General features: G+C 43.8%; 178 protein-coding genes, 5 tRNA genes, 3 rRNA genes and 1 riboswitch (1 of these 187 only partly in view). Of the genes, 88 read left to right on the top strand and 98 right to left on the bottom strand.

Features of this window, described 5'->3' with window-relative positions:
* Positions 1 to 369: 369 nt before the first annotated feature.
* Together HUW51_RS11005 and pta are read right to left on the bottom strand one after the other, a co-directional pair.
* Positions 370 to 1,587, bottom strand: a complete 1,218-nt coding sequence (locus tag HUW51_RS11005) for an acetate/propionate family kinase (protein WP_185274079.1) — start codon at positions 1,585 to 1,587, stop codon at positions 370 to 372.
* A gap of 340 nt (positions 1,588 to 1,927) precedes the next feature.
* Positions 1,928 to 4,018 (bottom strand): phosphate acetyltransferase, encoded by a 2,091-nt coding sequence (pta, locus tag HUW51_RS11000; protein WP_185274078.1) that lies wholly within the window; start codon positions 4,016 to 4,018, stop codon positions 1,928 to 1,930.
* Positions 4,019 to 4,461: 443 nt separating this feature from the next.
* On the opposite strand from pta, the gene HUW51_RS10995 reads away from it, so the two are divergent.
* Both HUW51_RS10995 and HUW51_RS10990 read left to right on the top strand, forming a co-directional pair.
* Positions 4,462 to 5,514: a hypothetical protein gene (locus HUW51_RS10995; protein WP_228467005.1), complete on the top strand. Its 1,053-nt coding sequence runs from the start codon at positions 4,462 to 4,464 to the stop codon at positions 5,512 to 5,514.
* Between the two features lie 194 nt (positions 5,515 to 5,708).
* On the top strand, positions 5,709 to 6,428 hold the full coding sequence (locus tag HUW51_RS10990; RefSeq protein WP_185274077.1) for a LytR/AlgR family response regulator transcription factor: 720 nt from the start codon (positions 5,709 to 5,711) through the stop codon (positions 6,426 to 6,428).
* Here HUW51_RS10990 and HUW51_RS10985 read toward each other — a convergent pair whose 3' ends face one another.
* Positions 6,429 to 7,211, bottom strand: coding sequence for a creatininase family protein (locus HUW51_RS10985; protein WP_185274076.1), 783 nt, complete (start codon positions 7,209 to 7,211; stop codon positions 6,429 to 6,431).
* 1,060 nt (positions 7,212 to 8,271) lie between these two features.
* Between HUW51_RS10985 and HUW51_RS10980 the strand changes: the two genes are divergently transcribed.
* The 20 genes from HUW51_RS10980 (at position 8,272) to HUW51_RS10885 (ending at position 41,553) form a co-directional block, all read left to right on the top strand.
* Positions 8,272 to 11,478 (top strand): SusC/RagA family TonB-linked outer membrane protein, encoded by a 3,207-nt coding sequence (locus HUW51_RS10980; RefSeq protein ID WP_228467004.1) that lies wholly within the window; start codon positions 8,272 to 8,274, stop codon positions 11,476 to 11,478.
* Positions 11,479 to 11,505: 27 nt separating this feature from the next.
* Complete coding sequence (locus HUW51_RS10975; RefSeq protein WP_185274075.1) at positions 11,506 to 13,056, top strand: RagB/SusD family nutrient uptake outer membrane protein; 1,551 nt, start codon at positions 11,506 to 11,508, stop codon at positions 13,054 to 13,056.
* 254 nt (positions 13,057 to 13,310) lie between these two features.
* Positions 13,311 to 13,883 (top strand): RNA polymerase sigma-70 factor, encoded by a 573-nt coding sequence (locus HUW51_RS10970; RefSeq protein ID WP_185274074.1) that lies wholly within the window; start codon positions 13,311 to 13,313, stop codon positions 13,881 to 13,883.
* A gap of 176 nt (positions 13,884 to 14,059) precedes the next feature.
* A complete protein-coding gene (locus HUW51_RS10965) occupies positions 14,060 to 15,034 on the top strand; it encodes a FecR family protein (RefSeq protein WP_185274073.1) in 975 nt (324 codons plus the stop codon).
* 86 nt (positions 15,035 to 15,120) lie between these two features.
* Positions 15,121 to 18,495, top strand: a complete 3,375-nt coding sequence (locus HUW51_RS10960) for a SusC/RagA family TonB-linked outer membrane protein (RefSeq protein WP_185274072.1) — start codon at positions 15,121 to 15,123, stop codon at positions 18,493 to 18,495.
* A gap of 39 nt (positions 18,496 to 18,534) precedes the next feature.
* The gene (locus HUW51_RS10955) at positions 18,535 to 20,217 is read left to right on the top strand and encodes a RagB/SusD family nutrient uptake outer membrane protein (protein ID WP_185274071.1); all 1,683 of its coding nucleotides are present in this window, start codon (positions 18,535 to 18,537) and stop codon (positions 20,215 to 20,217) included.
* Positions 20,218 to 20,522: 305 nt separating this feature from the next.
* On the top strand, positions 20,523 to 21,998 hold the full coding sequence (locus HUW51_RS10950; RefSeq protein ID WP_394353948.1) for a 3-keto-disaccharide hydrolase: 1,476 nt from the start codon (positions 20,523 to 20,525) through the stop codon (positions 21,996 to 21,998).
* 20 nt (positions 21,999 to 22,018) lie between these two features.
* Complete coding sequence (locus HUW51_RS10945) at positions 22,019 to 24,148, top strand: c-type cytochrome (RefSeq protein WP_185274070.1); 2,130 nt, start codon at positions 22,019 to 22,021, stop codon at positions 24,146 to 24,148.
* A 151-nt stretch (positions 24,149 to 24,299) separates the two neighbouring features.
* On the top strand, positions 24,300 to 24,983 hold the full coding sequence (locus tag HUW51_RS10940) for a 3-keto-disaccharide hydrolase (RefSeq protein WP_185274069.1): 684 nt from the start codon (positions 24,300 to 24,302) through the stop codon (positions 24,981 to 24,983).
* A gap of 93 nt (positions 24,984 to 25,076) precedes the next feature.
* Positions 25,077 to 25,754: a porin family protein gene (locus tag HUW51_RS10935; RefSeq protein ID WP_185274068.1), complete on the top strand. Its 678-nt coding sequence runs from the start codon at positions 25,077 to 25,079 to the stop codon at positions 25,752 to 25,754.
* 336 nt (positions 25,755 to 26,090) lie between these two features.
* The gene (locus HUW51_RS10930; RefSeq protein WP_185274067.1) at positions 26,091 to 29,579 is read left to right on the top strand and encodes a ThuA domain-containing protein; all 3,489 of its coding nucleotides are present in this window, start codon (positions 26,091 to 26,093) and stop codon (positions 29,577 to 29,579) included.
* 438 nt (positions 29,580 to 30,017) lie between these two features.
* Positions 30,018 to 31,916, top strand: coding sequence for a 3-keto-disaccharide hydrolase (locus HUW51_RS10925; protein WP_185274066.1), 1,899 nt, complete (start codon positions 30,018 to 30,020; stop codon positions 31,914 to 31,916).
* A gap of 123 nt (positions 31,917 to 32,039) precedes the next feature.
* The gene (locus tag HUW51_RS10920; RefSeq protein ID WP_185274065.1) at positions 32,040 to 34,193 is read left to right on the top strand and encodes a plastocyanin/azurin family copper-binding protein; all 2,154 of its coding nucleotides are present in this window, start codon (positions 32,040 to 32,042) and stop codon (positions 34,191 to 34,193) included.
* 409 nt (positions 34,194 to 34,602) lie between these two features.
* The gene (locus HUW51_RS10915; protein ID WP_185274064.1) at positions 34,603 to 35,451 is read left to right on the top strand and encodes an alpha/beta hydrolase; all 849 of its coding nucleotides are present in this window, start codon (positions 34,603 to 34,605) and stop codon (positions 35,449 to 35,451) included.
* 275 nt (positions 35,452 to 35,726) lie between these two features.
* Positions 35,727 to 36,746, top strand: coding sequence for a nucleoside hydrolase (locus HUW51_RS10910; protein WP_228467003.1), 1,020 nt, complete (start codon positions 35,727 to 35,729; stop codon positions 36,744 to 36,746).
* 201 nt (positions 36,747 to 36,947) lie between these two features.
* Complete coding sequence (locus HUW51_RS10905; RefSeq protein ID WP_185274063.1) at positions 36,948 to 37,361, top strand: DUF6157 family protein; 414 nt, start codon at positions 36,948 to 36,950, stop codon at positions 37,359 to 37,361.
* A gap of 208 nt (positions 37,362 to 37,569) precedes the next feature.
* The gene (gene abc-f / locus HUW51_RS10900; protein ID WP_185274062.1) at positions 37,570 to 39,159 is read left to right on the top strand and encodes a ribosomal protection-like ABC-F family protein; all 1,590 of its coding nucleotides are present in this window, start codon (positions 37,570 to 37,572) and stop codon (positions 39,157 to 39,159) included.
* A gap of 486 nt (positions 39,160 to 39,645) precedes the next feature.
* Complete coding sequence (locus tag HUW51_RS10895; protein WP_185274061.1) at positions 39,646 to 40,533, top strand: dienelactone hydrolase family protein; 888 nt, start codon at positions 39,646 to 39,648, stop codon at positions 40,531 to 40,533.
* Positions 40,534 to 40,717: 184 nt separating this feature from the next.
* On the top strand, positions 40,718 to 41,110 hold the full coding sequence (locus tag HUW51_RS10890; protein WP_185274060.1) for a SpoIIAA family protein: 393 nt from the start codon (positions 40,718 to 40,720) through the stop codon (positions 41,108 to 41,110).
* On the top strand, positions 41,107 to 41,553 hold the full coding sequence (locus tag HUW51_RS10885; protein WP_185274059.1) for a DUF6789 family protein: 447 nt from the start codon (positions 41,107 to 41,109) through the stop codon (positions 41,551 to 41,553). Before HUW51_RS10890 ends, HUW51_RS10885 begins: the two co-directional genes overlap by 4 nt.
* Positions 41,554 to 41,602: 49 nt before the next feature.
* On the opposite strand, the gene HUW51_RS10880 is transcribed toward HUW51_RS10885, so the two are convergent.
* The 5 genes from HUW51_RS10880 to HUW51_RS10860 form a co-directional block, all read right to left on the bottom strand.
* The gene (locus HUW51_RS10880) at positions 41,603 to 43,138 is read right to left on the bottom strand and encodes a PQQ-dependent sugar dehydrogenase (protein WP_185274058.1); all 1,536 of its coding nucleotides are present in this window, start codon (positions 43,136 to 43,138) and stop codon (positions 41,603 to 41,605) included.
* Positions 43,139 to 43,511: 373 nt separating this feature from the next.
* On the bottom strand, positions 43,512 to 44,816 hold the full coding sequence (locus HUW51_RS10875) for a M14-type cytosolic carboxypeptidase (RefSeq protein WP_185274057.1): 1,305 nt from the start codon (positions 44,814 to 44,816) through the stop codon (positions 43,512 to 43,514).
* Between the two features lie 143 nt (positions 44,817 to 44,959).
* Positions 44,960 to 46,405 (bottom strand): RagB/SusD family nutrient uptake outer membrane protein, encoded by a 1,446-nt coding sequence (locus HUW51_RS10870; protein WP_185274056.1) that lies wholly within the window; start codon positions 46,403 to 46,405, stop codon positions 44,960 to 44,962.
* A gap of 33 nt (positions 46,406 to 46,438) precedes the next feature.
* The gene (locus tag HUW51_RS10865) at positions 46,439 to 49,903 is read right to left on the bottom strand and encodes a SusC/RagA family TonB-linked outer membrane protein (protein WP_185274055.1); all 3,465 of its coding nucleotides are present in this window, start codon (positions 49,901 to 49,903) and stop codon (positions 46,439 to 46,441) included.
* A gap of 147 nt (positions 49,904 to 50,050) precedes the next feature.
* Entirely contained in the window at positions 50,051 to 51,088 is a 1,038-nt protein-coding gene (locus HUW51_RS10860) for a FecR family protein (RefSeq protein ID WP_228467043.1), read from the bottom strand.
* Between the two features lie 316 nt (positions 51,089 to 51,404).
* Between HUW51_RS10860 and HUW51_RS10855 the strand changes: the two genes are divergently transcribed.
* From HUW51_RS10855 to HUW51_RS10825, 7 genes are all read left to right on the top strand, one after another.
* Entirely contained in the window at positions 51,405 to 52,001 is a 597-nt protein-coding gene (locus tag HUW51_RS10855; RefSeq protein WP_185274053.1) for an RNA polymerase sigma-70 factor, read from the top strand.
* A 106-nt stretch (positions 52,002 to 52,107) separates the two neighbouring features.
* The gene (locus tag HUW51_RS10850; RefSeq protein WP_185274052.1) at positions 52,108 to 52,833 is read left to right on the top strand and encodes a hypothetical protein; all 726 of its coding nucleotides are present in this window, start codon (positions 52,108 to 52,110) and stop codon (positions 52,831 to 52,833) included.
* Between the two features lie 126 nt (positions 52,834 to 52,959).
* A complete protein-coding gene (locus HUW51_RS10845) occupies positions 52,960 to 53,535 on the top strand; it encodes a zeta toxin family protein (protein WP_185274051.1) in 576 nt (191 codons plus the stop codon).
* Positions 53,528 to 53,698 (top strand): hypothetical protein, encoded by a 171-nt coding sequence (locus HUW51_RS10840; RefSeq protein WP_185274050.1) that lies wholly within the window; start codon positions 53,528 to 53,530, stop codon positions 53,696 to 53,698. Before HUW51_RS10845 ends, HUW51_RS10840 begins: the two co-directional genes overlap by 8 nt.
* A gap of 105 nt (positions 53,699 to 53,803) precedes the next feature.
* The gene (locus HUW51_RS10835) at positions 53,804 to 54,553 is read left to right on the top strand and encodes a hypothetical protein (protein ID WP_185274049.1); all 750 of its coding nucleotides are present in this window, start codon (positions 53,804 to 53,806) and stop codon (positions 54,551 to 54,553) included.
* A gap of 88 nt (positions 54,554 to 54,641) precedes the next feature.
* The gene (locus tag HUW51_RS10830) at positions 54,642 to 55,022 is read left to right on the top strand and encodes a hypothetical protein (RefSeq protein ID WP_185274048.1); all 381 of its coding nucleotides are present in this window, start codon (positions 54,642 to 54,644) and stop codon (positions 55,020 to 55,022) included.
* Between the two features lie 87 nt (positions 55,023 to 55,109).
* Positions 55,110 to 55,454 (top strand): nuclear transport factor 2 family protein, encoded by a 345-nt coding sequence (locus tag HUW51_RS10825; RefSeq protein ID WP_228467002.1) that lies wholly within the window; start codon positions 55,110 to 55,112, stop codon positions 55,452 to 55,454.
* 176 nt (positions 55,455 to 55,630) lie between these two features.
* On the opposite strand, the gene HUW51_RS10820 is transcribed toward HUW51_RS10825, so the two are convergent.
* Complete coding sequence (locus HUW51_RS10820) at positions 55,631 to 56,518, bottom strand: macrolide 2'-phosphotransferase (RefSeq protein WP_185274047.1); 888 nt, start codon at positions 56,516 to 56,518, stop codon at positions 55,631 to 55,633.
* Between the two features lie 487 nt (positions 56,519 to 57,005).
* Here HUW51_RS10820 and HUW51_RS10815 point away from each other — a divergent pair, with 487 nt between their 5' ends.
* From HUW51_RS10815 to HUW51_RS10800, 4 genes are all read left to right on the top strand, one after another.
* On the top strand, positions 57,006 to 57,326 hold the full coding sequence (locus tag HUW51_RS10815; protein ID WP_185274046.1) for a hypothetical protein: 321 nt from the start codon (positions 57,006 to 57,008) through the stop codon (positions 57,324 to 57,326).
* A gap of 132 nt (positions 57,327 to 57,458) precedes the next feature.
* On the top strand, positions 57,459 to 58,355 hold the full coding sequence (locus HUW51_RS10810; protein ID WP_185274045.1) for a poly(ethylene terephthalate) hydrolase family protein: 897 nt from the start codon (positions 57,459 to 57,461) through the stop codon (positions 58,353 to 58,355).
* A 278-nt stretch (positions 58,356 to 58,633) separates the two neighbouring features.
* Complete coding sequence (locus HUW51_RS10805) at positions 58,634 to 58,960, top strand: ArsR/SmtB family transcription factor (RefSeq protein ID WP_185274044.1); 327 nt, start codon at positions 58,634 to 58,636, stop codon at positions 58,958 to 58,960.
* A complete protein-coding gene (locus HUW51_RS10800) occupies positions 58,957 to 59,919 on the top strand; it encodes an SRPBCC domain-containing protein (protein ID WP_185274043.1) in 963 nt (320 codons plus the stop codon). The genes HUW51_RS10805 and HUW51_RS10800 overlap by 4 nt, the downstream gene beginning before the upstream one ends.
* 273 nt (positions 59,920 to 60,192) lie before the next feature.
* Here HUW51_RS10800 and HUW51_RS10795 read toward each other — a convergent pair whose 3' ends face one another.
* A complete protein-coding gene (locus tag HUW51_RS10795; RefSeq protein ID WP_185274042.1) occupies positions 60,193 to 60,549 on the bottom strand; it encodes a nuclear transport factor 2 family protein in 357 nt (118 codons plus the stop codon).
* A 443-nt stretch (positions 60,550 to 60,992) separates the two neighbouring features.
* On the opposite strand from HUW51_RS10795, the gene map reads away from it, so the two are divergent.
* The 4 genes from map (at position 60,993) to HUW51_RS10775 (ending at position 64,445) form a co-directional block, all read left to right on the top strand.
* Positions 60,993 to 61,757, top strand: a complete 765-nt coding sequence (gene map, locus HUW51_RS10790) for a type I methionyl aminopeptidase (RefSeq protein WP_185274041.1) — start codon at positions 60,993 to 60,995, stop codon at positions 61,755 to 61,757.
* A 157-nt stretch (positions 61,758 to 61,914) separates the two neighbouring features.
* Entirely contained in the window at positions 61,915 to 62,772 is an 858-nt protein-coding gene (locus HUW51_RS10785) for an oxidoreductase (protein WP_185274040.1), read from the top strand.
* Between the two features lie 338 nt (positions 62,773 to 63,110).
* Positions 63,111 to 63,284, top strand: a complete 174-nt coding sequence (locus HUW51_RS10780; protein ID WP_185274039.1) for a chryseobasin-related MNIO class RiPP peptide — start codon at positions 63,111 to 63,113, stop codon at positions 63,282 to 63,284.
* 33 nt (positions 63,285 to 63,317) lie between these two features.
* On the top strand, positions 63,318 to 64,445 hold the full coding sequence (locus HUW51_RS10775) for a multinuclear nonheme iron-dependent oxidase (protein ID WP_185274038.1): 1,128 nt from the start codon (positions 63,318 to 63,320) through the stop codon (positions 64,443 to 64,445).
* A gap of 391 nt (positions 64,446 to 64,836) precedes the next feature.
* On the opposite strand, the gene HUW51_RS10770 is transcribed toward HUW51_RS10775, so the two are convergent.
* Positions 64,837 to 65,439 (bottom strand): DNA-3-methyladenine glycosylase, encoded by a 603-nt coding sequence (locus tag HUW51_RS10770; RefSeq protein WP_185274037.1) that lies wholly within the window; start codon positions 65,437 to 65,439, stop codon positions 64,837 to 64,839.
* 134 nt (positions 65,440 to 65,573) lie between these two features.
* On the opposite strand from HUW51_RS10770, the gene HUW51_RS10765 reads away from it, so the two are divergent.
* From HUW51_RS10765 to HUW51_RS10755, 3 genes are all read left to right on the top strand, one after another.
* Positions 65,574 to 66,107, top strand: a complete 534-nt coding sequence (locus HUW51_RS10765) for a DUF4136 domain-containing protein (protein ID WP_185274036.1) — start codon at positions 65,574 to 65,576, stop codon at positions 66,105 to 66,107.
* A gap of 635 nt (positions 66,108 to 66,742) precedes the next feature.
* A riboswitch (cobalamin riboswitch) is annotated at positions 66,743 to 66,945 on the top strand.
* A 66-nt stretch (positions 66,946 to 67,011) separates the two neighbouring features.
* Positions 67,012 to 68,967, top strand: a complete 1,956-nt coding sequence (locus HUW51_RS10760; protein ID WP_185274035.1) for a TonB-dependent receptor plug domain-containing protein — start codon at positions 67,012 to 67,014, stop codon at positions 68,965 to 68,967.
* A gap of 78 nt (positions 68,968 to 69,045) precedes the next feature.
* On the top strand, positions 69,046 to 70,134 hold the full coding sequence (locus HUW51_RS10755; protein WP_185274034.1) for a YncE family protein: 1,089 nt from the start codon (positions 69,046 to 69,048) through the stop codon (positions 70,132 to 70,134).
* Between the two features lie 177 nt (positions 70,135 to 70,311).
* On the opposite strand, the gene HUW51_RS10750 is transcribed toward HUW51_RS10755, so the two are convergent.
* On the bottom strand, positions 70,312 to 70,590 hold the full coding sequence (locus HUW51_RS10750) for a hypothetical protein (protein WP_185274033.1): 279 nt from the start codon (positions 70,588 to 70,590) through the stop codon (positions 70,312 to 70,314).
* 209 nt (positions 70,591 to 70,799) lie between these two features.
* Here HUW51_RS10750 and HUW51_RS10745 point away from each other — a divergent pair, with 209 nt between their 5' ends.
* From HUW51_RS10745 to HUW51_RS10730, 4 genes are all read left to right on the top strand, one after another.
* On the top strand, positions 70,800 to 71,075 hold the full coding sequence (locus HUW51_RS10745; protein ID WP_185274032.1) for a hypothetical protein: 276 nt from the start codon (positions 70,800 to 70,802) through the stop codon (positions 71,073 to 71,075).
* 107 nt (positions 71,076 to 71,182) lie between these two features.
* On the top strand, positions 71,183 to 71,749 hold the full coding sequence (locus tag HUW51_RS10740; RefSeq protein ID WP_228467001.1) for an AraC family transcriptional regulator: 567 nt from the start codon (positions 71,183 to 71,185) through the stop codon (positions 71,747 to 71,749).
* A gap of 846 nt (positions 71,750 to 72,595) precedes the next feature.
* On the top strand, positions 72,596 to 74,014 hold the full coding sequence (locus HUW51_RS10735; protein ID WP_185274031.1) for a hypothetical protein: 1,419 nt from the start codon (positions 72,596 to 72,598) through the stop codon (positions 74,012 to 74,014).
* Positions 74,015 to 74,193: 179 nt separating this feature from the next.
* Positions 74,194 to 75,129: a cation diffusion facilitator family transporter gene (locus HUW51_RS10730; RefSeq protein WP_185274030.1), complete on the top strand. Its 936-nt coding sequence runs from the start codon at positions 74,194 to 74,196 to the stop codon at positions 75,127 to 75,129.
* Positions 75,130 to 75,482: 353 nt separating this feature from the next.
* Here HUW51_RS10730 and HUW51_RS10725 read toward each other — a convergent pair whose 3' ends face one another.
* Positions 75,483 to 76,205: a class I SAM-dependent methyltransferase gene (locus HUW51_RS10725; RefSeq protein WP_185274029.1), complete on the bottom strand. Its 723-nt coding sequence runs from the start codon at positions 76,203 to 76,205 to the stop codon at positions 75,483 to 75,485.
* A 128-nt stretch (positions 76,206 to 76,333) separates the two neighbouring features.
* Here HUW51_RS10725 and HUW51_RS10720 point away from each other — a divergent pair, with 128 nt between their 5' ends.
* Entirely contained in the window at positions 76,334 to 77,236 is a 903-nt protein-coding gene (locus tag HUW51_RS10720) for a LysR family transcriptional regulator (protein WP_185274028.1), read from the top strand.
* Positions 77,237 to 77,333: 97 nt separating this feature from the next.
* Positions 77,334 to 79,571, top strand: coding sequence for a B12-binding domain-containing radical SAM protein (locus tag HUW51_RS10715; protein ID WP_185274027.1), 2,238 nt, complete (start codon positions 77,334 to 77,336; stop codon positions 79,569 to 79,571).
* A 745-nt stretch (positions 79,572 to 80,316) separates the two neighbouring features.
* On the opposite strand, the gene HUW51_RS10710 is transcribed toward HUW51_RS10715, so the two are convergent.
* The 20 genes from HUW51_RS10710 to HUW51_RS10620 form a co-directional block, all read right to left on the bottom strand.
* Positions 80,317 to 80,724 (bottom strand): GNAT family N-acetyltransferase, encoded by a 408-nt coding sequence (locus HUW51_RS10710; protein WP_185274026.1) that lies wholly within the window; start codon positions 80,722 to 80,724, stop codon positions 80,317 to 80,319.
* Positions 80,709 to 80,837 (bottom strand): hypothetical protein, encoded by a 129-nt coding sequence (locus HUW51_RS24745; protein ID WP_262891328.1) that lies wholly within the window; start codon positions 80,835 to 80,837, stop codon positions 80,709 to 80,711. Before HUW51_RS24745 ends, HUW51_RS10710 begins: the two co-directional genes overlap by 16 nt.
* Before the next feature lie 22 nt (positions 80,838 to 80,859).
* The gene (locus tag HUW51_RS10705; RefSeq protein WP_185274025.1) at positions 80,860 to 81,234 is read right to left on the bottom strand and encodes a magnesium citrate secondary transporter; all 375 of its coding nucleotides are present in this window, start codon (positions 81,232 to 81,234) and stop codon (positions 80,860 to 80,862) included.
* Positions 81,234 to 81,539 carry a hypothetical protein gene (locus tag HUW51_RS10700; protein WP_185274024.1) on the bottom strand — a complete coding sequence of 102 codons (306 nt, stop codon included), beginning with the start codon at positions 81,537 to 81,539 and terminating at the stop codon, positions 81,234 to 81,236. The genes HUW51_RS10705 and HUW51_RS10700 overlap by 1 nt, the downstream gene beginning before the upstream one ends.
* Positions 81,540 to 81,665: 126 nt before the next feature.
* Positions 81,666 to 82,226, bottom strand: a complete 561-nt coding sequence (locus HUW51_RS10695) for an NADPH-dependent FMN reductase (RefSeq protein WP_228466999.1) — start codon at positions 82,224 to 82,226, stop codon at positions 81,666 to 81,668.
* A 32-nt stretch (positions 82,227 to 82,258) separates the two neighbouring features.
* On the bottom strand, positions 82,259 to 82,681 hold the full coding sequence (locus tag HUW51_RS10690; RefSeq protein WP_185274022.1) for a GNAT family N-acetyltransferase: 423 nt from the start codon (positions 82,679 to 82,681) through the stop codon (positions 82,259 to 82,261).
* 89 nt (positions 82,682 to 82,770) lie between these two features.
* Positions 82,771 to 84,795 (bottom strand): excinuclease ABC subunit UvrB, encoded by a 2,025-nt coding sequence (uvrB, locus tag HUW51_RS10685; protein ID WP_185274021.1) that lies wholly within the window; start codon positions 84,793 to 84,795, stop codon positions 82,771 to 82,773.
* 289 nt (positions 84,796 to 85,084) lie between these two features.
* Positions 85,085 to 86,164: a transporter family protein gene (locus tag HUW51_RS10680; RefSeq protein WP_185274020.1), complete on the bottom strand. Its 1,080-nt coding sequence runs from the start codon at positions 86,162 to 86,164 to the stop codon at positions 85,085 to 85,087.
* Between the two features lie 329 nt (positions 86,165 to 86,493).
* Complete coding sequence (locus HUW51_RS10675; RefSeq protein WP_185274019.1) at positions 86,494 to 86,853, bottom strand: hypothetical protein; 360 nt, start codon at positions 86,851 to 86,853, stop codon at positions 86,494 to 86,496.
* Entirely contained in the window at positions 86,850 to 87,353 is a 504-nt protein-coding gene (locus HUW51_RS10670; RefSeq protein ID WP_185274018.1) for a hypothetical protein, read from the bottom strand. The genes HUW51_RS10675 and HUW51_RS10670 overlap by 4 nt, the downstream gene beginning before the upstream one ends.
* A gap of 220 nt (positions 87,354 to 87,573) precedes the next feature.
* Positions 87,574 to 89,220 carry a hypothetical protein gene (locus tag HUW51_RS10665; protein WP_185274017.1) on the bottom strand — a complete coding sequence of 549 codons (1,647 nt, stop codon included), beginning with the start codon at positions 89,218 to 89,220 and terminating at the stop codon, positions 87,574 to 87,576.
* Entirely contained in the window at positions 89,201 to 89,776 is a 576-nt protein-coding gene (locus HUW51_RS10660; RefSeq protein WP_185274016.1) for an RNA polymerase sigma factor, read from the bottom strand. Before HUW51_RS10660 ends, HUW51_RS10665 begins: the two co-directional genes overlap by 20 nt.
* A 415-nt stretch (positions 89,777 to 90,191) precedes the next feature.
* The gene (locus HUW51_RS10655) at positions 90,192 to 90,926 is read right to left on the bottom strand and encodes a shikimate dehydrogenase family protein (protein ID WP_185274015.1); all 735 of its coding nucleotides are present in this window, start codon (positions 90,924 to 90,926) and stop codon (positions 90,192 to 90,194) included.
* 65 nt (positions 90,927 to 90,991) lie between these two features.
* Positions 90,992 to 91,669 (bottom strand): DedA family protein, encoded by a 678-nt coding sequence (locus HUW51_RS10650; protein WP_185274014.1) that lies wholly within the window; start codon positions 91,667 to 91,669, stop codon positions 90,992 to 90,994.
* A gap of 93 nt (positions 91,670 to 91,762) precedes the next feature.
* Entirely contained in the window at positions 91,763 to 92,539 is a 777-nt protein-coding gene (locus tag HUW51_RS10645) for a phosphosulfolactate synthase (RefSeq protein WP_185274013.1), read from the bottom strand.
* 168 nt (positions 92,540 to 92,707) lie between these two features.
* Entirely contained in the window at positions 92,708 to 94,105 is a 1,398-nt protein-coding gene (locus tag HUW51_RS10640) for a tetratricopeptide repeat protein (RefSeq protein ID WP_185274012.1), read from the bottom strand.
* Positions 94,106 to 94,186: 81 nt separating this feature from the next.
* Entirely contained in the window at positions 94,187 to 95,167 is a 981-nt protein-coding gene (locus HUW51_RS10635; RefSeq protein WP_185274011.1) for an NAD-dependent epimerase/dehydratase family protein, read from the bottom strand.
* Between the two features lie 23 nt (positions 95,168 to 95,190).
* The gene (locus tag HUW51_RS10630) at positions 95,191 to 95,946 is read right to left on the bottom strand and encodes a tyrosine-protein phosphatase (RefSeq protein WP_228466998.1); all 756 of its coding nucleotides are present in this window, start codon (positions 95,944 to 95,946) and stop codon (positions 95,191 to 95,193) included.
* A gap of 3 nt (positions 95,947 to 95,949) precedes the next feature.
* Complete coding sequence (locus tag HUW51_RS10625) at positions 95,950 to 98,385, bottom strand: polysaccharide biosynthesis tyrosine autokinase (RefSeq protein WP_185274010.1); 2,436 nt, start codon at positions 98,383 to 98,385, stop codon at positions 95,950 to 95,952.
* Between the two features lie 35 nt (positions 98,386 to 98,420).
* Positions 98,421 to 99,200: a polysaccharide biosynthesis/export family protein gene (locus HUW51_RS10620; protein WP_228466997.1), complete on the bottom strand. Its 780-nt coding sequence runs from the start codon at positions 99,198 to 99,200 to the stop codon at positions 98,421 to 98,423.
* 365 nt (positions 99,201 to 99,565) lie between these two features.
* Between HUW51_RS10620 and HUW51_RS10615 the strand changes: the two genes are divergently transcribed.
* The 4 genes from HUW51_RS10615 (at position 99,566) to hpf (ending at position 102,461) form a co-directional block, all read left to right on the top strand.
* Entirely contained in the window at positions 99,566 to 100,705 is a 1,140-nt protein-coding gene (locus HUW51_RS10615) for an acyl-CoA dehydrogenase family protein (protein WP_185274008.1), read from the top strand.
* Between the two features lie 287 nt (positions 100,706 to 100,992).
* The gene (gene rpsU / locus HUW51_RS10610) at positions 100,993 to 101,187 is read left to right on the top strand and encodes a 30S ribosomal protein S21 (protein WP_185274007.1); all 195 of its coding nucleotides are present in this window, start codon (positions 100,993 to 100,995) and stop codon (positions 101,185 to 101,187) included.
* Between the two features lie 70 nt (positions 101,188 to 101,257).
* The gene (locus HUW51_RS10605) at positions 101,258 to 102,136 is read left to right on the top strand and encodes a tyrosine-type recombinase/integrase (RefSeq protein WP_185274006.1); all 879 of its coding nucleotides are present in this window, start codon (positions 101,258 to 101,260) and stop codon (positions 102,134 to 102,136) included.
* A 25-nt stretch (positions 102,137 to 102,161) separates the two neighbouring features.
* Complete coding sequence (hpf, locus tag HUW51_RS10600) at positions 102,162 to 102,461, top strand: ribosome hibernation-promoting factor, HPF/YfiA family (protein ID WP_185274005.1); 300 nt, start codon at positions 102,162 to 102,164, stop codon at positions 102,459 to 102,461.
* A gap of 195 nt (positions 102,462 to 102,656) precedes the next feature.
* On the opposite strand, the gene metK is transcribed toward hpf, so the two are convergent.
* On the bottom strand, positions 102,657 to 103,925 hold the full coding sequence (gene metK / locus HUW51_RS10595) for a methionine adenosyltransferase (RefSeq protein WP_185274004.1): 1,269 nt from the start codon (positions 103,923 to 103,925) through the stop codon (positions 102,657 to 102,659).
* Positions 103,926 to 104,034: 109 nt separating this feature from the next.
* Positions 104,035 to 104,718 carry a hypothetical protein gene (locus tag HUW51_RS10590; RefSeq protein WP_185274003.1) on the bottom strand — a complete coding sequence of 228 codons (684 nt, stop codon included), beginning with the start codon at positions 104,716 to 104,718 and terminating at the stop codon, positions 104,035 to 104,037.
* 180 nt (positions 104,719 to 104,898) lie between these two features.
* Between HUW51_RS10590 and HUW51_RS10585 the strand changes: the two genes are divergently transcribed.
* Positions 104,899 to 105,711: a phosphatase PAP2 family protein gene (locus tag HUW51_RS10585; RefSeq protein WP_185274002.1), complete on the top strand. Its 813-nt coding sequence runs from the start codon at positions 104,899 to 104,901 to the stop codon at positions 105,709 to 105,711.
* A gap of 15 nt (positions 105,712 to 105,726) precedes the next feature.
* Here HUW51_RS10585 and HUW51_RS10580 read toward each other — a convergent pair whose 3' ends face one another.
* The 5 genes from HUW51_RS10580 to HUW51_RS10560 all read right to left on the bottom strand — a co-directional run bounded on the left by HUW51_RS10580 (position 105,727) and on the right by HUW51_RS10560 (position 113,581).
* Entirely contained in the window at positions 105,727 to 106,182 is a 456-nt protein-coding gene (locus tag HUW51_RS10580) for a GNAT family N-acetyltransferase (protein ID WP_185274001.1), read from the bottom strand.
* Positions 106,183 to 106,290: 108 nt separating this feature from the next.
* Positions 106,291 to 108,594, bottom strand: coding sequence for a prolyl oligopeptidase family serine peptidase (locus tag HUW51_RS10575; protein ID WP_317175624.1), 2,304 nt, complete (start codon positions 108,592 to 108,594; stop codon positions 106,291 to 106,293).
* Positions 108,595 to 108,731: 137 nt separating this feature from the next.
* On the bottom strand, positions 108,732 to 109,064 hold the full coding sequence (locus HUW51_RS10570; protein ID WP_185273999.1) for a hypothetical protein: 333 nt from the start codon (positions 109,062 to 109,064) through the stop codon (positions 108,732 to 108,734).
* A gap of 746 nt (positions 109,065 to 109,810) precedes the next feature.
* On the bottom strand, positions 109,811 to 112,246 hold the full coding sequence (locus HUW51_RS10565; protein ID WP_185273998.1) for a penicillin acylase family protein: 2,436 nt from the start codon (positions 112,244 to 112,246) through the stop codon (positions 109,811 to 109,813).
* Positions 112,247 to 112,423: 177 nt separating this feature from the next.
* On the bottom strand, positions 112,424 to 113,581 hold the full coding sequence (locus tag HUW51_RS10560) for a DUF2652 domain-containing protein (RefSeq protein ID WP_185273997.1): 1,158 nt from the start codon (positions 113,579 to 113,581) through the stop codon (positions 112,424 to 112,426).
* A gap of 264 nt (positions 113,582 to 113,845) precedes the next feature.
* On the opposite strand from HUW51_RS10560, the gene HUW51_RS10555 reads away from it, so the two are divergent.
* Positions 113,846 to 113,917, top strand: a tRNA-Arg gene (locus tag HUW51_RS10555).
* Positions 113,918 to 113,945: 28 nt separating this feature from the next.
* Here HUW51_RS10555 and HUW51_RS10550 read toward each other — a convergent pair.
* On the bottom strand, positions 113,946 to 114,191 hold the full coding sequence (locus HUW51_RS10550) for a flavin-dependent monooxygenase (protein ID WP_185273996.1): 246 nt from the start codon (positions 114,189 to 114,191) through the stop codon (positions 113,946 to 113,948).
* Positions 114,192 to 114,543: 352 nt separating this feature from the next.
* On the opposite strand from HUW51_RS10550, the gene HUW51_RS10545 reads away from it, so the two are divergent.
* Complete coding sequence (locus tag HUW51_RS10545; RefSeq protein WP_185273995.1) at positions 114,544 to 115,125, top strand: DUF3267 domain-containing protein; 582 nt, start codon at positions 114,544 to 114,546, stop codon at positions 115,123 to 115,125.
* A gap of 246 nt (positions 115,126 to 115,371) precedes the next feature.
* On the opposite strand, the gene HUW51_RS10540 is transcribed toward HUW51_RS10545, so the two are convergent.
* From HUW51_RS10540 to HUW51_RS10505, 8 genes are all read right to left on the bottom strand, one after another.
* Positions 115,372 to 115,548: a hypothetical protein gene (locus HUW51_RS10540; protein ID WP_185273994.1), complete on the bottom strand. Its 177-nt coding sequence runs from the start codon at positions 115,546 to 115,548 to the stop codon at positions 115,372 to 115,374.
* A 137-nt stretch (positions 115,549 to 115,685) separates the two neighbouring features.
* A complete protein-coding gene (locus HUW51_RS10535) occupies positions 115,686 to 115,862 on the bottom strand; it encodes a hypothetical protein (protein WP_185273993.1) in 177 nt (58 codons plus the stop codon).
* Positions 115,863 to 116,377: 515 nt separating this feature from the next.
* Positions 116,378 to 117,061, bottom strand: a complete 684-nt coding sequence (locus HUW51_RS10530; RefSeq protein WP_185273992.1) for a GNAT family N-acetyltransferase — start codon at positions 117,059 to 117,061, stop codon at positions 116,378 to 116,380.
* Positions 117,062 to 117,513: 452 nt separating this feature from the next.
* Positions 117,514 to 118,488, bottom strand: coding sequence for a PorP/SprF family type IX secretion system membrane protein (locus HUW51_RS10525; protein WP_185273991.1), 975 nt, complete (start codon positions 118,486 to 118,488; stop codon positions 117,514 to 117,516).
* Positions 118,489 to 118,516: 28 nt separating this feature from the next.
* On the bottom strand, positions 118,517 to 122,713 hold the full coding sequence (locus HUW51_RS10520) for an Ig-like domain-containing protein (protein ID WP_185273990.1): 4,197 nt from the start codon (positions 122,711 to 122,713) through the stop codon (positions 118,517 to 118,519).
* A gap of 759 nt (positions 122,714 to 123,472) precedes the next feature.
* The gene (locus HUW51_RS10515) at positions 123,473 to 125,062 is read right to left on the bottom strand and encodes a serine hydrolase (RefSeq protein WP_185273989.1); all 1,590 of its coding nucleotides are present in this window, start codon (positions 125,060 to 125,062) and stop codon (positions 123,473 to 123,475) included.
* Between the two features lie 25 nt (positions 125,063 to 125,087).
* A complete protein-coding gene (locus tag HUW51_RS10510; RefSeq protein WP_185273988.1) occupies positions 125,088 to 126,638 on the bottom strand; it encodes a carboxylesterase/lipase family protein in 1,551 nt (516 codons plus the stop codon).
* 333 nt (positions 126,639 to 126,971) lie between these two features.
* The gene (locus tag HUW51_RS10505; protein WP_185273987.1) at positions 126,972 to 127,697 is read right to left on the bottom strand and encodes an NUDIX hydrolase; all 726 of its coding nucleotides are present in this window, start codon (positions 127,695 to 127,697) and stop codon (positions 126,972 to 126,974) included.
* A 202-nt stretch (positions 127,698 to 127,899) separates the two neighbouring features.
* Between HUW51_RS10505 and HUW51_RS10500 the strand changes: the two genes are divergently transcribed.
* The 8 genes from HUW51_RS10500 to HUW51_RS10465 all read left to right on the top strand — a co-directional run bounded on the left by HUW51_RS10500 (position 127,900) and on the right by HUW51_RS10465 (position 136,431).
* Complete coding sequence (locus HUW51_RS10500; protein ID WP_185273986.1) at positions 127,900 to 129,543, top strand: carboxylesterase/lipase family protein; 1,644 nt, start codon at positions 127,900 to 127,902, stop codon at positions 129,541 to 129,543.
* Between the two features lie 148 nt (positions 129,544 to 129,691).
* Complete coding sequence (locus HUW51_RS10495) at positions 129,692 to 130,570, top strand: alpha/beta hydrolase (RefSeq protein ID WP_185273985.1); 879 nt, start codon at positions 129,692 to 129,694, stop codon at positions 130,568 to 130,570.
* A gap of 437 nt (positions 130,571 to 131,007) precedes the next feature.
* Entirely contained in the window at positions 131,008 to 131,874 is an 867-nt protein-coding gene (locus HUW51_RS10490; RefSeq protein ID WP_185273984.1) for an alpha/beta hydrolase family esterase, read from the top strand.
* A gap of 392 nt (positions 131,875 to 132,266) precedes the next feature.
* On the top strand, positions 132,267 to 132,653 hold the full coding sequence (locus HUW51_RS10485; protein WP_228466996.1) for a hypothetical protein: 387 nt from the start codon (positions 132,267 to 132,269) through the stop codon (positions 132,651 to 132,653).
* Positions 132,654 to 132,680: 27 nt separating this feature from the next.
* The gene (locus HUW51_RS10480) at positions 132,681 to 133,481 is read left to right on the top strand and encodes an alpha/beta fold hydrolase (protein WP_185273982.1); all 801 of its coding nucleotides are present in this window, start codon (positions 132,681 to 132,683) and stop codon (positions 133,479 to 133,481) included.
* Positions 133,482 to 133,491: 10 nt separating this feature from the next.
* A complete protein-coding gene (locus HUW51_RS10475) occupies positions 133,492 to 134,133 on the top strand; it encodes a PAS domain-containing protein (RefSeq protein WP_185273981.1) in 642 nt (213 codons plus the stop codon).
* A 243-nt stretch (positions 134,134 to 134,376) separates the two neighbouring features.
* On the top strand, positions 134,377 to 134,784 hold the full coding sequence (locus HUW51_RS10470; RefSeq protein ID WP_185273980.1) for a hypothetical protein: 408 nt from the start codon (positions 134,377 to 134,379) through the stop codon (positions 134,782 to 134,784).
* A gap of 306 nt (positions 134,785 to 135,090) precedes the next feature.
* On the top strand, positions 135,091 to 136,431 hold the full coding sequence (locus HUW51_RS10465; RefSeq protein WP_185273979.1) for an alkaline phosphatase family protein: 1,341 nt from the start codon (positions 135,091 to 135,093) through the stop codon (positions 136,429 to 136,431).
* Between the two features lie 289 nt (positions 136,432 to 136,720).
* On the opposite strand, the gene HUW51_RS10460 is transcribed toward HUW51_RS10465, so the two are convergent.
* Both HUW51_RS10460 and HUW51_RS10455 read right to left on the bottom strand, forming a co-directional pair.
* Positions 136,721 to 138,679, bottom strand: a complete 1,959-nt coding sequence (locus tag HUW51_RS10460) for a tetratricopeptide repeat protein (protein WP_185273978.1) — start codon at positions 138,677 to 138,679, stop codon at positions 136,721 to 136,723.
* Between the two features lie 245 nt (positions 138,680 to 138,924).
* Positions 138,925 to 139,008, bottom strand: a tRNA-Leu gene (locus tag HUW51_RS10455).
* Between the two features lie 251 nt (positions 139,009 to 139,259).
* Here HUW51_RS10455 and HUW51_RS10450 point away from each other — a divergent pair.
* Positions 139,260 to 140,252: a radical SAM protein gene (locus HUW51_RS10450; RefSeq protein WP_185273977.1), complete on the top strand. Its 993-nt coding sequence runs from the start codon at positions 139,260 to 139,262 to the stop codon at positions 140,250 to 140,252.
* A 696-nt stretch (positions 140,253 to 140,948) separates the two neighbouring features.
* On the opposite strand, the gene HUW51_RS10445 is transcribed toward HUW51_RS10450, so the two are convergent.
* Positions 140,949 to 141,290, bottom strand: coding sequence for a hypothetical protein (locus tag HUW51_RS10445; protein WP_185273976.1), 342 nt, complete (start codon positions 141,288 to 141,290; stop codon positions 140,949 to 140,951).
* Positions 141,291 to 141,424: 134 nt separating this feature from the next.
* Here HUW51_RS10445 and HUW51_RS10440 point away from each other — a divergent pair, with 134 nt between their 5' ends.
* A complete protein-coding gene (locus HUW51_RS10440; RefSeq protein ID WP_185273975.1) occupies positions 141,425 to 141,889 on the top strand; it encodes a hypothetical protein in 465 nt (154 codons plus the stop codon).
* A 443-nt stretch (positions 141,890 to 142,332) separates the two neighbouring features.
* Here the strand turns inward: HUW51_RS10440 and HUW51_RS10435 are convergent, their stop codons facing one another.
* Both HUW51_RS10435 and HUW51_RS10430 read right to left on the bottom strand, forming a co-directional pair.
* Positions 142,333 to 144,060 (bottom strand): RagB/SusD family nutrient uptake outer membrane protein, encoded by a 1,728-nt coding sequence (locus HUW51_RS10435; RefSeq protein WP_185273974.1) that lies wholly within the window; start codon positions 144,058 to 144,060, stop codon positions 142,333 to 142,335.
* 43 nt (positions 144,061 to 144,103) lie between these two features.
* Complete coding sequence (locus tag HUW51_RS10430) at positions 144,104 to 147,439, bottom strand: SusC/RagA family TonB-linked outer membrane protein (protein ID WP_228466995.1); 3,336 nt, start codon at positions 147,437 to 147,439, stop codon at positions 144,104 to 144,106.
* Positions 147,440 to 147,793: 354 nt separating this feature from the next.
* Between HUW51_RS10430 and HUW51_RS10425 the strand changes: the two genes are divergently transcribed.
* Entirely contained in the window at positions 147,794 to 148,315 is a 522-nt protein-coding gene (locus tag HUW51_RS10425; protein WP_185273973.1) for a gamma carbonic anhydrase family protein, read from the top strand.
* 84 nt (positions 148,316 to 148,399) lie between these two features.
* On the opposite strand, the gene HUW51_RS10420 is transcribed toward HUW51_RS10425, so the two are convergent.
* Positions 148,400 to 152,878, bottom strand: a complete 4,479-nt coding sequence (locus HUW51_RS10420) for a T9SS type A sorting domain-containing protein (protein ID WP_185273972.1) — start codon at positions 152,876 to 152,878, stop codon at positions 148,400 to 148,402.
* Positions 152,879 to 153,287: 409 nt separating this feature from the next.
* Between HUW51_RS10420 and HUW51_RS10415 the strand changes: the two genes are divergently transcribed.
* From HUW51_RS10415 to HUW51_RS10390, 6 genes are all read left to right on the top strand, one after another.
* Positions 153,288 to 153,713: a DUF2721 domain-containing protein gene (locus HUW51_RS10415; protein ID WP_185273971.1), complete on the top strand. Its 426-nt coding sequence runs from the start codon at positions 153,288 to 153,290 to the stop codon at positions 153,711 to 153,713.
* 158 nt (positions 153,714 to 153,871) lie between these two features.
* Positions 153,872 to 154,009, top strand: coding sequence for an ABC transporter ATP-binding protein (locus tag HUW51_RS10410; protein WP_185273970.1), 138 nt, complete (start codon positions 153,872 to 153,874; stop codon positions 154,007 to 154,009).
* Positions 154,003 to 154,506, top strand: coding sequence for an ABC transporter ATP-binding protein (locus HUW51_RS10405; protein WP_185274491.1), 504 nt, complete (start codon positions 154,003 to 154,005; stop codon positions 154,504 to 154,506). Before HUW51_RS10410 ends, HUW51_RS10405 begins: the two co-directional genes overlap by 7 nt.
* Before the next feature lie 19 nt (positions 154,507 to 154,525).
* Positions 154,526 to 155,632, top strand: a complete 1,107-nt coding sequence (locus HUW51_RS10400; RefSeq protein ID WP_185273969.1) for a hypothetical protein — start codon at positions 154,526 to 154,528, stop codon at positions 155,630 to 155,632.
* Between the two features lie 64 nt (positions 155,633 to 155,696).
* The gene (locus tag HUW51_RS10395) at positions 155,697 to 157,052 is read left to right on the top strand and encodes a M23 family metallopeptidase (RefSeq protein ID WP_185273968.1); all 1,356 of its coding nucleotides are present in this window, start codon (positions 155,697 to 155,699) and stop codon (positions 157,050 to 157,052) included.
* A 108-nt stretch (positions 157,053 to 157,160) separates the two neighbouring features.
* The gene (locus HUW51_RS10390) at positions 157,161 to 158,372 is read left to right on the top strand and encodes an S-adenosylmethionine:tRNA ribosyltransferase-isomerase (protein WP_185273967.1); all 1,212 of its coding nucleotides are present in this window, start codon (positions 157,161 to 157,163) and stop codon (positions 158,370 to 158,372) included.
* Between the two features lie 18 nt (positions 158,373 to 158,390).
* Here the strand turns inward: HUW51_RS10390 and HUW51_RS10385 are convergent, their stop codons facing one another.
* The gene (locus tag HUW51_RS10385) at positions 158,391 to 159,023 is read right to left on the bottom strand and encodes a hypothetical protein (protein ID WP_185273966.1); all 633 of its coding nucleotides are present in this window, start codon (positions 159,021 to 159,023) and stop codon (positions 158,391 to 158,393) included.
* A 699-nt stretch (positions 159,024 to 159,722) separates the two neighbouring features.
* On the opposite strand from HUW51_RS10385, the gene HUW51_RS10380 reads away from it, so the two are divergent.
* From HUW51_RS10380 to HUW51_RS10370, 3 genes are read left to right on the top strand one after another with little or no spacing between them, the layout of a single operon-like run.
* Positions 159,723 to 160,553 carry a prephenate dehydratase gene (locus HUW51_RS10380; RefSeq protein ID WP_185273965.1) on the top strand — a complete coding sequence of 277 codons (831 nt, stop codon included), beginning with the start codon at positions 159,723 to 159,725 and terminating at the stop codon, positions 160,551 to 160,553.
* A gap of 1 nt (position 160,554) precedes the next feature.
* The gene (locus HUW51_RS10375; protein WP_228466994.1) at positions 160,555 to 161,730 is read left to right on the top strand and encodes a pyridoxal phosphate-dependent aminotransferase; all 1,176 of its coding nucleotides are present in this window, start codon (positions 160,555 to 160,557) and stop codon (positions 161,728 to 161,730) included.
* Positions 161,727 to 162,848 carry a chorismate mutase gene (locus HUW51_RS10370; protein WP_185273964.1) on the top strand — a complete coding sequence of 374 codons (1,122 nt, stop codon included), beginning with the start codon at positions 161,727 to 161,729 and terminating at the stop codon, positions 162,846 to 162,848. The genes HUW51_RS10375 and HUW51_RS10370 overlap by 4 nt, the downstream gene beginning before the upstream one ends.
* Before the next feature lie 579 nt (positions 162,849 to 163,427).
* Here HUW51_RS10370 and HUW51_RS10365 read toward each other — a convergent pair.
* On the bottom strand, positions 163,428 to 164,819 hold the full coding sequence (locus tag HUW51_RS10365) for a M28 family peptidase (RefSeq protein ID WP_185274489.1): 1,392 nt from the start codon (positions 164,817 to 164,819) through the stop codon (positions 163,428 to 163,430).
* 285 nt (positions 164,820 to 165,104) lie between these two features.
* Between HUW51_RS10365 and HUW51_RS10360 the strand changes: the two genes are divergently transcribed.
* On the top strand, positions 165,105 to 165,449 hold the full coding sequence (locus HUW51_RS10360) for a BlaI/MecI/CopY family transcriptional regulator (protein ID WP_394353955.1): 345 nt from the start codon (positions 165,105 to 165,107) through the stop codon (positions 165,447 to 165,449).
* Positions 165,442 to 167,163, top strand: a complete 1,722-nt coding sequence (locus HUW51_RS10355; RefSeq protein WP_185273962.1) for a M56 family metallopeptidase — start codon at positions 165,442 to 165,444, stop codon at positions 167,161 to 167,163. The genes HUW51_RS10360 and HUW51_RS10355 overlap by 8 nt, the downstream gene beginning before the upstream one ends.
* Before the next feature lie 116 nt (positions 167,164 to 167,279).
* Here the strand turns inward: HUW51_RS10355 and surE are convergent, their stop codons facing one another.
* Positions 167,280 to 168,107: a 5'/3'-nucleotidase SurE gene (gene surE / locus HUW51_RS10350; RefSeq protein ID WP_185273961.1), complete on the bottom strand. Its 828-nt coding sequence runs from the start codon at positions 168,105 to 168,107 to the stop codon at positions 167,280 to 167,282.
* 180 nt (positions 168,108 to 168,287) lie between these two features.
* Between surE and HUW51_RS10345 the strand changes: the two genes are divergently transcribed.
* The gene (locus tag HUW51_RS10345; protein WP_185273960.1) at positions 168,288 to 168,980 is read left to right on the top strand and encodes a hypothetical protein; all 693 of its coding nucleotides are present in this window, start codon (positions 168,288 to 168,290) and stop codon (positions 168,978 to 168,980) included.
* Positions 168,981 to 169,069: 89 nt separating this feature from the next.
* Here the strand turns inward: HUW51_RS10345 and HUW51_RS10340 are convergent, their stop codons facing one another.
* Positions 169,070 to 171,007, bottom strand: coding sequence for a hypothetical protein (locus HUW51_RS10340; RefSeq protein WP_185273959.1), 1,938 nt, complete (start codon positions 171,005 to 171,007; stop codon positions 169,070 to 169,072).
* A gap of 302 nt (positions 171,008 to 171,309) precedes the next feature.
* Complete coding sequence (locus HUW51_RS10335) at positions 171,310 to 173,532, bottom strand: protein-disulfide reductase DsbD family protein (protein WP_185273958.1); 2,223 nt, start codon at positions 173,530 to 173,532, stop codon at positions 171,310 to 171,312.
* A gap of 349 nt (positions 173,533 to 173,881) precedes the next feature.
* Here HUW51_RS10335 and HUW51_RS10330 point away from each other — a divergent pair, with 349 nt between their 5' ends.
* Positions 173,882 to 174,550 carry a DUF2238 domain-containing protein gene (locus HUW51_RS10330; protein WP_185273957.1) on the top strand — a complete coding sequence of 223 codons (669 nt, stop codon included), beginning with the start codon at positions 173,882 to 173,884 and terminating at the stop codon, positions 174,548 to 174,550.
* A 391-nt stretch (positions 174,551 to 174,941) separates the two neighbouring features.
* Here HUW51_RS10330 and HUW51_RS10325 read toward each other — a convergent pair whose 3' ends face one another.
* Both HUW51_RS10325 and accD read right to left on the bottom strand, forming a co-directional pair.
* Positions 174,942 to 175,544 carry an OmpA family protein gene (locus HUW51_RS10325; RefSeq protein ID WP_228466993.1) on the bottom strand — a complete coding sequence of 201 codons (603 nt, stop codon included), beginning with the start codon at positions 175,542 to 175,544 and terminating at the stop codon, positions 174,942 to 174,944.
* A gap of 347 nt (positions 175,545 to 175,891) precedes the next feature.
* A complete protein-coding gene (gene accD, locus HUW51_RS10320; protein ID WP_185273955.1) occupies positions 175,892 to 176,806 on the bottom strand; it encodes an acetyl-CoA carboxylase, carboxyltransferase subunit beta in 915 nt (304 codons plus the stop codon).
* A gap of 402 nt (positions 176,807 to 177,208) precedes the next feature.
* Between accD and HUW51_RS10315 the strand changes: the two genes are divergently transcribed.
* On the top strand, positions 177,209 to 178,204 hold the full coding sequence (locus HUW51_RS10315) for an OmpA family protein (protein WP_185273954.1): 996 nt from the start codon (positions 177,209 to 177,211) through the stop codon (positions 178,202 to 178,204).
* Between the two features lie 90 nt (positions 178,205 to 178,294).
* Here the strand turns inward: HUW51_RS10315 and HUW51_RS10310 are convergent, their stop codons facing one another.
* Positions 178,295 to 179,434 carry a cystathionine gamma-synthase gene (locus HUW51_RS10310; RefSeq protein ID WP_185273953.1) on the bottom strand — a complete coding sequence of 380 codons (1,140 nt, stop codon included), beginning with the start codon at positions 179,432 to 179,434 and terminating at the stop codon, positions 178,295 to 178,297.
* A 268-nt stretch (positions 179,435 to 179,702) separates the two neighbouring features.
* Here HUW51_RS10310 and HUW51_RS10305 point away from each other — a divergent pair, with 268 nt between their 5' ends.
* From HUW51_RS10305 to HUW51_RS10290, 4 genes are all read left to right on the top strand, one after another.
* Positions 179,703 to 180,368 carry a TVP38/TMEM64 family protein gene (locus HUW51_RS10305; RefSeq protein ID WP_228466992.1) on the top strand — a complete coding sequence of 222 codons (666 nt, stop codon included), beginning with the start codon at positions 179,703 to 179,705 and terminating at the stop codon, positions 180,366 to 180,368.
* 65 nt (positions 180,369 to 180,433) lie between these two features.
* Positions 180,434 to 180,507: transfer RNA gene (locus tag HUW51_RS10300), tRNA-Arg, on the top strand.
* 392 nt (positions 180,508 to 180,899) lie between these two features.
* Positions 180,900 to 181,877, top strand: a complete 978-nt coding sequence (locus HUW51_RS10295) for an AAA family ATPase (protein ID WP_185273951.1) — start codon at positions 180,900 to 180,902, stop codon at positions 181,875 to 181,877.
* Positions 181,878 to 184,415 (top strand): S8 family peptidase, encoded by a 2,538-nt coding sequence (locus HUW51_RS10290; RefSeq protein WP_185273950.1) that lies wholly within the window; start codon positions 181,878 to 181,880, stop codon positions 184,413 to 184,415.
* 150 nt (positions 184,416 to 184,565) lie between these two features.
* On the opposite strand, the gene HUW51_RS10285 is transcribed toward HUW51_RS10290, so the two are convergent.
* The 15 genes from HUW51_RS10285 to HUW51_RS10215 all read right to left on the bottom strand — a co-directional run bounded on the left by HUW51_RS10285 (position 184,566) and on the right by HUW51_RS10215 (position 201,117).
* Positions 184,566 to 185,507, bottom strand: a complete 942-nt coding sequence (locus tag HUW51_RS10285; protein ID WP_185273949.1) for a hypothetical protein — start codon at positions 185,505 to 185,507, stop codon at positions 184,566 to 184,568.
* 78 nt (positions 185,508 to 185,585) lie between these two features.
* Positions 185,586 to 186,194, bottom strand: a complete 609-nt coding sequence (locus HUW51_RS10280) for a recombinase family protein (RefSeq protein ID WP_185273948.1) — start codon at positions 186,192 to 186,194, stop codon at positions 185,586 to 185,588.
* 449 nt (positions 186,195 to 186,643) lie between these two features.
* The gene (locus HUW51_RS10275) at positions 186,644 to 191,083 is read right to left on the bottom strand and encodes a T9SS type A sorting domain-containing protein (RefSeq protein ID WP_185273947.1); all 4,440 of its coding nucleotides are present in this window, start codon (positions 191,081 to 191,083) and stop codon (positions 186,644 to 186,646) included.
* Between the two features lie 497 nt (positions 191,084 to 191,580).
* Entirely contained in the window at positions 191,581 to 192,225 is a 645-nt protein-coding gene (locus HUW51_RS10270; protein ID WP_185273946.1) for an NAD(P)-dependent oxidoreductase, read from the bottom strand.
* 474 nt (positions 192,226 to 192,699) lie between these two features.
* Positions 192,700 to 192,906 carry a hypothetical protein gene (locus HUW51_RS10265; protein ID WP_185273945.1) on the bottom strand — a complete coding sequence of 69 codons (207 nt, stop codon included), beginning with the start codon at positions 192,904 to 192,906 and terminating at the stop codon, positions 192,700 to 192,702.
* Positions 192,907 to 192,936: 30 nt separating this feature from the next.
* Positions 192,937 to 195,195 carry a molybdopterin cofactor-binding domain-containing protein gene (locus HUW51_RS10260; RefSeq protein WP_185273944.1) on the bottom strand — a complete coding sequence of 753 codons (2,259 nt, stop codon included), beginning with the start codon at positions 195,193 to 195,195 and terminating at the stop codon, positions 192,937 to 192,939.
* Positions 195,196 to 195,206: 11 nt separating this feature from the next.
* Positions 195,207 to 195,674 carry a (2Fe-2S)-binding protein gene (locus HUW51_RS10255; protein ID WP_185273943.1) on the bottom strand — a complete coding sequence of 156 codons (468 nt, stop codon included), beginning with the start codon at positions 195,672 to 195,674 and terminating at the stop codon, positions 195,207 to 195,209.
* Positions 195,675 to 195,742: 68 nt separating this feature from the next.
* A complete protein-coding gene (locus HUW51_RS10250; RefSeq protein WP_185273942.1) occupies positions 195,743 to 196,237 on the bottom strand; it encodes a cupin domain-containing protein in 495 nt (164 codons plus the stop codon).
* 11 nt (positions 196,238 to 196,248) lie between these two features.
* Positions 196,249 to 196,983: a carboxymuconolactone decarboxylase family protein gene (locus tag HUW51_RS10245; RefSeq protein WP_185273941.1), complete on the bottom strand. Its 735-nt coding sequence runs from the start codon at positions 196,981 to 196,983 to the stop codon at positions 196,249 to 196,251.
* Positions 196,984 to 197,046: 63 nt separating this feature from the next.
* The gene (locus tag HUW51_RS10240; RefSeq protein WP_228466991.1) at positions 197,047 to 197,487 is read right to left on the bottom strand and encodes a putative quinol monooxygenase; all 441 of its coding nucleotides are present in this window, start codon (positions 197,485 to 197,487) and stop codon (positions 197,047 to 197,049) included.
* A gap of 39 nt (positions 197,488 to 197,526) precedes the next feature.
* Positions 197,527 to 198,144 (bottom strand): flavodoxin family protein, encoded by a 618-nt coding sequence (locus tag HUW51_RS10235; RefSeq protein ID WP_185273940.1) that lies wholly within the window; start codon positions 198,142 to 198,144, stop codon positions 197,527 to 197,529.
* Positions 198,145 to 198,153: 9 nt separating this feature from the next.
* Positions 198,154 to 198,642 carry a nuclear transport factor 2 family protein gene (locus HUW51_RS10230; RefSeq protein WP_185273939.1) on the bottom strand — a complete coding sequence of 163 codons (489 nt, stop codon included), beginning with the start codon at positions 198,640 to 198,642 and terminating at the stop codon, positions 198,154 to 198,156.
* Between the two features lie 92 nt (positions 198,643 to 198,734).
* The gene (locus HUW51_RS10225; RefSeq protein WP_185273938.1) at positions 198,735 to 199,190 is read right to left on the bottom strand and encodes a cupin domain-containing protein; all 456 of its coding nucleotides are present in this window, start codon (positions 199,188 to 199,190) and stop codon (positions 198,735 to 198,737) included.
* A 70-nt stretch (positions 199,191 to 199,260) separates the two neighbouring features.
* Entirely contained in the window at positions 199,261 to 200,244 is a 984-nt protein-coding gene (locus HUW51_RS10220; protein ID WP_185273937.1) for an aldo/keto reductase, read from the bottom strand.
* An 18-nt stretch (positions 200,245 to 200,262) separates the two neighbouring features.
* The gene (locus HUW51_RS10215; RefSeq protein ID WP_317175623.1) at positions 200,263 to 201,117 is read right to left on the bottom strand and encodes an aldo/keto reductase; all 855 of its coding nucleotides are present in this window, start codon (positions 201,115 to 201,117) and stop codon (positions 200,263 to 200,265) included.
* A gap of 170 nt (positions 201,118 to 201,287) precedes the next feature.
* Between HUW51_RS10215 and HUW51_RS10210 the strand changes: the two genes are divergently transcribed.
* Positions 201,288 to 202,187 carry a helix-turn-helix domain-containing protein gene (locus HUW51_RS10210; protein WP_185273936.1) on the top strand — a complete coding sequence of 300 codons (900 nt, stop codon included), beginning with the start codon at positions 201,288 to 201,290 and terminating at the stop codon, positions 202,185 to 202,187.
* 116 nt (positions 202,188 to 202,303) lie between these two features.
* Here HUW51_RS10210 and HUW51_RS10205 read toward each other — a convergent pair whose 3' ends face one another.
* The 8 genes from HUW51_RS10205 to HUW51_RS10175 form a co-directional block, all read right to left on the bottom strand.
* Complete coding sequence (locus HUW51_RS10205; RefSeq protein ID WP_185273935.1) at positions 202,304 to 202,804, bottom strand: molybdopterin-dependent oxidoreductase; 501 nt, start codon at positions 202,802 to 202,804, stop codon at positions 202,304 to 202,306.
* Between the two features lie 57 nt (positions 202,805 to 202,861).
* Positions 202,862 to 204,073, bottom strand: coding sequence for a TonB-dependent receptor plug domain-containing protein (locus HUW51_RS24565; RefSeq protein WP_228466990.1), 1,212 nt, complete (start codon positions 204,071 to 204,073; stop codon positions 202,862 to 202,864).
* Entirely contained in the window at positions 203,983 to 204,843 is an 861-nt protein-coding gene (locus HUW51_RS24560; protein WP_228466989.1) for a TonB-dependent receptor plug domain-containing protein, read from the bottom strand. Before HUW51_RS24560 ends, HUW51_RS24565 begins: the two co-directional genes overlap by 91 nt.
* Before the next feature lie 5 nt (positions 204,844 to 204,848).
* Complete coding sequence (locus tag HUW51_RS10195) at positions 204,849 to 205,976, bottom strand: cytochrome-c peroxidase (protein ID WP_185273934.1); 1,128 nt, start codon at positions 205,974 to 205,976, stop codon at positions 204,849 to 204,851.
* Between the two features lie 212 nt (positions 205,977 to 206,188).
* Entirely contained in the window at positions 206,189 to 206,467 is a 279-nt protein-coding gene (locus HUW51_RS10190) for a hypothetical protein (RefSeq protein ID WP_185273933.1), read from the bottom strand.
* Positions 206,464 to 206,739 carry a hypothetical protein gene (locus HUW51_RS10185; RefSeq protein WP_185273932.1) on the bottom strand — a complete coding sequence of 92 codons (276 nt, stop codon included), beginning with the start codon at positions 206,737 to 206,739 and terminating at the stop codon, positions 206,464 to 206,466. Before HUW51_RS10185 ends, HUW51_RS10190 begins: the two co-directional genes overlap by 4 nt.
* A complete protein-coding gene (locus tag HUW51_RS10180; protein ID WP_185273931.1) occupies positions 206,736 to 207,365 on the bottom strand; it encodes a hypothetical protein in 630 nt (209 codons plus the stop codon). Before HUW51_RS10180 ends, HUW51_RS10185 begins: the two co-directional genes overlap by 4 nt.
* 76 nt (positions 207,366 to 207,441) lie before the next feature.
* Positions 207,442 to 208,143, bottom strand: coding sequence for a phage antirepressor N-terminal domain-containing protein (locus HUW51_RS10175; RefSeq protein ID WP_185273929.1), 702 nt, complete (start codon positions 208,141 to 208,143; stop codon positions 207,442 to 207,444).
* Between the two features lie 284 nt (positions 208,144 to 208,427).
* Here HUW51_RS10175 and HUW51_RS10170 point away from each other — a divergent pair, with 284 nt between their 5' ends.
* On the top strand, positions 208,428 to 208,595 hold the full coding sequence (locus tag HUW51_RS10170; protein WP_185273927.1) for a hypothetical protein: 168 nt from the start codon (positions 208,428 to 208,430) through the stop codon (positions 208,593 to 208,595).
* A 544-nt stretch (positions 208,596 to 209,139) separates the two neighbouring features.
* On the opposite strand, the gene HUW51_RS10165 is transcribed toward HUW51_RS10170, so the two are convergent.
* From HUW51_RS10165 to HUW51_RS10140, 6 genes are all read right to left on the bottom strand, one after another.
* Entirely contained in the window at positions 209,140 to 209,685 is a 546-nt protein-coding gene (locus HUW51_RS10165) for a hypothetical protein (RefSeq protein ID WP_185273926.1), read from the bottom strand.
* A gap of 591 nt (positions 209,686 to 210,276) precedes the next feature.
* Positions 210,277 to 213,798 (bottom strand): DNA primase, encoded by a 3,522-nt coding sequence (gene dnaG, locus HUW51_RS10160; RefSeq protein WP_185273924.1) that lies wholly within the window; start codon positions 213,796 to 213,798, stop codon positions 210,277 to 210,279.
* An 80-nt stretch (positions 213,799 to 213,878) separates the two neighbouring features.
* Positions 213,879 to 214,181, bottom strand: coding sequence for a hypothetical protein (locus HUW51_RS10155; protein WP_185273922.1), 303 nt, complete (start codon positions 214,179 to 214,181; stop codon positions 213,879 to 213,881).
* A 7-nt stretch (positions 214,182 to 214,188) separates the two neighbouring features.
* Positions 214,189 to 214,419 carry a hypothetical protein gene (locus HUW51_RS10150; RefSeq protein ID WP_185273920.1) on the bottom strand — a complete coding sequence of 77 codons (231 nt, stop codon included), beginning with the start codon at positions 214,417 to 214,419 and terminating at the stop codon, positions 214,189 to 214,191.
* A gap of 89 nt (positions 214,420 to 214,508) precedes the next feature.
* The gene (locus HUW51_RS10145) at positions 214,509 to 214,835 is read right to left on the bottom strand and encodes a helix-turn-helix transcriptional regulator (RefSeq protein WP_185273919.1); all 327 of its coding nucleotides are present in this window, start codon (positions 214,833 to 214,835) and stop codon (positions 214,509 to 214,511) included.
* 100 nt (positions 214,836 to 214,935) lie between these two features.
* A complete protein-coding gene (locus HUW51_RS10140) occupies positions 214,936 to 215,241 on the bottom strand; it encodes a hypothetical protein (RefSeq protein ID WP_185273917.1) in 306 nt (101 codons plus the stop codon).
* Between the two features lie 137 nt (positions 215,242 to 215,378).
* Here HUW51_RS10140 and HUW51_RS10135 point away from each other — a divergent pair, with 137 nt between their 5' ends.
* Positions 215,379 to 215,798, top strand: a complete 420-nt coding sequence (locus tag HUW51_RS10135; protein ID WP_185273915.1) for a helix-turn-helix domain-containing protein — start codon at positions 215,379 to 215,381, stop codon at positions 215,796 to 215,798.
* Positions 215,799 to 215,930: 132 nt separating this feature from the next.
* Complete coding sequence (locus HUW51_RS10130; RefSeq protein WP_185273914.1) at positions 215,931 to 217,331, top strand: tyrosine-type recombinase/integrase; 1,401 nt, start codon at positions 215,931 to 215,933, stop codon at positions 217,329 to 217,331.
* 754 nt (positions 217,332 to 218,085) lie between these two features.
* On the opposite strand, the gene HUW51_RS10125 is transcribed toward HUW51_RS10130, so the two are convergent.
* The 6 genes from HUW51_RS10125 to HUW51_RS10100 form a co-directional block, all read right to left on the bottom strand.
* The gene (locus tag HUW51_RS10125) at positions 218,086 to 220,764 is read right to left on the bottom strand and encodes a cation-translocating P-type ATPase (RefSeq protein WP_185273912.1); all 2,679 of its coding nucleotides are present in this window, start codon (positions 220,762 to 220,764) and stop codon (positions 218,086 to 218,088) included.
* 419 nt (positions 220,765 to 221,183) lie between these two features.
* Positions 221,184 to 221,295, bottom strand: a 5S ribosomal RNA gene (rrf, locus tag HUW51_RS10120).
* 126 nt (positions 221,296 to 221,421) lie between these two features.
* Positions 221,422 to 224,314: ribosomal RNA gene (locus HUW51_RS10115) — 23S ribosomal RNA — on the bottom strand.
* Between the two features lie 176 nt (positions 224,315 to 224,490).
* A tRNA-Ala gene (locus tag HUW51_RS10110) sits at positions 224,491 to 224,564 on the bottom strand.
* Between the two features lie 13 nt (positions 224,565 to 224,577).
* Positions 224,578 to 224,651: transfer RNA gene (locus HUW51_RS10105), tRNA-Ile, on the bottom strand.
* Positions 224,652 to 224,864: 213 nt separating this feature from the next.
* Positions 224,865 to 226,385 (bottom strand): 16S ribosomal RNA (locus tag HUW51_RS10100).
* Together the 16S, 23S and 5S rRNA genes with 2 tRNA genes alongside form the textbook arrangement of a ribosomal RNA operon.
* 1,189 nt (positions 226,386 to 227,574) lie before the next feature.
* Between HUW51_RS10100 and HUW51_RS10095 the strand changes: the two genes are divergently transcribed.
* Complete coding sequence (locus HUW51_RS10095) at positions 227,575 to 228,333, top strand: hypothetical protein (RefSeq protein ID WP_185273911.1); 759 nt, start codon at positions 227,575 to 227,577, stop codon at positions 228,331 to 228,333.
* Between the two features lie 57 nt (positions 228,334 to 228,390).
* Positions 228,391 to 230,686: the 5' portion of a TonB-dependent receptor gene (locus HUW51_RS10090; RefSeq protein WP_185273909.1), read on the top strand. Its footprint extends 485 nt past the window's final position; 2,296 of the gene's 2,781 nt are visible here — the first part of the coding sequence; the start codon lies at positions 228,391 to 228,393; the stop codon falls past the right edge of the window.

The following is a 230,686-nucleotide window of genomic DNA, read 5'->3' as shown; positions in this document are numbered from 1 at the left end:
TCGGGCGAGCGAGTAGGAACGTGCTGTGGCACGTTTCTACAAACCTCACCATGCCTCCTGCGTCAGCACCGGAACGCTAGATTCGCAGAATCCGAAAGGCCCTCAACAGCCAAACTGGTGTCTTTTGATTTACTTTGTAAAGAATGGGCGTAACGAGGATTTTAACTAAAAGTCAATCAAAGTTTAGTCATCTCCAAAGTGTTAGGAGTACTTCGCTAAATTAAACCTCCATCACCTAGATTTGACATTTTTAAAATTTTCTGTTATCCAGGAGGAATCTATTTAGCAGGTAGCCGACAGTTTCATTTTAAATGTTAGTACACTAGTTTATCAGATAATATTCAAAACTGCATCCTCTTCCATCAAACTTTAACTGCTTGTTTCGGTGGTTTGGAGCAGGAGTTCGTGGCATTGTTGGGCGATTTCGAGCTCTTCGTTGGTGGGAATTACCAGTACTTTCACCGGGGAATCGGGTTGATTGATTTCGCGGAGCTCTTTGCTGCGGATTTTGTTTTTTTCCTCGTCCAGCTTAATGCCCAGGTAATCCAGGTTGCGGCACACGCGGGCACGTACTTCAGCGTCGTTCTCACCTACGCCGGCGGTAAATACTACGGCATCTACCCCGTTTAACACGGCGGCATAAGCTCCCAAGTATTTTTTAATGCGGTAACTATACAACTCATACGCTAAATCGGCGGCGGCATCTCCTTCCTGAATGGCTTGGGTAATATCGCGCATGTCGCTGTGGCCGGTTAAGCCCAACATGCCGCTGCGTTTGTTCAATAAAGTATTTACCTGCTCCGGATCGTACCCAAGCTGGTTAATCAAATGGAAAACAACCGAAGGATCAATGTCGCCGGAACGGGTACCCATTACCAAACCGCTCAACGGCCCGAAACCCATGCTGGTATCTAGCGATTGCTTGTTTTTTATTGCGGCCATGCTACACCCGTTTCCCAGGTGAATGGTAATTAACCGGGCTTCCGGATTTTTTAAATATTGCGTGGCTTGCTCAGCTACATATTTATGACTGGTGCCATGAAAACCATACGTCCGGATACCTAAATCGGTGTAAAAAGACTCGGGCAAAGCGTAGCGAAACGCGTATTCGGGCAAGGTTTGGTGAAAAGCCGTATCAAAAACGGCTACTTGCCAGGCCCGCCGAAAAGCTTTTTCGGCCACCTCAATACCCAGGTAGTTCGATGGATTGTGCAAAGGTGCCAGCGGAAACAGTTTTTTAATTTCGGCCTTTACTTCCGGGGTAATAATGGTAGTGGCCGCAAAGCTTTCGCCGCCGTGTACCACCCGGTGCCCCACTACATCAATTTCGTCGGGGTCCCGAATTACCCCGGATTCCGGATCGGAGAGCAACTTACCAACTTCCTGTAAACCCGACGCATGATCGGGTAAATCCAAGGTACGGCTAATTACCTTTTTATCGGAACCGGTAAATATTTGGTGCGTAATAATCGAATTTTCTAACCCAATCCTTTCCACCAGACCGCTGCAAACCGGCTTCTCGGAAGGCATGCGAAACAACTGGTATTTAATAGAACTACTACCCGCATTAACAACAAATATATTCATGCAATTTTAAGTGATAAGTTTTACGTACGACGTAATACGTGTTTTGTAATTGAATTTTAAGCGGACTCCTTCGCTTGAAATAACCACCGTCCGGCTTTTATGATTAGTTGATTATTTATACTTCCTATTAGCCAAAGTGCATCGGTTCGCCCGGCCAGAGGCCTACCCAATGGTTAGCCACGTGCGAAGACGCTCGCGCCAGGAAATCGCCAGCAGAAAATTTTTAAAATTTTAAATTCTCAACCAACTTCCCCAACCTTCTAACCTTCTAACCTTCCAACTTTTCAACCTTGCAACTTTAAAACCTTTAAACCTGCAACTTGTAACCTGCAACCTTTAACTACCCCTGACTTTGGATAGCGGTAATCACGACGGTGTTAAAAATATCATCCACGGTGCAGCCGCGGCTTAAGTCATTTACTGGTTTGTTAAGGCCTTGCAGCATGGGGCCGATGGCTAAGGCACCGGTTTCGCGTTGCACGGCTTTGTATGTATTATTACCCGTATTTAAATCCGGGAAGATTAAAACACTGGCCTGGCCCGCTACTTCTGAGTTGGGTAATTTTTGTTTGCCTACTTCCGGGTCTACGGCTGCATCGTACTGAATCGGTCCTTCCACTTTTAAATCCGGGCGTTTCTGTTTTACAATTTCGGTGGCTAACCGCACTTTTTCTACCTCAGCGCCTTCGCCGGAAGTGCCCGATGAATACGACAACATGGCAATGCGCGGCTCAATGCCAAAACGCTGACTGCTCTCGGCAGAGGAAATCGCAATTTCGGCTAACTGCTCGGCGGTGGGATTCGGGTTTACGGCGCAATCGCCAAAAACCGATACACGGTCGGGCAAACACATAAAAAAGACCGACGATACAATAGATACGCCCGGTTTGGTTTTCACGAACTGCAAAGCTGGCCGGATGGTATGCAAAGTAGTATGTACCGCCCCCGACACCATACCGTCGGCGTGGCCTTTGTACACCATCATCGTCCCGAAATACGATACGTCCGTCATCAGGTCGTAAGCCATTTCGAGTTCCACGTTTTTGTTTTTCCGGAGCTCATACAATGTATGCACGTATTCTTCGTAATACTCCGACTCCGCGGGGTTAATAATACGCACGCGGCTCATATCCAGGGGCAAGCCCATGCGTTTAATCGCCGCGGCAATATCTGTAGCGTTGCCCAGTATGGTTAAATCTACCACTTCCTGGTTTATCAGGCGGGCTGCAGCCCGTAGAATGCGGTCGTCGTTGCCTTCGGGTAGTACAATGTGTTTTTTCTGGCTTTTGGCCCATTTTACCAGTTGGTACTGAAACATGTGCGGCGTAATTCCTTCGGCGGTAAAGGTTACTATCTTCTCGTCTAAAGCCGCCACGTCCACGTATTTCTCGAAAGTATCAATGGCTAGTTCAATTTTCTTGGGGTTATCCGGTGTGATCTGCGATTTAATAGCGCCAATTTCAGTGGTAGTCTGAAAAGTACCGGTTTTTACCGCAACAATGGGCACTACGGTTTGCAAACCTTCAATTAGTTGTATTATAGGTTCTTCGGGTTCGGAGCCGGCGGTAAGCACGATACCGGCAATCCGGGGGTAATTGGCCGATAAATTAGCCTGCAACGCACAAATAATAATATCGCCGCGGTCACCGGGCGTTACGATTAGTACATTGTCTTTAATGTGTTTGAGGAAGTTAGGCACCTGCATGGCCCCGGTCACAAAATTATCGACCTGGTTGCTGAGTTGTTGCTCCCCGAACAAGAGTTTACCCCCTAAACTTTGGCAAATCTCGTGCATGGTCGGGTTTTTTAAACTTTTATCTTCCGGGATTACCGCCGATATCAAACCCGGTGGTAATTGGCTCCGCAATAATTCCCGTACATCGTCGGCTTGCACCGGGTTTACTTTGTTGGCGATTATTGCAATAACCTGTACTTCGCGGGCTTCGAAATTGCGCCAGGCGGTAAACACCGCATTAATTACCTGGGCCGTAGTTTTATTTTCGCCGGAAACCACCAGAACTACCGGAATACCCAGGTTTTTAGCTACCGTAACGTTTATATCAAACTCAAAAGCAGTTCCTTCGCCGGTAAAATCGGTACCTTCTACTAAAGTAAAATCGTAGTTTTCTTCGAACTGCTTGTATTTACTAATAATGGTATCAATAATTTCGCCTTGGTTATTCGCTTCAATCATCCGCAAAACCTCACTTCCGGTAAAAGCAAAAGTATCGGCATACTGCACCGGTAAATTAAAATAATTCACGATGGTTTCGATGTGCACGTCTTTTTTATCCGTGGAACTGCTATTAATTATAGGTTTAAAGTAGCCGATCTTTTGGGCTTTCCCCAATAACATGTTTACCAAACCCAATGCCACCATTGATTTGCCGCTGTAAGGTTCTGCTGACGCAATAAAAATTGTTTTTGTCATAGTTTTAGATGGTAGTTTAGCTGTTAAACCGGCTTTACCCGAAATATAATAAGTTAAAAGACATACTCCCGTACCAGTGTTTTAGTTTTTATAGAGAGCTACTGTACCCAATATCCGCGTGCTTAAGTAGATTAAAAACCTTTAACTTTAAGCTACTTCTGTCCGCTACTACTACATTTTTTAAAATCTTCTTTTTTAGGCGGCGCTTACCCGGAACGAACCGAATTAAAAGCACGAATGTTTTACCATTTATGGATGCCGGTTTTGTAGCGACTGGTTACAAATTCCGGTGCCAAGATTACTATCTCGCCCGATTATATAAAATGACGAATCTTCTTTTTTTAAATAAATCTTTTTACCAGATATTCAATTTTTTAAAAAAATCCGGATGTAAGAACGTGCTGCTTGGTTGTTTTTGGCTGTTCGGTTATATGGATAGCGCCATGGCTCAATCATCGGCCAAAGTTTCGCCGATTGCCCTCCGCGCCGAACCTTTAAAATTTACGGTAAAAGAGTTTTATATTGCCGATGTAATAGACGACCGCTCCGATAAAAAAGCAGTTACCTATTTAATTCCACCTCCAGCATCGCCTACGGTTCCTTTAGCCACGGCAGCTCAGCCCATTGATTTGCAGGGGGGCGGGTTAAACGCGATCCGGGAGTTTGTAAAACAAAGCTGGCACCAGAACACCAAGCTCCGGCCTATTGTTATCCGGTTAAAAGAATGTAAAGTACAGGAAACCGCTAATGGCAAAGGCCGGGTAGATGGGCGTGTTTCTGTGGCAATGGCATTTGAGTTCCTACGCGAAGGCAAACCGGTGCATTTAGTAGAATACCGCGGCGGCGCCCGCTACGGCCGGCCGGCCAGTTCGCTTACGGTTATAGAACCTACCCTGCGCCAGGCCTTAATTGCCGGGTTAAGTTATATTAACACCTGGATGAACCAGGAAGCCGGTAAAAACGAAAAGCTAGCCACGGGCATTCAGGTAAATTTTACGGATTACCTCCGGAATGCCGAAGACGACACTGTTTTTTACTCGCCCAACCGCCCGCTTAACTGGAATGATTTTACCGCTACTCCTCGCGGAAGCCGGTATGCGGCCCTGGTTTTTCCGGGCTTCGCGTACCAAGGTGGCAGCGAAGTAGTAAATGGCGTTATTCAACTGAACCTTGCGGTAAAAGTATACGTTATCCGGAGTTCGTCATGGGTAAAACCTGTCGCCCGCGATGCCTACAGCATAAACCACGAACAACGGCATTTCGATATTGTTAAACTGGTAGCGGAGCGTTTTAAACGTAAGATTCAGCCCGATAGCTTAACCCTGGAAGATTATAACAGTATAGTGCAATACAAATTTATTGAGTCGTTCCGGGAAATGAACCGCTTGCAGGAGCAATACGACAGTGAAACCGGCCACGGTACCAACCAGGCCGCCCAGGCCGCCTGGAACAGCCGCATTGAAGCAGATTTGCGTAAATATGGGATTAAGCCGTAGTTGATTCACTTAGTTTTTATAGCAAAAAACAGGAAAATTTTAAGAAAACTGTATGGTGATAAAAAGAACATCAATCTTTAAAATAACTTAAATCAAGCATTTAAGTAAAAAATACAGGTCAACTTTGGAAAAAAAGGCACTTTTCTGGTTATTCGTTTTCTTAAATAGCTAATGCCTTATAAAATTGTGAGTACATGGCTGCTTCTTTGTTAGTTAATTCCCCCATTAAATGTCTGATTATTGATGATGACAGTTTCTCGGCCCGGATTATTCAAAAATTTATAAACGACACTGACTTTTTGGAGCTGGCAGGAGTTGCTAACGGAGGCATTGAAGCTACCCGCCTTTTACGCGACACCCTCGTAGACGTTTTATTTCTGGATATAGAAATGCCCGACATGTCGGGCCTGGATTTGCTCACCACCATTCAGAATAAAGATCTGCTGGTAATTGTTACCAGTGCCAGCCGCGAATACGCCGTAGAAGCTTTTGAACAGAACGTAATTGATTACCTCGTAAAGCCCATTACGTACCCGCGCTTTTTAATTGCCGCGCAAAAAGTATGCGATAAATTAAACCAAAAACAGCAACCCAGCAGCACCGCCGACTTTACTTTCGTGAAAGTTGAGCAGAAACTTGTAAAAATTTATTTCGCCGACATCCAGTACATCGAAGCCTTGGGCGATTACGTGCACATTGTATCAAATAACAAAAAAACCATTGTGTACGCTACCTTAAAAGCTACCGTTAGCCGGTTTCCGGCTAACAAATTTATCCGGGTGCACCGCTCTTTTATCGTTAACCTGGATGCCATTACTGCTGTAGAAGGCAACAACGTAGCCATCGGCAACAAGTTTATTCCTATTGGCGCCACTTATGCCCGCAATGTGCTGCAGTTGCTCAGCAAGTACTAACTAACTTTGCAGGTGCTGCTCGTACAGGTTATTTAAATCAGCATGAGCTAGTTCTACAAAATAACCGGCTATGTTCGCTGCCGTTGCCGCCACAAATCTTTCACCTTTTTCGGCCGTAGAAAGCGCCGGATTCCCTACCCCGGTATCGCTGGTAGCTTTAGTCCAGGCCCTTGGCGTCCAGGCCCAACCCTGCTGATGGGCTTTTAATAGCAATTTGTTGCTTTTTCCATCGCCGGCTTCCGAAAGTGGTAGCACCAAATCCGGGGCAATGTGCATTACGGCACTGGTTTCGAGTTCGCCGGCGTGGTCGCCGGGTTCATCAAAAAAGTCGGTATCCTTGGCGGTTCGCCACCAGTTTACCGCAGATATAAACATATCCGGGCAAGTGCCCTGCAATTCCCGGATCATTTGCCGGAAATCATTACCGCCGTGCGCATTTAAAATAACTAACTTTTTTACGTTTTGCCCCGAAAGGGAATCTACAATGTCGCGCAAAATTAAAGCCTGCGTGCTGGGGTTCAGGTTAATGGTAAACGGAATATCTAACTGGCCGGTATTTACCCCAAAAGCAATGGCAGGCAGCACCATCACTTTTACATCCTGCTCCCAGGCTAGCCCAGCAGCTTTGGCGGCTACGTGCTCCGCCAAAATAGTATCGGTGGCGTAGGGCATGTGGTAATTATGAGCTTCGGTGGCACCCCAGGGTAAAACGGCTACGTTGTAATGGGTGTCTTTTACCGTTTTCCAATTGGTTTCGCTTAATATATAAGGTCTAGGAGACATATTTTAAAATTGCAGGTGTAGTGGCTAAAAAGGCAAATTACAAAAAATACGGTATCCGGTTTTAAAAACGAATAAATTTTAAAATCAGGCTAATTTATCGAACAGGTTAAATAAAGAAGATTATAATCCTTAACCCGCCTTTTAACTTAAATCTTACTTTCAGCATCTTGTATTTGTTACAATATAAATACTTATATATAACCTCAGCCAGGTTACACTGTATTAGTCACAACCATCCGTTTTCATCAGAATAACCAAGCTGCTTTGCAGGGCATTTTTTAATTATAAGCCGCCCAACGTGGCCTTACGCTCAACATTTCTGAAATTAAATTTTATTTAAATATTTATAGAATAAGTAATAATTTTCTAGTGAATCAGCGTTCCTTTTAGTTAGTTTTTACTGTTATCAGAGTTGCGCTAATATTTTCATATTCCGGTTTTTACGCCTGTTCCGGAAAGGTTGCTTTTTTTTAAATTAGCGGCTAAATAGCAGTGTGAACGGCAACATCTTAGAAACAGCTTTACTCTTTAAAAATTCTCAGAGCATAGGATAACACTACTGCCGCTGTTTCATTTCGGTTGAATAATGATTTTCATGTTTGCAAACGTAAATCATTATTTGGTAAAGCTTTAGTTAGGCTTTTTTCGGGTTTAGCTTTTATTACAGGAGCTGGCAGTTTATTTTTTAAAAAATTATAATTTAACAATAATGCTGCCGGAGAACTTAGCATCCGCAATCAGATAAAATTTAAATTTTTAAGAAAATCAGTAGGTTTTCTCTGAACAACTAAAAATCTTAAATTATTAAAATTTTCATAAAGCGCTATTACCAAAACAATCTTTCAATTAAAATCTACTCTATGTAAAAACAGCGACTAACTATTCTTTTGCAGAAACTTAAATCTATTCTGTAGTTCTTAAAATTTATCAAACAAGGGTGCTTCCATCCGCTATTTAGTACTTCATCACGTTCGGGTTAAGTTTATAACCTGCTATTACCAGGTGGTTGCTTTAAACCACTATTACTTTCGCATTACTTAATCAGAAAACAAACAGTAACATGAAAATTAGTTTACCCATGCCAAACAGGAACCACACCGGGGTACGCAAGCTACATCTGCCGGTGGGTACTATGTTAAATTTAGCTTGTTTCGTTTTTATTTTTCTGTGGGCTACCACGTTTACTTACGCCCAAACTGCCATTTCGGGTAAAATCTCCGACGAAAAAGGCGAAGGGATTCCGGGCGCTACTGTTTTGGTAAAGGGCACTACCACCGGCGCAACCACCGACCCGAATGGCGGGTTTACACTAAATGCACCCAATGGAAACGGCGTTTTAGTGGTGTCTTTTATCGGCTATCAATCGAAAGAAGTGCCGATTAATAACCAGTCTACTATTAACGTAACCTTAGCGCCTGATACCAAAGCTTTGGACGAAGTGGTAGTTATTGGTTACGGTACCCAACGTAAATCAGACGTAACCGGCGCGGTTGCTACCGTAAAAGCCGAGCAATTGCAGGAACGCCCATCCCCATCCTTAAACCAGGCTTTAGCCGGCCGGATGGCAGGGGTACAGGTAAACAACAACTCGGGCCGTCCGGGTGGTCGTACTACCGTGCGGGTTCGGGGCTTCAGCTCTATTAACTCTTCCAACAACCCCTTATACGTGGTAGATGGTGTAATGCTGCCACAAGGTAACCAAGCCCAGTTCAGTAACGCCATCGATTACATTAACCCCAACGATATCGTATCGGTAGAGGTATTGAAAGATGCTTCGTCTACGGCTATTTACGGTGCCCGGGGCGCCAACGGCGTTATTTTGGTAACTACCAAACGCGGCAAAGCTGGCGAAGGCCAAGTTACTTATAATGCTGATTTTAGCGTGAATACCATCGGGCCAAATCGTCCGGAAGTTTTAAACGCTCGCGAATATTTAGCTACCGAAGATTTAGCTTATGCCAACATCGCTAAATACGATCCGGCCGGTTGGGCCCAGGGTAAATATGCTAATTTAGATCCAGTAAAGAGAAGAACAGATTTCAGCAAACAGTTTCCGGGGGTTTTCGACGAAAACTTACAGCCTTTGCACGACACCGACTGGATGAAAGAAATTACCCAAAATAAAATTTCGCAAAACCACCAATTAGGCTTTAGCGGCGGTAACGAACGTACTACTTATTCCTTCTCTTTAGGTTACCGCGACGACGAAGGCTTAGTAAAAACGTCGTACATGAAGCGGTACTCCGGCCGGTTTAGCATCGACGATCAAGTTAAAAAATGGTTAAAAGTAGGTGGTACTTTAAGCTATAATAACCAAACCGAAAACTTAGTAGATATTAACGATGCGGTAGCTCGCCAAATGGTAGAAGACTTCCCTTTCTTACCGGTAAGATACGCCAATGGCACTTACGCCAATAATCGGGATTATCCACAGGCCGAAGGTACCATGAGTTCGTATCACCGTTTAATGGGTCGTAGGTATATTTTAAATTCGCAAACTACCAACGGTAACGTATATTCTAACATTACCTTCTTCCCGGGTTTAGAAATGCGGACCGTATTGGGAGCTAATATCCTGACGCAGGAAACGAACGAGTCTAGCACCCGGACCTTATCTATTGCGGACCAAGGTTTTGCCCGGGCCTACAACCGGAAAGAAAGCTTCTGGTCGCTGGAAAACTACTTAACTTATAACAAGCAGTTTGCCGAAATTCACTCTATTACTGCATTAGCTGGTATTTCCTGGCAGGAAACCAACTTTTTTGATATGGACGCGCGGATCCGTGGTTTTGCTACCGATTATTTTGGATTTAATAACTTAGATGCGGGTTCTCTTCGCCCAGAAGTATTCTCGGAAGCTAACCGGTTTGCTTTTAGCTCTTACTTTGGCCGGATTAACTATAGCTTAAGAGATAAATATTTGCTTACCGTAACTGGTCGGGCTGATGGTTCTTCTAAGTTTGGTGCCAACAATAAGTTTTCCTTCTTCCCTTCTGCGGCTTTAGCCTGGCGGGTTTCTGAAGAAGAGTTCCTGAAAAGCAACCCTGTTATTTCTAATTTAAAATTACGGACCAGCTTTGGTTTAACCGGTAACTCCGAAATTCCGCCATATCAATCCATTGATATATTAAGCTCTACTTACGCTTATATATTTGGCGATACCCGGGTGGGTGGTACAGGCCTTAGCCGCTTGGCTAACCCCGATTTACGTTGGGAAAAAACAGCACAGTACGATGCCGGGGTAGAATTAGGTTTATTACAGAACCGGATTAGCTTAGAAGCTGATTTTTATTACCGCAAAACTACGGATATGTTATTGGATGCTCCGGCACCCCGTACCAGCGGTTACGGCTCTATCCGGAAGAACGTAGGCTCTATGGAAAACAAAGGGATTGAATTAACTTTAAATACCGTTAACGTTAATACCGGCGATTTCTCCTGGAATACTACCTTTAACGTTTCCATGAACCGGAACAAAGTACTTACCCTGGCTACACCAGCCGATATTTTTGGGGTAGGTGGCCCTAACTTTACGAACCAAACCAGCATTATCCGGATTGGTGAACCAGTAGGTTCTTTCTGGGGATTAAATCGTTTAGGCGTATGGAGCGAAGCCGAAAAAGACGAAGCTGCTAAATTCCGGAGCTATCGTAACGGTTTAACCATTCTGCCTGGCGATATTAAATACCAAGATGTAAACGGCGACTACGCTATTACCGATGCCGACCGGATGATTATTGGTAACGGTACTCCTAAAGCCTGGGGGGCATTTATCAACACGTTTAAGTATAAGAACCTCGATTTAACCGTTGAATTGCAGTACAACTACGGCAACGACATTTTAGATTTAACTTTGCACCCCAGCGAAGACCGCCAAGCTATTGCCAACAGCTACAAAACAGTTTTGGATGCTTGGACACCACAAAACCAGAACACGCAAATTGCTGAAATCCGGGATACCCGCGCTGGTTATGTTACCAACGTAGACTCTCGCTGGGTAAAAGATGGTTCATTCCTGCGGGGTCGTAACATTTTATTGGGTTACACCATTCCAGCGGAGCTGGCCAGCAAAATCCGTTTAAACCGCCTGCGCATTTATGGTTCCGTGCAGAATGCTTTCTTAGTTACCGGTAAAGATATTATCGGCGATCCGGAAGCTACTCCCACTAACCAGGATAATAACAACAGTGCTTTCTCGCAAGGTATTATCTGGCATGGTTATCCAAAGCCCCGCACCTTTATGCTTGGCTTACAGGTTACATTGTAATTCGTTTATCTAAAAAAGAGATTCACTATGAAGTTGAAAATATTTAAAAAAGTAAGCACCTCCTTGTTATTAGGTGCTATTTTACTCGGACCCACCTCCTGTAAAGATTTTTTGGATGAGAATCCGCCTTCTAACTTAACGCCGAACAATTTTTATACCATCCCGGATCACGCCGAAGCCGCTTTAGTTGCTGTTTACGCCGATTTACGGTTAGGTTACGATGGAGCTGGTATTTTCTCGTCGAGCTGGCAAATGCTGGAAGCACCCACCGGTACTTCCACTACTGAAACTGCCCAAAATTCGGACTTGAATAACTTGTATTCCCTGGTTTATGATGGTAACACCCAACATATCATTAACTGGTGGAATGGCATGTACCGGATTATTGCCAATGCGAACCTGCTGCTGGCCAAAGTACCAGGAATTACGCCTATGGACGAAGGGCAGAAAAACAGAGTACTGGGTCAGGCTCGGTTCTTACGGGCTTGGGCGTACTTTAATGCGGTCCGTTTGTGGGGCGATGTACCTTTAATTACCGAACCACAAACTATTGAATCGGCCGACTTCTTCCCGACCCGGGCTCCTCAGGAACAAGTTTATAACTTAATTATTGAGGATTTAAAAGCCGCCGAAGCGGCAGGCTTGCCCTGGATGGATGCAAGTGGTAAGGCTTCTACGGCCGCGGTAAAATCGCAATTAGCCCGGGTATACTTAACCATGGCGGGTTATCCTTTAAACAAAGGAACGGAGTACTATAAATTAGCAGCCGACAAAGCTTACGAAGTAATTACCTACGCTAATGCCAATCCTGGAGAGATTAACCTCTTCCCTACGTACATGGATGTGCATAGAGAAAGTACCGAAAACAAGTTGGAGCACATCTTCATGATTCAGTACAATACGCTGGTTGCCGGCAATCCTATGGAAAACATGTTCCCGAACTTTAAACCCGTAACTTACGCTGGTCCGGGCGGTACAGGTAGCACTATTCCTACACCCGAATTCTATAAGTCTTACGAACCAGGCGACTTACGGGCTAAGAACCAGGAAGGTTATTTTTACACCAGCTATTACACCAATGGCAACGGTGCTCCTTTCGATTTAGGCGCTCCTTATATTTTTAAACATTTTAATACTACCTCCAGTGGTTTTGCCGGTGTTGCTGGTTCCCGTAATAATAACCTGAACGTACCCCTCATTCGTTACGCCGAAGTGCTTTTAATGTACGCCGAAGCGCAGAATGAATTAGGTGGCCCTACGCCGGAGGCATACGCCGCTTTTAAAAGAATCCGGGACCGGGCGCAATTAACCACTCCTGATTTAGGCACTTACTCCCAAGCCAGCTTCCGGGAAGCTGTTTGGCGGGAACGCTGGCACGAATTGGCCTACGAACAAATTACCTGGTTCGATATGGTCCGGTTACGGAAGGTGTATAACGAAACTACTAACCAGTTCGACGAATTTGTTGGTCATCAGAACCAAGGCCGTTTCCCATTACAGGAAAGACACCTGCTGTTCCCGATTCCAATACCAGAAATTCAGAACAGCCCGAACCTGGTGCAGAACCCCGGCTATTAATTTTTTAAAAAATTATAACGCCCGCCTGGCTTACTAAGGCGCCAAGAAGCTACCCCTTTACTTTTAAGTGGTAGCTTCTTTTTTTTGTAGCTTTTTATTAGTGGAGTACAAATTATAAGTACGATCATTACTAACACTATAAAATAGTTAAGCCCAAATCCCGTTTATTCAATGGTTGGATATATTAACTTAAGTAGTTAACTTGTTCCCATTTTACAAAACACAGTGATTTTTTATTTACAAATTCTGCTCTCTTGATTGCCACTACCGCAAAACATACCAGTAACCATTTACCACTTAAAGACTTAACCGATTTCGATCAAGTTTACCGTAAGTACTGGTCAACGTTATTCGATGTTGCCTACCAGCGGGTGCGCTCCACCGAAAAAGCCGAAGAAATTATTCAGGATTTATTTGTAGAGCTCTGGGAAAAAAGAGAACAAATTATTATTAAAGAGTCCATGGAGGCATACCTTTTTGGCGCTTTAAAATTCAGGGTTTTAAATGCTTTACGAAACGAGCAAGTACGCACCGCCCACTTGCAGGTAGTGCGCAACGAAGCTGTTACAACAACCAATAGCCTGGAAGAAGAAATCAACAAAAAAGATTTAGAAGCAGCCTACCAAAACCAGGTAAACAGACTGCCCGAAAAATGCCGGGCGGCCTTTGAGCTAAGCCGCCAGGAACAGCTTTCTTTCAAAGAAATTGCTACCCAGTTAAACATTTCGGTTAATACCGTAGAAAAACACGTGGGCAAAGCCTTGCGGGCACTTCGCTTTCACTTAAAAGATTTTACTTTAACGGCCTTCTTTATCTGGTTTTTTTAAAAATTTTAATTTTTTGAGTCCAAAAACAACTATATTATTTCTTACCTCTTAAATTTATTAGCCTGATTGCGGGCAAGTTGGTAATCAAATTTAAAAAATTTAAAAAATTTTCTTCGGCAGAGTGGCGGTAAACCGATACCTGGCGTGTCATGGATATGAAACGCTAAATACCGGCAATGAAACCTGCCATTCAGGACCTGATTCAAAAATACCTACAAGGAAAAGCTACCGCAGAAGAAAAAGCGTTAGTAGACGCGTATTATCGTTCTTTTGCGAAAGAACAACCTTATACGCCTTATTTAACTCCCCAAAGCAAAGAATTACTAGAAGAAAAAATTTACGCAGGTATTCTGCAAAACATTGAAGCCGATCCAGTACCGGAAACCAAGCCAAATTTTAAATTTATTACAAACCCACGAGCCTTCTACTTTTCGGTAGCGGCTTCTTTTGTTGGTATACTACTGGCGTTCTCGTACTACTTTTTTATTCCCCAGGATCAGGTAGTATTAACTACTGCGTTAGGCCAGGTAGCCACTTTTACTTTACCAGATAACTCAAAAGTAACTTTAAACGGCAATTCAGAACTCCGCTACACCCCCTGGAGCGCTCACCAAACTCGGGAAGTAACCTTGCGTGGCGAAGCTTACTTTTCGGTGCAACACACTAAAAACCACCAAAAATTTTTAGTGCACCTTCCCGGTAAAATGCAGATAGAAGTACTCGGAACGGAGTTTAACGTAACCGGCCGGCCAAATAACACCCGGGTAGTATTAAACTCCGGCAAAGTGCGCTTACGGCTATCCAATACGCAAAAAAACACCCCCAAAGAAGTAGAAATGGAGCCCGGCGACATGGTAGAATTAGAACCTAAATCTGCCAAGGTAGCCAAAATAAAAGTTAACCCCGAAAAATACTCCTCGTGGAGCAGCTCCATGCTCGTTCTGGATAAAACAACCCTCCGGGAGTTAGTTAGCACCCTCGAAAACACCTATGGTTTACAAGTTACCGTACCCGACACCAGTTTGCTCCGGCATACCTTTTCGGGCAAAGTGCCCAAACAAGACGCTCAAATTTTATTACTGGGCTTAAGCAAAGCTTTTAATTTACAAATAACCAAAAAGGAGAACCAAATCATTATTCAAAAACACTAACACCTGCTTTTATCAGCCATTTCGAAGAATACCTATTCATTACTTTTAATACTTATGCGTTTTAACACCTTAATTCAATAATTTTTATGAAAGTAAAAATACCATTCAAAAGCATGGTCTGCCTTAGTGCATTGATCAGCTTTCATGTAAATGGACAACAAGTAGTATCTACCCAACTCACGGCTCGCAGTACCGGCACCGAAAAAGCCGCTGGTTTGCGCGCCACAAACAGCCTGGAGGGCGCTTTAAAAATTCTGGAGAAAAAGTACGCTGTAGCTTTTTTCTACAAAGACGAATTTGTTCAGAACAGAACGGTTACCATGGACAAACTGGATAACCGCAACCAAACCGTAGAAAAAGATTTAGAGGCTATTTTGAAGCCCCTACAACTTCGGTTTGAAAAAATTGGTGCCAATACCTACGTTATTTCGCCGGTAAAAGTATCTGATATCAGTACCGAAGGTAACAGCACTACCCCATTAAACGCTAACGCCAGCAACAACTTTGTAGCGGACTTATCGCATAACTCCAGCCTGCTTGCCAGTTCAGCAAAGAGCGCTGTGGTATTGGATATTACCGGTAAAGTAACCGACGAAAAAGGCGAAGGAATACCCGGCGTTACCGTTCTTTTAAAAGGTACATCTACCGGTACAGCCACTGGCCCTGATGGTAGTTTTACCTTAAGCACTCCGGATGGTACCGGTACCCTGGTAATATCTTTTATTGGGTACCAGACCCGCGAAGTTGCCATAAACAACCAAACTATCATTAATGTATCTTTAGCACCCGATACCAAAGCCTTAGAAGAAGTAGTAGTAGTGGGTTACGGTACCGTGCAAAAGCGCGAATTAACCAGTGCCGTTACCACCGTTACCGCTAAAGAATTCCAGCAAGGTGCTTTTAACAGCCCCATGCAGATGATTGAAGGTAAAGTAGCCGGCGTTACCGTTTCTAACCCTGCCGCCGCCGACCCCAATGCTTCTCCTTCGTTGCAATTACGGGGAGCTTCTTCGCTTAGAGCAGGTAACGAACCCTTGGTAATTATAGATGGTATGCCAGGTGGCGATCTGCGCAACATAGCCCAGCAGGATATAGAATCTATCTCGGTTTTACGAGATGCTTCTGCGGCAGCTATTTACGGTTCGCGGGGTGCTAACGGGGTTATTTTGGTGCAAACCAAACGCGGCGCTGCTGGCAGAGTTTCTGTTACTTACGACAGCTTTATAGATCATGATGCCGTAGCGGCTAAGCCCGAAATCCTTTCGGCCGAAGAATTTTTAGCTCGTGGAAGAGATCAGGATTTAGGTGCCCGTAATAACTGGTACAACGAATTAATCCGGAAAGATAACTTTGGACAAAATCACTCTTTAGCGGTTTCCGGAGGTAATGAAAATTCAGTATTCCGGATTTCTGGTCAATACCGCACGAAAACCGGTTTGGATATTGCATCCGACCGGAAAGAATACGGCTTACGGGCCAGCTTTCAACAAAAAGCGCTGGATGGATTACTCGAGTTAAACGGTAATTTCTCGTACCGGGTAGCTAACGAAGAGTATACCAATTACGGTGCTTTCCAGCAAGCTGTAAAGCTTAATCCTACTATTCCGATTATGGATCCTACCAATCCTACCCGGTACAATACCCTCCTGGGATATGATACCTATAATCCGGTACAAAACTTGTTAGCCCGCGAAAACGGCGCTGATCGGGAATATTCTATTGTGGACATAACCGCCAGAGTAAATATTTTAAAAAATCTGAATACCGAATTAAAATTAGCCCGTCAGGGACGGGATGCTTTAAGCCGGGAGTATCATTCTGGATTATCTGCCGAATCAGTAACTGGTGGCTATACTGGCCGGGCCCGTTTACAGGATGAAAAATGGACAGATTATACTTTAGAATGGTTAGGTAATTATTCTACCATTATTGGCAAGCACGAAATTAAAGCCCTGGGTGGTTATTCTTACCAGGAATTTAATAACTCTGCTTTCTGGGCGCAAAACCGCCGTTTCCCAACCGATGCCTTTGGTTATAACAATATAGGTGCCGGTAACTACGGTAATGGCCAACCCATTAACATGAACGATGTAATGGATTCCTGGAGAAGCAAAGAAAAAACTATTGCCTTCCTGGGTCGGGTAAATTATGCTTTCGATGATACTTACTTCTTAACCGGTTCGTTCCGGTACGAAGGAAACACCAAATTTGGAGCGAATAATAAATGGGGATTGTTCCCGGCAGCTTCTGCCGCTTACCGTATTTCTAAATTGCCCGTGTTCGCTGATATTGAAGCCATTAATGACTTAAAACTGCGGGTATCATACGGTGAAACGGGTCGTTCTGGCTTCCCAAGATATACCTCTATTGCTCGTTACGATGGTTATGGCCGGTATCAGAATGATGAAGGCCAGTGGATACAGGTTTACGGACCAGGTAATAATTACAACCCGGATATTCGTTGGGAAAAATCAATTGCTTATAACGCCGGTGTAGACTTTACTTTGTTTAATAATAAACTGAGCGGTAGTGTAGATGCTTTTATTCGCAAGAGCAGTGATTTGATTTCTGACTACCAGGTACCAGTACCTCCTTACCTGCACGAGCAAATGACCGTTAACGTAGGTACTACCAGCTCTAAAGGGGTTGAACTTAATGTAAACTGGGCAGTTATTGAAAACGAAAATTTCTCATACAACACTACTTTAACCGGTTCTTACACCAGAGCTAAGTTAGATAGCTGGTCCAACGAAACCTATAAAGCCGACTACATTGAACTGCAGGTAAACGGATCTGATCTTCCATCGCCAGGTAACCCAGGCCGGGCTTATCGCTTAGAAGATGGTACCAACATTGGCAACTTCTACGGATACAAATATGCCGGCGTAGACGAAAACGGAAATATCTTAGTATGGAAAAATGGTATAGAAGGTAGCGAAAAATTACGTGCTTCCGGTAACCAAATTCAAATAGATGCTGGCCGCGATAAAACCTACATTGGCAACGGTGCCCCTCGCTATGAACTAGGCTGGACAAATACCTTCGCTTACAAAAACATCGATTTATCCTTGTTCTTCCGCGGTCGCTTTAAATACGATATCCTGAATTTGTACCAAATGTATTATGGTTTACAGGCCGAAGCTAGCACTAACCTGTTAAAAGATGCTTACGAGCGTAATGGCCATATTAAATCAGGTAAAGTTATTACCGATTATTTCCTGGAAAAAGGTGACTTCTTAAAATTGGATAACATCACCTTAGGCTGGTCTCCAAAACTGGGAATTAAAAAAGTAAACAGTTTCCGGGTGTATGGTACGGTCAGAAACGTGTTTACGCTAACTAAATATACTGGCTTAGACCCAGCAGCAGTTGGTGTTTCTGGTTTAACTCCTGGGTACGGTGGCCTGGATGTTTATCCTATCTCCAGAAACTTTGCCCTAGGGATACAGATTACCTTATAAGTTTAATCGAGTTTGACCAATTTTATGTATTTAATCAAAATGAATAAAATTAAAATATTTTCTTTAGCCCTGGCGCTTACAACGGTAGTTCCCGCTTGTACCAACCTGGACGAAGAACCATTTGATGTTCTGGTCGCAGAGAATTATTACCAGGATAAAAATTCAATTATTGCTGCTGTTACACGCCCGTATGAACATGCTCATTGGAATGGTTGGGATGGAGACCGTTGGTTAATTTCTGAATTAACTGCTGACCAGTTTGTTTGGGCGCAAAAAGGAAGACACGGACAGGATGGTGGTGATTGGGTGCGTTTGCACCGCCACGAATGGACTTCCGAAGACAACCATATTAATGGTGGTTGGGTTGGTCCTTACCAAGGTATTGGCCAGTGTAACCAAATTATTACCGACTTAGAGAAACTTGATTATTCCAAAATGGGCTTGTCTGAAGCAGATAAAAAAGCGCATATTGGTGAATTAAGAGTATTACGGGCCTGGTTCTATACTTTCTTAATTGATTATTTCCGGAGTGTTCCTATATCTACCAAGGTTGGGGAGCGGGTTGGCCAATCTACTCCGCAAGAGGTATTTGCATTTATGGAGCAAGAATTAAAAGAAGCTTTACCAGGTTTACCGAAAAACGGAAAAGTTGGTCGTTGGGACCAAGCTGGGGCAGCGGCTATCTTAGTACGCATGTACATGAATGCTGAGAAGTGGATTGGTACTCCTAAGTACACCGAAGCAGCGCAATATGCCCAAGAGATTATAGATGGCACCTATGGCACCTATAGCCTCGATCCGGACTACAGAGGTCCGTTCCGGTCAGGTATCGGCGGCTACCGGTCTTCAGAAAATATTTTTGAATTCCCGCACGCTAAAAACATTTACGAGTTTGGCTGGATGTATAATGCGATGATGCACTACCAGGCCCGCTATTCTTTAGATAATGACTGGGGTGGCTGGAATGGTGTTACCTTAACTCCTTCGTTGGATCTGGAAGGCAACCTTTATCCTTATAAATTAGGAAAGCCTTACCAGAAATATTCTAACGACGATAAGCGCAAGCAGCCATTTAGAACAACCGCAACCGGAGTTAATTATGATGGTTTCTTCCTGATTGGTCAGCAATACGAGTTTAATAAAACAAAAGGGTTTGGCTATGATAGTACCAAAGTAATTAATGGTACCGAAGAGTATAATAATAAACCTTTAAAGTACGTAGACCAGGTAGGCCGTTTTTCAGAAGGTGCAGCTGGCATAGCTAAAGGCTCTCACGTGGAAACAGGCGAGGAAAACTCGGGAGTTAGATTTATTAAATTCCCTTGGTTGTCTATGACGCAGAACTTGTTTCAGTTTAACTCTGCTCCCGAAATTCGTTTAGCGGAGATTTACTACGCTTTAGCCGAAACGAAATACCGGGCCGGCGATAAAGCCGGTGCCGCTGCTTTATTGGATCAGGTGCGGGAGCGTAATTTCCCAGCCGATAAATGGCAGGCTAATAGCTACAGCGCTAATTTAAGCAAGCTAACTGATGATGAATTCGTGGATGAATTAGGTCGCGAATTCTTAGGCGAACGTCACCGGAGAACAGATCTGATTCGTTGGGATCGGTTTGGTGAAGAATGGTGGGATAAGGCCCGGGATTCTAAGGATGCAACAGTGTTCCCGATTCCGGCAAGACAATTAAATTCAAACCCACTTTTAAAACCTAACGGTTACTAGTATTATTTTTAAAGAAGCCGTCTTTACGAGACGGCTTCTTTACTTAATTACATCCATTAAATCTATTTTTAAAAATTACATCATTCTTCAGTTTAAAGAAATTGCCACTCCAGAGCTATAGTAACAAAAGGGCAAACACCATCCCGGTTTCATAAAAATTTATACCAAGGTTTAATAAATAAATACCATTGTTACATCAGGATTATTTTTTGATAAATCTGGATTTACCTATCAACTTTCAGTATTAAGTAATAAATTTAAGCCTAGATTATTTTTAATAATTTTTATTTAATTCCATCCTTATTATGACAATTACTATTTCAGTGAAGAGTATGCGGAACAAAGCGGCTTTGTTTTGTGCCGGGTTCCTGGCTCCTCTTTACCTGCAGGCGCAAACGGCTGCAACCAGTCCGGCCGGCTCTATGCCGCTGACGGACCTTTCTGCTTTTAAAAACCCAGGTAAAACCTGGCAGATTGTGGGTGATGTATCCGCCAATCTGGGTAAAGACAACAACTTGTCTACCTCTAAAGGAACAAACGTACTGGTGAATCTGCCCGACAAAAAAAACCACGGCGCTGATTTATACACTACTGCGGAACACGGCGACGCGCTGTTAGAATTTGATTACATGATGGCCAAAGGCTCTAATTCCGGAGTTTATCTGCAAGGCCGTTATGAGCTGCAATTACTGGATAGCTGGAACGTAAAAACACCAAAAGCTAGTGATAACGGAGGAATTTACGAACGTTGGGACGATAGCAAACCCGAAGGCCAGAAAGGCTATGAAGGTTATCCGCCCCGCCAGAATGCCAGCCGGGCTCCCGGCTTATGGCAGCACATGAAAGTAGCGTTTCAAGCTCCAAAGTTTGACGGCAGCGGCAAAAAAATCCAAAATGCACGCATGTTGAGCGTAGAATTAAATGGTGTACTAATTCACGAAAACCTGGAGTTACTGGGCCCAACCCGTGGTGCCGTAGCGAACGATGAAAAAGCCACCGGTCCTTTACGCTTCCAGGGCGATCATGGGGCTATTGCTTTCCGGAATATCTCTATTTCCAACTTACCAGCCGCTCCGCAGGAGCAGGCAAACTCCCGGAGAAACAATCCGGTAGATCCTATTCTGGTAGAAGCCCCCACCAACACCATTTTGCGCAGCTTTATGGATATTCCGGGCCAGCCGCGTACCCGCGTGGTACATGCCGTATCGGTAGGTAGTCCGCAAAAAGTACATTATACCTACGACCTTGACAAAGGTGCTGTAATCCAGGTGTGGCGCGGCAACTTCTTAGATGCAACTCCCATGTGGCACGATCGCGGCGACGGATCTTCGCGCCCTGCCGGCATGGTGCAGCGTTTTGGTTTGCCCAAGTTTGCTTTAGCTAAATTAGGTTCAGCGCAAGCTGCCTGGATGGCTGATAGTGCCGGCACCAGCTTCCGTCCGAAAGGCTATACTCTCGACGAAAATGACCAACCTACTTTTACCTACCGCATCTACGGCGCTACTGTATTGGATGCTATCCGGGTACTGGATAATGGTCAAGGAATTCACCGGGAAATTACCGTGCAAAATCCGGCTGGTGGCGATTTATATGCCCGCTTAGCCGAAGGTAGTTCTATTGAAGAAGATAAATCCAATGGCGCTTACGTGGTAGATGGTAAAGCTTATTACCTGCGTTTAGATGATGCTAAAGGAACAAAACCAGTAGTACGCGATGCCGATGGCCGCAAAGAATTAGTAGTGCCGGTAAAAGGAAAAGTAGGCTATTCCATCCTGTTCTAGTTTTTTAATTTTTTGAATTCATGAAATATTCTAGTAAATATATCCGAAACAAATTTTTGCGCCGCACGGCCCTGCCGTTGTTGCTGGGCGCTTTTTCTTTAGCTGGTGTTTCTTCGGCCCAAGCCCAAAATGCCCCTAAAGAAGAAGATTTTTATAAAATTGTAAAAGTATCTGCTCCCGAAGGTACTATTCTGGAAGTAGGTGGTTTAACCATGTTGCCGAACGGCGATCTGGGTATTTCTACCCGCCGCGGCGATATTTTTATCGTGGAAAACCCCACCAGCGCCCGGCCTTATTTCCGCAAGTTTGCTTCTGGGTTACACGAAGTATTAGGTTTAGCTTATAAAGACGGAGCCCTTTACTGTGCCCAACGCGGTGAGCTTACCAAATTAGTAGATACCAACAAAGACGGCAAAGCCGATGTATTCGAAACCGTTTACGCCTGGCCTTTATCGGGTCACTACCACGAGTATTCTTTCGGGCCAAAAATTGCGCCGGATGGTTCGTTTTTCGTAACGGGTAACGTGGCCTTCGGCGACGAGCAATGGTGGCGGGGCGAAAGCCGGGTGCCATGGCGCGGCTGGACTTTAAAAATCAGCCCGGATGGTAAAGTAGAGCCTTGGGCTACCGGTATGCGTTCACCGGCTGGTTTAGGCATGATCGACGGTGAGTTGTTCTACTCCGATAACCAAGGCGAATACGTAGGTTCTGGTGGTATTTGGCACGTAAAAAAAGGTATTTTTGCAGGCCACCCTGCTGGTTTAAAATGGACCAACTTACCCGGATCCCCGGTAAAATATACTACCGAGCAATTTAACGCCAAATTAGATCCGCGTGATAAACGCGATGCGAACGACCGGGCTATTAAACCAGAAAACGTAGTAAATGAAAAATTTGTAACGAAAGCTGATTTAAAAAAGGACTTCCCACAACTGCAGTTACAAGCCGTAGTATTGCCGCACACTATTCTGGGTATCTCTAACTCTGAAATCGTTAAAATTCCGGAAGGAGCATTCGGCCCGTTTGCCGGTCAGTTGTTAGTTGGCGACCAGGGACAAAGTAAAATTTCGCGGGTAATGCTGGAAAAAGTAAAAGGCGAATTCCAGGGTGCAGCCATCGAGTTCCGGAACGATTTTCAATCTGGCGTAATGCGGATGGCCTGGGGCCCGGATAACTCTTTGTTCGTAGGTGAAACCAACCGCGGTTGGGGTTCTGCCGGGGAAGAAAACCAAGGCTTGCAGCGTTTAGTGTACAACAACCAGGTTCCTTTCGAAATGCTGAATGTACGCGCGATGCCCGATGGTTTTGAAATTGAATTTACCAAACCCGTTGACCGTAGCTCTGCCGAAGATTTGGCTTCTTACGCCGTAGAAAGCTTTACCTATAAATACCACCCGGTATATGGTAGCCCACCGGTAAACATCGAGAATCCAAAAGTAAAAGGCGTTAAAGTATCGGAAGATGGCATGAAAGCCCGCATTATTGTGGATGGTTTACGGGAAGCCTACGTACACAACATCTCTTTAGAAGGTATACGGGATAAAGAGAAATCTTCGCCGCTGTTACACACGAACGCGTTTTACACCCTGAACAACATTCCGGATGGCGCTAAATTACCTTTGGCCCAGGCCAGCACTAAAAATTCTGGTAAATCTGTAGCTATTAAGTCGGTTCCAACAGAAATAATGGAAGACCGGTTTAACTTTAAATTACAATCAGCAGTAGTAGAAAGCGGTTTAAAAAACAATAACAAAACCGCCGCTAAAGGTGGAGCAAAAGGCAGTGCCAAAGGTACCGGTATTGTTGCCAAAGGCAGTGTGCCTGCTCAGCAAGTACTTACCTACGACCAGATTAAGCCTATTTTACAGAAAAACAACTGCTTGGCTTGCCATAACCCTGATAAACGCCAGGTTGGTCCGGCTTATAAAGATGTAGCGAAACGCAAATATACCAACGAGCGCATCGTGAAGTTAATTCACAATCCAGAGCCACAAAACTGGCCGGAGTACGCCACCGAAATGCCGCCTATGCCGCAAGTTTCGCGGGGTGATGCCTTAAAAATTGCCGCCTGGATTAACTCTTTGGATGGTGGTAGCAACGAATCAGCTTCGAAAGCTGCCGTTAAAAACCCCGATGATCCAAATAACTAATTCAGTTTTGTATTAACCTGATTATCAGAAAGCATGAAAGAAAGCAATATTCTTTCATGCTTTCTTTTTGTAACACCATCTAAAATTTGGTTCTTGGCCTTAAGGTTTTAGATGAATATCTCTTTACATTTTATTCAAAGATTACCACCTAATGAAAAAGCTAATTTCCGTTTTATTTTTTTTAAATATTTTCTTTTTTGCGCAAGCCCAGGAAGGCACTAAAACCCACCCCAACACCAAAAAAGCCGGTTGGCGCGATTTGTTTCAACCGGATTTAACCAATGCCATTAAGCCCGATAATGTTTGGTCATTTGAAAACGGGGTGTTAACGGCTACTGAGGATAACAGCATCTGGTCGAATAAAGAATACAACGATTTTATTCTGGACCTGGAATTTAAAACCGCCAATGGTACCAACAGCGGCGTAGTAGTACACGCCAGCGATATCGAAAACTGGATACCCAACAGTGTTGAAATTCAGATTGCCGACGACTACAGCGAAGAATGGTCGAAAGCTCCAAAAACTTGGCAGTGCGGCGCCATTTTTGGCCGTTTGGCTCCTAAGAAAAGCAACGTAAAAAAGCCCGGTGAATGGAACCACTATACCGTTACCTGCAAAGGCAAAAAAATCTGGGTAATCTTGAACGGTGAACTGGTAAACGAAATCGACATGAACCAGTGGACCGATGCTAAGAAAAACCCTGATGGTTCTGATATTCCGGCCTGGTTGAACAAACCATTAGCTACTTTGCCTCTGAAAGGTTACGTGGGTTTGCAAGGCAAGCACGCCGGGGCACCGATCTACTTCCGGAACGTAAAAATTAAAGAATTATAATTCAGAAACATTTTTAAGAATTTTAAAAAAAATGCCTAAGACCACCTTAGGCATTTTTATTTTTGTGCATCTTTAAAAAATTAAAGGTTCCTCATGGTTCATGTATTTCGTCTGTTGCTGATTTGTAAGAAGTGTTGGTTCGTACTAATTCTTTTAACTGCTTTTTTAAAAAACGAGTCGGCGGCTCAAATCCAGGACACCGTAGTTATTCAAAAAAAGTTTATTCCTTCTACTTCTGTAGGGTTTAAAGCAGGCTACAATCTTTCACAAATCAGCTTCTCCCCTCCTATCAACCAAGACTTTACTAGATCAATTACCGCAGGGCTAATTTTAAATCATTTTGCGCAACCATATGCCGGCATTCAGGTGGAATTAAATTACCTGCAAGCCGGCTGGACTTTATCCGAAAATGGCGATTCGCGGCGATTTAACTACCTGGAAGTACCGGTATTTACGCACATCCAAATCGGGAAGAAAAACGGGGCATTTTTGTTAAACCTGGGCCCTTACATTTCCTTTCTTATTTCTAAACGCGATAGCCTTCTTTTGCCAGAAACTGCCAATACGAACCAAACTAAACTTATACCCAACCGCTTACAATACGGACTGGCTTTTGGACTGGGATATTTACAAAAAACGGCTGTAGGAAACTTTCAGTTCGAGGCCCGTTTTGCTTATGGCCTTGGCAATGTATTAACCCCTGCTACTTCGCCAAACCAAGCCATTACAGCCTGCATCGGGTACCTGCTAGAACGGAAAAGAAAAAAATAGACCGTTTAGCCAACACTTCTTAAACCGGCAAAACAATTTAAAACTTTTCGGAAAGCCTTTTTTACCAGATTAAGAAACAGCGTAAGAAATTAGAACAATATAATTTCGCAAAAGCCGCTCCCCACCAGGAGCGGCTTTTTACTTTTCGAGATTAGCGGTTTAAATATTTTTAAAAAATTAAAGCATTGTACTTCTTAAACTAATAAACTGTTAGTTACCTGCCTTTATGCAGCGCCAGAAAATGAAAAATTTAAAAAATTCTAAGGGTAGATTATTTTTAAAAAAATAGTACATTTAAAAACTACAAAACCGTGTATATAAAATACCCTCACCCGCATGAATCTTTCTAAACTCACTTCTAAGCTTGGGCTTGGTTGCTTGGGCGTGTTCGCCGCCAGCCTGGGATTGTACTCTTGTTTAAACGGGAAGCAACAGCAAACTACCAATCAGGCCAAAGCAACCCCACGGGTACTGGTATTCTCCCGGACGATGGGCTGGAAGCACACTTCGATCCCGTACGCTAACAAAGCCATTCATCAAATGGGGGTAGAAAATAACTGGCGGGTAGATACCACTAGAAATGCCAATTATTTCACGGACGATAGTTTAAAACAATATCAGGCGGTAATTTTTAACTGTACTACCGGCAACGTATTAAACTCGGAACAACAAGCAGCTTTTGAACGCTACATTCAGGCAGGCGGCGGTTATTTAGGTATTCACTCGGCGGCCGATACCGAATACGAGTGGCCCTGGTACGATAAATTAATGGGTGCACATTTTTCGAGCCACCCGCTGCAACCCGGCGAACGCAAAGCGACGGTGGAAGTAACAGATAAAACGCACCCCGCAACCGCTGGTTTGCCCGATAAATGGGAACGCACCGACGAGTGGTACAACTACCGTTCTTTTTACCCTGGCATTAAAGTTTTAGCATCTCTCGACGAAAACTCCTACGAAGGCGGTACGAACGGTGCCAACCACCCAATTATGTGGTACCACGAGTTCGACGGCGGCCGGGCCTTTTATACCGGCAGCGGCCACACTCCCGAAAGCTACAGCGACCCTTTATTTTTGAATCATTTATTAGGCGGCATTAAATACGCGATGGGCAGCGGCAAACCCTTGGATTACAGTAAATCGTACGCCGTAGTTGTGCCGGAAGAAAACCGTTTTGTGAAAACCATACTGGTAAATGACTTGGCGGTACCCATGGAGTTAGCCGTAGCACCGGATGGCCGGGTATTTTTCACGGAGTTTGCGGGTAAATTATCCATGTACGACCCGCAAACCAAACAACTCTCTCAAGTACATCAATTTGAAGTAGTACAAAAAGGCGGTACCGGATTAATCGGCTTAACCTTAGATCCTAATTTTGCCACGAACAAACAGCTATACGTATATTATAGCCCACCTAAAGCCGAAGAACCTTATTTATTTAACCTGTCGCGGTTTACTTTAAAACCCGATAACACCCTGGATGCTGCTTCGGAAAAAGTGTTGTTGCAGGTACCGGTACAGGAAAAAAGCGGCGCTCACCACGGAGGATCATTAGCCTGGGACAAAGAAGGTAACTTGTATTTATCAACCGGCGATGGTACCACGCCGTTCCCATCCTTAGGGTATGCACCTATCGACGAACGCCCGGAACCGGAACATTTCAGCGAAGATGCCCAGCGCTCTGCTTCCAACACCAACGATTTCAAAGGAAAGATTTTACGCATCCACCCGGAGCCGGATGGTTCGTACACTATTCCGGATGGCAACTTATTCCCGAAAGGCACGCCTAAAACCAAACCCGAAATTTACGTAATGGGCTGCCGTAACCCGTACCGCATTGCTTTAAATCCCAAAACGTCGGTATTGTACTGGGGCGAAATTGGTCCGGATGCGGGCGTAGATAGCTTACGTGGCCCCAAAGGGTACGATGAGTTTAACCAGGCTAAAAAACCGGGTAATTACGGCTGGCCGTATTTTGTAGGTAATAACATAGCGTATGCCGACTGGGATTTTGCCACAAAAAAAGCGGGCCCGCTTTACAATGCCCAAGCCCCTATTAACAACTCGCCTAATAATACCGGTTTAAATCAATTGCCACCCGCCGTACCGGCTATGATCTGGTACCCATACGATGCTTCTAAAGAGTTTCCGGAGTTAGGCATTGGTGGCCGTAGCGCTATGGCCGGCGAGTTTTATACTTACGACAAGAACTCCACTTCTAAATTTAAATTTCCGGAATATTACGATGGCACTTTGTTCGTGATGGACTGGATGCGCAACTGGGTAATGGCTCTACGGTTCGATGCCAACGAAAACTTTGTGCGCGCCGAACCTTTTATGACTTTAAACGGCGATTTCCGGCGTCCGATTGATTTGGCTTTTGGGAAAGATGGCGTGATGTATATGCTGGAATACGGTTCGGTTTACGGCGCAGATAACGAAGATGCCCGCCTCGTAAAAATTGAGTACAACACCAACAACCGGGCCCCCATTGCCAAAGCTTACGCCACCGACTCCGCTGCCATGGCCCAAGCCAGTGCGCGTTCTTACTTAACCTCCGACCCACGCATGGGCCCGCAATTAACCGAAGTAACTGGCTCAGCTCCTTTGCGCGTTAAATTTGCCAGCCGCGGCACCCGCGACCTCGACGATAACGACAAGTTAACCTACCAGTGGTTATTCGATGGTAAAACCGTGGGCTCAACCTCACCGAACCCTACTTATACCTACACACAACCCGGTATTTACGCAGCCATTTTAAAAGTTACCGATAATTCCGGCGCATCTGCCACCGATACGGTAACCATAAAAGTAGGAAATGCCTTGCCCGAGGTAAATATTGTCACTACTGGCAATAAATCTTTTTATTGGGAGAATAAGCCTTTTGCTTACAATGTGCAGGTAAAGGATAAAGAAGACAAAACCATTGATCCTAAAAAAATAAAGGTGTACTTCGATTACAATCCGCAACCTAGCGCCATAAACAAAGAACCCGAAGCAGGGCACCAGGTAGTTACTACCGTAGAATCTAATTCTTTAGGTAAAACCCTCGTAGCCAATAGCGATTGTAAAGCTTGCCACACCGTAGATAAAGTTTCGGTAGGTCCGGCGTTTATGGCCGTGGCTACCCGCTACAAAGGGCAAAGCGGCGCCGTAAATATGTTAGTCAAGAAAATTATCAATGGGGGCGGCGGTAACTGGGGCACCGAACACGTAATGAGCGCACACCCGCAAATTGCCGAAAAAGATGCGCAGGAAATGGTAAAATACATTTTCTCGCTCACCGACGCTAAAAAGCAAAAAACTACTTTACCAGCTAAAGGCACCCTTACCTTTAAAGAACACAAAGCAGACGAACCCCGCGGCAAGTATACCTTACTAGCTACTTACACCGATAAAGGCGGTAAAGCCGTAGGGCCGCTTACCGGCACCGAAGTAGTAACCCTCCGAAATGCGAAAGTACAAGCCATAGATGCCGATGCTTACACTGGTTTTGGCCGGTTTGGCAATAGTTTGAGTACCGGCAACCATAAATCTTTCGTTTTATTAAAAAATATTGATTTAACGGGCATTAAAGGATTTACTTACGATTATTCGGCTCCGGACAAAGATGGCGAAATAGAACTGCGCATTGGATCCTTCGCCGGACCAGTAATTAGCCGAACTGCCTTTAAAGCAAACGGTAACAACAAAGGCCCGAAGCAAGTAACCGGCACCCTGAATAAACCCATTACCGGCAAGCACGACCTTTACTTCATTCTGGTAAAACGCGAAAAACCCAACGACAGACTAGCATCTTTATCCGCCATTACTTTTAATCAATAAGTTGGATATTAGATACTAGACATTAGAATACCGGATAAATAGGTATAATTTCAATGTGAACTATGAAACGAACAACTTAAGCGAAGTGCAGAACCTGACGATTTTGTGTTTGAGCGGCAGCGAGTTTAAAATCGTCTTGACTTTTTTGGTTCTTTTTGTGTCAAGACAAAAAGAACAGAACCTGAGCAATGAAACAACTTCAACTAGCAATCAGAGCTAGTACAGCAGCTATGCGAACGAGAATTTTTAATTTCTTGCAAGTAAGGCAAGGCACTAACATCAATCTGAAAGGCACGGAAGTAACTTCCGCGCCATAGTGTAATTAAGCTGATGCAGCGGCTATACAAACGATAAATTTTAAAATTTTCACATCTTATTGTTCTAAAAACAATAACTATATTTGTTCTATTAACTATTTTGTTTTCTTTATTTTATCGCATGAAATTTAAAATTAAATCAAGATTCCTGCTGGCAGCCCTATTTTCTTTTTTATGGCAGCCCGAAGGAATTGCTCAAGCCAATGCGCCTTCTGCTACTTTAACGCCCATCCCCTTAACCGATCTTAGTGCTTTTAAGCCGGTAACCAATAACTGGAAGCAGGCAAAAGATGTATTTTTTGATCCCATGAAAGGCGGCAACGGCAAAATCACGGCCGGTACTGGTATCCTGGTAAATACGCTGGGCAAAAGCAATAATGGCCATTTATTTACCACCATGGAGCACGGCGACATCGAGTTGGAACTAGACTTTATGATGGCCAAAGGTTCTAATGCTGGGGTGTATTTGCAAGGTCGGTACGAAGTGCAGATGTTTGATTCCTGGGGCGAAACCGATCCAAAGTATTCGGATGCGGGGGCTATTTACCAGCGCTGGGACGAAAAACGCGGTTCCGGTCGGGAAGGCTACGAAGGGCATCCGCCGTTGGTAAATGTAAGCAAAGCGCCCGGTTTGTGGCAGCATTACAAAATAGTTTTCCGGGCACCGCGGTTTAATGCGCAAGGTCAAAAAATTGAAAATGCCCGGTTTTTAGAAGTGTACCAAAACGGGGTTTTAGTACAAAAAAATATTGAAGTAACCGGACCTACCCGGGCCGCTGCTTTTGAAGACGAAAAACCTTTAGGGCCCTTAATGATTCAAGGCGACCACGGGGCAGTAGCTATCCGCAATATCAAATACCAGGCGTATGGCACCGAAGAAGTTAAGCTGATCGATTTAAAATTAACGTCTTACGACAACATCAAAGCCTTATCGGATTTCAACACCAATGCGCCTAAATCCGAAATGGATATTGATGTGTTGGCGCATTTGGCTCCCGCTACCCGCGACCAGTTTGCCGGTAAAATTACCGGTACGATCCAGGTGCCTACTTCCGGCGACTACAATTTCAACTTAAATCTAGCCTGGATTCCAATGGACACCAACCCCAATTACATCAACGGGGCCGGCGAACTAACTATTGGAGATAAAAAAGTGTTAACCGTAACCGGGAAAACCGGCGTGGCTTCCGGCACGGTAAATCTGGCAGCCGGTACGTATCCCTTAAATTTAGCTTATTTTAAAAGTTCGTCGTATTGGTATGCCCGTCGCAACGATATTACCCTTACTGTAAGCGGACCAGGGGTGGCTTTAACCGCCTTAAAAACCCCCTTAAAAGTAATGGACCCGGTAGGCGCTATCACCGTTAAAGTAGCCGATGAGCCGATGATGCAGAGGGGTTTTCTGGAGCATTTAGGTAAAAAAAGAACCCACGTGATATCCGTAGGCGAACCCGGTGGCGCTAATTACGCCATTGATTTAAGCCGGGGCCAGTTCCTGCAGGTTTGGCGGGGCGATTTCCTGGAAACTACTCCCATGTGGTACGGCCGGGGCGAGACCCAGTTAGAAGTACCTATGGGTAGCGTAACGCAGTTCCCGGCTAAACCATCACTTACCTTTTTAGCTGACCAGAATGCCGCCTGGCCTGATTCCAACGCCGCCTACAACAACTTAGGTTACGATGTAAGCAAAGCAGGTCGGCCTATTTTTAAATATAACCTGGGTAATGCCAACGTACGCGAAACCGTAGAACCTGAAGACAATGGCCGAAAATTAACCCACACGTTTACCGTAACCCCGGGTCAGGAAACCCAAGCAATCTGGTGCCGCGTGGCTGAAGGAAGTACCATTACCAAAATGCCGAATGGCTTGTACGCGATTGGCGACAAAGAATATTTTGTGCAATTAGATAAAAAAGAAAAACCCGTTATTCGAAAAACGGCCCAAAATACCGAAGAAATGCTCTTACCTGTAAAAGCCAAAGATGCATCGGGAGTAGTGAAATATGCTATTGTGTGGTAAGGCCTAGTTCCTGGTCGATAGACGATAGTCCACTCTGGAATTTTTAAATAACTGCTCATTTTAGGCAAAACAACTCCTCGGATTATCCTCTATTGTACAGGAGTTTGAAAAGATTAAAACATCATGAATAAAATTTTTAAAATAAATCATATTGCCAAAGCTACGCTGGTAGCCGCCGGGCTTTTATTTTTACAAAATACCGGTTTTGCTCAAACCAAGATAAACCCAATTACCGGCAGTAAACAACCGGCCCCGGCACCTAAAGGCTTAACCAAAGTAGAAGCGGCACCGGCCAAAGAAGATGATTATTATACCCTTATTTCGCTGCCAGTACCGGAAGATGTTATTCTGGAGGTAGGCGGCATGGCTACATTACCGGATGGCAGTCTGGCGATTTGTACCCGTCGCGGCGAAGTCTGGATTGTATCTAACCCAACTATTTCGGGCGAGGAACGACCAACTTATAAGCGCTATGCGTACGGCTTGCACGAACCACTTGGCCTGGCTTACAAAGACGGTGATATTTATGTAACGCAACGCAGTGAGGTTACCCGGTTACGCGATGCCGATGGCGACGGCAAAGCCGACAGCTACGATAAAGTTTATTCCTGGCCATTGTCCGGTAATTATCACGAATATTCCTACGGACCTACTTTTTTACCTAACGGCAATATGCTGGTAACGCTAAACGTAGGCTGGAGCAATAGCTTAGGGCACGGAGTAAGTTTGGTGCCCTGGCGCGGCTGGACTTTAGAAATTACCCCCGATGGTAAAATGACCCCGTTTGCCGCCGGTATGCGTTCCCCGGCTGGTTACGGCTTTAATGCTGCCGGCGACTTTTTCTACACCGAAAACCAGGGCGATTGGGTAGGTTCTGGCCGGATCTCGCATGTAGAAAAAGGCGATTTTCTGGGTAATGCCGAAAGTTTAAACTGGTCGGGTTTACCAGGCTCCCCTTTAAAATTAAAGCCGCAAGATATACCCAATACTGGCGAACCTTTGTACGATGTGGCTAAACGGGTACCAGAATTAAAAGCCCCAGCCATCTGGATGCCGCACGGCATTTTTGGTATTTCTACTTCGGCTTTCTTAAACGATAATACCAACGGTAAATTTGGTCCGTTCCAGAACCAGATTTTTGTGGGCGACCAGGGTCAAAGCAAAATTATGCGCGTAGACCTGGAAAAAGTAAAAGGCGAGTACCAGGGGGTAGCCTTCGGTTTCCGGGAAGGATTTTCTTCGGGAATTTTGCGGCAGGTTTGGGGCCACGACGGGTCTATGTTTGTGGGCATGACCAGCCGGGGTTGGTCTTCGACGGGTAAAGAATTATACAGCTTGCAGCGCTTAGTCTGGACCGGCCGAACTCCTTTCGAAATGAAGACCATTCACGCCATGCCGGATGGTTTCGAGATTGAATTTACCCAACCCGTTGATAAGGCTACCGCTTCTAATGTAGCTTCTTACAAAGTAACCGGCTTTAGCTATAAATACCAGGCATCTTACGGCAGCCCGGTTATTAATAACAAAGAAAACCCAATAAGAGGCGTTGTAGTTTCGGAAGATGGTCTGAAAGCGCGCCTGGTAGTAGATGATCTGCGTTTAGGCTATATTCACGAAATTAATTCTGATGGCGTGCGCTCCAAGTCGGGCCAGCCTTTGCTGCACACGGTTGGTTATTACACCCTGAACAACTTACCGGATGGCACAAAATTAAACATTGCCAAAGCTGCATCTCCCATGCACGACCACGCCGCCATGATGGCCTCGGCTGGTAAAGCGGCCGGAAGTGCGAAAAATAACAAAAAATCAAGCACCACTACTTCAACGGCATCCAGCAATGTGGCTGGTACCAAAATGGCTGCAAAACGAGTAACCGAAATGCCCGCCGACTGGAACGGCAATGCCGATTATACCATTAATCTGGGCACCAAACCTGGGCTTAAATTTGAGCCATCGCAGTTTCAGGTGAAAGCCGGCAGCAAAATCCGGGTGGTGTTCCAGAACGACGACGATATGCTGCACAACTTTGTGGTGGTACTGCCCGGCACAGCTATAGAAGTAGGTAATCTGGCCATGAAATTAGGTTTGGAAGGTCAGCAGAAAAACTACATCCCTAATACTAACAAAGTATTGTACCACACCAACCTGCTGCAGCCGCAATCCACCGAAACCATTTACTTTACTGCCCCCGAAAAACCAGGTAACTACACCTACGAATGTTCGGTACCGGGCCATTTTTACAGCATGCAAGGCACTATGAAAGTGTTACCGAAATAAGGTTGCTTGAATTAATATCCTGACTAAAAAGCCGGTAGATTTTTTAAAATTTACCGGCTTTTTACAATATTTAGACTATGTTAAATTTTAACTTACTATGAAATAGCCCCAAAGCCAAAATTACGTTAGAACCGTTTTAATTGATCAATTGGCTACGAGCAACTGACACCAGTTTGGCTGTTGAGGGCCTTCTAAGGTTCCGGTTTTGCGTAGCAAAATTCAGCAGCGGAGCGAGGAAAGGAAGCTTAGACCGCCCGAAAGAGCCAAACGATGCCCGCCGGCCATGAGGCAAACTCAGCCTGATCTAATAAGATGGAACCTGTGCCTGGAGACGGGAACCGGCTCCAAAGAAAAACCTACTAAAATAAGGTTGAGTAACTAAAATAATTTTAAAAAATTTAATAATTCTATGCCTACCAAATACCTGCTATTAATTCTCACTTTCTTTACTTTTTATACCACCCAAGCCGCGCAAGTAGATACCTTGAAAATTACCAGCACCGCCATGAACCAAAAGCTGCACGCCGGTATTGTGGTACCGGATAGCTACAAAAAACAAAAAAAAGCTACATACCCGGTGCTTTACTTATTGCATGGCTACAGCGGTAACTTCCGCGATTGGTTAACCAAAGTGCCTGATAAAAGCGTGCTCACCAGTATGGCCGATCAATACCAAACCATAATTGTAACTCCCGATGGGGGCTTTAGTAGTTGGTACCTGGACAGCCCTTTAGATAAAAACAGCCGGTACGAAACTTTTATTACCCAAGAACTGGTGCAGGCCGTGGAAGCGAAATACCGGGCAATTACTACTCGGGAAGGCCGGTTTATTTCAGGTTTAAGCATGGGCGGTCACGGGGCTTTGTATTTATCGGCGCGACATCCGGATTTGTATTTGGCGGCGGGCAGCATGAGTGGCGCTTTAGATATTGCTTCTATCCAGGGTGGCGATTTAACCAAGAGCATCGAAGCTTTACTCGGCCCGAAAAGCCAGAACTACGGGCAGTTTATTCAGAATTCGGTAGTAAACATGGTACCACAAATAAAAGCTAACTCGGTTAAAATATTATTTGATTGCGGCGTCGACGATTTTTTAATTGAAAGTAACCGCGAGTTGCACCGGCGTTTAGTAACTGAAAAAGTGCCCCACGAATACATCGAACGGCCGGGCGCGCATACCTGGGCTTACTGGGGCAATGCCTTGCCGTACCATATGCTGTTTTTCCAGAAAGCCCGGCAGGAAGTTAGCGGCAAGTAACAAAAAGGAAGCAAGCAGCAACGTCCGCCGGCGTACGCCAAGGTATTTATCGGCTACTGTTATTTTGGGTACCGGTTAAACACCTCAACAAACTCCGGAGGAATAGTAATATTTTTAAAAATTCTGAGGCCAGAATAATAGAAGCAGATTTAACGTGATTTTTTAAAAATATTTTTTTAAACAAGAAGCTGGCCTTCTGTTTATGGGTTTGCCGGAAGAATGTGAAAGATTAATTTCCTAAAATTTGTACTTACTTTTTCTTGTGTTACAAGCCTATGCTACATAAATCTACCTGGCTTTTATTCTTTTTTTGGTTGGGCTTTACCTTTCCTGGTTTTAGTCAGGATTTAATGGGCCGCACTACGGTAACGCCCCGCATGCGGGTAATCGTGGACAACGACTTTAGCGGCGACCCGGATGGCTTGTTTCAGCTCGCGCATCTGCTGTTGTCGCCGTCGGTAGAAATAAGGGCGATTATTGGCTCGCACCTGAAAGTGGGCGATGGCTTTGATGCTTCGAAAACCCAGGCCCAGAATGCTGCCAACAAGGCCAAAGAGTTGCTACAAATTATGCAGGTTAAACGCTCTGTTCCAATAATTGCCGGCTCCAATACGGGCATGGTAAACGACAGCACACCTGTAAAAAGTGAGGCCGTAAACTTTATTATTAAAGAAGCCTTACGCACCGATACCCAGTTGCCCTTGTACGTGCTGGCCGGCGCCGGTCTTACCGAAATTGCCTCTGCCCTACTCACCACACCCCGGATTGCCGATAAGCTTACCTTAATCTGGATTGGCGGACCAGAATACCCCGAATTGGCGCTACCACCCCCGAATTATTCTAACCCCGAGTACAACCTGAATATAGATAAAGCAGCGGCCCGCGTTGTTTTCAACCAGTCTACTGTACCAATCTGGCAAGTGCCCCGCAATGCTTACCGGCAAGCCTTACTGCCTTACTCGCAACTGCTATTAAAAATTAAACCGCACGGTAAAACGGGCGCGTATTTAACGGGTTTGCTAGAAAACTTAATGACCCGGATTCAGAAGTACTTGAACATCGGCGAAACCTACATCCTGGGCGATAGTCCTTTGGTTTTGCTTACGGCCCTGCAAAGCTCCTTCGAAGCCGACCCATCGTCCAGCGCGTACGTTATTAAATTGGCTCCTAAAATTAACGAGCAAGGCGCTTACGAGTTTAACCATACGGGGCGCCCCATTCGGGTGTATACGCGATTAGATGTAAACCTGATGTTCAACGACTTTTTTGCCAAACTCGAATTATTTAAAAAATAACAGCTCGCCACAGTTGGCTAATTGTTCTTGCCCCAAAAGGTAAAATTTTAAAAATTACACGATGGTTAAGTGAAAACCCGGCTTTTTACTTATTCTCAGTATGGAGCAACGCTGTTTAAAAGAAAGCAGCGAGGCAAAACAGGTTATTTATTTTTTATTTTATCTTGATAAACAACACCTAAGGTATAATTACAATCTAAAATGAAAATTTATAGCACCAATTATCAAAACACGTTTATAAAAGTGGCCGACGATTGTCCGGCGGCAAACGGCGAAACTCCGCCCGTAAAAGGCGACACGAAGACAGTAGCTAGTATGCAATTTGATTTGGTGAGTAAAAACCCTTACCAGTTTACTTCCGACGAGGTATTTTTCCAGGTTTTTGCCGACCGCAGCGGTTTAACCCCCAGCGAGTACCCAGAAGCAAGAGCACGTTTTTTCTCTAAAGGGCAACCTTGTTTCCGGGCATCGCCGCTAGCCAAGCGCTATGGGTGGGGCATTCACAGCGACCAACACGGCAAAGTAGCTCTTTACGGTTGCGAAACCCCTGAATACGAAAAGCTCGCCAATAACCCGGCGCTTACCGTTGTAAAAGCCATGAGAACCAGTAAGTAATTTTATAATACTTAATACTAGTTGCCGTACCATTGCAGCCCTTGTTAGCTGAAGATGGCATTAATCTACCATTATGCCGATTTATTCGTATATTTGCCAACGTAAGCAGTAGGTCCTTTTTATGTGATATAAAATTTCTTTCCGGGAAAATAGATAGGCTACCCCGAGTGGTTGGCCGGATTGTTTTATTTTTTTTAAGAAAGAGATAATGCTTACTATCCAAAACCTCACTTATATTCATCCGAATAAAGATTTATTATTAGATAATTTAAATCTTTCTCTTACCAAACACGATAAAGCGGCGTTAATTGGCAATAACGGCACCGGAAAATCTACCCTTCTTAAAATAGCGGCAGGTATTTTATCACCTGCATCAGGTACAGTGCATGTGGCAGCTACACCGTATTACGTTCCCCAACTTTATGGGCAATACAATCACCTACGTATTGCCCAAGCGTTAAAGATTGAAGAAAAGTTAACAGCCTTTTACCAAATTCTGGAGGGTGATGTAACGGAAACGAACCTGGCTATGCTGAATGACGACTGGACCCTGGAGGAACGGTGTACTGAAGCTTTGGCGTACTGGGGCTTGGCAGCTTTAGATTTAAACCAGCCCATGCAAACGTTGAGTGGCGGACAAAAAACCAAAGTTTTCCTGGCAGGCATCTTCATTCATCAACCCGAGCTAATTTTACTCGACGAGCCCAGCAATCACCTGGATACTAGCGGTCGGCAATTATTGTACAAATTTATTCAATCAAGTTCCAGTACTTTATTGGTAATAAGCCACGACCAAAAACTGCTGAACTTACTTAACCCGGTTTTAGAATTAAGCAAACGCGGCATAACGGTATACGGCGGCAATTACGATTTTTACGCTGAACAAAAAACCATAGAAAGTCAGGCACTAAATCAGGATGTACGCAGCAAAGAAAAAGCCCTGCGTAAAGCCAAAGACCTGGAACGCGAAACCGCTGAACGGCAGCAAAAACTGGATGCCCGGGGCAAGAAAAAGCAGGAAAAAGCCGGTATTTCCCGAATCATGATGAACACTCTGAGAAATCAGGCAGAAAACAGTACATCGCGGTTAAAAGGCATTCACGCCGAAAAAGTGGGCACTATTTCACAGAATTTACACGAGTTGCGTAAAGACTTATCCGACACCGACAAAATAAAATTTGGCTTCGATCAATCTAGGCTGCACCGTGGAAAAATATTATTTACAGCTAAAGAATTAAATTACTGTTACCAGGAGCAACTACTTTGGCAACAGGGTTTAACTTTTCAGATTACCAGTAGCGAGCGCATTGCAATTAAAGGTTCTAACGGTTCGGGCAAAACCACTTTAATCCGGATAATTTTAGGAGAACTGGCCCCCCAAATGGGCACGGTGCAAAGAGCCGGCAATCAAGCGGTGTACATCGATCAGGACTATACTTTAATTAAAAATAACCTTACAGTGTACGAGCAGGCTCAATTGTTTAATTCTACGGGCTTACAGGAACACGAGATTAAGATTCGGCTTAACCGTTTCTTGTTTACCAAAGACGATTGGGAAAAACCCGATAGTGCTTTAAGCGGTGGAGAAAAAATGCGCCTTATGCTTTGCTGCCTCACCATTAGCAACCAAGCACCTGATATGATTGTACTGGATGAACCTACCAATAACTTAGACATCCATAATATCCAAATTTTAATTACTGCCCTTCATGATTACCAAGGAACTTTGCTGGTAGTATCGCACGACGAGTATTTTTTAGAACAAATACACATAGAGCGAACAATTAGTTTATTCTAAAAAATACTTTAGGCAGAGTTTTATATTTTAACAGCTGGCTAATTTTTTTAAATTAAATAACGTTGCTTCTACCCGGGTGTTTGATTGCTATTAAAGATTTTTAAAAAATGGAATACAGGACAGTCCGTACTATTAATTCTTTAGCGCAACGGATAAGCGACATCCTACATTCTGGTGTTTACGCCGGAAATACTGGTAATAAACAGAAAGAACACCCTTATCTGAATATTAGTTAAGCTAAGCACAACCTTAAAGTAACCATCGGGGCTAATCAAAATGAGTTATTGTTGCAACCTGTTACATTGAATATATTGCCTTAAGTAAATATATTGTTGCAACAAACAACAATGACAAGGTTATTATTTGTAACGCGTTATAATGATATCATCTCAGGATTAAGATTTTAACCGATAAATAAAAGTTTTTGATATAAGCCAGTTTATTAGAATAATTTTAAATTTAAAGGCATCACTAACCCTACGCATTATGGATGAAATTAAGAAAGAAGATATTAAACAAGAAGTATTTGACCTCTACGACGACTACGCGCACAACCGGGTAGATCGCCGCGAGTTTATGCAACAGTTATCTGCCTACGCGGTGGGCGGTATTACAGTAGCCTCTCTCATGAGTTTTCTCATGCCCGATTACCAGGGTGGCATTCAAACTAAACCCGACGATCCGCGCTTAAAATCCGAGTACGTCAATTATTCTTCTCCCAAGGGTGGTAAAACCATTAAAGCTTTATTATCCCGGCCAGCCGATGCCAAAAAGAAACTGGGTGGTATTGTGGTGGTACACGAAAACCGGGGCTTAAATCCGCACATCGAAGATGTAGCGCGCCGGGCTGCTTTGGCCGGTTTTGTGGCTATTGCGCCCGATGCTTTAACTCCCCTGGGCGGCTATCCGGGTAACGACGACCAGGGCCGGGAGCTGCAAAGTAAACGCGACCGCAACGAAATGTTAGAAGATTTTATCGCAGCGTACGATTTTTTAAAAAATCACAAAGATTGCAACGGTAAAGTAGGTGTAGTTGGCTTTTGCTTCGGCGGCTGGATCGCTAACATGATGGCCGTACGCATTCCGGATTTGGCCGCTGCTGTGCCATTCTACGGTGGTCAGCCGGCTGCTGAAGATGTACCTAAAATAAAGGCGCCGCTCCTGCTCCACTACGCCTCCCTCGATACCCGGGTAAACGAAGGCTGGCCTGCTTACGAAACTGCCTTAAAAAATAATAACAAACCATACACCGCGTACATGTACGAAAACGCTAACCACGGCTTCCATAACGACACCACGCCGCGCTACGACAAAGCTGCCGCCGAACTCGCCTGGAAACGTACCATCGACTTTTTTACCGACAAGTTGAAGTAGATCTTTTAAATTTAACCCTTGCTCTAACTAACGTATAGCCATTTTTCCAGAAGAAAGAATGGCTATTTTTTTAAAAACTTATGCAATAAAACCTCTTTTGCAAAGAATAACCGCAAACAGCATCAGGTTGCCACCGTATAAAACACAACTAATCTCTTTTTAAAGAAAATTTAAAATCAGGTTTATGGTTGAACTGCTAGCCGATTTCCCGCCGCATGTAGCTGCTTACAAAGCCTCGGGAGAGGTGCATAAAGACGAATATGAAAAAGTAGTGATGCGGAGAGTGGATGAAGTGGCGGCAAAATATGATAAGATTAACTTTTTGGTACGCTTGGAAACTGGTCTGGAAGAGTACAGCTTAGCCGCTTTTTTAAATTATCTAAAGGTTAGCTTCGAACATATTACCCGCTGGAACCGGATGGCTATTGTGTCGGATCAAAAATGGGTGCGCCTGGCCTACGATGCCTTAAGCCCGCTGGTGCCCGGAGAAATAAACTCTTATGAGTTAAAAGATTATAAAACGGCCAAACAGTGGGTATCAGCACCGCTATCCGAAAACGAAAACCAAATAAAATGAAGCTAGTTACTACCATTGTAGCCGGTATCGTGGGCACTACCGTCATGACGGCGTTTAGTTATGCTGTATCTGCCCTTAAAAAAGAAAACTTTAAAGAACCGGAACTTTTAAATTTACTCCTACAAAATCAACCCGACCGTGATAAAGCTAGGCCCAACCACTTTGCCGGCTGGTTGCTGCACTACTCCGTGGGTGGCGTTTGGGCCGGTGTTTATAGCCTTAGTTTGCAGGCGCTACACCAAAAGCCCCAAAATAAACAGGCGCTAGTATTTGGTTTAATTAGCGGGGTATCCGGGGTACTTATCTGGAAGTCGGTATTAAAATTACATACCAATCCTCCTAAAATTGCTTATCAGCAATTTTACCAACAATTATTCTTGGCGCATATGCTGTTTGCGTTTGCTACCTCTAAAACGTTAAATTATCTACCGGAAAAGGAGTGATTAACAAGGATCAATTCCTTATCATTGCATTTGGATGAGTAATATTACTTTATTTCAAACTCCGTGCCTCCGCTACTTGGGCGGCAGTAGTTCCACTTTTTATATTTCCAAACTCCGACCGGATATAGGTTACTACTTCGGCCAATTGCTGGTCGTTTAAGAAATGGAAGGCGGGCATTTGGCTTTCGGAACCTTCGGTCTTTTTACTGCCGGAGGAGCCTTTTAAGATAAATGGGATGAGGTCTTTTGGTTCCCCGCTTACCTTTCCGGAACTCCGCAGGGATGGAAAAGTACCGGCGACCCCATTGCCATCGGCTTTATGGCAGGAAGCGCAATATTGTTGGTAAACTACCTGACCGGCTGGCAATGCAGCTTCAGAAACAGAATTTGCCGGTGTTGCTGTTACAAAATTCTGCGGAGCCGTTGCCAGGTTAAGTTTATCTTTATCCGTTATTTTAAAAATCCGGATAATCCGGTCATCGGTGGGTTGGGGAAATCCGGGACCCGGATTCCAGTCGCGGTTGCTGGTCGAAACGTAAACATCGCCCGCCGGCGAAACGCAAACATCCCGCAAACGCCCGTACTGCTGGTCCAGCAAAATCTTTTCGGACACTACCGCGGTGCCTTCTTTATTTAATTGAAGTACCCGTAAATCGCTTTCTTTAAGGGTGGTGAGTAACAACGAATTCTGAAGCTCTGGTATAGAATTTTTACTATAAAAATCCATCCCGGCCGGAGCAATGGTAGGTGTCCAGGCCTTCAGAGGTTCGGTAATGGTATGGGCAGTATGATACGCTTTTTCTTCCGGCAGGTCAACAAAGCCTTGTACCTGGGGCCACCCGTAGTTGTGCCCTTTCTGAATTATATTTACTTCATCGTCGGTGGCATCGCCGTGTTCGGCGATATACAGCATTCCATTGGGATTATATACCATTCCCTGCGGCACCCGGAAACCACTGGCCCAAACCGGACTTCCTTTTACCGGGTTATCCGCCGGAATGGTACCATCTATATTCAGGCGCAGCACTTTGCCGCTTAATAAATTAGTATCCTGGGCATTAGTGGCTTCGGCTCCATCGCCGGTAGCCCACATAATTTTTCCGTCCGAAGCAATAACCACCCGCGAACCCATGTGCCCGTAATAAGCCGGAAATTCTAATAAAATTTTTGGCTGGGTTAAAGCCTCGTGGGAATAAGTATAGCGTACCAGTTTAGAAAAGATAACTTCTCCCTTCAGGTAAGTATAGTTCACAAAAACGTAAGGCCACTTTTTCATATTCGGGTGAAGCGCCATGCTTAGTAAACCCAGCCTTTTGCGGTAAACATCGGTTATTTTTACTAAAACCTTTTTCTCCCCGGTTACTGGGTTTATTTTGCTAATGGTGCCATCCTGTTCGGTGCACCAAATCTGGTTATCGGGCCCCCAGGTTATTTCCCAGGGTACATTCAGGTTGGTAATAATAGTGCTCACCCCCAGCCTGGTAGAATCTACCGTAATTACCCGCTCTACCGGCCACTTAAAATTTATATTGGTTGCCGTAGTATTTCGGGATAGACTACTTTGCTTACGGCACCCGCTACCCATAAGGCAACAATAGAGCACGCAGCTAAGCAAGAAACCCTTTTTAAGAATATGCATGATTTTTTAAAATTTTCGAATTTTAGAGAAATTGAGCTGGCAGTTGCCTAAATTAATTTGCCTGACCTACCAAATTTTCTACTAAAGAAGCTTTAAGAATATATAAGTACCTGGACAAAAAGAAGTATCTATTTTCACTCGCCGCTTTCATAGGAAAACAACCACCCCTACCCCTCCTAAACTTAGGAGAGGAGCTTTTACCCCAACTTAATATCTATAATTGTGTTTCTTTACTTATTCTGGATGAAGGAACAGGTAAAAGCATCCTGGCCTCATTTCTAATTCATAATTTCTATTTTTGATTTCGCGAAGCGGCGTCCTAATAATTTGCTTCGTTAAAATATTGGTAAAATACTTCGCCTAATTTTTCGCCTAATGCTTCCCAATCTTTACCAAAAGGTTGTTTTTTCAGGCTCGCAATCCAATCGTAATTAAACTCATACACCAGGGCTTCAATGCCAAAGCGCTCCAGCAAACCCTCACCCAGAGTACCCGGATTTTTAAAATTACTGCCGGTGCTGCCTTCGGTAAACCAGGTATGGCGGCGCAATTGCGCTTCCAATATTTTCATGTTGGCCAGGTACTTTTCCAGGTTTCCAGCGGGGCGGCTGATATGGATGTTGCCGTAATTGTCGTTGTGCAGATCGATGGCCAGATGCGGTCTTTTGCCTTGTTTTATCATAGTTTTAAACCAGTTTTCCAGGGCGTAATTCTCCGGAGAATAAAAAGCATCGGCGGGTTTGTCCCATTTCCGGTTTAAATCCATGCCCAGGCCATTAAACCGCGACCGGCCCCGGGCTACTGCATCTTTATTAGCCATAGGCATAATGTACAGGCAATATTTTTTTAAATAACGGGCCGCATTCTGGTCGCCTTTCAACAAACTGCGGATTAAACCCTGAACTACCCAATTGCCGCCGGCTTCAAAACCGTGGGCCCGGGCGCGTAAAAAAATGCGGTAAGGGGCAGTGGGGTTTCCCAACCGTATTATTTCCAGTGGTCGCCCTTCTACTGTTTTACCAATGGTACTTATTTGCACCAGCGGTTTATTTTTAATCTCGGCTAATAATTTTTCCAGGTCGCTGATGCGGTAGGGTTCCACGGAGGCAACGTACATTTCTTTGGCTTCCATGGGCAGTTTCACTTTTAAGCGGTTGTTACTAATTACTTCCGTAGGAATAGTTTTCCAGTTAATACCATCCACCGAAACATAGCAATTGGTTTTTTCCGATAAAGGCGTGGCCCACCTCCCATTCCAGACATTATCAAAATTTTGTAAGATTAACGTTTGCGTAGAGCCGGGTTTAGCCTGTACCTGAAAATGGAAGTGGCTGTTGGCCTGGTTCGTAGAAGAACGCTCATGATCGTAAACGAGGCTAATCTGTACTACGCCCGTTGAATCTACCATGTAATTTAGTGGAGAAGCATTCTCGAAATTAGTATTTATAAACTCAAAACTATTTTGTACCGAATCCGGATGAAGATTGAGGGAAGGATTAATTTTACGTTTGCCTGAACCATATAAAGTACTGGCACCCGCAAATGAAAAAAACAGAAAGTTACCCTGGCAAATAAATAAGAGCAGGATTACCCATTTTTTAAAAATTTTAGCCGGAAGCACCATAGATTTAGATTTTTGAGAAAGGCTTTGATTTAGCTGAATTAGGAAATAGAATTTTCAGGAAATGGGTAATTAGGCCTGCTGGTTTAAAAGCAGTAAATTATTGCACTTAAACCGGCAGGCATATTTTAAATTTTTAAAATTTTCTAGAAAGTATAACCCGGATTTTGCGGAATGCCTTCCGGATTTACATTTATCTGGCTCTGCGGCACCGGAAATACCAGGTGATGTTCGTCTATGGTTAAGGTGCCATTAAAATGCGCGTTCATTACGGGTATGGCCCGGTCGGTGCGCACCAAATCAAACCAGCGGTGGCCTTCAAAGGCTAATTCTACTTGTCTTTCATGCTCCAACGCCGAAGAGAAAGACTCATACGTTAAGCCGGTAGGTAGCGCTTCCAGACCGGCCCGGTTCCGGACGGCATTTACCACATCGTAGGCTTCCTGGCTTGGCCCTTGGTTTAATGCGTTTAAGGCTTCGGCGTACATTAATAAAACATCGGCGTAGCGCAGCACCACCCAGTTGTTATCGGCATCGGCGGCAGCAAAAGGCTGCAGGTCGCGGTATTTAATGGTGTACTTATCTTCCACCGCAACGCCATTTTTTACATAGCTTTCGGCCATGGAACTAGCCTTACGCAAATCATGGGGTTCGTAGGCGTTGGCTATATCGGCGGTTGGCAAATTTTTACCGGAGGCAAATCCAACTCCCGTAACGGCGGTTTCGGAATTCCAGGGGGCAAATTGGTTATAGAAATTACTTCCGGTACCGGTACCGCCTTTTTTAAATTGCACCTCAAAAATAGATTCCACATTATTTTCGTTGGCTGGCCCCCATAAATTAGCGTAGTCCGGAACCAGCTGGAAGGTACCCGAACTAATAACTTCTTTTAATTTAGCGGCGGCCGCGGCGTAATCTTTTTGCGTGAGGTATACTTTCCCCAGTAAAGCTAAAGCGGCTCCTTTGGTTGCCCGGCCAATATCGTTGCCGGTAAATTTATCGGGTAAGCTTTGGGTCGCTTCCGTTAAATCTTTAACAATTTGTTCGTAAATTAAAGCTTTGGCAACTCGCGGCTGCTGGTAGCCTTCTTCCACCGATTTTGTTTCTTTTAGTACCAAGGGCACATCCCCGAAAATCCGGACTAGGTTAAAGTACATCAGGCCACGCAGGAATTTTACTTCCCCCAGATATTGGTTCTTCAGGGCTTCGTCCATGGTAACGGCAGCAATCCGGTCCTGAACCACGTTGCATAATAAAATACCGCGGTAATTATCGTTCCAGGCTGCGGTAATAATGCTGTTAGAAGCGGCCGTTTTAAATAAATCGATTTCGGCATCCGGAAAATTACCGGCTACATCCATGTTCATGGTATTATCGCTTCGTACTTCGCCCATTTGCCAGTAAGCGGTGCGATACTGCCCTTCCAGTTGTAAGGCCGAGTAGGCCGCATTAACGGCTACCTGCATATCTTGGGCATTGCGGTAAAAGTTTTGCACGTTGGCGTTAGAAATAGGGGCTAATTCCAGAAAATCATCGCTGCAGGAACTTAACAATATGCTCATCAGGCCCAGCATATATATCTTATTTTTCATTATCATTTTTTTAAATTTTTTAAATTCCCGGTATTAAAAAGTGATGTTTAAGCCTAAAGTAAAGGTTCGGGCAACCGGGTAGCCATTATAATCTACCCCCGGCGTTAAGGGGCTGGTACCCTGGAAACTTTGCTCGGGGTTGTAGCCTAAATACTTGGTAAAGGTAAAGGCGTTTTGTACGCTGAAAGAAAGGCTGCCATTTTGGGCCCGGACATACTTAAATACTTTTTCCGGCAAACGGTACCGTAAGTTAATATTCCGGATGCGGAGGAAAGAAGCATCTTCTACCAGCAAAGAAGAAACATACGATAAATTACCGCCGGTAGGCACTACATTCGCCCGCGGGGTTTTGCCATCGCCCGGATTTTCCGGCGACTGCCAGCGGTTTAAAACATCCCGGCGGCTATAGCTGCCACTTACCAAACCAATATTTCTTCGGGAGCCGTTTAAAAGCTCAAAGCCTTCGGCGCCATCTATCAGCACGCTTAAACTAAAATCTTTATAGCCAAATGTATTGGTAAAGCCATACGTAAAATCCGGTTGGTTATCCCCGATAATGGTTACATCTGCCCCGGTAATTTGGCCGTCGCCGTTTACATCGTGGTATTTTAAGTCGCCGGGTTTAGAGCCACCCACTCCGCGCACGGCCGGGCTGTTATCCACGTCGGCCTGGTTCTGGTAAATGCCAATAACTTCGTAACCATAGAAACTGCCAATAGGGCTGCCAATTTGCGTGATATGCGTATTGGGGCTGAAAGAAGGACTTTTAGAAATAATCGGGTCGCCGGATGGCCCTAAAGCCAATACCTTGTTTTTATTAAACGAAATATTAAAATCAGTATTCCAGGTAAACGCATTCACCAGGTTTTTTGAGTTCAGGGCAAACTCCCAGCCTTTATTATTTATTTTACCGATGTTCTGTAAAGCGGTGGTATAACCCGTGGACGATGGTACCGGCACACTTAATAATAAATCGGAAGTATTTTTATTATAATAGTCTACTGTTAGGAACAGGCGGTTTTTAAGCAGGCCAATATCTACCCCTAAATCTAACTGGTCCATTTTTTCCCAGCTTAAATTTTGATTGCTGATACTGGTAGGCTGCAATCCGTTAACAATAGTACCGGTGCCCGGGCCAAATACATACCGGGTAGCCGACAAGAGGCCAATATGGTTGTAATTACCAATGGTGTTATTACCGGCTAAACCGTAACTGGCCCTGATTTTAAAATCGCTCACGGGTGTTACATGGCTCATAAAATTTTCCTGGGCAATATTCCATCCTACCGAAGCCGAAGGGAAGGTACCCCATTTATTGCCCGCTCCAAACCTCGAAGAACCATCTTGCCGCACGGTGGCGGTAAATAAATATTTAGATTTGTAGCTGTAATTAACCCGGCCCAGGAAAGACAATAAAGACCACTCCGCCATAGAAGTGCCTCCGGAAGTTACCTGCCCGGCATTCAGCGTCATTACCAAATCGTTCGGGAAGTTGGTGGCAAACATATTGGCGCTCTCGCCGCGCGCTTTCTGGTTGGTAAAACCTGCTAAAGCCGTAATGTTATGGTCATTAAAAGTACGGTCGAAGGTTAGCGTATTTTCGTTAAGCAAAATAATACCCCGGCTGGAACTAGCATTGGCAATAGGTATTACCGGAGCACTGGCACCATCTCGGCCTAAATCAGAAGGGTGATAAAAGTTGCTTCTGGAATCGGTATAATCAACACCCAGGCTGGTTTTAAAAGTTAAGCCTTTTACAATAGCGTACTCCCCGAAAAAAGTACCTAAGGTCCGGAAAGCCGCGGTTCCGCCTTTTATTTTATTTGCAATGGCCACCGGATTTTCAATAATACCGGTTACGTACGGCGACACGCCCAACTGGGTAGTATACGTACCATCGGGGTTATAAACCGGAATGGTGGGCGCCATAGACAAGGCCGCAGCCAGAATACCCCCGGTAAATACCTGGTCCTCTACGGGCAATACATCGTTGGTAGAATAAGAAGGCGCCAGGTTTACTCCTAATTTAATCTTATCCGATACCTTGGTATCCAGATTTACCCGGAAAGAATATCTCTCGAAGCCGGTTTTAAGCACCACGCCCTGCTGATTGAAATAACTGCCGGATATTAAAAACTGGGAATTTTCATTGCCACCAGATGCAGATAATTCATAATTCTGGATGGGAGCAGTCCGGAACACCTCGTCTTGCCAATCGGTACCTTTGCCCAGCGAGGCCGGGTCCGCAAACATCGGCGGAATTTTAAACCGGTCCGGCCGCACACTGTTGGGGTCGCTGGCGTTACCGCCGGCATCTACCCAGGCATTGTTCCGGGCTTCGGTGTTATACTCAGCGTATTCCCTAGCATTTAGCATGTCGATTTTATTCGCAACCTGCTGTACGCCATAGTAAGTATTTAAATTAATCCGGGTTTTGCCGGCTTTGCCTCTTTTGGTGGTAATAATAACTACCCCGTTGCTGCCCCTGGAACCATAAATAGCCGCCGAAGAAGCATCTTTTAAAATCTGGATGGATTCAATATCGTTGGGGTTAATGGTAGCCAGCGGGTTTAAATCGCGGTTGTAATCGCCTTCAATCGGGAAGCCATCTACCACGTAAAGCGGCTCGTTGCCCGCTCCGATAGAGCCCGTACCGCGAACCCGTACTGTTACCCCACCGCCCGGCGTGCCGGACCGCTGCGCCGCCTGCACCCCCGCCGCCTGACCCGCAATGGCCTGGTCGAGCCCGGCTAATGGCTGGTTCTCGATACTTTTGGTAGAAACGGTGGCTACTGCACTGGTAATATCTCCTCTTTGCTGGGTACCATAGCCCACTACTACCACTTCCTTCAAGCTCTGGGTGTCTTCTGTTAAAGTTACGTTTATTACCGCTTCTGAATTTACCGGAACTTCCCGGGTAATAAAACCAATAAACGAAAACACCAAAGTACCCGTGTTATCCGGTACATCTAAGGTATAACTGCCATCGGTGGCGGTGGTAGTGCCCACGGTAGTTCCCTTTACCAAAACGGTTACGCCGGGCAAAGTTTCGCCGGTAACCGATTTTACCACTCCCGAAACCCGGGCTGGCACCGGCTTTTTTAAACTTTGGTTATTCTGTTCGTTTTTTAAAATTTTGCTTTTTTGTTGCCGCAGGTGGATGTTGTTATTTATCTGTTTAAATTCCAGGTTGTTGCTGGCCGTTACCTGTTCCAGTATTTTTAACAGCGATTCGTTTTGCGCATTAACGGAGATGCGGCCTACCTGGTCTACCTCTTGCTCATCCAAGGTAAACCGGTAGGGAGTTTGGGTTTCGATGGCGGCTATAAATTCTTTTAAGGAAACGTTGGAGAGGTTTAAAGTAACCTTCGCTTTATTCAGGTTCTGCAAAGGAAGGTCCTCGGCCAGAACAATAGAAAAAGTAATTAGAAAAAGGAAAAGTCCGGGCAATAGGGTTTTTGCTACCCTCGGAAGTAGGTAGAGTAAGTTTAGTTTCATAAATTTGGGCTTAAGATTTTTATTATAATACCATGCCTTTTTAAGGGGTTTATGCGCCAACATAAGTACCTTAAGGGCCAGGCCGTCGGGTTTTAATTAAAACCTGACGGCTATTTTTTAAATTTATTCCTGCATAGGCCAAGCGGGTTAGTTAAAGTGTATCACTATTTTATTTTCTTTTTTCTCGAAGGTAAAATCTTTCACGAAGCTGATGCCGGTTAGCACATCTTCCAGCGCCTGGTTGTTATACTCGCCGGTGTAATTCCATTCTGCGGTTTTTTCCGGAACTTTACCCGCTAATTCAATTGGTATGCCGTACCAGTTTTCTAAGCGGCTAACTACTTCCGTCAGGCTGGCCTGATTAAAGAATAAAATACCCCGGCGCCAGCCCAAAATCACGCGGGCATCGTAGGGTTGCAGCTCAAAACGGGCAGTCTTTTTATCGTAAATCAACTGCTGGTTTGGCCTGAGTTTCGTGAGCTCGGTTTTATTTTGATTGATTTCCTGGTCAATCCGGACCACTCCGGTGGCGAGGGCTACCACTATGTAGGGGGCATTATTGCGGTAATTAATGTTAAAGGAAGTGCCTAAGGCCTGCGTGGCAATAGGTCCGGTTTTTACAATAAAAGGCCGCGATTTATCTTTGGCTACTTCAAAAAAAGCTTCGCCGGTTAAAGTAATTTCCCGGGCATCATCCGGAAAATGTTGCCGGTATACCACTTTGCTACTCCCGTTTAAGGTTATCGTGGACCCATCTTCTAAGGATATGGTTTTTCTAACGCCCGGCAAGGTTTCGGCTATTACCATTTGGGCGGCATTGCGCTCACTTATGTAATAATGCACCACCACAGTTAATAAACAGATAGGCAATAAAATAGCCGCCGCCATTTTATACCATTTCTTCCACTCTATTTTCCCTGCAAGCTTTTCTGTTTCCTTATTTATTTCAGAACCGGCTACCCGCATTTCAGGGTAGTTTTGGTGCATGGAAGCTTTTATTCTGGCTAATATTTCGGTTGGGTTGTGGTCGTTTGTTGGTTGGCTGGTTTCCTGTTCCCACATTTTAGCCAGTTCCTGCTCCTGGTGGGCATTTAGCTCCTCGTTCCGAAACCACTCCAGCACCTCTTGCTCCTCGGCCGGGGTACATTCGTTTTTAAAGAACCTTTCTAGCTTTTGGCTGTCCATCAAATTTTCCTGCTTTTATATCAATACAATCAAATCAGGTCCGGCACCACCTCTCTTTTAAAATATTTTTTCGGTTTAGATATTCTTTTTTTAATTTAACCAACCTGTTTTACAAACTTTTAAAATAATCCGGCTTTGGTTAAAGCAAAATAGGGAAGTGCGCCCGGAACAGTCTTATTTTTCTAAAATTTGCTCCGGTTTAAAATCTACTATTTCGGTTGGCTGAAGGTTTTTTTTAAAAATTGCTTTTCCTGCTACAGAATAAGGGCGGCTAAAAGTAAAAATTTTAAAATTGGTTTAGTGATGAATTAAAAAAATGCAATCGGAGCCTAAAAACTATTCGGTAGAAGATGTTTATGAACTGGTTAAAGGGAATGAAGCCGCCTTTGACAAGCTTTATTTTTGCCTGGAACCCAAAGTTTATGCTTTTGCCTTAAAACTGGTTCGCAATAAAGAGGAAGCTGAAGAAGTGGTGCAGGAGGTATTCCTGAAAGTCTGGGAAAAACGAGCCTCCATTCAACCAGAATCCGGCATTGATAGCTACCTCTTTACGATTGCCAAAAACCTGGTATATAACAAGGCCAAACGGCGGGTGTATGCGCATGCCTACCATAAATACCTAGCAGCCAAAGATTACGCCGAGAGCTCTACCGAAAACCAAATACGGTACAATGAACTGAGCCAGCAGGTGAAGGATTTAATCGAATCGCTGCCCCCGGTACGCCAACAAGTTTTTACCTTAAGCCGCCTGGAAGGCTTCAGTAACCAGGAAATTGCCCAGAAACTAAATACCAGCAACAGCAACATCGAAAACCACCTGAACAAAGCCCTCCGCCTGTTTAAAACAGCCATCGCCAAAACCTTACTGTTCCAATTGTTTCTGCTATGGGGTGGTTCGGAATGGTTTAAGTAGTTGGTTGAAGTAACTTTTTAAAAATCTTATTTCAAATATAATGCAGATAAGCGTATGTTATTTTTTATATCTGCTAGTTAGGGGTAATTAACAACATTTGAATTCAATGAGTGGATTTGATAATTTAATCAAGACAGCAGACGAATGTATTCCTTTCTATACCTCTCATCTTGATAAGCTTAGAAGCTTTTTGGAGGCACAAAAGGAGGCAAAATCCTTGATTGCTGTTACTTCTCCTGAAGCTAATCTAAATATATTTTCAGAATTGGAAAATCTTAACGGAGTGAATGCTTTGATTACAATCTCACTCCTTGATTTACTAGTTGTATGTAAACATTTGTGTATTGTTAAACAGCCTTGGGAACGAGCCTACTTTATAAAAAATGGATATTTGATTATAAATGAAACTTTAGAAACATATAGTCAGAGCCAACAGCCTGTTTTAAGAGGAATTATCAACTCTAACTACCCGAGTTTCTTGCCTGACTTCAATAATATTTTTTCAACAATAAAAAAGTTTAGAAAAGAACATGATTTGAAAACTATTAAAGGAATTAGGAATACAATAGCTGGCCATATAGACAAAGACTTTTGCTTATACTATGATACAACTTTAAAGCTTGATGGTGAGGCAGCGGGAAATACTATTTCTGCATTTCTTAATATATTAAGGCAGTTGCAAGACTTCCTTACTAAGTTAACATTGTTTGCAAATATCAAAATTAAAGAAGAAAGTATGCAGACAGAACAATCAATTAATAATTTAAAAAATAAAATAGAAGAACTCTTTTCTAAATTTGATAAGCTTAAAAAAGAAAATAAAAACCACTAACAAGGTATAAACGTCAGTCTTCGGCCTACAGCCTTGCCCGCCGCTTATACTAAACGTTGGGCGTAATGCTAAGGATTGCTGGCTGATAAATTTGACAAAGTTGTATATTTGGTAAAAGAATCATAAATGCCAAACTTATACATCATATCTGGCTGTAATGGGGCAGGAAAAACAACAGCTTCTTTTACTGTTCTTCCTGAAATGCTTGATTGCCGTGAATTTGTTAATGCAGATGAAATTGCCCGTGGGCTTTCTCCGTTTCAGCCGGAAAAAGTTGCTGTTGAAGCAGGAAGAATAATGCTGCACCGCATTGGCGAACTACTTAAAAAGCAAGAAGACTTTGCTATAGAAACTACACTTGCCACAAGAAGCTATGTGCAGACAATCAAGAAAGCCAAGGAAAAGGACTACAGCATTGCTTTGGTTTACTTTTGGTTAAACTCTCCTGAATTGGCGATTGCCAGGGTAAAAAGAAGAGTATCGGAAGGCGGACATAATATCCCAGAAGAAATTATCCGTAGAAGATATAAGAAAGGGATACAAAATCTTTTTAAGCTATTCATCCCTATATGCAACTACTGGATACTGATTGATAATTCACAGAATCCATATAAAATAGTAGCAGAAGGACAAGAAGACCAAGAACTAAACATCCAAAGTGAACAGATTTGGACTAAATTAAAGACTCTGAGCAATGAATAAAGGCAAATTAAATACCACAGACCTGAGAAGCAAAATTTTAAAAGGAATTGATTTGGCAGTTGAACGGCTTATCCGCAAGAAACAAAAAGAGGATGGAGAACTTGTTTTCTCACAAAACGGGCAAGTTGTTGTTGTTAAAGCTAAAGATTTAACAACTGAATAAAAAAGCACTTCACACAATGGTTTGTATATACAAAACCCTTGCTCCGCTGCTGGCTCTGCATATACAAACCGTTGGCTGTAACCTTAAAATAAAATTAACTTCAGAATGAAGGGTATCAATATGACAATAGGAATAGTAATAGGATTTACAGTAATTATATTCTTAGGATTTTTGATGCTCAAAGGTAGAACTACCCAAGCCTCGCCTAACATCTCCGACAAAGTTCTTGAAACTAAAAACCAAACAGTTCCAGATTTGCCTGTAGGGTTTGGCTATAAATGTATGTGGTTTGCAGTCAAGACAGATGACAAAGCTAAGATTGCTAGAATTCTGGGAATAAAGAATGTAAAGGAGTGCAATTGGAAAGTTGGAATAGAAAAGGCATATGCTGGTTCTATTTTTATCACACCAGCTATAGATGGCTGGACATTGTCTTGTGGTGTGGGACTTCCTCACGACGGAAGTGAAGAAAGTATTTATGAAGTAAAAGAGCTACTACAGATTTTAAGTAAAGAATTCGGGGAAGCGCAGTTTTTCAGCACTCACCGAATTGTGGAATATCATTGCTGGATGAAAGCAACAGATGGAAAAGTGTCTCGAGTTTATTCATATTTAGGTGAATCAGGAGAAAATATTTTAATTGAAGGCACTCCAATTGGTTTTGAAAAGTCACTAAAACTCGCCAATACCTTTTCTGACGAAGCGAAAGACAATAAATATTTTGAAAGAGAAGATATAACTTGGGCAGATGAAGAGTTGGTGATGAAGATTGCGGGGGAATGGAGTATCGACCCTTCCCAGCTGGATAAAAGGAAAGATGTTGCTCCAAGCTTAGGCTTACTTGGACAAAAGTAAAAAAGGCAACAGCCAACATGGTATAAATGCCAGCTTCGGCCGACGGTGACTGCCGTTTATACAAGTACGTTAGCACATATTTACATAAATGGAAATCCTAACATTCTTATTAATCCATGTAATAACTCCGATTATTGGACTGCTAGGTTACTTATTTCTTAAAAAGAGGATTTTAAAAGAATCCATTGAAAATCCACCATTGATTGACCTCTTTTTTATTTTTAGTATATACGGTGGCATATTGCTGATTATTTTAACCGAATTATTTTGGAAATGGTCTGGGATGGCTTCATTAGGAGCATTCTTTTTAACAATCCCAGGTTTTGTTATTATGGCAATTATAGGCTACAGAAACTACAAATTAAGACATATTTCAATGTACCACAAGATGTCATATTTGTGTGGACTAGCATATTGTATCATAATGCCATTAACTATTTTGACAGCTAGTATATTTTTAGATAAATAAAAAAACACGTATCACTTCCAGAAACTAACAGAATTAAGAACCTCTTTCTTATATATATTGCCTTTACTAACAAAAGGTAGTTTGATCATGGAAAATAATAAAGCAGTATTAGAACAGGCAAACGCCGCAATTACCAAAGGCGACTACGAAGGATTTCTGGCTTTCTGCACCGACGATACGCAATGGAACTTTGTAGGCGACCAAACCCTGCGCGGCAAGGAAGCGGTCCGGCAATATATGGCAAAAACTTACCTGGAGCCGCCCCAGTTTATGGTCGAAAATTTAATTGCTGAAGGTGATTTCGTCACGGCTCTGGGTAAAATCAGTTTACCAGATAAAGACGGACAAACAACCGAATACAACTACTGCGACGTCTGGCAATTTCGCGATGGGAAAATGGCTGGGCTACAGGCTTTTGTTATTAAATCCTAGCCTTAATAAAACCATTAACCCAATACAGGTTATCCGTTCCGGTATTTGCCCGAAATGAAATTTTTTAAAAATTTAGCTGTAGAACCGAAATCAGTCACTCCGCAGGATATTGTTTAAGCAATAATTGTCTATCTGTAAATCAATAATTTACTTTTTACACGTAACTTATCAACCTGCTACGCTACCGGATTCAGTTGCGCTTTGGCGGCTTCGATATGTTCCGGGCTTTGGGTTTTAATGGCAAAATACGCGTAGAACAACGGGGAAGCTGCGTGCCGTTCTACGACCTGGGCAAATAAACTGTCCCATACTTTTCCGCCGGCTTTTTCGTAGCAAGCAATTAATTCGCGCAGGCTTTCTTCGCCAAAAGCGGCCAGATGACCCGAAAAATCTACCGCAGGATCACCCATTTGCCCTTCCGACCAATCAATAATGCCTGTAATTTGCCCATCGGATTTAGCTAAAATATGACCGGCAAACAAATCGCCGTGAATAAAACAAGTAAAATCGGGCCACAGGCGGTCGTTATTGAGCCAGCTACGCCACCGCTCTTCGAGCTGCGCCGAGAGCGGCAGGGCGTTTTTTACTTTCTCCAGCTTATCCTGGATTTCCTGCCGGATTGTTTCGGGCGTGGTTATTTTAATACCGTGCGCTGCCGCCGCCTGCTCCGGAATTTCGTGCAACTGCACCAACGTACTGGCCAAAGTAGGAATGTATTCTTTGCTGTTGCGGTCGACGTACCAGGTAACTTCGTAGGTTTGCGGGTCATAGGTAAGAACGGGGCTATTTTCCAGCATGGGGTAAGCCACTAACCGCGGCGTAACTATTTGCCAATCCGGTACGGCTACAGAAAGCCGGTCTTTTACGAGCGCCAGGATGTTTTTTTCCTTTTCTATTTGCTCCGCGAGGTCGGTTCTGCGGGGAATACGTAATATCCATTTTTGTCCGGATAAATCACTGGCGTAAGCTACCCGAAAGTCGGCGCCCATTTCGTTTAGCTGGATGTTATCCTGCAATACCAATCCGTGTTCCGCGGCAAGTTTTACTATTTCCTGCGTGTCCATTTTACTTTCTTTTAAAGTAAATTTTTAAAAAATTTATTTTCTGCTGGCTTCAGCTTAGCCGTAAAATAAGTAATTTGAATCAAACCTAATCAAGAAAACTATTGATTAGTTTAAAATTTCAGCACTAAGCCGCTTGCTTAACCTAGATGCCAGATTATTACCTGTAGGATAAGCATTTTCAGAAAACATGAATAAAAGAATTTGGAAGATAGTAGTCTTAACCTGTGTTTCAGCGGTTTTATTAACCAACTTGCCGTTTCTGCCCGGCCCAGCCTGGCTGTACTATCCGGCGCAATTTTTTTTCTCTGCCGGTATACTGCTTGGGTTATTAGGCATCGTGCTCATTCCAACCGGTTTAATCTGGACTATTAGCGCATTTAAGCAGCCAAAAACTACTTCCGTTATAAAAGCGCTGGCAATTCTTTGTTGGGTATTGCCTGTTATTAGCCTGGCATCCACAGGGTGGTTATCTGACCTGACCAGAAAAATGAGCCGAAACATAGCCATAGCCAATGCTGCGGCGCTGGTGAAGCAGATAGAACAATATCACCAGAAAACAGGAGCTTACCCTAAAACTGTAGCGGAGCTAACCAAAAAGATTCCACCATCTGGTATTATTGGAGTGTTTACCTATTTCTATGATAAAACTCCGAATGCTTACACGGTTACCTTTACGCAGAATGTGTTGTTTAACTTTAATTTTGAAGTGGTGCAGTATGATCCAACCGATTCTCATCAAACAACGGGCGAGTCAACTAATCTAAATAGTACCGGAAAGAAGCATTGGAAGTATTATATTTATGACTAAACTGCTATCTGTGCCCCTGAAACAGCTTTGTTTTCTTTTCGGTTAATGGCATTTCGCGAATAACGAATAAGTTTGAGATTTTGCTTCAGGTATTTGCCCTAAATCATTCTGTTAATTTAACCTATAAAACGCATGCGAATTTTAAATTTTTTAGCTTCGGCATTTATCTTTCTTGCTTCTATCAATTCCTTATGGGCTCAGGATGTAAGTTCCAGAACTATCGAAGACGGGGGCACCGGCAAGTACCCGGCCCTGATGTTAACCGAGGCTTCTTTGCCCACCCACACGGTGTTCCGGCCAAAAGATATAAGTGCGTTTAGTAAAAAGAATAAGTTACCGATTATTGCCTGGGGAAATGGCGCCTGCTACAACTCGCCCTGGGAGCACGTTAACTTTTTAAACGAGGTAGCTTCGCATGGTTTTCTGGTGGTGGCCATTGGCGTTATGCCCAAAGAAAGCGGCGAACAAGTAAAAGACCGTTCCCAATCGGCGCAGTTAACGGCTGCTATTGATTGGGCTATTGCCCAGAATAAAGACCGGAATAGCCCTTATTACAACAAAATAGACGTCAGCAAAATTGCCGTGAGCGGCATGTCCTGCGGAGGCTTGCAAACCCTGGAAGTAGCCGGCGATCCCAGAATTACCACCACCGTGGTTTGCAACAGCGGCATCTTTACCAATCCGGCAGCCAGCCGGATGCCCGGAATGCCGCAACTCAGTAAAGAGCAATTAAAAAAAATACACACTCCCACACTTTACCTTTTAGGCGGTCCCTCGGATATTGCTTATAACAACGGCATGGACGATTTTAAGCAGATTAACCACGTACCGGTTTTTGTAGGTAATATGGATGTGGGGCACGGCGGCACGTACAGCCAACCCCACGGCGGCGAATTTGCCCGCGTAGCTACGGCCTGGTACAAATGGCAATTAAAAGCCGATAAAGAAGCGGGCAAAATGTTTACCGGCAATCCGGCTGGCCTGGCCCAATCTGCGGGCTGGACAGTGGAGAAAAAGAATATGCCTTAATAGTAGTAGCTTTGATTTAATTCAACCAGGTAAAGAATAACACTTCGTTTTCCCCGACGCGTCCTGATGAAGTTGACCTCACCAGGACGCGTTTATTTTTATAGCCCAACGCCGCCGTTTTAATGTACATCTACATCGCAAATGTATTGCGTTACAGGCTGCATTTTTCCCTCACAACTCTTACTTGCTTTCTCCAAAATTAATTTTTTTAAAATTTTACTTGCGCAACCACTTAGTTGCACTTATATTTGCAACCATATAGTTGCAGGTTAAGATAAATGCAAACCCGACGAGACGTTTTTCAAGCCATTTCGGACCCCACGCGGCGCGCCATTATTATGCTACTGGCCGTAGGTGCGCTTACGCCCAATGCCATTGCCGAGCATTTTAACAGCAGCCGGCAAGCTATTTCTAAACACATACAGGTGCTCACGGAATGCGAAATTTTAACGCAGCAGCAACAAGGCCGGGAAATTTACTATCATTTGAACGCCGATAAGATGCAAGACATAGAAAAGTGGTTGGAGCAGTTCAAACAACTATTGGCGAAACGGTTTGGCCAGCTAGACGATGTTTTACAACAACTTAAAGCAAATAAAAAATGAACAAAGCCCTTCTTTTTAATTTCACGGTAGACAAAGAAAACCACAAAATTAACGTAGAAAGACTCTTTGATGCGCCCCTGGATCTGGTGTGGGCCGCCTGGACCGAAGCCGACATTCTGGACCAGTGGTGGGCGCCCAAACCCTGGCGAGCCAAAACCAAATCTATGGATTTCAGGGAAGGCGGCCATTGGTTGTATTGCATGGTTGGCCCGGAGAATGAAGAGCATTGGTGTAAATCAGAGTACTTTACAATTCAACCGGAAAAATACTTTAGCGCCATCGATGGCTTCTGCGACGCCGAAGGTAACCTAAACCCCGAAATGCCCCGTAACAAATGGGAAAACACCTTTACGCCCCAGCAAGAGCAAACCCGGGTAAACATCGATTTATCTTTTGATTCGCTGGAAGATTTAGAACAAATTATTCAGATGGGCTTCCGGGAAGGTTTCACTGCCGGCCTCGAAAACCTGGACCAGTACATTGCTGCCCAGTTTTACTTACGCAAACAAAATAAAACCAGCAACCGCCCCCGGGTAGCTACTTACTTAAACTTTCCGGGCAATACCGAAGAAGCCTTTAATTTTTATAAATCCGTTTTTAAAACCGATTTTATCAACGACATCCAACGTTTCGGCGAACTTCCGCCCGACCCTAACCAACCACTACTGGCTGAAGAAGTTAAAAAAATGGTACTGCACGTAGAATTACCTATACTGGGCAACCACCTTTTAATGGGTACCGATGCCCCCAAAGAATTTGGTTTTACGGTAACCCCGGGCAACAACATGCACATTCAACTGGAACCTGATTCTAGGGCCGAAGCCGAGCGTATTTTCACGGAACTTTCGGCCGGCGGCAAAATAGAAATGCCTTTACAAGATATGTTCTGGGGTGCTTATTACGGCAGTTTCACGGATAAATACGGTATTAACTGGATGATTAATCATCAGAATGCCTAAAGAGCGCAAAAGAGAATTTTCTTTTTCATCCCGAAGAAAATTCTCTTTCTTTTACCTGATCTAAATTTCAAAAATTTAAAATTTTATCCGCAACTCCCGCCAGCTTGTAGCTGGTGGGTATTTATAAAAGGCAGTTTTTAACTTCCGTCCAGTTTAAAAATGGCCACCATCCATAGCTCCCTTTACACGGCATTAAACTGGAAGCAGATATAAAAATAAAACTTCGCTTGGCTCTTAAATTTGAAAAATTAATATTTCATCGCCAGCAAAACCTCAGGAATACATGGCAAAAGCTTTTTCTACTTTTTGCTCTGCATTTAAAAACATAATTTCGGTAGTTTTTCGACCCGTAGCGGTATTGTGGTAATAAAGCGTTATGCCATTAATGCCGGTTAATACATCTATCAACTCAAAACGCAGGTCTGGAATTAATTTTAAGCCTTGTTGCCAGTAGGCCCGCACCTGGTCTTTCCCCGCAACGGTGCCGTTGCTTTCGGGTATTATTTTTTTGGCCATGGGGGTTACAATGGTAAAATCCTCGGTGTAATGGCTAAGGATACGATCCAGGTCGTGCGTGTTCCAGGCGGTTATCCATTCTTCGGCAAAGTGTTTCGCAAATTCTTCGGTCATTTTGGTCAGATTAATTGTTTAGGCTGAATTTACATAAGAAGCTATTTCGGGTTGGGTTTACAAGCAAAGCGGGAAATTTCGCAAGCTTGCATTGCCACCAGCTTAAGCTATCTGGAAATCAGATAGATAATTAGAAAATATCCTAAAACCTAGCATCGTACCTTATTTATTTTTTAAAATTATTTAATTATTACTTCCTAGTTTTTTAATTTTTCTCGGGACTGGCGTATTGGAGGCTGGTTGGGTTACTTTGTTTGATCTAAATTTTAAAATTTAAAAAATAATTTAGCAAGACGAATTTTTCGTCTTTATTGCCATTTCATGGCGTAATCGGGAGTAAAAACACGGCTGACCTTTGTTACCATTAAAACAACCCCTGTTTAGCCGAAAGAGCAAGTATTCTTTTAGCCAGCGTGGTGATTACACATATAAATTAAGTTACGATGTCGATAACCAAAGAAGCCGAACTAACCGGCATGAAAATAATTAGTGAAGTAGTGGCTACCGCTCTCCGGGAAATGCGCGAATACACCAGGGTAGGTATGACTACCAAAGAAATAGATGAATTTGGCGGGCAAATTATAAAAAAACTCGGGGCAAATTCGGCACCGGCGCTTACTTATAATTTCCCCGGCTGGACCTGCATCAGCGTGAATAACGAAATTGCCCACGGTATTCCGTCGGCTACCCGGGTGCTCCAGGAAGGCGATTTAATTAACATTGATGTATCGGCGGAGTTAAATGGTTTTTGGGCCGATAACGGCGGTTCTTTTATTTTGGGTGAAGATATAAACCACCACCAACCCTTGGTAGATGCTTCAAAACAAATCCTGGCCAAAGCCATTAACTCGATTAAAGGCGGTATGCGCGTGGCCGAGTTGGGCCGGTTAATTGAAACCGAAGCAAAAAAATCGGGCTACAAAGTAATTAAGAATTTAACTGGCCACGGCATTGGCCGCAAGCTGCACGAAGAACCTGGCGAAATCGCGAATTACTACGACCGCTTTAATTTTACCCGGTTTAAGAAAAACTCGGTAATTGCCGTGGAAACATTCATCTCCACCCATTCTACTTACGCCGAAACCGAAAACGATGGCTGGACTTTGGTGGGCAACAAGGGCGGCTTTGTGGCGCAACACGAACATACCCTGGTAATAACCGATGGTAAACCTTTGGTTTTAACCGAGATGAACGGGATCTGGAACTAAGCCAAAAGCTTAAGCTGGTTCAGTTTTTTAAAAATTTTACTTTTCTGTTGCTTGTTTTTAGCCCTTATTTGAATTGAGCAAGCATTGGTTTGAATCGCGTAAACACTTGCCGTGCCTGGGTAGCTAATTTTGTACTGTACAAAAAAACAATTACGCTATGAACAAGCAACAGAACAAAGTATGGTTTATTACGGGAGCGTCGCAGGGAATCGGTCTTTCGCTTACCCGGCAATTATTAGAGCAAGGATACCGGGTAGCGGCCACCTCTCGGAATCTGGATCAATTGCAGCAAGCCATAAGTAGTACCCACAATAGCTTTTTACCTTTGGCCCTGAATATTACCGATGAAGCCAGCGTAACGCAAGCCATTGCCCAAACAATCGAAACTTTTGGCCAGATTGATTACGTGGTAAACAACGCCGGTTACGGCTTAATTGGTAGCCTGGAAGAACTATCCGACCAGGAAGCCCGCCAGAATTTCGACGTAAACGTGTTTGGGTCTTTAAACATTATCCGGGCCACCTTGCCGCATTTACGCCAACAAGGTTTCGGGCATATTTTTAATATTTCGTCTATAGCGGGCATGTCCGGCGATTATCCGGGTTTTGGCATTTACTGCGCTACCAAATTTGCCGTAATTGGTTTTACCGAAGCATTAGCTATGGAGGTGAAAGATTTTAACATTAAAGTTACCGCGGTGCTGCCGGGTTATATCCGCACAAATTTCTTAAAAGCTGGCTCCGTGGTAACGGCAAAAAAACAATTGCCCAAGTACCAAAGTACCCGCGAAATGCAAAGGTTACACCAGGAACAAATTAACGGCAACCAGCCCGGCGACCCCGAGAAAGCCGTAGCCGCTATTATTAATGCCGCCCAAGTAGAAAACCCGCCGCTGCATTTGCTACTGGGCAGCGACGCCCTGGAACTAGCCACGAACAAACTATACGCGCTACAAGCCGAATTCGCGCAATGGGCTCCCGTGAGCCAATCCGTAGATTTTGCCGTAGAAGCTTAATTATACCCGCCAATTTTTAAATTTTATGGCGTTTTCAAATTAAGTTAAATACAGAAAAAAGGCTCGAAGCAAATGTTTCGAGCCTTTTTTCTGTGTCATCCAGGAGATATCTATTTAGTTACGTAGCTAAACAGGCTCCACCGAAACAATGCCCATAATTTATTATCCTACTTATACTTAGCTGAAATTACCCGGCTTACTTTCAACGAAATAAATTTTGTAAGGCATGCAACCAAAGTTAACTCTTCCGGGTCAGTAAAGTATTAGCCCAGCGGGCATAAATCACTGGTGTTAAATTAGTACCACTTACTACAAGCAAAATTTTAAAATTTAAAAATATGGAACTGCCAAAAGCTCTACTCGGTGCCATTTTATTGGGCATAACCGTGCAAACCACCACCAGTTGCTCCGATAAAAACGAACTACCCGGACCTAAAACCCAAAAAGAAAAAACCAGCAAAACTCCCGAAAAAAGCGACCCAGGAAATTGCCCGGGCTGCGGCATGGGTTAATGTTTTTTACTAACCCCGAAAATTCGCTAAGCTGTGCCGGAAAAAATTTTAGCTGCGGTAGCTTGTAACTTAGATGTGGATATTCTGGCGGCTGCCTTGCCTTTATTTGCGGCTGGCAAGGTAGAGGCCATTGAATGGTCGTTTGATACTTTATTCCGCACGCCCCAAATACCCGCCTGGTTTTCGGAATTATTACAAACCTACGGCCAGGCCGGCCGGCTGATTGGCCATGGCGTGTATTTTTCGTTGTTCTCGGGGCAGTGGAGCGTGAACCAGCAAAACTGGCTGCAGCACCTCCGGGAGCTTTCGGGTCAATATACTTTCGATCACATTACCGAACATTTTGGCTTTATGACCGGACAAAATTTTCACCATGGCGCTCCCCTGCCCATTCCTTACTCCGCCAGCACCTTAGCCATTGGCCAGGACCGGCTCGCCCGGATCCAAGATGCCTGTAAATGCCCGGTTGGTCTGGAGAACCTGGCTTTTTCTTATTCTCTCGACGAAGTAAAGCAACACGGGCAGTTTTTAGCGCAGCTTATTACGCCGGTTAACGGATTTATCATCCTGGATTTACATAACCTGTATTGCCAACTGCATAACTTCCGGGCTTCTTACGACGAGATTGTCAATCTGTATCCGCTGGATAGAGTCCGGGAAATTCATATTTCGGGCGGTAGCTGGGAAAGCTCCGCCATAGAACCTAACCGCCAAATCAGAAGAGATACCCACGACGAAGCTGTACCGGAAGAAGTATTTGCGTTGTTAGCGCAAACCATTGACAAATGCCCTAACCTGAAATTTGTGGTACTGGAACAATTAGGCAACGCTCTGAAAAGCGAAGAAAGCAAGCAATTGTTTTATGCCGACTTTTTAAAAATGGAGGCTATTCTCCAGCGAAAGAACCAGAAATTAAGAACTAATCCGGCTAAAGATTTCCTTCCGTTGTCGCTCAGCATCGCAGAGCACCCCATAGAAGATAAAACTTTAGCAGCCCAGCAAGTACATTTATCCCGTATTTTAGAAAATGCAAGTTCAGCCGAAGAAGCCATCCAGAGGCTGCAAACCTCATCGCTCGCCCACTCCGATTGGCAGATTGAAACCTGGGAACCGTACATGATCGAAACGGCGCACAACATTGCCCGCAAATGGAAGATGTAAAGACTAATGCTTATATTTTAGTCATTATCAAAAAGAATAGTAATAAGCTGTATGGAATGGTTTCATTAAATTCAAAACTATTCCTGCCGCATTTTTCCTCGTAAACCGCCTCTAGTTTTGGGCATAGCTGGTTGGTGAAGACACCACCAGGGCGGTTCATTTTTCTTCGTGTAAGAAGCAATTTTAAAATTATTTCCCTTCTTTAAAGGTTACCCTTAACTATTTTTAAATTTTCAAGACCTACTCAAAAGATGGCCGTGAAAGCACTGCCCACAAGCAATGCTGTTGATTAAGCAAACACCCACTCCTTCAAAATTTTGTTTTACTAAGCCCCATGTGCCGTCGCACCTGCCGTCGTTTGTATCTTCACAAACGACTTTTTAATTCTAATTTACTTAGCCTTGCTGGTCCAGCGGCTGTTTTTTAGTCGGAAACGCCAGGGTAGTAAAGCATCTTCACCGGCATAATCCACGCCTACCCGTGGGCTCGCAATTAGCTGATCTTCCGGTATTGTTTCACCACGATCTTCCAGCCAAATTAAATCACTGGTTAAATCGGTACCGTAGTGTTTTTTAGATATTCCCAAGGCCAAAGTAACCAGGCCCGGTCCGGCGGTAAGTTTGGGTGTAACCTGGGTGTGGTTGCGGCGCAACAGCATTTCCGGAATACCTTCGGTGGGTTCAATGGCCCGGATTAACACGGCATCGGCTTTTTCGGCCACGTTGGTGATAATGTTAAACAAACAGTAAATGCCATAAATTAGATACACGTAGGCCACGCCGCCTTCCTGAAACATGATTTCGGTGCGGGCGGTCCGGCGGCCGCTGTGCGAATGACAGGCCATATCGTTTTCGCCGCAATACGCCTCGGTTTCTACTATTCTGCCACCGGTTAATACGCCATCGATTCGGGTAAAAATGTATTTTCCAATCAGCTCCCGGCTAATTTGCACCACATCCGGGCGCGTGTAAAATGCTTTTGAAAGTTTGGTCATACTTAGAACTACGCTACATCTGCTTTTTTAAATTTTCCCATTTCTGGATTCCGTATTTATTCGGCAAACTCCCTCGGGCAATTTCGTATTAAAGCCAGATACGTCCGTTTTGTTTTATTCTGATTGATAAAGCTATGAAAAATATATTTTTTGTTCTTTTAGTTTTAACTGGCTTATGGGGTTGCAGCGCGGCCCGCGTCTCGAACATAGAAGCAACCGATAATTTTACCTTAACCAATTACAAAACCTTTAACTTTTACGAAGTTACCAACAACGGCGAACCCGTAGATGCACAGTACAACAACCGCATTGCCATACTAAAAAACGCCATCCAGCAACAATTAACGGCCAAAGGATTAACGCTAGCGCCCACTAACCCGGATTTACTTATTAACCTGGGCATTGTTACCACCGAAAAAGTACAAACCCGCCAAACCGACTTCCGGACGGATGCGCCTAAATACATCGGACAACGCCGTTATTCCTGGAAAAGTCAGCAAGTAGAAGTAGGCCGCTACCGCCAAGGCACGGTTTCGGTGCACCTCGTGGACCCCAGCAAAGACGAACTGGTATGGCAAGGCACCATGGAAGGCATTATCCCGAAAAAAGATGCTGCCCTGGAAAAAGAAGTAAACGCCGGGGTTACCAAGTTGTTTAGTAAATTATAATGGGTAGTAAGATATAAGTAGCAAGTATCAGGACTTTCGCCCAAGGGCAGTGAAGACACTGCCTTGGGCGATCCTGGAGTTTATATTTCATATTACTGGTTTAAAAGTTGGAACCCGCCGCTGGTTGCATCTTCACAACCAGCTTCTCGCAGTGAAGTCACTTTCCTTGGATGGAATATAAGCTAAATACGGAAGTTCGTGCAAAGATTGGCAGTGGAGACACTGCCAATGGGCGGTTCTAATGGTTACGTCTTACGTTTAATTGTTCTACTACTTGTGCCGCTGGTTGTGTCTTCACAACCAGCTTCTAGACAAAATTTGGTTATGCGGAGAGTTCGCGAGAGCGGTCTCTCCGCATTTTTTTGTGCAGCCAATTCCTGATTGGCGTATTGGGGAGTTTTGGTGAACGCCAATCAGAGATTGGCTGTCCCAAAGTACTTAGAGCGCTGCGCTAACTCTAAGTACAACAAGAGGAGTTCGCAAGAGCGGTCTCTCCTCATAACCAGGATAAACAAGTGCACTCAAAGCTGAAAAGCAAAATTTTAAAAATTTAACCAAACCACGATCATCCGCTAACCTTACTCTTACTTAAAACAACTGCATTTCGTCCAGAATAGTTAATCTTAAACTTTTACTTATCTTTGTGCCGGATTGGTGGCCTGCCTGCAACCGCAAGCAAGCCTTAAAAGGGAATCAGGTGTAATACCTGAGCTGTTCCCGCAACTGTAATCTTCTTTAAAAAGGTTGTTTACTCCTTTTGCCACTGTTCTGTAAGCAGAATGGGAAGGCCAAACAAACCGAAGAAAGCCAGGAGACCTGCCAATTTTATTTATTGTCACATGCTTTCGGGTAAAAAGCTAAGAGCCAGACAGATGAACGAAGATTACACTTTCTTGCTGCGCCTATGTACCCCGACGGATTTTATTCGGACGGGGGAAAGATGCGCGTAGTAGTTTTTTTTAAAATTTTCTTAGCCGCCACGCTGCTTATGCCGGCGGCGCGGGCGCAGGTTACTCCGGATACCTTAACCGGCGAAGATTTGGCCGAGGTACAGATTATTGGGCAACACCATCCGCGCTATACCCTGGGTTCCCGCGAAACGCAACTCGATTCTTCGTATCTGCAAACAAACAACGCTGCTTCGCTCTCGGATGCCTTGCAGAGCCGTACGCCGGTTTACTTAAAAACCTACGGCAACGGCATGCTGTCTACTATTTCGTTTCGGGGTACCTCGGCCAGCCAAACGGCGGTGCTCTGGAACGGGTTTAACATTAACTTACCTACGCTGGGGCTAGCCGATTTTTCGATAATTCCGCTTACGGCCATACAGGGCGTGCAATTACAGCACGGTTCGGGTGGGGCTAACTTTGGCACCAGCGCCATTGGTGGAGCCGTTATTTTATCATCCAGAACTAACTGGCAGCCGGGTTGGCAACTGCAGGCCCAGCAAGATGCAGGAAGCTTTAACTCGTATTTTAGCCAATTAGCCGGCCAGTACAGCACTAAAAAAGTAAGCGTAGAAACCAGCTTTTTCCGCCGCGAGGCGCAAAACAACTTTAAATTTAAAAATATCACGCAATTTGGGGCGCCGGACCAGTGCCAGGAAAACGCCGCCTTGTACCAATTAGGTTTTACAACTAACCTGCACCTGCGCCTGAATACCCGCAATACTTTGGCTATCCGGAACTGGTACACCGATAGCGACAATCAATCGCAGCCCAACATGGTAGCCGCCAATACACACGCCCAGCGGGCAAACCGCAACTGGCGGCTTATGAGCGAATGGAACCACCACAGTAAATTAGGCTTAACGGCTATCCGGGGGGCTTATTTTGCCGATTACATGCGCTACCGCGACGATAATACCAATTCCGAAACTGCGGTAAATACGTACCAAATTCAAGGCGAGCAAAACTTTATCTTGGCCAAGAAAATAAACGTAGATGCGGGCGGCGAACTGCAATATTTTACTGGTGATGTAGATGGCTACGGGCAAAAAGTAAACGAAACCCGCGCTTCCGGTTTTCTTTTGTTTCGCTACGATCCCCTGGATTTTCTGCACTTGAATTTAAATCTACGGCAAGCATTTGTTACGGGCTTTAATCCGCCGCTGGCGCCTACTGCCGGCTTTACCCTGGATGTATTTATGCGCAACCATTATACGCTGGGATGGAAAGGCTCCGTTTCGCGGGGCTACCGGGTGCCTACACTAAACGACCGCTACTGGCCCACGGGCAACGCAACTTTAAAACCCGAAAACAGCTACAACTACGAAACCGGCCTGGCTTACAAATACCAGCAAGGAATATTCACCGCCGAAACCGAAGTAACCGCTTACCGCATGCAGGTCGAAAACTGGATTCAATGGCTGCCGGCAGCGGGCACGGGCGTATGGTCGCCCCAAAATTTAAAAAAAGTATTAGCTAGCGGAGCGGAGGCATCCGGCAAGGCTTCGTGGCTGCTCCGGACAGGTAAAGTTACTACGGGCTTTAATTACGGCTATACTTCCTCCCGGCAACAGGAATCGTACGGCAGTTCGGCGGAACCTACCGGCAAGCAACTAATTTACGTGCCTTACCACACCGCTACCGCCTACGCCGATGTAACTTATAAATCGTGGTTGTTTACAACTAATTACCAGCTCACTGGCCAACGGTACACCACCGCCGAAAACACCCGTTCGTTGCCAACTTACGGCTTGCTTACTATTTATGGTGGTAAAACCATCCAATACCATAAAACCCGGTTTCAGGTAATTGGTCGGGTAAATAACCTGACTAACAAAGTGTACCAAAACCTGGAGTATTACGCTATGCCTGGCCGGAATTACAATCTAAGCGTCCGGTTTACTTTAAATTAAAAGCTGCCTCATCTTTTTTTAAATTTTTCTCTTTTCACAAACCCCAAACCTTTACTTATTTTATTTAATCCATTTACTATGAACAAAAATTTATTAAACCGGTCTTTTATTATGGGAATTTACCTGGCGGGCAGTATTTTTTTAAGCAGCTGCCAGGACGATGATTCGGGCAGCACGGTTACTCCACCTAAAGGCGCTTACGAATCGGGCGTGTTGGTGGTAAACGAAGGCAATTTTCAGCAAGGGAACGGCGCCATCAGCTTTATCGATAAACAAAATAAAACCGTAGTAGCCGATGTTTTTCTAACGGAAAACAACCGGCCCTTGGGCGATGTGGTGCAATCGGTAACCGTAAACAACGACAAGGCTTACGTGGTAGTAAATAACAGCAACAAAATAGAAATTGCCGATGCCAATACGTTTAAATCGCTGGGGGTAATCAATAATTTGCAACTGCCCCGGTACATGGTAGTGGCCAATAACAAAGGCTATGTTACCGAGTGGGTAAGCTTTAGCGGCAACGGCCGGGTTTCCGTGATTGATTTAGCCACGAATACCTTAACCAAAACCATTGCCGTTGGGAGTCTGCCTGAAAAGCTAGCGTTGGTTAATAATAAAGTATACGTAATTAACTCCGGCGGAAACACCGTTTCGGTTATAAACCCAACTTCGGATGCCGTGGAAACCACTATTACCGTAGATGCCTCGCCGAACAGTTTGGTAGTAGATGCGAATAAGAAATTGTGGGTGTTGTGCGGTGGCGAGAAAAATTATAACCCCGATTACTCCATCGACGAAAATACCAGTAAGCCGGGCAGCTTAGTGCGTCTTAACCCCACAACCAACGCCGTAGAAGCCACTTTAACTTTTACTTCTAAAGTTTTGTCGCCGGACGATTTAGTGGCGAACGGCGCCGGCAACAAAGTGTATTACCAGTACGGGGGCAAAGTTTACCAGCAAGATATTTCGGCTACTACCTTAACGGCTACTCCTTTTATTAACCGGAACTTTTACGGCATTGGCGTAGACCCGGCAGATAATTTAATTTATGGCGCCGATGCCGGTGGCTTTGCTGCCGGTGGCAAAGTAGTGCGTTTTAACCCGAACGGGGCGGCTGTCGATTCGTTTACCGTAAGCGTTGGACCGAGTGAATTTGTTTTTAAGTAAAAAGGCTCTACAACCAAGATATTAGACGCTGGATTTTAAATCAATCTTAAACTGAATATCCTCTATTTAGATATTCAGTTTAAGATAAAATGTGTCCTTTTTCTTCAGGCGCATCCATCATAAAAATAAACCCGCCAGATTGTACTTTCTGGCGGGTTTATTTTTTAAATTTTCTTATTATTGATCTACTTTGCCGTCGTTATCGGCATCGCGGGCGCCGTTATCGGGGTCTACTTTTTGGTAGGTTTCATTTTTATCCATGTCCAGGCTATCAGGTCGACCCACCGAATCGGTTTCCTGGATATTTAAATTTTCCGGATCTTTATCTTTGGCACTGCCTTCTTCTACATTAGTATCACCTTCTTTGGTGCCGGTACTGCAGGCCGAAAAACTGAGCGCTGCTCCGAATACCAGTACTAAACCAAATTGGTGCATGGTTTGCCGTATTTTTTTCATAGTCTGTTATATTGAGTGAAGCTTAATTTAACCCGGCAACAAGTAAAACAAAGGCTTACCGGGCTCGTTCGGTTATGTACGGCAGCCGGGTTGAATGGTTAAAGGGATATTGTTTTGGTTTAATTTAAAAATCCGGACAAAGGCAAATCCTACCGGAAAATCTTATTTTTGTACGCGGTTTATTTGCCCCAACCGTAAAACCCAATCAGATGAGAAAGCAAAACGTGCCGAAAGCCGCTGTAAAAAAATCTGCCCGTAAAAGCCGGCCATTATTTGATAAGGCCGGATTACGGCGACAAATTCTAATTATTTTTCTTGTCAGTTTTTTTATCGCCACGGCTTTAATTTTGTACGTTTTTGGTTTTCCGCCTGGCTTTTTTAAACGCTTATTCAGCGCCACTTTTGTTATTTTCCTGTTGATTAGCGCTACCGTATTGGGCATTATTCCGCTGGTTAATAACGTATTTAATCGCTGGCTGCGCTAAGCGGTATAAACAATTGCCGGTATTCTAGGTTTTAAATTAGTATTAGATCCCCTTTTACCTGGTTGCCCTATATTATCGTATAATCATTAAAGCAAGATTTTACTCCTGTGGAAACAACTACCTTACATATTAAAAACATGGTTTGCCCGCGCTGCATCAGCACGGTTACCCGGGTTTTACAGGAACAAGGCTTACAGGTAAATGAGGTACAATTGGGTTATGCCGAGGTGTCGGGCCACCCGGATTTAACTAAGATTGATGCGGCCTTGCAACCCGAAGGTTTTACTCTTTTGCTCGATCGGGACCGGCAGTTAGTAGAAAAAATTAAAAATACCTTAATCGATTATTTGCAGCATTTCGAAACGGCCTACCAGCCTGTTACTACTTCGGTGTATTTAGCCGAAAAACTGGATACTGATTATTCTTACCTGAGCAAAGTATTTTCGCGCCTGGAACCTCTCACCATCGAAAAATATTTTATTCTGTTAAAAATTGAGCGGGTAAAAGAGCTGTTATCCTACGGACAATTAACTCTGAGCGAAATTGCCCACCAACTACAATACAGCAGTGTGCAGCACTTATCTAATCAATTTAAAAAGATTACGGGTCAATCGGTAAGTGAGTACAAAAACTCCCTGCAACCCACCCGTACGCCTTTGGATGCTATTGGCTAGATTTTTTAAAAATTAGAAATTCGGAGTACCAGATATTACTAGCTTTTGGTCAGTGCTATTTAGTACCAGACGAAGAAAAGCTATCATCGTCTTAACTGGTAATTAAATTCTCTCCTGGTTGATTTTTGGAGCCGGTTCCCGTCTCCATGCAGTGGTGCTATCTAGTTTGACAAGTAACCAGTTTGCCTCCTGGCCGACGGACCTCTAAACCCCTCCCCCTGCGGGACCTCCCCTAAAAACAGGGGAGGAAATGCCGCTATTCCTACTTTTACCTTTCCTCGACTGCTCCTGGGAATGCCTTGTGCCTTGGCACTGGAAGTCCACAAGGTGCTCCACAGCCAAACTGATGTCTTTGCTTTTAGCTACAGTTTAATCCGGAAGAGAGAAACATAGGTAGAAAGTTTACTTTCTAAAGTCTAGAAATTGGTAGTAGCCAATAAATTTTAGTTTTATACTCTAAATTCTATTAAGGATGGGTCAGAAAAGCCGAGGCTAAGTATAAACGACATCAGTTTGGCTGTGAAGGGCCTTCTAAGGTTGTGGTGCCGAGGCACGAGGCATTGTGAGGAACGAACAAAACAAGCTTAGACCAGCCCGGAAGAGCCAAACGGGGCCCGCCGGCCATGAGGCAAACTGGTTACTTGTCAAACTAGATAGCACCAGCGCCTGGAGGCTGGAACAGGCTCCAAAGAATAACCGTAACAAATATTGCTTTATTCTAGTTACTCACATACAACATTCTTTAAAATCCAATAGAACCCGGATTTTATACATCGTTGCCTGAATTGTGTTAAACTCTTGCGCCGGAGCAGCGTTAATTTTACAACAGAATTAATGCTTATTCCTATGTTCAAGAATACCTTAATAACTACTTTTACTCTACTGGCGTTGAATAGCTTGCCTTTGCAGGCGCAGCATGAGCAGCACCAGGCTCAACCCGCTACCGATACTACACACCAACACCATCATGGTATGATGCACAACCATCAGGCTGGCACCGATACCACCCAGGCCAACCATAACCAGCACAGCAGCATGATGCCAGGCGGCATGCACAATATGCCCGCCATGACGCACGCGTTTTCGCGCAGTTTACCCATGAACCGGAACGGCTCCGGTACTGCCTGGAACCCCGACGAAACGCCCATGTATATGTACATGAAGCACGCCGGCAACTGGAACATGATGTTTCACGGGAGTGTATATTTGCGCTACACCAACCAGGATTTGTTTAACGCGGGTAACCGGGGCGATAGCAAATTGGATGCATCCAACTGGTTTATGGCCATGATTCAAAGGCCGGTAGGTAAACGCGGCTTGTTTAACTTTAACGCCATGCTATCGCTGGACCCTATTACCGAAGGCAAACAAGGCTACCCTTTGTTATTTCAGTCCGGCGAAACGTATAAAGGCCAGCGGCTCGTAGACCGGCAACACCCCCACGATCTTTTCTCGGAATTATCGGTGGCCTACACCCACCAGGTTAGTCCGGACGTAGATGTAACCGCTTACTTTGGTTTACCCGGCGAACCAGCTTTGGGCCCAGTGGCGTTTATGCACCGGATTTCCAGCTTTAACAACCCCGATGCGGTGTTGGGCCACCACTGGCAGGATGCCACCCACATTACTTTTGGCGTAGCTACCCTGGGCGTGCGTTACAAAAACTGGAAACTGGAAGGCTCCAGCTTTACTGGCCGTGAACCCAACGAAAATCGTTACGGCATCGATAAGCCGCTGTTTGACTCGTATTCGTACCGTTTATCTTATAACCCTACCCGCAGTTTAGCCTTGCAGGTATCCAGGGGTTTTATTCATTCGCCGGAAGCCCTGGAACCCGAAACCAACGTGGATCGCACCACCGCATCAATATTACACAGCAAAATGCTGGGTGATCGTAAGCACATCACGTCGGCGCTGGTGTGGGGCTTAAACGATGCCGGCCACGACCACCGGGAACATTCTGTTCTGGCCGAAAGTAACCTGCAACTAAACAAAACCGGCATTTACGGCCGCTACGAATGGATTCAGAAAACCCCCGAAGAACTAAGTTTAGAACAGTTTGAGCACGACGAAATTTTTAATGTGCACGCCTTAACCTTAGGTGTAAGCCGCGTAGTAGCCCAGCAATGGAACACCGACTTAACCATAGGAGTACAAGGCAGCGTGTACGCACCTGGCAACCAATTAAAACCTATTTACGGCAAGGTGCCCGTATCCGGTGAAGTTTATTTGCGGATAAATCCTTCACTGATGCGCATGCATTAAAAAATTAAGCGGCAGGTAAACTAAATTTTTAAAATTATTTGGTTTACCTGCTACAAGCAGGCATTTTTTAAAATTTACCGGTAACTTAATCCAGGTTGTTCTTTAATTTCGTTATTATACTATAGCTTAGTAAGGACTTCCGGAAAAAACTAACAACGAATAACCGATAACTAGTACCTATGCATTCCCACTCACACTCCCACGATCACTCCCAAGGCGGCCATCACCATCACCACGAAGTGCCTACCAATTTAACGCGGGCGTTTGTAATAGGTATTGCCCTGAATATAGTTTTCGTGGTTCTGGAAGCGGCTACCGGCTTTTGGCTGCACTCGCTGGCTCTGCTCACCGATGCGGGTCATAATTTAAGTGATGTAGCCAGTCTGATTTTGGCTTTGTTCGCGACTCGGTTAGCCACCAAAAAAGCCACCGACGATTATACTTATGGCTTTAAAAAATCGACTACGCTGGTTTCGCTGTTTAATGCGGTATTACTATTGGTAGCTGTAGGAGCGATTGGTTGGGAAGCTTTTCAGCGATTGGGGCAACCGCAGGAAATAGGCGGTCAGTACATCGCGTACGTTTCGGGCATTGGTATTCTGGTGAATGCCGGCACGGCTTTGCTATTTTTGCGCGATAAAGACAAAGATTTAAACGTAAAAGGCGCTTACCTGCACATGGCTGCCGATGCGCTGGTGTCGTTGGGGGTAGTGCTAGCGGGCGTTACCATTTACTATACCAACTGGTTCTGGGTAGATTCCGTGATTAGCTTAGTGATTATTGTGGTCATTTTGTGGAGTACCTGGAGTTTGCTCACCGAATCTTTAAAATTATCCCTGGATGGGGTACCCAGCGGCGTTAATTTACCGGCTATCCGGCAATTATTAACCAATTTCCCGGGCGTAAAAAACGTGCACGATTTGCACATCTGGGCCATGAGCACCACCGAAAATGCGCTTACGGCTCACCTGGTAGTACAGGAAAACACCTCCGATACCTTACTGGCGCACATCCGGGAAGAACTAGCCCACCATCACCAGATTAACCACGCTACCATCCAGATTGAAAAAGTGAACCAACCCGTCTGCGAGCAAACCTGCGAACACGTTCATTAAAGTTATTTTTTAAATTTCTTAGAATTAGCCGAAGTTTCCAGACGCTTTAACGGGAATTCTGTATTCTTCAGAAACTATTGTAAATGTAAGTGTCGCCTGAATTAAAAAATAAAGATTCGAGATGGGCAATGCTTGATGCAAACACCAAACAGAAGTACTTGCTAGAAGGATACTTTTACATGGCTTTTTCTCATTTATTTTCGTCATTCAGAAGAAAACTATTTAGCTACGTAGCCAAATAGGTTCCTCCTGAATGACATTGTGGAATAAGCAAAATAGTGCTGTTTTTAATTCTATTAACTCGAAAGCACGGTAAATATGAGGTAAAGTTCGTATCTCAGTTGATTTTTTATCTACTTGATTCCCCCAAAAGCGGCGAAACAACCGTTTTTGTGTAACACTTCCGTATACCGGAAACCTACTTTTTTTAATAACTCAAGCTGATAGGTTAAAGAACGGGGCGAATCTTCTTTCTCGATGTAAGCCAAGACTTTCTCTTTATAGGCAATGCCTCCTAGTTGTTCCAGGTAATCGGCGTACTTATCCCACATTAACTTATTAATCGGCGTTGCCTCGTGCGTAATTAAATCCGAAATCCAGAAGGTGCCACCCGGTTTTAAGGTTTGGTACAATTTGGTGTAAACTGCTTCCCATTCTTCGTCTGTGCGTAAATGGTGCAGCACCGCACCGGCCAAAATGGTACAGTAAAAGTTTTCCGGTAAATCTAAATCCCGCACATCAACTTGTTTTGTTTCCACGGTGCCGGTAGTAGCAGCGCTTACTCTTTCCTGGGCTTTCTGGAGCATGGGTTGGCTCAAATCTACCAGAGTACAATGCATGTTGGGTATTTTGCTTAGGAGCTTTAAAGTATAATTGCCTGCCCCACAGCCAATGTCCAGCAAGCGCGAAGCTTTCAGCGTAGCGTACTTTACCGCCTCGGTAATTAATTCTAAACTAATCGGGGCATCTACGGTCGATTGCTGACCAGTTTCCAGATTAGAAAATCGCTCCACGTCCTGGTCAAATCGTTCCCGTATTTCCGCTACGGTGGATTTAGGTTTTACATTTTGTTCCATTGTTCATCGGGGTTATTCATGATTTATTCGGCTTCCGGCCTTATCTTTTTGGCAAATCTATAGCCACCAACGATATTTGTAAAGTATCATTTTTATCAACAAACCATACCTTACAGGTATCATACGGAATGGAGTTACGCCATTTGCTTTATTTTAAAACGGTAGCCGAAGAACTGCATTTCCGGAAAGCTGCTAATAAGCTGTTTATTTCCCAGCCTCCTTTGAGCCGGCAAATAAAAGAACTAGAAGAGGAGTTGGGGGTAATTTTGTTTACGCGCAGCAATAAACAGGTTAGCCTCACCCGGGCTGGCCAATTTTTTAAAAAAGAAATCGATGCGCTCTTCTCGCACCTCGAAGAAAGCAAAAACCTGGTGAAGCAAATGCAAGGGGCTATACATACCCCGCTCCGGATTGGCTACATCAGTTCTACTTACCAACAACATTTGGTACCCATTTTAAAAGAACTGCCCACTTTTTTCCCCTTCGCCAAAACCCGCTTGTACGAAGTACCCACCGTAAAGCAAATCCGGGCGCTGGAAGAAGGTAAGCTGGACGTGGGCATTATGCGGACACCCGTAAACTCCGAAAATTTAAAAATTATTCATTTGTTTCAGGATCCTTTTGCGGTGGTGATGCCGGCCAACGCACAAACCTTGACGGGCACAGATACATTAGGCAAATTTTTAAAAAATCAGCCGTTTATCTTCTTTAACCAGGATTACGCGCCCGACTACTACCGAAAGTTAGTAGAAATTTGCCATCGGTTGGGTTTTACGCCGGAGGTGGCCCACGAAGCTAATAACATCCATTCTATTTTACGACTAGTCGAGAGCGGTATGGGCGTTTCTATTGTGCCGGCTTCGGTTCAGGAGCAGTATCCATTTTTAAAACTCGCATATTACGATTTAAAAGAAATACCCATTTCTACCGAAGTGGTATTGGCCTACAAGCCCGCCGCCTCGAATGCAGTTACCGATTGGTTTATTCAGCAATTTACCGCCAAGTTTAACCTGCCCAATCCGGTGGAGTAATCGCATATATTTTTATTCATTAGTAAACAACCAACCGATATAATATTGCCCATGAAAGCAGTAATTTTGCGCCGGGTAAACTTCTGCGGGTTCGCGGATGTTCTTTACCTGCACTAAGCCCGAAACTTTGTTACCAGCACCTAAAATCTTACTTATTACGCCGCCGCTCACGCAATTAAACACGCCTTACCCGGCTACGGCGTACATTAAAGGTTTTTTGCAGCAATACCACTATCCGGTTACGCAAGCCGATTTTGGCATTGAACTGGTTTTAAAACTTTTTTCGCGGACCGGCCTTACGCGGGTTTTTAACGCCATTGAACAGCAAAACCTAACGCTTTCGGACAACTGCAAACGCATGCTGCGCTTAAAGCGGTTTTACCTGGCTACCATTGAGCCTACGATCCGCTTTTTGCAAAACACCGACACCACGCTGGCTCAGCAAATTTGCTACAACGGCTTTTTACCCGAAGCTTCGCGCTTTGACCAAATCGGCGATTTAGAATTTGCCTTCGGCGCCATGGGCATTAACGATAAAGCCCGTCATTTAGCCACGCTGTACCTCGAAGATCTCGGCGATTTAATTAAAGAAACCATCTGCCCGTACTTTGGCTTTAGCCGCTACGCCGAAAAACTAGCTTTATCAGCCACGTCTTTTAACCCGTTGCAAACGGCTTTAGATGAGAAACCGAACCTGGTGGATGAACTGTTGTTAGAAATATTGGCAGAACGTTTGGCGGAGGTAAAACCCGATATAGTGGGTTTTTCAGTGCCTTTTCCGGGTAATTTATACGGCGCTTTGCGCTGTGCCCAGTACATTAAACAACAATACCCGGCAGTAAAAACCATCATGGGTGGTGGTTACCCCAATACGGAACTGCGTAGTTTGAATGAACCCCGTTTTTTTAATTTTATTGATTTTGTAACCCTCGACGATGGCGAAGGTCCGTGGTTAAAACTGCTGGAGCATTTGCAGGGTAACCGGCCAAAAGAGCTACTGCAACGTACTTTCCTGCGGGAAGCGGGTGAGGTCAAATACATAAACGGTTGTCAGGATGCCAACATCCCGCACACCGAAGTAGGCACCCCGGATTACGCTGATTTGCCTTTAGATAAATACTTATCGGTAATTGAGGTGATGAACCCCATGCACCGGCTCTGGAGCGATGGGCGTTGGAATAAATTAACCGTGGCGCACGGCTGTTACTGGAAGCGTTGCTCGTTCTGCGACGTTACCCTGGATTATATTGCCCGCTACGAAACCGCTCCCGCTACCTTGTTAGTAGACCGCATTGAGTCCATTGTGGCGCAAACTGGCCAAACCGGTTTTCATTTTGTGGATGAAGCTGCACCGCCTTTGGCCCTCCGGGATTTAGCCATCGAGTTAATCCGGCGCGGGGTAAAAATAACCTGGTGGGGAAATATCCGCTTCGAAAAAACTTTTACGCCGGATATCTGTCGGTTGCTCGCCGCTTCGGGTTGCATTGCGGTTTCGGGTGGTTTAGAAGTAGCTTCGGATCGGTTGCTGGCCAAAATGGAAAAAGGGGTTACCATTGCGCAGGTAGCCCGGGTAACCGAGGGCTTTACTCAAGCCGGCATTATGGTGCACGCGTACCTCATGTACGGCTTCCCGACCCAAACCGCCCAGGAAACCATTGATTCTTTAGAAGTGGTGCGGCAGTTGTTTTTGCATAATGTGATTCAATCGGGGTTCTGGCACCGCTTTTCCATGACGGCGCACAGCCCGGTGGGTAAAAACCCCGAAAAGTACGGCGTACGCCAGATTGGTCCGCCGGCCGGTAATTTTGCCCACAACGATTTATGGCACGACGACCCGCAGGGCTGCGACCACGAGTTATTTGGCGCGGGCTTAGCTAAGGCCATTTATAACTACATGCACGGCATTGGCCTGGAGGAACCGCTTTCTTTCTGGTTCGATTTTAAAGTGCAACGTCCTACTGTCAGTCCGGTTTTAATTGAGCAAGCCATTGCGACTCCTGGTAAACCCGACAGCGAAAAACAAAACTTACGCGTGCTTTGGCTGGGCAATTCGCCGGAAATGGAAGTACTTACTCTCGTTAAAAAAGGTAAAAAAACCGAAAGAGCCGTGCTTACTTTCTACGAAAAAGCCGAAGATTTTCAAATTAAAACGACGGCCGTAATTGGGCGATGGTTAGTAGAAATGCTCGCGCAGGTAAGTTGCGATGCGGTTAATCCCGTTCGGTTAAAAGATTTGGCGCAGCGGTTTCCGCAACAGGCAGGACTTACGTTTTCGGAGTTTTTGATTTCGCCGACCTGGTTTTTGCTTCGGGAGAAAGGATTATTGTTGGTCTAAAGCGTTGTTCTTGAATTCTGACTGCTATCTTTTAGAATCATTTTCAAATCTCTATCAAACGGGTGCCTGTGTTTAGCCTAGCATTACTGGTGACTTTTGGACAAGGGCCAGTCTCCTGCCTGGCATATCTGCTTTTGTAATTGCTTTCTTTTAGTTCTTTGGAGTCTTTTCAAGTCTCCAGGCTCTTTCTCTGGCGCAAGTTTTCAAACTTGTGCCTATTTATAATGTAAAGTCTGTGACTTTACTCCGGCTTTAGCCGGAACCCGCATCGGCTGTAGCGAGCTGCTAAAAAGTAATTTTTTAAAATTTAGTATTTTACCTTTATTACTTGGAGCCGGTTCCCGTCTCCAGGCTGCGGTGCTATCTAGTTTGAACGGGCTGAGTTTGCCTCATGGCCGACTGGCCTCGTTTGGCTCTTTCGGGCCTTCTAAGCTTCCTTTGCTCGTACCGGAACCTTAGAAGGCCCGAAAGAGCCAAACTGGTGTCAATCGCGCTTAGCTGCGGCACTTTGTATAGTTGGGAAACTTTCACTATGGCGCGGAAGTTACTTCCGTAACTTTCACTTTTTAATTATGGCTTACAACAGTGATTTTTTAAATTATTGTGGTTTTACAATCAGATAATCAAAATAGAATAAGTATTAAAAGAATGCTGAACGGGATTGCAAATCTCGTTCGCCCAAACGTTCGGATTTGTAATCCGAAAAAGTTTAAAATATAACTTACAGCCAAGTCTTATTAAACCATTACAGCGATTTTACCATGAGGTAGTCCAACTGGATGTCGTCGCCTAGGGTAAAATCATCGGTGCCGGCCTGGTAGAAGCCCCATTTTTGGTAGAAAGAAATAGCGCGGGGGTTGTGCTCCCAAACGGTGAGCCAGACGGCATCGCAGCCCAGTAATTTTGCTTTTTCAACGCTGAAATGCATGAGTTGGTCGCCGAGGCCCATACCTAAGTATTGCCGCAGCAAATACAGCCGGTTAATTTTTAATGGATTGGCAAAAGGCACCTGGGTATTTAAAGCCGGGAACTCAATTTTTAAATAACCCACCGGTTCGTCAGCCATTTCGGCAATGTAAAATTCACAGGCAGGTTCGGCTAATTCAATGGCAACTGCTTCCGGGGTAAAATGTTTATTTAGGAAAGCGGCCATGTTTTCGGGGTATTATCGGCGCCAAATGCTTCTTCAAATGATTGCCAGCTAAGCCGGGCTAGTAATTCGGCATCCGGTCTGTTAGCCTGGCGGAGAGTAACTGTTTTTTTCAATGATGGAGTAGTAAATCTTGTTTTAATGCGGCAAAGATACGGATATGGGGCGGTTTATAAATTTATAAAATAAGCAACTTCCGGCTACATACGCTACTACATCCCAAGCATCGCGGGTGTATTTATCGGATAAAGCCGGTAAAACACCTTCGAACCAAATACTTAAATACACCACCGCAAAAATTACCTGCGTTTTAGAAAGCACGTACTGCGAGTTGCGGTAAATCCATTGGCGTTGTACCGCCACCGTTAAAGTTAAAATAACCGGCATAGCCAACACATCGTCGAGGTAATAATGCACGAAAGGCCACGTAAAAATTTTAAAATATTCCAGCGTATATGTGATCCAGAAAATGCCCGCCGAAATCAAGAAAATAGGATTACGTAAGATTTGCATTAGCCGGCGAGCATGGTTAAAAACCAGAGGATAAAAGAAATAATAGCAATAAACGAAATTTGAACGGCCTGCACCACCCGCTTACCCATTTTCACGAATAAGGAATCGGTGGGGTAAATTTTAATTAGCTCCATGTTAAGCTGGTTAGGCTTTTTCTCATTGGCTTCTGCCTCGGATTTAGCCTGCGCCAGAAAGGCTTTTTCATCGAGCAAATGACCGCAAAACTCGCAGGTGTCGTTCACCTGCTGGTTCCAATGCGACCACTTTCCGCAATTCTTGCATTTTTTAGTCGACCCAAATGCCATTCTTCTGAAGAGTAATATGTAAACGAATGAAAGTAAAACTAATTTTTAGCTCTGAGTTAATTTTTTAAATTTAATTATTTCTGCTGGCTTTTTTCAGGGATAAACTAAGGCAAATTCGTTTATTTATTACATCTGGTACTTGGTCGGGATTTCGTTTGCGGCATTTATAGTTCGCATGAAAGAGGCGGTTAAGGCTTCGATCTGGCGAATGGTGGCCGCATCCTGAATCTCACCTTGCGCGTTGATTTTTCCTTTTACACCTTTGATTAAAAGCTTAGATTCTTCCGGCAGTCGAGCTTCTATGGTGGTTAGAATTAAAGCGAGCGATTCCATAGCTTTTTCGCCGGAAGCAGCGGCCACAATAATAGCCACCGGCTTGTTCGAGAAATTAGTGGTAGAAACATTCCACTCCAGGGCATTTTTTAAACTGCCGGGCAAACTGAAAACGTACTCGGGCGTGCAGATTAATACGCCATCCGCCTCCTGAATCTGCCGCCGGAAATCTGCCACTCCAGCGGGCGGCGCTTCATGGTCTAAATCTGGATTAAAGTGCGGCAATTGATCGATGCTGTTAAACAACTGAACATCGGCTTCTTCCTGCAGAGAATTGGCCACAAATCGAATAATCGCTTCATTGGAAGAGTTTTTCTTGGTACTTCCCGAAATCGCCAGAATTTTCTTTCTCACGGTTTGCATCAATTAATTTCAACAATTGCCAGCTATTTAACCAAGGCATCTCCGCTTAACATCCAGGCTTGCGGATGATGCGAGAACCCAATGTGCGGATAATACTGTTCGGCCGCTGGAGCCGCCAACAAAATAACTTTGGCATGTGGCCCGCCAACTAATTGCGTTTGCCGGATTAATTCTTTGCCAATGCCTTGCTTCTGAAAATCGCGATGCACGGCTAGATCAGATAAGTAGGTAACAAAAGCAAAATCCGACAGGGCCCGCGAAATGCCTACGAGTTGCGCATCGGCCCAGGCCGTTATAACCAGGTTGGCGTGTTGCAACATGGCCTGCATCCGGGCGCGGTCCTGCATCGGGCGGCGTTTGCCGAGCGTGGAGGCTTCGTACAGAGCTATTACTTCGTTTAAATCTAAATCGTTGCCGGTGCGGTAGACTATGAGCGGGCTGGACATGTATGAAAAAGCTAAAAATTTAAAAAACGGGTAATGAGAAGCCAAATTAAACAAAAAGCCTTCTGGTTTCGAAGAAGGCTTTTTGTTTTTTAATCCCGTTTATTCTTCAGCATTTTACGCAACTCCGCGAGTTCGTCGCGGTGCTTAGCAGCTTGCAAAAAGTCGAGGTCTTTGGCCGCAGCCTCCATTTGCTTTTCGGTTTTCTTAATCAGTTTTTCGAGCTCTTCGCGCTTCATGTACTGAATAACCGGTTCTGCCGCAATAGATACTTCCGCAGGGCCCGCGTACACTTTTGGCATAGGCCGGGCATCGGCTACGGCGGTTTGCTCAAATATTTCTTCTTTTGATTTGCGTACCGTAGTTGGCGTAATGCCATGCGCTTCGTTGTAAGCCATTTGCACGGCCCGCCGGCGATTGGTTTCGTCGATGGTACGTTGCATCGAACCAGTCATGCGGTCGGCGTACATAATTACTTTGCCCTGGCTGTTCCGCGCGGCACGACCAGTAGTTTGAATTAAAGACCGTTGATCGCGCAAGAAACCTTCTTTATCCGCATCCAGCACCGCCACCAACGAAACTTCCGGTAAATCCAAACCTTCGCGCAGCAAGTTTACCCCAATTAACACGTCGATGTGGCCCAGGCGCAATTCCCGTAAAATCTCCACCCGGTCCAGGGATTTAATCTCGGAGTGAATGTATTTTACTTTAATGTTGAGTTTCTCCATGTATTTAGAAAGCTCCTCGGCCATACGCTTGGTGAGCGTGGTTACCAGTATGCGGTCGCCCATTTTAATGCGCTCGTCAATTTCGTCGAGCAAATCATCTACCTGGTTGATGCTCGGCCGCACTTCAATTTCCGGATCCAATAAACCAGTTGGCCGGATAATTTGCTCTACCACTACCCCACCGGATTTCTGCAATTCGTAATCGCCGGGCGTAGCGCTTACAAAAATGGTTTGGCGCATCATCGACTCAAACTCGTTAAAAGTAAGAGGCCGGTTATCCATCGCCGATGGTAGCCGGAATCCCCATTCTACCAGAGCGGTTTTCCGGGAACGGTCGCCGCCCCACATGGCCCGCACTTGCGGCGTAGTTACGTGACTTTCGTCGATTACCATTAAATAATCTTCCGGAAAATAATCCAGTAAACAGAAAGGCCGGGCTCCCGGGGTACGCCGGTCAAAATACCGCGAGTAGTTCTCAATGCCGGAGCAATAACCCAATTCCCGGATCATTTCTAGGTCGAACTCGGTACGTTCTTTAATGCGTTTGGCTTCTTCGTCGCGACTTTCTTTTAAAAAGTAATCGTGCTGGGCTACCAAATCAAACTGGATTTCGCGGATGGCTTGCTGCATTACATCCTGGCCGGTAACAAACAAGTTGGCCGGATATAAAGCAATCTGATCTTCTTCGGCGATTTTTTTACCCGAAGCCGGATCAATGCGCTGAATGGATTCAATTTCGTCGCCGAAAAAATAAATGCGATACGCATAATCGGCGTAAGCCGGGAAAATATCTACGGTATCGCCCTTCACCCGGAACGTGCCCCGGGTAAACTCTACCTCGGTGCGGCTGTACAAAATTTGCACAAACTGGTACAACAACTGGTTGCGGCTAAACTTACGACCGGGTTGCAGGTAAATCACGTTTTTCCCAAATTCTTCGGGGTTACCGATACCGTAAATACACGACACCGAAGCCACCACAATAATATCGCGCCGCCCTGATAACAACGAAGAAGTGCAGTGCAACCGCAGCTTTTCGATTTCTTCGTTAATGGCTAAGTCTTTTTCAATAAAAGTATTGGATGCCGCAATGTAAGCTTCGGGCTGGTAGTAATCGTAATAAGAAATAAAGTACTCTACCGCATTTTGCGGAAAGAACTGCTTAAACTCGCCGTATAACTGTGCCGCTAGCGTTTTGTTGTGGCACAACACCAAAGCCGGTCGTTGCACCTGCTGAATAACGTTGGCCACGGTAAAAGTTTTACCGGTACCAGTAGCCCCCAAAAGCACTTGCGCCGGTTCGCCGTTCTGCACCCCCTCTACTAATTGAGAAATGGCTTTCGGCTGATCGCCGGTAGGTTTAAATTCTGAAGTTAATTTAAAATCCATCAGATTTTTTAAATTTTAGTAACAGATTATAACAATTTATAACCCCGTAGAGTTGCGAAGCTTCCGGAATAAATGGGAGAAAAGTCGGGTTTGGCAACGCTAAAATAGCTGTTTTATAGAACGAATTTATACCCCATTTCTGATCTTTTACGGGTGAATCTAAACTATTTTTTAACTATTCTGCCGGTATCGGTTTATAAGCAAAATTTAAAGGCTACGCTATAAGAATTAAGCAAAAAAGCCATTCTTCCGGAATGGCTTTTTTTAAATTTTTAAAAATTTGATTTAGTTACAACCTTACCGAAAAGCCAACGTTAACAGTGTAATCCGAGAAAGCCGCATCGCCTTGCACAAAAGTTTGCCGGATCACGGAATTTTCTTTATCGGTCACGCTTTGGGTACGGTTACGCACTAAGGCCACTGGCACGGTAGCAAACAAATTCACTTTTTTAAACTGGTAGGTTAAACCCGGCTCCGCTGACCAAATATAACCCGGCCGCCGGAAATCGCCGCTGCCGCCAATCAGATCGTACACCGGTATGCCTTCTAAGCGCATGCCCGCGGATAAAATCAAACTCCGATACGAATAATTTAACCCGGCCCGCCCCATGTACTGGTCCGGCACGCTCATAATGCTTTCGTTAGCTAAAGTAAGGCTTACCATCTCGCGGTAGGTGCGCACGCCATTTTGTTCCCGCGGATTTGCCAGGTAGTAAAAATTACCGTAAACGCCCAAGCCGGGCGTAAGGGAGTAAAATGCATTTAATTCCGCCGAAATACCGGTGCCGCCATCACCTAACTGAATAGACTGATCCACGGTGCGCAGTTCCTTGGTACCATTCGGCCCTACGTTTTGCCAATAATCTTTGTAATCGTAATCGCCAGTTGGTAGTTTTAAACCTAAGCCCACCTGAATGTTACCTTTGTGGTGTTTCGCCGGATCTACTAACCAGCGGTAAGCCGCCAGGCGTACATCGCCAATGCCCGAAGAATGCATCATGCCGCGTTCGGCCCGACCGTGTTCGTACAACGACGACCGGGAATTGTACAGCAACGGCACATCTACCATTACCGACCAAAACCGGTTAAGGTGGCGGGTTAAAGAAATATCCAGCGCGAACTGGTGGTTGATTACTTCGGTGCCCAGTTCCAGGCGTTCTTTTTGTTCTTCGCGACCTTTAAAGTGGCGAAACGATTTAAAATAACGGCTGTTAGTTGCCAGCACCCAACTACCTGCTTCGGCCATGCTGTCGGGGTGAGCGGTCATGGTGCATAAGCCTCCGGTGCTCCGGATAGCCACGCAGCCCTGGGCCTTTACTTGTAAGTAAGAAAATACAACCAAACAAGTTACGAGTAAAGTTTTTTTCATAGGTAGACTTTTTAGGGTAGATTAAAAAAATATAGGTTTAAAGATAATATTTCAAATTAAATAATTGATGATTAAGTTATTGGCGCAGATTAGCGTAATACAGAACCGGAATAAGTTATTTTAAAAAATCTTAATTCCAGGAAAGTTGACATATAAATAAAAAAACCCACACCAGAAAAGGAGTAGGCTTAGTAGAGTTTAGTATAGTGTAAGATATCTATTATTTACCTGATATAAAGATTAAGCTATTGATAAACAATTGCCAAGCAGGTAAATGTAATTTTGTATTTGATAACTACCAGTTAGTTAAAATTTTAAAAATCGCATACTTAGTAGGTAATTTCAATTTCGCGGATGGCCCGAGGGTACGACGATTGGCAACTCACTTCGGTATCTAGGTAATTTTTAAAAAAGATATTTTTGCCCTCCTGCTGATCGCTGATTTTTAAATTATTTATTATAAGCACGTTATTATACTGCCCCCGGTTTACGCCATTATAATCGATTACGGTATGGGTTTTACCTTTTAATTTTTCGCCTTTTACATTAACGTAATAAGCATTGGGCCAACAACCTCCCCGGCAAATAACCTGGCCGCTAATTAGTTCGGCCGAGTCGTTTTTGGTACAGTTGGTAAGCAGACTTACTAACCCCAATACCAGTGTTGCTTTTATTAATGCCCGGTTCATTTTTCTAACTTTCCTTGTTTTTGCAGCACCTCTAATAAAGTAGCATTGTTCCGGAAATCGTTGGTGGGTTTGCCCGCGTTGGCGTAATCGTAGCGCACCCAAATAATATTATTATAAGCCAACGGATCAATAACAACTTTATCAAAACAAGCCAGACTTAAATAACCCGGCATTAAAAATCCGGAGTAAACTACCTGGTTATCCACTTTCAGGTAAAAAGGCGTTTGGCTCTTTATATTTTTTAAGCGATTAACTGCCGCGGCCGTTAAAATAAAATAATGCTCTGCCGCGTGGTAAGAAAGCACTTCATCGTTCGCAATAATTTTATCTTTTTCGCGGGCCGTGGCTACATCTAGCTCGCAACCCGGGTTGATGGTATTTTGATTTTCTAAGGTGTAAAAGGCAAGATGCGGCGAATCCGCTTTTTTACCGGTTTCGGTATCGCAGGCAAAGGCCAAGAAAGACCAAATAATTAACCAAAATACATGGGCCTGCTTCATACCAAAAATTTTAAAATTTACCTTTTTTAACTCAACAGCACCGATAATAAGAGCATCAAACTCAGCAGCAGCCACCCCAAAGCCGGCATGTAAAACTCAAACCATCCCGAAGAAAAATTCTTTTGTTTAGTTGGCAACTGCATGGCAAAACATGTTTAAGCTTCTGTTACTTACCAGTCTTGTTTTAGTGATTTATTGAAAATCAGGAAATTTTAAAAAATTACTTTTTCCCGATCACATAACTGCTGCTTACCCCAAACCCCACGTAATAAGGCTTTTGCTGCTTTAAATTAGGTACTTGATCCGGGCTTAAGGCTAAGGTGGAGAAGCTATAAGCTAAATCCAGACTGCCTTGTACTTGCCACACCTCCGATATTTTTAATCCGCGACCTACGGAACCTAAGCCGGTAAAATACCATTTTCGGAAGGGCGAAGAATGGCCAAGGGAATATTCTACGGCTGGTACTTTGGGCGAATCAGATAAGATACTGGTTTGCAGCAAAACGTTAACAGCGCCCCCGGCCTGCACAAAATTAAACCACTTGCCCCGCCCCTGTTGGTAACGCATCCGCACAGGCACGCCTAACTGCCGATACCGGTAATACATGTTAAAAGGCTCAACTTTGTCTACGGTTACCTGGGCATTAGATAAATCCGTATCGGTTAACCGGGCTAGAAAAATAGTAACTGGTATGGTTACGTCGGAATTTAAATTATTAGAATTATCATGTACAAAAGCATTTTCGGGTTTAATGTTAGCGAAATCATTTAAAGCCGCAGGGCGTTTGTAAATAATGTATGAAGTTAAAGTCTGAGCTTTATTTTCGGCGTAATTTAGTCCGGTTTCGATGCTCCATTTATCGTTGATGCGGTAATTAGCCCCTATGGCCGCTCTAAACGAAAAAGCAGATTGCGTATTTTCGTTAAATTCTTCACTGGCGGCTTCCACCGTGTTAGTTATAGAATTTCGGGCAACGTTGGAAAAACTATAGGCTTGCAGATTGCTGGCCGATGCCAAACCAGGTCCGTTATCAAACTTAATATTCTGCTCGAAGTACTGGGAGCCCGTACCGCCACCTAAAGCCCACCGCGAGCCAACAGATTTCTTTTTAGTTTCTTCTGGCATTAGCGCCGCCGTAAATACGCCAGCACTATCGGTTTTTAATGTTGGTTCGTTTTTAGCAACTAAAACGGTAGCCGAATCAGTGGGTAAAGCAGGCACGGTTGCGGTTTGCGCCGGGTTTGCCGCCAATATATTTTCCGGAACGATAGCGTTATTATCGCCAACAGTCGTTTTTTCGGCAGCGGTTTTATCTGTTATTTTATTTCTGTTGGCGAAACCAAAAAACCGGTCCGGAGATTGAAACGGCGTTTTTGCTATTTGCTCTGGGTTTGATTCGGTATTTGGTAAGTTGTTTTTTTTATTTTTACGGTTAACAGACCGGGCCAGTTGGGCTGCTGGTGGCGTTTGCCTTACCAACGATTCATAAACTGGCGATTTTTTTAAAATTTTTGCTTCTTCCGAAGTAGTATTTTGGTTAGCGCTTGCTACACTTTCGGTATTTTGGGTAGTATTATTTTGCACCACGGTATTGTTTGTGGCGGCAGGCACATTAAACTGGTGACGAGTTTGGGCATCGTACCAAAAATAACCCAAGGTTACCAACAACAAAGAAACACTGGCCGCGGCTACGCTACGGTACCAAACCAGGCGCTTTTTATAATAGCTGGCTTGCTGCACTTCCAGTTCTTGCTCAATGTGGTGCCAGGTACTAGCCCGGGGGTTTACCTCGGCTGGCTCAAAACCATCCCGGAAAACCTCCTCCAGCTTACGAGGCCGGTTCGTGTTATCTGATGATTTTTTCATTGTATTTTCGTTCTTTCAATTCAATCATTTCTTTTAAAATTGCCCGTGCCCGCGAATACTGCGATTTGGAAGTACCTTCCGAAATATCTAGTTGGGCGGCAATTTCTTTGTGCGTAAATCCTTCGATGGCGTATAAGTTAAAAACCAATTGGTAGCGGGGCGCCAACTGCTGCACCATGGCCAGTAATTCTTCGAAGCCGTAATTCGAAAAAATAAATTCTTCTTCCGGCTGATTTTCTACCTGCTCTACTTCGGCCACCGAACTTACGTGCATTTTTTGCCGGTGGTGTTTTAAAGCCGTATTCACCATAATTTTCCGGATCCAGAACTCTATCGGGCAATCACGTTTAAAATTCTGGATGTTGCCAAACACTTTCACAAAACCTTCCTGCAACACATCTTCAGCTTCAAAACTGGTGCGGGAATACCGCAGGCATACCGCCATCATCCGAGCGGCATACTTGTCGTATAGCCGCCGCTGCATGTCCCGTTTGCCGGCAATGCACCCGGCAATCAGTTCATCGTCTTCAGATAAATGGCGCGTAAAAAGTTTCAATCGAAATAGGATCCTTTAAGGCTGCAACACCAACATGACCCCGATGGTCTGCCGTTGGTTGCACGCAAATAAAAAAATTTAAAAATAATCTAATTACAGATACTAAGATACTGCTAAAGAATGGTTTAATCGGCTAAAAGAAGTGTTTTAAAAAAATTAGGCAAGACTACAAAATATTTATAAAGCTGTTTAGCATTCTAAAATCTAATAATTAAAGGCACCAACTAGAAGCTTTTAGGAGTAGTATTTTGTGGCGCTATCCTGTTTTGGTTGTGGCCCCTCCTCAAAGGCGAAGGTTGTCTCTATTTTTATTAAGGCTAAACAGCTTCTAAATTAAAATTCGGCCGTTGTACTATCCGGATTTTTTAAATTTTTAAATTTCTGCTATTTACTTTCCGGGTGAAAAGTGAATTAATTAACTGTTCCAGATTTGCCAGGCTACTTCGGCTTGCAACACGAGCATCTCGTAACCGTTTTTGATTTGTGCCTCCGCTGCTTTGCCGCGCTTCAAAAACTCTGTTTCGGCGGGGTTATACACTAAGTCGTAGAGGTAATGCTGCGCCGACAAAGCTTCGTACCGGATGGGGGGCGCCGTATCTACCCGGGGATAAGTACCTAAGGGCGTAGTATTAATAATCAGCGGATATTGTTGGAGTACCTCGGGCGTAAGTTGTTCGTAGTTTAACTGATTAATTGCCGGATTCCGCGAAACTTGTTTATAGGCTATACCCAAATGATCCAGGGCCGCAGTTACCGCTTTAGCTGCGCCGCCCGTACCCAATACCAGCGCCTGCGATTGCGCGTTAATTGGATAAAAGTTTTGCAGCGACTGCATAAAACCCTGGTAATCGGAATTATAGCCTTTTAGTTTACCATTCTCAAATTTAATTACGTTAATGGCGCCAATGCCGGCGGCTACGGTTTCTAATTCATCCAGAAAGGGAATAATGGCTTGTTTGTACGGAATGGTTACGTTAATACCGCGCAGCAAAGGTCGGCTTTGAATTAAGTTCGGAAATTGGTTTATATCGCTTAACTCAAACAGCTCGTATCGGCAATCGGTTATGCCACTATTTTTAAATTTTTCGGTAAAGTATTTCTGCGAAAAAGAATGGCTCAATGGAAAGCCAATAAGTCCGTATTCTTTCATGAAAATGCCTGTTTTGCGCTTTTCCGGGGAATGATTTTGCTTTAAATTTTAAGTAGATAAAGCGGCTAAGCTACTTTTTTTGAAAAAAATTTTTGTTTTACAACTTCGTAGAGCGGCGGCAAAATAGAAACCCCGATAATGGCAAAAACTACTAAAGTAAAATTCTTTTTCACGGCCGGAATATTTCCGAATAAATAGCCGGCTATCAAAAAGCCCGTAACCCACAGAAACCCGCCAATTATATTGTAAGCCATAAACCGGGAATACCGCATGGTACCCACGCCGGCAATAAACGGCGCAAACGTGCGGATGATTGGAATAAACCGGGCGATAATAATGGTTTTGGCACCGTGTTTTTCGTAGAAATTTTGCGTTTTTAGTAAGTGTTCGCGTTTTAATAATTTATAATCGCGCCGGAACACTTTAGGCCCCAGGTAATCGCCAATATGGAAATTAAGCATATCGCCCAGGAAAGCCGCTATAAAGAGTAAAATAACTAAATAATAAATATTAAAAGGGCCAGCTATGGTTTGGCCATTATCTAATAATTGCGGAGCCGCAAAAGCCCCGGCCGCAAACAACAACGAGTCGCCGGGCAAAAACGGCATTACTACCAAGCCAGTTTCCACAAAAATTATTAGAAATAAAATTAAGTAAGCCCAAACTCCGTAGTCCCGGATTATCTCCGACAAATGAACGTCCAGATGCAAAAAGAAATCAATAAAGTTGTGCAACAGCTCCATAGGTACAAAGTAAGGCAACCCTAATAAACAAAATACATTTTAATTTAACCGATATAAAAAAGAGTCACCGAATAGGTAACTCTTTGGCAATTTTTATTTTTTAATTTCTTCTAAATTTAAAAAATCCATAAAAGTATCGCCCCGAATGCCCAACCGGATGGTTTCCAGCGGAATAACTTCGTTGGGGGCAATATTACCCAGGTTTACGTTAGCCCCCAGCAATTTAATAAACCACACTTGTTGTTCTTTCTGCGGAGCTTCCCAGATAATTTTTTCAAAAGGAATTTTAGTCAGAATTTCTTCTACCAAACCGCTGCGTACTTCGCCCGTCGACCGGAACAAACCCACGGTACCTCCTTCGCGGGCCTCACCGATTACCTTCCAGGAGCCGGCATCTAACTCGGCCTGCATTAAACTAATCCATTTGTAAGGCGGAATGATTTTCTGGTCGTCTTTGGAACCAACCTCCGATAATACGGTTACCTGGCTGGATAAGGCGCGGATGTACTCGCATTTCTGATCATGATTCAACTCAATAGACCCATCCGATACTTCCGCAATCGTCATCCCGAAAGAATCCAGCAAGCGGCGGTACTCATCAAACTGGTTACGGATAATAAAAGCTTCGAAGAGCGTACCGCCAAAATAAACCGGCAAACCGGCTTCGCGGTAAACTTCCAGCTTGCGTTTTAAATTAGGAACTACGTACGAAGTAGCCCACCCGAGTTTCACCAAATCTACGTATTCGCCGGCTACTTCAATAAAATCCTCTACCTCCCGAATGCTAAGGCCTTTATCCATGGCCATGGTACATCCTTTTTCGCGGGGTTTAGTGTCCCTTTCGGGCAAATGACTAAGATGATAGTTCATTAATTTAGATTGTCTGAATGTTGAATGGCTGGATTAAGCATTAATTGGTTGAATTATTTGGCATGCAGCAGAATTTTTTACCAAGCTTGTGAGCCGTTTTTTAAAATTCCTTTGCAATTCGGCTATTTTCCCATTCAACAATAATAGCCATTCAACCCTTCGGCACTCTTACTTGCGGTACTGATCTATTAACCGGGCCAAGGCTCGCTGCGACTCCAGTTCCGGGAAATACTCAAAAAGTAAGTAATGCTTATCGAAGTCCAAAATTAATGCATTTTCTAAATAATTATACGCTTCTTTATATTTTCCTGCAGAAAGCAGGTAAGCGCATAACCGATAGTGCAGCTCGGCGGCATCAGGCTGCAACTCCAATGCATTATGAATCAAATCAATAGCCCCTTCAAAATTACCTTGGTCGTATAAAATAATCGACCAGTTTAACCAGATATCTTTATTAGTGGGCGCCAGTACACTGGCTTTTTCGTAGCACTCCAGGCTAGACACAATGTTGCCCACGTTAAACTCCGCAGCGGCTAAAGCAACCCAATAATCAGCGCTATCGGGGTAAATAGTAGCGGCTTTTCTAAAAAAATGCAAGGCTTCGAACCATTTATCCTGGGCATTCAGAATAATCCCGATACCAAACCAAGCCTCATCCATTTCGGGGTTTAAATCAATGGCTTTTTGGTAATACTTCCGCGACAAATCCCACTGACGTAACTTTTCGTAACACTCGCCAATGTTACACACAATCTCCGAAGATTCCGGATCCAGGGTTGAAGCCGTGGTAAAAGCTTCAATGGCTTTGCTAAATTCGCCTAACCCCACGTACGTATTTCCTAAGTGATTAAATGCTTCGGTAAAATCGGATTTAATTATAGTGGCGTACTCAAAAGCGGCTAGCGCCTTCTCGAAATCGGCTAATTTATATTGCAGCAAGCCCATGTTAAACCAGGCGGTATGGGAATACGGATCACGGTCGATAAACTCCTGCAAAAACGGCAAACAACCTTCTAAACTACCGGTAATATCCAGGCAGTACAGAATTTCCTGAATGGCCATTTCGTTCTCCGGATTTATTTGCAAGCACTTTTTATAGTACTTAGCGGCAGCTTTAAACTTGCCCCAGGTTTGGTAGGTTAATCCAATATTAAAAAATACATCGTCCCGCTCGGGATGGGCCTCCACTACTTGCTTAAAATAATCGATTGCCGCCTGGTATTCGCCTTTTTGGGTATGAATTACACCCCGGGTTACCAGCACATCGGCATTATCCGGATCCAGGAGCGCTACTTGATCAATCATATCAATGGCTTCGGCAAAATTGCCGGCCATGGCTAATAACTGCGATTTATCAATCAGCAATTCCGTAGAAAACGGATATTGGTTTAAAGCTGCTTCGCAGGCTTGCAAAGCTTTGGTATAATTAAAACTGGTGGTATAATGATCAATTATGAATTCAAAATCAGATAAATCAAAAAACACGGTTTCATTCCGCGAAACCATGGCTTCAAATTTTTTTATTATACCCAACTCTTCGTTTCTTTCTTCAGAATTTTCGTTCATTTACTAATATAGGTTTACCTGCATATCAATGCATCTTATATGACAATTTGCAGACTTAAATAGTTTTAGAATAATAAAGTATTATACGGGTAACTGGTATTTTAGCCTTAACTCCTGGCAACTCCAATTTAAGGTTTCTTCGAGGGTTTTAAAGGTAAAAGCTAATTGTTTTGATATTTTGGTGTTGGCGTACAAGTAGTTCTTTTTGGCAATACGGGCTGTATCTTTGGTTATTAGAGGCCGTTTGCCGGTAAAAAAAGAACGTAAACTTTCTAACCGCCAGATTATTTCGGTTAAAGCGCCGGGCACTTTAATACCGGGTGGTTTTCGGTTTAAATAATCAGCCACTTTTTTAAAAAAATCTTTGTATACCACCTGGCCCGCGTTTAAAATAAACCGCTCGCCGCTTATTTCCGAAAACGTTAAAGCCAACATGCTGGCCACTACATCCCGTACATCTACAAAATTAATATATCCGCCGGTATAAAAGGCGTTTTGGTTAAATACATATTTAAATAATTGCGTGCTGCTGCGGGTCCAGTCGGCCGGTCCCAAAATTACCGAAGGGTTCACAATTACAGCGGCCAAACCTTCGGCTACGCCGCGCCATACTTCTAATTCGGCAAAATATTTAGAACTGGCGTATACCGAAACTTCGGCATTGGGGTCCCACTTGGCAGTTTCGTCCAGAATACTAGCTCCTTTTTGCTGACCAATAGCGGCTACCGAGCTTACGTGGCATAATTTTACCCCTTGCCGAGCTAAACAGGTATTTACCACATTAGCCGTACCCTCTACATTTATTTGCTTTAATAAGTCGGCATCTTGCGGCGCATACGACACCAGGCCGGCACAATGAAATACGTAATCGTTATCCGCAATGGCTTGTTGCAATACGCTTACATCCAGAATATCGCCGACGATGTATTGCAGATTAATATGTTGTAACTGATTACTATTTGGTTGGGAGCGCACCAAAGCCTTTACCAGGTGGCCTTGTTCTAATAGTTGTGCTAACAGGTAAGACCCAATTAAACCACTGCTACCCGTAACAAAAACCATAGAATAAAATTAAATTAGAGAAATCATAAAGTTTGATTACGCAAAGGTAACTGCTGCAATTTTTTGAACGCAGCAGTTGCGGGTAATTTTTGCAGAAATTGAATGTGCTTTTCGCTGTGCGCATCGGTTCCTACAAAATCTATCAATTTATGTTCCACTAATTTGGTGGCTATTCGCTTAGACTCTGAACCGTAATACCCCGTTAGCGAATTTAAATTTACTTGAAACAATACTTCGTTTTCGTGCCACTCTACCAGGTGGTTCCAGCGATTAAATAAATACGAATAACGTTCCGGGTGAGCCAGTACTGGTTTATAGCCGTTACTTTTTATCTGAAAAATAATATCCTGAAAACGCATGGGCTCGTTAATGTACGACGTTTCGATAAGTACATAATTAGCTCCAAAAGACAATAAAGGTTCTTTTTCTTCTATTTTTTGCACAAACCATTCGTCTAAATAATACTCCGCAGCACATTCAAGTTCTACGGGTATTTGTTCTTGCTGTACGGCAGTTTGCAAGGCGGTTAAGGTAGCCTTAATACCGGCGGGAGTATTTTTATAAAAATCGCCCATTATGTGCGGCGTTAAGATAAGCTTCTGATAACCTAGTTGCTGCATTTGCCGGACCATAGCTAAAGCTTGCGACATAGATTCAGCGCCATCATCCAGGCCCGGTAACAGGTGGGCATGCATGTCGGTACCTAAAAAATTTAAAAAATCAGCAGATTTAGGTGCAGGAGCGTTACTCCGGAACAGCCTCTTCAGGAAAGAAGCCATATGCTAGGTAAATTTTTTCTTCAAACGGGTAATAAAACTCTCCGGCTGTTCATCTTCGTAGTACGAATTAGAATAACCGTAACCGTAGCCATAACTATAGCCGTAGCCATAACCATAAGCTACCATACTGTCCGCATCATTCAAAATTGTGCACATTTTATTAAAATTATTAATGCGCATAATCTTGTTCATGTTTTTCAAGAATGATTTTTTCGAAAACCCGGCCCGCAAAATATAAATTGGAATATCGGCTTTACGCATTACCAAAATACCATCGGTAACTAAACCTGCCGGTGGCGTATCCACAATAATTACATCGTACGAATGATACAACTCTTCAATCATATCGTCAAAGCTGGGATTTAAAATCAGCTCGGCCGGATTTGGAGGAGTTGGACCGGCCGTTATAAAGTCCAGATTTGGCATGCTCGTACGCCGGATGCATTCTGCTACATTATGCCGTTCTATCAGAATGGTGCTAATGCCTTTGGTATTTTCGGCATTAAAAGCCTGGTGAATTTTAGGTTTACGTAAATCTAAATCCAGAATAATAACCCGTTGATTCGATTGCGAAATAATAGCTCCTAAGTTAACGGCCACGAACGTTTTACCTTCACCGCTTATAGTAGACGTAATAGAAATTAAGCGTTTATTCTTTGAAGCAGATATAAACTCCAGGTTAGTACGTACCGAACGAATAGATTCACTAATAGCCGATTTGGGATTTTTATCGACAATTAATTTAGAAATCGGTAGTTTTTCTTTTCTATATCGCGGTATAACACCTAAAACAGCCGCCAGAGAGCCTCTTTCCAGTTCGGGTAAGCTGGTTATGGTATTATGCAATAAGTAACGGCCCGCAATTAAACCTAAACCTAAAAACAACCCGCCCGCCAGGCCAATGCCATATACCAATAATTTACTCGGATAAATAGGTGCCGTGGGGCGGGAAGCAGGCGCTAATATTTGGAAATCGGGCACTGTACCGGCCTGGGCAATGCCAAATTCTACCTTTTTGTCCATTAACATCAGGTAAAATTTTTCGTGCAAGTCAAAAAGCCGTTGCAGCCGGGCGCGTTGCGTTTCTTTACCGGGCATTTGTAAAAGCTCCTGCTGAATATTCCGGATGTTTCCATCAATTATATCCACTTCTTTTTGCAGCAATATCTGATTTTGCGCTAACAATTTACGCACAGCTTTTTCGGCAAAATCAATTTCTTCTTCGAGCAGTTGGTAAGCTTTGGTGGTAGTTTTGTACGATTGCATCATTAAACTACGATCTAACTGCAAGTTACTCAATTGGGTAATGCGGGCAGTAAGCTGCTCATCGTTTAATTCTTTTAGCGAAGGCACCATCTGATCCAGACTGGTATTACGACCCAATAACTGGTTTATTTCGTTGAGTAAAGATATTTGCAGGCGCAGGTTAACCCGTTCTTTATTCAGTTCTTCCAGCTTACCCATTTGTTTGGTCACGTCGGCCCGCACATCGTAGGTCTTATTTTGCTTTACAAAATTCTCCATCTGAATCTCGGAGTTACCCAGATTTTCGTTGGTTTCTTTTAACTGCTCATCCAGAAAAGAAAGCGTCTGGCGGGTAGCCATATCTTTTAGGGCAATTTTTTGTTCCAGGTAAACCGAATCAATAGAATTTACAATTTCTTGCGCCTTATAAGGATTATGATCGGTGAAAGATATTTCGACGGTGCTGGCATCCAGATTAATAATATTAACTGCTACGTTAGAAGTAAGGTATTGCCGGATAGCGCTGGTGCTATTTATTACAAAATAGTATTGTTGCGCTAATATATCGGAAGTTAAAGGTACCCGTAAGTTTAAGGTAAAGTTAAAACCAGGTTTTTGCACCGGTTTACCAATACTATGTTCTTCTGTTATTTCCTCATCTCCTTGCAGATAAGTTAAATTAAACCGGTTGGCATCTAGTAAAGTAACCCCAAACTTAACGTTGTAAAAAGCTTCGTTGGTTATTTCGTAAGTTACACCAAAAGGAGCAGTCCGGTAAAGTTCTTCGTTTAAAATATTACCAATGGCATAATAACTAATATCCAAGGGTAGTTTTTGCTGCAGGCGCTCGTACGTTAAATTAGATTTAATAATCTCAATCTCGCCAGATAAATTAGCAATAGTTTGCTGGTTTTCAATTGTTCCGTCTAAACCTAAACGCCCGGCTTCCGACTCCTCATCAATTTTTAAAGTAGAAGAAGATTTGTATAAAGGTTTGGTATAACGCAGGAATAAGAAAGCCCCGATTAAACCCATTACAATTAACAGCGCTACCCAGATTAAGCTTTTCCGGACCAGGCTGAGCAGCATAATAAAATCAATATCTCCCCCGCGGTTTTCTTCCTCTGCCTCTATCGTGGAAGCATAGTTGCTATTATCCAGTTCCTCCAGCACAATGCTTTCTTTATTCGCCATTTAGTTTTGTGTTATTTCTATTAAACACAATTATATTATAAATTTTTAATTAATAAGTACGTAGAAACTACCCCCACAAACGTGTTTATAACAGGCGTTACGTCGCGTAGTAATTCAAAAAACAGCCGTTGGTTAGGTTCAATATACACTACATCGTTGGGTTCTACGTACAAACTAGCCTTTTTCATGCCGTCGATGGTGCTTAAATCTACTAGCTGCACGATAGGGTCATGATCCAGATAATCCCGGATAATACGAATATTGTGCGCTTTGCCTTCGCGGGTTATCCCGCCGGCCTGGGCCAACACTTCAAACAAGTTCATATTATCGTTAGTCATTTGTATAACAGTACCCCCATTCGCCCCTAAAACAAAAATGCGGTTATTGGTAATGTGGGTAGATACAAATGGTTCTACATAATAGGTAGCATACAGGGTTTGCAACAACGAGTCGGTTTGCAGCAGCGTTAAACCCGCTACTTTTACATAATCCACCATCGGCAGTTTAACAAGCCCATCGTGCTGCACCAAAAACTCCGTATTGTTGTAGTACCCATAATTATTACCTTGGTTACCTTGTACTGCCCCACTACGCTGCGTACGGGCACCTCGGTTAGCTCCTTGATTATTACGGTTATTAATACCGCCCGGAGCCCCGAAAGGCAATTCTCCATTTGGGTCAAAAATACGTTCACCTTTATTGGTGTATACCCGTACATCTATATAATCGTTCGGTTGAATAATATAGTTCCGTTCCACCGAAGCTAAAGATTGCGTTAGCTTACCAACGTTTATGTCGCCGGTGGTTTTAAACATAATATTTTGATTATAGCTGCTACGGCAGGAAAACAGAGAAAAGGCTAAAAATAAACTGAAATATAAATGTAAACGAAACCGGAAGAAGATACGCATTGATTATATTTTATTAATAATGAAAGCAATGCTTTTTCGTTATTATTAACGGACAAGCTACTTATTTTATTTAAAATAACTTACAAATAAAGCTAAATTATGCCTGCTTGCCAAATATATAAACCAAGCCAAGGCATTGGATTATTTTAGGGTACAAGCCATGGAGCCTGAGTATTTGTTCTAAATTACTTGCTTTTATTAAAGCTATCTTGTTACGGCACGCTTCCTGTTTGTTCATAATTTATATAGTTTAAGAAGTTAAACGCATCATGCAAACAACCTTCACCGAAAATCAACAATTTATTGCGGAAACCATCCGGGAGTTTGGGGCAAAACACATAAAGCCTTTTATGATGGAATGGGACGAAAATCAAGAGTTTCCAGTGCAAATTTTTAAAAAATTAGGTGAGCTAGGCTTAATGGGCGTTTTAGTGCCGGAGCAATATGGTGGGGCTGGCTTGGAATACAAAGAATATGTAACAGCTATTGCCGAGTTAGCAAAAACAGATGGCTCTATTGCATTATCGATGGCAGCGCATAATTCTTTGTGTACCGGGCATATTTTACAATTTGGCAACGAAGATCAAAAACAAAAATGGTTACCGAAATTAGCTAGTGCCGAATGGATTGGTGCTTGGGGATTAACGGAGCCCAATACCGGTTCTGATGCCGGTAACATGCGCACCGTTGCGGTTCCGGATGGGGATTACTACGTACTAAACGGCACTAAAAATTTTATTACGCACGGCAAATCGAGCAACATAGCGGTGGTTATAGCCCGCACCGGTGCCATTGGCGATTCGCACGGCGCTACGGCTTTTGTTATTCCTAAACCACACGAAGGTTTTACCCATGGCCGCAAAGAAAATAAACTAGGCATGCGGGCTTCCGAAACTACGGAGCTTATACTCACAGATTGCCGGGTTCACCGGAATAACATTTTGGGCGAAGTGGGCGATGGCTTTGTGCAATCCCTGAAAATACTCGATGGGGGCCGCATTTCTATTGCTGCGCTAAGTTTAGGCATTGCCCAGGGAGCGTATGAAACAGCCTTGCATTATGCCCAGGAACGGCAGCAGTTTAATCAACCCTTGGTAAACTTTCAGGCCATATCATTTAAGCTAGCCGATATGGCTACCGAAATCGCTGCGGCATCTTTGCTTACTTACCGGGCCGCTGATTTAAAAGATCAAGGCGAAAATGTAACCAAAGAATCGGCCATGGCCAAGTATTATGCGTCGGAAGTAAGCGTACGAGCGGCTAACGAAGCTGTACAAATCTTGGGCGGTTACGGTTTTACCAAAGATTATCCGGCCGAAAAATATTACCGCGATGCCAAGCTATGCACCATTGGCGAAGGCACCTCCGAAATTCAGAAATTGGTTATTTCCCGGGAAGTGTTACGGTGAAAATTTTAAAAATTTGCTTTGCTCCGTTACCTTAAAGCAAAAATGCACCGGACTAAAATATACCTTAACTCAAAAGTCGCCTGCAGGTAATTTGCCGTAAAACAAGAAATGCTTAGTTAACTAAGGGTTTGAAGTTGAGGTTTTTGCTTGTGTTTGCTTATTTTTAAACTATTATTAAAAATTAAGTACCCGGAAGCGCAAAGTATTATGTAAAAATAAAACCTTTTGCTTGATTTTGAGTAATGTTGTATCTAAATTTGCAATCCCTAAAAATTAGTAATCAAAACATGATCATTGTAAACGTAAAAGATAACGAATCAGTAGACAGAGCTCTTAAGAGATTTAAGAAAAAATTCGAAAAAACCGGTGTGTTAAAAGAATTACGCGCCAGAACTTATTTTGAAAAACCATCCGTAAGCAAAAAGAAACAAAAAGAAAGAGCTGTATACAAACAACAGCTTTTTGCTAACGAAAACTACTAACTATTCGTATCCCATATATTTATTCCATAAATTAGTACTACTATTAGCGTAGCTGATTCAGTACTGATTTATGGAATTATTTTTTAAATACCTGCAATACGAGAAGCGTTTTAGTCCGCATACCCTACTCTCGTACAAAACCGATTTAGGTCAGTTTGCCGATTACCTGCAAACCACCTACCAGATTACCGATGCCGCCGAAGCCGATTTTCATATTATCCGCTCCTGGCTGGTAAGCCTGGTGCAGAAAGACTTAGATGCGCGTACGGTTAATCGTAAAATTGCTTGCCTGCGCTCTTACTACAAGTTTTTACTGCGCGAAGAACGAATTACCAAAAATCCTACCTTACGGATTAAACCACCCAAAGCCTCTAAAAAGCTTCCGGCTTTTGTGGCCGAAAATACCTTTAATAATTTGCTGGATTCTTTTGAATTTGAAGACTCCTTTGCCGGTTACCGCGATAAGTTAATTTTAGAATTTTTATACGGCACCGGCATGCGCCTGTCCGAACTCATCGGGGTTTCGCACGCAGATTTAAATTTATCGGGCCGTACGGTAAAAGTGTTGGGCAAAGGCAATAAAGAACGGTTAATTCCCTTAAACGATTCGCTACTCGCCTGCCTGACTACTTACCTCGAAAAGAAAAAAAGTGAGTTCCCGGATAACCCTACCAATAGGCTGCTCGTTACTAATAAACTGGTGCCGCTTTATCCAAAATTTGTGTATAGAACCGTTAAAAAATATATTGGCATGATCACCACTTCCGGACATACCAATCCGCATGTGCTGCGCCATTCATTTGCCACCCATTTATTAAACAAGGGAGCTGATTTAAACGCCATTAAAGATTTATTAGGACATGCTAGTTTGGCTGCCACACAGGTATATACCCATAATTCCATCGAGAAATTAAAATCGATTTTCGATAAAGCTCACCCTAAAGCCTAAGTTTCACTTTAATTATTTATCGACTATGAAATTACAAATTAATGCTGTTAATTTTGATGCCAGAGCGGAATTGCAAGACTTTGTTCAACAAAAGATTAATAAACTAGATACGTTTTACGATCGCATTGTTGAAGGCGAAGTTTTTCTGAAATTAGGGAATAATAACCAAATAGCCAATAAGATTGTGGAGGTAAAGCTTTTTGTGCCGGGCAGCACATTGTTTACCAAAGAAGAAGCAGATACGTTTGAAACCGCCACCGATAAGGCCATGGATTCGATGACCCGGCAATTAAAAAAATACAAGGATAAAATTACAGCGCACTAATTTTCTTTATAGTAAAGCTGTTTAGCATTTATTAAAACTAGAGGCAACATTCGCCTTTGGGGGTATCCCCACCACCAAAACAGGATAGCGCCACAAAATGCTACTTGCTTCTAGAATGCTAAACAACATCAATTACAATAAAAAAGAAGGCCGGTACAAGTACCGGCCTTCTTTTTAAAAATTTGTATTATAGCCTTATAAACTAAAGGCAGTTTTAATCTGATCTACGTAATCGAGTTTTTCCCAGGTAAAGGTTTCGTATTCGCGTACTTCTGTAGTTCCATTTACCTGAACTTCCAGTTTTTTGGTACCGGCTGGCCGGCCCATGTGACCATAAGCAGCGGTTTCGGCGAAAATAGGGTTCTGTAAACCAAAACGTTTTACGATACCATACGGGCGCATATCAAACAACTGACTTACTTTTTGCGAAATTTCACCATCGCTTAATACCTGGCCTTGGCTATCTTTCACGTTGGTAGTACCGTAAGTAGTAACGTATAAGCCAACCGGCTCCGCTACCCCTATGGCGTAAGCAACTTGTACCAATACCTGATCGGCAACGCCGGCCGCTACTAAGTTTTTAGCAATATGCCGGGTAGCATAAGCCGCCGAGCGGTCTACTTTAGAAGAATCCTTGCCCGAGAAAGCGCCACCGCCATGGGCCCCTTTACCGCCGTAGGTATCCACGATAATTTTACGACCAGTTAAGCCCGTATCGCCGTGTGGTCCGCCAATTACAAATTTACCCGTTGGATTAATGTGGTAGGTAATATCTGCGCCGAATAAATCAGCCGTGCGGGCAGGCAATAAAGATTTAACCCGCGGAATTAAAATATTTAAAACATCATTCTTAATCGTTTCCAGCATTGCGGCTTCGTCGGCAAAGTCGTCGTGCTGGGTAGAGATAACGATGGTGTCAATCTTTTCGGGAACGTGATTATCGCTGTACTTAATGGTTACCTGCGATTTTGCATCAGGCCGCAAATAAGTCATTTCTTTACCTTCCTTCCGGATGGCCGCTAATTCTTTTAAAAGCAAATGCGACAACTCCAAGGCCAAAGGCATGTAGGTATCGGTTTCGTTGGTGGCGTAACCAAACATCATTCCTTGGTCGCCAGCGCCCTGGTCTTCGGGGTTGGCCCGTTCCACGCCCTGGTTAATATCGCCGGACTGCTCGTGAATGGCCGAAATAACCCCGCAAGCTTCCGAATCAAACTTGTACTCGGATTTAGTATAGCCTATTCTTTTAATTACATCGCGGGCTACTTTTTGCACATCTACGTAAGCCTTGGTTTTTACCTCGCCGCTTAATACTACCAAACCAGTAGTTACCAGCGTTTCGCAAGCCACCTTCGACTGGGGATCTTGTTTTAAAAATTCGTCGAGGAGCGCATCGGAAATCTGATCGGCTACCTTATCCGGATGTCCTTCCGATACCGATTCCGAAGTAAATAAATATGCCATACTTGTTACAGATTAATTTTATCGTATTAAAATAAGGGTTACCGTTTGGCAAAACCGTTGCAAAGCTAAAACAATTTTAATGGAATGGAAAATATAATTGCTTCAGTTACTAATCGCTAGCAGATACCCGGTAAATCGTTTTATTTGCCGGATACAGTACAATTAAAAAATACAAGCAACACCCGCCAAATTCGAGCAGTTCGGCCCGTTTACCTAAGGGGCAAAGAGATATTAACACGAAAACAAGCAGAAAAGCTACAATTTGATAACCGCGGGCTACCGGCACTCCAGCTTGATTAATAAAAGAAAATACAACCGCTGAACGCCGGTAAATAACGGGTAAAACCAACAAGTAAATAGCCGCCACCAAAATTAACAGCCGGGAAAAAATCAGCAGGTTTACACTCTGGCCGCCTACAATTAAGTTATGAAAGTTAGTTTCGTGCTGGGCGTTATTTTTTTTAAAAAAATCGGAGCTTTCCAGGTTTAAGATGCGTTGCCCCCAGCTTAATTCTTCGCCGGCAGCAAAAAAAGAAAAAGCGGCTATACCCAATAAGGTAGCGCCAAATAACCATTTTTTATGCCGGTACAACTGCCCAAATCTTTTTAGCGCTACTACCATAGCGGCCAGTAAGGGTAAAACGGTCATCCATTCAATAAAGCCATCTTCTACGGCATAAGTAAACTCAAACCAGTAAGGATCGGTACGGGAGAGCACAATGCCAAATACAAGCAGGCCAAAAACCAGGTATAAAACAAAAATCTCTACTTTAGTTAATGCAGTGTGGTTCATTTAAGTGGTTTTCCGGGGCAAAGATACTTACCCGCATTTGTTTTTCCTGTTATCTGTTTAATTGTTTTAAACAGAAATCATCGGGTTTTAAGCAACGGAATACATAACCAAATAAAATTAAATTGCGTTTAGCGATTGGAATGGCACTTTCAGCCAGTTGTGCCCGGAGGATATTATCGCATGAAGAATCAATTTTTACTAGTAGTACTCGCATTTTTTCAAATTTCGTTTACCAGCTTTGCCCAAACCGAATCGCCTTATAAAACTAAGTTTAAAGTAGATGGCCCAATTACCTTAGGCGGGGTAGCCGTTAGTGGCTTGGGGTTGTATTTAATCAGCAATAAAAGTGGCTTAAGCCAAACCGAAGTAAATGGCTTAAGTAAAAACAACGTAAATAAATTCGACCGTTTTTCGGCAGGAAACTACAACGAGAACGCCAGGAAGCTAAGTAATATTCCTTTTTATGGTTCGTTTGCCGTACCTTTTACTTTATTGCTCGATAAAAATATGCGGAGCAATACCTCGCAAGTATTATTTCTTTACGGAGAAACCTTAGCTATTACCGGTTCCATCTACTCCATGACCGTAGGCTCGGTGTACCGGAAAAGGCCGCTTGTTTATGGAGAGAATACACCTAACGACAAAAAAACTACTAAAAACGCGCAAAACTCATTTTTTGCCGGCCACACCGCCGCTACCGCCAGTGCTACTTTTTTTGCAGCTAAAGTTTTTAATGATTATTACCCGGACTCGCCCTGGCGCCCCGTAGTGTGGGGAGCCGCTGCAGCTATACCGGCCTCAGTGGGTTATTTGCGCCTAAGAGCGGGCAAGCATTTTTTAAGCGACAATTTGATTGGGTATGCCGTTGGTTCTACTGTTGGGATATTGGTACCGCACCTGCATAAAAAAAGCAACCACTCCGGCTTCTCGGTGCTGCCGACTTACAATCCGATAGCGGGCAATGGGTTTGCCGTAACTTACGCAATTCAATAATTTAAAAAATTTGAATTACGGTAGCGCCGGTTTGCTATATACATTTAAATTTTTAATCTCCATGGCCCGGCTGGGATCGGCAATCTGTTTAAACCCAAATGGCGCATATAAACTGTGGGCATCTTTGGTGTATAACGAAAACCGGCGTAAGCCTTGCAGTTCCGGGTGCGCCACAATAACCTCTACCAGCCATTTCGATAAACCTTGGCCGCGGTAAGCAGGCAGAATAAACACATCGCAGAGTAAGGCGAAAGTAGCATAATCTGTTACTACCCGGGCAAACCCAACCTGCTCGTGCTGCTGATACACCCCAAAGTTGAACGAATGCCGGATGGATTTTTCGACGAGTTCCCGCGAAATCTGCTGCGCCCAGTAAGATTCTTCGGTTAAATACCGATGAATAACATTGATATCAAGTTTGCCTGGATCCGTGGAAATAGTAAAATTACCCCGGCTATATTCGTCGTACATGAGTTGATTTAGTTAGATTGATTAGCAGAATACGTATTACCGCAATCAGCTTTAGGTAATTTTTAAATTTTTAGTTTTTGGCAGAGTAGCATTTAAGTTAAAGCGCACTTACTTCAGGTTTGCTTCGAATAATTTAAAAATCCGTTTGTATTCGTCGGTCCAGCTACTGGGTTCGGTAAAAGCGTGGTTTTCTACGGGGTAAACGGCCAACTCCCAATTTTCTTTTTTCAGTTCAATCAAGCGTTGCGTTAACCGGATAATATCTTGGAAATGTACGTTGGTATCCACCAAACCGTGGCACATGAGCAAAGCTCCTTTTAAACCAGCCGCATGGTAAATAGGCGAACTTTTCACGTAAGCCGTGGAATCAGTAAAAGGTTCATTTAAAATGTTGGCGGTATACTCGTGGTTATAATGCGCCCAGTCGGTAACCGAACGTAATGCGGCTCCGGCAGCAAATACATCGGGTTGCGTAAACAAAGCCATTAAGGTAATAAAACCGCCGTAAGAGCCGCCGTAAATGCCAATTTTCTTCGGATTTACCTGATACTTCTGCACCAAATAAGCCGCTCCATCAACCTGGTCGGTGAGATCTTTGCCGCCCATAAACTGGTAAATGCCGGTGCGCACATCGCGGCCATAACCCGCACTACCCCGGTAATCAATGTCCATAACGGTATAGCCCTGATCGACCAGAAAATTATGAAACATGTATTCGCGGTAATAATAGCTCCACCACTTATGCGCATTTTGCAAATAGCCGGCGCCATGTACAAAAACTACAGCCGGTCCGTTAGCAACTGCATTGGTGGGGCGGTAAATGCGGGCAAAAACTTCGGCACCGTCGCGGGCTTTAAAGCTGGTTACTTCCGGTTCGCGCCAGGCATAGGCTTTAAATTCAGGGGTGAGTGAATTAGTTACTTGCCGGGGTTTAACACCAGCCCGGTTGGGCATCACAAATAATTCCCAGGGTTTATTGGTGGTAGAGTAGCGGATGGCCAAGTTTTTTTCGTCCGGCGAAAGCGTTACTTCGTGCCCACCCACACCGGTAGTAAGCTGCAGGGGCTCGCCGCCCCGCACCGATAAACGGTAAAAATGCTGTTCTCCCGGATGCACTTTATTTGCCTGGAAATACCAAAAGTTTTTATCACGGGAGAGCCGTACGCCGGACACTTCATATTTGCCTTTAGTGATTTGTTTCTTTTGATTGGTGCGGGTGTTTATGGTATACAAGTGCGAGTAACCCGTTTCTTCCGATTGAAACCAGAGCGTTTCATTATCCTGGAGCCAGCCTAGATCACCAGCTTCGTAGTCGATACCCGGGCCGTTAATCCAGGCTTCGTCGTGCTGGCGGTCTAGTACTTTTAAGGCGCGGGTAGTTGGGTTAAACTGCACCAGCCAGCGGTCTTTGTTATCCTGGGACCGCAACACCAACACTGCGTTTTTCCCATTATCCGACCAAAACGGACCATAAAAAGCTACCGGACGTGGAGCAGCGGTTTTCTTTTTATCTTTTAAAAATTCGGGTTGTTCAGTAATGCCTTTAATATCTTTAAAAAGAATCTGATACGTAGTGTCTCGAGCAATATCGTACAAGCCCATTTCGGAAGCGGCTAAAGGGGCTCCCACTTTGGTGCGGGAAGGAATGTCTTCGGTAAAACCAGAGGCAGTAACATAATTAGGTACAATGGTTTTCTTCGCATTGTTTGATGGAGCTACTACCCGGTAGGTTACAAAATTACCATCGGGGCTGAGTACCGCATTCTCTACTGTTTTTTCGCCAGTGTAGATTTCTTTTGGTTGCGTTTTTTTAAATTTTTTATTTTCCAGCTTCGAGGCTTGCTCTTCGGAGTGGCGTTTTTTCACGATGTCGAATAAAGCGAGCTGTTGTTGCTGCAACCACTTTTCCTGGTCGTTTTTAGTTTGGTCTTTTTTAGCTCCCGGTAAAAAATTGGTTAACTGGGTTAACTGACCGCTACCCAGGTGCAAGGCAAATAAATTAGAATTTTGCGTAAAAATAATCTGCTGCTCATCGCCGCTAAAAACCGGGTTGGTTTCCGCTTCCAGAGTTTTGGTTAACGGCCAACTTTGGTTGGTTTTACGGTTATACAAGTAAATATCGCCTCTTTTCTCGTACACTTTCAGGGTGTAAGCCCGGTTGTAAACACCCGCTTGCGTGGGCAAAGCTTCGGCTTCCTGGCGGGTTAGCTTTTTAATATTTTCGCCCGCAGCGGTTACCCGGTACAACGAATCGGTTCGGGCTTTTTCGGGATTCCATTTAAAGTAAATTAAGCGGCTGTCTTCGGACCACGAAATTTCGCTGGGCGAAGTACCGGTAAAACCCGTACCCTGCATTATTTTTTCGATGGTTAAAGTAGATTTTGCATTTTGAGCAAAACTTATAACTGGCAAAAGTAAAATCCATATTTTTAAAATAAACTGGACTTTACTTATTGTGGAAACACTAGAAGACAAATAAGAAATAGGCATGGACAAAATTAAATAAATAGCAAATGCGAAGAAAAGCCGGGTAGCTGTAATTGAATTTTTTAAAAAATTAACCGGCGGCAACAATAACCCGCCCAAGCCGAAAGCCCGCCAACTAAACCACCGATTAAAGTTGTAATCAGCAGTAAAAGCACCGGATTAGGTAAGCCAAATAACTGAATAACTTTATTGGTTAAAATACCTTCGGTCCGGAAATGAATAAAGGCACTGAGCGCCAGCCAGCCTAAACCAATCCCCAAAAATCCGGCCCCAAATGAAGACCATCCTTTTCGGCCTAGCCAGGCAGCTAACCCAAAACTCACCGGTGCCACAATCCACCAGGGCAAAAAAAACTGTAAAGCAAAAGCAATAATCAGGATTAAAAGTAACAGCATATTTTCTTAGTTTTTCTATTTTAGCTTCTTTGTATTTCGGGCTTTAGGATGCTCCACTTATTACTTTTAGTTTGCCGCCAGGTAAAACTTTGGTTGCTACCGATTGGCCAGAATAAAGAAAATTTAAAAATTCATCGGTTCTCCAGTTAAGTCAACCACCCCCAACCCCTCCTTATCCAAGGCGAGGAGTTTTTTTTTACAGATGCCATTTATCAAATTATTTTCGTGGGGTTCATCCTCCCCCTACCCTCTCCAAATTGGTTTTAAGTTCTTAACTTATATCAATCTATGAAGAGCGGCTTCGCTCGTGATTGTCCATTGGCCGTACGGTAATAATTTCAAGTTTTGGCCTATAATTTACGCTTATCTCTGTTTGCCCAGCCAGAGGCCTACTACATTTTAGACACGAGCGGGACGCTCGCGCCAGCGCAACGATGTTTGACAAAACTTTAAATTTTTAAATTTAAAATTTTGCCAGTTTGCTATGCAACAAGTATCCTGAGCCAGGTGCAGAAATTGACGCTAAACTGTCTGAGCGTTCAGCGAGTTTTTAGCGTCTTGACTTTTTTGGTTCTTTTTGTGTCAAGACAAAAAGAACAAGACCTCAGCTATGAAACAACTTCACTAAACAACCAAAGCTATTTAGCCAACTATGCGAACGAGAACTTTTAAGCTAACTTAATTCGAAAGGTACGGAAGTAAATCAGCGCCATAGTGGCCATAGCAAATCGCACCTAATCAAAATACTACTTCTGCACCAACTGCAGCACCGCCATTTGCTTTGCCGCTGGCTCCGACGCATTTTTCAAATATTGTAATTTAAATAATTTCCCTTGCCGCCAGGTTTCAATTAAATTATCGTAGTAATAACTACCCGGATTCCCCGACTGGCCACCGGGGTAAACGCCGTAGCCTTGAACATCCGGCCCCAGAGCTACCACCATGCGCCACGAAGGACCACGACGAGCACCGGTGGCATTTACAATACCACCACCACCACCAATTACCAAATCATTCCGGCCAAAGCCGGGCAACTTAGCTAAATGCAGAATATCGGTACTTTTTACCTGCGCCCATTGCCATTTAGAGCTTACCGGCCCATAACGGTGTTGTAAAGAATCTACGGTAGCCTGAAAAGTAGTGGTAACCAGTTGCGTTAAAGTTTCTTTCTCCGGCGTATTAATATTATCGAACCAACGGGCTTGCGGCTCTTTTAAAATAAGTTGCATGGTACGATCCAGGCTGGGGTAACGGAGTTGCCTATCAGGGCTATTACCGAATTCATCTTCCCAGATGGCCTGGTCCAAGATGGGCCACCATTCCTGAAAAATGCTCGGGGCTATTTCGGTGGCATTGTTAAAATAATTCCAGGAAGTTAAAATTTTAAAAATTGGCTGCTGTGCTTTACTTAATTTATCTTTCTGAACGGCCGCCAGCATTGCTGGTAAAATGGTTTGGGCGTGCAAGTTCAGGTTATCGTTTTGTAATTGGCGCATGCTGTCTACCGAAACTTTTTGCATTTGTGCCAGGCGTTGGTTAATGCGGATACTCCGCTGCGCCGGCGAAAACTGCCAATTGAGGTAATAAGGGTATTGCTTGGGATCGGCGGAAAACTGATTGGCCGAACTGACAAAGCCGCGTGGCGGATTTACCACGTGCGGGTTGTGCGCCTGGGGAATCCAACCTTGCCAATCGTAGGCCGGATCGGTGCCGTCCAGAATAAATTTACCTTGATCGGGCCATTTTAGCGGGAATTTACCGTTTGGCCAAATCGCAATGGTATCGGCTACATCGGCGTAAATAAAATTTTGCGCGGGCGCCGTGTAATACGTCAGCGCTTGTCGGTAATCGGTGTAATTTTTGGCGCGGTTGAGCAGGTAAAAAGCCAGCATTTCGTTCGATTGCTCGTGCGCTATCCAGCGCATAGCATGTTTTACCGGCGATTGTTTGTTATAAATTTGCCCGGCTTGGTCGTACACGATGGGCCCGTGGTGCGTATAAGAAACCGTGTCAAAAACCGAAGGAGCGCCTTTGATTTTTATTTCTTCAGTAACTTTCCGGATGGGTTTCCATTGGTTGGCGTGCCAGTATTCTTGCTGCGCCGAATTTTTAAATTTTAGCTCGTACCAGTCCATTACATCGGCATCCACGTTGGTTACGCCCCAGCTCACGCGTTCGTTAAAACCAATAATAACGTTAGGTGCGCCCGGTAACGAAACGCCGTATACGTTCATGTCGGGGGTTACTAATTGAATCTGGTACCAGATAGAAGGTAAGTTTAATTCCAGGTGCGGGTCGTTGGCTAAGAGCGGGTAACCCGTAGCCGATTTAGCGCCCGATACGGCCCAGTTGTTACTACCCAGTTCCGGATCAGGTTCGTTCTCTATTTTTTTATCAGTTTGGCTGGCAATAAAAGAAGCGGGTTCCGGCGGAATGGGCAAAGGTTTAAAATCCAGCGGCGTGCCCGAGGGTACAATGGGGTCTTCCAGGAAAGGGTAATCCGGAAATAAATTTTTGGTAACGCTGGGTCCATACTTCCACAAAATGTTGGTCATCCGTAAATCGTCGCTGCGACCAGCCAAATCGTAGGCCATTTGTTTTAGGAGTAAGGCGCATTTTAAAGGTGTCCAGGGTTCGGGCGCGTAGTTCAGTAATTTATATTCCAGAGGATAATCTTTTGGTTTTAACTGTCCGATGTAGGCATTAATGCCCGCAGTAAAAGCTTCTAACATTTCGCGGGAACGCGGATCGGCGAGCATGGCTTTTAACGATTGCTGGGCACCGTACACCATGCCCATGCGTCTTTGAAAACGGTCCCTCTCTAAGGTGCTGGTGCCAATAATCTCCGAAACTCGTCCGGCCGCCGCATGCGTTTGGAATTCCATTTGCCACAGCCGGTCCTGGGCGGTTACAAAACCTTGGGCAAAATATACGTCGTGGTTATTTTGAGCGAAAATATGCGGCACCCGGTTTTCATCGTATAAAACTTTCACCTCGGCTTGTACCCCCGAAACCGGGATTTCCGCTACTAACGATGCCTCCCGGGTTTCGGCATTTTGCCAGAATCCCACAAACGGACTCAGGAATTTACCTACTGGGGGCGCGATGCCAAACGAGGTGTTTAAAGCAATAATTAGTACCAGGCTTAAGCCCACACTTACCAAGGCCAATAGTAATTTCATGCCCGTATGCTGCTTTTAAATTATAACCGGAAGTTAACGGGATTATTAAAATTAAAAAAAGCTAGGTACCGATCTTTGTTAAAAGAAGATATTTTAAGGAAATAAAAAAGGTAGTTCAGATACGACAGAAATGAAAATTTTTAAAAATTGCTGCTTCCGGTGATTGGCTATAATCGGTTAATGCGGGTTTTCTTCGTACATTTTTTCGCAGAGGCTTTTGAGGTTCAGAAGCGATTTGCCCAGGAAGAGCTTCATGCGGCGGCGCATGTAAAAATAAAAAAAGCGTTTTTTCAGCACCCGGCTGTAATGGAATTTGATTGAAAGATAGGTATGCTGCGCATCTACTACCGTTAAGTAATAAAACAAAAGCGCATTCGGAAACACCCGGAAATTGTAAATCTTTTCGACGTACTCAATATGTTCTTCGCCAATAAAAGTCTGCACCGTTTGAATATCAATCTGTCCGCGGTTTAAATTGCATTTATAAGCCATGGCCATGCGGTTGGCCTTAGTGGTATCGTATTGTACGCTAGTCATGCCTTCTACCCAGTTGGGCTTTAACCGGAAATTACTGATAATGCGAACTACAAAGCGGGCTGATGCTTTTATGGTAACTCCATACGAATAGATATTGGGGTATTTTTTGCGGTCGTTCAGGCTGCGGTGGTTGGTAACCAGTAAGCGCAAAGGTGTAAGAAACGCGTATTGATACCGGATTTCGCCGAGATGTTCGTACATCGTGGATCCGCTGCGTAATTGGGTCCAGCTACTAAAACTTTGCCGGATAGCTTCTTCGGTTTGCGTTTTTAAAAAACCTTCGGAAAGCAGTACGTATTCGTCGCTCAGAATATTATTTTTTAATAAGCGGTGCGCAATAATCACGTCTTTCCCCATCAATTTTACGTGGTCGCGGATTAAGGTAACGCTGAGCTGCCCGTAATGCACCACTACTTTTAAAGTAAGATTACTGCTCGATAACGATGCCCCCAAGGTAGAACCCCGGTCGCGCTCTACAATGTGCAAGTAATTTTGAAAATCCAGAAATATTTGTTTGCACTGGTTAATTACTTCCGGCATGCTGGGCGGCGGACCCAGGCGGTAAAACAAAACGGCATCGCCCTGAATTTCGCTGAGCTGCATGTCCAGGATGTTGGCCTCGATAATTATTTCTAGTAAATCGGCAATTAAGGTGCGGCTCTGCTGAATACCCGTTTCGTTCACAAACTTGGTAAAGCCGCTAATATCCGGAATAAAGATTAAAGCCGGCTGGGTGTCATCGTCCGTATAAGCCTCCGGCACAGGTGCGGTAGTGCTTCTTCTATCTAACAACCCCATTTCGTATCGTATTCTATCAGCTTCGTATAACTTGATTTAATTGCCGGATTTGCCGTAAGCAGGCAGGCAAGTAAGTTAAAGAAAAGCATTTTATTATTAAAAGCCAGAATGGCCTCCTTTTTTAATTGCGTCTGCTTTCTTGTTACTTTCGTCTATTACACGGAGGCAGGGTAGTAAGGGTTTCTTTAGAGCGCTACTTTATGGGTTTATTTACAGTTGGTATAAAGGTAGATTTACGCTAAATTTGTGACGCCAGCCTTATTTGGTCTCATAGTTCAACGGATAGAATAGAAGTTTCCTAAACTTTTGATGTGGGTTCGATTCCCGCTGGGACCACTAATAGCCCCTTTTATGTTGCTCATTTTTAAAAATCTACGTCATAAAGCATAGCAAATTGCTTTTTTTGGGCTCTTGCTGGGGCCAGGCGCAATAAGCTGTTTCGGATGCCGGCCAGAATGGGATTACTGATTTGCGCTACCCGCCCGATATTTCTGGATTTTTGGATAATGGCTTGGGTACGCTTTAACCGGCGATCTTCAAAGACCCGAAACGCTTTTTCGATGTGGGTGGTGCGGCTTAGTTCCAAACCCAGAATAACGGCATCTTCCATAGCTTGGCAAGCGCCTCATGGGCGGTTTGTGTGGCGCAAAGATCAGCAGTCTATTTTTTATTTTTTTACATTTGTTAAAAAAGAACCGCTTATTGCAAAAATCACCAACGCGGCTTAGCCATTTTATGCTGGGGTTAAGTTAAAGTATGAACCGGGGCAAAGAAGTTAAATCTTTTGCTAAATTAATAATTCCTGATAACACTCATTTTAAATTAACTACTGCGGCATATCTAAGAAAGAAAGAGAGATTACAGAGGTGTTGAGAAAATTTATTTAGGGAATTACCTTACTTGGTAAGTCTTTGTTATATTGGCTTTAAGAACAAAAGCCCTTGTACCAACCAGCTTCTTCTATGACCAACACCCAAGCGTATCAGCAACAAGAACTAACCGTAAATGCGGGCAAAGCCCAACTTCAAGCTGTTTTGTATTTTATTCCTTTTATAGCCTTGTTTGGGTTGCCTTATTATTTGCTTTGGGGCTCGCAACTAACCAAAGAAAATTATAAAAATGTAATTCCGGGTACTGGTTTGGTGGGTTTTGCCTTTTTAATCGGAATCATCTTTATAGGCATTCTGGTGCACGAACTTATTCATGGTTTAACCTGGGCTAGTTTTGCCAAGCAGGGTTATAAGTCTATGCGCTACGGGGTACTTTGGAAGTCGTTTACTCCTTACTGCCACTGCAAAGAGCCCTTACGGGTTAAACATTACATTATTGGCGCCTTAATGCCCGCTATTTTATTAGGCATTCTACCTTCTGTGCTGGCTTTAATTACAGGGAATTTGGGCCTTTTGCTCTTTGGTTTATTTTTTACTTTGGCAGCGGGCGGCGATTTTTTGATAGTTAGCCTTTTAAGAAAAGAGCCTTTCCATCACCTGGTGCAGGATCATCCCTCAAAAATTGGCTGCTACATCTATAAATCCGTGCAGTAAGTTTAATATCTGCTTACCTAATTGGTTTTAAATAAGCAAATACTATCCAGTTGTTTACTGCCAGGTTTGGCAGTAAACAGGAAAGCCAGCAAAATTTTAAAAATTTTGATTTCTACTATAATACAAAAAACTGCTCCAACTCACGGACCAGGTATGAACTAAAGAACCTTGGCCAGTATAATTTTTTAAAAAAAATACCGGTGCTAAATTTTAGATTTAAAAAATATCCCCCGGGAAAGTGCTTCTTTATAATAAATGTCTGAAAAATAACAAGGCTTCCCAGTTCAATTTATTTACATCTTCCGACTCTTCGGCGTTTTCTTTTGGCGGAAGGCTTGACAACTCATTTGTTAAAATATCAAACCATTGGTCTACAAGTTCCCGTTCTTCTTTGTTAGCAATAGAGTAAAGGTTTAGTTCCATATTTTTCTTTTTATACAGAACCTTTAAAACCAAAATCGGGCTATTCGTTCAAAAACGGCATGCAATTAAATAAAAAACCAGACAAGCATTGGCTTAATCCTATGCTTGTCTGGTTAAAACAAAATTATCTGGTTTGCTTATAGCATTCGTCTAAAAAATTGAATCAGTTCGCGGGCAGCCCGGTTCCGCTCTCTGGACTTCGGCAAACTCTGACCGGGATGTACATTGGCCAAGGCTTCGGCTAACAGATTCAGCCTTTCGGCCATTGCATCATATTCTTCTTCTTTCGTAACGGTGTAAATTTCTAGCTCCATAGTTTTTTAAATTTATATTCTTACTACAACTAGAATCATACAATTTGTTCAAGGTTTATCGTCTTTCAGAAGAAACTACGGCTAGTTCCGGATAAAGCTAGTGGCAATCTTGTTAAAGTGAAAAATCGAGGATAATTTTTAAAAAATTTAAAGAATTATAAAGATTGAGAATAATAAAATTAACCGCTGGTTTTAGAAAAAAACTTCTGATTCCTCCAAAATGTAGAAATTTAAAAAATTAGCTGGGCTTGCGCTCTCGCTTATTATTTTCTAATTCTTATCAGACCAGGATTTTTTTCTTAACACGATTACTAACCAGGTTAAAGAAACAACTAAACCCGCGGTTGAATAAGCTAATATAACTAAAGGATTCATGAAGGTGTACTGGTAATAACTATTTTAAAAATACAATTTAGCTAACAGCAAAAAGAAAGCCAGTTATTCTCTGCTTGTTTTTTAAATTTTAAAAAGTCACTTTACAAAATACAATTTGGCACCGCCGCTTTTATTTTAACTTACTTACTGCTTTTAATAAAATATACCATCATCTCACGTCGGGTTATAAATCCTAGTTTTTCGTACACTTTATAAGCAGTGGTATTTTCGCGCATTAAGTGCAACATGGGTAGGCGTGCTTCGGCTAAAATGTGTTGTACCTGGTTTAAAACCAGCTTTTTGGCCCAGCCTTTTCCGGTATATGCCGGATCGGTGCAAACCGCACTTATTTCGGTATAATTGCCTGGCTTCAGGCGCTGCCCCGCCATAGCGATTAAGCGATTTCCATCAAATACGCCCATGTAATTGCCCAGTGTAATGGTGCGCGCCAGAAAAGGGCCGGGATTGGTTCTTTTGGTTAAATCGAGCATGGCGGGCACGTGCTGCTCCGCTAACGCTACTAACCTGTTTTCGGGCTCTCTAGCAGGTACTTCCCCGGCATAAACCATTTGCAGCAGTTCTCTTGCTTGTAGCGTTTGCCAACCGGCTGGTATGGTAATGGGCTGGGGAGTAAATAAAATATAAGCGTCTTGGGCTATGCTTTGCTGGTTTAGGTAGTGAAAGTTGGCCTCGGAATACGCTTCCATTCCCGCAAAGAACCCAATAGTTCTATCAATCCATTTCACCTCGTTATTACCGTAAGCAATGGCTTTATTGCCGGTTTGCAAGGCACTCCAAATGGGATTATCGAGTAGGTGTTCCAAGTAAGTAAACTTTTATTATAAGTAAAGAGACACAAGTATCAAGATATTAGATGCTAGACTTTTATAATTGTAATACATTAACAATAACGCATTTATTACTGCAATACAGGCTCTAAGTATATAAAATTAATTCCGGCCGGTTACTTAATTATTACATCTGCTTCTAAGACCGACCGGTTACCCAATTAATTTTATAGTCAGGCTAATACAGACTAAAGTAATCGTAAAAGATATTTTTAAATTTAAATAGCACGCAAGTTGATGAGGCAAGCTTAATTTTTAAAAATTTTAATTTTTGTAGTTTGTAGTTAAATCAACTTCACCCATATTCTCGTAACCAGCTATTCGTTTAAATTTAATAATCCTAACCGAAGTATTTACCACAGCAAAATAATTAAAAAAGGGCTTACAATTACTTGCAAGCCCTTTAAAGGAGATAAATAAACAAATACTTACCAGATCACTAGTTTTTTACCGAGGTCTTTGGCCGAACCGGCATTAAACTGATAGGTGAGTACTAATTCGTTGCTGCTGCCATTACGCATCTGGCGCGCATCACCGGTTACCGATTCGTAATTATAGCCTAACTTCACCTGGTTTAAACGCACCCCAGCAGTTAAGGTATAAGCTAAATCTTTACGATAGCCAGCGCCAGCCCAAAATGTATTATTAAATACGCCTTTTACCTGGCCTTCTAAAGTTTCTTTTAACTTCGTATCGTAACGGTACAAGCCATTTACAACCACGCCAAATTGCTCCGATAAGGCTTTGCGGTAGCCCGCTTGTATTACGTGTTGCCGCGGAAATGCCCGGTTCAGGTAATCGCCTTTAGCGGTTAGTTTTCCTTCGGCGGCATCCTGCAAAGCATAGCCCACATAGTAATTTTCGGCGGTTAAGGTTACCCCCACGTTTACATCTACCTTATTGATTTTGTTATTATCGCTGCTCAATAAATCCTGGAACTCCGGATCATTCGATTGATCCATAGTCAGGTCCATGTAATCCAGGTAAATGTTATTGTAAGTTACCGCCGCGCCAGCCCGCAGGCTTAACTTCTCAGACAAACGCACCTGCGAACTGTAACTTAAAAACAACTGATTTTCGCGATAAGGGCCAAACGTATCGTGCAGTAAAGATAAACCAAATGCATTTTTGGCACCTAAAACCGATGCCTCACTGGCCTGCGTACCGGTTTGCTTTATGTTGGCTAAATCAAACTCGCCGGAGATAAATAAGGTTCGGGGGGCATCCTGAAAGCCAGTCCACTGGTCACGGTATAATGCTTTTAATTGCGAACCTTCCATGCCGGTCATAGAGGGGTTAAAGTACTGTCCAAACTGAGAAAAGCTGGCCATGTGCTTGCGGCTTTGTGCTTTTACGCTCCAAACCGATACCACCAATATAGATAATAGAATAAACTTTTTCATTTTTTAAAATTCTTACTAAGTTCCTTACTTATTTCTTTAAAACCGTAATCACGCCTTTCTTGGTCAGCTTAATATCTTCCACCTGAATGATGTACATGTAAGCTCCCGGCAGCACCTTGCCGTTCAGGTTTTGACCATTCCAGCCTTTTTCGGGATTGGTGGTTTGAAATAATCTTACCCCGGAGCGGTCGAATACTTCAATGTTCACTTTGTTGTAAAACTTCAGTTCGGGCACAGTCCATTCATCGTTTACTCCGTCGCCGTTCGGCGTGAAAGCATTTACAATTTTAAGCTGATCCACTGCTTTGGCATAAGCAGCTTTAGTTAAAGTAAAGTTTTGCTCGAAAGAATTGTTGTAGGTATCAGTGGTTCTTACCCGAATGGTAAACTGCGTTTGCCCCGATAAGCCTTGGTTTGATTTTAAATACAACTGGTTCTGGCGGATTTCAAATAAGTTATTATTGGTATCGCCGGCACCACTCACCAAAGCATAAGTAAACTCCTGGTCATCTGGATCTACGGTAGAGAAATTACCAATAGCTTCGTTAGCGGTAATATTGGGGTTAAACGTGGTCGCGCTTAAAGCTAAGGCCGTAGGTACTTTGTTCGGTTGTACTTCTATTATAATCCGGGCTTGCAGATTGTTTTGGTTGCTCGTACCCGGTGCTAAAGTAAGAGCACCTGTAATCTCGTATTGCCCCGCAATGTAAGCGTTGTAATTACCCGGCTGCCAGGTTACGGCAATCTGCTGTTTGGTATTATCGGTATAGGTTACCTCTACGGTAGTAGGCAAAGTAACTTGCAGGAACGTAGTGCGAATAGGCACCTGCACAGTAGCTGGTTGTGCTACCGAAACAATATTGCGGGTAAGTTTTGTTACCTGGTCCGTTACTACCGCACCTTTGTTACCGGCAGCATCTTGCTGGTAGAAAGCGAAAGTTATCTGGCCATCTTTCAGAATAGTTACATCTAAGTCTGAAATTTCAAAATTACTGGTAGTTGCCGAAGCCGTTCCGGTTACTGAAGTACCACCGCCGCTGCTGGAGATTTCATAAAAATAATCGGTACCTGCTTCCGCGCCCGTTACCTTCACCGAAATCTTGGTTTGATTATCAAAGTCAATCTTATCTTGGTTAAAAGATACCGCATAGCCTGTAGGCGCAATGCTGTCGAAAATTAACTTTAATTCGTTGCTGGCTTCGTTGCCGTTGGTAGCTACGTCTTCTGCCTTATTTTCCGGTACGGATACCCTTACTTCACCTTGTGCCGTTGGCGTAATTAGCGCCGTGTATTCCGTAGCACTTACTGAGGCTAAGTCGGAAGCAGTAGCATGTACCAGGTTAATATCGGCGATGCTAAAGCCACTCACGGGTTCGCTAAAGGTGAACGTTACCGAAAAAGCCGCATTGCTGGGGTTAGGAGCCGTAGTTGCTACCGTTACTTGCGGACGGGTAGCATCGTACTGGCGCGTAAATTCTTCTGAAGCTATATTATCGTTGCCAACATTATCCTGTACTTTGGCCGCCGGTAGTACTACCGATACAGCTCCGTTGTTAGTGGGTGTAATAATAGCAGTGTACGTCTTGTTATTAACCTTAGTAAAGGCACTAATCGTAGCATTTGTTAAGGTTACATCTTCTGCAGCAAAACCAACCACATCTTCCGAAAAAGTAAAGGTTGCAGTAAATGCTTCGTTTACAACTGCAGGGACATCGCTACTGATTACAACAGTTGGCGCCGTAGCATCATAAAGCAATTTAAACTCATTAGAGGCTGTATTCGCATTGTCATTTACATCGGTTAAGGTGCTTGCTTTTACCTGCAAACTTACTTCACCATCAGCTGTAGGAGTAACCGTAGCTGTAAACGTGGTATTATCCTGTGTTTGCAGATTAGAAACCGTAGCATTAGTAGCAGTAATATCTTCCAGAGCAAAGTCTTTTACTTCTTCGCTAAAAGTAAACGTAACATCAAAAGCTTCTTTAACTATATCGGTTTGACTGGAGGAAATGGTTACAGTAGGAGCGGTAATGTCTTTTACAGTAATGGTAAAGTTTTGATCAGCGGTTTCTGTTCCATTCGACACCCGCAAACTTACCTGGTGGGTACCCACATCGGAGTGCTTTGGTGTGCCGCTTAATACGGCTCCAGTTTCAAGTTTTAATATTTTATTGCCAGAATAATCACCAAAAACAAGGCTGCCTGATGGAGTTAACGACATTCCCCATACCTGAGTATTAGTGCTTACCTGAACAAATGAAGATAAATCCGGTTTATATTTGCGGACGCCTCCTCCATAAGAACTAACGTATAAATTATCGTTCTTATCTATTTTTATATCGCTCGGATAAGTTAATCCGTTCAATACTTCAGTTAAGTTTGTACCATTATACTTAAAAACTTTTCCAGAACCATAGGCAGCAATGTAGAGGATGCCATTGTTATCAAAACCTATCCCGAAAGGATTATCAATTGTTAGGTAATCGGTAAAGGTATTTGTTTTTGGATTGATCTTAATAATTTTCCCACCATTAAACAAAGCAGCGTATAAATAGTTGTCTTTAATAGCAATAGAGAGTGGCCCCGCCACATTAGGCAACACAACTGTCTCTCCAGCGGCAGGATCATTCAGATTTACTTTTGTAATTTTACCAGTAGAATAGTTATAATATGATATGTATAAATAGTCTTGATAAATCTGCATGGCATATACCTCTCCAGCACCTCGATTGAACCATTTAGTAGTGGTACCATCTGATTGAATTTTATATATTTGAGTGCCTTCATTTTGAGTAACATAGATATTACCATTTGCATCGCCAGCCACTCCCCCGGGCTGTTCTACTGTCCCACCAAACTGGGTAGCCGTATTTTGCCCTTGAGTTAAGCTAAGCCAACTTGGTAAAGTTGGTGTAGAAAAAGTTAACTGAGTGTTTGTTCCGTCAGCCGCCGATAAACTATAACTATACGGTACATTTTCTATAGCTTCTGTTACCGGAGTAGAGGTAAACTGTGGCACCGGCGGCGCTGTTGGAGTGGCGCTCACGGTTGTAGATTTAGTACTTTCTCCATCAGCGTTTACAGCGGTAACGGCATAGTAGTAAGTAGTGTTATTTACTACAGTTTCATCGGTAAAAGTGGTGCTGGTTACTAAAGAAGTATTTAGTTTGGTATTTACGGCATTGGCAGCCGTGCCGCGGTAAACGTTATAACCTGTTACATTATCTGCCGCATTATTCGCAGTCCAGCTTAAATCTGCTTTTGCGTTGCCAGCGGTGGCAGTTAAGTTGCCGGGAGCAGCCGGTTTGCCTTTTACCACAATCAACTCTCTGGTTGCAGTAGTTACTTTATAAACCTCGGTAGCTTCTGCGCGGGCTGTAATATTAGTGGTTCCTACCGCTTTAATAGTAACTGTTTTGCCAGAAACACTGGCAACTGCTGGATCTGAACTGGAATAAGTTAAAGCAACTTTACTTTCTACGGTTGCGGTAAGATCAAAAGGCGCATTGCCCATCTGTTTTTCAGGCAAAGCGTTGAAAGTTATTACATGGTCATCTTTATTATTTGCTTTAGCATATTCAATTACATTAACAAAAAGCTTTCTGCCTGTTTCGGTCCATACATTAGGCGATTGCGCATAAGCCCAGTAATAAAGTTCTTTTCCTTCCCGGTATAAGGCACTATACGCTCCAGACACACTCAACCAACTAACAATATTTGCTCTTTGATTATCAGTCATATATCCCATATAGTAAATATCACTATAAGCAGTACTGTTTAATATTTGAATAGAAGTACCGCTTATTTGATTGGGCGAATTAAATATTTCACTTGTTTTTACTTTATTGGCACTAATTAAATCTCCTCCCGCACTTCCGCCTACTTTGGTATAATAGCCACCTACACCAGCCGCGTAATGCTGAGCTCCATAAGCAATGCCGATCACCGGCTTATTAGCATTTTTAATTGTCTGGGCTTTGGTTTGTATAGCTGAACCACTTTCTTGTCCAATTATTACTGCATCAACATTTGTGAGGTTATCAGCAGTTAAATTATTGATATTTAAAATATTAACATTATAACCAGATGCTGTTAAATAGGACTTATAATCTAAAGCCATTGGGCTGCTTACATTATTGGTTAGATAAAGCAGGCTTTGTGCCCACCCTTCTTGCCAATGAGCAAACAAAAAGCAGAAAACAATAAAAAGTAACCTTTTTTTCATGGTGTAAATTGTGAATTAGATATTATTTTAATATTTATAAAAGCACTTAAATTTTTATGATAATTAATTCTGTTTTGATCAATAGATGTGTAGTTAAATTCGTAACCTGACTATACTTTATATTTAATCCGGCAGAGCATTCTTGAATCATCTTTTAGAGGCCATGCAACATCTTTAAGAGATGACACAATAAAAGCGCAATTCACCCAATAAATAGAAATTACAAAGCCCATCTGAAATCTATTCGCATAAAGAGTAGTAAAATCAATGATGTACTAAATTTCTATTTTCATTAAAACTGCTATAAGCAACTTAAAAGCGGTTTATTGTTTTTATCCTACTTCATATTTCTCTAAGATTTACTTTATCGGGTTAGTGCGTAAATTTATTACTATAATTCAGGCTTAAATCATCGGCATAAGGGCTCATTTCAATCCCTATCACAATTTATTCCTATAATTCTATAGTAAAATTTAAATAGTTATAATATCATTTTTTATATATTAAAGCAACAACTTTAATTGCATAGTTATATAATACTCACTCGCCTATTTAGTACTGTAACTACTTAGTGATTTTGTACTCTAATGGGATTAAGAGGAAGGGTAAAGAGCAGGCAACTACCACCAGCAACCAATTACGGAATGGTAGAAAAAGGAAAAATTTAAAATTTTGACAATAGCTGCTTAGTAAACAAAAAACCAGCGGGAGTACCGCTGGTTTTTTGTATTTATCAAATGAATATACCGGACGAATTTATCAAGCTAAGCGGCCCTCCAGAGTAGGCCGGGGTTTGGGGCGTTCGGGGGCTTTGGCGGCAACGCTGTCGTTAAATTCCAGCCGGACGGTATCTTTCTCAAAGTGACAAGTAACAGTTTCGGAATGGGGCGTTTGGTTAAAAACCCAGGTCATTACGAACGTATTCGGGTCTTGCCAGGTACCAAAGGCGGCCACTTTTTCTTTGGGTTTGGGCTCCTTCGGTTCCATTTGCACAAAGCTGGGCGGCTCGCCGGGCATCCGGGATTCGCCCATGGCCCAATTGTTTAGGCCACAGGTAATCTGGTGCGTTTCCTGGTTGTCTTGTAATTTAAAAATGCAGGTAGTAGGCGTAAACGCGAAAGAAATACTTTGAGCTTTTAAGTGATTATCGACTAGCCGAAAGGTTTTACCCGAAATACTTTTAACCACAGGCGAATTGCTGTTTATTTTCGCGGGCAGTAAAGTAAGCGAGGATAGCTTTTGCTTTAAAGCCTTTTGGGCAGCCGCATTCGCGGGCAAAGCTGCTGGTTTCATGCCCGGTAAGATGTGGTCCCAAACCTGGTTGAGAATGGCCTGCATATTGCTGGTTTCGCTGGTAATGGCAATAACGGCATCTTGCTCCGGCAATACCAGGCAGTACTGGCCCATGGCGCCATCGCCGCGGTACGAATTATGGCGGCTGCGCCAGAACTGGTAACCGTAGCCCTGGTTCCACTCGTGGGCCGGCGTAGTAGAGGCGGCGTTCGGCACCTGGTAAGCGGTAGCTTCTTCTACCCAGGCGGCCGGTAAAATTTGTTGCCCATTGTACACGCCTTTTTGTAAATACAACTGCCCGAATTTGGCAATATCTTCGGTTTTAATCCGTAAACCAAAGCCACCCGTGGCAATGCCTTGCGGATCCGTTTCCCAGTCAGCACCCACAATACCTAAAGGTTGCAACAAGCGCGGCGTGAGGTAATCCAGCAAATTTTGATTGGTTACTTTCTGGATAATAGCCGAGAGCATATAGGTAGCGCCGGTGTTATACAAAAAGTGCGTACCAGGTTCGTGCTCTACGGGCAGAGCCAGAAAAGTACGCGCCCAACTCCCCGATTTATCCTGCACTAATGGCCCAATGGTATCTTTATCGTGACCGGTAGTCATGGTGAGCAAATCTTTAATGCGCATGGCCGCCAGGTTCGGGCTTACGGTAGCGGGTAAATCGTTCGGGAAAAACGACACTACTTTGTCGGTTACTTTTAATTTACCTTCGGTTACGGCTAGGCCAATGCCCGTGGAAGTAAAACTTTTACTCAGCGAAAAAAGCGTATGTTTTAAATCAGGTGCGTAGGGCGCCCACCAGCCTTCGGCGGCTACTTTGCCATGCCGTACTACCATTAAACTATGAAGGCCAAGTTTTTCTTTTTCTACGGCTTCGATAAAAGCCAACAAGTTTGGCGAAGCAATGCCTTGCAGTTCCGGCGTGCTACGGGGCAAACTACTATTTTCGGACACGGCGGCCCAAAGCGGCTCGGGTAAAAAAGAAAAAAGGCCGATGCCAGCCAAGCCAGCACCCGTGGATTTTAAAAAATTTCGGCGGTTCAGGGTCATTACTATCAATAGATTTTAAGATTGACTACTTGCTTGCGGTTTGTTGGTATAAAAAGTCGAGGGCGGCCGCATCGGACATGGCTTTGGCCGTCGGCTGCAGGTCTAAAATCATGATTTTTTTATCAGTAGGCTGGTAGACAGGCCATACCGGAAGCTTTGCCCCGTTGGGGTTACCCGTACGCGCAAAATTAGCCCAATACCCCGACATGATTCTGGCCAGTTCGTGATCGGCAGGTTCCCAGGGCCGGTCTACAAATTTTAAATTATTGTAAGCGTAGGGCACTTCGCCGGTATGGAAAGCACCGTACTTTTTATACTCGCCGGTGGCCGGCACTTTGCGCGTAAACCGGTACACGTATACCTTTTGTTTATACTGCTGATTTTGCACGTTGGCCCAGGCATAATTCTGAACACCAAAAATCAAATCGCGCGAGAGCCTTAACTGCGACTTTTCGGCTTCGGCATCGGTGCTGGCGGGGTAAAATTTTAAAAAATCGGCGGCATTGGCGCCGTATTGTTGTTCCCCTAATTTTTGAAATTCTGTGGCATTCTTCAGCGGCCCCATGGTCAGACCTTCTTCTTCGTTCCAGCCGGTAAGTAAATCCACGGGGTTAGCTTTGCCCGCCGCAAAAATTTGGGCAACGGTTTCGGGCACTACGTACCCATCTACAATGGGGCGCGTGCCTTTTATTTTTTCGTGCACGGTGGCAGCGGGTAGTTTTCTTAAATCGGCCAGGGAGGTAGCGTTTAACGTTTGCGCTATTTTAACGCCTTCTTCCTCCGCTTGCGGCAGCGTAATACTACCGCGCGTAAAATTAGCACCACTTTGGGCAATGGCCCTTTTGAATAAGTTTTTCGCCAATGGCGAGGCTACCAGGTAATTTACGCTCATGGAACCCGCCGATTGTCCCGCAATTGTTACGTTGTTAGGATCGCCGCCAAATGTCGCAATGTTTTGTTTTACCCAGCGCAAAGCCGCAATTTGATCTAGTAACCCATAATTACCGGAAGCATTTGTACCGGATTCTTTGCTTAGCTCCGGATGTGCGAAAAAGCCAAACGGCCCTACCCGGTAGTTCATGCTAACAAACACCAGGCCTTGGTGTGCCATGGCTTCGCCGTCGTAAATGGGTACGCCGGCGCCGCCGCTGTTAAAACCGCCGCCGTAAATCCAAACCAGTACCGGTCTTCTTTCGGTAGCGGTTTTAGCGCCTGTCCACACGTTCAGGTACAAGCAATCTTCGCTGATGGGTTCTTTGGGAATTAAAAACTCGGCGCTCCACATGCTAAAAGGCTTCGGCTCGGCTTGCATGGGGCTTGGCCCAAATTGCGTACACGCCCGCACGCCCGACCACGATTTTACCGGCTGGGGCGCCCGCCAGCGTAAATCGCCCACGGGCGGAGCCGCAAACGGAATACCTTTATAAATGGCAATCTGGCCATCTTTACTTTTAGCACCGGAAATCTGACCCGACTGAATTTTAATAATATCTAAACTGGCGGGCACCGGGTAAAAAGCAAACACCCCCGCTAACAGCAGAATAAATAGTACAGATACTTTTGCAGCTTTTATCATGCTGGAATATAAAAAATTGCCCGCAAAAAATGCGGTTAGTACAACAAAATTTGCTAAGCAAAGAACACTTTATTTGTTATTGATTGGCACCGCTTATCTGCTTTAAAAACAGCTACTAATTACGGCCATCCAGATTTAAAAAATTTTAAAATTTTAAAATTTTCAGGCTGATGCAAAAGCTCTAAGATTCTACATTTCTGTTCACTATTTCCGCAGAAAGCCCCCCTGCTCCTCCTAAACTTAGGAGGGGAACTTTCCTCTAGCTTAACTTAACCAGTAACCTTTGAACCGCTTATCTATTTAGTTGGCATAGGCAAAGCTTGACTAGCCTAATTATTGATTCTGTTTAAACCGGTAGAGGTACGGTGCTTTGTGGGCGCCGCCGGTGTATTTCTTTTCGATGCGTTCCAGAATATCCAGGCCTAAAATCCGGCGCTGAAAGCTGGACCGGTTTTGCCTTTCACCCAGAATGGTTTCGTAGAGTATTTGCAGATCTCCGATGGTGAATGTTTCGGGCAAGAGATTAAAGCCGATTAGTTTCCGGTCCAGGTTTAGTTGGAGCGTTTCCAAAGCTTTTTGTACCATTTCCTGGTGGTCCAGCATAAGCGGGGGCAGATTATTTAAATCATACCAGTCGCAGCGGTCCGACAAAGGATCGGGTTTGGGTACGGCTTGGGTAAAATCCACCAAAGCATAATACCCAATAGAAACAAAGCGGTCCAGAAGCCAGTGATCTTTTTTAAATTTTAAATTGCGGCCTTTCAAAATAGCCTTTAACGGGGCGGGATTATACCGCTGGTAATCGCCGAAAACGTAAAACTGCTCCAGGTAAATATTTTTTAACCCGGTTCTTTGTTCTAAAGAACGCCGGGCCGCCTTGTTTACATCTTCTTCTTTTTTAATAAAGCCGGCGGGTAAAGCAAACAAGTTGGTGTTTTCGTACTCCAGCAGCAATATTTTTAATTGATTATCATGAAAGCCAAATATGACCATATCAATTGCCAGATTAGGCAGGTATCTGGCCCCATCCATTTGGTGCTCGATGGTTTTCTTACTCATGCAAGGTAAAGTTTATCTAATCAGTACAAACCCATGAAAGCCCTAAAGTAAACAATGTTGCGTAGCGCAACAATATTTATCTTGACTTTATCAAAACTAATTTTTATTATTGTTTTCTGTTGCAACAATAATAAAAATTACTATCAGCTTTATCAGCAATAGGCAAAACCAGCTTATCCCTAATCTTTATTTTATACTTGATATGAAAACAGTTTTTACCTTTTTACTACTAGCCCTGCTGGTACTGCCCACGGTGCAGGCCCAAACCACGAAAGCTACAGCGGGCAACAACCAGGTGAGCACGGCCAACGGCAAGCTGGAAGGCGTAACCGAAAAATCCGGCATCCGGTCTTTTAAAGGAGTACCTTTTGCCGCCCCGCCCGTGGGGAACTTGCGCTGGCGCGAACCGCAACCGGTAAAAAACTGGTCGGGGGTACGGGCCGCGAAACAGTTTGGCCCCCGGGCCATGCAGTTGCCCGTATTCGGCGATATGGGTTTCCGCTCGGATGGCATGAACGAAGATTGCTTGTATTTAAACGTTTGGACGCCAGCCAAGAGCAATAAAGAAAAGTTACCGGTACTGGTTTACTTTTACGGCGGCGGCTTTGTGGCCGGCGATGGCTCCGAAGCCCGCTACGATGGCGAAAGCATGGCCAAAATGGGTATCGTGGCCCTTTCGGTTAATTACCGCTTGGGCGTGTTTGGGTTTATGGCGCATCCGGAGCTCACCAAAGAATCGCCGCACAAAGCCTCGGGCAATTATGGTTACCAAGACCAGGCCGCCGCTTTGCGTTGGGTAAAACAAAACATTGCAGCTTTTGGCGGCGACCCCAATAAAGTTACTATTGCCGGCGAATCAGCGGGTTCTATTTCGGTGAGCGCCCAAATGGCTTCGCCGGTTTCGAAAAACTTATTTGCCCAAGCCATTGGCGAAAGCGGCGCTTTAGTAAATTCGGGCTTAGATCCGGTGCCGCTATCAGAAGCCGAACAAATAGGCGTAAAATTCGCCACCGAAATGGGTGCTCAATCTTTAGCTGATTTACGGCAAATGCCTGCCCAAAAATTACTGGATGCAGCGGGTAAAAAAGGCATTCCGGGCTTTCCGGCTACCCTGGATAATTATTTCTTCCCGAAATCACCAGCCGCTATTTTTGCTGCCGGCGAACAAGCCAAAGTACCGTTACTGGCGGGCTGGAACTCCGAAGAAATGACGTATTTGTTTTTGCTGGGTAAAGAACAACCTACCATAGATAATTACACCAAAGCCGTGCAAAAAACGTTCGGTGACCAGGCCAATGCTATTCTGCAGGTGTATAAACCCACCTCCGACGAAGAAGTAGTGCCCGTAGCCACCGATTTAGCCGGCGACCGCTTTATTGCCTACAGCACCTGGAAATGGATGGACCTTCACCGCCAAACCAGCGGCCAGCCAGTGTACCGGTATTTGTTTTCGCGACCCCGGCCCCCGATGGTAGCCGCCATGGGTAATGCTACTGCGGGTTTAGCCGGCGGAGTAGTAAAAGAAAGTGACCCGAATGCCGTTAAAATGCCGCAAGCCCGCGGCGCGGTGCACGCCGCTGAAATTGAATACGCCATGGGCAACTTACCTTATAACAAAGTGTACGCCTGGACACCGGATGATTACAAAGTTTCGGAAACCATGCAGCGCTACTTCGCTAACTTTATAAAAACCGGCAACCCCAACGGCACCAGCTTACCTAACTGGCCCGCTAACAGCAAAACGGGTCCGGCACAAGTCATGCACCTGGATGTTACTACCGGCGCTAAACCTGCCCAACACGAAGCGCGCTACGAAACCTTGGATCAGTTACAAACTAAAAAATAGGCTGCACCAGAAGTTAAATTTTAATTTTTTAAATTTTTAAATTTTTCCGGTACATCCTTTTCAGTGCTCTACTAAACTTTTAGCCGGCAAACCAATCCTGTTTGCCGGTTTTACTTTCTCCCTGTCATTTTTAAATTTTGCCGATTCTATGAGATTAATACTTTCTTTTCTGTTATTTACTTTAGTTTGGTTTTCCGCTACCGAAACCCAGGCGGCTAAAGTAGACTCGCTGGAGATTCCGAGTGCCGCCATGAACAAAACCTACAAAGCTGCGGTGGTGCTGCCTAAAACTTACGCCAAAAGTAAAGCTGCTTACCCGGTGCTGTATCTGCTGCACGGCGGCGGTGGCCATTTCAGCGACTGGCTGCGGTTAACGCCCGACAAGCAATTGCTGCACAAGCTCGCCGACCAATATAATTTAATCATTGTAACCCCCGAAGGCGAAAACCTGGGCGGTTACCTGGATAGTCCGGTGCAAGCCGATAACAAGTTTGAAACCTACATTACCCAGGAAGTACTCAGCAAAATAGATAATACCTACCGCACCATCCGCGACCGCAAGGGCCGCGTAATAACCGGATTGAGCATGGGCGGCCACGGGGCCTTTTACCTGGCTACCCGCCACCCCGACTTGTACTGCGCCGCCGGTAGCATGAGCGGGGCGCTGGATTTAAATTTTGCCAACTGGAAAATTACGCCCGAGTTTCAGCAGCAGATAACGCCCCGGTTTGCCCGCATTTTAGGACCAATAGGCGCTACACCCGATTTATACGCGGCTAACTCGGTGGTAACTTACGCTGATAAGATGAAGACCAACGACGTGAAACTTATATTTGACTGCGGCGTCGATGATTTTTTAATTGAACCCAACCGCGAGTTGCACCGGCGTTTGGTGTACAATAAAACACCACACGACTACACCGAGCACCCTGGCGGCCACACCTGGGATTACTGGGAAAACTCCTTGCCCTACCACATCTTGTTTTTCAGTAAAATTTTAAAAGCCAACGGTACTGCGGTTATGTAAACCAGTCGGTAAAGCGGGAAGCTATTTCGGTTGCTCCTACCCTAGCGTAAAATTTTTGAGTTGGTGCGGGCTTGCAGCTCGTATTAAAGCATTTTATAAAATTTTAAACCCTACTGATAAACCCAACCTAAGCCATTTTCGCCGCCGCGGAAATGGTTTTTTAAATATTGGCGTGCCAGTTCGTATAATTATTGCTACTTTAACGTGAGTTCGAGATAAGCAAAGAATACAACGTTATTCAACTTTAAGTAAGTCATCCTGAAAGGATCTAATCGGTTACCTACTGGTTAGATCCTTTCAGGATGACTAAAATAGACAGGAAAAAACTTGAAAATAGAATTTTATCTTCCTTGCTAGTGCTTTCATTTATTTATTGTGTAGATAAGTACTTAATTCGAACTCACGTTACTTTAACCAAAAAATCAGCATTCCGGCTCATGAAAATTGCACTATGCCTCGTTTTATTTTGCGCCAGTATTCTGGAAGTAAAAAGCCAGATAATTACCGACTCCGTACAAGTAGAGAACCATTACCGCGTTTTTCACTTTAACAAACCTACCCAGGCCACTCAAAACTTTGATTTGGTTTTTGTATTACACGGCTCGGGCGGCGATGGTAAAGGTATGATGCAACCGGCCGCGGCCTTGCAGAAAAACGCGAATCAGGAACATTTCTTACCGGTTTACCCCGACGGCTATAAACGCTACTGGAACGAGTGCCGGAAAAAAGCCACCAGCGCCGCCAACCAGGAAGACATTAACGAGCAAGCTTTTTTTAAAGCCATGCACCAGTACTTCCAACAGAAATACCAGGTAAATAAAAAGTACTTTTTCGCGATTGGTTTATCGGGTGGCGGGCACATGGCCTACAAACTGGCCTTAACCATGCCCCAGCAATGCAAAGCAATTTGCGCCGTAGTCGCTAATTTACCCGACCAACCTAACTTAGATTGCGTGGAAGCTAAAGTGCCCGTAGCCGTCATGATAATAAACGGCACCAACGATGCCATAAACCCGTACAACGGCGGCGAAATGCAGGTAAATGGCAACTCGTTTGGTACGGTACATTCTACGGATGGCTCTTTTGAGTATTGGGCCAAACTGGCGGGCTACACCGGCAAGCCCACCGAAGCCGCTATCCCAGACCCCGACAAAAACAACCAGCAAACCATTACCCGCTACACCTATAAGCAAAAAAACAAACCCGAAGTAACGCTCTTAAAAGTTACCGGCGGCGAACACGCTTTCCCGAAAGACGTGGATGGTTTTATCGAAGCCGGCCAATTTTTCAAGCGGCAGAAATAATCTTCCCTCTGAAATAACAATAAAATACCGGTTTGTTAATTCCCTATTAAACCCATTCCAGCAGTAGTACTTGCTGTATGGCTGGCTATTCTTTTTCTGGAATTACAAAAAATTCAAAAATTCACTCGGGTAGCTCTATTGGAACAAGGCAAATCTATATTTGTTAGATATGAAATTAACCAGCAGAAATGCTACCAGCAGCTTCGCGATGATTTTGCCGCAGTAGTCGTCTAGTTTATTCTGTTGGGGTCAGGTTGCGGCAATTTGGGGCAACATTGTTTTGGATTGGAAGTAAACCCTTTTGATATGCGCGGCACCTTATCAGCACCTATTTTTAAATTTTTAAAAATCTACAATTTACCGGAGTTTTGGAGCGGGTTGAACTAAAAAAATTGAATGGCGATACTTTTTTGATTGCCGAACGCATGCCCGATAATGCCTATGTATTAGCCCAGTGGATCGGTATTCAAAGCTTAAGTACTGTGATGCAAGGCGGTAATTATTACATCGACATGCTGCAAAAACAACCTTGCGCCAAGCTCCTAAACAGCCACGCCGAACTGATTGGCCCCTGGGATGTGGCTAACGATTGGATTGTGCAAACCTGGACGCCGCGGGTACAAGCCTTAGGTTTACGCTACATGGCGCAAGTGCTGGCGCCGGGCGTTTACGGGCAAATGTCGTTTCACCAGTTGCACCAGCGCATCAGCAATACCTGGGAAATTAAAATGTTCGACGATGAACCTACCGCCCGCGAATGGCTGTTGTCCTTATTCTAACCGTATTGTATTTTTTAAATTTCACGAATGATAGACGTTATTAAACGGAATAATGTGCGCGTGGTAGGCACTGGCGAACAGGCTATGCTCTTGGCCCATGGTTTTGGCTGCAGCCAGAACGTGTGGCGGCATTTTGTAGCCGCTTACCAAACCAAGTTTAAGTTAATTCTTTTTGATTTTGTGGGTGCCGGCCAGTCTGACTTAAGTGCTTATGACTCTAAGAGATATAGTACTATAAGTGGTTACGCTCAGGATGTATTGGATATTATAACGGCCTTAAACCTGAGCAACGTAATATTTATCGGGCACTCCGTGGGCAGCATGGTTGGGGTAAAAGCCGCTATTATGCAACCTGCTTATTTTAGTAAATTAATTTTTGTGGCGCCATCGCCGTACTACATCAACGAAGACGATTACGTCGGCGGTATGGACAAAGAAGATTTAATAAACCTGCTTACCTTAATGGATAGCAATTACCTGGGCTGGTCGAGCTTTTTAGGGCCGCAGGTAATGGGCAATTCCGACCGGCCCGAGCTGGGCGAAGAATTAACCGCTAACTTTTGCGCCACTGACCCGGACATAGCCAAAGAATTTGCCCGCGTAACCTTTCTGTCGGATAACCGCGCCGACCTGGAGAAACTGCAAACCGAGAGCCTTACCCTGCAATGTTCCGACGACATACTGGCACCTTTAGAAGTGGGATATTACATCCAGGAAAAAGCCTCGCACAATACGTTAAAAATTTTACAGGCTACCGGGCATTGTCCCCATTTGAGCGCCCCCGAAGAAACCATAGCGGCCATTAACGCTTACCTGCACCTCCATTAACAGAAAGGCCATGCCAAACGAAACTCAGAACAACGCTTTAGATTTTAAGTTTTTGTACCACACCGCGCCCTGCGGCTTGCTCACTTTTGAAGTAAATGGCCCTATTCTCTACGCCAACCAAACATTATTAAACTGGCTGGAAATAACCGAGCAGGATATCACGCAAAAAAAATTTAAAGACTTGCTGGATAAAGCGGGAGTAATGTACTTCGAGCTATTTGTGCAGCCCATCCTGAAAATGCATCAGGAAGCCAAAGAAATTAACTTAAACATTAAAACCGCTACAGGCACTTTCTCGTGCTTGTTTAACGGCAAAGCCGTAACTAAAACCGCCGAAGGCAAAGAAATAATCAACGCCATTATTTTTAAAGTAGAAGACCGCAAAAAATACGAAAATGAGTTGCTGTTACAAAGAACCCGTGCCGAAGAAGAAAAACAGCAAAAATCGCAGGCTTTACAAGAGTTATCGTTTAACCAGGCGCACCTAATCCGGGCGCCTTTGGCCAATATTATGGGCTTACTTAAGTTATTGCAACAAATACCCGCTACCAACAACGAAATAAATCAGATTGTAGCCATGCTGCAGGAAAGCGCCACCGAACTCGACCAGCAGGTGCGCACCATTGTAGACAAAGCCGACGATCATATTTAGCTCGGGTTACCCGCATTGGCCCGGCCAAAGCACCAATAAACCCGGGTTAAGAATTAAAACACCAATGCAACCAAATACCAAAAAACAGGCTCTTTATTTCAAAACCAGGCTATAGCAACCTATCAGTTTCTGTTACAGTAATTAAGTTTTTGAGCCATACTTCTTAGCTCTTCTGTTTCATAAACTGAATAATAGTTATTGCTTTAAATAGCCTGGCAAAGCGTTACTACTTATTTTTTGTTTATGAAGAAAACCCTACTCCTGCTATTTACGCCCTTCCTTATTTTTGCTTGCAAAAAAGACGCAGATCTAAATCCGACTAAATCCCAACTGGTAGGAACCTGGGAACAAGAAAGATCTTATAGTTATAATTTTGACCAAACCCTGCTTCCGGGTAATGGCCAAATAATAATTATAGCGGCCGATGGCAGCTACGAGAGAAAACGCCACGACACCCTGGATTATAAAGGAACTTACACTTTAAAGGTTAAAAAAGATTGCTGCGAAAGAAAGAATACCCTCACCTTCTCCACATCCGAAAGCGCCTCCGGGTCTTATAATTACATCGAGCTGGAAAATGAAAAGCTTAAATTAAGTACGTCTTGTTGCTATCAGGATGGTGGCGCCGTCTATTACCGGAGAGTAAAGTAAATAAATTGCTTTAATAATGTATTTTCTTCCGGCAAAAAAGCCGTGTGACTTTAAAATGCACATGGCTTTTTTGTTGAAATAACCGCAGCAGCTACCCCCTATAAACTTATTAAACCAACAGAGATGTCTTCTCAAATTGCCTCTTCTTTGCTATATAAAAACGCCATATCCTAAACCCGAAGAACCATTTGAAAATTACTTGAAAAAGAAAATTTTAAAATTTCGGTAGTTTGTTAATCTTTCCTTTATGCGGGCATAATAATGCCTTAACATGGCAATTCTAGTTTTGCGCCAAAACTAATCCGCATGAAATACCTATTCTCTGTTTTATTTTTAAATTTTTTCGTTTTTTATCAAACGCTGGGCCAGGCGGCTAAACACGTAGTTATTATCAGCATTGATGGGTTCCGGCCGGAGTTTTACCAGGATAAATCCTGGGCGGCGCCTAACCTGCAACTAATGGCGGCCAATGGAGTGCAGGCCAACGGCGTACGCGGGGTTTTCCCGAGTGTTACTTACCCTTCGCATACCACCATTATTACCGGCGTTATGCCGCTGCAACACGGTATTTACTACAATTCGCCTTTTGAGCCCGACGGCGCTACCGGCCGCTGGTACTGGGAAGAAAATTTAATTAAAACCGAAACGTTATGGGATGCCGCGCGCAAAGCCGGTTTAAAAACGGCTTCGGTTTTCTGGCCCGTATCGGCGGGTGCACCCATCGATTATAACATTCCGGAAGTCTGGTCACTGGATAAAAACATGGATCGCGTAACACCCGTCCGGCAAGGGGCCTTCCCGAAAGGTTTGTTCGAAGAAATAGAACAAAACGCCACCGGTAAACTAGAGGTAAGAGATTTAAACAGCGATTACCTAATTGCCGACGAGAACGGCAGCCGCATGGCCGCTTACCTGATAGAAACCTACCAACCTAATTTACTTACCTTCCATGTGTTTACCGTAGACCACGCCGCGCACAGCGAAGGCCGCGACGGCGAGCACGTGCGCAAAGCGGTAGCCACCGCCGACCGGGCCGTGGGCAATATTCTGGAAGCGATTGAAAAAGCAGGCATTAAAGAAAGTACTGCGGTAATTGTTACCGGCGACCACGGTTTTGTGGATATTAAGCAAAGCTTTGCGCCCAACGTGCTGCTCGCTAAAAACGGATTAATCGGCAAAGAAAAAGGCGACTGGAAAGCTAAATTTCATACCTCGGGCGCCTCGGCGTTTTTACACCTGAAAAAGCCTAATGATAAGCAAACCATAGCCCAGGTAAAAAAACTGTTGGCCGCCTTACCCGAAGACCAGAAAAAGCTGTTCCGGGTAGTAGAGCGGGCCGAGCTGGATAAAATTGGCGCCGACCCGAATGCCGTCCTGGCTTTAGCGCCCGTGCCCAGCATTACCCTGAGCGCTACTACCGAAGGCGAAATACTCAAAGCGGCCAAAGGCGGCACGCACGGCTTTTTTCCGGATTTTAAAGAAATACAAACCGGCTTTGTGGGTTACGGTGCCGGCTTTACGCAAAAAAACACCGTTCCTTTAATGGGGCTGGAAGATATTGCCCCGTTGGTTTCCCGCCTCCTCGGAGTTCCCTCGCCCACCAGCAATCCTTCTAAATCCGGTGCCTTAGAAGCAGCCGTGAAGTAAGCATTTTTTAAAAATTTTATTGAAACGAGCCTACTCCGGAGAGTAGGCTCGTTTTTTTATAGAGCTACTTGAGGAACATCTCTGCTCTACATACCGATTTTTATACTGGATATGAGTTTTTGAAAGAGTTGAGAAGGCTTAAGAAGATACAAATTAAAATACTTAAACAAAGTTGCCGAGTTGATTGGTGGAAATTCACTATATCTTCTTTCAGACGCTTCCTCCTCTGAGACCACGAGCATGGCTATAAAACCTTCTAATATTTGGAATATAATAAATATTATTTTTTTTACAATCCACTATTATCAAAGCTTTTATAAACCTCTTGGGACTTTTTATAAATTTCATCTGCTTCCTCTACTTTATTTTGCTTGTAAAGAGCGTGACTTAAACCTCTATAGTTAGAATATAGACTTTTATAATTTCCTATATTTAGGTTAATTTCGATAGCATTAGTAAACATTTCTTGGGCTTTAGGAAATTCATCTTGATCCAAATATAAGTTACCCAAATTTCCGTAATCAGCTGCCATTCCTTCTTTATGCCCTAATTGTTCTTCAAGCGATAAACTTTTTTTGTACATCTCTTCCGCTGCCTTTATATCTCGTTTTTTGTAAAGAACCATCCCCAAAGTCCCGTATACTTGTGCTAATCCCTCAAGCTTACCTAGTTGCTTATTGTAATTTAGAGCATAATTAAGCAACTCCTCCGCTTTAGATAAATCATTATTTTCAATGTTAACCTTTGCTAAGTTGAAATAGTCAGTAGCCATGTCTTCAATGTTGCTAAGTAGTTGATTGATTTCCAAACTCCTAATAAACATTGCTTCAGCTTTAGGCAAATTACCTCTACTTAATGCAACATTTCCTAGACTGCCGTAGCTAGATGCTATTCCATCATTATTTCCTAGTTTTAGATCAAGATCAAGCGCTTTATTAAACATCTCCTCAGCTTTAGTCCACTTACCCCTAATTGCATAAACATTTCCTAGACTGCCGTAACAAGAAGCCATACCAATGAGATGATCATCTTTTATTTCAAGTTCTAAGCTTTTATTAAACATTTCTTCAGCTTTTTGCAAGTCACCTCTGATTAACTGAATGTTTCCCAAATGACCATAACTTGATGCCATACCATTGATATTTTGAATGGTTGTGTCCAGTTTTAGGCTTTTATAATACAATTTCTCAGCTTCATCTATTTGCCCTCTGATTTGTAAAATAATACCAAGGCTATTATAAACTATTGACAAACCATAAAGATTTTCAAGTTGTTCATATATTTTTAGACTTTTAACATAGACTTCTTCGGCCTTATCTATTTCACCTTGATCTTGAAACAGATGACCTAATTTTATTAACGTCAAGGCTTGATTAAGAGGGCTATTGAGTTCAAGAGAAATCTCAACTGCTTTTTCTACCATAGACATAGCCTGTTCTAAACGGCCAATTCTATTTAGAAAATCAGAATAATTAAGTAATTGAAATACTCCTGGTTGATTAACTGTAGCTTTAGAAAACTCAACTTCAGCTTGAACAATGTGCCCTTCATTAGCCAATCGCCAAGCATAATCTATTTTTTCTTTAACTTCAGAAGTTACTTCAATAAGCTCTTTAGAGGATAACTCTTTTGAATAAATGGTATCATAACCAGTTTTAGGATCCTTAATTGATGGGACATTTGGATCCACTTCTGAACTTTTTGTAAATCCCTCCAAATCTCTAAGCCATCTAGCCAAATATTTGCGAATTAATTTATTAAATTCAGTAAGAGTATTAAAAGAAGTATAAAGCAAGGGTTTTTCTGCTTCTAATTGTTTTCTAAACTTTAGTACTTTTTTTAATTCCGGACCAGGATCTATTAATTGATTTGAAGGAACTGCCTTAAATAAAACAGCTATGTCCTTCATTGGATAAGCTTCATTTTTTAAGCATTCCTTGGCTACTTCATATTCTTCTTCTGTGCCCGATGTCGCATTATACTCGTTTTCACCTGGGCTTGAACCCCAGCGGTCATGTAGTACCACTATTAAATAGTCACATTGTTTTAAATCTTTATTAATTATACTTTGTGGTCTACCCATACTACCAAGAGTATCTTCCCAACCGACTGCTTGAAATACTATTTTTCTATGTATAGCCTCAGTATGATTATAATCCTCGATAGTCAATTTAAAGCTTTTTCGTTCTTTGTTGAGTCCATTAGGAGAAGCAATAAATACTTTGATACAATTAAGAGTTATAGGCATAGACTAATATAAGCTTTTCTTCGAATAAGCTAAATACTTAGATAAATAATCGAGTTAAATCTGTATTTAAACATAGAAACAGAGTATTCGTTTTGTATATTATATTTGTTTGTCACCACTTTACTTTGTAGTGTTTAATAGAACTAATAAACTAGATTCCATTTTAAAATAATCTAATACTAGTTTCCAAAATATTACTACAACAAAAAAGCCTCGTAAATCTAAGATCTACGAGGCTTTTTTTGTACCCAGAGCCGGGGTCGAACCGGCACATCCGTGAAGATATTGGTGTTTGAGACCAACGCGTCTACCGATTCCGCCATCTGGGCATTTGGTAGCTTCCTTTCGCTAAAACGCCGGAGCGTTGTTTTACGATAGGGTTGCAAACTTAGATAATCTTTCGGGAATACGCAATAGCTATTTTTTTAAAAAAATATTTTTTATCGTTCCCGGGCTTTCTTGCTTAAGCCAGTTCGGTGCGAATAACCTAACGCGCGGCCAACCTTCCAACTTTTTAACTTTCCAACCTTTCAACTCAATTTAACCTGTAACTTGCAACCTGTAACCCACAACCAACAGCATGCGCCTTGTTCGTCACCCGGTTTTGTGTAATTATTATGTTACGTACCGCTGCAATGCCCGGTGTTCGTTCTGTGATATCTGGGAAAAGCCGTCGCCGTACATCAACCTCCGCGACGTAGAAAAGAACTTGCGCGATTTGCGGGAACTGGGCGTGCAGGTTATTGATTTTACCGGCGGCGAACCCTTGCTGCACCAGCAAATAGATCAGTTTTTAAGTTTGGCCCACAACCTGGGTTTTATAACTACCCTTACCACCAACTGTTTGCTGTACCCTAAATGGGCCGAGCGCCTGCGCGGTAAAGTAGACATGCTGCATTTTTCGCTGGATGCCGCCGTAAAAGTACGCCATGACCAGGGCCGCGGCGTGGCTTGCTACGATTTTGTGCTGGAATCCATTAAGCTAGCGAAAGATTTAGGCGAGCGGCCCGATATTTTGTTTACCGTTTTCAGCGAAAACCTGGACCAGGTAGAACCCGTGTACCACGACATTGCACTGCCCAACAACTTAATGCTGCTGCTTAATCCGGCTTTTACCTACAACGCCGTAGAAACCGGCCAACCTTTAACTTTACCGGAACTGGATTACCTCTCGGCTTTCGGCAAGCGCCGCAACGTGTATTTGAACGAAGGTTTTTTAAAATTACGGCGCGATGGCGGTAACCACACCGCCGCCCCGGTTTGCAAAGCCGCCAGCACTACTTTGGTTATTTCGCCGGAAAACGAGTTGGTATTGCCGTGCTACCATTTAGGCGAGAAGAAGTTTCGGATAGAAGAAAATTTAAAAAATCTGTACCAATCCACAGAAGTGCAACGGTTGGTAGCGCTGGAAGGCCGCCTACCGGCTTGCGAAGGCTGCACCATTAACTGCTACATGCAACCTAGCTTCGCCGTAGAATTAAACTCGTACTTCTGGAAAGCCTTACCCAGCACACTTAAGTACAACTGGCAAAAAGGCACCTGGAAGCGCTTATTGAAGCAGGCAGTGGCTTAAGCTAGTTTTATCGCCCTGTACAATTTCCGGGAAATTTAAAAAACTTAAAAATTAAAAACATCACAACTGGCGCGAGCGTCCATGCTCGTGTCTACTATCTGGTAGGCCTCTGGCCGGGCAAACGGAGACACATTTTTCTTAGAAGTAAACAGCCGGCAAGTTTCTACCGGCCAGAGGCCGGACGATCAGCATCACGAGCGTGGACGCTCGCGATATAGAAATTATAAAAATTAAAAATCAACCACCCCAACTCCTCCTTAGCCAAGGCGGGGAGCTTTTTTGTTCTTACCAAATATTAAATAGATTCTGCCGGAATCATTGCTTTACTTTCTCAAAGAACAAAGCTGTTACATTTTCGAAGGTATCTTTATGTAAGAACATGTTTTGCCTGAGCAACTGGTTTTTTCGGCTTTTGGCTGGAGTAAAGTCACAGACTTTACATTATAGGTAGGCCCAAGTTTGGATACTTGAGCCAGAAGGGGATAAGAAGTTTGTACCAGAAAACAAAAAGCCTGCGCCACTACAAATTTTAAATTGGTAACTAAAATGCAATTCAGCTGCTATGGGGTAATTAATCTAATACAGGCCAGCTCCCCTCCTTGGCTAAGGAGGGGTGGGGGTGGTTGGCTACTCCGGCCAGTTGCATTACCGATGGCAAGCGCTCTGTACTAATCCTCAGGATTATGTTATTGCTCTTTACTCAGCTTTTACCGGCTCAATCACCAACTCATATAATTGGGCGTAATCATATAATAACCGGGCAGTTATACCGGCATAATCTTTATCCACCAAGCCGCTAAAATCCAGTAAACCATCTTCCCCGCCCCCGCTGATAACATCCGCCAGAATAAAACCGGCTTCGTTTTTCAGGATAAGAATGTTCAGGTGAGCGGTCATGTCGGTTAAGAGCAAATTATCCTGAACCAGAATGGTCATATCGGCCCCGTGCTTTTCGTAATCAAATTTTCCTGCCCGGATTAAATAATCTACCAACTGATCTAAATTAGAATCATTTAGTTTAAGCTTTTTTACCGTCATGTTATTTACCTTTTATCTAATGCTTTTTTAAAATATCTTTATTTTAGCTTTGTATCTATCGCATGCGGTATTTGCCTCTATAATATTAACTCTTATTTAAAACGTAGCGCCCGATAAACTGTAAATAATCCGGTATGTATTCCACGTTATTAGCTTTGCATTCGCTGGTGCGGTGGCTGGTTTTAGCTAGTTTGCTGCTAGCTATTATTTACGCGTACCGGGGTTGGCTCCAAAACAAACCCTTTACCCGCACCGACAATACCATCCGGAACATTGCCACCAGTTTTGCGCATATTCAAATAACCATCGGGCTTATTTTGTATTACGTTAGTCCCATTACTACTTACTTTTTGCATTACTTTAAAGATGCGGTGCACCAGCGCGAAATCCGTTTTTTCGGCATGGAGCACAGCTCCGTCATGTTTATTTCCTTAGTTTTAATTACCATTGGTTCCGGCAAAGTAAAACGCTTAACCAACGATAAGGCAAAATTTAAAACCATGGCCATTTGGTTTACGATTGGCTTAGTGCTTATTCTCTCGTCCATCCCTTGGGCATTTTCGCCCCTGGTACACCGCCCTTATTTCAGAGCATTTTAACCATATTGTGATTGCCAGCACGGCACGCTCTTGATTTAAGTTTATCTGTTCGCCCGGCCGGAGGCCTCCCACATTTTAGACACGAGCGTAGACGCTCGCGCCAGCGTAAGCCAGCATCACTCACTTAACCGGCTTTGTTATTTAATTTAACTTAATCTATAAAAACAGGCACCAGTTTGGCTCAATAGAGCTTTCCGAATTCTGCAAATCTTTGGTTCCGACTCTGCGCAGCGGAATTCGCAGTTGAGCTAGAAAAGAAGGAAACGCAGAATAGCTTCATCTCCTCCCCTGTTCTTAGGGGAGGTGCCGCAGGCGGAGGGGTCAATCTTAATACTCAACCACTTAAATAAATTTCAAATAATTAAATTTTTAAAAATTCACTTATCCCCGAAATAAAAAAGGCCCGTTCTAAGAACGAGCCTTTTAGCCATCAATATTAGCTATTAATAACCTGGATTTTGCGTTAAAGTATTCTGGCCGTTTACCTTGCTGTTAAATATTTCCTGCAACGGAATCGGGAAGTACTCGTGTTTGCCCGGAATAAACTGTACGCCCGCCAGGTAAGACCGCTTCTTTGATTCGGTGGCGTAATAGTTGTTCAGGGTTTCGGCGGCAATTCCCCAGCGCACTAAATCAAACCGGCGGTGGCCTTCCATGCCGAACTCCAAACGTTCTTCAAACTGTACGGCTTTGCGGGCCAGCGCCTGATCCGTCCAGGGAGTGGTGTATTCACTGATCACGTAATTGGCAGCCGGAGTACCTGCGGTGGTTTTTACAAACCCATCGGGGTTAGCGGCACGGCGGCGGATTTGGTTTACGTAACCACGAGCCGCTTCCAGGTTATTTAATTCGGTTTCTACTTCGGCCAGCCACAACAAAACATGTGAATACCGGATGAGGCGGTAATTATTGGCATTTAAGCGGGGGTTACCAGCAAATGTATTGGTTCCCACGTCGGACCGGTACATTACGTGTTTTTTCGGCGAATACGGACCACCATAAGCCTGGTCGCGCACGTAGGTTTTACCAGGATGCACGCCCCAGTCCAGGAACGGAATGCCCCGGCGCCCCACGGTCCAGTCGAGGCGCGGATCTACGGTGCCGGTGTAAGGCGTAAAAGGCTGGGTAGCTTCAATGCCCTGGTCGTTGGTTACATCTTCGGCGTTAAAAGTGTCCAGGAGCGGTAAGCCATCGGCGCCGGTTTTAAAAGCGTTGACTAAGTTTTGCGACGGCTGAAAGAAACCGCAGCAGGTAGTAACCCCGCCCCCGCCGTACGGATAGTTTAAGGTAGAGCCAATATTGCCGTTTTCGCCGCCGGAGGCGCCATCGTTTACGGAGTATTGCACTTCAAAAATAGATTCGGCGTTGTTGTTGGTTACCGCCCTAAAATTATCGTGGTAGCGGTCTACTAACCGGAACTGGTTGCTGGCCACAATGGCTTCGAGCAAAGGCTTAGCTTCGGCAAACTTTTTCTGAAACAAATACGCTTTGGCCATGGTAGCGCCAGCGGCCCATTTACTGGCCCGGCCGGGTTGCGTTTGCTTCACCGGCAAATTCTCGTAAGCAAAAGTTAAATCGGCCATAATTTTGGGCCAGATATCCTCGGTGTTAGGCTTTTTGGTACTTTCCAGGTTGTTGGGGTCATAAATGGTTTCGTCGATGTAAGGTACCATATTAAACATCTTCTTCAGCTCAAAATGGTAGTGGCCGCGTAAGAACCGAGCCTCAGCAGTAATTTGTGTGCGTTCGGCATCGGTTATATCGGTAACTTTGGCTAAGGTTTGCAACACATCGTTAGTGCGGGCAATGCCATCGTACATGCCCCGCCACTTGCCCCGAAAATAAATATTATCCGAAGAAATATTGCCTTGCTCAATTAAGGAAATAGGCGGCTGGTCACCGGCTATGGTGCCTTTGTAAGCATCATCGGAGGCTACACTGCCATATACCCAGTTATCGGCCCCTACCTGGTAAGAACGGTAAGCCCCTTCGGGAGTGGCCCAGCCATCCAGCAAAGAATACGCGCCCACCAGCAAGGAATTAACGCCTTTATTGGTTTGCAGCGCATCTAAGGTTAGCGCGGCTTTTGGTTTTACGTCCAGGAAAGAATCGGAGCAGGAGCTTAAAATACTGAGTAAAACTCCGCTGCATATAATGATACTTTTTTTCATGGTCTATAATTGAAATTTTTAAAAATTTAAAATCTAGCGGCTACTAGAAACTCACATTTAAACCTACCAGGTACTGCTTGGCGATGGGGTAATTGCCGCCGTCCACGCCAATTTGCCGGTCGTTGCCAGAAGAATAATTCCGCAAGTTTACTTCGGGGTCCATGCCGGAGTATTTGGTGAACGTAAACACGTTTTGCCCTTGCACGTACACGCGCACCGAGCCTAAACCAATTTTAGAAACCAGCGGCGCGGGTAAATTATAAGTAAGCTGAATGTTTTTCATCCGGAAGTAAGAGCCGTCTTCGAGGTAATAAGTAGAAGGCAAAATACTTACCTGGTCACTGGAAGTTAACTGGGGCAGAACCGCATCGGTTTTGCCGGGCCGCCACGAATCGTAAAGCATGCGTTTGCTGCGGTTGCCGCCAAAAGTAGGAAAGTCGGTAAAGTATTTCACCATGTTAAAGATTTGGTTGCCTTGCACGCCCTGGCCAAAAATGCTTAAGCCAAAGTTTTTATAATTCACGTTCAGGTTAATGCCGTAGGTAAAATCGGGGTGCGGACTGCCAATTATGGATAAATCTTTTGAGTCGATTACGCCATCGCCGTTTACATCGCGGTAATGGAACCGGCCCGCCCGGTTTTGATTTACGCCCAGGTTATTTTTAGGAGCCGCTAAAGCTTCGTCGTCGCTCTGGAAAATACCGTCGATGGTATAACCAAAGAATGAAGAAATAGGATGGCCTTGCTGCGTTACCACAAAGTTCTGGATGCGTTCGTCGTTTAGGCCAAAGTACTGGGTATTGGGGTCGCCGGTAGTTTTAATTACTTCGTTGCGGTAGGTGCTTAAGTTACCCCCAATGCTATAAGTTAGTTTGCCGTCGGCAACTTGCCCGTTATAGGTTATAGCGGCATCTACCCCGCGGTTACGCATAGAGCCAATGTTCTGGAAAGGCGTCACTGCTACGCCCGATGTAAGCGGCGCCTGCACCGGAAACAGCATATCGGAAGTCAAGCGGGTATACCAATCAAAAGACGCATCAATTTTATCGTTTAATAAAGTTAAATCAATACCCACGTTGGTAGCCGTGGTGGTTTCCCATTTAGCGTTGGCATTCCCAAACTGCGTTAACTCATAACCCGGAATGGCCGACGTACGGGAGCCGTTTAAATCATAGAAAGACGTAATGGGATTAGTAGAATACTGCGTGATGGAATTGTAATTACCAATTTCCTGGTTACCGGTTTGACCCCAACCTACCCGCAGTTTGGCGCGGCTTAACCAGGCCCCCCAGCTTTCGGCAAAGTTTTCTTCCGAAAATACCCAACCAGCACTGGCCGCCGGGAAATAAGCCGTCCGGAAATTAGGCGCGAAACGCGAGGAGCGGTCGCGGCGAATAGTACCTTCGAGCAAATACTTATCGGCGAAAGCATAATTGGCTTTGGCAAACTCCGAAGCTAAAGCCCAGTTATAACCGCCGCCGTTGTTGGTTTGCACCCCGGTACCTCCGCTTAAATAACGGTTATCCAGGTCATCGGAGGCAAAGTTGGTGCGCGAGGCATCAAAAAATTCGTAATAATCTTTAATGGCTTCGGTACCAATTAAAAAGTTTAAGCGGTGGTTTTCGCCCAGAGTAGCATTATAAGCCAAGGTGTTAAACCAGGTCCAGGTCCATTCGTAGTTGTTGGTGGTTTGCAAACTGTTAGAACCACGGGCTTCGGCCGATTCGTAATCCCGGAAAGTATAGTTGCGGTAGTTATACAGGTTGTAATCTACCCCGAAGCTGGTCTTGGCCGTTAAATTTTTTAAAATATCTATTTCGGCGTATGCATTCCCGAACAAACGAATTTCTTTTTGGTGATTGTCTTTGTTGCGGAACAACATACTTACCGGGTTATTGGAGTTATCCAGGTCGGTGCCCCGCGTACCGGCAAAATTACCGGCTACGTCGTATACCGGGATAAGCGGCTGGATGCGGTAAGCAAAAGAAGTCGGGTTGTTCTCGAAGCCGTTAGAGCCGGGTTGCACCACGCGGTCGCCCACGGCTACCTGGAAGTTTTCGCCTACCCGGATGCGTTTGTTTACGTTAAACTCGGTATTGGCCCGCAAGGAATAACGTTTAAAGCCCGTGTGGATCATAATTCCTTCCTGGTTAAAATAATTCACCGACATAGCATAGCGGCCACTCTCGTTACCCCCCGACACACCTAACTGGTGGTTTTGGATGGGCGCCGGATCAAAAATTTCGTCCATCCAGTTGGTACCGGTTTTATTGGCTTTGGTAATCAGCCATTTGGTTTTGTTAAAATTAGGATCGTCGATGTTGTTGCTGTAGTTTACGTATTTGCCGCTGGCATCCTGGGCTACCCGTGGGTCGCCTTCCATGGCACCCGCCGGAAAGATATAATCCGGAATTACCGGATTGGCCCCGTTGCCAAACTGCGCGTGCACCGGGTTGCCGTTAGCGCCCACCGCGCCGGCATTGCGCCGCGATTCCCAGATTAATTGCGCGTATTCCTGGGTATTAAGTAAATCTAAAAATTTACCGGGGCGTTGGGTACCCACGTAGGTATCGTAAGTAAACACGGGTTTACCCGCCTTGCCTTTTTTGGTAGTTACAATAACCACCCCGTTACCGGCCCGCGAACCATAGATGGACGCCGCTGAGGCATCTTTTAAAATCTGCATCGATTCAATGTCGTTCAAATTCAGGGTATTTAAGTTACCCTTGGTAGGTACACCATCAATTACATAAAGTGGCGAGTTATCGTTGATGGTACCAAAACCCCGGATACGCACCATTACACCGCCACCGGGGCTGTTTTCGTTACCCACCGTTACGCCGGCCACTTTGCCTTGCATGGCCTGGCCTAAATTGGTAGAGGGAGTAGCTAATAATTGTTTGGCATCGATGGTGGCTACCGCACCGGTAATGTCTTTTTTGGATTGGGCGGTGTAGCCCGTAACTACTACTTCCTGTAAAGCCTTGGTATCGTCGGCCAGGGTAACGTTAATAGCTCCCGGCCCGGAGAAGGATTTTTCCTGGGTAGCAAAACCAATAAACGAAAACACCAAAGTACCCGGTGCTTCGGGCACAGATAAGGAGTAATTACCATTAGGGTCAGTTGTCGCCCCGGTAGTAGTTCCTTTTAATAGTACTGTAACACCGGGCAAAGGCTCTCCAGCGGCCGAAGAAACCCGGCCCGTAATAGACCAGGTAACCCATTTAGGCGTGGTAAAAGCCTTATTAATCGTAAAATTAATTTTGTAATTATTACAAGAAGTAGCCCCAGCCGGGTTGTTGCTACTTCCCATAAGGGCACCGACCAGGATTAAACCGCAAATCCGTCGTTGCCAATCGGGGGTAAAAGCTGTTTTCATATGGATGATTAAGGTTTAGAAAGGTATTCTAAAGCTAAGATAATTTTAATTACTTGTTGGCTATCAAGTGCTTAAAATTAAACAAATAGTAATTTTCATGTTTTTACCCGGATTTATTACATTTTTTACAGTAGCTAAACCGTTTTTTTAAAAAAGTTGTTCTTTAATGACTCTTTTACTGTTTTTAAGATGATAGCTGCCAGAAAAGAATGCGCAGGACTGATAAAACAGACCGTTAATAATAGGAATATCCAAAGTTGCAGCAACTCCAAATCAAGAAATACGGGCAAGCCAGCGCTAACTTATTTATATTGCCGGGGTATTTACCTATTGTTTAATCTAAAGAAATAAACCGTGCCGCTGCTGTTACCCGTTGAAGATAAATTTCCTGCATTTGGTGAAAACTGTTATATCGCTGAAAATGCCACCGTGGTGGGCGATGTAGTACTGGGAAACGAGTGTACCGTGTGGTTTAACGCTGTTATCCGGGGCGACGTGAACAGCATCCGGATTGGCGATAAAACCAACATTCAGGATGGTGCCGTTATTCATTGTACCTACCAGCGAGCCGCTACCGTTATTGGCAACAACGTATCGGTGGGGCACAACGCCATTGTGCACGGGTGCACCATCCGGGATAACGTACTGGTGGGCATGGGCGCTATTGTAATGGATAATGCCGTGGTGCAGGAAAACTGCATTGTTGCGGCCGGGGCCATTGTACTGGAAAACACAATTTGCGAAGCCGGCCACATCTACGCGGGCATTCCGGCCCGTAAAGTAAAACCGGTAAGCGAAGAACAAATTGCCGGGATGGCCCGCACCGCCAATAACTATGTAATGTACGCCGGCTGGTTTCAACCAAAGCCAAGCTAGTTAAAAGAATTAAAAGCCAAGGCAGTAGCCTGATTGCGGCGGAACTACCTTGGCTTTTAGCCTGTTTTTTAAAAATTTAAAATTCTAGCGGGCCAGAAGTACTTTCTGGTGACTTACCTGCTGACTGGTTTGTAACCGGATTATATACATACCACTCGTTGATTTACTTGCTTGCCATTGATAGGTATACGTTTTAGTTGCTTCAGCCTCGCCTTGAAACAAAGTTGCCACTTCCTGCCCGGTGTTGCTGTAGACTTTTAAACTTACTACCTGGGTTTGCGGTAAGGTAAAGCTCACGTTTAACTGCCCAGCAAACGGATTGGGGAAAGCAACCAATGCGTTGAGATTAGCTAGATTTTCGCTTATAGCTGCTGGTAAATTTTGCCGGGCAGCTATTACTGGACTGTTCGCTTGAGGCGCTACTTTCACCAGCCAGTAATCGTTACCACCCTGGCTTGCCTGGGTACGGTCGCCACTTACCCCGGAGCCAGAACGGCCGCCGAGCAAATACCCGCCATCGTTGGTTTGCCATACGCTGCGGAGCTCTTCTTCGTTATTGCCCCCGAACCGTTTATCCCATTGCTTAGCACCGCTAGCGTTAATCTTAACCAACCAGTAATCGCTGCTGCCCCGGCTGCCTTGGGTCTTATCACCGCTCTTACCCGAAGATGAAGTTCCGCCTAAAACATAGCCGCCGGTTTTATCCAGGATGAGAGAACGCAGGCTTTCTTCCCCAGCGCCGCCGTAGGTTTTATCCCATTGTTTTTTGCCCTGACCATCTACCTGCAATATCCAGAAATCTTTACCGCCCTGACTATTCTGGCTTTTTTCGCCGCCTTTACCCGAAGCACTTTGCCCGGCCAGCAGGATGGCATTAGTAGCAGTAGTTGATAAGGCATACAGTTGATCCTGGCCACTACCACCATAGCGTTTATCCCAGAGTTTCTGACCTTCGCTGTTGGTACGCACTACCCAATAGTCCGAGTTACCCCGGCTGCCCTGGCTTTTATCGCCGCCGGCTGCGGAGAACGAAGTACCCCCCAAAAGCAAATCCCGGTTTCCAAGTACCAGCACATCCTCCAGGTAATCATCGCCAGATCCCCCAAAACGTTTATCCCAGTATTTGGCGCCGTTTATACCCTGGATTTTAATTATCCAATAATCTTTTCCGCCCCGGGTTCCCTGGGTTTTGTCGCCGCTCACCGCCGATTCGCTGTAACCCGCTAACAGGTAAGTATTATCATTTCCCAGAGAAATAATTTTTTTAAAATCTTCTACGCCCTGGCCGCCATAGCTTTGGTCCCATTCTTTTTGGCCGCTGCTGTTTATTTTTATTATCCAATAATCCCGACTGCCATTACTGGCCTGGGTTTTGTCGCCGCCTAACCCCGATTCGGAACTACCACCCAGTAAATAGCCTCCATCCTGGGTAGATACTACACTTTTGAGATAGTCTTCGCCGGAGCCGCCGTAGCGTTTATCCCATAGTTTTTTGCCGGCGGGGTCGGTTTTTACTACCCAATAATCGCTTTTGCCCCGGCTGCCCTGGGTTTTATCGCCCGATTGGTTGGAGTAAGAATAGCCTCCGAGCAAATACCCGCCGTCGGCGGTGGGCAGCATGGTAGTTAGATAATCGTGGCTACTGCCGCCAAAGCGGAAGTTCCAGGCCTCCAGGGTAGCCGGCGGAAAAGCATGCGTTTCGGTGCGAACCAACCAAAAATCATAATTACCTTTGCTGTTTTCGCTTTTTTCGTAACCTATATTGGAAGTAGAAGAACCGCCTAATAAATAACTACCATCGGGAGAAGCTATAATCGATACCAACCGATCAATACCTTGACTACCGAAAGATTTATCGGCAATTTTTTGTCCGTTTTCGTCTATTTCCAGGAGCCAGTAATCGTCCCGTCCCCGGTTTTCTTCGCTCCGGCTGCTACCTATGTTGGAATGAGTATAACCTGCTATTAAATAATTTCCGGTAGGTAAAACCACTATATCTGTTGGTGTAGACCGATTTGTTACGCACGACTCACAATTAAAAATATCGCCGCCGCCATAAGTTCTCTCCCAAACTTGTTCTCCTTTGGCGTTTACCTTTAAAATCCAATAATAGTACGTTTCAAAACCAGACATTCCTGTTAACAGAAACCCGCCATCGGGCGTAGGAGCTATAGCGGCTAAATTATCTACCCAATCCCGGTCGTAGGTTTTACTCCAGAGCAGGTCGCCTTGGGAATTTAAATAAACTAATTCAAAATCGGTAAATTCATTTATATCGGTATCGGTGTACCCACCTAACACATAGTTACCGTTAGGCAAAACCAACATAGCGGATAAATTATCATCATAAGCATTCCCCAGTGTTTTATCCCAGATTTTATTACCCTCGCTATCTACTTTAATTACCCAGTAATCGGTGGTATAATCGCCGTTACCATTGGTTGTTCCTTTGTTACCTTCACTTTTATCATTGCCTTGGTCCGAAGCAGAAGAACCACCCAACAAATATCCCCCATCCGGCGATACCACAATAGTGGTAAGGTTATCATCCCGGTTTCCGCCCAAGGTTTTATCCCATTGCTTATTACCATCGGCATCGGTTTTTACGAGCCAGTAGTCTTTTGCACCCCGGCTTGGCTCACTTTTATCACCCGTTTGGTCTGAGTCGGAAGAACCGCCCAGCAGGTAGCCCCCATCGGGAGTAGCCAAAATAATAGAAAGGGTTTCTGTGCCTTCGCCCCCGAAAGATTTATCCCAAACTTTTTTTAAATTTTTATCTATTTTCACGAGCCAGTAATCCGAAGCCCCCTTGCTGGCGCTGCCTTTATCGCCCGCTTTGCCCGATTGTGACGTACCAGCCAGTAAATACCCGCCATCGGGAGTGGCTACCATATCGGCTAGCAGATCTATGTTATCGCCGCCGATGGTTTTATCGGGTAGTTTGGTAAACCGTTGCACCCGGAAACTGGTAGTATGTTCTACAGCGCTGTAAGTAGCATTACCTGCCTGCAAAGCTTTAATTACTACGGTGCCATAACCGGTAAATTTTAACTGATTGCCATATTGCGTAGCTGGCCCCGAAAGCAATTTAAAGGTAACCGGTAAGCCCGAACTAGCCTTGGCCAATAGCGTATAAGGCGTACTGCTTAAACCCTGATCTGCCGGATTAAAGGTAATGGTTTGCACTTTTTTGTTCGGGATATCGAGCTTTACTACCCAAAAATCTTCTGCGCCTTTAGGCTCCTGACTTTTTTCCCAGCCTTTGCCCCCCGCAGAAGTACCGGCTACCCAACAGTTACCATCTTCGGTAAGCGCTAGCCCCAGCGAAAGGCTATTTATATATCGATTAACATTGCTTAAAGCTTTATCCCAGATTTTATTACCCTGGGCATTTAACTTTATTACCCAATAGCTTTCCACCTCACGCCGGGCTTCGGTCATATCCTGGTTTTTACTAGAGTTAGAATACCCCCCGAGCAAAAAACCGCCGTCCGGAGTTGCTAATAGGGCAGTAAGACCATCTCTGTTATTGCCGCCAAAGGTGCGGTCCCATACCTTGGTTCCATTTGCCTTAATTTTAATTACCCAGTAATCCCCCTTGGCCTCGTCTTCAGTGGCATCGCGGCTGGGCTGGCTTTTATCCATACTTTCATCCGATTCGGAAGTACCACCGAGCAAGTAGCCCCCATCTTTAGTAACCGCTAAGGCCGTAAGAAAATCGCTTTTATACCCATCATAAGTTTTGTCCCACTGCTTTGCTCCCTGAGCCGAAATTTTGACTACCCAATAATCCGGGCAAGGATCACCGTCGAAGCCATAAGTACAATCGCTGTTGCGGGGTTCGCTTTTATCGCCGCTTTTATCGGAAGAAGTAGAACCGCCTAGTAAATACCCTCCATCCGGAGTAGCAACCAGGGCGTTTAAATAATCTGAATGGTTACCGCCCAAGGTTTTATCCCAAACTTTATTTCCGCTGGCATTTAGCTTTATAACCCAATAATCATAAGTATTTTGATCGCCTTTATTGGCTTCCGATTTATCGCCACTTATTGTTGAAGATGAATAGCCTCCTAAAATATAGCCGCCATCTGGAGTTAGTTCTACTGTAGTTAACCAATCGGTATTATCTCCACCAAAGGTTTTATCCCATTGTTTACTGCCATCGGATTTTAATTTTACAATCCAGTAATCAATTCCGCCTTCATTTTCTTCGGTTTTATTACCTGATGCTCCCGAAAAAGAATAACCACCCAGAATATAGCCACCATCCAGGGTTTGCTGTACCGACTGCAACGCGTCATAATTATCCCCACCAAAAGTCTTGTCCCATTGTTTACTACCGTCGGCGTTTAACTTTATTACCCAGTAATCGCCGCTACCGCCGGCTACTCCGGTTTTATCTCCCGAAACTGGCGAGTAAGAAGTTCCTGCTAAAATAAACCCACCATCATTGGTTGGCTTTATTGATTCAAAAGCATCGCTGCCAGAGCCGCCGTAAGTTTTATCCCAGATTTTAGTTTGCGCCTGAACACAAAAGGAGCTTACAACACTGATTGTCAGCAAGAAAAAAGAAACTAAACGCCAATTAAAAACAGGCTGGAGTGCATTTTTTGTTGCACAAAATAAGAGTTTACGTGTTTTCATAGTGTTTTTTAAATACAAAGGATTGATTGAGATATGTGAAAGAAGAAAAGCAAGAGAAAAAGCAGGTCTTTTAACCAAAAGGTTAAAGCACTACTGCACCGAGAACGCAATACGAACTATATAGCGATTAAAGTAAAGCTTAAGTACTTAGTAAATTAATATAAACTTGAATATAAATACTACTTCAATCACCCTCTCTTTGGGGTTAACTCTGGCATAGCATTAGGTGGCTGCTAGCTGCTTGTAAAAGTAAAAACCCATAATAGCCGGTAACATCAGATACTAAAGCAGTTGATTTTGTTACCTTTAAATTTTAATTTATTGCCTTATGGAAATTACCCTAACCACACCCGCCTTACTGTTTCCGGCTATCTCGATGTTGCTGTTAGCTTACACCAACCGGTTTATCGCCTTGGCCTCGCTTATCCGGAATTTAAAAGAACAATATACCCGCACCCAGAACATTTTATTGATGGGCCAGATAAGCAATTTGCGCGAGCGTTTATTTTTAATCCGGAACATGCAGGCTTTGGGTATTGCCAGCATGTTTTTGTGCGTGTTGTGTATGTTTGTGTTATTTGCCGAAAACCAAACGGCGGGCAAGTATTTATTTGGGATTAGTCTATTTCTACTTCTGGCTTCGCTAGCTTTATCTTTTCGTGAGATACAAATTTCGGTAAATGCCTTAACCTTAGAATTAAGTGACCTGGAAAACGCCAAAGAAGAGCAAAAAAATTTTCATTCGGCCCGCTAATTTAAATAACTTAAAAGATAAAAGTATAAAACTATTATGGGTTAGACTTTAGGTTAGAAACAATAAAGCAGGCAGATCTTATTGCGCTATAACTTTAGTTCAGGCACATTTTAAATTAGAAGTAGTACCATTATAATCAATTCTATAGCCACAACCGCATGCTGCTCCTCCGTAAACTGCTTAAAAAATACGGCGATACAGTAATCCTGGATATTCCGGATTTGCAACTAGATTCGGGTATTTACTGGATTAAAGGCGCCAATGGAGCGGGCAAAACAACTTTTTTAAAATTTTAGCGGGTTTACTGCCTTACCAGGGGCAAATTTATCTACACGACCAAACCGAGTTAAAGCAAGCAGTTGTCCGGCACCGGCAATTGGTAAATTACAGCGAAGCCGAGCCTTTATATCCCGCTTTTTTAACCGGCCAGGAGTTATTAGACCTGGTAGTGGCAGCTAAAAAACCAACCCCGGCGCAGTTTAATCAATTAATTGAATGTTTACAGGTCAGCCCTTTTCTCTCCAAGCCCATCGGTTCGTATTCTTCGGGAATGTTGAAGAAGTTATCGCTTTTGTTCGCTTTTTTGGGCAAACCCGCTTTGATTATTCTGGATGAACCCTTAATTACGCTGGATGCGTTAGCTGTAGACGCCGTTAATCAGCTTATTCTGGAATATCACCAGGCGCAGCAAGTTAGCTTTCTGCTTTCGTCGCACCAGGATTTTATTACTCACGGCGTACCTATTACCGCCACGCTTTTGTTGGAGAATTATACGTTAAGGTTTGTTCCTTGAGCTAAACTTATTATTTCCTATGAAGCCCTTGCAAGTTATTTGGCAGAAAATACTGGTTTACCCCTACTACCGTGATAACACCGGCTTTTTCTTTTTCTGGATAATGCTTTTGGTGGTATTTCAAAACCCCGGTAATCGCTTGTTTACGGAGCCTTTTTTATCTTCGGTTATTCAAACGCCGGTGGTTTTATCGGTTATATTGGGAGTGCTTCTGCTGTATTTTTTAAAATGCTACCGTTATGTTAAAGCTAAATTAACTCAACCCGAGCACGAATTTTTATTTTTAACCTCACTCCTGCCCGTACGGATAGTTTGGTTTAGCTGGCTGTTGGTTTTTGCAGGGCTATACGCCCCGGCTTTGCTTTATTTAAGTTTGTTACTAAACTCCGCCATTAAGCTACAAACTGGATTTATCTGTTGTGGTTTACTAGGTTTTGGCTTGGTAGCCACTGGTTTCTTCACCGGTTATTTTACTTGGCTGCACCACAGCTTAAAAAGCGAAATCCAGTATACATCCCGCGGGTATTTGCGGTTCGCACCAACTTTTAACTCGCCTTGGTTTATCCTGGGCAAATACATCTGGCAGGAGGCTACTGGTCTGTTTCTGCTTACCAAGCTATTTTGCCTGACGGTAACCTGGTTTTTTTTAAAATTTTATCCATCCACAGATTACGGGGTACGGCTAGCCGCCGTGGGGTTTTTAATGGGCCTGGCGGGTCATAGTTTACTGGTGTTCCGGATGCACTTATTCGCAGAGTCGCGCTTGTTAGTTTTGCGCCAGTTACCTTTTACCAATCGGCAACGATTTATGCTTTTGCTTGTGGCTTATAGCTTTGCCCTGCTACCCGAAGGCTTGTTTTTGTTATCCTACATTCCACTCCAATTCCCAACTGGGCAGGTCATCTTTTTTTACGGCTTTGGCCTTGGCTTTTTACTGTTCCTGCATACCTGGTTATACCGCTCCCAATCGCATCAAAATTATTATCAACAGATTTTCTATCTATTTATTAGCTTATTGTTCCTGATTTTATTTTCTGTACCTGTTTGGTTACTGGCCGGCATTCTGCTCCTGTTAAGTTTTGGTTTACTGCAACGGTTTTACTACCGTTTCGAAGCAAGTTGGTAAGCCTTTGTTTGCCGCACTTTTTCCCGAACCTACTCGTTATTAGAAAAGTATTTTCTAAGTTACAATGAAGAAGCTAATCCTGAACGCGCGCATATTTACTATTTTCGGCTATGCGCTACTGGCAGTTTTTATTATTTCGTGCAGCGGCAAACCAACTATAAAAGCCCTGTTGGGCAAACAAACTCCTTACGAAAAATACGTGCAATCCTTGCGCCTAGCTAAATTGCACCAGTCGGGTTTAGGCCAGGATTGGTTGTTGGCGGGCACTAAAGTTTTGCAAGATTCGCTGCTGTTACCCATTCCTTTTGAGGAAACCGGTTATTTCCGGGCCGAAAAACCGGTTGCTTTTGGTTATAATTTTAAAGCCCGCGAGGGCGAATCTATCCGGATTGCGGCTCAGGCAAAAGCCCGCGAACAAGTTACCTTATTTTTAGATTTGTTTGAAGTAGAAGATGGCCGCCCCCGCAAAGTAAAACACCTGGAATCGGCGGATACCATTGCCTTACAAATAAATTACCGGGTAAAAGAAGATCTAACGTACCTGGTGCGTCTGCAACCCGAACTGCTGCGCAGCGGCAGCTATACTATTTCTATTGTTAGTCAGCCATCGTTGGGTTTTCCGGTGCAAGGCAAAGGCAATAGCGCCATCCAAAGCGTTTGGGGCGCTGTTCGCGACAACGGTGCCCGCCGACACGAAGGAATCGACATTTTTGCGCCTCGTGGTACTCCCGCTGTGGCAGCCACCAAAGGAACTGTTACCCGGGTAGACGAAACGCCCATTGGCGGCAAAGTAGTCTGGCTAAATGATGATATGGCCAACCAGCATTTGTATTACGCGCACCTGGATACCCAACTAGTACAACCCGGGCAGCAGGTAATACCGGGCCAGGTACTGGGTTTAGTAGGTAACACGGGCAATGCCCGCACCACCGTACCCCATTTGCATTTTGGCATTTACCGGTCTGGCCGGGGAGCGGTAGATCCTTATCCTTTTGTGTATACCCCCAATCAAAAGCCTTTGCCTTTACAGGTAAATACTACTTCGTTAGGGCAATGGGCCCGTATTAGCAAAAAAGAAGTAAACGTACGCTTATCGCCGGATAAAAACGGCTCGCTCTTAACTACTTTAAACAAAAATACCGCCGTACAAATTGTAGGTGGGTCGGGTAATTGGTACCGGGTTTTATTACCTACCGGCCAAAGCGGCTATATTATAGCTTCTAACATAGAATCTTTAGAAAAACCACTCAATAATTTGCAGATAACCACCAATACCGAAATTTTAGCCGAACCAATGCCCGATGGCACCCCGATTAACATGGTAAAGGCAAGCAGTAAAGTAACGGTATTAGCCAATTACAGCAATTACTTGCTGGTAAAAACAAACGATGGCACCTTGGGTTGGCTTTTACCAGTTTAAAAAGAAGCACTTTACCAAATAGGCTATTTTTAGATTGATTTAGATTCCTGTTATGGTTTGTGTAATTTTGCGCTGTACTATTTATGCACTTAAGCTGCGTTTTCTTTAATGCCTGAACACCCAAAAAATTTAACTATCCAGGATTTCCGGTATACCTTACCTGAATCAGCAGTTGCTCAATACCCGCTAACAAACCGCGATGCGTCTAAGTTACTTTTTTACCGCGGAGGGAATATTTCGGATCATACATTCCGGGAAATACCGGATTTGCTTCCGTCTGAATCTTTATTAGTTTTTAACGATACCAAAGTAGTACAAGCCCGGCTTTTATTTACCAAACCCACGGGCGGTATCATCGAAATATTTTGCCTGGAACCGGTTTTTCCGCATACCGAAATGCAGCAAGCCATGCAACAAACCGGGTCTTGCCATTGGTTGTGCTTGGTTGGAAACGCAAAACGCTGGAAATCCGGAACACTAGAATTGCCGTTACCGCAAGGCATTTTACAAGCCGAACTGCAAGAGCGCACCGCCGATGGATTTATTATTAAATTTAGTTGGCAACCCGCCATTCTAACTTTTGCCGAAGTGCTGGAAATAGCTGGTAAATTACCCTTACCCCCGTACTTAAATCGCGACGCCGAAGACACGGATAAAAATCGCTATCAAACCATTTATGCTGCTACCGCAGGTGCTGTGGCGGCACCTACCGCTGGCTTGCATTTCACGGAAAACGTACTTGATAAGCTTTCGCAACGAGGTATCCAACAAACAAAAGTAACTTTACACGTAGGCGCCGGCACGTTTAAACCAGTAAAAGCCGCGGCCATGGCAGATCACCCCATGCACGCAGAAGAAGTTTATGTACCTCTTACAACCATTCGCCGCCTGCAAAACCAATTAACCAAGCCAGTTATTCCGGTAGGCACAACCTCTTTGCGCACCCTCGAAAGTTTATATTGGCTGGGAGTTTTAATAAAACAGAACCCCAATACAGATCTGTTGCACGTACCGCAATGGCTCGCTTACGAAGCCGACCATACCTTGCCAAGTACTTTTGCCGCCTTGCAAACTTTAATTGATTATTTAGAAGCTAAAAATTTAAATTTTCTGCGGGCTACTACCCAGCTTATAATTGCCCCGGGTTATCAGTTCCGGATTTGTACTGGTTTAATTACTAATTTTCACCAACCGGAAAGCACTCTTTTACTATTGGTATCGGCGCTTATCGGAGATAATTGGCGCAGGGTGTACGCGCATGCCCTCCAGAATAACTACCGTTTTTTGAGTTACGGCGATAGCTCGTTGTTATTACCGTAAGTTAAATTAAGCCAAAAATTATCTTTTGCTCCGCTGCTCGGTTTTGTTAGCAGTGGTAGCCAAATAATCATTTACATTAAAATCTATCTGCATCTCCAGCTTTCCATCTTTTTCTACCAAGTAGCTAAAAGTAGAATAATCGCTGCTGAAAGCCAGCGTCCAGATACTAGGTGCAGATAAACTTAATAAATTTTTAGTATAGGTATCAGCCGGAAAAAACTGCATAAAGGCCGTTCCGTTTCCTTTTGTTTGGCCGCCGTACAAGTTAATTTCATGCGTCTGGCCGTTTTCTTTTTTAATCTCGTGTTTCAGAAAAAAACCAGTAGCCGTACGTTCCAGAATTAAAGTACGAAATACCTTTTCGCCTACGTAAATAGGAATACGCATCTCGCTCTTGGTGCAACTGGCTACTTCTATCGATACGGGTTGCCCAGCTAATAACGCCGATGGCATTTCGGGAAAGATGGTTTGCCCCGCCAGCTTTTTACCTTGCAGGCTTTCTAATGTCTGATAAAAAGCTTCGTTAGCCGTACGCAAGCTACTGTTTCCGGTGGTTGGGGTACGCATACAACCCGTAAACGTAAAAAGCAGCAAAACTACCAGAAAAGATTTAGCCACGTATTTTCGATACAGCCTATGTAAGACTTTCATGCGATTTTATAAAAACAAGCGATTAAAAGTGGCGGTAAAAGAAAGTTGAACCAGCAAAAAACGTAAATATCTTATCATCTTGGTTATTTTTTAAATATTAAAATTTTACCAAATTATTTTATCAGCAACCACCACTTTATAACCTTGCAAAATATTATTTAACACTCTAGAGCGCATGTAAAAGCCAGCCTTATTAACCATTAATCAAATATATAGTGCGGTTCAGCTTTTTCAAAATAACAATTTTACCCGTAGCAACCTTAATCAATTTTCGCAGCACTATATTTGTATAATCCAATTAAAACCTAGTAATAGCACCAATATCTATTTTTTTAAATTTTTAAAAATCAGGTTAAACAACAGTAATAACCTTAGTTTCTTAAGGCAAAAAATTAAGCCCCGAAATAGATCCCGTAAAAATTAAGTGGCGTTAAGGAGTGCAGCTAGTAATTAACTTACCATTCAGGTTAGAGGAATAAAATATTAAGAATTTTTTAACAAAATTTTTGCATCTTAAAAAATCCTTCTTTAATATTGGGTCGTCAAGTAAATGAGAATGAAACAAGTAACAAACGCTTTTTACTTTTACTACTATTTTTTTAGCACCTCGCAGGGGTCTTAAGAGAAAAGTATTGCGTTTAGCTTAACAAAATATAAAACTCCAAAGCCCCGAAAATTCGGGGCTTTTTTTTTAAAATTATGAGTACTTTAAAAATAGCGATTCAAGGTGGCCCGGCTTCTTTCCACGATGTAGTGGCGCAGCAGTATTTTGCTGGTCAAGCCATCGAGATTGTTCCGTGCATGACTTTTCAGCGGGTATGCGCCGCCGTAAAAAACCGCGAGGTTGATTTCGGGGTGATGGCTATTGAAAATGCCCTAGCCGGCAGCATTCTGGGAAATTATTCGCTGTTGCAGGATTATCCGGTATCTATTATTGGGGAAGCTTACTTACCTATCGAACAAAATTTATTGGCGTTACCGGGTCAATCTTTGGCTGATATAAAATTAGTGCGGTCGCACCCCATGGCTTTGTTACAGTGCACCAACTTTTTAGAAGAAAATCCGCACATCCAGGCCTTAGAATCAGCGGACACGGCTGAAAGTGCCCGCGAAATCCGGGAAAATAACTTAGTGGGAGTAGGCGCTATTGCCAGTAAAATGGCCGCCCAGCGCTACGAGTTAGAGATTGTAGAAGAACGCGTTGAAAATTATAAAGAAAATTATACCCGTTTCATGATTATATCGCGGAAGCCGCTTGCCGATAAAAGCCAGGCAAACAAGGCTTCCGTTATTTTCACGCTACATCACCGCGCCGGCGAACTGGCTAAAATCTTAGATGTTTTCCGGGATGTATCCATCAACTTATCTTTGATTCAGTCTATTCCAATCTTGAGCCGGCCAACCGAGTTTGCCATTTTACTGGATCTGGAATGGGAAGATTATACCACTTTTGAAGAAGCGATTGGTTTAATTACGCCGCTGATTGTGGAAATGAAAATTTTGGGTATTTACAAAAGAGCCAAAAAGTAACATGATTATTGCCAAAGCAAACCGGCTGAACGAAGTACAAGAATACTACTTTGCCCGCAAACTAGCCGAAGTACGCGCTTTAATGGCCCAAGGCAAAAAAATAATAAACCTGGGCATTGGCGATCCGGACTTACCGGCTTCCGAAAATACCGTGCAGGCCCTTACTGCTTCGGCAGAATTGCCTACCAGCCACGGGTACCAGCCATACCGCTCTATTCCAGCGCTGCGCACTGCCATGGCCGATTGGTATGCTCAAACGTATGATGTTACCCTGAATCCGGAAACGGAAGTATTGCCATTGCTGGGATCTAAAGAAGGCGTATTTCATATTTCGCTGGCTTTTTTAAACCCCGGCGATAAAGTATTAATTCCGAACCCGGGTTATCCGGCCTATGCCGCCGTTACCAAGTTAGTTGGTGCCGAACCGGTTTATTTTGATTTAACCGCCGGAAACAACTGGCTACCCGATTTAGCAGCTTTAAATCAGCAGGATTTAAGTGGGGTAAAACTTATGTGGCTAAACTACCCGAATATGCCCACGGGCGCTTTAGCCAGCGAAGCTGATTTTTTAAAAATTATCGATTTCGCCAAAACTAACAACATTTTAATTGTACACGACAACCCTTATAGCCTGGTACTCAACACCAAACCACCGGTAAGTATTTTGCATGCACCGGGAGCAATGGATTGTTGCCTGGAACTTAACTCGTTAAGCAAATCGTTTAATATGGCCGGTTGGCGGGTAGGTATGGTACTGGGGCAAAAAGAGTATATAGACGCGATTATTACGATAAAGAGTAATTTAGATTCGGGTATGTTTTTGCCGGTGCAGCAAGCCGCCATTGAGGCCTTGCAAAATCCGGAAAGCTGGCACGCCGAACGAAATGCTGTTTATCATCGCCGGCGGGAATTAATTTACCGGTTACTGGATTTACTAGGTTGTAAATACACTACCGAAGCTACGGGCATGTTTGTCTGGGCCCGGGTGCCTGACGAAATAAAGGATGTAGAAGCTTTTTTAAACACCATACTCTATGAAGCCCACGTGTTTTTAACACCCGGCAAAATATTCGGATCAAACGGCGAACGGTACGTGCGCGTATCGGTTTGCGCTACAGAAGAAAACATAAATCAAGCAATTCAAAATATTCATCACTTTTTAACTGTTACACAATGAGCCCTAAACCTCAAATCGATGTCCTGACCGAATCTGCTTTAATCAATGCAGACGGATCTCCGCTTATTATTGCTGGCCCTTGCAGCGCCGAGTCGGAGGAACAAGTAATGGCCACTGCCCACGGCATTAAAGCAATTCCGGGCGTAAATATTTACCGGGCTGGTATCTGGAAACCCCGTACCCGGCCTAATTCATTTGAAGGTGTAGGTGTACCCGGCTTAAAATGGTTAAAAAGAGTAAAAGCTGAAACTGGTCTGCGGGTAGCTACCGAGGTAGCTAATGCCATGCACGTGTACGAATCGTTAAAAGCTGGTATAGATGTAATGTGGATTGGTGCCCGTACTACAGTTAACCCTTTCACGGTACAGGAAATTGCCGATGCTTTACGCGGCACTGATATTCCGGTATTGGTTAAAAACCCGGTTAACCCCGATTTACAATTATGGATTGGTGCGATTGAGCGTTTAAACCAGGCTGGTTTGCGCCAGATTGGTGCTATTCACCGTGGTTTCTCTACGTTCGATAATGCGCCTTACCGCAACTTACCAAAATGGAACAGCGCCATTGAGTTCAAGCGCCTATTGCCCGAAATTCCGTTAATCTGCGACCCAAGCCACATTGCCGGTAACCGCGAGTTATTATTGCCGGTTGCGCAAAAAGCAATGGACTTAGCTATGGACGGTTTAATGATCGAAACCCACATTGATCCATCGGTAGCGTTGAGCGATGCGGCCCAGCAGGTAACCCCGGAAAACTTAGGCAAAATGTTAGCCAGCATCCGTTTCCGGAAGCCCGAAGGCGAAGAATTAGCCGAAGACGATCACCACTTACTCGACGAAATGCGGAAGCAAATTGATGAACTGGACGACGAAATGGTAGAAGTATTTGCCCGTCGCGCCCGCTTATCGCGCAAAATTGGCGAGTACAAAAAAGCGCACAACATGACTGTTTACCAGGTAAAACGTTGGGACCAAATTATTGCTGACCGCTTAGAGCACGCTCGTAAAAATGGTTTGGATGAGACTTTCATGAAATCTGTTCTGCAAAGCATTCACCAATATTCCATCAATATTCAAACAGAAGTTTTAAATAAACAAGAGCAAGCTGCCAAGGCTTAATCTATTATTTTTTTTAAAACAAAAACGGTCGCTTTATCTAAGCGACCGTTTTTGTTTTAAGCTGTTTTTTAAAATTTGATGAGCAGGTGCTACCGGGTTTGTTTTCCTCTATTCTAGTTCATCTATAGTCTAATTCCCTTACTTCTAATTTACTAGTGCACGTTTTCCAATCTGGGTCTATCCATTCTCTGGGGCAAGTTTTTAAACTTGTACCTACCTATAGGGTAAAGTCTGTGACTTTACTTCGGCTAAAAGCCGGAACCTGCATCGGCTTTAACAAGCTGCTAAAAAGTAAATTTTTAAAAATTTAGTATGTTTCCGTATTTACTTGGAGCCGACTCCCGTCTCCATTTACTGGTTCCATCGTATTTGAACGGGCTGAGTTTGCCTCGTGGCTGGCGGGCCTCGTTTGGCTCTTTCGGGCTGGTCTAAGCTTCCTTTCCTCCTTACGTCGGAATTTTGCTGCGCAAAACCAGAACCTTAGAAGGCCCTCAAGACCCAAACTGGTGTCTGTTGTTAGTTGCTACGGCTTTTCTAACTTCACGCAAGAAAATTTAAAAATTAGCATTGGATAGAATACTATTTACCTCCGTCTAAGCCATATTTATCCAATAAATAAACCAGAGCGGCCATAGAAGCGCCGCCCAGTTCCAGTTCGCGCTTATTCACTTTATCAAAGGTATCGTTGGAAGCGTGGTGGTATTGAAAATAGCGTTGCGAGTCCGGTAAAAAGCCAATCAGGGTCGCGTTTTTGTCAGCTTCACCCAATGGGCCAATATCGGTACCGGCGTGGCCCGGACCAATATCGTGGAGGCCGTAAGGCGCTAACAAGGGCTTCCAATTTTGAAGGGCTTTTATTTTGTCGGGTTGGCCTTCAATGCCAAAACCGCGAGGAGTAAACCCACCGGCATCCGATTCTATGGCGGCCACATGGCTTTCGTTATTGGTTTTCGCTAGTTCGGCGTATTTACGACCGCCCCGCACACCGTTTTCTTCGTTCATGAACATCACGGCTCTAATGGTCCGTTTGGGCCGGTAATTCATCGATTTAAACAGGCGCAACACTTCAATGGATTGTGTGCAGCCGGTACCATCGTCGTGGGCGCCATCGGCTAAATCCCAAGAATCTAAATGGCCACCTACCGCAATAATTTCATTGGGTTTTTCGCTGCCGCGTAACTCCCCAATCACGTTGTAAGATTTTACATCGGGTAGCGTTTGGCAATGCATTTCGAAAGAAAATTTTAAATTTTGGTCGGTTTTCAGCATCTGACTGAGCTTATCGGCACCGTTCGTGCTAATGGCGGCGGCGGGTATTTTTGGTACCGATTCGTCGTAGCGCAACGAGCCGGTATGCGGAAAATCATCCTGAAATAAGTTTAATGACCGGACTATCACCCCAACGGCGCCCAGCTTAGCCGCTTCGGAAGGCCCTTGACGTCGTTGATCGCCAGCTTCACCATAGGCGATAAACGTTTGTACATGCCGCGGATCCATGGGCCGGTTGAAAAAAATAATCTTACCCTGCACTTTACTGCGGCCTAAAGCTTTTAGCTCATCCAGAGTTTTTACTTCGATTATATTGGCGGTTAAAGCAGTTTTTCCGGTACTTACGGAGCCGCCCAAAGCACAAATAGGTACTTCTACTTTGGTCTTACCTGTTTGGATGCTGGCTTTTTCTTTAGCGCCACGTACCCAATGCGGCACCATTACTTCCTGCAAGTACACTTTATCAAAACCGTAGCTTTCCATTAATTGCCGGGACCATTGCACGGCTTTTTCGGCTTCGAGCGAGCCACTTAACCGGCCGCCAATTTTGTTACTTAAATAATCCAGATTCTTGTAACTCTGACCGTTAGTTAAAGCTTCGTCAAAGATCTTGCGGATAAACACCGAATCAGCAGCCGTTTGCGCAAAAGCGTTAGTTGAAATAAAAAAAGCAATTAAAAACAAAAAAGACCGGAGGTACATCATAAAACAAGGCAATTCTTTATTCTGGAACTCAAATAACAAGATTTAACTTAATTTTTAAACTCTCCCGTCAGATTATTATTTCATTTTACCCTTACTCCTGTTCTGCCTGGCCTCTTTAAAATCATAAAAAAGATAAAATTTAAAAATAAAACTATTTATTTAGTTGTATAACTAAAATTTTAGTTATACGTTTATACACTTAATTATCAAACACTACACCCAGCCATTGACTTATTCCCCTACTACTTTATGAAAGAATTAACCAAAGCGGAAGAACAGGTAATGCAAATTATCTGGGATTTAAAAAAAGGGTTCGTAAAGGACTTTCTTGAAAAGTTACCAGAGCCAAAACCGGCCTATAACACGGTGTCTACGATTGTGCGGATTCTGGAGAAAAAAGGATTTTTGGGGTACACGGCTTATGGAAAAACCCACGAATACTATCCTATTATACAGAAACAGCAGTACAGCAGCTATTACCTCAAAAATTTTGTGAGCGGGTACTTTGGCGGCTCCTTCGAAAAACTGGTTTCGTTTTTTGCCAAAGAAAAAAACATGGATATCCAGGAGCTGGAAGAAATGCTGAAACACGTGCGTCAGGATTTAAACGAACCACAAGATGAATAAAGTACTCTTCTACCTGCTGGAATCGAGCGCTTGTTTGCTCGTCTTTTACCTACTATACACCCTGCTCCTGAAACGGGAAAACTGTTTTCAGTACAACCGGTTTTATTTGCTGCTCACCCCGCTGCTGTCGTTGAGTATTCCTTTGGTAGAACTGCCTTTTTTACAACAACCCGAACCTATAACCATTTTTGTGGCGGAACAATTAGCCCCCGTAACTATTACGGTGCAGCGGGCGGGAGCTTCTGCCGCTTACTGGCTTACCTGGCATACCGGCCTGTTATTCTTATACGGTATTGGACTTACTTTTTTTCTTTTCCGGCTCTTACGGCAACTTTACCAACTGCACCGGTTTACTCAAAAAACACTAACCAGCCGGTTCTATTGGCAAAACATACGGGTTCATAAAACCGAAGGAGTGCAATCTACCTTTTCGTTCTGGAATTGTATCTACCTGGATAATAGCCAAACATTAAGCGCAGTTGAAACGGAGCGGGTACTATTGCACGAAGCCGTACATGTGCGCCAAAAACACAGTCTGGATATTTTATATCTGGAATTTTTAAAAATTATCTTCTGGTTTAACCCGCTGCTTTACTTATACCAACAAGCCCTAACCCATACCCACGAGTTTATTGCTGATGCGGCCGTGCTGCGCACCACTACCCCCGAAACCTACGCCCGCCTACTGGCCCGCCAAATGCTGCACCGGCTGGAGTTTTCTTTTGGTAATTATTTTAATAAATCCCTCACCTTAAAACGAATGAACATGCTACAGCAAAATTATCGTCGTCCGAGTAAATTAAAACAGTTAGCGGCGCTGCCCACGTTTGGCGTGCTGGTATTTATGCTGGCTTGCGCCGAGCCAGAAACCCCAATAAGCCAATCGCCCGTAACCAGCAGTGAAAGCAGTACCTTAAAAGCTGATAATGACGAGGTATTTACTTTCGTAGAACAAAATCCGCTTTTCCCCGGCGGTTTAGAAAAGATGTTTCAATTTTTAGGTAAAAACATTAAATACCCGAAAGCCGCCATCGATGCCAACCTAGAAGGCAATGTAATTGCTGAATTTGTAGTAACTAAAGAAGGTAAGATTACCGACTTAAAAATTGTAAAAAGTTTAAGCCCCGAAACCGATGCCGAAGCCAAACGGGTGATTGCCCTAATGCCTGATTGGGAACCCGGCAAGCAGGATAGTAAGCCCTTAAACGTGAAATACACCTTACCCATTAAGTTTGCTTTGGATGATGATGCTTCTTCTGAAAAAGCCAGAGGATTTATCCAGTACCAAGACAAAACAAACAAAACCATTTTTACCCAAGTAGAGGAATTACCGCAATTTCCGGGAGGGATGGAGAAAATGTATACTTTTTTAGGTAAAAACATAAAGTATCCAACGGCTGCTCAAAAGGCCAGTGTAGAAGGAATGGTAATTGTTCAATTTATAGTAACCGATCAAGGAGCTATTCAGGATTTGCAAATTTTACAAGGGTTAACCGATGAGACCAACGCGGAGGCCTTGCGGGTAGTTAAATCCATGCCTACCTGGCAACCGGGCAAACAAAACGGAAAGCCGGTAAATGTACAATATACCTTACCCCTACGCTTCTCTTTAGGGGCCACTGAACTCAAAAAAGGGCCCCAACCCCAAAAAACAGGCTTTTTCTGGAATAATAGCCGAATTCATTGGAGAATGTCCTTGCATAATAACTGCTAAGCTCTCCAGCTTAAAAAAATTTAAAAATTCGGGTACAAACAAGTAGTAACCAATAATCTTAAATTTTAGAGTACAGTTTAATCAGAAAACTAATACGCTGCAACCGAAAAGGCTCCTTAATTGGGAGCCTTTTCGGTTATTTTTTTATCTTTCATTTCCGGCTTTTCTTCCAGCTCCCATTCATTATTTAATTGCGGGATAGCGTGGTAAGCCGTTAAGTCGAACTGACAAGGTACCACCGACACGTAGTTATTAGCCAGAGCCCATTCGTCGGTATCTTCGCCTTTGTCGGAATTTACGAAGCTGCCGGTCATCCAGAAATAACGGCGTTTATTGGGGTCCAGGCGTTCATCAAATTCTTCCTGCCAACGCGCGTGCGCCTGCCGACAAATTTTTATTCCCGCAATAGGGGTAGCTGAATTCTTGGGAATATTTACGTTTAAAGCGGTATTTACCGGAATACCGTGTTTTAAAGCCTGCCGTACGATTTGCTCTACAAAAGGCTCGGTGTGCGAAAAATCAGCCTCGTGGCCGTAGTCGCACAACGAAAAACCAATCGCCGGCAAGCCTTCAATAGCTGCCTCAATAGCCGCCGACATGGTGCCGGAATACAATACACTAATGCTGGAATTAGAACCATGATTAATGCCACTTACCACCAAATCGGGCTGGCGATTTTTTAAAACGTGGTGTTTTGCCAGTTTCACGCAGTCGGCGGGAGTGCCGGAGCATTCGTAGGCTTCCACGTCGGGAAAAGCGGTGGATTTATCTAAACGCAGGGTATTAGCCACAGTAATGGCGTGCCCCATACCTGATTGAGGTCCATCGGGCGCTACCACTACCACTTCCCCTATTTTTTTCATTACTTTCACTAAAGTTTGAATACCAGGGGCAGTAATGCCATCGTCGTTGGAAATTAGTATTAACGGTTTTTTCGAAGCCATAAGAAATGCAGTATTTAATGCGGCAAAAGTAAAAGAAATACCGCGGTTGTACATGAATAAATCTTTAATTAAGCATACTCGTTAAATCCCCTTAGGGTTAATAAACCGAGTTTTTAATTAGCAGCTACGGCAAAAGCAAAAATTTAAAAAATCCCATTTACTACTTCTTTATCAGCCATTATGTTAAAAAAATATATCTTCTGGATGATTGTGCAGCTAACGCTATTAAGTTGCCAACCTAAAAAATCAGAAAATACTACGGAGTCAGCGTCTACGTCTTCAACTACCACCTTAGATTCCGTTCGCCCCGAAACCATATCACCCGACGGAACCGTAACCCGTTTAGATTCTGTGGGAGATGCTTCTGCTACATCAGCACCGGCTACCTCAAGAGGTTCAGGCACAACAAGCTGGCAAATTTCTAAAAATAAAATCGGACCTATCCACATTGGGATGCATGTAGATGCCCTCCGAAAAGCAGTGCCGGCGGAAATGATAAAAGAAGTACCCATTACGCGCGAAGGTCGGGGTACAAAAGCGTACGAAATCCGGCAATCGGCTACGGAGCAACCTGCCGGCCTGCTCATAGAAGAAACCTGCGAACCAACCTGTCGGGTTTGGCGGGTACACGTGCAAAGTGCAGCTTACAAAACTAAAGAAGGATTAGGGATAGGTGCTACCTTAGGCGAGGTAAAAAAACATTACAAGCTTAGTTATTTAGGCGCCGGCGAAACCGAGATTGTAGCCGTATCCGACGATGCCAAGCTCACCTTTATGCTGGATGTAAGTAAGTTACCCGAAAAGCAAGTACCACGGTTAAATCTGGAAAACACCCCCGATAACACTCCCGTACTGGGCATGCTTATCTTGTAAAATAATTATTTTTAAAATTTTCTATTTCTGCTACGTTTAAGCAAGATCATTCAGGGCTCAGGAACGCTGCTAGTTGCAAATAAGGAACTCTAACTACCTTCGCAAGCGCATAAGGTTTTTTCGGCAGTACAAATAGTGGTGTAACCTTCGTCGAGATCTTTGACAAATTGGGCAAGCTGGGTGTTATACTCCTGCACCGCTTCTAACTTTTTTTCGTCAGGCTTTTGCTTGATCAGTTCATTCAGTTGTTCTACTTTTTTGGTGAGCTCGTTATTACGCTCGGCTAGCTTTACAATATGCGGCGGAATGGTTTCTTCGGAAGCATACTTGCTTTTAATACTAGTCTCGATGCAGTATTTCTTTTTTAAAAATTCCAACGCTTTTTTATCGGCGGTAGCTTGTAGAGTTTCTTTTTGCGCCAAAGCTTGCTTTATGCGATATGCTTCGTAACGGGTATCATAGTTAATTACAGCGGTTTTTACCTTTTCGCGGCACAGAGTACACTTGGTAATGCTGGCTTTTTCGGTTAGGTTGGTGCGCAGATTTACCGTTTCTTCCGAAGCATCTGCTTCTGTTAAACGATTGGTTTCTTTTTCAAACACCTCACGGTATTGTTGGTTCTCCAGCTCATTAATAATACGAGTTATAGCGGCACCCTCGATGGTAGTGGATAAAAAATCTTTACCGGGTAAGTCTACGGAGTGCAGTTTGGTTAAGTAGGCTTCGCGTTTACTGGCATTAGTTACGCTTCTGCCTTCGTCTTCCAGCTCCAGTAAGGTTAATACCAATTCTTTGCTATTTTTTAAGTTATGATCCGCATCCAAATACAATTCGGCGTTATTTACGATGCTGGCGTACTCCGGCCGGAAAATATTCTGGTAGATTGTATTCTTTGTAAATTCCCGCTCGCGCACTCGTTGTAAGGTTTTTAACGCCCGGTAATTTTGAATAACCGAAAACAAACTTTTGGAATTAACCTCCGAAATATTGTTTTTATAGTTTAGCTTATAATCATTTAAGCTTTGCTTTAAATCGGCGAAGGTGCGCAGAAATTCGATAAAATACATTTCCTGCTTAAAAGTTTCGTCGTTTACTAAACCGGCTTCGTGGGCATTGTTTATCTTTTGCTTGCGTTTTTCAATGGTTTCGGTGTTTATTTCGTTGCCGCTGAGCACATCGGTTTTGTACAACGATTTATAATTGGCTACTACCAGGTAAGGATATTCTTTGTAATCAAAAACAGTTTCCAACTTACGCCGGTCTAAACCGTTGGGGCTATTGGCTAACAACTCATTGGCTTTGGCAGCTTTAATGGCTACATTTTTTACATCGGGCGGCACCAAGGCGTATACCCGCACCGAGTGCAGCCGCGTATCAAAATTATGCCCTTCGTACAGCCGGATGGTTGAACTAAATTTATACTCGGTTTTGCGGGAACTCGTACCCAGCAGTTTACCAAACTCCCCTACTAAAGACATTAAAGCGCCGGATGGTGCAGCCGTAAGGCTGGCGATATTCTGCAGTTGCAAAGCTACTAAACTAAAAACCTGCTCGCGGGCATTATCGGCAATGGCTTTGGCTTCAATAGTGGCGTCGATGCTTTTTCCGGTAGTAGATAGGGGCATTTTATCGATAATCCGGATTACGTCAATGTTATCGCTTACCTGGGCAGTAAGCTCTTTATTGTCGTTTTTAACGTAAAAGTTGTAAAGCGGGTAAACTATGCTCTCGTTCCCAAATAATTTTAAATTTTTAAGTTGCGCCGTAATCAGGAGGTACTCCAGTTCCTGCTTGTAATTGTTTTTGTTTTTGCCCACCCCGGTGCGCAGTTCGTTAATAACGCGGGTAAATTTATTACCGTTAAAAAGGTAAATATCCGTTGATAAATACTGCCACTCGTCAGTAAACGCGTATTTATCGGTGTAAGAATATCCCAGGCGGGTTTCAATGCCGTTTTGCGCGTTTGCCGAAAAACAGCCCATAATAAACAACCAGGTAAGTAGCAGCGGATAATTTACTTTTTTCATAGAGAAACCAGAGTAAAAACAGTCCTAAGACAATTTTTTAAACAACTATGTTCTCAAAGAAAAGGCCAATTTTAAAGTTCTAAGAATTGAACTATTTTATGATGTTTGAATGCAAATGTCCTCCTTACATTAAAGCTAAATTGCTACTAATTACCTAACTAAAAATTGATAATAGCTGGTTAGAATAAAACTCAGAAAATAAAATTTTTAAAAAATTTATTTTCTGAGTTCGTTGCCTATAACCAACAGTGAGTCGGGAGGCTCTAGAAGTAAGGGCAACTACGTATAACCAGCCAGTAGCGCTAGTTTACCTTAGCTGTTTTTTGATATGCGGCAATCCCGGCATCCAGGAATTTTATAAAATTGCTGACGTCTAAATCGTAGGCGATGGGCTTAACCAACGGCTTACCATCGGGCCCCATTAATACATAAAACGGCTGCGCATTATTCTGGAAAGCCGTAATCTGAAAATCCGCATACTTTTTACCAATGGTAGTTTTTTGCTTCTGATCGTAAGTAGAGGTATACCACTCGTTTTCGGGTAAAGTAGTTTTATCATCTACATACAAAGCCACTACCACAAAATCATTTTTTAACCGGCGCAGTACTTCCGGGTCTGACCATACATTGGCTTCCATTTCGCGGCAGTTCACGCACCCATGGCCGGTAAAATCAATAAAAATAGGCTTGTTTTGTTCCAGCGCACACCGTTTGGCTTGGTCCAGATCAAAGTAACCTTGGATGCCGTGGGGCAAATGTAAGAAATCGGCGTATTTTGGTTTTTCGCACAAGGTACTAACCGCCTGGTTATTATTGCCGGTAGTTCCGGAAGTAAATAAACGGGATAAATCAAAATCGTGGGTGCTTTGCGGCGGCAAATAGCCCGCTAAGGCTTTTAACGGTGCCCCAAGTAAGCCCGGAATTAAATACACTACAAAGCTAAATGTAATAATAGCCAACGATAAACGCGGCACGCTGATGTAAGGTAAATCGCTGTCGTGGGCAAACTTTAGTTTACCAAGTAAATAAAAACCTAGCAAGGTAAAAAGCACAATCCAAATAGCCAGGTAAATTTCCCGGTCCAGTATTCCCCAATGGTAGGCCTGGTCGGCTACACTTAAAAACTTCAGGGCTAAAGCCAGTTCTATAAAACCCAGACAAACTTTTACAGAGTTAAGCCAGCCACCGGATTTCGGCAAATTCTGCAACCACGACGGGAATGCTGCAAATAAAGTAAACGGCAAAGCAAAAGCCAGCGAATACGCAAACATACCGGTTATGGGCTTTAACGTTTCGCCCCCGGCCGATGCTACCAAAATACTGCCCACAATAGGGCCAGTGCAGGAAAACGACACCAGCACCAAAGTAAACGCCATAAAAAAGATGCCGTACCAGCCGCCTTTATCGCTTTGGCTATCGGCTTTATTTACCAGGCTGCTGGGCAGGGTAATTTCGAACAAACCTAAAAAGGATAAGCCAAAAAGCAGAAATATTAAAAAAAAGAGCCCATTCGGCAACCAATGGGTACTGATAAAATTAGCCGCATCTGGTCCGGCAATTTTTGAAAAAACAACTCCGATTAAAGAATAAATAACAATAATGGATAATCCATAAGCCAAGGCTTTTAAGAAAGATTCGCCCCGCCCCCGGCTGTTACCGGTAAAAAAAGTTACGGTCATGGGCACCATCGGAAAAACGCAGGGCGTAAGCAAGGCTACCAACCCCGAGCCAAAAGCCACTAGAAAAAACGTCCACAGGTTGGAGCCGGTCTGGAGTTCGCCTCCCATATCTACGTTGGCAGAAATGGCGGTAGTCGAATCTGGAGTGTTGGAAGTTGCGGCCACTTGCGCTTTCTTTCTAGCTGAATCGGCTAAAGCAGAGTCCACGCGGGTGATTACATTTTGAAAATCAGGATTATCGGCCAGTAATGTTTCAGGCTCTTCGGAACGGAGAGCAGGTTTTGTTGTTGCCAGAGGTGCCGGATTATTGCTTGCCTGCGGCGTTGCTGTAGTTGCCGGATTATTATTGATTACAATTGGCTCGCCGGTAACAGCAATGGGTTCCAGGGTAAACGATTCTTCGAACGGAATACACTTGCCATCTACTTCGGTACAAACCTGGTATTCTACGGAGCCACTCAGGCGTATATCTTTTTGTAAAACTTTAATGCGCTGCCGAAACTGAGCGGTTTTGGTAAAGTATGTAACATCGCCTTCAAATATCTTATCAAACTTTTTCTTCGGATTTACCGGAATAATTTTACCTAGAAGCTGATAAGAAGGGTGCGGCGTAAACGTAAAAGTGGTTACCGTGGGGCCCACGTTTGGGTCGAAGTCGCTGGAATATAAATACCAATCCGGATCTATTTTTACGTTAAAAACTACTTCTATTTCGTCGCCGGTTTTTGCTTCTTTTTTAGACCAGGTATAAGCCCAGGTGGCTGGTTTTAACACCTGACTAAAAGTATTCTGGAGAAAGAATAAAAAGAAAAATAAAGAAAGTATAGCGCGGTTCAGGGGTATCATGTAATCGGATTCAGGGTAAAAATTACTACAAAATAAAGCAATTAGCGGCACATAAAATAACCACTCGTTTTTACCTGTGCCGCAAAACAGCCATCAGGAAAATTAGGATGTATGCTTATAACAGATTACCTCCGATAACAGTTTAAGCCCCACTACAGTTTCCGGATTGCTGAGTTAGGCGTTCAAGCAACTTACATCAGTTTGAGCGTTGGTTTAAGTAAAAATTTTTAAAATTTTTGATTCCTCAACTTCTCATAATTCCCTAAATACCGCTGCCTCCACCTTAATTACAAGCATTATGAAACATCCGGGTAAGGTTACTAGTTAAAAACAAAATATCTGCTGTTTTATGTCGTTTGTAAAAGTTCGTGACGCAAATAAATTTTGGTTGCTTTTTCGTAATCCGGTATTAACTGGCTGCACTTTCGTGTTTACCTTATTTTGGTTATACAGCGGTTTTGCCACCACTAATTTTTTCAACTGGCTACTCGAAAATCTGCTTACCTTGCCGGGCTTAATGGCATTTGGCTTTTTTTATGTGCGTTATTCTTTATCGCATAAAAGCGTGGTCTTTGTATTCTTGTTTTTGTTACTGCATTTATACGGTAGCCAGTATACGTACCAGAACAATCCGGTGGGTTATTGGCTGCAAGATGTCTTTCACTTATCGCGTAACCACTACGATCGGATAGTACATTTTAGTTTTGGCTTGTTAATGGCCTTGCCCATGTACGAAATATGCCGGTACCATTTAAAAAACGCCCGCTGGTTACCCTATCTTATTCCTCTGGAGCTTACCCTATCCATGAGCGTGCTGTTTGAATTAATAGAATGGATTTTTTCGACCTTGTTTGTGCAAGATAAAGCTTCGGTATATTTGGGAATGCAGGGCGATATTTGGGACGCACAGAAAGATGTGGCATTGGCTTTTCTGGGAGCAGTTATTGCAGTATCTTTTATTTGGTTTAACACCCATAAAAAAGTTACCACCCGGCAACCTGGAAGCAAAAATTTTTAAAATTTTTGCCTATACTCATCTAACAACCTTTCTATTTCAAAAGCCTGTATGCATTATCTAAAAGTAAATTAGCTTACATAAAACTCTATCGGTTTACAAAAATAAAAAAAACGGCTGCTCAAGGAGCAGCCGTTTAAAATTGTGTGTAGGAACAGTAATCTGTTATAGGCAACTCTCTTGCCAAACTTTTCCTGCAAACCTAAATTATTGCTTTATTACTATATACTGGCTTTATAATAATAAAGTAAATTCTAAAAATTATATTTAGAGCATTAAGGTATAATGCGTATATCCCTAATTATTTAATTTCAATAAGATTACAGCCAAAGACGATAAACAAAAAAGGCCCTACTGTTACCAGTAGGGCCTTTATCATTAACTAAATTTAAAATTATTTAATATCTCCGCGTTCGGCAGCTTTCTTCAATTTCTCGTTTGCAAAGATCGCTACTTCTACCCGGCGGTTAGCTTGTTTACCGGCAGCGGTAGTATTATCAGCCACGGGCTGGCTAGAACCAAAACCCTGCGAAGTTAACCGGCTCGACTCTACCCCTAACGAAGTAATGTAGTCAGCAACAGCTTGCGCCCGGCGTTCAGATAAGGGCTGGTTGATAGCATCGGAACCCGTATTATCCGTGTGACCTTGTACCATTACGTTGGTATCGCCATACTTTTTAAGCGTAGCGGCTAAACTTTCAATATCAGCTTTAGAAGTAGGCTGTAACTCCGCTGAGTTGGTGGCAAATAAGATTCCGGAGTTAAATGTAATTTTAATACCTTCACCTACCCGCTCAATTTTTGCGTTTTCCATATCACGGCGTAGCTCCTCAGCTTGCTTATCCATCCGGCGACCAATTACTGCCCCAGTAGAACCACCAACGGCCGCACCAATAATAGCTCCCGCTGCGGTATTACCAGTTATTTTACCAATAACACCACCCACAACAGCACCAGCACCAGCACCAATAATACCACCTTTGGCTGTTTTATTCATTTTTCTATTGGGCTGTCCAGAAGTTCGGCTTGAGCCTCCCCCATCTGGTGCTCCGGTATCACGACCAGTTTGCGAGGTTTTACAGGAAGAAAAAAGCACCAAAAAGGATAAAAATACTGATAAAAATAACTTTGAGATTTTCATAGAATTAATTTTTTGAATTTGCACTTTTAAATACGACAATATGCCTATAGTACTTGTTTTGCAAAAAATGGTTTAAATAATATATAATTTTTTACATATTATTGTAGTTGCAAAAAACAGGCCAACTCCACAAAAAAAACTAAAAGGCACAAGATCGAAGTAAAAGTTTCAGGCTATCAACCAGAAGCAGAACCAGATAAAATTTAGTTTGCCGTTTGTACTACTTTACCATTTACAGGCGTTGTCATCTGTTCGGTAGTCGTAGCAGTTGGTTCGGGTTGCAGCATTAACAACAACTGCGTTAATTTTTGTTTTAACTCTTTGCGATGCACGATAAAGTCCAGGAAGCCGTGGTCCAGCACAAATTCAGCCCGTTGAAAGTCTTTGGGCAGGTCTTTGCCAATGGTTTCTTTAATAACCCGTGGTCCGGCAAAACCAATAAGGGCTCCAGGTTCCGAGATATTAAAATCGCCCAACATGGCAAAAGAAGCTGTTACACCGCCAGTAGTTGGGTCGGTTAACAGCGAGATATAAGGTATTTTTTCTTCGGAGAGCAAAGCTAGTTTCGCCGAAGTTTTCGCCATTTGCATCAAAGAATAACCGGCTTCCATCATGCGGGCTCCCCCCGATTTGGAAATCATAAGAAAAGGGATTTGATGCTGCCGCGCATAATCAATGGCCCGAGCAATTTTTTCCCCAACTACCGAACCCATAGAGCCTCCAATAAAACTAAAATCCATACAGGCTACTACCAGGTCCAGGTTATTCATTTTACCGTGTGCTGTACGCACCGCATCTTTTAAATGGGTTTTGCGTTGCGAGGCAGCAATCCGGTTCGGGTAAGGCTGGGTATCCACAAACTCCAGCGGGTCCGAAGAACTCAGATCGGCATCCAGTTCCTGAAAATCCGGGGTATCAAATAGAATTTCAAAATATTCGGCCGAGTTAATCCGTTCGTGGTGGCCGCAATTTACACAAGTGTACAGGTTTGCCTTATGTTCGGTGGTATTAGTTACCCGTTTGCATTCGGGGCACTTATACCAAAGTCCATCCGGCGTTTCTTTTTTTTCTTCGGTAGGAGTTACAATTCCTTTTTCTACTCTCTTAAACCAAGCCATTTTTTTTGATTTTCTCCTTTCTGCGCAATGCGCTGCTTAATAAACGTTTGCACCTTTTTTAGTCTGCACCAGGCTGTCAAATTACCGCAGGTGGATGTTGTATGATACCGGACTTACTTTTAAACCAAAAATAACCAGAAAACAGGGTGCAAATATAGTAGTAAATTTTACCGGTAAAAAACTTTCGGGCTTTGTTACAAAACGTTGGTTCTAAGCATTACCCTTTTATTTAACGCATGTTTTTAAAAACAGATTACCTTAAAGGCAATTTGTTCTTATTGTTTGTAAATAACCGGCCTGGCAGTTATTTAAATGAATAACAGAAATTATTGCCGCCAACTGCTAATCTGCTATAATTTGTTTTGTAAATTGCAGCTCTGTACCACTCCCGTAATCAGTTCCATGATTTTTTTAAAATTTTCGAAATTTAGCTTTTTCTTTTGCCTCTCTACTCTTGTTTTTACTACTTCGTGCGTTACTAAAAAAAAGTACGACGACCTGAATAGCCAACTTTCTCAGGTAAGTTCAGATGCGGCAAATACCAAGCGCTCCTTAAAATTAGCTCAGGCGCAACAAGCCAAGTTAGAGGAAGAGTTAGGCAAACTTACCGAAGCTAATTTGAAATTAATCAGCGATTCTACTGACACCGGTATTGCGCTCCGCAAAATTAAAGGCTTGTACACCGATTTAACCAAAACCTACGACAACTTAATTAAAAACCACGAGAAGTTAATGTCGAACAGCGCGGCAGAGTCATCACGCCTTTCTTCGGATTTAGCTCGCCGGGAAGCTGAGCTCAAAGCCCTAGATGCTAATTTAAAAGCCAGCAAACAGCAAATAGACAAACTAAGCGTGGATTTAAAAACGCGGGAAGAACGCCTGAACGAATTGGAGCGGGTTTTAGCCGAAAAAGACAAAGCGGTAGATGCCCTGCGCAGCAAAGTGAGCAATGCTTTGCTAGGTTTTAAAGATAAAGATTTAACCGTAAATGTTAAAAACGGAAAGGTATATGTATCGTTGGCTGAGCAGTTGCTTTTTAAATCCGGCAGCACCAAAGTAGACCCGAAAGGCCAGGAAGCTTTACAAAAGCTGGCTAAGGCTTTACAAGGACAAGACGATGTAAATGTTTTAGTAGAAGGCCACACCGACGATGTACCCGTAGCCAAAATTACCGGCATTCAGGATAATTGGGATTTAAGTGTGTTGCGCGCCACCGAAATAACCCGGATACTAACCAAGGCGGGCTTAGATGCCGCCAAAGTTACGCCTTCAGGTCGCGGGCAGACTGCTCCGGTAGAAGTTGGAAAAACCGCCGAAATCCGGCAAAAAAACCGGCGCACCGAAATTATCCTTACCCCCAAACTAGACGAACTCTTCCAGATTCTGGAAACGAATTAGACACTAGATTCTTGATAATTAAAAAAGCCAGCTTATAGCTGGCTTTTTTAATTATCAAGAATCTAGTGTCTAATATCTAGCATCTAAAATCTAACTCAACGCTTGCTCTAAATCGGCTAGTAAATCATCTATATCTTCAATGCCTACACTCAAACGGATTAAAGAATCGCTGAGGCCACCTTTTAAACGTTCTTCGCGTGGAATGCTGGCGTGGGTCATGCTGGCCGGGTGGCCACAAAGTGATTCTACCCCACCCAGCGACTCGGCCAGCGAGAAGTAATGGAACTTCTCCAGGGTACGGATAGCATCCTGCATATCGTCGCCTTTTAACACAAACGAGATCATCCCGCCAAAATCACGCATTTGTTTTTGCGCTATTGCATGGTTGTTGTGATCGGCAAATCCGGGCCAGTAAACTTTTTCTACTTTTGGGTGATTTTTTAAAAATTCGGCCACTGCTCTGCCATTTTCGCAATGGCGCTGCATGCGCACGTGTAAAGTTTTTAAGCCCCGCAGCAATAAAAAGCAATCCTGCGGCCCAGGCGTTGCCCCCGAGGCATTTTGAATAAAAGTGAGCTGCTGCGCCAGATCATCGTCGTTTACGATTAAGGCACCCATTACCACATCGGAGTGGCCACCCATGTACTTGGTTAAGGAGTGCATTACTATATCAGCGCCTAAATCCAAAGGCGTTTGCAGATACGGCGTAGCAAATGTGTTATCTACGCCCAGCAAAATGTTGTGTTTTTTGGCAATTTCGGCTGCTGCCGCAATATCAATAATATTTAAAAGAGGGTTAGTGGGAGTTTCTACCCAGATTAATTTGGTGTTTTGATTAATGTATTTTTCAATATTGGCGGCTTCACTCATCGAAATAAAGTGAAACTTTAAACCGTATTTTTGGAAGATCTTTGTAAATATCCGGTAGCTCCCTCCGTATAAATCGTTCGTAGCAATAACTTCGTCGCCGGGGTTAAGTAATTTAATCAGCGCATCAATGGCGGCCATGCCGGTAGCAAAACACAAACCATGCTTTCCGTTTTCCAGGGCAGCCAAAGCATTTTGCAATTGCGTACGCGTTGGATTATGAGTGCGCGAATACTCGTAGCCTTTATGATCGCCGGGCGATTTTTGCACATAAGTAGAAGTTTGAAAAATAGGCGTCATAATAGCGCCGGTACTTGGATCGGGATGAACCCCCGCATGTATGGTTTTAGTGCCGAATTTCATATAATCAGTTACAGGTTACAGGTTGCAAGTTACAGGTTTTGTTAGTTAAATGTTACAAATTACCAATTCAAGTTAAGGTACACGATTTTGGCCCTGCCAATTTACAAGCGTATTTTCCAACAAAGTCTATTACCAGCTACTTGTTTGCCGAAAGTAAGTGATTGTTCATCCCTGTTTTTTAAATGCAACATGTAACTTGCAACCCCTAACCCGAAACCCGTTAATGTTTAAACAGCTTTTTCAAAAAAATCTTGGCACTTTTATCTCAATGGCCTTACTGGCAGTAGGGCCAGTACTTATCAGCTCTACTTTAGCCGTAGTATTGTATCAGTACCAGCACATTTTGCAGCAATTAACCTGGGGGCAAATGGCGCTCTACTTCTTAGTAGTGTCCTTTACCATGGCTTTTGCTATTACTCCCACTACATTTGTGGCCTTAATAACCGGCTTTTATCTAAACTGGAGTGGGTTTCCGGGAGTTGTGGTTTCGTATGGCATTGCTTCTTTGATTGGCTATGGTTTGGCGCAGGTTATTGACCATGGCAAGTTAATCCGGTTTATCAGCCATTTTGAAAAAGCGGCAGCTATTATGGAAGAGCTGAAAAATCAAAGCTGGAGCTTGATTATTTTAACCCGGATTTCTCCCGTTCTGCCTTTTGCCCTAATGACTTTTGTGTTAGCCATGATGAAGGTAGATAAACGTAAATTCTTTCTGGCCAGCATTGTGGGCATGCTTCCCCGCACCTTATTCTTTTTTTGGCTAGGCACTCAAGCTCAGGACATTATCGCCTTGTTACAAAACCCAGACACTGGCTCCTATGGTCGTATTTTAGTAATATTGTTGGTATTAATTTCTTTATTAGGTTTGTATTTTCTTTTTAACCGCGCTTTAAAAAAGACATTAGAAAAAAAAGTTACCCAAAATAATCAATAAAAGTTTACCAGAAACTTGCGTAAAAGCAAATGGTTTATGTATCTTTGCACTCTCAAAACAGAGATGGTCACGTAGCTCAACTGGATAGAGCATCTGACTACGAATCAGAAGGTTTGGGGTTCGACTCCCTACGCGACCACTTAAAAGCCCTTAAATTAACATTTAAGGGCTTTTTTATTTATTTGGGTGCAGTTTTGGGTGCAAAACAGTTCTTTAGATAATATTTTTTTAAGTAAATAATTTTTAATAAATTATTATTCAAATTAGCTTTATAATTTATGTTAGCTTAAATAAAATAAGACAACATTAACATAATCATTACTTAGCTTTCATTGTAATTTTTACCTTTTAATAGTTCCATTTTTTGAAGAAGTTAAAATCCACATCAGATATTTCTCAAAAAATTGTTTGAAGCATGGCGAATTAGGAAGGCGTAAATATTCATTTTATTAAATAACAATTTTGTACTAAAACGAATTTAGTACAGTAATCGGTGAACATTATCAATATATTCACGGTTTAATTTATACCATGGCAGCGGCAGATCACATCAAGTCTCTTATTGAATCTTTTGGTGATGCAGATGAGGCACGGTTCTTTTCAATCGCTATGCAGATCGCCGCGTCCGAATCTAGACAGGGGCACTCCAATATAGCCCATGAGCTAAAATCCCTTATCGAGAAAGTGCGTAAAGAGCGGTCTCTCTCAAATATTGGCCATGGTAAGACAATCTCCATATCTACTCCCAAACGTGAGCTTAATGAGCTGATAGATGTGTTCCAACCTAAGATTAAATTAGGTGATATGGTGCTCGACCCAACAGTGAAGCAATCTCTTGAAAAACTGGTGAATGAGCAGAGCAAATGGGAGATCCTCAGGAAACATAATCTTCACCCGCGTAGGAAACTTCTTCTCACTGGTGCGCCTGGCACGGGTAAAACAATGACAGCTCAAGCCATCGCTGGTGAATTGGGTATAGCAGTTTATATTATACGATTGGATGGCTTGATGTCAAAGTTCATGGGTGAGTCTATCGCCAAACTGCGCATGATCTTCGATGCCATGCAAGATCACCGTGCGGTATACCTCTTTGATGAATTTGATTCTATTGGTTCTCACAGAGACCAAGGACAGGACGTGGGTGAGGTCAAACGGGTGTTGAACAGCTTCCTTATAAACATTGAGAAAGATCAGAGCAACAGCATCATTGTAGCAGCTACCAACTTGCCCGACGCATTAGACAAAGCACTGTTTAGACGATTCGACGACATCATCCATTATCCACTTCCCGAAAAAGATCAGGTAACGGCCATCATAAAGAAAAGTACACGCGGGTATTCTTTTTCTACCAAGGTAAACCATAAACAACTAGCGGAACTGGCAGAAGGGCTTAATTATTCTGCTATTGTAAAGGCTTGTGAGGAGACCATTAAAGAGATGATCCTAAGCGGGAAAGAAAATTTGGAGCTTAATATTCTGCGCCAAGCACTTTCAAGGCGTAAATACTAAATGGCCAGCAATCAGAAATCACATATTCGCCTAGAAGGCTTTGCGGAAGGGTTGAATTATGAGTATCCACGTATTGTTGTGATTGCCTCAAACGTTAAGTTTCAGGACAGAACAACTCACGGCACGCGTATAAAAACTCAGTTAGAAACCGTCCGAAATCAGCTTTTACAGAATAGGCTAGAAGATTTACCCGAAGGCATAGTTCGTGATGATGCAGTCTATGTAGAGTTCACGTCCGAATGGGGCTATCCTTTAAAATTTGAGAGTCTTGAGCAAAATAGAGATCAGCCTCAATATGCTATAATGAACATCAAGGAGGAAGTGCGGGAGATCCAAGGTGAACAACAGGAGCGGTACCATGTTGCAGTAATGATGACTGAAGGAGGAATCAGTAAATTCATTCACAAAGCAGAGGAATATCTTACTGAAAATACTAAAAACAAATTAGGACAGGATACAGGAAAGCCTAAAAACGGCGACCTTCTAAATAATATTCGGAGGATCCAGGCAGCTACCCTCAAATCTTTCTGGACTGATGGTCCAGAGATACCTTTCCCAAGCGAGGATACTGTAACTTGGTGGGAGGCATGGTTCCGAAGGAAGGAAGATGATGATGCTAGTATTGGTCGCGTCCTACAAAATTTAAAAGGCTTCGGTGTTGAGATTGGGATGACCGAATTGATTTTCCCAGAACACAAAGTCCGATTAATCCGCGGAACAGCTCTCCAGCTCTCAAAATCCTTAATGTTGCTAGATAATTTAGCAGAGTTGCGGAAGCCCCAGGAGATTGCGGACTTTCTAACACACGACGAATCCACCCATGAAGACCATGTCGAATGGCTTGATGATCTGATTGCTAGAGTAGACCCCAGAATTGATAGAAATAGTGTGCTAATCTGCCTTCTAGATAGTGGTGTGAACAACAATCATCCATTGATAGCTCCATTTTTACCAGACCCTCATCTTCATTCCTACAAACCAGAAGATTGGAGTACTTATGATAGTGGTGCAAGCGGTGGACATGGTACAGGAGTAGCAGGTTTAGCGTTATACGGTGATTTAGTGGATGCTCTTGCAAGCCCTCACCGTATTCAAATAGCACATGGCTTGGAATCATTTAAAATAATTGAAACAAATGATCCTAATGCACCAGAGTTTTATGGTCCTATCACTGAATACGCTTGCACTGCGACTTTCATAGATAGACCTGATAATTTGCGGGTGTTTTGCATGACTGTTACCGCGAAAGATTTTGCCTTTAGGGGACGACCGTCAGCATGGTCTTCAGCGGTTGATAAAATTGCATTCGGTTCTGTTTATGATCTAGATAATCCCGATGCTCAGTTGCTAATTGTGAGCGGGGGAAATGTGGAAATCAATAACCTAGAAGATCATCCGTCAAAGAACTATTTAGAGTCTGTTCATGACCCTGCACAAGCGTATAATTGTTTAACTGTAGGGTCTTACACAAGAAAAGACAGGGTAGATCAATCTTTACATGCAGGTTGGGCACCCTTAGCGCAGAATGGTGCGATGGCGCCTAGTAATTCTACATCGACCACTTGGGAACACCAATGGCCAATCAAACCTGACATCGTTATGGAAGGCGGCAATATTTCCACTAATGGTATATTCACAGCTGATCACGCATGCCTTAAGGTTTTAACTGCAGATAAGGACTTTCCTCATGATCTATTCAAGCCATTTGGTGATACCAGTGGTGCAGCAGCGTTGGCAGCAAAGATGGCAGCAGAGCTTCGCACTGCTTATCCTAACTATTGGCCAGAAACAATCAGAGGCCTCATGGTCCACTCTGCGGAATGGACTGATGCAATGCTTGGAGGCCGACCAATAGCAAACTTCCGAGAATCAAATATGAGAACCCTACTTCGCTCTGTTGGCTATGGGGTACCAAACAAGGAGAAGGCGATGTTCAGCGCAAATAATAGTTTGACGTTGATCGCCGAGAGGTTTATTCAACCATACCAACCAAATGGTTCTAACGCAAAATATAAAGATTATCATCTCTTTACGCTGCCGTGGCCTGCCGATATCCTAGGAGATCAACTTTATGATCAGGATGTTACCTTGAAGGTAACTCTCTCTTACTTCATAGAACCAAACCCAGGTTCTAGGAACAAAAGCTATGCGAATACCTATCATTACCATTCCCATTCCTTGGACTTCGCGGTCATAAAGGCTAACGAATCACTTGATAATTTTAAACGACGTGTATCTGCTGCAGAAGAATCTATGAACGAAGAACATGATGGGAGTGGTGAACCTTGGATTATCAAAAAGGTAAGATCACGCGGCTCAGTCTCGAAAGATTTTATTACTATGTCAGGTGCAGATATGGCTAGGAGGAATGTCATCGCTGTTTACCCAAAAGGCGGTTGGTATAAAACTCGCAAGAAAATGAACAAGGTTAATTCTATAGTGCGATATAGCTTAATCATTTCAGTAGAAACACCAATTACTGACGTTGACTTATACACGCCAGTTTATAATTACATAGAAAATATCGTTTCGACGTGAAATGATCACTAGATGCGAGTCATAACCTTTATCGTTTAGGTATTTGAGGGTGCATAAGCCGCGTGATTGCCTACAAACATACAAAAATTATAAACTAGTACTTTTTATCTTAAAGATAGACTATGAAGTTTTATAATATTTTTACACATACTATATTCCATAGTATTTTGTAAGTGCTTCAGCAAGTAATGTACCTGCTGTTCCGATTCCTACTTGCCATGAACCGTCTAATGATTTATTCAACATTTTTTGAATCCAACTATTAACCTTAGGGCCAAACAATCTTCTCTCGGCATCTGGTTGTTCATCAATAATGTTCTGTAATTCATCAATATCGAAAGAAGCTAAATGATTTTCTGCAAGTAGCTTACGAAGTACATCAAAATTGTTTTTTTCTATGTTTACCTTATTATTTATACTAGAATTATTTCCGGTGTTAATAAAGTTACCGTCGCCTTGATTATGTATTTTATTGTTCAAGTAGGATAAATTTTGGTTTGAAGATGAATTAGGTGAATTGTAATTGATGACACCCGAATTATTAAAAGAACCTAATGAGCTTTTCGGGGATAAATCAAATTTGTGATCATAAAGTAGCTGTAATCCATTTTCGTTTATTTTCACACCACTTTCTTCTGTTGCAAATACCAAATTGCTACGCGTGAGTTTGATATCTATAGCATTTGCTAATTCATTATTATGATCAGCAATAGAAAGTTCATTGAGAATGTCTGATACATGTAAAAACCTTTGGCTATGGTCAGCCAAATACTGTAAAACTTGAAAAAACCGATCAAGATTAGTTACCTTATTATTTTTCCCATTATGTTCTTCTTTACTTAGCCAAGCTAAATAACCACCTTGTTCTTGTACACGTCTTCCTTTATCAAGAAGTCTTAAAAATGTATATTTATTAGATGCCTCGAGTACTTCTTCAGCCTCCATTCTATCTAATAAGGCATTAAAATGAATTCCATGCTTTTTGGCTATCATATTAATCATGTTATTTCGAAGGTGTGCGCCCTTTAACTCTTCTTCATAAACAAGTTTTAATAATTCATCTAATGCAGCTTGAACTGGATTTGCTTCCATATTTATACTTTTTGTTTTATGAATAAAATTTTGGCTATTAACCCTTGATGGTCAACTTATAAAAAGTTGATTAATAACTTAATGAGCATTCCTTTTTTTTATAAATCTTTTTACATCCACGCCCGCAAACTCTAGAATCTTGTATAGAGTGGGTTGGCTTTTAATGTGGAACATACTGCGGATTTCTTCGGTACTCCTTACATTCTTCTCGTACACTTCCTTCACTTCAGGCGCAATTCTTTTGTAGCGCTCATTTAAACCAGAAGGTCTCCCTCCTGTTCTTCCTCTTGCCCGAGCGGAATCCAAGCCAGCTCGAGTTCTTTCCCGAATAATATTTCGTTCATGCTCGGCCAGAATACATATAAACTGAAAGAAGAGATTCCCCGTAGCACTGCACGTATCAATGGATTCATTCAAAGATTTCAAATTTACTTCCCGTTTCTTGAGTTCCTCTACTAACTGAATTAACTGCACTGTACTTCTACCTAAGCGGTCAAGCTTCCAAACCACAATTGTGTCTCCAGGCCGGGCATAGTCGAGCATCTTTTCAAAGTGAGGCTTATTGGTTTTTACACCCGAAATTTTATCGGTGAAAATTTTTTTGCAGCCTTCGCTCTTCAACGCATCTAGCTGTAAATCTAAGTTTTGTTCTAGAGTCGAGACTCGGGCATAACCAATTTTAGTCATTTGTGTAAACAATTTATCACAAGAAGTTAAAATACATTTAGAAAAAATACATGGTAATATAAACAATGTTTTGATACACTTTCCATGTATTGGGCACTGTGTAGAAAAACCCTCGTTTTTTTACACAGTGCCCATTATCTGCTCCTCTGTTACTGGACGCATCAGTAACTGATTTTAGTTAATAATTTTTAGTCCGTTACTTGGGTAAAACTACTTTGGTCTTATCTCAAAAATCCCGTCTCACAAAGGCGAAAATTATTTTGATTAGTGAGATGGCTTTGTACGATGAATATTCCACTAAAAACATTTAATTTCTTGAAGGTTTGTTCTATCTCTTTATTAGATCGTTTTCTGAGATAAATTTGGTCAACGTGTTTCCAGATAAAAAAAGTAAAATCCGGACAGTACAAGGAGTGCTATCCGGATTTTGTACTTCAAACAAATTAAGGTTACCTACTCCGGAGTAGTTTATGCGTGCTTTGCCCCACCGAGGTTTGCAGTTGCAAGAAATACAAACCGGCTTCCTGTTTGCCCGCTTGCCATTCCAACTGGTAAACTTGGTTTGCTTGCGCTTCTGCCTGGAACAAAGTAGCTATTACTTTCCCTTGCCCATCTACGATGCGCAGGGTAGCCGGTTGGGTTTCGGGTAAGCAAAAGCGGATGCTTACCTTTTCCTGAAACGGATTGGGATAAGTCGTTAATTGTTTCGCTCCAATGAGCGGAGCTTCCCCCGCGGTTGCCTGCTGGCTTGTCGTTACGGCACTAGAAGGTACCTCGGGTGCCACTTTCACTAACCAGTAATCAGCACTTCTGTCATAAAATAATTTGTAGTTACTTTGCTCGCCGCTTACAGCCGAACTGGACCAGCCGCCTAGCAATAAACCACCGTCACTGGTTTGCAGAATAGATCGTAGTTCTTCGGAGCGGCTACCTCCAAAACGTTTATCGTACACTTTATTTCCTTGCGCATCTACTTGTACAACCCAATAATCACTCTCGCCCCGGCTGGTCTGCGTTTTATCGCCATCTGCTTCCGAAAAGGAGGTGCCCGCCAATATCAGGCTGCCATCTTTCAGGCGGGTACTAGCCCGTAACTGATCGTTTTTACTACCCCCAAAGCGCTTATCCCACAATTTTTGCCCGGTAGCTCCAATCTTGATTACCCAGTAATCTTCCCCGCCCTGGCTAGGCTGGCTTTTCTCGCCGTTAGCTGCCGAGTTGCTGGTGCCGGAAATAAAAAACTCCGGCCCCTGGCGCAGCACCGAATAAGCATCGTCTTTGCCGTTGCCCCCGTAAGTTTTCTCCCAGAGGAGTTCGCCTTGTTGGCCGGTTTTCACTACCCAGAAATCAGTGCTCCCCCGGCTGGGCTGGCTCTTGTCGCCACTAATCCCCGACAAGGAACTGCCTACCAGTAAAAAGCCACCGTCTTGGGTAAAGGCAAAGCTGCGTAAGACTTCGTTGTTGCTGCCACCGTAACGTTTGTCCCAGAGCTTCGTGCCGGTGGAGCTTACTTTTAACAACCAATAATCCGAGCCGCCTTGGCTACCCTGGCTTTTTTCACCGTTAGCCGGAGAGCTGCTGGTACCCGCCAGGATGTATTTGCCGGAGGGTAACTGCATGACTTTGGTAAGCTCATCGTCGCCGGTACCGCCGTAACGTTTATCCCATTGTTTATTGCCCTGCGCATCAACTTTTACAATCCAGAAGTCGCGGTTGCCGCGGTTACTTTGGCTTTTATCAAACCCAACATCTGACAGTGACGAGCCGGCCAGCAAGTAACCCCCATCCTGGGTCTGAATAACCCGACTGGGCGTATCATCCTTGGCACCGCCCAAAATTTTAGTCCAAAGCTTTTTACCATTCCGATCGCTCTTAACAACCCAGAAGTTCGTGCCCAATTGCCCCGGTCGCAAGCCGGAAATATCACCATTGTCTAATGAAGAATTGGAGTAGCCCAAACTGAAGTAACCACCATCGCTGGTTTTAATTACATCTATTATTTTATCGTCGCCACCACCACCATAGGTTTTGTCCCAGGAGGCGGCTAATGGTTCCGGTACTTTATTGGCGCTTACCTGTACCGCCCAGAAATCAGCTTTACCGCGGCTTTCTGTGTTTTTGTCGGCTCCAAGGCCGGAAAAAGAGGTACCTGCTAGTAAAATATCACCTGAAGTGATGCGAATAGCGGTCGCTAGCAGGTCGTTGTCAAAGCCTCCAAGGACACGCTCTTCTACTACTTTGCCTTGTTCCTCTATTTTTATGATTTGATAATCCTTTAATACAATATTGGCCGTGCCCGCCAGTAGATAACCGCCTTCCGGTAAACGAATCAGGGTACTTAAGTAAGATTCTGCTTTGCCATAAATCTTATCCCATACTTTTTTGCCGTTGCGGTCAATCTTTAAGACCCAATTATTAAATGCTTCATCACTATAAACTTCATCCGGACTGTTGATTCTGCCTTCCGTTTTTTCGGCACCCACGAAAGCACTGGATGAACCCCCTAACAAGAAGCCGCCGTCGGGGGTATTTACCATCGTGCTCAATCTGGATTCCCCCACATCAATGTACCAATCATACAGTGCTAAGCCTTTGATGCCCCCGTATGTTTGGTCCCATATTTTGGCGCCTTGTTCATTAATCCGTACAACCCAATAATCTACAATGGCCCGTACTTCCTGGCTTTTTTCGCCGGAGATGCCCGAACCGGAATAACCGCCTACTAAATATCCACCTTCGGGTACTGCTAGAATGCTAGACAGACGATCTACCCTAGTGCCACCGTAGGTCTTATCCCATATTTTCTGACCTTTACCATCGATTTTAAGCACCCAATAATCTCCTGAGTAATATTTGTTGTTGATTAGATCCCGGGTAGGTTGGCTTTTATCGCCGCTTTGACCCGAGACTGAAGTGCCGCCCAGTAAATAGCCTCCGTCGGGGGTAGCCACTATACTGGCCAGAATATCGTCCTGGCTGCCGCCGTATGTTTGGTCCCACAGCTTATGGCCATTATTATCAATCTTTATTATCCAATAATCGGTTTTGCCTTTACTCTCCTGACTTTTATCACCGGACTTAGCCGAGGCAGATTTTCCCCCGAGTAAATAGCCTCCATCCGCAGTAGCTACCATGGCCATTAATCGATCGGGAGTATTGCCACCAAAAGTTTTATCCCAGATTTTTCTACCGTTTTTATCAGTTTTTACCACCCAAAAATCGGTATCGCCTTTACTGCCTTGGCTTTTATCGCCAGTAATCGGTGAATCAGAAACTCCACCTAGTAGATATCCGCCATCGGCCGTAGCTATCAGGGTGGTAAGTGTATCCATCTGGCTGCCGCCAAACCGCATTTGCTGTTGTTTGCCCGTAAGAGTTACTTCAAAACTTTGGGTGGTTGAATAAGGTTTATAGCTACCGTTACCAGCCTGAATAGCGGCCACCCGCACGGTACCAGCGCCAGCAACGGTTACCTTATTGCCATTGAGGCGGGCCGGACCCGACAAAACTTCAAAGGTAACTGGTAAGCCAGAACTGGCTTTTGCTGTAAGGGCAAAGGCCGGATCATTTATTTCTTTGTTTACAATAGGTTTAAAAGTAATATCCTGGTTGCGGAGAAAATCATTTTTTAATTTTACAATCCAGAAATCTTCTCTTCCCCGGGAATTTTGACTTTTATTTCCGCTTATAGGCGAACTGGAAGTACCGCCGATAATAAAATTTCCATCCGTGGTTTGTTGCACTGCAGAACAATATTCATAACCACCTCCGCCAATGGTTTTATCGGAGAAAAAAGAACCATCGGAACTTAATTTAACAAGCCAATAATCAGGTACTCCATCGGGACGTTCTAGTAGCGTATTGTCTTCCGATTTTTCGCCGCTCTTATTGGATATGGAGGTTCCCGCCAAAATATAACCGCCATCCTTGGTTTGTTGAATGGATTTTAAATCTTCGCCTTCGCTGCCACCTACGGTGGTGTCCCAAACCTTTGTGCCATCCGCTTTTACTTTTACGACCCAATAGTCTGTGAATCCTCTACTCGCCTGGGTTTTGTCGCCGCTGATGGGAGAGTAAGATGTACCCCCTAGAATGTACCCGCCATCGCTGGTTGGTTGTACTTTCACCAGTTCATCATCCCGATCTCCGCCATATGTTTTACTCCATTCTTGGTTCAAATTGGTATCCCATTTAGTTAGCAGAAAATCATTGTAACCATCACCATTTCGCTGAATGGTGCCCCCTAAAACAAAGCCACCATCACGAGTTGCCTCGATGGACCTAAACCATAAACCTCGTATGGATTTGGTCTTAATTACTTCGCCTTTAGCATTTAATTTTATAATGTTATAATTATCGCCTTCATTGATTATAACACTTGACAGAATGTAACTACCGTCGGCTAATTGCTCGAATGCCGATACATTTTCCGCTACTTTACTGCCCAGCGTTTTATCCCAGGCTTTGCTGCCATCAGCGTTTAATTTTACCAGCCAGATGTCACTCTTAGAATAATAAGGCAGACTTGACTCATCCAGGCTAGGCTGCGATTTGTCGCCTCCAACTCCGGAATTAGAGGTACCGGCTAGAATATAACCCCCATCACTGGTAGGCAGAACAGTGGTCAGCCGTTCGGTGCCCCGGCCACCAATGGTTTTGTCCCATGCTTTTGTCCCATCAGCCCTTAATTTGAGGAGCCAGTAATCACCATGATCCGGAGAATCTTTATTGGTATCCCGACTAATTTCCGTTTTGTCGCCGCTTTTACCGGATTCTGTTGTTCCCCAGGCAATATAACCCCCGTCGCGGGTTTGCTGCAGCGAACTTAGATAATCCGAACGGTTGCCACCATAGGTTTTATCCCAAAGTACAGTTTGGGCCGAAGCCAAGCTTGTTATAAAAGAGAAAATGATCAGCAAAATAATGCATAGATGCCAGCAGTTATCTGCTGGAGTTCGTAATGAACTCAAATTTAAAAAAGGAGTAAAATGTTTTTTCATTGGAAGGTTGTAGGGTAATAAGTTTAGGAAATGAGAGAGCAGAGAAGTAAACTAATTGGTTTTCATCTGGAGATTGGTATTTATTTGCTAAAATTAAGGATATCTACCTACAGGTGCAATACCTAAACTTTGGTATATTTACTTATTTGATTAATTATTTTGCTCCTAATTAATCATGACCCTTTGATTGTACAAAAGCTAGAAATCCGCTCCTATTTAACATATAATTAGTTATGAGATAAAAGGCTGCTATACACTGTAATCAAGGCATAAACAAGGCTTTTTGTTTTGTACTTTACATATATAACTTCATAGAACATCCAAATCTTTTAGAGGAAAGCTAGAAAAAAAACGGTGAGCCTGAATATAGGCTCACCCTTCAGAGTTTAAATGTTAGCAATAAAGGGGGACTTTTTAATATAAGTGTTGTCTGTTAATTGCTCCACGAGAAAGCTGGCCAAATCCGCGGCACTTATCTGATCCCCTGGGCAGTCCTCCAGACTTGTTTTTACTTTATGCCTTCCATTTGTTTGCGCAATCAGGGGCAACCTCACTAAAGTCCAATCAATAGGGCTAGCCGATAGTAGTTGGTACTCCCGCTGCCGATCAGCTGTTGACCGAGGAAAGTTAGCGTACATCCAATCGGTTGCCGCTTTTGTCTGCAAGCCTTTTTTATCCCAAGGAGCATCCACCTGCAATCCGGTCAATACAATATAACGGCATACCTGGTATTGCTGCATGGCCCTGATTATATTCTTGGTGGCCTGGCTGAATATAGTTGGTTCACTGGCCGGGACACCCAAGCCTAGGGCACTAATTACCGCCTGAGTGCCGGCTATTAAAGCTTGAAGATCTTCATAAACGGTTACATCACCTGTAACAACCTCCACTAAGGGACTTTGAACGGGAAATCTTTCCCGATTCCTAATTAGAACTTTAATCGGAATGCCTTGGTCTACAAGTTCTTGGACCAGGTATGTTCCGGATTTACCCGTACCGCCGATGACGGCAATCTTTTTTATTATTTCCATTCTCTTCTTTATAAAATTTGATAATAGCCTTTTGCTTCGCGTTCTTTCATGAGAAAAACCGAAGGCAGCAGAAGCCTAGGGTTTCTACTGCAGAGGAGATCCATATTTTATAAAGAGACTTTAATAGACGAAATATACGGGAAAGTTTCGAATGAATAAGGCTTTGGCAGCAATCAGCTTTTGCCCCAAAAGGTAAACTTCCTTTAGGCAGCAGTTATCCTAATTTCTTAAAGTAGTAAATGGTGAAGACTCCCAACGGCCGTTTTCTAATACTTCCAATGAGCAGTAATAATGGGCCTAGATTTCCTTGGTTCTCGTACATTCGTTAACTCCTCTCCTACTCGGCCAGCCAAGTCTTATAAGTCTTGTTATGTAAAACAAGACTTTGCATTCTCAGAGAAATGGTCGTTTCCTGAGATTTTTCATCAATCTATTTCTTGACAATTTAGAATGCTACATTATTGGAAATACAAATTATTTCTGACTATTCAGGCTGTCAGCTATCGCTGTAGAAGTATCACTCATCATGACTCCTACTGGATTAGAGGAATCAGCTGTTGTTGGAGGAGTAGTGCTGTTTTCTTCTGTCGTGCTGTTGGAATCAGCAGAACCACTCTCCTGCCCTTTTCCGCAGCAGGTAAAAACAACTGCTAGAGTAATGGCTACTAAGATCTTTTTCATATTGTTTTCTAATTTTGATGATGGGTAACCTTATACCAGTTGCTTTTTACCCTGTAGAAAAGGTTGGGTATATTCCCGTTGCCCCGTTGCTTTGTACAACGCGTTAGCCAGGGCTGCAAAAATAGGTGGGAACAAAGGTTCCCCTAATCCAGTTGGATCCTCCTGATTTTTAACAAAATGAACTTCAATCGCTTTGGGCGCTTCACTGTGCCGGATCATACGGTAGGTGTGGAAATTGTTCTTCTGAGGCACTCCCGCCTGAAAAGTCATTTCGCCATACAAGGCATTGCCAATGCCGTCTATAATGCCTCCTTCACTCATATTGGTGGCCGCATCCGGGTTCACCACCACGCCGCAGTCAACGGCCGCATAGACTTTCTCCACTACAGGTTTGTTTTCCTGCATGGTTAAATCAATAACCTGAGCCACGTAGGTATTATGACAAAAATAAGCCGAAACACCCCGGTAAACGCCGTTCTTAGTTTGTTTCCAGTTGGACTTGTCGCGCACTAATTTCAGAACCCCGGCATACCGTTCCGGGTTATAATCGTTCTCCTTGCCCACGGGTTTATTCTTGGCCCTTTCCAACAATTCCAACCGAAATTCAATGGGATCCTTACCGGCCAGTTCCGCTACTTCATCCAAGAAGGACTGTTCCACGGCCCCCAGGAAATTGGACCGAGGAGCCCGGAAGGCGCCAATAGTTATGTTGGAGTCTATCATCCATTCTTCGGCTAAGTAGTTGTCCACGGCACCAGCCGGGAAGCGATTTTGGGCAAAGCCCAGAGGACTTTCCGGAATTCCACCGGCCTTGACCTGATAGGCAATTAAATTGTTATTTTCATCCAAAGCGGCTTTATACGTGGCTGTATATGCCGGCCGGTATATGCCATAAGTCATATCATCTTCCCGGGTGTACACCAGTTTGACAGGAGCTTGCAATTTCTGGGAGATAACCGCGGCCTCCACTAAATGGTGTCCGTAAGCTCTTTGACCAAAGCCGCCGCCCATCCGGGCCAGTTTAATGTGAATTTTATCTTTGGGCAAGCCTAGCCGGGCCGCCAAGGTTTGCGATATTAACTCGGGTGCTTGAATAGGAGCAACGATTACGGCTTTATCGGCAGTAACGTGCGCAAAACAATTAACCGGTTCCATGGCATTGTGCGCCAGAAAAGGAGCCGTATACGTGCGCTCAATGACTTTTTTGGCAGTTTTAAATACTTGCTCCGGGTTACCATCTCTCCGGAGCGCTTTGCCCGGTTTCTTGGCCATTTCTGCCATCTGAGCCTGATGCCCTTCGGTGCTTTCCAGGCCCGCTGGGATTCTGACGCTTTGTTTCCCCCCTCCCCATCCGGCTACGGTTACGGTAGACTCCGGTGATTTTTCCCATTCGGCTTTTAAAGCCTTCTTGGCGTTCATTACTTCCCAGGTAGAATTGCCCACCAACACGATCATCTCCGTGAAACTGGTCGTATCAAAGCTGTTTCTTTCGTAATCGTCCGAGAGGGTTTTAATTGTAAATACATCCTTGATGCCGGGCATGGATTTCACGGATGTAGCATCTACTGATTTTACTTTTTGACCGAAAGCCGGCGGATGCGCAATCATGGCAATCAGCATGCCGTCTTGCTTGTAATCCAGGGTAAACAAGGGTTTACCCGTTACAATATTCATCCCTTCTACGTTTCGCTTCGAGTTACCAATGATTTTGAAATCACCTACTTTTTTCAAAGGCACTTCTTTCGGCACTTCCAACTTAGCGGCTTGAGAAGCCATTTCTCCGTAACCCGCTTCCTTGCCACTGCCCTTATGGTGTAATACGCCGTCCTTGGTGGTAATCTCACTAACCGGTACTTTCCAGGTTTGGGCAGCGGCTTGAATCAACATGTGCCGAGCGGTAGCTCCCGCGGTGCGTAAAGGTTTCCAGGCCATCTGCATAGCCAGGCTGCCCCCGGTAAACTGGCGATCAAACCGCTCCGGAAAGAAGTCCGCTTGCTCTACCTTCACATTCTTCCAATCGATATCCAACTCTTCGGCCAGCATCATCGGTAGAGAAGTCTTCACATTGGAACCAAACTCCGGGTTGGGAGCCATCAGAGTAACCAATCCATTATCTCCGATTTTAATGTAACTGTTGAGCTCAAACCATTCTTTTGGCAGTTTCGACACTTCTTCCGTAGTAGGTTTGCAGCCGGCCAGCCAGCTAAAACTAAGCATCAATCCGCCGCCCGCCAGAGCCGAAGCCTTTAAGAAATCTCTCCGGTTGATCGTTTTTTTTACGCTTTCCATAGATAAATAAATTAGGATTTTGCCGTTGATTTAGCAGCCGTTTTGATGGCTGCTTTGATACGCAGATAAGTGGCACAGCGGCAGATATTGCCGTTCATGGTAGTCTCGATCTCTTCGTCCGAAGGATTGGGATTGCTTTTTAACAAAGCCGAGGCGTTCATAATTTGCCCGGCCTGACAGTAGCCGCACTGCGCCACATCGTGCTCCAGCCAGGCTTGTTGTACCGGGTGATCCCCTTTTTCCGAAAGCCCCTCGATGGTGGTAATGGCCTGTTCACCTACCGCCGACACGGGGAGTTGGCAGGAGCGCACGGCTATCTCACCTAGATGAATAGTGCAGGCCCCGCATTGCGCAATACCGCAACCATATTTGGTACCAACCAGGTCCAAATGGTCCCGCAGCACCCATAACATGGGAGTGGCTGGATCCACATCGACCTGCTGGGTTTTTCCATTAACTTTTAAGCTAAATGCAGCCATAGCTTTGTATTTTAAAGGTTTACAATAATATACAAGGTAATAATATACTATCCTAATATGAAGCTTCCTTACGGCTTTACCTTAGCGTGATATTCCTCATCGGTTACCGGCTCCAGCCACACCGTGGCCCCTTTGTGCGAGCTAGTGATAGCAATTTGAATAAATTCCTGATCTGGACTGGCCCCGTGCCAATGCGCCACATTCGGCGGACACTTTACCACCTCTCCTTTCCGCAGGATCCTTTTTGGACTACCCTTTTCCTGATAATAGCCTATTCCGCCAGTGGCGAGCAAAATCTGCCCGGCAGGATGTAAATGCCATTTAGTTCGGGCACCTGGTTCAAAAGTAACATTACCCACTGCCGTTGGATTTAGACTATCACTGACCACCAGTGGCTGTAGCCAGGCGTTACCTACGAAATTACTGTTGGTAATTTTTTCGCCTTTTGCAAAGATAGAGGCTTGATTAACAGAAGTATTCTTATTTTTTTGTGCCTGAGCATGAAAACTTAAAAAGACGAAAACAGCAAAGAAGAAAGTGATTTTTTTTGCAGGATGTTTCATGTTTATACCTTTTACTTCTTTATTGATTTTATTAGGGCGGAAAGAACCTGTTTACCAACTTCTGCTTCTTTCGTTCCACCATTTTCCTCAATCAGGGAAAGTATTTGCATTAACTGCGATTCAGTCAGACCAAGGTTCAAAGCTATGCTCATATGACTTTGCATCATTGGTTCCACTCCTCCTAGGTTGATCAGGGCAGATATAGTAGTAATTTCCCGGTCGGCATAATTCAAAATATCACGTTCAAAAATATCGGCAAACAAATGCTCCTTTAAGAATACTTCTATTTCGGGGCTAAAGGCAGCATAACCGGTTTTGGGTCCATTTTCGGGTTTACCCCTCAAGGTTTCCAATACTTTCTTTCCCCGCTCGTATTTGCTTCCGTTATTTTGTATTGGGGTTGCTTCTTTCCCAATTTTATCCGTTATACCTTTTGCTTTTCTGGCATCTAGCACCGCCATTAAGGTGTTGATTCCTTGTAAGCTCCGGGGAAAGCCACAATAGGCATACAAATGAACCAGCACTTCCTTCGCTTCATTAACGGTAAGGCCTGCATCAAGTGCCTTATGCAAAGCTGAGCTCAATCGAGTAAGGTCTCCTTTCGCAGTAAAGGCAGAAATCGTTACAATATGTTGCTGCCTGGGTGTTAAATTTTGATTTTCACCTGCATTATTTTGAGCCAGCATGGTACTTGAAAAACATAGTAGTAAAACAATAAGCAGTAAACATGATTTAATTTCTTGCATAAGAGAGTTCAGTAATGGCATTTAAACTTAATTTAACTGGGAGAGTAGCTCTGATTAAACAGATTATTTATTTTTAATTTTCCCAAAAATTAACGGCATAGTGGCCACATCCAAAGCTTCCATATCAATCAACTTTAATGATTTTACCATTTTAAGCGTTGTGGTTTTGTATTTTTGGAAATGCAGCGTTTTAAGGTGTTGCTCGTAAGCTGATTTACTGGCATATATTTCCAAAATTCTTATCTGAGTAGGGTTTTCCTTTTGAAACATGGGGAAAATGGATAATACCCCCGGTTCTTTTTTTACCGATGCAGCCGCTTCCTCTTTCAATATAACCTTATATTCTTCTAGATAAGATGGATCTATTTCTATTTCTGAAATACGAACCATCATATCCTTTTGCTGCGCCGATGCTCTATAACTGACCAAGACAGAATGTAAAATAAAAAATATAAAGAGTACTATAGAATTTTTGACCTTCCTATTCGAGTTTTGACTGTCCATTTTAGGCTCGTTTAAAACTTGGTTTATTTTCTGATGTAATTATTTAATTTGTAATATTTTTTGCAGCCACGATTTTATCTCATTTTCTACTTTATTGGCTTTTTCTCCTTCCATCACAAAATAAATTCCGTCTCTTTCCACTCCGCCTTTAGTAGTAAAACCATCCAAGACTCTGCTATTAGGACACAGTGCCTTTACTGTTTCAAAACTGCTCCCAGTTCCGTAGCCCGCGTTGGTATTAAATGGCACAATAGTTTTGCCGCTCAGATTATATTGCTTTAGAAAACTCTTCATGGGAGGTGGTAACTGCATTCCCCAAGTAGGAAAACCAACAAATACCACCTCATAATTTTCAATGCTGTTTATTTTAGTTTTTAAAGGCGGTAAGAAACCAGTAGCATTTTCATTAGCCACCTGATCAACCGTTGTTTTATAATCCTTCGGATAAGGCATTTCTAATTCCAACGCTACCAATGTTCCCCCTACCTGCTTATGAATGATTTCTGCTATGGCTTTAGTATTATTGGTGCGAGACAAATACACAATCAATACTTTTTCCGGCTGTATAGTAGTATCGGTTTCTACATTCAAGTTATCTCTCTCGGATGAAGAACAAGCGGAAAACCAAAGACATACGGCCAACAGCAGGTGCGTCATAGAACTTGTTTATTTCTGATGATTATTTTTAACGGATCTAGTTAGCCTGGAAAAAGTGAGTGATCCCATTTGCCACTGGCCGTTTTCTTTAACATAGACCTCTGTAACCATAAAAGGATTGACAACTTCGTTTCCGCCCACTACTGCTACTAAGTCAATTTCATTTAACAGGATGGCAGTATTACCGATAAAATTCACGGAAGCGGAGTAAACATCAGCTTTTTTGTACCAGATGTTTCCGGATTTGATAACCTCAAGTTCTCTTTCTTTGCCCCAACTTCCTCCCATGTGCACAAACATAGATTTTTCATGAAAAAGGTCGGCCAAAGTATCCACCCGTTTGTCGGCCATCCATTGCCATTTCTGCTTAGAAAGGTCGAGTATTTCCTGATCTGAATGTTGCATTTTTGTATTTGAAGTGCTTGTATTTTTAGTTGAGGAGCAGGACCATTGTACCAGCAGGATGAATGAAAATAGTCCGATAATTTTTAACTTCATGTTCCTATTTACAAGTTTAAGATTAAACTTAACTCTCCTTTGTATCTTGATTGAATCCATGGTTTTTAGGTTAGCAAAGCTTTTATTCCGGTTTACTTACTTCCGGAGTATTCTTCATCCGTAACCTTTTCTAACCAGATGGTTCTTCCTTTTTGTGCAGGACTGGTGGCCAGGTAGGTAACACCAGAGTTAGAGGTTGCCCCGTGCCAATGTTCTACATCCGGTTGACATTTAATTACCTCGCCTTTTCGAACAGTTTGCTTCGGCTTTCCTCTTTCCTGATAATAACCAATACCATCGGTAATCAGTAGAATTTGTCCGCCGGGATGTTTATGCCAATATAACCTAGCCCCGCGCTCCATAGTGGCTACTGCAATACCGTAATTAAAAGTACTATCGGGTGCGCTTAATTCGTTTAGCCAGACATTCCCTACGTGATGAACATTGGGAGACTTTTCACCTTTTGGAAAAATTGAAGCATTTTGCGCCACTACCTCCGTAGAAAGGATACTTGATAATAATAGGATGAAATACAAAATCTGTTTCATTTTTAGCTATATCTCTTAGTTATTTGAATTTTCGACGCTTAAACTACCCCATTTAAGAATTGGTAAAGTCCTAGCGATCAATCATCTTTTGCGCTTGTTCCGAATACCGCATGCCCTGCACTTCAATCTTTGAAAGTGCCCGGTCAATTTCTTTCAGATCAGCACTACTAAGCTTGATCTCAACTGAACCAAGATTTTCCTCTAACCGGTGTATTTTGGTGGTACCCGGAATGGGAACAATCCAGGGCTTCTGGGCCAGCAACCAGGCTAAGGCTATTTGAGCAGACGTTGCCTGCTGCTCCCGCGCTAGATCGCCTAATAAGGCAACCAGAGCTTGATTAGCTTTCCGATTCTCTTCCGAAAAGCGAGGAACTGTGTTGCGAAAATCGGTTTTGTCAAAGGTCGTGTTTTCGTCAATCTTACCGGTTAGGAAACCTTTACCTAGCGGGCTAAAGGGAACAAAACCAATCCCCAACTCTTCTAAGGTAGGTAGTATTTCTGCTTCCGGCTCCCGCCACCAAAGAGAGTATTCACTTTGCAAAGCTGTTACTGGCTGCACCGCATGCGCCCGACGAATGGTATTAACGCCTGCTTCCGACAAGCCAAAGTGTTTTACTTTTCCTTCCTGAATCAAATCTTTGACCGCGCCAGCAACTTCTTCAATCGGAACATTAGGATCTACCCGATGCTGATAAAACAAGTCGATAAAATCTGTTTTCAGGCGCTTGAGGGCGGCTTCCGCTACGGCTCTAATGTTCTCCGGCCGACTATCTGCCCCTAAGGGTGGATTCCCTTCTTTAAAACCAAACTTGGTAGCAAGAACTACCTGATTTCGGAATGGAGCTATAGCTTCGCCCAGCAGTTCTTCGTTGGTGAACGGACCGTATGCTTCTGCTGTGTCAAAGAAGGTAGCACCCCGTTCAAAGGCGGCTTGAATTAGCTTAATGCCTTCTGCTTTATCTATGGTGGGGCCTAAACCAAAGCTCAATCCCATGCAGCCCAAACCTAAAGCTGATACTTCTAAACCGCTGTTTCCTAATTCTCTTTTTTGCATATGCATTAGCTTTAAAAATTAAATATCTACCCTGGTCTGACCGATCCATTTCACCATGGCCGGATCCCGGTGATCGAAGAAAAGGCTGGCCTTTTGATCCATGGTAGCGATTGTATCCATATCTTCTTGGCTTAAATCAAAATCAAAAATGCTAAAGTTTTCGGCAATGCGTTCTGGACGAACCGATTTAGGAATAGCCACTACGCCTCTCTGGGTAAGCCACCGTAACACTACTTGCGCTATTGTTTTATTGTATTTTTGACCGATAGTCTTTAGAAGCTCATTCTGGAACAGGTTGTTTTTGCCTTCCGCAAATGGCCCCCAGGATTCAATTTGCACTTTGTTTTCTTCCAGAAACTTTTGTGCTTCTACTTGCTGGTGGAAAGGATGGGTTTCAATTTGATTTACTGCGGGTACAATTGTGGCATGAATTATTAAATCAATTACCCGGTCCGGGTGAAAGTTGCTCACCCCAATGGCTTTAATTTTACCTTCCCAATAGAGTTCCTGCATAGCCCGCCAAGCACCGTGCACATCGCCATAAGGTTGGTGAATCAAATAAAGATCCAGGTAGTCTAATTGTAAACGCTCCAAGGAGCGTTCAAATGCCTTTTGAGCACTCTCGTACCCAGCATCCTGCACCCAAAGCTTCGTGGTAATAAATAGTTCTTCCCGAGGTACCCCACTTCTTTTAATAGCTCGACCGACGGCTTCTTCATTCAGATAAACAGCCGCGGTATCAATTAACCGATAACCTGTTTGTATCGCTTCGTACACACTTCTTTCGCATTCTTCCGGGTCAGGAACTTGAAACACGCCAAAACCCAGAAGAGGCATTTCCACCCCATTATTTAATTTAACCTTCTGCATCATATATCTTCTTTTAACTGGAATTAATTGTTACACTGCAAAGGTCTTATGTTTTATCTGCCTTACTTGTATACAGATTCCGGAATTACATACCAATATTCCTGATGCTGTAGAACCTTATAAGAAAGTGCCCCTAAAAGCAGTAATTTTGATTTAGCTAAAACATTAGTGCTATGGAAAATTTGAGAAGATTTGAGACAGTGCAGGATTATAACACCTTTAACAATCAGGAGACCCTGCACCCTCTGGTGAGTGTAATTGATATGTCAAAAGCCAATCCAAGGAAAGCCTCTAATATGTATTTTGGTTTTTATACCGTTTTTTTAAAAGAAGTAAAATGCGGGGATCTGCGGTATGGTCGAGAAACTTATGATTACCAGGAAGGCACGCTGGTATTTATTGCCCCTGGGCAAGTAGTTAGCGTGGACAGTAGTGGAGAAATTTACCAACCGAAAGGATATGCCTTAGTTTTTCATTCGGATTTAATCCATGGCACTGCCTTAGGACGGCACATGCCAGACTATACTTTTTTTGGTTATCAATCCAATGAAGCCCTGCATTTGTCAGAACGAGAGAGAAAAATTGTGTTGGAATGTTTCTCAAAAATAGAGTATGAATTAGATCACGCCATTGATAAGCATAGTAAAAGATTAATCGTATCGAATATTGAAATGCTTTTAAATTATTGCGTTCGGTTTTACGACCGGCAATTTATTACCCGAGAAAACATCCATCTGGGAATTTTAGAAAGATTTGAGCATTTATTAAATGAGTATTATCAGACCGACAAACCTCAGACAGTTGGTTTGCCTTCAGTAGCATATTGTGCCAGTGAATTAAATATATCGCCTAAGTACTTTGGAGACCTCATCAAAAAAGAAACGGGAACTACCGCGCAGGAGTATATTCAATTAAAGGTAATGGACGTGGCAAAAGAAAGAATATTCGACCAAAGTAAATCGGTAAGCCAAATTGCCTACGAATTAGGCTTTAAGTATCCGCAGCATTTTACCCGGTTATTTAAGCAACGAGTGGGGCACTCCCCTAACGAATTTCGCAGCTCTTTAAATTAATAAGAATTTGATTTTCTTCCAGCAAAGGGCATGTAGGAATATTATATGATAAACATCTTACTTAAAAGCCAGGATAATTATTAATTATTCTGTTTAATGCTAAAATAGAACCAAGATTATTTAGCAAAATATACCTGCAGCCGGTTTACTTGGCGAATGTGGCGCGCCTTCTTTTTTTCTCCTTCCACAATGATTTGAAAAGGCCCTTGGTCCGCCTTTAACCAGGAACCATCCATGCGGTTAGCCAATATGATTTTCTTATCCGAAAACGCCTCATCCACTTCGGCCAAAGAAAACAGCACCTGGTAACCATCGCTGGCTTCCAAGAGCAGGTATTTGGTCAGGTTTTCTCCTTTTAGCTCTTCTCCGAGTGTCGCACCCGCTTTCTTCAAGATAGTCGCTAGTAGCACACCCGAATAAGAATGGACTTTATTCTGGCGATCGGTGGCTTGCACCGTGGTTTTTTCCATTTTATCTAAGTCCGTCAGCGTTAAGGTGAGCGGCGTAGTGACTTCCCCTTCTACCCGGAAGGAAGGAGCGGATCCAGCGGTTTGTGCGCGCAGGCTGAATGAAGAAAGCCACGCGGTAAAAACAAGTAGAAAGAATTTATTTTTCATGGTTGGAATGCTTAAAGAATAAAAGAAATGAGCAGTTTGGGTAAATCGATAGGATGGTTACAGGTTACTAAAGACCAGATTGACAAAGTAATTGCGTCCGGCTTCCGGAAAACCTTCTACTAGGGTATAATTCTTATCAAACAAGTTGTTTACCCCTCCTTCCACGGAAACGCCCCGGTACACCTTCACTTGCGCCCGCAGGTTTAGGAGCGTAAAGCCCGCGGATTTAATGCCGTAGCTAGTACTGTAGCGGGAGGAATTATACTCGGCACTCGCCGTCAACCCGCCCCGGTCCTGATAGGTATAGCTAGAAAATACCAGCACCTTGTGCTCGGGAGCATCGATGAATTTTAGATCCTTGTTACTGCGGTTAACCCGGTGCAAGTAACTGTACTGCCCGCCCGCTTTCCAATCCGTTAAGATGGGGTATTGTGCGCTGAACTCCGCCCCGGAAAATGCCGCCTTCCCCGTGTTTTGCAACTGGAAAATATTAGGCTGCACATTGTTTACTTGCTGGATCACGTCCTGGATCCGGCTGTAGAAAAGATTGGCCACTACTTGCCACTTTTCCTGGAAGGTGGCCTGGTAGCTGGCTTCGTAATGCAGGGCTGTTTCGGCTTTTAAATCCGGGTTCGGAATGGCCGCGCCCATGCGGTAGGAATACCGGTCTTTAATGGTGGCAAAGCGGGACTTACGGGCTACGGAAAAAGACAAGCGCTGCTGCGCCGTTAACTGGTACAATACGCCTACCTGGGCGTTGAAAGCGTAGTTCTCGTTTTCCGGCAAATCGGTGATTTCTTTTGTGGTGGCGTTATAGTTCTGCGCTTCCAGGCTGTGGCGCAGGTTTAAACTAATACCCGGCAAGAGCGTTAATTTATCGGTGATCTGGTAGGTATCTTCGATGCCCAGTGAAGCCGTATAATCCCGGAACGTGCGCTCGGGTTCCCCCAGGTTGTATTCCTGGTGTTGGTCATTCTTGTACTGCAACGCCGCTTTTAGCGCGTGTTTTTCGGGCCAGTTGCGGTGGTACTCGACCGCCGCGCCGTAAGTGTCATCGTGGTAAAAGCTTTGAAAAGAAGAAGGCCGGTTCTGGGTAGTATAGGTCTTATCATCAAAAGCTTTCAGCAAATTGCGGAACTGGTCGTAGTACACCCGGGTCTTAAGTGCGCTGTTGGCACCTAGGCCGGTAGTAGAGACAAAGTACAAACTTTCCTTGTTCCAGTAGGGCCATTGCCAGAACCGCGCCCGTTGCTGCGGGTCGTTGCCCACGTAGGGCGGGTTGCCCTTCTCCCCCGTTGATTCACGTAGCTCAGCGCGTACTCGTCTTTTTCCCGCGGGGTGAAACCCACCTTCAGAGTATATTTGGCATCTTCCCGGTAAGCATTATCCCGATCTTTGCCATCTTCGTTTTCTTTCGGGGTAAAATCATCCGCTAAAGGAAAGGTTTCCTGTTTTAACCGGGAGGCGCTGCCCTGCACGTAAAACTTACCCAGGTTAGAGCCTACGTTTAAGCTTAAGCGTTGTCCCTGCCTACTCAGCCAACCGGCCCTCGTTTCCAGCTCTAATTTCTTAAGGGGTTTGCGGGAAACGATGTTAATGGCTCCGCCCAGGGTATTGGCCCCGTAGGTCACCGAAGAAAAACCTTTGGCCACGTTGATCTGCGCCACGTCAAACGTGGTAAAGCGCGCCAGATCCACGTACCCATCGTAGGGAACGTAGACCGGCACCCCGTCAATAAAAACGGGCACTTGCCGTAGATCAAATCCCCGGACCAGAACTACGGATTCATTGCGGGCCCCTACGCCGGCTAAGTTGACGCCCGGTAATAAGTTCAGGGCGTGCGATACGTCCAGGCGGTTAAAACTTTCCAGTTGCTCGCTAGTGACGGTCGTATTTTCTTCCGTCTGGCGGCCGCTGATCACCACTTCACCTAACTTAAATACCCGTTGGGTCAGCCCGGTGGAATCCGCCGGAGCGGTTTGGCCGAAAGCCGAAAAACGAAAGCAAGCTAGCAAGCAGAAAAGGTAGAGTGGACGCATATAAATTAGTTTTGAGAAACCGGTAAAGATGGAAAGGGGTCGGCAAATGCCGGATTTTGCACAAAGGAAGAATCCGTTAATAGGTGTAGAAAAGCGATAATAGCCTGCTTTTCGGTGGCCGTTAAAGCCAAGGTTGGACCATGGGGATCATTCGAGACATCTTTTAAAAAAGGACTCAAATTCGCGGCCCGTAGAGGACCGTTATAATGCGCCAAAACTTCTTCCAGGGTTTGAAAACGTCCGTCGTGCATGTAAGGCGCCGTTAAAGCAATGTTACGCAAGGTAGGTACTTTAAAGCGGCCGTGATCGGCCAAAGAACCCGTAATGCTTTGCCGGCCAGTGTCCGAATAAATAGAATTCAAACCGTTGTTATGAAATACGTCCAGGTAGGTTTTTACGCCCCCGTGACAATGGGCGCAGTTAGCCCCCCGGCTATTCTTTTCGGGTTGGGGACCATTGGTAAACAACGCCAGGCCTTGCAGCTCTAGGGAGGTAGGTTGGTACTGACCCCTTAAGTATTGATCGTAGCGTGAATTAGCCGAGATCAGCGTTCTTTCGAATTGGGCTAATGCCTGGAGTAAGCGCTTAGCAGTAATGGCGGTATCCCCGAAAGCGGCTTTAAATAAGGGAGGATACAACGGGGTTTTCCGGAGCTGGTGCACGGATACCGCTAACGGCTGGCCCATTTCGTGGGGGTTGGTTAAAGGAAAGAGCGCTTGATCTTCCAAGCTGGCACTTCGCCCGTCCCAGAAAAATTTGCGGTTCCAGAGCAAGTTAACCAGCGCCATGGAGTTGCGGCTGGTTGATTTTTGATCCACGCCCGTGCTAAAGGCTTTCCCGTCGGTAAAGGCCCGTTGTTGTTGGTGACAGCTGCCGCAGGATAATTGATTATTAGCCGAAAGCTTGGTTTCGTAGAACAGGTACCTGCCCAAAGCTACTCCCGCCTGGGTAGTGGGATTGTCGGCAGGAATTGTAAAACGCTGGCCAAAGTTAGTAGGAAACTCGAAAAGATAAGGATGGGCCGGAGGGGCGTTGGCAATCCAGCCCACTAACAGCGGCACCAAGAGCAAGAGTATACCCGCTCTTTTATGCCGCAACTTTGATTTAGCCGCTATTTTGAAAAGCCGTTTCATTCAGAAAACTATTCCTCCCAGCTGGCCACTTAGAACCGGCTAACCGTTATATTTTTAAATATATAACGGTAAAGTTAGAAATGAATCGGTAATAGTCAAGGGTAAACGATTGAACTTCTAATTGGTGGATTAATAAACTTACCTCCGAAAAACGTTTACTTTTTATGAAGAAAAACAAAGGCAGTGCTAAAAAATGCAGCACTGCCTTTGTTTTATAAAGATTGCTGGGGATGAAAATGCCGGCGGAGGTGCATCAGAAAAGAACGCAGGAACTGCATCAAATCAAACTCTTTTTCCCATTGTTCCCGGTCCACGCTATTGATTAAAACCGTTGCTTCCAGGTTGTCCAGGTATTGTTGCAGTTGGTGCACCTGGTGCTGGATCCCATCCAGGAATTCGATGAAAGCCGTGAGCGTATGTTCGGTAAGCTGAGGCTGGTTGGCAATGATCAGGATGGTTTGACCATTTTCTTGCTTGGTGGTGATGCTCATGGTCCCGTCGCTTTATACTCGCCCAAACAATTAAACACATCTTTCATTTCGAACAAGAAGCCCAGGGTATTTTTTAGATCCAGGGGTTCAGTATCGCGGTCAAAGGATTGGCTGACAAAGCGGATGGTCTCTTCAAAGCGCTGAGCCAGCTGGGCCGGATTGTTAGCGCACCTTTCTTTTAGGAACTGAGTTAAAGGTTGAATATTGAGGTAACGGTTGGTTTCCGGATTTAACACGAGCAAAGGCTGACCTTGACAAAGAGAATCTTTCATGATGCGGGTTGGTTAGCAGTAAATTTTTGGCCGGGCAACAGACGCCAATGTCCCACCGGTGCCAGTACTTTGGAGGTTGATTTCGGTTTGATTATACGCGCTCCTAATGACTGGTGAGTAGTCGGAGATGGTACCCCAAAATAGTTACACGCTGGGGCCTGATCAGGTAAGCGCCTGTTTTTTCTAATCTCTGCCTTAATCGTATTGCGAGTTGCTAGTACCCAGGTTTGTAAGGGCACGCTGCCGAGGTAAAGAGCTAGGCGCAGGGCTAGTAGGGCATTGACCCAAACAATGCCCGCTCTGCTTTGCAACACCAGATCTAGTTTGTCTTCTGGTTCAATGAACCAAGCCAGACCGGAATTTAACCGGAGAATTTGGTAGAGTTTTTCATTTGCCAGGTGAGCCGCAATTACTTCTTTGGTTTGGGGCAAACTCAAGAAGAGTGCTAAATTTTGCCCGCATTGGTGTGCCATAGCCGTGGCATTGTAAAGTAGGTAATTACAAGAGCAATCAATTTCTAAGCCGAGTGGTTGCTCAGAATAGAGGTGGCCATTAGGATTAGGTGAAGCAATGGTGTGCTCGGCGCGGTTGAAAGCCGGAGCATTGTTTTGCGAATTAATTTGCATAACTTTGAGGTGCTAAAATGTTTGACAATGATTTGTTGAACTGGCCCGATGTCCCCACATCGGGCTTTTTTATTTATTAAGTGTGCATTCTTCTTTCAATCTCTTGATTCTGTTTTTCTCTAACATGAACTTCTAAGCTGCGGGAAGGTATTTTCTTGGACTTGGAAATATAAGAGCGATTGTTGAGCAAGAGCCGGAGCATGTCGGCTTCGCTTTCCGGAATCTGATTGATAGCCGCTTGTTCAAAATCATATTCTCCTTGGTCTTCTACCTGGATGTTTCCGTATTTTGCTTCGTGGACCTGAGCCAAGGCTTCTTCGTACTTTTTGAGTTTGTTCTTTTCCAGAGCCACGTTTTTTCTGGATTTAGAAATAAGCTGTTTAAGCACGAGTTCCTGCTTATTCTTTTGCACAATATCACCCATGGTTTGATAGAAAAAGTGCCGTTGCTGCCGAAACCAGAGGAGAAAAGCCGTTTTCTTTTGTAACTGTTCCGGAGTTCGGTTTGTATCTGATACACTATGAATCCAATGCTCCACTTCTAAAGCAGGGATACAAAGCATATCTCTCTTACTTCCGTCCGCGGCAACCGCCTTTGTCGTTTTTAATATTCCCGAAAAAAGGAGACTTTCCTGAAGATTCTTAGTCTGCCATACATGATCCAGATCCAATATCTCACAAATCACTTTTACAGGTATTAATTTTTGATTATCCAGAGGAATAATGCCAATTGTATTACCCTCAAATTCTAGTTTTTCTAATTGCTCTTGTTCATTCATAATTTATTTAGGTTATAGGTTGGTGACGTAATAACTCTTAAACCTCTTTGACTTTGAATCCAACTGTATAAGCTAGCTTATACAGTTGGCAACTAATTAGCCCTTTTTATGAGCAGCTATATAAGTTAGCTTATACAAAATAAGGTTAATCAGAATCGGCCATATATCTGTTTGTTATAAAAATATCTAATTGATACAAATATATCTAACAGATACTAACAAACAAAATTTTGGTAAAAAATATTTAATAGATATATTTGTATCAGTTAGATATTAATAAAAAAATGGCCAAAATTCAATTAGACTTACCAGAAGAAGTACATTTTGAAGTAAAAGAGCAACAATTGAAAATCGAGAAGGAAACGAAGAAAAGAGCTTCGTTAAAAGATGTTTATGAAATTGTAATCCGAAAAGGTTTAGAAGTCATGAAAGCCCAAAACAATAGCAAATAGCTAAGCATCAACTAACAATCTACTGTTGTTTTAATTTAATTATTGCTAGTCCATAGCTCGGAAATCATAGGGCAATAATTCTAAAAAAGCCAGTCTCAAAAATTTTTAACAAAAAAGGCATTTCCAGCTTCCTAGCTAGGTTTTTGCCCCGAAAAACATATCTCCCAGTCTCAAAATCCGGCTGCGCACCCCGGCTTGCACTATCGGCAACCGGCAACTTTCCCTGGCAACTTTTACGATATATGACGGGGACTCCACTACCAAAAAGGCCGATTGCAGCCAACTGACCGAGGAACGTACTGGCAACTTCCAGTCAGCTCCCAGCCAGTCAACTGGCAACTATTCCGGCCAGTCAAGCATCGACCATTCCTTCCCAGAATGATTCTGGCCGGCAGTTTCTAGCGAAGCCAACCTGGTTCCTAATAGAACTTCGTTAGTCGCAAAACTGGATTCTGGAGAGCAATAAAAAAGCCAGCTACCAGCTGGCTTTGTCGGGCCTCCAAGTGGCCGGACCAGTAACAAGACAAATGCGGAACCTCTAAACTTACATTTCCACAACCTTTTTCATTCGTTTGCGTGAGGCAAACACCTTTATGGCGCACAGGTATGGCAGCACTTGCTGAACCTTCAAAGGGAAGATACCTAGCTTGGCCTGATCCAGGCGGTAACGCTGGTACGCTTTCTTAATGGTCTCAAACTTCACATCACTCTCATCCCAGTCGTACTTGGCCATGAAAGCTTCAATGGCGTATCGCTGCTCCACCCCGTGCGCTTCCAGGTTCTCGATGTAGGCACAAAACTCCTGCTGGATTAAGTCTTCCACCAGGTTGTTTAACTGAATGCTGGTGTAGTCGTCCAGGTTGCGGCAGCCCCGCTTCCAAAAGTCCCGGGAAGAAACCACAATGGGGTAGGTCGCCGCGTACTGGCCGATGCGTTTGGAAGCGCGGCTCTCGGTTGTGGGCCGGCGCATCATCTGGTACAAGACAATACCAATCGCATCGCGTTTACTGATGGTGTACAAATTCCCGTAGCGGGCCACTAAATACTTCTGCACATAAGGTTTAACGGGAACTTTGAGCGTAATCTGCATATATTCGGGACTTGAATATACTAAAATTAATCCGCCCCCGATGCTCTCAAAAGGACATTTGCCCTAGAATAATTCAATATTAAACTTCCTGGTCTAAAGTTTATCACTGCACCCAAGCTTAACTGCTGCAAAGCATGGATCTTTCCCTAGCAAAAGGATTTGTTTCTCTTAACTACCGGCCGGGGTAAACTATTAAAAAAGTTCTATTCTGCTTTTTACTTGGTAAATTAAGGTAATAGTTGAAATGCTCCTCCGTTTTTGAAAAAAGCGAAAAATCCAGAATAGTTGATTTTCGTGTTTCCCAGTTTCCCACTTTCCCCATCTTTGATTATCAACCACTTACAATTTAAGCAGGTGGGAAACTCGGGGGGAAAAGGGGAAACTCCCGGGCGTTTCCCACTCCTGTTTCCCCGTATTGGGGGGCAGTTTCCCCGAGTTTCCCCAAGTTTCCCATCTGTTTCCCCGAATAAAATAGAACTATTCTTTACTATACCTTCTATAAGTTGCTGATAATCAGCAATAAATAAGTATTACAAATAGAAAGGGGAAAGTGGGAAACTCAATACTCGATTTTAAGGGGGCAAAGCAAATTTAAAAATATTGCTTAAACCTGACCATGGTACCAGTTTTATCCGAAAAGTCATATTGCCGATTCGGTGCTACCTGAGCATTCTGGTGAATGGCTTCCATAAACTTGTCCCGGGCCATCTTGGGGCTTTTGTTGTAGTTAAAGTCAGCCAGTAACTCTTCCGTGCTCAGCCACTGGTCCAACGGTTGATCCTTTACGAAGGCCGCGATGAGCTCCGGGGCATTGCCATTTAGTTTTATCAAGCGCGCTAGCTTTGCGCTCGGATCATCTTCGGAGGTTAATTGCTGCAGGTTGGTCTTGGTTTGGAACTCGATGCCTTGCCGGCGCAGCAAATCGTAATTGAGCACCATGGCGCTCGTGGTATTGGCCAGTTCCGGAAAGTGCACCCCTCTTTCCCTGACTTCCAGAAAGGCGCGGTGCTTCTCCAGGTAGACCCGGATGGTGCTAATGCCCAAAGGCGTAATGTTTTGCGTCCGGGCGGTGGCCAGGTAGAAATTATGGACGGCTTTGGTGCGTAGGAACAGCTTGGTTACACCGTCAGCTTCCCGCTGGATTTTGTAGTGCTCCCCTTCCCGCACTTCCCGGATGGATTGCAGCACGAGTAAATACTGTTCCACGTCATCGGATACCGCTTGTATTTCTACCTGCAGCTTCAAGCGGGTAACGAGCTCTTGCTGGATATCCTCGTAGCTGAACGGAAATTGCACCTGGCCTTGTTCGGCCAAGATCTGGTAAGTAGTCAGCAGGGTGCTGATGTTTAGCACGGCCCGGTCATCGGGCGGGAACTCCAATACCTCGCGGCATTTGGCTTTAACTTTTTGGTTTATTTTAGGTTCTACCTGGCGGTAGTGTTTCATGTGACTGCGGTACTGGAGCATCTGGCAAGTGACACTCGTGGTATAACCATCTTTCTCGAGCTGTTTTAACTCCTGGTAAGCAGTCACGCTGGTCTGCTTAGTTTGCTCGTTGAACTCCGATATAATCGTGCGGGAGAGTAATGCCGGATCCTTTGTGGGCAGATCCTGGCCACAGAGCAAGGCTGCGGACTGCGGTTTATAGTTCTTGGTTTCGTTGCCCCCAGTAGCCCGGCCGGTCATCTTGCCGCTACCGTCGGCAATGCCTTTGAGCATCCCAATTAATTGATCAGAGGCCGTATTTTTGTATTCGTTGAGCCAGATCAAGCCATTGCGGACCGAAGCCATGTAGCGGCGGATCCCGGTGGCGGTACTCCCCCCTTCAATGTTCACCCCATCTTCAGGGTATTCCCCGAACATGGCCGCTAAAGATTCAGCTCCTTTGCTCTTACCCGCTCCCCGGGGGCCAAAGTGGTCCAGCAAGGGAAAGTAATTACTGTTTTCTTTAAAGATGATATCCCGGTACAAGGCTGCCAAGAAGAAGCACACCATCACTTTGCCGTTATTGCCGTAGGCTTCCACCAGGAGCGTGGCCCAGCGCTCGAAGGTAAGGCCGGGTTTTTCAAAGTGCCGGAACATGCGCTCGAGCTCGTAAGTATCATCTTCCTCCGGATTTAGTTTCAGGGTTGTCGAAAAAGGCAGGTAATAATACGAGAGCTGGTACACCTTGCCAGCTGTTAGCTGTTCTTGCAGTTGGTCGGCGGGTAGTTGGGTAATAAACTGATTATAGGAACGAAAAAACAATAAAGACTTATTTATTTCCACCTGGCTATCCGAAGTTACTTGCGCGAGCTCTTCTAAGCTTTTAATTGGTTTTCTCAAGGGCACGATGCCGTACTTATCGGATTTAATGAACTGGCCATCATAGAACAATCCGTTGGCCCAGGTGTAGAAGTCCCCGTGGGAATTGTAGCCCATGTAGCGCGGTTGCACGGCTTCAATCACCCCGTCAAAGAGCTTCATTTTAATTTTGTTCAGGTGGGTTTCCGTGCCGTCAAAGATAAAGGCGCCCAGTTTACCGATGGCGCGTTTAAACGTGCCCACGCCCGTAAAATCATCAGTAGATACGGCCGTGGTGCGAACCTTGCCAAACATATTACGGAAGATACAAACGTACTTGGGTTCATTTTCCGAGAGTACGAAGTAGAGGATCTCAATGGTAAAGTTACAGATCATGATCTCCTGCTTTTTCTCGTAAGTATAATAGCATCCGTCTTTTTCGTAGTAGCCAAAGTCAAAATAAGCGGCCCGCGTGGTAGACTCCAGCTTGGAGAGTTCCTGGGAATCAGTTTCAGACTTACGTTTTTGCAGCTTGTAGTTCTTTTTGAAATCTGGCCAGCGTTCGCAGACTTCGTCGAAATAGGTATTCCGCAGGATGTCTTTCTCGATGAGCTCCAGCACTGTGCCCATACGAGTAATCTGCTCCGCTTTTTCGTGGGGAGATAAGCAGCCTTGCGATTGGCATTCATCCAGCAAGTAGCCGGAGATATATTCTTTAGTATCCCGAAGCCACTCCCCTATTTTCTCGGGAGTAATAAGTTTTCTAATCTCCTCATCCGGATCCCGTTCTTTGCCCGGCAACAATACCCGCACAATAAAACCTTGCTCAATCAATAGCTGGGCATTCTTATGCAGCGCTTTTAGGCCAGCCGCATCGTGGTCGGGCACGATCACGACGGTATCCGTATATTTTTTTAAAAGTTGGATCTGGTTTAAAGTTAAAGCCGTACCGCAAGGCGCTACGGTATTTTTAAAATCTGCTTGGTAAAAGCTCAGCACATCCACGTTGCCTTCCACCAGGTAAGCAAATTGCTTCTCCTGAATGTGTTTGCCGGCCAAATGTAGCCCGTAGAGGTGATCGCCCTTGGTCCAGACAGTGTCCGGGGAGTTCAGGTACTTGGGAGGTTTATACGTTGCATCTGGCGCTGGTTCTCTCACTAGTCTACCCGTGAAAGCGACTAGCTGCCCCCGGTGATCGTGGATAGGAAAAAGGATGCGGTCTTGAAAAAAGTCGTAAGCCACCGTTTTACTTTCCAGCGTGACTTCCCGGATCAGACCGGCTAGTAAGAGTTGATCAGGTTGGTAGCCAGCGGCAGTAGCGTCTTTAAAAAACTGGTCCTTCTCGGCCGGCGCTAAAGCTACTTTAAAGTCCAGTAACGTTGTTTCGTGTAAGCGTCTTTGCTGCGGCCAAGTAGCTGGTAAATCATTGGCCTGATAGTAAGCAAGAGCGTACTCGAGTAACAGCTGCCGGGATTTACGGACCTGGTAGGCTTGCTCGGCTTCTTGCTGCTGCTCCCCAGATAAATTCTCGTACTCTAGCGGAATGCCATTTTTAGTGGCGATATCAAGCACAGCTTCGGCGAAGCTCCAGTTTTCTTTTTTCTGCACAAAAGCAATGCTGTCGCCGGCCGCACCACAGCCGAAACACTTAAAAATTTGCTTCACCTCATTGATCGAAAACGATGGCGTTTTCTCGACGTGAAAAGGACAGCAGGCTTGGTGCCGGGTACCGGTGGTTTTTAGGGGTAAGTAAGCCCCCACCACCGCCACAATATCTACTTGTTTTACTTTTTGAATGGTATCATCACTGATCCGTTTATTATAACTCATGCGTGCTTACCGAGAAAAACTTTATGGGTGAAGAATTAATTTATAGTTGAGCATCATTGATTTGAATAGGAAATTCTACTTCAAGTAAATAAGTCTAATTGCGTATCGCGGTAACACTTCCCGTACCGGCGGGCCATTTGGCTGGCGCGGCGATCATAATTAAAATGACACTTTTGACAAGCCGCTTTGTAGTCCTCCCAGGAGGTAGCTTCTAAAGTGTGCTTGACGTGAATGGCTTGCAGGTAGACCATCGAACCGGTGGCAGGATGCTGTTTTCCGTGCTCGGCTCCGCAAAACTCACATTTACCTTTCGCCCGGGTAAACCGCACGAAGTAGCTGATCAGATTCCAGTTCTTGGGGTAGCGGCGACGATCAATGGGCATGAGACTTTTATCTGATTAGGGTAGCGAAATAATGTTTTTGTTTGAGCACTGCTAAATCGTGCTGCATTCGCTGGAGGGTAGCCGCAATCTCAGCCCAATCTTTTCCGCAGTTAGCAACCGTTAGCCTATCTTCGAATATTTCTGCCACTTCTTTTCTTCTACCTATAGCTTCTAGCTCCGCCTCTAAAAAGGCAATATCTTGCTCCAAGGCTTTTATTTTCTGATCAGGCTGTAACATTTGAATGCGTGATTTAAATGATGATTTAATGAGGCTAGTAAATGATGGCTTTTGTATTTACTAGATTCTATTATCGACTTTAGTCATCCTTATTTACTGCTTCCTTCTGGACCGGCGGGGATACAGCCTTTTATTTTTCCAAAAGCAATCAGGGTGCTGCGCAATACCCGGTAATTACTTGGGGAAAATTCTTCGGCTTCGAGCTTAAAAACTTTCCCAAAACGATCTTTCTTGCCTTCCTTAATCCACCGACGCACCGTTTTATCACTATGCCCCGTGAATTCTACAATTTCTTGAATGTTTAAATAGCGATCTTTGGCGTTAGCTAAAGACGGCTTTAATTCATCTAACATCCCTCGAATTTCTGTTTTCAAGGTATTTAAATCCCCCACGGTTAATAGGTCGTTTGGTGTCATGGGTACTTAGCGCTTTAATTCAAATGAATATTATATTTGTTATATTTATTTGTATATATAATATGTATTATATACTTTTATTTTTGGTATGATTGCTGGTCTAGTTTCTGAGTAATTGTTTGTCGTATTTCTGCTCTAAATCGAACACCGTTGGCCTTATTGGGGGTTTATGGCGAAAGAGATCAGCAATGGAACAGCCAAACATGTCGGCGAAAAACTGGAGAACCTCGTCACTTAAAAGGTCTTTATTAAGGTCTCTGTAAAAAGCACGATCTCCTAAACCGAAAGTCTTTACGTGCTCCGCACGGAGTAGCTTTTTCTGATCGTCATTAAGCTTTTCGTAGCGGATTCTAATGTTGAATTTAGGGGTTTCGCTCAGTGCTTTTTTCCGGACAACTTTTGCCATTTGTGTCAGTTTTATTGTACATTCGATTACTAATAACAGACAATTATAACATAGTTGAATAATATAGTCAAGTATTATTATAATATATTACTGTAATATGTTATAAAATATTGAGCATCAAGCTTGAATAATAAAAGATGATTGGGGAGAATATTAAGAAGGCTATCGAGGACTCCGATTTAACTCCGGAGCAAGTGGCAGCGCATGCCGAAATGAGTGTAGCTAATTTGTATAAGATATATAAACGGGATTCAGTGGAGAGCAGGTATCTTGTTAAAATAGCCGAGATACTTCGTCTACCAGTAGAGTATTTGCTTTACAACAAGAAAGTGTCGAAAAATACTTACTACAATGTTAAGCTAAATGGTATAGCCAATACGATGGGTCATGTCACTAAACAAAAGATTACCATTCCTGGCAACTTAAACGATAATTCAAAAATTAGCATGGATAAGGTTTTACATGAATTGGCTTTATGTCGGGCGGAGAATGCGAGCTTAGTCAAGGAATTGCAATTGAAGGATGAAATTATTGAGCTTCTAAAAAAGATCAAATAGATTACCAATATTCTTACTCGATAGAATATATCATGGAATATTCTGCAATAGACCCACTCTAGATAATTAAGCACATTCTAGACTAACCTTCTAACAATCAGCTTTAAGTATAGCTTAATGTAGCCTTACTGAATGGAAATAAATCGTTACCCGCGAAAAGATCGGCTTGACAAAGATGGTAAAGCTCCTATTCGCATGATGGTGCATTATTATAATAAACGCCTACCTATTCCTACTGGGGAAAAAGTGTTATATCCTGATGGGTGGGATAGTGAAAAGCAGAAAGTAAAACCACGGCAGCCATTCGCCTCGATAATAAATCAAAAGCTGGATAATATTGAAAAAACGCTTCGGTTTGTTTTTAAGGTTAGTAATGACAGTAGCATAGAACTCACTAATGAAAGTTTTAAGTTGCTGTTTGAAAAAGTTTATGCCGCAGTACTGGCCAGTGGCGCTTCTGAGTCCCAAGATGATTTTACCAACTTGCAGTTGCAGCAAGCATACGAATCATACCAATTAAATTTAAAAAAGCTAGACATAATAGTGGATTTGGAGTCCACGATAAAACCTTCAGTAATTTCGTTGATGCACCTATGGGTTAATGAAGAAAAAGATCGCATCGTAGAAGCAACTGGGAGGGTAATGTCTCCCAATACAATCAAAGGATTAAATTCCACGATAAAGCGATTTGTTGCTTTTGAAGAATTCTACGGCAAACCGCTTAGTCTAGAAGGGATGGATAAACACTTCTACGCGGCTTTTCGCGAATACATGCTAAAAGAATTAAATCAAGGCATAAATAACTTTGGTAAGCATGTACGGCGGCTAAAGCAATTTCTTACTTGGTGTGAGGATCACGATGAGGAATTAAAAATTAATCCTAAATACGTACGTTTCTCGGCACCATCGCGCTACAAAGGAGTTGATTTCTTGCTGTTAACTGAGCTTGTGGCTATTGAAAACCTAGATTTCAAAGCGGCTCCACTCCGCAACAAACTCTACTTCTCTTATTCTAACAAATTAAATGAGAATTTAGAGTTATCTGCTTTTGATTCATACATTTTTCAGCTAGAATTAGCGAGAGATGTATTTTTAATGTGCTGCTATACTGGCCTACGGATAAGTGATGCCCAGAAATTAGCTGTTAGTGATATTAAACAAGAGTTGATTATTGTTGATACTCAAAAAACTGGAGAGTATTGTTATATTCCATTCTTCGATGATGGTATTTTCAAACCTGTAGCTCTGGTTAACAAATACCGCAATTCAGAGCAATTTATTTTTCCTAAATGCCCAAAGATCAATCATCACCTAAAGTTAATCCAAAAGTTAGCCGACGTTGATCGCATTGTATTGAGTACTAAAGTTGGCCGTAAAACTTTTGCTACTACTAAAGTATACCAAGGGGTACCGCGCCACATAGTTATGCAAGCTACTGGTCATAAAACTGAGGTTTCATTCAACAGATACATTGGAATTGATGAGCAAGAACTAGTTAATATTTTTAAGCAGCAATCCCATAAAGTTTCGTAAAGTGGGTGCAGCTTTTGGGTGCAGAAGTTAATACATCAACTACCTCTTATTACTATTTGTAATATTCACAAATGGCCTTCCTTATTAATGAGACCAGTTTTTGCTAGTAAATACTAGTAAATGGTGCCGTTGAAAAGTCCCTACGCGACCACTTGAAAATAAAGCACTTACAAGAAGAAATTCGGTAAGTGCTTTTTTATTTGCACACAATTTGCCTGCAAATACAATCTTTTGTCCCTAGTACAATTGAACCTCTACCTACTTAAAGTAATATTGGCTTCATAAAATTACTAAACTCTGGTCAGGAGGTATCGATGCTATATCTCTTCCCCACAAGATATTAAAGAAAATTAAGTATGCACTTCTCATCTGAAGTTTTTGCGGAAATCCGTTGATTATTAATAGGAACTTCTGCTCAATGGCGTTAATTACTACCAAGTAGTAACTGCCCACCAAAGTTTGTTACAAGTTAAATTAGCAAGTTTAAACGATAGATTACAGCGCTTGCACGTGGTAGTAAACTTTTATAGGCCTTTAGAATGTGGTTGAAAGTAACTTATCTTCAGCTACTACTCCACTTATCTAATTTTTTAAAAATATTGAATTTAATCTGTCTCGGTTCTGTGTAGAGAGCAACTGTAATTTGGCTCATGTAGTAACGATTAACAAAGCAAGTTAAAGCAAGCACCAACTATCTAGCGGTTAAGAAAAAATATTTGTGTTTGAACAACGGTATAATGCAGTTTTTTAAAAATCAGGCTGATTTACGATAGCGCTTTCGGTCTATGCTGATTACAACAAAAATAATACTTCCGGCTGCTAAAGAGATAAATAAATCTTTAGCTGACAAGGGTACCAAACTAAAAAAGCTTTTCATGAAAGGAATGTAGATTACCGCTAGTTGCAATAAAATGGTGCTGATAACTACAATAGTCATTAAAGGATTGGCAAATAAAGAAAATGGCGAGTGCGCCAAAGACCGCATTGCAATTGCCTGAAAAAGCTGGGCAAAACCAATGGTAGCAAAAATCATGGTTTGCCAGGTTAAATCGTCGGGATTTTGCGGATTGTGATAAATTAAAGCTAAACTAAGGGTAACAACTCCCATAATAACTCCTGTTGTACTTAGTTGCAGAAAATCTTTTTTACTTAGGGCTCCTTGATTTGGGTTGCGGGGTGGTCGATGCATAATACCTTTCTCTGCAGGTTCTGTACCTAAACCTAAGCCCAGCAAACCATCCGTTAATAAATTAAGCCATAAAAGTTGCAAAGGTTTCAGGGCAATGGTCATACCAAAAAAAGGAGCTAGCAACATGACGAATACTTTACCAATATTACCGGCTAACGAGAATTTTATAAACCGGCGCAGGTTAGTAAAAATCACGCGGCCTTCTTCCACCGCTGCTACGATTGTAGAAAAATTATCGTCTAATAAAACCATATCAGCGGCTTCTTTGGCCACATCGGTGCCGGTAATTCCCATGGCAACACCAATATCGGCTTTCTTTAAAGCTGGAGAGTCGTTTACCCCATCACCAGTCATGGCCACCACATTGCCACTCTTTTGCAGTGCATCCACAATTCGTAATTTATCCTCCGGCGAAACGCGCGCGTAAACGGCTGTTTTAGCAGCTTGTTGTTGCAGCCCATTTTCGTTTAGTTGTTGCAACATAGCCCCAGATACCGCTTCGGGTTGCGTGTCGAACCCCAGGGCAGAAGCAATAGCTGTAGCCGTTAAAGGATGATCCCCGGTAATCATGACGGGCCGAATACCCGCTGCTTTGCATTTAGCTACAGCAGCTTTTACCTCTAGCCGGGGCGGGTCAATCATGCCAATTAAACCTACATAGGTTAAGTCTTTTTCCAGATCAGAGTTGCTGATTTCAGTAACCGATTCCCGGAATGCGAAACCCAATACCCGGATTCCCTGTTGGGCTAATCGGGTATTAGCTTGCTTTATTTTTTCTGTCCATTCTTTAGTTAAAGGTACACGTGTATTATTAACCCAAACAGAATTACATACATTTAAAATTGAATCGGGTGCACCTTTGGTTATAACTACTTGTGATGTTTTTTTAAAAAAATTCAGATAACTGGGCAAACTACCTTCTGCCTGATGGATAGTGGACATTCTTTTCCTATCGCTATCAAAAGGAATTTCATTAACTCGCGGAAAATTCTCATATAGTTTTTTTTTAAAAATCTTCCTTTGTGCGGCCGCTACTAGCAAAGCAGTTTCAGTAGGGTCGCCTAACATTATTTCGGCATTAGAAGTTGTAGCGTCAAATTCCAGGAAAGCATCATTGCATAAAACCGCAACGGCGAGTATAAAATCAAGTTTAGAGGCTGCTTCCTCGTTAGTAACTTCAGGACTATTAGTTTTAAAAATAATTGTCTGTTCAGGTAAGTCTATTACCGTCACGGTCATATTATTTTGGGTAAGCGTACCTGTTTTATCGGAGCAGATAACCGTAACGGAGCCCAGCGTTTCCACGGCCGGTAATTTGCGGATTAAAGCATTTCGCTTCAGCATTCTTTGGCTTCCAATAGCTAAAGTAATGGTTACCACAGCCGGTAATCCCTCCGGAATTACCCCTACAGCTACGCTTACCGCTGTTAGGAACATATCAGCCCAAGCTTCACCTTTAACAATTCCGGCTATAAATATGATAGCAGCCGCTATTATACCTATTAAGGCTAATAACTTCCCTAATTTATCTAGTTTATCTTGAAGCGGTGTTTTAGAAACATCTACTGCTCCTATAAGATTAGCAATTTTACCCAGTTCCGTTGCCATTCCAGTAGCTACCGCAATTCCCGTACCTCGGCCATAAGAAACTACAGTGCCCATATAGGCCATGTTTATGCGATCAGCTAAGGGCAAATCTTCTTTTATAAGTGCTTCGCTAATCTTATTTACAGGTTCAGATTCACCAGTTAAAGCAGCCTCCTGTAATTTTAAATTATATGTTTCCAGCAAACGTAAATCGGCAGGAATAACATTGCCTGCTTCAAACTCTACTATATCTCCCGGAACTAGTTCGCTGGCTGGTAGTTCTTTTACTATTCCATTTCGGCGTACGTGTACCATTGGTACTACCATTTGGTTCAAAGCAGCCATAGCGTTTTCAGCCCGGTATTCCTGAAAAAAACCAAGAAAGCCAAAAAGCAGAACAATAGTTAAAATAGCTATAGCTTCGGTGTTCTTGCCCAGTAAAGCAGATAATACAGCAGCAGCTATTAATATTAACACCATTACTTCCGTAAACTGCTGTAAAAGTATTTTAAATGGGCTTTTACGTTTTTTATCGAGTAATTTATTGGCACCATGGTGCTGCAAGCGCCACTGTGCTTCTTCTTCCGTTATGCCGGTTGTAAAAGTATGAAGCGCCTCTAATATTGCCTCACTTGTACTATTATACCAACTATCCATGATTTATTCAATTACGTAAATTTCCCAATTTGTACTTTATGGAAAAATCTAATGCATTTGAAGATTTTCCTTGAAGTACATGTTTTAGTTAATTAATATCAAGTTTACGATCGACAATTAAGTAAGCTATACGACTTTCCTTAAACACTATTTGTTCTTTTTTAAAATGCTGCTACTAGTATTCATGCATTATAGCTACAACAGCTGATTATTGGTTTGATATGAGGAGCTTTCTTTTGGAACAGCTATATGGCTAGCAGAGTTACTACTTTTTAGGGCGGTTTACTGGTTGTAGGGATTGGTAACTGTTGTCTGGGGAGAGGTGTATGTTAGTTGTTTGGTTTGGTGGTGGTAGGTAGGGGTATAAAAGCAGAAAAGCCTCTTTCGGTTGAAGGAAAGAGGCTATTCAGAAGAAAGGGGGTTGGCGGCTACCTACTCTCCCGCATGTGATTGCAGTACCATTGGCGCTACGGGGCTTAACTTCTCTGTTCGGAATGGGAAGAGGTGAACACCCGCGCTATAACCACCATTATTGTGCTCCAGCACCTGGCTGGGAAGCTGCGCTAGGCAGCTTTGCTATTTTTTAGTCTTTTAACATAATACGGTAAGAGAAGTCCTTGGCAGTAAACACCGCGTAAACCAGAAAACGAAGGGCTATTAAGAAAGCTTACGGGTAATTAGTACGGCTCAGCTTTGCAGTTTCTTGCTTTACACCTACCGCCTATCAACGTGATCATCTTTCACGACCCTTAAAAGAAATCTCATCTTGAGGTGAGTTTCGCACTTAGATGCTTTCAGCGCTTATCTCATCCCAGCGTAGCTACCCGGCGCTGCAGCTGGCGCCACAACCGGTGCACTAGCGGCTGGTCCAACCCGGTCCTCTCGTACTAAGGTCAGGTCCTCGCAAATTTCTTACGCCCACAACAGATAGGGACCGAACTGTCTCACGACGTTCTGAACCCAGCTCGCGTGCCACTTTAATCGGCGAACAGCCGAACCCTTGGGACCTTCTCCAGCCCCAGGACGTGACGAGCCGACATCGAGGTGCCAAACCTCCCCGTCGATATGAGCTCTTGGGGGAGATCAGCCTGTTATCCCCGGCGTACCTTTTATCCTTTGAGCGATGGCCCTTCCATGCGGAACCACCGGATCACTATATCCTACTTTCGTACCTGCTCGGCTTGTCGGCCTCACAGTCAAGCACCCTTCTGCTATTGCACTCTACGCACGGTTACCAAGCGTGCTGAGGGTACCTTTGAAAGCCTCCGTTACTCTTTTGGAGGCGACCACCCCAGTCAAACTACCCACCAAACACTGTTTCCCTTTCGAGATTAGGCTCCAAATAACTCAAGGGTGGTATTTCAACGTTGACTCCACGACGCCTAGCGACGCCGCTTCATAGTCTCCCACCTATCCTACACATGAGTTATCCAGAGTCAATGTTAAGCTATAGTAAAGGTGCACGGGGTCTTTCCGTCCCGTTGCGGGTACTCGGCATCTTCACCGAGACTACAATTTCACCGAGCTCACGGCTGAGACAGCGCCCAGATCGTTACACCATTCGTGCAGGTCGGAACTTACCCGACAAGGAATTTCGCTACCTTAGGACCGTTATAGTTACGGCCGCCGTTTACTGGGGCTTCGATTCAGAGCTTCGCCTTGCGGCTAACCCCCCCTCTTAACCTTCCAGCACCGGGCAGGTGTCAGGCCTTATACTTCATCTTTCGATTTCGCAAAGCCATGTGTTTTTGTTAAACAGTCGCCTGGGCCTTTTCACTGCGGCTTCTTGCATCGCTGCAAGGAAGCGCCCCTTCTCCCGAAGTTACAGGGCCATTTTGCCGAGTTCCTTGGCCGTGATTCACTCGAGCGCCTGAGGATGCTCTCCTCGACTACCTGTGTCGGTTTACGGTACGGGTAGCTTATTAGTAATCGCTTAGCGGGTTTTCTTGGAAGTCTGATTAGGGTCATTATCTCCTTGCCCGAAGGCGCAGAGTACTATCGTCTTTCATCAAGTCCGGCGGATTTGCCTACCAAACTTTTAACTACGGACTTCAACGCACTATTCCGTCAGTGCGCAGACCTTTCACTCCTCCGTCACCACATCACTCTAATAAGCTAGTACGGGAATATTAACCCGTTGTCCATCGACTTAACCTGTCGGTATTGCCTTAGGACCCGACTAACCCTGAACCGATTAGCGTTGTTCAGGAAACCTTAGTCTTGCGGCGGGCAGGTTTCTCACCTGCCTTATCGTTACTTATGCCTACATTTGCTTTTCTCAACGCTCCAGCACCCATTACCAGGCACCTTCGACGCTGTTGAGAATGCTCCCCTACCACATGTATTACTACATATCCATCGCTTCGGTATTATACTTGATGCCCGATTATTATCGATGCCCTGTCGCTCGACCAGTGAGCTGTTACGCACTCTTTAAATGAATGGCTGCTTCCAAGCCAACATCCTGGCTGTCAAAGCAACTGGACCTCCTTTGTTCAACTTAGTATAAATTTAGGGACCTTAGCGGATGGTCTGGGTTGTTTCCCTCTCGGCCTGGGACCTTAGCACCCCAAGCCTCACTGCCGTGTATATTTACTAGCATTCGGAGTTCGTCTGGATTCGGTAGGATGTGACTCCCCCTAGTCCAATCGGTAGCTCTACCTCTAGCAAACTCTAACCACGACGCTGTTCCTAAAAACATTTCGGGGAGTACGAGCTATTTCTCAGTTTGATTGGCCTTTCACCCCTACCCTCAACTCATCCAAATCCTTTTCAACGGAAACTGGTTCGGTCCTCCATGTGGTGTTACCCACACTTCAACCTGGTCAAGGGTAGATCACAAAGTTTCGCGTCTACCCCCTCTGACTATGCGCCCTATTCAGACTCGCTTTCGCTGCGGCTCCATGTTTTCAAACATTTAACCTTGCCAGAGAGGAGTAACTCGTAGGCTCATTATGCAAAAGGCACGCCGTCAGTCCACGAAAGACCTCCGACCGCTTGTAAGCGTATGGTTTCAGGTTCTATTTCACTCCTTTATTCAAGGTTCTTTTCACCTTTCCCTCACGGTACTGGTTCACTATCGGTCTCTCAAAAGTATTTAGCCTTACCGGATGGTACCGGCAGATTCAGACGGGATTTCGCTGGTCCCGCCCTACTCAGGATCCCACTAGGGCTGAAAAGCTTACGCTGACAGGGCTATCACCTTCTCTGGCTTACCTTTCCAGGTAATTTAGCTTTAATTTTCAGTCCCACCTCGTGGTCCTACAACCCCAGTATTGCCGTAACAATACTGGTTTGGGCTCTTCCGGGTTCGCTCGCCACTACTAACGGAATCATTCTTATTTTCTCTTCCTCCGGGTACTTAGATGTTTCAGTTCTCCGGGTTTGCTCACCTTGCGGTGTGACTGGTCTTCAACCAGCCGGGTTGCCCCATTCGGAAATCTCGGGATCAATTCGTATGTGCCAATCCCCCGAGCTTATCGCAGCTTATCACGTCCTTCCTCGCCTTTGAGAGCCTAGGCATCCCCCATACGCCCTTAGTAACTTTCTTAATAAAATCGTTTACTCTTTACTCGTATTTTTGTCTACTCTAGTTTCTTCTCTTACCATTATGTCAAAGAACTTTTTAGTTGTAGATCTTAGACCCTCGATGTTAATCATCTGGCTTCTAATAATCTGCCCTAAGTGTAGTAAAGACCTGCTGTCTTTACTTAATTGAATGAAGTGTGGAGAATAACGGAGTCGAACCGTTGACCTCCTGCGTGCAAAGCAGGCGCTCTAGCCAGCTGAGCTAATCCCCCTAGTTCTATAGAGTGGGCCTGCCTGGACTCGAACCAGGGACCTCTACATTATCAGTGTAGCGCTCTAACCACCTGAGCTACAAGCCCTCAGCTTTTAGTTGAGTGGCAAGCTCCGGCTTCTAAACTTTCCTCTTCTCTCTATCCGTTCTGCCCAGCTTTTCGCCCTTTGGCTTACACGCAGCTGTGATGCCACTTCTTTTTTGTTTTACCAACCACCTGCTGTGGTTAGCCTCTTAGGATTTGAATAAGGAAAAGAAAATAACAAACCTGTTAAAGTAAAGCTGTAACAATCAGCTCCAGAAAGGAGGTGATCCAGCCGCACCTTCCGGTACGGCTACCTTGTTACGACTTAGCCCCAGTTACCAGTTTTACCCTAAACGGCTCCTTAACGGTTACCGTCTTCAGGTCTCCCTGACTTCCATGGCTTGACGGGCGGTGTGTACAAGGCCCGGGAACGTATTCACCGCGTCATTGCTGATACGCGATTACTAGCGATTCCAGCTTCATGAGGTCGAGTTGCAGACCTCAATCCGAACTGAGAACGGTTTTTTGAGATTGGCATCTTATTACTAAGTAGCGACCCTCTGTACCGCCCATTGTAGCACGTGTGTAGCCCTAGGCGTAAGGGCCATGATGACTTGACGTCGTCCCCACCTTCCTCACTGCTTGCGCAGGCAGTCTCTCTAGAGTCCCCACCATGACGTGCTGGCAACTAAAGATAGGGGTTGCGCTCGTTGCGGGACTTAACCCAACACCTCACGGCACGAGCTGACGACAGCCATGCAGCACCTTGCTTTGTGCCCCGAAGGGAAGCCTCATCTCTGAGGCGGTCACGCGCATTCTAGCCTAGGTAAGGTTCCTCGCGTATCATCGAATTAAACCACATGCTCCACCGCTTGTGCGGGCCCCCGTCAATTCCTTTGAGTTTCACCCTTGCGGGCGTACTCCCCAGGTGGATAACTTAACGCTTTCGCTAAGACGCTGACTGTGTATCGCCAACATCGAGTTATCATCGTTTACAGCGTGGACTACCAGGGTATCTAATCCTGTTCGCTCCCCACGCTTTCGTGCCTCAGCGTCAGTTACAGCCTAGTAAGCTGCCTTCGCAATCGGAGTTCTGGATCGTATCTATGCATTTCACCGCTACACGATCCATTCCGCCTACCTCGTCTGTACTCAAGCCTCACAGTATCCATGGCAGTTCAACAGTTGAGCTGTTGGCTTTCACCACGGACTTATGAAGCCGCCTACGCACCCTTTAAACCCAATAAATCCGGACAACGCTTGCACCCTCCGTATTACCGCGGCTGCTGGCACGGAGTTAGCCGGTGCTTATTCATCTAGTACCGTCAGTTCCTCTCGCAAGAGTATTTTCTTCCTAGATAAAAGCAGTTTACAACCCAGAAGGCCTTCATCCTGCACGCGGCATGGCTGGGTCAGAGTTGCCTCCATTGCCCAATATTCCCTACTGCTGCCTCCCGTAGGAGTCTGGTCCGTATCTCAGTACCAGTGTGGGGGATCATCCTCTCAGAACCCCTAGTCATCGTCGCCTTGGTGAGCCGTTACCTCAACCAACTAGCTAATGACACGCATGCCCATCTTTTATCGCCTCAGCTTTAATCATCCTCAGATGCCCTCAAATGATATTATGCGGTATTAATCCGGATTTCTCCGGGCTATCCCCCAATAAAAGGTAGGTTGCATACGCGTTACGCACCCGTGCGCCACTAACTGAAGCATTGCTGCTCCAGCCCGTTCGACTTGCATGTATTAGGCCTGCCGCTAGCGTTCATCCTGAGCCAGGATCAAACTCTCCATTGTAGAATATTATTGTGAAGCATTGCTGCTCCTTGTGTCTCGCTGGATCGTTACCTGTGCTCTCTTTTAACATAAGACCCTCTAACCCGTAAGTTAGATATAGCACTTATGCGGTTTGCTATTTTCTCTTTTCACTCATTCAAAGAACTTGCTCCAACCACTTCCTGGTTGAACTTGTACTACTCTTTATTGATTAGTTAGTAGCTGTTTTTTTTACTTTTTCTCTTTCCTCCCTGCCGGAGAAACCCTTCTTTTTATTTGGGAGCACAAAGGTCAGCATCTTTTTTATTTTCTCCAAATCTAAAAGCAAAAATATTTTTTATTTTTTTTTCTGCTCTCTTCTTTGCTTGCCTTCCCGCCAGAACCTAAATCACAACGCTTAAACCGCTCCGCTTAGTTCCCTGCTGGCTCCCGCTTTTTTCCACTCTCCTTACTTCCCTTTCAACCAGCTGCCGAATTGGGAGTGCAAAAGTCTGAATTCTTTTCCTTCCCTCCAAATCTTTTCGTAACTTTTTTTTTAAAACTTTTTGCCAGTCTTAAAACCGCCGCCTCCCGCTTCAACAAGTCAAATTTTCTTCCTTCTGTAAGGCCCCAAACTGAGGTGGTTGTACCCCGGGCCTGCTGCCCTTTTTCCGTTTCGGTGTGCAAAGATAACCACCTCTTTCTCCCTTTTCCAAACCTTTTTGCAACTTTCCCGTAGCCCTGCCCCTAATCCCCTGAGTACAACCACCAAAAATTTTTTAACTCCTCCCGCAGCTTCCCCTTATCCTCTACCGCCGCAACGTGCTCACCCGGTCCGGGCCTACACTCACGATCCTGATCGGAACAATATCTCAGTTTTAAAAATTAGTATTAGTGTAACTATAACTCATGCTGCTATATGTTAATATTAACCTAATTATACTATCATCGCATTTTCAATTACAGGATTAGAATACAAGCTAATCTTCATATTTAAGTGTTTGATAATGAATTACTACATATTTATAAAGTAATTTTATTTACTTCCGGAATGGACCTTATTTTTCTTAAATATTTGACTACATTTAAGTTCATATCCATTTTCAAATTACATAGACAATATAATAGAATTCTGGCTACTGAATAAAGCTTAGTTCTGGAATGTGTCTTTATCCCTCGGTCTGAAGTATATAAATAAGCAAATTAAATTTATAAAGCTGTACTCAAGAGAATGAAAGCATTAACCTGCGTCTTTTACTCAGTATTTTTTAAATTTTTAATTTTTCATTCTGCTTTTGCCCAAAACCAAACAAATACCGCAGACACCTTAAATTTACTAACAGCTAAAAACAATGTTACTAATGCATATACCACTTCTTTAGACAACGACCTACATCTATATAATGGTAAGGAGTATTTAAGCTATGATAAATATTACCTAAAAGGACATCAATTTTATAAATCGAGCGAAGAACAAGAAGGAGCTGTATACTACGAAGGCCATTTATATACCAAAATTTCTTTGCTGTACGATGTAGTTCTGGACCAGATTGTTGTTTCTGAACCCAATGGCTCTTTACAATTTAAGCTTGAAAATCAAAAAATCAATTATTTTCAGGTGCATGATCATGTATTTATTCGGTTAAATGCCGATACATTATCAACTTCTGCTATTCGTACAGGATTTTACGATTTACTGGTAGATGGCGAAACCCAGGTACTAGCCAAAAGAATAAAGCGAATTTTTGAAGATGTTACTCCCAGGGGTATGGAAGGTGAGTTTGTGATTGAAGATAAATTCTTAATCCGGAAAAACACCCGGTACTATCCCGTCACAAAAAAGAAATCGGTAATAAAAGTATTACAAAACAATAAAAAAGAGCTTTTGAAATATAGCCGTACCCAGCATTTAAAATTTAATAAAGAAATGCGCGAAGCTTCTTTAGTAAAGTTAGTACAATATTATAATAGCTTACCTACTCTTCAATAATCAGAAAATAAACCTGATCATGTAATACTCTCTTACTTGCTGTATAATTAACTTTTTATGGTTTCTTGCTTACGCCTTATTTTAACTTTTATTCTGGTAAGTGGCTGTTTTTTCGGTTACGCACAAAACATAAAAAGTAATTTAATCACCGGAAATTTTAAAAATTTAAAATTTCCGGATTTTGTTGCGGCAGTAGAAACACAAACTACGTATCATTTCTATTATGAGCCGGCAACTGTAGATAGTTTATTGGTAACTATTCAGGTAAACGAAAAACCATTAGCCACCATTCTTCCTTTGATTTTTAAAGGCACCACTTTGCATTTTGCTATCGATGCCGAAAACCGGGTTTATATAACATCCAACATAACCTTAGATTTAAATTTACCGGCTGATTACTTTAAACCGGAAGACCTCAAAACCGCAGTAACTAAAACCAGTCCGGTAAATTATTCTACTGAACCGCAGCCGGGTAATTCGCGATCGTTAAATCTTGCTGAACGTAAAATTTATGAGATAGGCCGCGCCGGCAAAAGCACCACCGGGCAAGCAACTTTAGCCGGACACTTGCGCGACGTAAAATCTGGTGAACCTGTAATTGGGGCGGCTGTTTACATTCAATCTCCTAGTATTGGAGTTACGACTGATCAGTTTGGGTATTACGCCCTCACATTACCTACTGGCCGCCATGATATATTAATAAGAGGATCGGGCATAAAAAATACTAAACGCCAGGTTTTACTGCAAGGCGATGGCCAATTGGAGATTGAAGTAGAGGAAGATATAACGCCGCTGAAAGAAGTAGTAATAGAAGCCGAAAAAGATAAAAATGTGGCCGGTATGCAAATGGGCCTAGAAAAGCTAGATATTAAAACCATGCGCCAGGTACCTACTGCTTTTGGCGAAACCGATATTCTACGCGTAGTGCTTACTTTACCCGGCGTAAAGTCGGTGGGCGAAGGAAATACTGGCATGAATGTACGCGGTGGCGCAACAGATCAAAATTTAATTCTTTTTAACGATGCTACCATTTACAACCCGGCGCATTTGTTTGGTTTCTTTTCGGCTTTTAACCCCGATATTTTAAAAACGGTAGAACTCTACAAAAGTGCTATTCCGGCTAAATACGGCGGCCGGTTATCATCGGTGTTAGAAATTGCCACCCGCGACGGAAATAAAAAAGAATTTTCGGGCTCGGGCGGTATTGGCCTGCTTACCAGTCGGCTTACTTTAGAGGGGCCTATTATTAAAGATAAAACCGCCTTTATTATCGGGGGGCGCAGCACGTACTCCGATTGGCTTCTGCAGAAACTGCCCAACAGTACCTTTAAACAAAGTTCGGCGGGTTTTTACGATGTAAACGCGCACATTAGCCACGAAATAAATAGCAAAAATTCTATTTACGCTACGGGTTACATGAGCCGCGATAAATTTAGATTAGCCGCCGACACCCTGTATAAATATGTAAACCAGAATGCCAGTTTAAAATGGAAACATATTTTTAATAATAAACTGTACGGGGTTTTAACCGGCGCTTATAGCCATTATAATTATAATATAACCAGTAACATTAATCCGGTAAATGCTTCCGAATTAACTTACAGCATTAATCAATCAAATATTCAAGCCGATTTTAATTATTTTCATAACGCCAAACACACTTTTGATTTCGGCTTTAGTTCTATTCTTTACAACATCTCGCCGGGCAGTTTAAAACCCTTGGGCGTAGAATCTTTAATAACCACGGATCTTCTGGAACGGGAGAAAGGCTTGGAAAGTGCAGTATACGTTTCTGACCGGATTGACTTAACGCCCCGTTTTTCTGTGATGCTGGGTTTACGTTATTCGTTGTACCACGCACTGGGTCCCAAACAGGTGTACCAATATTTGCCCAACCAGCCTAAGTCCGAAAGTACCATTACTGATACGGTAAGCTATAATGCCGGCGATGTACTAGCCAAATACCACGGCCCCGAGTACCGGCTCTCGGCAAAATATGCCCTCACTGATAACTCGTCGGTAAAAGTAAGTTATAACCGGATGCGCCAGTACATACACATGCTGTCGAATACAGCCGCTATGTCGCCGACTGATATCTGGAAATTAAGTGATGCCCACATCCGCCCGCAAATCGGCGACCAGGTGGCTTTGGGTTATTACCGGAATTTTAAATCCAACACCATCGAAACCTCCATAGAAACTTACTACAAAAAAATGCACGATTTTGTAGATTATAAAAGTGGCGCCACTTTGCTGCTAAACCACCACATAGAAACCGATGTAATTAATGCCGAAGGAAAAGCTTATGGCGTTGAAGTAATGGTAAAAAAATTAACTGGTAAAATAAACGGTT

The sequence above is a fragment of the Adhaeribacter swui genome (genome assembly GCF_014217805.1).
In the GTDB taxonomy this organism is placed as follows: Bacteria; Bacteroidota; Bacteroidia; order Cytophagales; family Hymenobacteraceae; genus Adhaeribacter; species Adhaeribacter swui.
The sequence above is the reverse complement of the archived record's forward strand: the minus strand, read 5'-3'. Positions and strand labels throughout refer to the sequence as shown.

What these genes read in the sequence shown, in the direction of transcription:
- HUW51_RS11005 (WP_185274079.1), bottom strand. Translation starts at nt 1,587, where the DNA reads ATGAATATATTTGTTGTTAATGCGGGTAGTAGTTCTATTAAATACCAG.
- pta (WP_185274078.1), bottom strand. Translation starts at nt 4,018, where the DNA reads ATGACAAAAACAATTTTTATTGCGTCAGCAGAACCTTACAGCGGCAAA.
- HUW51_RS10995 (WP_228467005.1), top strand. Translation starts at nt 4,462, where the DNA reads ATGGCTCAATCATCGGCCAAAGTTTCGCCGATTGCCCTCCGCGCCGAA.
- HUW51_RS10990 (WP_185274077.1), top strand. Translation starts at nt 5,709, where the DNA reads ATGGCTGCTTCTTTGTTAGTTAATTCCCCCATTAAATGTCTGATTATT.
- HUW51_RS10985 (WP_185274076.1), bottom strand. Translation starts at nt 7,211, where the DNA reads ATGTCTCCTAGACCTTATATATTAAGCGAAACCAATTGGAAAACGGTA.
- HUW51_RS10980 (WP_228467004.1), top strand. Translation starts at nt 8,272, where the DNA reads ATGAAAATTAGTTTACCCATGCCAAACAGGAACCACACCGGGGTACGC.
- HUW51_RS10975 (WP_185274075.1), top strand. Translation starts at nt 11,506, where the DNA reads ATGAAGTTGAAAATATTTAAAAAAGTAAGCACCTCCTTGTTATTAGGT.
- HUW51_RS10965 (WP_185274073.1), top strand. Translation starts at nt 14,060, where the DNA reads ATGAAACCTGCCATTCAGGACCTGATTCAAAAATACCTACAAGGAAAA.
- HUW51_RS10960 (WP_185274072.1), top strand. Translation starts at nt 15,121, where the DNA reads ATGAAAGTAAAAATACCATTCAAAAGCATGGTCTGCCTTAGTGCATTG.
- HUW51_RS10955 (WP_185274071.1), top strand. Translation starts at nt 18,535, where the DNA reads ATGAATAAAATTAAAATATTTTCTTTAGCCCTGGCGCTTACAACGGTA.
- HUW51_RS10950 (WP_394353948.1), top strand. Translation starts at nt 20,523, where the DNA reads ATGACAATTACTATTTCAGTGAAGAGTATGCGGAACAAAGCGGCTTTG.
- HUW51_RS10945 (WP_185274070.1), top strand. Translation starts at nt 22,019, where the DNA reads ATGAAATATTCTAGTAAATATATCCGAAACAAATTTTTGCGCCGCACG.
- HUW51_RS10940 (WP_185274069.1), top strand. Translation starts at nt 24,300, where the DNA reads ATGAAAAAGCTAATTTCCGTTTTATTTTTTTTAAATATTTTCTTTTTT.
- HUW51_RS10935 (WP_185274068.1), top strand. Translation starts at nt 25,077, where the DNA reads ATGGTTCATGTATTTCGTCTGTTGCTGATTTGTAAGAAGTGTTGGTTC.
- HUW51_RS10930 (WP_185274067.1), top strand. Translation starts at nt 26,091, where the DNA reads ATGAATCTTTCTAAACTCACTTCTAAGCTTGGGCTTGGTTGCTTGGGC.
- HUW51_RS10925 (WP_185274066.1), top strand. Translation starts at nt 30,018, where the DNA reads ATGAAATTTAAAATTAAATCAAGATTCCTGCTGGCAGCCCTATTTTCT.
- HUW51_RS10920 (WP_185274065.1), top strand. Translation starts at nt 32,040, where the DNA reads ATGAATAAAATTTTTAAAATAAATCATATTGCCAAAGCTACGCTGGTA.
- HUW51_RS10915 (WP_185274064.1), top strand. Translation starts at nt 34,603, where the DNA reads ATGCCTACCAAATACCTGCTATTAATTCTCACTTTCTTTACTTTTTAT.
- HUW51_RS10910 (WP_228467003.1), top strand. Translation starts at nt 35,727, where the DNA reads ATGCTACATAAATCTACCTGGCTTTTATTCTTTTTTTGGTTGGGCTTT.
- HUW51_RS10905 (WP_185274063.1), top strand. Translation starts at nt 36,948, where the DNA reads ATGAAAATTTATAGCACCAATTATCAAAACACGTTTATAAAAGTGGCC.
- abc-f (WP_185274062.1), top strand. Translation starts at nt 37,570, where the DNA reads ATGCTTACTATCCAAAACCTCACTTATATTCATCCGAATAAAGATTTA.
- HUW51_RS10895 (WP_185274061.1), top strand. Translation starts at nt 39,646, where the DNA reads ATGGATGAAATTAAGAAAGAAGATATTAAACAAGAAGTATTTGACCTC.
- HUW51_RS10890 (WP_185274060.1), top strand. Translation starts at nt 40,718, where the DNA reads ATGGTTGAACTGCTAGCCGATTTCCCGCCGCATGTAGCTGCTTACAAA.
- HUW51_RS10885 (WP_185274059.1), top strand. Translation starts at nt 41,107, where the DNA reads ATGAAGCTAGTTACTACCATTGTAGCCGGTATCGTGGGCACTACCGTC.
- HUW51_RS10880 (WP_185274058.1), bottom strand. Translation starts at nt 43,138, where the DNA reads ATGGGTAGCGGGTGCCGTAAGCAAAGTAGTCTATCCCGAAATACTACG.
- HUW51_RS10875 (WP_185274057.1), bottom strand. Translation starts at nt 44,816, where the DNA reads ATGGTGCTTCCGGCTAAAATTTTTAAAAAATGGGTAATCCTGCTCTTA.
- HUW51_RS10870 (WP_185274056.1), bottom strand. Translation starts at nt 46,405, where the DNA reads ATGAAAAATAAGATATATATGCTGGGCCTGATGAGCATATTGTTAAGT.
- HUW51_RS10865 (WP_185274055.1), bottom strand. Translation starts at nt 49,903, where the DNA reads ATGAAACTAAACTTACTCTACCTACTTCCGAGGGTAGCAAAAACCCTA.
- HUW51_RS10860 (WP_228467043.1), bottom strand. Translation starts at nt 51,088, where the DNA reads ATGGACAGCCAAAAGCTAGAAAGGTTCTTTAAAAACGAATGTACCCCG.
- HUW51_RS10855 (WP_185274053.1), top strand. Translation starts at nt 51,405, where the DNA reads ATGCAATCGGAGCCTAAAAACTATTCGGTAGAAGATGTTTATGAACTG.
- HUW51_RS10850 (WP_185274052.1), top strand. Translation starts at nt 52,108, where the DNA reads ATGAGTGGATTTGATAATTTAATCAAGACAGCAGACGAATGTATTCCT.
- HUW51_RS10845 (WP_185274051.1), top strand. Translation starts at nt 52,960, where the DNA reads ATGCCAAACTTATACATCATATCTGGCTGTAATGGGGCAGGAAAAACA.
- HUW51_RS10840 (WP_185274050.1), top strand. Translation starts at nt 53,528, where the DNA reads ATGAATAAAGGCAAATTAAATACCACAGACCTGAGAAGCAAAATTTTA.
- HUW51_RS10835 (WP_185274049.1), top strand. Translation starts at nt 53,804, where the DNA reads ATGAAGGGTATCAATATGACAATAGGAATAGTAATAGGATTTACAGTA.
- HUW51_RS10830 (WP_185274048.1), top strand. Translation starts at nt 54,642, where the DNA reads ATGGAAATCCTAACATTCTTATTAATCCATGTAATAACTCCGATTATT.
- HUW51_RS10825 (WP_228467002.1), top strand. Translation starts at nt 55,110, where the DNA reads ATGGAAAATAATAAAGCAGTATTAGAACAGGCAAACGCCGCAATTACC.
- HUW51_RS10820 (WP_185274047.1), bottom strand. Translation starts at nt 56,518, where the DNA reads ATGGACACGCAGGAAATAGTAAAACTTGCCGCGGAACACGGATTGGTA.
- HUW51_RS10815 (WP_185274046.1), top strand. Translation starts at nt 57,006, where the DNA reads ATGAGCCGAAACATAGCCATAGCCAATGCTGCGGCGCTGGTGAAGCAG.
- HUW51_RS10810 (WP_185274045.1), top strand. Translation starts at nt 57,459, where the DNA reads ATGCGAATTTTAAATTTTTTAGCTTCGGCATTTATCTTTCTTGCTTCT.
- HUW51_RS10805 (WP_185274044.1), top strand. Translation starts at nt 58,634, where the DNA reads ATGCAAACCCGACGAGACGTTTTTCAAGCCATTTCGGACCCCACGCGG.
- HUW51_RS10800 (WP_185274043.1), top strand. Translation starts at nt 58,957, where the DNA reads ATGAACAAAGCCCTTCTTTTTAATTTCACGGTAGACAAAGAAAACCAC.
- HUW51_RS10795 (WP_185274042.1), bottom strand. Translation starts at nt 60,549, where the DNA reads ATGACCGAAGAATTTGCGAAACACTTTGCCGAAGAATGGATAACCGCC.
- map (WP_185274041.1), top strand. Translation starts at nt 60,993, where the DNA reads ATGTCGATAACCAAAGAAGCCGAACTAACCGGCATGAAAATAATTAGT.
- HUW51_RS10785 (WP_185274040.1), top strand. Translation starts at nt 61,915, where the DNA reads ATGAACAAGCAACAGAACAAAGTATGGTTTATTACGGGAGCGTCGCAG.
- HUW51_RS10780 (WP_185274039.1), top strand. Translation starts at nt 63,111, where the DNA reads ATGGAACTGCCAAAAGCTCTACTCGGTGCCATTTTATTGGGCATAACC.
- HUW51_RS10770 (WP_185274037.1), bottom strand. Translation starts at nt 65,439, where the DNA reads ATGACCAAACTTTCAAAAGCATTTTACACGCGCCCGGATGTGGTGCAA.
- HUW51_RS10765 (WP_185274036.1), top strand. Translation starts at nt 65,574, where the DNA reads ATGAAAAATATATTTTTTGTTCTTTTAGTTTTAACTGGCTTATGGGGT.
- HUW51_RS10760 (WP_185274035.1), top strand. Translation starts at nt 67,012, where the DNA reads ATGTACCCCGACGGATTTTATTCGGACGGGGGAAAGATGCGCGTAGTA.
- HUW51_RS10755 (WP_185274034.1), top strand. Translation starts at nt 69,046, where the DNA reads ATGAACAAAAATTTATTAAACCGGTCTTTTATTATGGGAATTTACCTG.
- HUW51_RS10750 (WP_185274033.1), bottom strand. Translation starts at nt 70,590, where the DNA reads ATGAAAAAAATACGGCAAACCATGCACCAATTTGGTTTAGTACTGGTA.
- HUW51_RS10745 (WP_185274032.1), top strand. Translation starts at nt 70,800, where the DNA reads ATGAGAAAGCAAAACGTGCCGAAAGCCGCTGTAAAAAAATCTGCCCGT.
- HUW51_RS10735 (WP_185274031.1), top strand. Translation starts at nt 72,596, where the DNA reads ATGTTCAAGAATACCTTAATAACTACTTTTACTCTACTGGCGTTGAAT.
- HUW51_RS10730 (WP_185274030.1), top strand. Translation starts at nt 74,194, where the DNA reads ATGCATTCCCACTCACACTCCCACGATCACTCCCAAGGCGGCCATCAC.
- HUW51_RS10725 (WP_185274029.1), bottom strand. Translation starts at nt 76,205, where the DNA reads ATGGAACAAAATGTAAAACCTAAATCCACCGTAGCGGAAATACGGGAA.
- HUW51_RS10720 (WP_185274028.1), top strand. Translation starts at nt 76,334, where the DNA reads ATGGAGTTACGCCATTTGCTTTATTTTAAAACGGTAGCCGAAGAACTG.
- HUW51_RS10715 (WP_185274027.1), top strand. Translation starts at nt 77,334, where the DNA reads ATGTTCTTTACCTGCACTAAGCCCGAAACTTTGTTACCAGCACCTAAA.
- HUW51_RS10710 (WP_185274026.1), bottom strand. Translation starts at nt 80,724, where the DNA reads ATGGCCGCTTTCCTAAATAAACATTTTACCCCGGAAGCAGTTGCCATT.
- HUW51_RS10705 (WP_185274025.1), bottom strand. Translation starts at nt 81,234, where the DNA reads ATGCAAATCTTACGTAATCCTATTTTCTTGATTTCGGCGGGCATTTTC.
- HUW51_RS10700 (WP_185274024.1), bottom strand. Translation starts at nt 81,539, where the DNA reads ATGGCATTTGGGTCGACTAAAAAATGCAAGAATTGCGGAAAGTGGTCG.
- HUW51_RS10690 (WP_185274022.1), bottom strand. Translation starts at nt 82,681, where the DNA reads ATGTCCAGCCCGCTCATAGTCTACCGCACCGGCAACGATTTAGATTTA.
- uvrB (WP_185274021.1), bottom strand. Translation starts at nt 84,795, where the DNA reads ATGGATTTTAAATTAACTTCAGAATTTAAACCTACCGGCGATCAGCCG.
- HUW51_RS10680 (WP_185274020.1), bottom strand. Translation starts at nt 86,164, where the DNA reads ATGAAAAAAACTTTACTCGTAACTTGTTTGGTTGTATTTTCTTACTTA.
- HUW51_RS10675 (WP_185274019.1), bottom strand. Translation starts at nt 86,853, where the DNA reads ATGAACCGGGCATTAATAAAAGCAACACTGGTATTGGGGTTAGTAAGT.
- HUW51_RS10670 (WP_185274018.1), bottom strand. Translation starts at nt 87,353, where the DNA reads ATGAAGCAGGCCCATGTATTTTGGTTAATTATTTGGTCTTTCTTGGCC.
- HUW51_RS10665 (WP_185274017.1), bottom strand. Translation starts at nt 89,220, where the DNA reads ATGAAAAAATCATCAGATAACACGAACCGGCCTCGTAAGCTGGAGGAG.
- HUW51_RS10655 (WP_185274015.1), bottom strand. Translation starts at nt 90,926, where the DNA reads ATGAAAGAATACGGACTTATTGGCTTTCCATTGAGCCATTCTTTTTCG.
- HUW51_RS10650 (WP_185274014.1), bottom strand. Translation starts at nt 91,669, where the DNA reads ATGGAGCTGTTGCACAACTTTATTGATTTCTTTTTGCATCTGGACGTT.
- HUW51_RS10645 (WP_185274013.1), bottom strand. Translation starts at nt 92,539, where the DNA reads ATGAACTATCATCTTAGTCATTTGCCCGAAAGGGACACTAAACCCCGC.
- HUW51_RS10640 (WP_185274012.1), bottom strand. Translation starts at nt 94,105, where the DNA reads ATGAACGAAAATTCTGAAGAAAGAAACGAAGAGTTGGGTATAATAAAA.
- HUW51_RS10635 (WP_185274011.1), bottom strand. Translation starts at nt 95,167, where the DNA reads ATGGTTTTTGTTACGGGTAGCAGTGGTTTAATTGGGTCTTACCTGTTA.
- HUW51_RS10630 (WP_228466998.1), bottom strand. Translation starts at nt 95,946, where the DNA reads ATGGCTTCTTTCCTGAAGAGGCTGTTCCGGAGTAACGCTCCTGCACCT.
- HUW51_RS10625 (WP_185274010.1), bottom strand. Translation starts at nt 98,385, where the DNA reads ATGGCGAATAAAGAAAGCATTGTGCTGGAGGAACTGGATAATAGCAAC.
- HUW51_RS10620 (WP_228466997.1), bottom strand. Translation starts at nt 99,200, where the DNA reads ATGTTTAAAACCACCGGCGACATAAACGTTGGTAAGCTAACGCAATCT.
- HUW51_RS10615 (WP_185274008.1), top strand. Translation starts at nt 99,566, where the DNA reads ATGCAAACAACCTTCACCGAAAATCAACAATTTATTGCGGAAACCATC.
- rpsU (WP_185274007.1), top strand. Translation starts at nt 100,993, where the DNA reads ATGATCATTGTAAACGTAAAAGATAACGAATCAGTAGACAGAGCTCTT.
- HUW51_RS10605 (WP_185274006.1), top strand. Translation starts at nt 101,258, where the DNA reads ATGGAATTATTTTTTAAATACCTGCAATACGAGAAGCGTTTTAGTCCG.
- hpf (WP_185274005.1), top strand. Translation starts at nt 102,162, where the DNA reads ATGAAATTACAAATTAATGCTGTTAATTTTGATGCCAGAGCGGAATTG.
- metK (WP_185274004.1), bottom strand. Translation starts at nt 103,925, where the DNA reads ATGGCATATTTATTTACTTCGGAATCGGTATCGGAAGGACATCCGGAT.
- HUW51_RS10590 (WP_185274003.1), bottom strand. Translation starts at nt 104,718, where the DNA reads ATGAACCACACTGCATTAACTAAAGTAGAGATTTTTGTTTTATACCTG.
- HUW51_RS10585 (WP_185274002.1), top strand. Translation starts at nt 104,899, where the DNA reads ATGAAGAATCAATTTTTACTAGTAGTACTCGCATTTTTTCAAATTTCG.
- HUW51_RS10580 (WP_185274001.1), bottom strand. Translation starts at nt 106,182, where the DNA reads ATGTACGACGAATATAGCCGGGGTAATTTTACTATTTCCACGGATCCA.
- HUW51_RS10570 (WP_185273999.1), bottom strand. Translation starts at nt 109,064, where the DNA reads ATGCTGTTACTTTTAATCCTGATTATTGCTTTTGCTTTACAGTTTTTT.
- HUW51_RS10565 (WP_185273998.1), bottom strand. Translation starts at nt 112,246, where the DNA reads ATGAAATTACTATTGGCCTTGGTAAGTGTGGGCTTAAGCCTGGTACTA.
- HUW51_RS10560 (WP_185273997.1), bottom strand. Translation starts at nt 113,581, where the DNA reads ATGGGGTTGTTAGATAGAAGAAGCACTACCGCACCTGTGCCGGAGGCT.
- HUW51_RS10550 (WP_185273996.1), bottom strand. Translation starts at nt 114,191, where the DNA reads ATGGAAGATGCCGTTATTCTGGGTTTGGAACTAAGCCGCACCACCCAC.
- HUW51_RS10545 (WP_185273995.1), top strand. Translation starts at nt 114,544, where the DNA reads ATGACCAACACCCAAGCGTATCAGCAACAAGAACTAACCGTAAATGCG.
- HUW51_RS10540 (WP_185273994.1), bottom strand. Translation starts at nt 115,548, where the DNA reads ATGGAACTAAACCTTTACTCTATTGCTAACAAAGAAGAACGGGAACTT.
- HUW51_RS10535 (WP_185273993.1), bottom strand. Translation starts at nt 115,862, where the DNA reads ATGGAGCTAGAAATTTACACCGTTACGAAAGAAGAAGAATATGATGCA.
- HUW51_RS10525 (WP_185273991.1), bottom strand. Translation starts at nt 118,488, where the DNA reads ATGAAAAAGTTTATTCTATTATCTATATTGGTGGTATCGGTTTGGAGC.
- HUW51_RS10520 (WP_185273990.1), bottom strand. Translation starts at nt 122,713, where the DNA reads ATGAAAAAAAGGTTACTTTTTATTGTTTTCTGCTTTTTGTTTGCTCAT.
- HUW51_RS10515 (WP_185273989.1), bottom strand. Translation starts at nt 125,062, where the DNA reads ATGACCCTGAACCGCCGAAATTTTTTAAAATCCACGGGTGCTGGCTTG.
- HUW51_RS10510 (WP_185273988.1), bottom strand. Translation starts at nt 126,638, where the DNA reads ATGATAAAAGCTGCAAAAGTATCTGTACTATTTATTCTGCTGTTAGCG.
- HUW51_RS10505 (WP_185273987.1), bottom strand. Translation starts at nt 127,697, where the DNA reads ATGAGTAAGAAAACCATCGAGCACCAAATGGATGGGGCCAGATACCTG.
- HUW51_RS10500 (WP_185273986.1), top strand. Translation starts at nt 127,900, where the DNA reads ATGAAAACAGTTTTTACCTTTTTACTACTAGCCCTGCTGGTACTGCCC.
- HUW51_RS10495 (WP_185273985.1), top strand. Translation starts at nt 129,692, where the DNA reads ATGAGATTAATACTTTCTTTTCTGTTATTTACTTTAGTTTGGTTTTCC.
- HUW51_RS10490 (WP_185273984.1), top strand. Translation starts at nt 131,008, where the DNA reads ATGAAAATTGCACTATGCCTCGTTTTATTTTGCGCCAGTATTCTGGAA.
- HUW51_RS10480 (WP_185273982.1), top strand. Translation starts at nt 132,681, where the DNA reads ATGATAGACGTTATTAAACGGAATAATGTGCGCGTGGTAGGCACTGGC.
- HUW51_RS10475 (WP_185273981.1), top strand. Translation starts at nt 133,492, where the DNA reads ATGCCAAACGAAACTCAGAACAACGCTTTAGATTTTAAGTTTTTGTAC.
- HUW51_RS10470 (WP_185273980.1), top strand. Translation starts at nt 134,377, where the DNA reads ATGAAGAAAACCCTACTCCTGCTATTTACGCCCTTCCTTATTTTTGCT.
- HUW51_RS10465 (WP_185273979.1), top strand. Translation starts at nt 135,091, where the DNA reads ATGAAATACCTATTCTCTGTTTTATTTTTAAATTTTTTCGTTTTTTAT.
- HUW51_RS10460 (WP_185273978.1), bottom strand. Translation starts at nt 138,679, where the DNA reads ATGCCTATAACTCTTAATTGTATCAAAGTATTTATTGCTTCTCCTAAT.
- HUW51_RS10450 (WP_185273977.1), top strand. Translation starts at nt 139,260, where the DNA reads ATGCGCCTTGTTCGTCACCCGGTTTTGTGTAATTATTATGTTACGTAC.
- HUW51_RS10445 (WP_185273976.1), bottom strand. Translation starts at nt 141,290, where the DNA reads ATGACGGTAAAAAAGCTTAAACTAAATGATTCTAATTTAGATCAGTTG.
- HUW51_RS10440 (WP_185273975.1), top strand. Translation starts at nt 141,425, where the DNA reads ATGTATTCCACGTTATTAGCTTTGCATTCGCTGGTGCGGTGGCTGGTT.
- HUW51_RS10435 (WP_185273974.1), bottom strand. Translation starts at nt 144,060, where the DNA reads ATGAAAAAAAGTATCATTATATGCAGCGGAGTTTTACTCAGTATTTTA.
- HUW51_RS10430 (WP_228466995.1), bottom strand. Translation starts at nt 147,439, where the DNA reads ATGAAAACAGCTTTTACCCCCGATTGGCAACGACGGATTTGCGGTTTA.
- HUW51_RS10415 (WP_185273971.1), top strand. Translation starts at nt 153,288, where the DNA reads ATGGAAATTACCCTAACCACACCCGCCTTACTGTTTCCGGCTATCTCG.
- HUW51_RS10410 (WP_185273970.1), top strand. Translation starts at nt 153,872, where the DNA reads ATGCTGCTCCTCCGTAAACTGCTTAAAAAATACGGCGATACAGTAATC.
- HUW51_RS10400 (WP_185273969.1), top strand. Translation starts at nt 154,526, where the DNA reads ATGAAGCCCTTGCAAGTTATTTGGCAGAAAATACTGGTTTACCCCTAC.
- HUW51_RS10395 (WP_185273968.1), top strand. Translation starts at nt 155,697, where the DNA reads ATGAAGAAGCTAATCCTGAACGCGCGCATATTTACTATTTTCGGCTAT.
- HUW51_RS10390 (WP_185273967.1), top strand. Translation starts at nt 157,161, where the DNA reads ATGCCTGAACACCCAAAAAATTTAACTATCCAGGATTTCCGGTATACC.
- HUW51_RS10385 (WP_185273966.1), bottom strand. Translation starts at nt 159,023, where the DNA reads ATGAAAGTCTTACATAGGCTGTATCGAAAATACGTGGCTAAATCTTTT.
- HUW51_RS10380 (WP_185273965.1), top strand. Translation starts at nt 159,723, where the DNA reads ATGAGTACTTTAAAAATAGCGATTCAAGGTGGCCCGGCTTCTTTCCAC.
- HUW51_RS10375 (WP_228466994.1), top strand. Translation starts at nt 160,555, where the DNA reads ATGATTATTGCCAAAGCAAACCGGCTGAACGAAGTACAAGAATACTAC.
- HUW51_RS10370 (WP_185273964.1), top strand. Translation starts at nt 161,727, where the DNA reads ATGAGCCCTAAACCTCAAATCGATGTCCTGACCGAATCTGCTTTAATC.
- HUW51_RS10365 (WP_185274489.1), bottom strand. Translation starts at nt 164,819, where the DNA reads ATGTACCTCCGGTCTTTTTTGTTTTTAATTGCTTTTTTTATTTCAACT.
- HUW51_RS10360 (WP_394353955.1), top strand. Translation starts at nt 165,105, where the DNA reads ATGCAAATTATCTGGGATTTAAAAAAAGGGTTCGTAAAGGACTTTCTT.
- HUW51_RS10355 (WP_185273962.1), top strand. Translation starts at nt 165,442, where the DNA reads ATGAATAAAGTACTCTTCTACCTGCTGGAATCGAGCGCTTGTTTGCTC.
- surE (WP_185273961.1), bottom strand. Translation starts at nt 168,107, where the DNA reads ATGGCTTCGAAAAAACCGTTAATACTAATTTCCAACGACGATGGCATT.
- HUW51_RS10345 (WP_185273960.1), top strand. Translation starts at nt 168,288, where the DNA reads ATGTTAAAAAAATATATCTTCTGGATGATTGTGCAGCTAACGCTATTA.
- HUW51_RS10340 (WP_185273959.1), bottom strand. Translation starts at nt 171,007, where the DNA reads ATGAAAAAAGTAAATTATCCGCTGCTACTTACCTGGTTGTTTATTATG.
- HUW51_RS10335 (WP_185273958.1), bottom strand. Translation starts at nt 173,532, where the DNA reads ATGATACCCCTGAACCGCGCTATACTTTCTTTATTTTTCTTTTTATTC.
- HUW51_RS10330 (WP_185273957.1), top strand. Translation starts at nt 173,882, where the DNA reads ATGTCGTTTGTAAAAGTTCGTGACGCAAATAAATTTTGGTTGCTTTTT.
- HUW51_RS10325 (WP_228466993.1), bottom strand. Translation starts at nt 175,544, where the DNA reads ATGAATAAAACAGCCAAAGGTGGTATTATTGGTGCTGGTGCTGGTGCT.
- accD (WP_185273955.1), bottom strand. Translation starts at nt 176,806, where the DNA reads ATGGCTTGGTTTAAGAGAGTAGAAAAAGGAATTGTAACTCCTACCGAA.
- HUW51_RS10315 (WP_185273954.1), top strand. Translation starts at nt 177,209, where the DNA reads ATGATTTTTTTAAAATTTTCGAAATTTAGCTTTTTCTTTTGCCTCTCT.
- HUW51_RS10310 (WP_185273953.1), bottom strand. Translation starts at nt 179,434, where the DNA reads ATGAAATTCGGCACTAAAACCATACATGCGGGGGTTCATCCCGATCCA.
- HUW51_RS10305 (WP_228466992.1), top strand. Translation starts at nt 179,703, where the DNA reads ATGGCCTTACTGGCAGTAGGGCCAGTACTTATCAGCTCTACTTTAGCC.
- HUW51_RS10295 (WP_185273951.1), top strand. Translation starts at nt 180,900, where the DNA reads ATGGCAGCGGCAGATCACATCAAGTCTCTTATTGAATCTTTTGGTGAT.
- HUW51_RS10290 (WP_185273950.1), top strand. Translation starts at nt 181,878, where the DNA reads ATGGCCAGCAATCAGAAATCACATATTCGCCTAGAAGGCTTTGCGGAA.
- HUW51_RS10285 (WP_185273949.1), bottom strand. Translation starts at nt 185,507, where the DNA reads ATGGAAGCAAATCCAGTTCAAGCTGCATTAGATGAATTATTAAAACTT.
- HUW51_RS10280 (WP_185273948.1), bottom strand. Translation starts at nt 186,194, where the DNA reads ATGACTAAAATTGGTTATGCCCGAGTCTCGACTCTAGAACAAAACTTA.
- HUW51_RS10270 (WP_185273946.1), bottom strand. Translation starts at nt 192,225, where the DNA reads ATGGAAATAATAAAAAAGATTGCCGTCATCGGCGGTACGGGTAAATCC.
- HUW51_RS10265 (WP_185273945.1), bottom strand. Translation starts at nt 192,906, where the DNA reads ATGAAAAAGATCTTAGTAGCCATTACTCTAGCAGTTGTTTTTACCTGC.
- HUW51_RS10260 (WP_185273944.1), bottom strand. Translation starts at nt 195,195, where the DNA reads ATGGAAAGCGTAAAAAAAACGATCAACCGGAGAGATTTCTTAAAGGCT.
- HUW51_RS10255 (WP_185273943.1), bottom strand. Translation starts at nt 195,674, where the DNA reads ATGGCTGCATTTAGCTTAAAAGTTAATGGAAAAACCCAGCAGGTCGAT.
- HUW51_RS10250 (WP_185273942.1), bottom strand. Translation starts at nt 196,237, where the DNA reads ATGAAACATCCTGCAAAAAAAATCACTTTCTTCTTTGCTGTTTTCGTC.
- HUW51_RS10245 (WP_185273941.1), bottom strand. Translation starts at nt 196,983, where the DNA reads ATGCAAGAAATTAAATCATGTTTACTGCTTATTGTTTTACTACTATGT.
- HUW51_RS10240 (WP_228466991.1), bottom strand. Translation starts at nt 197,487, where the DNA reads ATGGACAGTCAAAACTCGAATAGGAAGGTCAAAAATTCTATAGTACTC.
- HUW51_RS10235 (WP_185273940.1), bottom strand. Translation starts at nt 198,144, where the DNA reads ATGACGCACCTGCTGTTGGCCGTATGTCTTTGGTTTTCCGCTTGTTCT.
- HUW51_RS10230 (WP_185273939.1), bottom strand. Translation starts at nt 198,642, where the DNA reads ATGAAGTTAAAAATTATCGGACTATTTTCATTCATCCTGCTGGTACAA.
- HUW51_RS10225 (WP_185273938.1), bottom strand. Translation starts at nt 199,190, where the DNA reads ATGAAACAGATTTTGTATTTCATCCTATTATTATCAAGTATCCTTTCT.
- HUW51_RS10220 (WP_185273937.1), bottom strand. Translation starts at nt 200,244, where the DNA reads ATGCAAAAAAGAGAATTAGGAAACAGCGGTTTAGAAGTATCAGCTTTA.
- HUW51_RS10215 (WP_317175623.1), bottom strand. Translation starts at nt 201,117, where the DNA reads ATGATGCAGAAGGTTAAATTAAATAATGGGGTGGAAATGCCTCTTCTG.
- HUW51_RS10210 (WP_185273936.1), top strand. Translation starts at nt 201,288, where the DNA reads ATGGAAAATTTGAGAAGATTTGAGACAGTGCAGGATTATAACACCTTT.
- HUW51_RS10205 (WP_185273935.1), bottom strand. Translation starts at nt 202,804, where the DNA reads ATGAAAAATAAATTCTTTCTACTTGTTTTTACCGCGTGGCTTTCTTCA.
- HUW51_RS24560 (WP_228466989.1), bottom strand. Translation starts at nt 204,843, where the DNA reads ATGCGTCCACTCTACCTTTTCTGCTTGCTAGCTTGCTTTCGTTTTTCG.
- HUW51_RS10195 (WP_185273934.1), bottom strand. Translation starts at nt 205,976, where the DNA reads ATGAAACGGCTTTTCAAAATAGCGGCTAAATCAAAGTTGCGGCATAAA.
- HUW51_RS10190 (WP_185273933.1), bottom strand. Translation starts at nt 206,467, where the DNA reads ATGAGCATCACCACCAAGCAAGAAAATGGTCAAACCATCCTGATCATT.
- HUW51_RS10185 (WP_185273932.1), bottom strand. Translation starts at nt 206,739, where the DNA reads ATGAAAGATTCTCTTTGTCAAGGTCAGCCTTTGCTCGTGTTAAATCCG.
- HUW51_RS10180 (WP_185273931.1), bottom strand. Translation starts at nt 207,365, where the DNA reads ATGCAAATTAATTCGCAAAACAATGCTCCGGCTTTCAACCGCGCCGAG.
- HUW51_RS10175 (WP_185273929.1), bottom strand. Translation starts at nt 208,143, where the DNA reads ATGAATGAACAAGAGCAATTAGAAAAACTAGAATTTGAGGGTAATACA.
- HUW51_RS10170 (WP_185273927.1), top strand. Translation starts at nt 208,428, where the DNA reads ATGGCCAAAATTCAATTAGACTTACCAGAAGAAGTACATTTTGAAGTA.
- HUW51_RS10165 (WP_185273926.1), bottom strand. Translation starts at nt 209,685, where the DNA reads ATGCAGATTACGCTCAAAGTTCCCGTTAAACCTTATGTGCAGAAGTAT.
- dnaG (WP_185273924.1), bottom strand. Translation starts at nt 213,798, where the DNA reads ATGAGTTATAATAAACGGATCAGTGATGATACCATTCAAAAAGTAAAA.
- HUW51_RS10155 (WP_185273922.1), bottom strand. Translation starts at nt 214,181, where the DNA reads ATGCCCATTGATCGTCGCCGCTACCCCAAGAACTGGAATCTGATCAGC.
- HUW51_RS10150 (WP_185273920.1), bottom strand. Translation starts at nt 214,419, where the DNA reads ATGTTACAGCCTGATCAGAAAATAAAAGCCTTGGAGCAAGATATTGCC.
- HUW51_RS10145 (WP_185273919.1), bottom strand. Translation starts at nt 214,835, where the DNA reads ATGACACCAAACGACCTATTAACCGTGGGGGATTTAAATACCTTGAAA.
- HUW51_RS10140 (WP_185273917.1), bottom strand. Translation starts at nt 215,241, where the DNA reads ATGGCAAAAGTTGTCCGGAAAAAAGCACTGAGCGAAACCCCTAAATTC.
- HUW51_RS10135 (WP_185273915.1), top strand. Translation starts at nt 215,379, where the DNA reads ATGATTGGGGAGAATATTAAGAAGGCTATCGAGGACTCCGATTTAACT.
- HUW51_RS10130 (WP_185273914.1), top strand. Translation starts at nt 215,931, where the DNA reads ATGGAAATAAATCGTTACCCGCGAAAAGATCGGCTTGACAAAGATGGT.
- HUW51_RS10125 (WP_185273912.1), bottom strand. Translation starts at nt 220,764, where the DNA reads ATGGATAGTTGGTATAATAGTACAAGTGAGGCAATATTAGAGGCGCTT.
- HUW51_RS10095 (WP_185273911.1), top strand. Translation starts at nt 227,575, where the DNA reads ATGAAAGCATTAACCTGCGTCTTTTACTCAGTATTTTTTAAATTTTTA.